We start from the raw sequence: 221,453 nt of genomic DNA on the forward strand, positions 1-221,453 counted from the left end.
CACCGCCCGTGCGCGCTGTTCCGACAGGGTCTGGTTGCTGGCCGCGTCCCCCGTGGCGCTGGCCAGGCCGATGACCTCGACGCCGTCGATGCGGCAGCCCTGCAACCGCTCGCCGGTCAGGGCGATCAGCTGCTGCGCCGGTTCGGCGATGCGCGCCTGGCCCTCGTTGAAATAGATGTCCAGCCGCTGCTCGGTGCAGCCCGCCGGGTCCGCGATCAGCGCTGACCCCTCCCCGAACAGCCCGCCGTGCCCGCAGGCCGAAACCGCCATGGCCGCCAGCGCGGCCGTCGCAACCTTGAAACGCATATCTGTCCCCTCCCAATCCTGCGGCCGGCCATCCGGCGCGCGAAAAAGGGCGGCCCGCGTCGGGACCGCCCTTCATCCGTCTCACCCGAAGGGTTGAAACGCCTACCAGCGGACGCGCGTGCCATCTTCCCAATAGCACTCGGTCTGACGATTGTCGTAGCAGTAGTAGTACTGGCCGTTGGCGGCGCGATAGCGCTGCTGGTTGGTGCGATCCTGGGACGAGCCCCGGATGGCGCCCACGGCGCCGCCGATGGCCGCACCGGCCACGGTGGCCTCGGTGTTGCCGCCGAGAATCTGCCCTGCAGCAGCCCCGATGGCCGCGCCGATGGCGCCTTGGCGAACGGTCTGGTTGGTATTGCCGTACGGGTCGCTGGCGCAGGCGCTGGCCAGCAGGCCGGCCCCGGCGATCGCGATCATGATCTTTTTCATTGGATGTCCCTTCGGTCGGAGTAAGTCGCCCCCGAGGCGAGAACGCTGGATAACGGCTCCGGTTCCCCGACTATGATTGTGGTTAAGGTTGCGTTAAACATTTCGCTGGGCGCCGTGAGCGGTCAGGCGTGTTGAATAGGGGGCTTTTCATGCGTTTTTCAGAACCTGTCCGTATGGCCGATGACGATGGAGGGCCCGTATGGTCCCGCAGCAAGCGCCAGCGGGGCGGCCCGCCGGTTGTGGGGTTCATCATCACGCTTCTGGCGCTGTTCGGTGCTCTGACGGCGGTGTTGGGCATCAAGGAGCGATCGGTGGCGGAAGGCGGCGCGACGATTGACGGCTGGATCACCGCTGGCTGGGAAAAGGCCAAGGAGATTACGGGCCAGGCGGATGAGGTGACGGACGAGGCCCTGTCCGAAACGGCCGACGCCGCAGGCCGTGCCGGCGCCGCACTTGGCGAAGGCGCCGAAAATGCGGTTGGAGAAATCCAGGGCGAATAGGCCGCCACGGCCGCAGGACGGAACATCAGGCGTCAGCGCACGTTCGGCCCGCATGACTGATCTCGCCGGGCCTGTGGCCGACAATTCCGAACTCCGGACTGACGTCTCCGAACGGCGGGCGGTGACTTCTCACGCTCCGGTTGGAAAGGTGGTGGTGCTGGTTAATCCCATGTCGGGCGGCGTGGGCGCCAATGCAGCGGCCGAGGCGACCGAACTGCTGGCGGGTTTCGCCTGCGTATCCGAGGTGCTCCTGCTGGATGGCGAGAGTATGGACCGCACGATCGAAGAGGCCCTTGAGGGGCGCCCCGATCTGCTGGTTGTACTGGCAGGGGACGGAACGGCGCGGGCCGTGGCGTCGCGGGCGGGGCCGGACGGTCCTCTGGTGGCTCCTCTGCCCGGCGGCACAATGAACATGCTACCCAAGGCGCTCTACGGCACCACGGACTGGAAGGCGGCGTTGACCGCCATCCTCAGCGACGGCGAGCCCCGATACGTGTCGGGCGGAGAGGTAGAGGGGCATGCCTTCTACTGTGCCGCCATCCTCGGCGCACCCGCCCTGTGGGCGCCGGCCCGGGAGGCGCTGCGCGGCGGCAAGCTGAAATTGGCCCTGACCCATGCTCGTCGGGCCTGGCGTCGGGCCTTCTCGGGGCGCATCCGCTTTGATCTGGACGGGGGGCCGCGCCAGAGGGCGGAAGCCCTGGTGCTTATCAGCCCCATGATTTCCCGCGCTCTGGACGAACCCATAGGGCTGGAGGCCGCAATCATGAATCCGCACGCCGCTTCGGACGCCTTCAGACTGGCAGCCCATGCCCTTTTCGACGACTGGCGACTGGATCCGTCGGTCAAGACTCAGGCGGCTCGCCGAATTCGGATCGCGGCGCGCTCGCGGGTGCCGGCGGTGCTGGACGGGGAACCCCTGATGCTCCAGCACGACACTGTCATAACATTCCGGCCCAAGGCATTCCGGGCCCTGGCGCCCCGCCCGCCCGCTACCGAGGTCGCGATTTAATGGCGCGTCGTGCGAAGACCAGCGCCTGATGGGCAGGGTTCTCCAGTTTTCCGATGTCCACTTCGGCCGTGAGCACGCGAACGCCGCCGCCGCCGCCGTGGATTACGCTCACGCCACCCCCAACGACCTGGTCCTGATTACCGGCGACATCACCCAGAACGGCTATACAGCCGAATTCGAGGAGGCCGCGCGCTGGATCAGGGCCATGCCGGGTCCGGCTTTCGTCACGGTCGGCAATCACGATGTGCCGTACTGGAATGTGTTGGACCGGTTGTTCTGGCCCTGGCGCCGTTTCGAGCGCGCGACCGGGCATCCTGCGCACGATCACGAGTTTCGGGCGGAAGGACTGATGGTCCGCGGCGTCACCACCGCGCGGGGATGGCAGGCGAGGCTGAACTGGTCCAAGGGCGTCATCGACCTGGATCAGACCCGGCGTGCGGCCCAGGCCCTGCGTGACGCGCCCGACGGCGCCCTGCGCATTCTGGCCTGTCACCATCCCCTGGTGGAGATGATCGGCACCCCCATGACCGGCGACGTCATTCGCGGTGAGGCGGCGGCGCACATCTTCGCGAAAGCGGGCGTGGATATCATCACCACGGGCCACACCCACCAACCCTTCGCCCTGCCGCTGCAGGCAGGGGATGAGTTCTCCTACGCCGTGGGCTGCGGAACTCTTTCGCACCGAGAGCGCGGCGCGCCGCCGAGCTTTAATCGCATCGACTGGGACGCGGAGGCCGTCACGGTCACCGTCGTGGCCTGGGAGAACGGCGGCTTTGTCGACAGCCGCGCCTGGACCCTCCCCCGTCGTCGCAGGGCAAATTAAAAAGGCCGCGGGAACAGTCCCGCGGCCTTTCTTTGACGACTGGAGGTCGTCTAGACTCTTGGCCCTCGGCCTCGAAGCCCGCCCGCAACCAGGGCGATGACGAAGAGGATGATGGCGATGACGGCGATAAACTTGGCGATCTCGAACGAGAAGTTCGCGATGCCGCCGAAACCCAGTACAGCGGCGATCAGGGCGATCACCAGAAAAATTATGGCCCAACGAATCATGGTGTGGCGCCTCCGAAGCGTTTCAAACAAAAGGCCACGACCTTGCGCCGGACCTGCCACATCAACGCTCCGCGAGCGTCACTGTTCCATCAGCGACGTCCGCGACTGCTCTCGGTGAAAGCCGCCGCGACCATAGACGCCAGCGCCGGGTTTCTCAGGAATATCCATCCGCCGGCCAGCGCCGCCACGGTGGCGAGCACAGGGCGATTGCGGAAGAGGACAAACGCCCGCTCCCCCAACCCCGCCGGTTCTTCGTCGTCTCCCTCGTCGCCATTTGCCTTGTTCAGGAACGTCATGGCGATGATCAGCGCGGCGAGGGCGGCCACGCCCGCCGTGATCGCTGCGGCCGCTGCGGCGGGAACCACCATCAGCAACACGTAGAAGAGCGTCGCGCCCAAGGCCACGATGGCCACGAAGGCGCAGGCGGCGGCAATTGCCGCCGCCACCACTTTATCGACCAGCCCTTTGCCCGGCATCAGCGGCGCCGGCCGGCCAGAAGCAGACCAAGCACCACGCCAACGCCGAGAGCGATGGCCGTGGACTGAACCGGGCGCTCCTGAACCCGCTCAACGAGGGCGCGCTGCGCCTCGTCCAGCCGCTCGGCCGCGTCGTCGTAATACTCCCGGCCGCGAACGCGGGCCTGATCGTAGTAGTCGCGGGCGCGCTCGCGCACCTCGTCGGACTTGGCCCGCACGCGGGCTTCGGTTTCGGCGGCGATTTCACGCAGGCGGGCGCTTTCTTCGCGCGCGCCGACCTTCAGGTCCTCCTTGAGGGTCTTCAGGTCGTTCTTGATGTCTTCCCGGGCCTTGGTGGTGGCCATGATGCGCTCTCCGGCTAGCTTGGCGGTAAAATGAGAATAGGTACCCCGTCATCGCAACGCCAGAGGGGATGAGGGGTTCCGTGACCGGGCCCGGCGACGTAAGCACGTCTTCATGACATGGCTGTTTGACCCACCCGCCCCCGTCGCCCTGCCCATTCTCGGTCAGGACGTACGGTTTCCCGTCCGCCGCATCCTGTGCGTGGGGCAGAATTACGCCGCCCACGCCCGCGAGATGGGCGCCGACCCTTCGCGCGAGGCGCCCTTTTTCTTCTCCAAACCCCGCGACGCCCTGATCACGAATGCGGACGTGCCGTTCCCCTCCGCGACGGACAATCTGCATCACGAAGTGGAACTGGTTTGCGCCATCGGCGGCGAGGGCGCGGATCTGGCGCCTGGCGCGGCGGCGGAACTGATCATCGGCTGGGCTACGGGCGTCGACCTGACCCGCCGGGACATTCAGGCTGAGGCCAAGTCGCGGGGGCGGCCCTGGGATGCATCCAAGGGCTTCGACCATTCAGCTCCCTGCGGCCCACTGACCGTCGGCGCATTGCCGACCCCCGCCGGCGCCATCGCCCTGACCGTGAACGGCCAGATGCGTCAGTCCTCCCGGCTGGACCAGATGATCTGGAGCCCCGCCGAGGTGGTGGCCGAGGCGTCGCGCCTGTGGCGGCTGATGCCGGGCGACCTGATCTTCACCGGCACCCCGGAGGGCGTCGGGCCCGTCGTGCGCGGCGACCGCATTGAAGCGACGATCGAGGGTCTGACCCCGCTGGCCTTCACCCTGACCTGATCGGAGATCGCCATGATCCTGCACGGCTACTGGCGCTCGGGCACCTCCTACCGCACCCGCATCGCCCTGAACCTGAAGGGCCTGACCTACGATCAGGTCGGAGTCGATCTGCGCAAAGGCGCCCAGAAGAGCGAGGCGTTCCTGCCTATCAACCCCCAAGGCCTAGTTCCGGCGCTGGAGGTGGACGGCGCTGTCCTGACCCAGAGCCCGGCGATCCTTGAGTGGCTGGAGGAAGCCCATCCTGAACCGCCGCTGCTGCCGGGAGACGCGATCGCCCGCGCTCACGTGCGGGCCATGGCCGCCATGATCGCGTGCGACATCCACCCCCTGAACAATCTTCGCGTGCTCAAGGCGTTGCGCGAGACCTTCAGCGCCGATCAGGCGGCGACGGACGCCTGGGCCGCGCGCTGGATCACCGCAGGCTTCGAGGCGCTGGAAGCCCTGATCGCCCGCCACGGCGACGGCTGGTGCTACGGCGCCGAGCCGACCCTGGCCGACTGCTGCCTGGTTCCGCAGATCTACTCCGCCCGCCGGTTCAACACGCCGCTGGACGCCTTTCCCCACATCCTGGCCATCGAGCAAAAGGCGGCGGATCATCCCGCTTTCATGGCCGCCCATCCGGACCGGCAGCCGGACGCAAACCTCTCGTAAACCCTGTCGGGTAAGGCTTCGTAAAACTTCCGATCAGCGCTCCTTAAGCTTTGTGGGCGCATGGTCCGTCCCGTGACGTTTCAGGCCCAAACACGGACCGGCGCCGGACCGGCGTCCAGGCTCGCCCTTAATGTGCTGGGGGCGCCCGCCCGTGGGGCGGGAGCCGTCCTGCGCGAGGATTCCGTCCGGGCCTTGCTGCGCACCGCCGCCGATGGCGGCGTGGGCCTCGTGTCCGCCCGACCGATCAGCGACATCGAACGCCTGCTGGGCCAGTGCTGGCCCTTCCCCAGTCCTTTTCGCGTTACGGTCCGCACGGTGTCGGCGTCCGAGGGCGTTGACCGGGTCGAGGCCCGCGCCCGCCGCTCTCTGGAGCGCATGGGCCTGCCGCGCGGCGATGCGGTCATGGTCGCCTCGGCGGGCGATCTGGCCGGGGCCGACGGCCGCGCTTTGTGGGACAGGCTGGAGCGTCTGAAAGACATGGGCCTGTTCCGCCGCATCGGCGTCTGCGCCCGGGTCGAAGACGGCCCCGAACTGCTGGCGCGCCGCTTCCGGCCCGACGTCGTCGAGCTGCCCTGCAACCTTCTGGATCAGCGCGCCGCAACCTCGGGCCTGATCGCCGGTCTGGCCGATCACGGCTCTGCAGTCCACGTGCGCTCTGTATTCGCTGGCGGCGTCCTGTTCGCCGCGCGCGAGGATCTGCCCGCGCATCTGGTCCAGTCCGGCTCGGGCGTGTCGCGCGCCCGGCGCAGCCTGGCCGAGAACCGGGCCGATCCCATGCAGGCGGCGCTGGCCTACGCCCTTAACCTGCCCGGCGTCGAATCCGTGGTGGCCGGGGTGGCTTCGGCGGCCGAGTTGCGCGCCGTTCTGGCCGCGGCCCATGCTCCGGCGCCGGCGCTCGACTGGTCCGCCCTTGCGCTGGACGACCCGGCGACGCTCAGCGCCGCCGGGCCTTCCGCGGTCAGTAGCGCAGCCTGATCCCCACATAGCCGCTGCGTCCCGGCTCACCGTAGCCACGCACCTGCTGGTAGTGCGTGTCGGCGAGGTTCTCGATCCGCGCCGTCAGGCTGATGCGGTTGCTCAGCGCGAAGGCGCCGTTCAGGTTCGCCGTGACGAAGCTCTCGCGAAGCCCGCCGGAATCCTCCTGATCGCCTTCACCCCGCACGATCAGCGCGCCCGACAGGCGCTCCCCCGTCCAGCCCAGGGTCACGGAGCCTGCGTGTTCCGGCACGCGCAGCAGCCGGGAACCGTCCGTCACGTCGATGGCGTCGGTCCACGCGTAGGCCACGCCCAGATCGAACCCGGCCGGCAGGGCCACGCGCCCTTCCAGCTCCACGCCGTCCGTGCGGGTCTCGTCCACATTGGCGTAGAAGCTGTTCCCGCCCGGCGCATTGAACCAGACGATCTGGTCCTCGACCTCCAGCCGATAGACGGTCACGCGGCCCTCGATCCGCCGGTCCGCCGACCGCCAGCCCAGGGCCGCTTCATACCCGTCAGCGTGCTCCGGGCGCAGCTCCGGATAGGGGATGGAAGACCAGCAGAAATCGCACACCGCCTGGCTGACGGTCGGGGCCTTGAAGCCCGTGCCCCAGGCGCCGGACAGGATGAACCCGCCGCCCGGCTCGTAGGCCGCCGACAGACGCCCGGTGGTCGCATCGCCGAAGTCATCGGTGTCGTCATGGCGCAGGCCGCCGGTCACGCTGAACCGCTCCGACAGATTGATGCGCGCCGTTGCGAACAGGGAGTTGCTGGACAGGGTTTCGGTCGCGCCGCTGGAAAGGGCGCCTTCGGCGTTCTCGTGCTCGGCGCCGAAGGCGTAGGTGACCCGTCCTTCAGCGGAATCGCCGGACGCCTGCCAGCGATAGACCTGACGGTCCGCCTCGAACGTCGACGGAAAAGCGCTGAAGGATTCCCGCGTCAGATCCGAAGCCGAGACGCTGACCTGATGCTCCAGCCCCAGGGCCTGAACCGTCAGGCGTGCAAAGCCGGACAGTTGCTCGCGCGCGATGCTGTCATCGGTATCGCCCAGGGCGTAGGTCGGGGCCGGGAAGCCGTCGATGTCAGCGTCGGTCTCGTTGTAGCGGATGCGCCCCTCCAGGGTCACGGCCGGACCGAAGCTGTACCGGCCGTTGACGCCGATGGTGGTGATGGTCGCCCCGTCCGCCTCGGTGTTTCCGTCCGCCTCATCGGCTGCGGAAATGCCACTGGTGTCGAAGTGCGAGACGAAGGCCCCCACGGCGTAGCGCTCATTGGCGACGCCGCCCGCCAGACGGCCCCGGATGGTGTCGAACGAGCCCGCCTCCGCCTCGGCGCGGACGCCGTCCAGTTCGCGGGTGGTGAACGAGATCACCCCGCCGATGGCCGACGAGCCCCACAACGAGGACTGGGGCCCCGACAAGACTTCGATACGCTCCACATCGCCCAGGTCGAAGCCGGTGAAGTCAAAGGCGCCGTCGATGTCGGCCACGTCATTGACCACGGCGCCGTCCACCAGGACCAGGGTCTTGCCGGGATGCGCGCCCCGGATGCGCACATTGGCCGGGCCGCTGAAGGCGCCCGAACGGGTCACGCTCAGCCCCGGCACGTCGGCGAGGATGTCGGCGGCGAACACCGCGCCGCGCCGGGCGATCGTGTCCGCATCGATGACGCGGGCCCCGGGGGTCTCGGCGACGATGGCCGGGATGCGGGTGGCCGTGATGATGACCTCCTCCACGTCGGTGGCGTCGTCGGCGAAAGCGGGCAGGGCGAAGAGGGCCGCGGAGGCGGCCGAGCACAGGATAAGGGAACGCCTCATGGGGCGATGCTCCGTCATAAGCCCCCGCGCGGCGCGCGCGGCGGCGTTCAAAAGCGACCAATCCGCCTGTCGCGAGACAGGACGGCGCCGGATCGGGTCGCTTCGACGGACTCAGTCCCCGCGCCTCTGTCTGGTCCCGGACAGCGGACGAGCGACGTCGGCGGCCAGGTCTCCTGGCTTGCGGATCACAGGCCAAACGCGGTTTCGGTCGAAGACCGGAACTCAGCGCCTTTGGCCGACTCAAAAAGTCGACCCGCCGTCCTCGCCTTCCCGGATCGCTCCAGTGGCGGCCTGCCCGAAGACAGGGAGCGGACGACGGCCTAACCGCCTACAGTTGCGGGCACAGCCGCGGTGTTTGACCGCGTTCCCTTAACCGCCTGGCGCGCTTGTGGCAGGCGCTCCAGTCTTGCGCAAGAACCGTCAGCGGCTAGGGTTCGGCCCATGTCCTCCCCAGTACCCGACCGCCGTACGCCCGAGTTCCGGAACGTCACCGCCGAGACCTTTCGAACCGAAATCCTTCCCACCGCGAAGCCCGCGATCCTGCGCGGCTTCACGGCTCACTGGCCTGCGGTTGAGGCGGGGCGGCGATCGCCTGAGGCCCTGGCCGCCCACATCCGCAGCTTCGACAGCGGCGCGCCGGTGCGGTTCGCCGAGGCGCACCCGGCGGTAAAGGGACGCTTCTTCTACAATGATGACCTGACAGGCGTGAACTTCACCCAGCACGACGCCACGGTGGGGGCGGTGCTGGACCGGCTGCTGGCGCTCATGGACGAGGACGCACCGCCCGCCGTAGCCGTGCAGTCGGTGCCCGAGCCCCAGGCGCTGCCCGGTTTCGCCCGCGCCAATCCCTCGCCCCTGCTGGGCGAGGACGTCTATCCGCGCCTGTGGATCGGCAATGCGGCCACGGTGCACACCCACCACGACATGAACGACAATATCGCCTGCGCCGTGGCGGGCCGTCGGCGCTTCATCCTGTTTCCGCCCGACCAGACCCGCAATCTCTACATCGGCCCGTTCGAGCGAACCCCTGCTGGCCCGCCGATCAGCATGGTCTCGGTGGTCGAGCCGGATCTGGAGCGCCACCCCCGGTTCACCGAGGCCTGGGCCGTCGCCGAGGTGGCCGATCTGGAGCCCGGCGACGCCCTGTTCATCCCCTACATGTGGTGGCACCACGTCCAGTCCCTGGACCGCTTCAGCGTGCTGGTGAACTACTGGTGGAATGACGCAAGGCTTCAGGCCGGGCCGCTGGAGGCCATGATCCACGCCATGCTGGGCATCCGCGATCTACCGCCCTCCCAGCGCGAGACCTGGCGGGCCATGTTCGACGCCTTCGTGTTCGAGGCTGACGATCCCCCGGGCGCCCACCTGCCCGAGGACAAGCGGGGCGTTCAGGGCCGCCTGTCGCCGGCGGCCGCTGCCCAGATGCGCCAGATCCTGGCCCGGACTCTGGCGAACTGACCCCGTCCCGGCATTCGTCCACGATCCTGTAGCGGCCCGGGCGTCGTGAGCCTTGAGCGCGCCCCCCCGATCCTTCACCCTGCACGCTTCATGAACGCCCCCGTCAAGCAGCCGACCGACGCCCGCCCCCTCACGCCCGACCCGGGCGTGACCCCGGTCATGGCCCAGTTCCTGGACGCCAAGGCCCGGCATCCGGACTCCCTGCTGTTCTTCCGCATGGGCGACTTCTACGAGCTGTTCTTCGAGGACGCGCAGAAGGCGGCGGCGGCGCTGGGCATCACCCTGACCAAGCGGGGCCTGCACAAGGGCGAGGACATCCCCATGGCGGGGGTGCCGTTCCACGCCGCCGAGGGCTACATCGCCCGCCTGATCCGTCAGGGCTTCAAGGTCGCCGTCTGCGAACAGCTTGAGGATCCGGCCGAGGCCCGCAAGCGCGGCTCCAAGGCCGTGGTGCGCCGCGACGTGGTGCGGGTGATCACGCCCGGCACCCTGACCGAGGACTCCCTGCTGGACGCCAGGGGCTCGAACCGGCTGGCGGCGGTGTCGGTCCGGCGCGGCCGGGCGGCCGTGGCGGTGGTGGAACTGTCCACCGGCCAGGTGGAGACCATCGTCAGCGAACCCGGCGATCTGGCCGCCAATCTGGCCGCCTTTCGCCCGTCCGAGGTGCTGGTGCCCGACCGGCTGTTCTCCGACGACGACATCCGCGCCGCGCTGGACGGCTCCGGCGGGGTGGTGCAGGCGCTGGCGCAGGGGCTGGCCGAACCGGCCGCCGCCCGCGACCGGGTCCAGCGCCTTTACGGCGTCGCCACCCTCGACGGCTTCGGCGCCTTCGAAGAGGCGGAGGTGTCCGCCCTGGGCCTCGCCGCCGCCTATCTGGAGACCACCCAGGCGGGCCGCCTGCCGGTTCTGAAAGCCCCCCGCCGCGCCGCCCAGGCCGGCTGGCTGGCCATCGATCCGGCCACCCGCACCAGCCTCGAGATCGACCGCACCCAGTCCGGCGCCCGCGAGGGCAGCCTGCTGGCCTGCGTGGACCGCACCATCACCTCGGCGGGCGGCCGGGCCCTGGCCGAGCGCATCACCCGGCCCCTGCGCGATCCCGCCGCCATCAATCATCGACTGGACGCCGTGCAATGGTTGCTGGAGCGCCGCGACCTGCGCCGTGATCTGCGCGAGGTGCTGTCCGGTTCGGCCGACGTGGCCCGGGCCGTGACCCGGCTGGCGCTGGGGCGGGGCGGACCCCGCGATCTGGCGGCCGTCCGCTCGGGCCTGAAGACTGCCGAGGCGGTCTCCGCCCTGTTCGCCCGATCCCCCGACCCCCTGACCGGCCCGCCCGCCGAGATCGAGGAGCGGCTGTCGGACCTGTCGCCCACGGCGGACACCGGCGGCCTGCTGATCGATCTGCAGGAGGGGCTGGTGGACGAACCACCCCATCTGGCCCGCGACGGCGGTCTGGTCCGCCCCGGCTGGCGGCCCGAGCTTGAGGCCGTGCGCACCCTGCGCGACGACAGCCGCAAGGTGATCGTGGATCTGGAGCAGCGGGCCCAGGCCGAGTCTGGCGTGGCCTTCAAGGTCAAGCACAACGCCGTGCTGGGCTATTTCCTGGAAACCAGCGCGAAGAACGCCGAACCCCTGCTGCGCCCGCAGGCTGACAGCCCCTTCATCCACCGCCAGACCCTGGCCAATCAGGTCCGCTTCACCACCGTGGAGCTGTCTGAGCTGGACGCCAAGATCAGCCAGGCCGGCGCCCGCGCCCTGGCCATGGAGGGCGAGATATTCGAGGGCTGGCGCCGCGCCGTCGCCGATCTGGCGACCCCGCTTCAGGCCGTGGCCGACGCCCTCGCCGAACTGGACGCCGCCGCCGCCCTCGCCGAATGGGCGGCCGAGACCAACGCCGTGCGCCCCGACGTGGACGGCTCGCTGATCTTTCAGGTCGCGGGCGGCCGCCACCCGGTGGTCGAGGCGGCCGTGACCCGCGCCGGCGATCCCTATACGCCCAACAACTGCGCGCTGGACGGCTCGGGCTCCGACTGCGCGCGCCTGTCCATCGTCACGGGCCCCAACATGGCGGGCAAGTCCACCTTCCTGCGCCAGAACGCCCTTTTGGTGGTGCTGGCCCAGGCCGGGGCCTTCGTGCCCGCGAAGTCCATGCGGCTGGGCGTGGTGGACCGGCTGTTCAGCCGCGTCGGCGCCGGCGACGATCTGGCCCGGGGCCGCTCCACCTTCATGATGGAGATGGTCGAGACCGCCGCCATCCTGACCCAGGCCACTGACCGCAGCTTCGTGGTGCTGGACGAGATCGGCCGGGGCACCGCCACCTATGACGGCCTGGCCATCGCCTGGGCCGTGGCCGAGGCCCTGCATGAGACGAACCGCACCCGCACTCTGTTCGCCACCCACTATCACGAGCTGGCGCGGCTGGAGGAGCGGCTGGACCACGTCTGCAACCTGTCCATGAAGGCCCGCGAGTGGAACGGCGAGCTGGTCTTCCTGCACGAGGCGGCGCCCGGCGCGGCGGACCGTTCCTATGGCGTGCAGGTGGCGAAACTGGCCGGGGTGCCCCCGTCGGTGGTGGGCCGCGCCCGCGAGGTGCTGGACCGGCTCGAGGCGGACAAGGCCTCCAGCGTCCGGCTGGACGACCTTCCCCTGTTCGCGGTGCACGAGCCCGCGCCGGTCTCTGGCCCGTCCCCTGCGGACGAGGCCCTGGCGACCATCAACCCCGACGAGCTCAGCCCGCGCGAGGCGCTGGAGGCGCTGTATCGTCTGAAGGGTCTGGCCCGCCCGTGACCCAGCCCGCCGCCCTTCACGACCGTCTCGCCGCCCTGAAGGACGCGTCGGACGTCCGCGCCGAGGTGGCCGCCGCCCTGTCCGAGCACTGGAGCGCCGGCCGCGAGAAGGCGGCCTCGAAACTGGCCTCGGGGCTGGGTGGGGTTGAGGTGGCGCGCCTGTTCTCCGGGGCCGCCGACGAGATGCTGCAGGCCCTGTGGCGCTTCACCACCCAGGTCCTGCACCCGTCCGACAGCGTCGACGAGGACGGCAAGCTGGCCCTGCTGGCCACCGGCGGCTACGGGCGCGGCGTGCTGGCGCCATACTCGGATCTGGACCTGCTGTTCCTGCGCCCGGCCCGGGCCGGCGAGCGCATCGAGCGCGTCACCGGCTTCATGCTCTATGTGCTGTGGGATCTGGGGGCCAAGGTGGGCGTCGCCTCGCGCACCATGAACGAGGCCCTGACCCTGGCCCGTGACGACATGACCATCCAGACCTCCCTGCTGGAGGCCCGCTATCTGGCCGGCGACGAGGTCATGGCCGACGCCTTCCTCAAGGTGTTCCGCCGCGAGATGACGAAGACCGACCCCCGCGCCTTCATTGCCGCCAAGCTGAAGGAGCGGGACCAGCGCCACTCCCGCGCCGGCGCCGTGCGTTACCGGGTCGAGCCCAATATCAAGGACGGCAAGGGGGGGCTGCGCGACCTCAACGCCCTGTTCTGGATCGCCCGGCGCCTGACCCCCGACAGCCTGCTGGGCGCCGAGGCGCTGGAGGGTCTTCTGACCGGCCGCGAGCGCCGCACCTTCGAGGAGGCCTTCGACTTCCTGTGGCGGGTGCGCCATCATCTGCACCGCACCGCCGGGCGGGCCGAGGAGAAGCTGACCTTCGACCTCCAGCCCGAGGTGGCCCGGCGCATGGGCTGGCAGGGGCGGGGCGACGAGCCGGCGGTGGAGCGCTTCATGCGCCGCTATTTCCTCGTGGCCCGCGACGTGGGCGGCCTGACCCGCGCCATCTCCGCCAAGCTGGAGGAGCGGGGCCAGAAGCGGGCCCTCAGCCTCACCCGCCTGATCCCCCGACGCCGCCGCCAGCTGGGCGAGCCCGGCTTCGTGGAGGATCACGGCCGCCTGTCGATCACCGGCCCGGACGTGTTCGAGGCCGAGCCCCTGCGGCTGCTGACCCTGTTCCAGCTGGCGGACCGGCACGATCTGGACCTGCACCCCGACGCCTTCTCCGCCGTCACCCGGTCGCTCAATCTGGTGACGCCGAAGCTGCGCCGCGCTCCGGCGGCCTCGGCGGCGTTTCTGGATATTCTGGCGGACGGGGACCGCCCGTACCGGGTGCTGACCCTGATGAACGAGACGGGGCTTCTGGGCCGCTTCCTGCCGGAATGGGGCCGCATCGTCGGCCAGACCCAGTTCAACATGTACCACGCCTATACGGTGGATGAGCACACCCTGCAGGCCATCGGCGTCATCAACGACATCGCCCGGGGCAAGCTGAAGGACGATCATCCCATGTCGTCCAACATCATCGGCCTGATCCGCGACCCGCAGGTCCTGATGCTGGCCATGCTGCTGCACGACGTGGGCAAGGGCGGCGACCGGGGCCAGCTGGAGGACGGCGCCATCGCCGCGCGGCGGGCCTGCGAGCGGCTGGGTCTGGACCCGCGCCGGGCCGAGCTGGTGGCCTGGCTGGTGCGCCAGCACCTGACCCTGTCCGACTACGCCCAGAAGCGCGATGTGTCCGACCCCGCCACCGTGCGCGCCTTCGCCGAAATCGTGGGCGATCTGGAACGCCTGCGCATGCTGCTGGTGCTGACCGTGGCCGACATCCGCGCCGTCGGCCCCGGCGTCTGGAACGGCTGGAAGGGCCAGCTGATGCGCGACCTGTATCGCCACACCGAGCGGCAGTTCCGGGGCGACGCGGCCGAGATGGACGATCCGCTCAGCCGCCCCATGGCCGCCTATGACGCCCTGGTCGAGCGGGCCCGCCGCGACGGCGCCGCCGCCATGGCCGGACCGTCCGACAATCAGGCCGCCGAGGTGGCCATCGCCGCCACCGACCGCCCCGGCCTGTTCGCCCTGATCGCCGGGGTCATGGCCGATCTGGGGGCCGACATCGTCGGGGCCCGGGTCACCACCGCCGCCGACGGCATGGCCCTGGACATCTTCCAGCTGCAGGACGGGGCGGGCGAGCCCTACGGTCTGGCCGAGCCGCGCCGCCTGCGCCGTCTGCTGGCGGCGCTGGAGCGGGTCGGGCGCGGCGGCGCCGTCACCCCCGCCGACCCGGCAGCCCCCGCCAGCCCGCGCCGCGCCGCCTTCGACGTGCGCCCCGTGGTGATGATCGACAATGCCGCGTCCGAGACCGCCACGGTGATCGAGGTGTCCGGCGCCAACCGTCCGCGCCTGCTGGCCCAGCTGTCCCGCGCCCTGGCTGATCTGGGCCTGTCGATCCGTTCCGCCCACGTCGTCACCTTCGGCGAGCGGGCGGCGGATTCCTTCTATGTCACCACCGACAAGGGCCAGAAGATCACCGGCGACAAGCGGCTGGCCGCCATCCGTTCGGCGCTGGAGGCGGTGATGGATCAGGCCCCGCCGCCCAGCCCGCGCGGCCGTCCCCTGATCCGCGCCCGGGCCAGCGCCCGCGACGTCTCTGAACTGGGCCGCAAGGCCGCCGTTCCCCGCCGCGCCGAAGCGCGCTAAGGGCCATCTACGCGCCATCCCGGATGTTTCGCTGAATGACCATCGATCCCGAAATCCGGGCCTCGGCCTCGACCAATCCGCTTGCGCCGGAGCCCCCCAAGTCCGGCGGCGTGATGCGCTCCTCGGCCATCTTCAGCGGTCTGACCCTGATCAGTCGCTTCGTCGGCTTCGCCCGTGACATCGCCATCAATGCGGTGCTGGGCGCCTCGGTGGGCCCGGCGGCGGACGCCTACAACACGGCCCTGAGCTTTCCGAACCTGTTTCGCCGCATCTTCGCCGAGGGCGCCTTCGCCGCCGCCTTCGTCCCGGCCTACGCCCGCAAGCTGCGCCTGGACGGCGAGGCGGCGGCCGACAAGGTCGCCACCGACGCCATCGCGGTGATCGCCGTTTCCACACTGGTCCTGACGCTGGCGGCCCAGCTGGCCATGCCGTGGCTGATGGCGGGCATCAACATCGGCTTTCTGGATGACCCGGTCCGCTACAATCTGGCGGTGATCCTGACCCAGATCACCATGCCCTACCTACCCTGCATGGCCATCGCGGCCCTGTTGTCCGGGGTGCTGAACGCCCGGGGCCGGTTCATCGTCTCGGGCGCCTATCCGATCCTGATGAACGTCATCATGCTGACCGCCGTGCTGACGTCGCGCGGCGGGCCGGAAGCGGCGGCCTATGCGGTGTCGTGGGGGGTGCTGATCTCGGGCGTGGCCCAGGCGGGGCTGTGCTTCTGGGCGGTCCGCAAGGTCGGAGCCAACATCCGCTTCCGCATGCCGCGCCTGTCTCCGGAGGTGAAGGCCATCATCATCACCGCCGTGCCGGCCGTGATCGGCAACTCCGCCACCCAGATCAACGTCTTCCTGTCGGGCAATCTGGCCTCCTTTGTGGAGGGCGGGCGCAGCTGGCTGGCCACGGCGGATCGGCTGTACCAGCTGCCCCTCGGCCTCGTCGGCGTGGCCATCGGCATCGCCCTTCTGCCCAAGCTGTCTTCGGCCATCGCCGCCGAGGACCGGGCCCAGCAGCAGGCGTCCATGGACGAGGCGCTGGTGCTGGCCATGGCCCTGACCCTGCCGGCCGCCACCGCCATCCTGGCCATGCCCTATTTCCTCATCGACGGCCTGTTCACCCGCGGGGCGTTCCTTGAGGTGGACGCGATCAACACGGCGCAGATCCTGTTCCACTTCGGCTGGGGCGTGCCCGCCTTCATCCTGATCCGCATCCTGGCCCCGGCCTTCTTCGCCCGTCAGGATACGAAGAGCCCCATGAAGTACGCCCTGGTGGCTGTGGCGGTGAACGCTGTGCTGGCCGTGTCCCTGTTCCTGCTGGGCGCCGGCGTGCAGGGGATCGCGGCTGCCACCAGCGCGGCGGCCTGGGTCAATGCCGGGCTGCTGGCCCTGACCCTGTGGCGCCGGGATCATTACCGGCCCGCCGCCACCGCCATCCGGCGCATGGCCCGCATTCTGATCGCCAGCCTGGTCATGGGGGCCCTGCTGGTGGCGGCTGTGTCGGTTCGCGATATGATCCAGACGCCCATCGACGACCTGCTGGGCCGGGGCGGCAAGGAGATCGCCCTGATCGGCGTCACCGGCCTCGGCGGTCTGGTCTATCTGATCCTGCTGTTCGTCACCCGGGCGGTGACCATCGGCGAGGTGAAGGGCCTGATCCGGCGCGAACGCAAGGCCTGATCCCGGCTTGCCCTGCGGGCGCCGCTGAGGCATTGCCACGCCATGTCCGACGCTGAACCCATCGCCTATTCCGGCCCGCGCCGCATCCTGTCCGGCATCCAGGCCTCCGGGGCCCTGCACCTGGGCAACTATCTGGGGGCCCTGAAACGCTTCACCGCGCTTCAGGATTCCGGCGCGCCCTGCTTCCTGTTCGTGGCCGACATGCACGCCATCACGGTGTGGCAGGACCCCGAGAAGCTGGCCGCCCAGACCCGCGAGATCGCCGCCGCCTATATCGCCTCGGGCCTCGACCCGGCGAAGTCGGTGATCTTCCCCCAGTCGGCCGTGCGCGCCCACGCGGATCTGGCCTGGGTCTTCAACTGCGTCGCCCGCCTCGGCTGGCTGGACCGCATGACCCAGTTCAAGGAGAAGTCCGGCAAGCACAAGGAGCGCGCCTCCGTGGGCCTGTACACCTATCCGGTGCTCCAGGCCGCCGACATCCTGCTCTACAAGGCCACCGAAGTGCCCGTGGGCGAGGACCAGAAGCAGCATCTGGAGCTGACCCGCGACATCGCCGCCAAGTTCAACAACGACTTCGGCGTCCCCGGCTTCTTCCCCCTGCCCGATCCGCTGATTCAGGGTCCGGCCACCCGGGTCATGTCCCTGCGCGACGGCCAGGCCAAGATGTCCAAGTCCGATCCCTCGGACCAGAGCCGCATCAACCTGACCGACGACGCCGACGCCATCGCCGGCAAGATCAGGAAGTCCAAGACCGACATGGGCGTCATGCCTGAGCCGGGCGAGGCGCTGGACGACCGGCCCGAGGTGAAGAACCTCATCGCTATCTACGCCGCATTGTCGGACCAGACCCGCGAACAGGTCACCGCCGAGTTCGCCGGTCAGGGCTTCGGCGTCTTCAAGCCGAAACTGGCCGAGCTGGCGGTGTCGTCACTGGCCCCCGTCACCGCCGAAATGCGCCGCCTGATGGACGACCCGGCCGAGATCGACCGCGTCCTCCAGTCCGGCGCCGAGCGCGCCGCCGAAATCGCCGATCCGGTGGTGGACGAGGTCAAGAAGATCGTCGGCTTCTGGCGCGCCTGATTTTTTTAATCCCGCCTCTTTCCCACGGCCTTATAATGCCGGCTCGCGGGACAGGACGGGGAGGGGCGATTTCGGACAATTCGGACAATTCGGACACTGTTTTTTTGGCGCAGGGGTCCGAACCAACGGTCGCCTAGCTGGTCCAGCGCAGGGTCGCGGCCTTGACGGGATTGGCGAAGGCCCGGTCTTCGGCGCGGCTCTTCAGCCATTCCCGCTTCAGCTGCTGATACCACTTGGCCTGCCTGTCTGCGTCGTCGACCCAGATCAGGGCCGGGTCATAGCGCAGGCCTTCGTTCTGCAGGTTCACCATGTCGCCGTCCTGCTTCAGGAAAGCGCGGGCGCCCAGCTTCAGGAACGGGCGGACCAGGTCGAACACCCAGTGGTCAGACCAGAAGATCTGGGTGATGCGGGTGGTGGTTTCCGTCAGGGGCGTCAGGCACGTCAGGGCCAGCACCTGCCTTTCGCCTACCTGGATATGCTCCCAGCGATAACCGGGCAGGCGGAAGGTGATCTCGGTGGCCGGCGCCCCGCCCAGAATGCGGTAGGCGTAGGAGTTGGACGACGGGGCATGTCGAACCATGGCGAAGCCGTGCTCGCGCGGCTCGAACGCCTTGGACTTCTCATGCTGGCTGTGCGCGCTGCGCCACCACCATTGCTGATGCACATAGGGGCCGTGAGCCGGGTCCATCAGACCCACCACGGCGTGGTCCACATGGCTGTCGAAATCCATGCGCTCGACCAGCTTGGCCTCGCCGCCCACCACGCCGGGGAACACCGGAGGCTCGTGGTCCGGCTCGGCAGGATTGCGAGGATCGGCGGCCATCCATACGAACACCAGCCCCTGGCTCTCCACCACGGGATAGGACCGCACCCGGATCCGCTCCGCCTCGAAGGGTTGGTCCCGGACCAGCGAGGGGATCGCTGTGCACACGCCGTCGGGCCGGAAGCGCCAGCCGTGATAGGGGCACTCAACCGTCTCTCCCTCGCCGTCATGGTCCACCAGCTTTCCGGCGGACAGGGGCGCGGCCCGGTGGGGGCAGATGTCGCGCAGGGCGTAGACCTGACCCGCCCGGGTGCGGCCGATCAACACCGGCTCGCCCAGCAGCTCGTAGCGCTTGAGGCCCGCGACCTTCACATCCCGCGACAGGGCCGCGAAATACCAGGCGTCAGTGATGAAGCCCTTGCCGAACGCGGCGGTCGGGGGGCGGGCTTCGGGTGCGGCTGTCTTGCCGGGAGCACTGTCTGTGAGCATGAAACGCCTATATCACTGGTCAAATCGCGGCGAAGAGGGGAATTTGGATATGGATCGCAGAATGGTTCTGATGGGCGGCGGGGCCCTCGCGCTTTCCGCATGCGCGCCGGCGTTGATGAACGCCCCGGCGGAGGAAGCGCCCTTCGACGACGCGCGCATCATGGTCTGGACCTCGGGCCAGGGCCGCGACCTGCTGCTGATCCCCGGCCTAAGCTCGCATCCGGCGATCTGGGATGATCTGGTGACGCGCCTGGGCGCCGGATACCGGGTACATCGGGTCCATGTGCGCGGCTTCGCCGGACTGGACGCGGGCGACAACGCCTCCGGCCTCGTCGCCGCCCCCGTGGCGGAAGCGATCGCCGACTATCTCACCCTGAGCGGAGTTCCGTCCGCCGCCGTCATCGGCCACTCCATGGGCGGCACCATCGGGCTGATGCTGGCGGCGCGCCATCCGGCGCTGGTCGAGCGGCTGATGGTGGTGGATCAGGTGCCCTTCATGGGCGTTTTCTACGGACCCGCCGGGACGACGGCCGAAAGCGTGCGCCCCATCGCCGACATGACCCGCGACCGCATGGCGTCGGCCACCGACGCGGCCTGGGCCACCGGAGCGCAGGCCGCCATCGCCGGCATGGTGCTGACCGAATCCGGACGCGCCGTTCCGGTCCGCCATGCGGTCGAGACCGACCGCCGCATCGCCGCAAATGCCATGCACGAACTGATCACCACCGATCTGACCGGCGAACTGGGCCGCATCACCGCCCCCGCGACCGTGCTCTACGTCAACGGGCCCAACATTCCCCTGAGCGACGCCCAGGTGGATGCGGTGTTCCAGGCCGCCTACGCTCCGCTTTCCGGCGCGACGCTGAAGCGCATCCCCGACAGCGGGCATTTTATCATGATCGACCAGCCGGACGTGTTCGTGGCCGAGGTGCAGGCTTTCCTCGACTGACGCAAAAAGTCGTAAGTTGACGTTGACGTAAACGTAGCATTTCGTCGGCAAACGCGCTAAGGAAGCGTCCTCAAAGGAGACGCACCCATGGCCGACGCCTACATCTTCGACGCCGTGCGCACCCCGCGCGGCAAGGGCAAGAAGGACGGATCTCTGCACGAGATCACCGCTCTGTCCCTGGCATCCCAGGTTCTTGAGGCGTTGCGCGACCGCAACGATCTGGACACCTCGCAGGTGGATGACGTGATCCTGGGCTGTGTGGCCCCGGTGGGCGAGCAGGGGGCCGACATCGCCCGCACCGCCGTTCTGACCGCCGGCTGGTCGCAGCTGACCGCCGGCGTCCAGATCAACCGCTTCTGCGCCTCGGGTCTGGAAGCCGTGAACATGGCCGCCGCCAAGGTGGCCTCCGGCGAGGCCCGCATGGCCGTCGGCGGCGGCGTCGAGGCCATGAGCCGGGTGCCCATGGGCTCCGACGGCGGGGCCTGGCCCATCGACCCGTCCAGCGCCATCGCCACCTATTTCGTGCCCCAGGGCGTGTCGGCCGACATGATCGCGTCCAAGTACGGCTTCAGCCGCGACGACGTGGACGCATACTCGGTGGAAAGCCACAAGCGCGCCGCCGCCAGCTGGGCCGACGGCCGCTTCAAGAAGTCCGTCGTGCCGGTGAAGGACCAGCTGGGCCTGACCATTCTGGATCACGACGAGACCGTGCGTCCCAAGACCGACATGCAGATTCTTGGCGGCCTGAACCCCTCGTTCCAGATGATGGGCGAGATGGCCTTCGACGCCGTGATCAACCAGCGCTACCCCGAGGTCGAGCGGGTCAATCACGTCCACACCCCGGGCAACTCCTCGGGCATCGTCGACGGTTCGGCCGGGGTGCTGATCGGCACCCTTGAGGCCGGCAAGGCCCTGGGCCTGAAGCCCCGCGCCAGGATCCGCGGCGCCGCCTCCATCGGCTCGGAGCCCTCCATCATGCTGACGGGTCCCGAGCCCGTGACCCGCAAGCTGCTGGGCCGTCTGGGCATGGAGGCCGGCGACATCGACCTCTACGAACTGAACGAGGCCTTTGCCGCCGTGGTCCTGCGCTACATGCAGGCCCTGAACATCCCCCATGACAAGATCAACGTGAACGGCGGCGCCATCGCCATGGGCCACCCCCTGGGCGCCACCGGCGCCATGATCCTGGGCACCGCGCTGGACGAGCTGGAGCGCTCGGACAAGACCACCGCCCTGGCCACCCTGTGCATCGGCGGCGGCATGGGCACCGCCACCGTCATCGAACGCGTCTGATCCGAAGGAGAAGCACCCATGGAAAACTTCAAGATCGAGATCGACGGCGACGGCATTGCGCTGATCACCTTCGACGTGCCCGGCCGCTCCATGAACACCCTGACCTCGGGCGTCATGAAGGAGATCCCCGAGTGGGTCGAACAGGTGAAGGGCGATGCCGCCGTCAAGGGCGTGGTCCTGACCTCCGGTAAGCCGTCGGGCTTCTGCGCCGGGGCAGATCTGGGCGACATGGCCGGCGGCATGCTGGGCGGTTCGGACCTGCAGGCGGCCTATGACGCCGGCTGGCGTCTGAACGGCGCCCTGCGTGCGCTTGAAACCTGCGGCAAGCCGGTTGCCGCGGCCATCAACGGCCTGGCGCTCGGCGGCGGGCTCGAGCTCACCCTCGCCTGCCACTACCGCGTGGTCGGCGACAATTCGAAGATTCAGCTCGGCCTGCCCGAGATCAAGGTGGGCCTGTTCCCCGGCGGCGGCGGCACCCAGCGCCTGCCGCGTCTGATCGGCGTGCAGGCCGCCCTGATGCAGATCTCCGAGGGCAAGAGCTGGCGTCCCAAGGACGCCCTGTCCGCCGGCGTGGTCCACGAGGTGGTCGAGTCCGGCAAGGAAGTCGAGGCGGCCAAGGCCTGGATCAAGGGCGGCGGCAAGGCCGTCCAGCCGTGGGACGACAAGAGTTTCAAACTGCCCGGCGGAGGTCCCTATCACCCCGCAGGTTCGCAGGTCTTCATCATGGGCAACGCCATGCTGAGGAAGCAGTCCTACGGCAACTATCCGGCCGTCACCAACATGATGAAGGCGGTCTATGAGGGCGTTCAGCTGCCCATGGACGCGGCCCTGCGGGTCGAGACCCGCTACTTCATCAAGACCCTGATGACGCCGCAGGCCCAGGGCATGATCCGCTCGCTGTTCCTGTCGAAGCAGGAGCTGGACAAGGGCGCCCTGCGTCCGGCCGACGTGCCCAAGTCCGATCCGAAGAAGGTGGCCGTTCTGGGCGCCGGCATGATGGGGGCGGGCATCGCCTATGTGCAGGCCATGGCCGGCATCGAGACCATCCTGATCGACGTCAGCCAGGAAGGCGCCGACAAGGGCAAGTCCTACGCCGAGGACATCCTCAAGAAGCGCGTCTCGCGCGGTCAGATGACCCAGGGCAAGGCCGACGCCGTCCTGGCCCTGATCACCCCGACCACCGACTATGCGCTCATCAAGGGCTCGGATCTGGTGGTCGAGGCCGTGTTCGAAAGCCGAGATCTTAAGGCCGAGGTGACGAAGAAGGCCGAGGCCCAGCTGGAGCCCGGCGCCGTGTTCGGCTCCAACACCTCGACCCTGCCCATCACGGGGCTGGCCGAGGCCAGCGTCCGGCCCGAGGACTTCATCGGCATCCACTTCTTCTCGCCGGTCGACAAGATGATGCTGGTGGAGATCATCCTGGGCGAGAAGACGGGCAAGGCGGCCATCGCCAAAGCCCTCGACTACGTCATGAAGATCAAGAAGACCCCGATCGTCGTCAACGACGGGCGCGGCTTCTACACTTCGCGCTGCTTCGGCACCTATGTGGCCGAAGGTCTGGCCATGCTCGAGGAAGGCTACGCTCCGGCCATGATCGACAACATCGGTCGTGCCACCGGCATGCCGCGCGGCCCGCTGGAGATGCACGACGACGTGGCGCTCGACCTGTCGGTCAAGATCACCAAACAGACCAGGGCCGATCTGGGCGACAAGTTCACGCCGCAGCCGGGCATGGAGATCGTCGAGAAAATGGTCGAGGAGCTGGGACGCTACGGCCGCAAGAACGGCAAGGGCTTCTATGACTACGAAAGCAAGCCCAAGACGCTGTGGAAGGGCCTGTCGGAGCTGGCGCCGGTGACGATCGCCGAATCCACGCCCGAGCTGGTCGAGGACCAGAAGCGCCGTCTGCTCTACCGTCAGGCGGTGGAGGTGGCTCGCTGCTGGGAAGAGGGCGTTATCGACGACCCGCGCGAAGCCGACGTGGGCGCCATCCTGGCCTGGGGCTTCGCGCCCTGGACCGGCGGGCCGATCACCATGATCGACCAGATCGGCCTGAAGGCCTTCGTGGAACAGGCGGACACCTACGCGGCGAAATACGGCGAGCGCTTCACCCCGCCGCAACTGCTGCGCGACATGGCGGCCAAGGGCGAGACCTTCTACGGCAAGTTCGCGGGCAAGAAGGCCGCCTGACGGCCCTCTGACCGCTGAATCGGCTGCACGGGCGCGTCGGGAGAACCCCGGCGCGCCCGATGCGTTAGGGGGCCATGGGGAAACAGCCACGCTCTCGCGCGACAACCGCCACCACAGCCGCCACGGCTGAACAGCGGGCCGATGACGGTCGTCTGCTGCGGCAGACCCTGCTGATCGCCGCCGTCATCGTGGCGGCCCTGCTGATCTGGCAGCTCAGCCACATCCTGCTGCTGGTGTTCGGAGCCATTCTGGTGGCGATCGTGCTGCGGACCGTGGCCGAGCCGTTCGAGCGGTTCGCCCGCCTGCCGCCCCGGCTGGCCGTGCTGGCGGCCCTGGTTTCCCTGTTGATTCTGATGGCGCTGGGCGGCTGGGCGTTCGGGCGCGAAATCTCCAGCCAGACGTCGGATTTCACCGACCGCCTGCCCGAGGCGTGGCAGGCGGCGCGGGGCCAGCTGGCGTCGCTGCCGTTCGGGACCGAGGTGGTCGAGCGGATCGACAGCCTGATCGATCGGGTCGGCCAGGACGACGAAGCCACAGCGGGTCAGCCCGTCGAGGACGGGGAGGGCTCGCCCGGGGTGGCGCCGGCGCCGCCCGCCGCCGAGGGCGGGCTTCTTTCCGGCGGGGTGTTCGCCAATGTGGGAGCCTTCGCCGGGCTGGTGGCCAGCGTCGTGGCCGAGTTGATGCTGGTGATCTTCGCCGGTCTGTTCCTCGCCCTGAACCCCCAGAGCTACAAGGCCGGCTTCGTCCGGCTGTTCCGAAAACGCAGCGCCAGCACCGCCGACACGGTGGGCAAGGCGTTCGACGTGTCGGGCACGGGGCTGCGCCGCTGGCTGCTGGGGCAGCTGGCGGCCATGGTCGCGGTGGGCGTGGTCACGGGCCTGGGCGCGTGGGCCATCGGCCTGCCCTCACCCCTGGCCCTGGGGATGATCGCCGGAGTGATGGAGTTCGTCCCCATCGTGGGGCCGATCGTGGCCACCATTCCCGCCCTGCTGCTGGCGGCCACCATGGGGCCGGAGATGATCCTGTGGACCCTGTTGCTGTATCTGGTGATTCAGCAGATCGAGGGGAATCTGATCATGCCGCTGGTGCAGAAGCGCATGGTGTCCCTGCCCCCGGTGATCGCCCTTTTCTCCATCCTCATCTTCGCCGCCCTGTTCGGACCGCTCGGGGTGCTTCTGGCCACGCCGCTGGCGGTGGTGGTTTTCGTGCTGATCAAGGGCGTCTATCTGGACGAACCGATCAGCGACAAGGATGCTGCGTCCTCGAAATGACGAGGAGCGCCCCATGGATCGCCGACTGATCGCCACCGACGGCCTTAGCCAGTCTGTGCTGGAGGCGGGCGAGGGGCCGATGGTGCTGCTGGTCCACGGGTTTCCCGAGCTGGCCGTCAGCTGGCGGGCCCAGATCGAAGCCTTGTCCGGGGCCGGCTATCGCGTCGTCGCGCCGGACATGCGGGGCTACGGCGCCACCGAGCGGCCCGAGAAGACTGAAGACCACACCATCCTGCATCTGGTGGGCGACATGGTCGATCTGGTGCGGGCGCTGGGCGCGCGGTCATGTGTGGTGATGGGCCATGACTGGGGGGCGTCCGTGGCCTGGCACTGCGCTTTGATGCGGCCCGACCTGTTCAGCGCCGTGGCGGGTCTGTCGGTGCCTTTCCAGCCGCGCCGGCCAAAGGGGCCGCCCATCGCCGCCATGCGCGCCATCGCCGCGCGGTCCGGGACCGACGACCTCTACATCACCCGGTTTCAGGACGCGGACGCCCACGCGCCCTTCGATGCAGACCCCGAAACGGCGCTGAGGAAGATGTTCTGGGCCTATGACGGCGCCACCCCGGCCGCGCAGCGCCACACCGGCTTTCTGAAGCCGGGCCAGTCCATGGTCGACGGGGTCAGCGACGCGGCGACCCGGCCGCCGTGGATGAGCGCCGACCACTTCGCCGAGTATGTGGCCGCCTTCCGCGCGGGCGGGTTCAGGGGCCCGCTGGACTGGTACCGCTGCATGGACCTGAACTGGTCCCTGACCGGCTGGCTGCAGGACCGGACCATCGACGTCCCGTCGCTGTTCATGATCGGCGAGAACGACCCTGTGCGCCATTACGCCGGCCGGCACGAGAAGGCGCAATCCGACTGGCTGACCGACCTGCGCGGCATGATCGAGATCCCCGGCGCCGGCCACTGGCTGCAACAGGAGCGGCCCGAGGCCGTCAACGCCGCCCTGCTGGATTTTCTGGCCGCCGCCCGGAGTTGAACGCCGCGCAGGCTGAAGCGCCCGTCGTTGCGGGTTAGCGGGAAGGGAGCGGGGTGCCGGGCCATCGCCCGGTGTAAGGATAGACAAATACCGTTTCGACGAAGGCTGACGCCCCGCGTAATCGTTGTTCCAGAGCCCCCGGTGGGCACGCGTCTTAGGCGCTAGCCGGTGTTTAGGCCCCGGACGGGCAGGTGCGGACAGCGCTCCGCATCCTGGACCCGGCGAGTAATCCGCCCCGCCGCTCAGTCCCGCTCGATCACAGCCCGTCGCCGCAAGGTCGCCGGCCGAGCGCCCTTCCCGTGCGACGGGATGGGAGAAGCATACGGGCGCCGCGAACGCGGTCGGAAAAATGGGCGAAGATTTTTCGCGAAGCCTTATGGGGCAATGCATTGGCCCGGAAAAATGCGGGGATAGGGGCAGAGTTCATCCCGCATTTCCCTTCTCCCCTTGAGGGAGAAGGTGGCCCGCGAAGCGGGTCGGATGAGGGGTGAACGCCGATCTTGCCGACTGGCGCCTCTCGAAGCTCTTCAGGTGTCAGCCGCAGCGCGAAGCCGTCCGACACCGGGATTCACCCCTCATCCGTCATGCTCCGCATGACACCTTCTCCCTCAAGGGGAGAAGGAAGGTACTAGTTGCTTTCTTGCGGATCTCCGGCCGGGCGCGTAATCCGCCCCTCTTCAGCGGAGCCGCATCCATGTCTCATAATCAGGCCCACGATCCGCTGGGCGTTCAGGGCGCTGGACGGATTCACCAGCTGGCATGGATCATCGGCGGGGTTGTGGCGCTGGCCGTGTCGTCGCGGATCGCCATCCCCATGGTTCCTGTGCCCATCACCCTCCAGACCCTGGCGGTGACCCTGATCGGGGCGCTGTATGGCTGGCGGCTGGGCGGGCTGACCGTGGGGGTCTGGCTGATCGCGGCGGCGCTGGGCCTGCCGCTGCTGTCGGACGGGGCGGGCGGGCCCGCGCCGTTCACAGGGGCCACTGCGGGCTATCTGTTCGCGTTTCCGCTGGCCGCGATGCTTGTGGGCGTGCTGACGGCGCGGGGCTGGAACGGCGCGCGACCCGGGCTCGCCATGGTCGCCATGCTGCTGGGCAACGGTCTTTGCCTGACGCTGGGCGCTGCGTGGCTGGCGGCCCGGATAGGCGCGGCGCCGGCGCTTGAAGCGGGGGTGATCCCGTTCCTGCCGGGCGCCGTGATCAAGTCCGCTATGGCCGCAGGCGTTCTCGTCTTCCTGCACAGGATGGCGACGCGCAGGGCCTGACCGTCGACTACTCCTCGGTTTCCGCCCCGGCCTCGGCCACGCGGATGGTGTCTTCCGGTTCAGGCAGGGTGACCACCACCGTCTCGGGGGCCGCAGCCAGACGGGTCAGGTCGCCGCCTGCGCGCAGCACGTCCAGGGCCCGCTGCAGTTGGTAGTCCTCGTCCTCGGGGTGATCCTCGCCGGGCGCCTCGCGCGGGATGTGGGCCCCACGGCGCTCGGCGCCGATGGAGGAGTCCAGGGCGTTGGAATAGGCCGCCTCGCTGTAGATGAAGGACGAGCGGGACACGATGCGCCCCTCGGCTTCGGACCGCGCCACCTCCAGATCCGGCTCGATGCCGATCTTCTGGATCGACTGTCCGGATGGCGTGTAGTAGCGCGCCGTGGTGATGGACAGGGCCCCGTCGCGACCTTCTCGCAGCGGCAGGACCGTCTGCACCGACCCCTTGCCGAAGCTGGTCAGGCCCACGAGCGTGGCCCGCTCATGGTCCTGCAGGGCGCCGGCGACAATCTCGGAGGCCGAGGCGGAGCCGTAGTTGATCAGCACCGCGATGGGCAAACCATCGGCCAGATCGCCCGGGCGGGCGGCGTAGCGCTCGATCTGATCGGGCGTGCGGCCGCGCTGGCTGACGATCTCGCCCCGCTCGAGGAAAGCATCCGCCACCGCGATAGCGGCGGTCAGCAGGCCGCCGCCATTGTTGCGCAGGTCCAGCACATAGCCACGGATGTTCGGATTGTCGGCCTTCAGTTCGGCCATGACCGTGTTCAGTTCGCGGCCCGTGTTCTCGTTGAAGGTGGCCACGCGGATATAGGCGAACTCGCCTTCCATGCGCCCGGTGACCGAATCCACGCGGATCACCTCACGGGTCAGCACCACCTCGCGCGGCTCCTCGCCATCGCGCAGGAAGGTGACGGTGACGTCGGTGCCCGCTGCACCGCGCAGGCGCTCGGAGACCTGGCTGACGGTCAGGCCTGCCGCGCTCTGGCCCTCGATGGCCGAGATGACATCGCCGGGATTGACGCCGGCGCGGGCGGCGGGGCCGCCGTCCATGGGAGAGATGACCTTGACCATGCCGTTCTCTGACGTGATCTCGAGCCCCACGCCCGAATAGGAGCCCTCGGTGCGCTCGCGAAGATTATCGAAATCCTCCGGCGCCATGTAGCTGGAATGCGGGTCCAGCGCCGTCATCATGCCGCGAAGGGCCGCCTCGATCAGCTCGGTATTGTCCACCTCGACCACATAGGCCCGCTCCACGATGGCCAGCACGTCGCCGAACAGCTCCAGCATGCGGAAGGTCTCGCCGCGGGGCGTCTGGCTGGCAACGGCCATGGCGCTGCCGCCCAGAGCAAGGGCGGCGGCGCCGATCAGGAGCATTTTGCGCATTCGGTCTCTCGGTATCGGGAAGGATAGCAGGGTCATATCAGTCACCCCCACAGCGACGAAATCATGGCGCGGCGCCGTTCGTCCATCAAATCAGGCGCGAAGGCCGGCGTCGAGCACGGATCACTCGAGCCAGGCGGACGGGTCGACAGGGCGATTGTCCCGGCGGACCTCGAAATAGAGCTCGGCTTCCAGACCTTCGGGCAGGCGCCCGATCACCTCGCCGTCGGCCACCCGGTCTCCCGTGCCGACCTGCAACGGCCCCAGCCCCGCCAGGATGGCACGCCAGCCGGGCGACAGATCCAGAATCACCACTTCGCCCCAGCCGTCCAGCGGCCCGGCATGGACCACCACGGCGTTCATGGGGGCGCGCACGTCGCCGCCGCCGTCCGCGCGCCAGGTCCAGCCCCGCGAGCCGCGGCTGTAGCGCGAGGCGGGAGTCCCCTCGACCGGCGCGGTCAATCGGGCGCGCCCGCCCGGAGACGCAGCCGTCGAGGTGCGGGCCGGGCCGGGCTGCAGCGGCGCCACGGTTCCGCCGAGCTGTTCGATGCGGGTCTGCAGCGTCCGGGCCGCCCGTTCCGCCCGTTCGGCGTCGGCGCGCAGGATGACGCCCAGCTCCTGTCGGCGCCGGCGCATGGACTCCATCTCGGCGCGACGGTCCATCTGTTCGCTTTCAACCGTGAACAGGGCTTCGCTGGACAGGGCTGCGCGACGGCGTACGGCGGCGACCTCCGCCTGTCGCTCGACGAGGGTCTCGGCGCGCGCCTGCAGCTCAGGCGACATGGCTTGCATCAGGATCGCCGCGCGCACCGTGTCCACGGCCTGGTCGGCGGGAATCAGGAGGGGCGGGGGCGGTTTTCGGCTCATCATCTGCAAGGCGGACAGCAGGCGGCCCTGTCGCGCGCGCTCGCCCGCCAGGGCGCTGACCAGAACGCCTTCCCGCTCGCCCAGCTCGGTCAGACGCGCGCGCTGGGCGTTGATGGCGACGGTGTCGCCCGCATCCTGACGTTCCAGTCGCCGCAGGTCCTGATCCAGGCGGGCGATTTCATCGGCCGTCTCCTCGGCGTCGGCGCGGAGACGGCGGGCGCGCAGCTCTTCCTCACGATGTTCGCTCCTCAGCCGCGCCAGCTCCTCGGCGGGGGCGTCGGCGCGCTGGCCGACAGCGGGCGGGGCGGCCGTCAGCACGGCCAGACTCAGGAGCAGGGGGCGGAGCGACGACATCAGTCGCGATGATAGGGTGATCCGGCCATGATGGTCACGGCCCGGTACACCTGTTCCGCCAGCATCGCCCGCGCCAGGGCGTGGGGCCAGGTCTGGGGCCCGAACGCGAGGGTGGAGCGCGCTGCGTCCAGCACGGACCGGTCCAGCCCGTCCGCGCCGCCGATGGCGAACACCAGCCGGCGTTCGCCCTGATCCCTCAGGGCCGCGATGTGGTCGGCGAAGGCGCGGGAGCTGAAGGTGCGGCCCCGCTCGTCGCAGGCGATCAGATGGGCGCCCTCGGCGGCGGCCAGGATCAGTTCGGCCTCCGGCGCCTTGCCGGGCTTTCGGGGATCAAGATCGATCAGCTCGACAGGGCCCAGGCCCAGGGCACGACCGGCCGCGCTGGCGCGACGCACATAGTCGTCGGCCAGCTGGGCCTCCGGGCCGCGACCCGCTTTTCCGATGGCGATGACGCCGATGCGCACCGGGTGCGGCGCGTCAGGCCGACTGGGTGCGGTGGGCCGAGTCCACCGACCAGATCTTCTCGATGTTGTAGAAGGTGCGCACTTCGGGGCGGAACAGGTGGACGATCACGTCGCCCGCATCGATCAGGACCCAGTCGCAGTGCGGCAGGCCCTCGACCTTCGCCTTGCCCAGGCCGTGCTCCTTGAGCAGGCGCAGCAGGTGGTCGGCCAGGGCGCCCACGTGGCGCTGGGACCGGCCGGAGGCCACGATCATGCTGTCGGCCATGGGGCTCTTGCCCTTCAGGTCGATGAGGACGATTTCCTGGGCCTTGTCGTCGTCCAGGCGCGCGAGAATGGCCGCTTCCAGGGTTGCGGCGTCGATCTCGGGCATCTGGGGGTCTTCGGCGCGGGCGGGCGCGATCGGGTCCATTTCACGCGCGGTATCTGAAACGGCCGGGGCTTGCGTCTCTGACGCGGGCGAGGGGGACAGCGAAGTGCTCCACATTGACTGACTTGAACCGCACCCTAGCACGGATGCGGACAATGGTCACCCGGCCGCCCGTATCTCCGTGGAGGAGGCCCGGTTCAGGGGCGCGGTCAGGTAGGTCCAGGCCGGGGCGGGCGCATCCGGCAACAGGCGGGCCTGTTCCTGGGGCACCCGGGCGGCGGCGTAGCGGCGGGCGGCCGGGGCGGTGCGGCTTTGCAGCTGCGAGCCCGGTCGGGCGATGACGGCTATGGGCATAGCGGCGGCGATATCGGTCCAGCCGCGCCAGCGGTGGAAGGTGGCCAGATTGTCAGAGCCCATCAGCCAGACGAACTTCACGCCGGGATGCCGCGCGGTGAGGGCGCGCAGGGTGTCCACAGTCCAGCGGCAGCCCACCCGGCTCTCGAAGTCGGACACCACCATGGCCGGACCGCGCGCGAATTCCCGCGCCGAGGCCATGCGCTCGGCCAGCGGGGCGGTTTCGCTGTGGTCCTTCAGGGGGTTCTGGGGCGAGACCAGCCAGACGACGCGATCAAGCCCCAGGCGCTGCATGGCGGTCTCGGCCACATGGGCGTGCCCCTCGTGGGCCGGATTGAACGAGCCGCCCAGCAGCCCGACCTTCAGGCCCGGCTCCAGCCGCAGGCCGTCTCGCAGCAGCCCCGGTCTGGGACCGGCGGAGCGGGGCGCGGGGCCGGCATGGAAAAAGGCCAAGGGCGGGGGCTCGGAGAGGCGAGGAGCGACTTATGCTCACCTGCGCCCTAACACGGCTGTCCGGTATTGTCGCGCGGATTACGGACGAATCTGGCCCTTGCCGCGCACCACATATTTGAAGCTGGTGAGCTGTTCGGCGCCGACGGGGCCGCGCGCGTGCAGGCGGTCGGTGGAGATGCCGATCTCGCCGCCGAAGCCGAACTCGCCGCCGTCGGCGAACTGGGTCGAGGCGTTGGCCAGCACGATGCCGGCATCCACCTGGGCCAGGAAGCGTTCGATGGCCGCGTCGTCCGAGGCGACGATGCATTCGGTGTGGCCGGAACCGTAGCCGTCGATGTGCGCGATGGCCTCGTCCATGCCGTCCACCACCTTCACGGCGATGATGGCCTTGAGGTATTCGGTCGCCCAGTCCTCGTCGGTGGCCGCCGTGGCGGCGGGGATCAGCGCCTGGGCGTCGTCGTCGCCGCGCAGTTCACAGCCTTTTTCCGCCAGGTCGGCAGCGATCTTCGGTAGAAGATCAGCGGCCACGCTGCTGTCGATGATCAGGGTCTCGGCGGCGCCGCAGACCGAGACGCGGCGCATCTTGGCGTTCACCGTCACGGCGCGGGCCGTGTCAGGATCGGCGCTTTCGTGGACATAGACGTGATTGACGCCTTCCAGATGGCCCAGCACGGCCACGCGGGCGTCGGCCTTGACCCGCTCGACCAGCGACCGGCCGCCGCGCGGGATCAGCAGATCAATGGCGCCGTCCAGCCCACTCAGGATGTGGCCCACCGCCGCGCGGTCGCGGGTGGTGACCATCTGCACCGCGTCCGCCGGCAGGCCGGCGGCGGTCAGGCCCTCGATCAGGGCGCCGTGAATGGCCAGATTGGAGCGCAGGCACTCGGAGCCGCCGCGCAGGATCACCGCATTGCCCGCGCGCACAGCCAGGGCGGCGGCGTCGGCGGTCACATTGGGGCGGCTTTCATAGATGATGGCCAGCACGCCGATGGGGGTGCGGACCCGGGCGATGTCCAGGCCGTTCTCCGGCGTCCAGCGGGCGGTCTCGGCGCCGACGGGATCGGGGATGGCGGCGATGGAGTCCAGCGCCTTCGCCACGCCCTCAAGCCGGGCGGCGTCCAGACCCAGGCGATCCAGCATGGCGGACTCCATGCCCTTTTCATGGGCGGCGTCCTGATCGGCGGCGTTGGCCTTGAGAACATCCCCGGCGCGGGCGCGCAGGGCCTTGGCCATGCCGCTGATGGCCTTTGTTCGGGCCTCTGGCGAGGCGAGGGCCAGCTGGCGGGCGGCGGCGCGGGCGCGCCGGCCCATGATAAGCATCTCCTGCTCGAGGTCAGCGGCGTCGGCGGGCGGCGGGGCGGTACTCGTCATGACAGTCATGCCCCCCAACATCGCCTCAAACCCTGAAAATTCAAGGTGCGGTCAGCGTTTCGGCCGTTTCGGCCGGACATTGTGCGGCCCGCGCGTCTCCACCACCGTGTCCCTCAGCGCCAGGTCGTCGGCGTGGATCACCACCGGTCCGCCCGCATAGCCGAGGGCCTCCTTGAGAGCGCCGGACCGCATGCCCTTGATCGTCTCGACGTCCCTCGCGTCATAGCGCACCAGCCCGCTGGCCAGGTCGGCGCCGGTCTCGTCAAGAATGACCACGGTGTCGCCCTTGCCGAAGGCGCCCCTGACCTCCTTGACGCCCACCGCCAGCAGCGACTTGCCCGAGATCAGGGCGCCCCGGCAGCCGGCGTCCACCACCAGTTCGCCGCGCGTGGCCAGAGAGCCGCCGATCCACTGCTTGTAGGCGTCCTTCACCGTCGTGGATGCGGCGATGACCGTGCAGCGGCGACCCTGCTCCAGATGCTGGGAGCCGCGTGTCTTGGCCCGCCCTGCCGCGATCAGGGTGATGCAGCCGGCCTCCGAAGCGATGCGGGCGGCCATGACCTTGGTGGCCATGCCGCCGGTGCCCACACCCGCTTCCGCATTGGCCCCGGTGGCCATGGCCTCGATCTCGGGGGTCAGGGTCTCGATATAGGGGATGTGCTTCGCCTCGGGATCGACGCGGGGGTCGGCGGTGTAGATGCCGTCCACGTCCGACAGCAGGATCAGCAGGTCGGCGCTGATCATCTGGGCCACGCGGGCGGCCAGACGGTCGTTGTCGCCATAGCGGATCTGCTCGGTGACGATGGTGTCGTTCTCGTTGATGATCGGCACCGCGCCCATGCCCAGAAGGGCGGTGACGGTGGCCCGGGCGTTGAGCCAGCGCCGCCGGGTCTCGGTGTCGTCGCGGGTCAGCAGGATCTGGGCGGTGATGACGCCGTGGGGGTCGAAGGCCCGCTCCCAGCCGGCCATCAGCAGCGACTGGCCGGCGGCGGCCGAGGCCTGTTTCTTCTCCAGACCGGGACCGCGCGCCTGCGGACCCAGCCGTCGGCGGCCAAGGGCCACGGCGCCGGAGGATACGATCAGCACTTCCTTGCCCTGCGCCTTCCAGCCCGAAATGTCGGCGGCCAGTCCCTTCAGCCGGACGTGGTCCACCTGGTTGGTCTTGCGGTCCACCAGCAGCGACGAACCGATCTTGACCACGATACGCCTTGATTCCGAGATCACCCGCGCGGCGCGGGTCATGCGCCGGGGCTTGTCGGCGTGATCGTCCGTGGCGGCTTCGGTCCGCGTGGCGGTCTGGGCGTCGTCAGTCATGAATTGAAGGGGCGGCCCCTCAGGGGTTCCAGCCGCCCTGCGTCTCCTCGGTTGCTTCTTCCTCGGTGGGGATCTCGCCCCGGTTCTTTCGCACCTCGGCCCAGGCGGCGCGCAGCAGTTCGGGCACGCCCTCGCCGGACACGCCGGACACCAGCATGGGGCGTCGGCCCGCCACGGCTTCCAGCTCGGCCGCCTTCTCCTCGCGGAGTTCCGGGCTCAGGGCGTCAATCTTGTTCAGGGCCAGGATTTCGGCCTTTTCGCCCAGGCCCTCGCCATAGGCTTCCAGCTCGGTGCGGATGGTGCGCCAGGCTGCGGCCACATCATCCTGCGTGCCGTCGACCAGATGGATCAGGCTGGCGGTGCGCTCCACATGGCCCAGGAAGCGCGTGCCCAGCCCCGCACCCTCGCTGGCGCCCTCGATCAGGCCCGGGATGTCGGCGATGACGAAGCGCTCGGTGGAGCTCAGGTCCACCACGCCCAGATTGGGCGTCAGGGTGGTGAAGGGATAGTCGGCGATCTTGGGCCGGGCCGCGCTGGCCGCCGCCAGGAAGGTGGACTTGCCCGCATTGGGCAGGCCCGCCAGACCCACATCGGCGATCAGCTTCAGCCGCAGCCATATCCACTTTTCCTGCCCTTCCTGACCCGGATTGGCGTGGCGCGGGGCCTGATTGACCGGGCCCTTGAAGTGCACATTGCCCCAGCCGCCGTTGCCGCCGCTGAGCAGCTTCACCAGCTTGCCCGGCTCGTCCATGTCCAGCAGGACCGTTTCCTTGTCCTCGTCCAGCACCTGGGTGCCCACAGGCACCTTCAGCACCACGTCCTCGCCCTTGGCGCCGTGCATCTGGCGGCCCTGGCCGTGGTGGCCGGTCTGGGCCTTGAAGTGCTGCTGGTAGCGATAGTCGATCAGGGTGTTGAGCCCGTCGACCGCCTCGATCCAGACGTGGCCGCCGCGGCCGCCGTCGCCGCCGTCCGGGCCCCCGTTGGGAATGAATTTCTCGCGCCGGAACGAGACGGAGCCCGCCCCGCCGTTACCGGAGCGGATATAGATCTTGGCCTGGTCGAGAAACTTCATGACGGGGCTTATGCCGCAATGCGGCGCCGAACGGTAGGGCGCCCTTGCGCCGTGATCAGACCAGAAGGGCCCGCAGCACGCCGTCCAGCACCTGACGCCCTCGCGCCGTGGCGGCGATCCGGCCGCCGCGCGTCGCCAGCAGGCCCTGATCCGACAGGTCGTCGACCCGGCTCGTCAGCCCCATGGCGGCGACCAGTCCGGCGTCCACGCCCTCGATGGTGCGCAGGCCCAGCAGCAGGCGTTCCTCGTCGGCCTCGGGCGGCGACAGGCGCTGGTCCTCGCTCCATGGCTGACCGGCGCTGACGCCCGCCAGATAGTCCGCGATGCCGCGACGGGCCACGGTGGCGGTGCGCACGCCGTCCAGCGTCAGCCGTCCATGGGCGCCGGGGCCGACGCCCACATAGTCCCCGCCGCGCCAGACATGGAGATTGTGAACCGAGCGCGCCGCCTCGCCCCGGGCGTGGTTGGAGACCTCGTAGGCGTCGAACCCGCGCGCCTCCAGCACCGTCTGGGTGGCTTCATAAAGATCGGCGGCCAGATCCTCGTCCGCCGGGACCAGCGCGCCGCGGGCGAAGGCGCGGCCGAAGGCGGTCGTGGCTTCAATGGTCAGTTGATAGGGTGAGACGTGCTCGAACCCCAGGTCCACGGCCCGGTTCAGTTCGTCGGTCCAGTGGGCGACCGTCTGGCCGGGGCGAGCGTAGATCAGGTCGATGGACAGGCGCGCGAAGGCCGCCCGCGCCAGCTCCAGCGCTCTCATCGCCTCCGCCGCCGAGTGATTGCGCCCCAGAAACCGCAGGGCGTCGTCGTCCAGTGACTGGACCCCCAGCGAGAGGCGGTTGACGCCGGCCGCCGCGAGGGCGGTGAAGCGGACGGCCTCGGCGTCGGTGGGATTGGCTTCCAGGGTGATTTCGATGGCGCCGGCGCCCGGGAACAGGGCGCGGGCCCGCTGGATGACGCGGGCGACCTGCTCGGGCGGCATCAGCGACGGCGTCCCGCCGCCGAAGAAGATGGAGGCCAGCCGACGCGCGCCGAGCAAGGCGGCCTGGGCCTCCATGTCGGCGACGATGGCGTCGGCCAGCGCGGCCTGTTCCTCCGTTCGGCCCCGGTCGCGCACCACGTTGAAATCGCAATAGGGGCAGATGCGCGCGCAGTACGGCCAGTGGACGTAGAGGGCGACGGTGTCCGGCTCAGTCAAACAGGGCGGCCTTCAGCTTCTCGAAAGCGCGGGCCCGGTGGCTGATGGCGTCCTTTGCCGCCGGCTCCATCTCGCCGAAGGTCAGATCGTCGCCCTCGGGCAGGAAGATGGGATCGTAGCCGAAACCTCTGTCGCCCCGGGGCGGGAACGTCAGGCGGCCGTCCACCCGCCCCTCGACCACCAGGCACGGCCCGTGCGGCCAGGCTACGGCCAGGGCCGAGGTGAACCATGCACTGCGGTCGTCCGAGCCGATTTCCTCCAGCCGTTCCTCCACCTTCTTCATGGCGTGGGCGAAGTCCTTGTCCGGGCCAGCCCATCGGGCGGAGAAAATGCCCGGTGCGCCCTCAAGAGCCGTGACCGAAAGGCCGGAGTCATCGGCGATAGCGACGAGGCCCGAGGCGTCAGCGGCGGCCCGCGCCTTGAGCACCGCATTGCCCACGAAGGTGGATTCCGTCTCGTCAGGCTCCGGCAAATTCAGTGACTTCGCCGTAATGATCGCGAATCGACCCTCCAGAAGGGCGGCGATCTCCACCGCCTTGCCCGGGTTGTGGGTCGCCGCGACGATCCTCTGTCCCTTGTCCAGCTTGACTTTCATGTTTGACCTTACCTGCTTTTAATGCATTGCAAAAGTTTAATATCGAAAAACGATAAATCCACTTGCCCGTTTATCGGCTAATCCGTATTGATAATCACCAAGAACGGGCCGCAACGTTCTTGCAGATGCGAAAGATTAAGCCCCTGTAATGATGCGGCGCAACATAGCCGAGCCTCACTCAGAACGAGGACGGCGCCTCAGGAAAAACGGAGATAGACGATGCATACGATGAACGTTTCGATGTGGATGGAAAAGGTCGGCGTGACCCTGGTCAGCGGCCTGATGATGGCGGGCCTGCCTCTGGCCGTGGTGGCCATCATCGTCCAGTCCCTGTGATCGTGGTCACGCCGAAAGAGCTTTGACGACGACCATGAAGGACGCGAAAAGCAAGACCGCGTGCGGGCTCGCCGGGCCCCGCGCGGCGCCTTCGCCCCTTCGCCCGGCCTGACAGGGAAAACCCGTCATGCCGATCCAGATTCCCCGCCCCACACTAAGGGCTCCCGGGTTCAAGGCCCTGGGCCCGGGCTCCGTGTCCAGCCTGCTGAAGACTGCGCTGGACGTGGCCTACATTCTTCTGTGGCTGGTCACCGGCGTGCTGCTGCTGGTGCTGATCGCCTCGCTGTTCATTCCTCTCGACAATCTGACCGTCACCCTGGGCGACCAACGCCAGCTGCCGCTGACCCGGCCGCTGCTGCTCTTCGGCGTGGGGGCGTGGGTCGCCTATTTCGGCGGCTTCGTCCTGATCCTGCGCAATCTGCGGATGATCTTCCGCACCCTGACCGTGGGCGATCCCTTCCATCCCGAGAACGTGCGCCGGCTGCGCCATGTGGGTGTGATTCTTGCGGTGGTCACCGGCGGGGTCTTCACGGCCCAGATGGCCATGGCGCGCGTCGCGCCCGGCGTCCTGTCGCAGCAGGGGTTGAGCGACCTGCTCACGCCCGTGTTTTCCGTGCTAGTCGTGTTCGTGCTGGCCGAGGTGTTCCGCGAGGGCGCCCGTCTGCGCCGCGAATCCGAATTGACCATCTGATTTCCGCCGAAAGCGTACCGTTTCATGGCTATTCGCGTCCAGCTTGACCGCATCCTGCTCGACCGGCGCATGTCGCTGACGGAGCTGGCTGATCGCGTGGGCGTCACCCTGGCCAATTTGTCGATCCTGAAGACCGGCAAGGCGCGGGCCATCCGCTTCTCGACGCTGGACGCCCTGTGCCGCGAACTGGACTGCCAGCCGGGCGACCTGCTGGCGTGGGAGCCGGGACCCGCCGACATCCCCGACGAGGCCGACACCGACGACGGCGCCTGAGCGCCATGGCCCGCAAGCTTACGCCCGAGGATCGCGACATCTGGCACAAGGTGGCGCGCACGGTGTCGCCCGCCAGCCCGCGCAAGGCCGAGCGCATCGCCGTCACCGGCGCCTCGGTCCAGTCGGCGCTGAAGGCTCCACCGAAATTCGTCAAGCCGCCGCCCGCGATCCCTGCGGCGCCGACACCCTCGCGCCAGGGGCCCGGTCGCACCGCCCAGGTTGCGCCGGATGCGCTGGAGCCGCGCCGCCATCGCCGTATCGCCCGCGAGCGCGACCCCATCGAGGCGACGCTGGATCTGCACGGCTTCGGCCGGTTCGAGGCCCAGGACCAGGTCACCGCCTTTCTGACCTCATGCCAGTCGCGCGGCCTGCGCGCCGTGCTGCTCATCACCGGTCAGGGTCGGCGCGGCGGCGGGGTCATCCGCGCCTCGATCCACGAGTGGTTGCAAGGCCCCGGCCTGCGCGGGGTGGTGGCCGGTTTCGCCGCCGCCCATCGGCGGCACGGCGGCGACGGCGCGATCTATGTGACCCTCAAGCGGCGGGGCTGAGCCTCAGTCGGCGGCGGTCGGGGCCGGCGCAACGGGCGTGCCGCCGTCGGGCAGGCCGATATGCACCAGAACCCAGCGATAGGCGCCGGTGCGCTCGAAGGTGAAGATGGTCTCCGATCCGGCCTCGTCCGCCACCGCCATGCGCGCCCGGTTGACGCCCCAGTAGCGGGGGCGGGGCCAGGGCGCCTCGGCCTGTTCAGGCGGCGGGACGGCGCCGGTGCGCGACCGTTCGGACGCATGGCGCCCTTCGCCCCCGGTCAGGGCCGCCAGGGCTGCTGGGGTCAGATAAGCGTCCGCGTCCGGCGCGGGGCGCGACGCATCCTCGAACTGGCGGCGTACCGCGCCGATCGGATCTTCCAGAAACGCGGGGGCGGGAACCTGCGCCCCGGGGCGCTCGTCCAGCTGCGGGCGGAGCGATCGCCGTACGGCGTCGAAGTCCACCAGGGTCTGCAGCCCGTGCACATCGCCGGACTGGGCGGCCGAGCGCAGGGCGAAGAAGGCCACGCCGGGTGCGGCGAAGAAGCCGAGCACCGCGACGATGATCGCCGCCACGAACAGGTTGAGCAGGATCCGTCTCATGCGCGCACCATGCCCCAGACTTGCAGCCCGGAAAAGAAAAGGCCCGCCGGACGGGAATCCGGCGGGCCCCTGTCTGATCTGGCGATGCGGTTACGCCATCGCCGCGCTGAGGTTCTCGGCCACCTTGTCGAGGAAGCCCTCGGTGGTCAGCCAGCTCTGGTGGTCGCCGACCAGCAGGGCCAGGTCCTTGGTCATGTGGCCGCTCTCGACGGTGTCCACGACCACCTTCTCGAGGGTCTCGGCGAAGTCGATCAGGGCCTGGTTGCCGTCCAGCTTGCCGCGGTGCTTGAAGCCGCGGGTCCAGGCGAAGATCGAGGCGATGGAGTTGGTGGAGGTGGCCTCGCCCTTCTGGTGCTGGCGATAGTGGCGGGTGACGGTGCCGTGGGCGGCCTCGGCCTCCAGGGTCTTGCCGTCCGGGGTCATCAGCACCGAGGTCATCAGACCCAGCGAGCCGAAGCCCTGCGCCACCACGTCGGACTGCACGTCGCCGTCGTAGTTCTTGCAGGCCCAGACGAAGCCGCCGGACCACTTGATGGCCGCGGCCACCATGTCGTCGATCAGGCGGTGCTCGTAGGTCAGGCCGCGCGCGTCGAACTCGGCCTTGAACTCCTCATCGAAGACCTTCTGGAAGATGTCCTTGAAGCGGCCGTCATAGGCCTTGAGGATGGTGTTCTTGGTGGACAGATAGACCGGGTAGTTGCGCGCCAGACCATAGGCCAGGCTGGCCCGGGCGAACTCGGTGATGGAGTCGTCCAGGTTGTACATGCCCATGGCCACGCCGGCCGAGGGGGCCTTGAACACCTCGTGCTCGATCACGGCGCCGTCGTCGCCGACGAACTTGATGGACAGGGTGCCCTTGCCGGGGAAAAGGAAGTCGGTGGCCTTGTACTGGTCGCCGAAGGCGTGACGGCCGACGATGATCGGCTGGGTCCAGCCGGGCACCAGACGGGGCACGTTGGAGCAGATGATCGGCTCGCGGAAGACCACGCCGCCCAGGATGTTGCGGATGGTGCCGTTGGGCGAGCGCCACATCTTCTTGAGGCCGAACTCCTCGACCCGCGCCTCGTCCGGGGTGATGGTGGCGCACTTGACGCCCACGCCGTGCTTCTTGATGGCCTCGGCCGCGTCGATGGTCACCTGGTCGTCGGTGGCATCCCGGTGCTCCATGCCCAGGTCGTAGTAGTCCAGCTCAAGGTCCAGATGCGGAAAGACCAGCTTGTCCTTGATCATCTGCCAGATGATCCGGGTCATCTCGTCGCCGTCGATGTCCACGATGGGGTTGTCGACCTTGATCTTGGCCATGCTTCGTTGCCTTCCAGTTCGGGGAGAAAAGTGTCGGCGCGGGTATAGCGAGCGCGGCCGCCGGTGCAAAGCCCGCGCCGCGCCGGGCCATTCGCCCGTTGCGCGAAACCGGGGGCGCTGATAGCGCTTGTGGTCTTCGTTCGGAGCAACCGGCCATGCCGCGCCGTCCCCTTTCGCCCGCCCGGGCGCCTATCGTTCGCCCTTCGCTGGACGCCTTTCGCAGGGCTTCGCCGGGCGAGGTTCTTACAGACCTGCTGACCTTCGACCGGCTGCTGACCGGGCCGGTGATCCATCTGATCTACTGGGCCGGGCTGGCGCTGATCGTGCTGGGCGGGTTCGTGGTGGTGGGCGGGGCGGTGGGTTTGGCCCTGAACGAGCCGGGCTGGCTGGCCTGGGTGGTGGCGATCCCCACGGTGGTGGTCGGCCTGCTGGTGCTGTTCATCGTCGCCATGCTGTGGCGCTCGTTCTGCGAGCTGTATGTGGCGCTGTTCCAGATCGCGGCGGACCTGAAGATCATGCGCGCCTATGTGGAGCAGGACCACGCCCCGGTGCGCAGCCGCAATGACGACGACGGAGACCTTGCCTCCCGCATCTGAGGGTGCGGGGTGCTGTCCGGCCTTCTTCCCAAGGTGATCCATGCCCCATCGCCCCGCCCTCGTGCTCGCCGTGACCGCCTTGCTCGCCGCCTGTGGTCAGGCAGGCGCGTCTGATGACGGGAACGCGCCCTCCCAGGCACGGGCGGCGGCGGGCGCTGCGTCGGCCGCCTTCACGCCCGAGGCGCGCGCGTTCCGCGACTGGCGCGCGGTTTGCGACAACCTGGGCCGGTGCTCGGCTTACAGCGCGGAGGGGATGAACGGCGGCTGGGTGATCGTCATGCGAGACGCCGGAGCCGACGCCGATGTGGAGGTCCGGGCAGGCTTCCCGGTCTGGGAGGAGGAGGAGGCCGCAGCGCCGCAAATCGCGCTGGACGGCCGATCCGTGGACCTGGGCGTGGAGGACGGCCTGGCGCTGGCCCGCGCCCTGTCGCAGGGCCAGGCGCTGACCCTGAGCGAACAGGACCGGACGGCGGCCCTGTCCCTGTCGGGCGCGGCGGCGGCGCTGTTGTGGATCGACGACAAGCAGGGGCGGATCGGCACGCCGACGGCCTTCATGCGTCCGGGGGACCGGGATGCGGGGACGATTCCCGGCCCGGCGACGGCCCCACGCGTCACCCGGGCGGCGGCGGCCAGTCAGGCGGGCCTGCCGGACGGGGACGTGAGCCTGCCCGCCACGCTGGAGCGCCTGCCTGAGGTGCAGGCCTGCGCGGCCGAACGGATACCGGACATGACGCCGCTGCACTCGGTCGCGCGGCTGGGCGAGGGGACCTATCTGTGGGGCGTGGAGTGCTTCCGGGGCGCCTACAATCTGGGTCAGCGGTTCTGGATCACGGGCGAGAGCGGCGCGAACCCGCGCCCGGTGGACTTCCCCTCGGCCACCGGCGAGCCCGTCCGCGAGCTGGTCAACGCCGCCTTCGATCCGGCAAGCGTCACCCTGGACGCCTTCTCCCGGGGCCGGGGGCTGAGCGATTGCGGCACCATCCAGAACTGGGTCTGGACCGGCGAGCGGTTCGTTCTGACTCTCGAGATGTCCATGGACGAATGCGCGGGCATGACGCCGGATCTGTGGCCCGCCCTCTATCGGTCGGAGGACCAGTGAAGACCTCAATCGACGTCCTGATCATCGGCGCGGGCCCCGCCGGCCTGACGGCGGCCACCTATCTGGCGCGGTACCGGCGCTCGGTGCTGGTGGCCGACGGCGGCGAGCCGCGCGCGGCCTGGATCCCGCTCAGCCACAACATGCCGGGTTTTCCAGAAGGCATCGGCGGCGACGCCATCCTGTCGCGCATGCGCCTTCAAGCCGAGGAGTATGGCGCGGAGATCCGGCCCGTCTTCGTGGAGGCGCTGGAGCGCGACGGCGACGGCTTTACCGCGCGGCTGGGCGAGGACCGGATCACGGCCCGCGCCGTGCTGCTGACGACCGGCGTGGTGGATCATCATCCCAACCTGCCCGGTGTGGAGGACGCCATCGCCCGCAGCCTGGTGCGCATCTGCCCCATCTGCGACGGCTTCGAGGCCATCGGCAAATCCATCGCTGTGATCGGCGACAGCGATCTGGGGGCCCGGGAGGCGGCTTTCGTGCGCACCTATTCCGACCGGGTCTGCCTGATCCATGTGGGGCCGCCGGAGGCCCTGACCCGACGGGACGATCTGGAGCGTCTGGGCGTGCCGGTCATGGAGACGACCATTGAGCAGGTTCACATCGAGGATGACCGCCTGACGGCCCTGTCCTGGGGTGGCGAACGCACAAGCTTCGATGTGGTCTATTCGGCGCTGGGCACCACCCCCAACGGCGATCTGGCCGCGGACATCAGCGCCGAGCTGGGCGAGGACGGGCGGCTGGTGGTCGACGATCACCAGGAAACCAGCGTGCCGGGCTTCTACGCGGCGGGCGATGTGGTGCGCGGACTCAATCAGCTGGCGGTGGCCTCGGCCGAGGCGGCGGTGGCCGCCACCGCCATCCACAACCGCTTCAGACGGGCGGAGGGGATGACGGCGGACTGAGCGCCATTTGAGAGCCTGACTCACGCCATCGGTGGAATCGCCAGGCGATTCCACCTCAACCGATCAGGCTCGTTGTCAGGCGGTCTGCTGCGCGGCGGTCCAGTCGCGCACGACCCGCTCCAGAACCGTCAGCGGCACGCCGCCGGTGGCCAGCGCCGTGTCGTGGAAGCCCCTGATGTCGAACCGGTCGCCCAGGGCGGTCATGGATTCGGTGCGGATGCGGTCCCAGACGGTCTGGCCCACCTTGTAGCTGGCGGCCTGGCCCGGCCAGACGCAGTAGCGCTCGACCTCGGTGGTGAGTGTGGTCTCGGCGTCGCCCAGGGTCTCGACCATGTAGCGGATGGCCTGTTCGCGGCTCCAGCGCTCGGAGTGCAGGCCGGAGTCCACGACGAGGCGCACGGCCCGGAACATGAAGGACTGCAGATAGCCGATCTGGCCGAAGGGATCGTTCTCGTAGACGCCCATCTCGTCGGCCAGTTGCTCGGCGTAGAGGCCCCAGCCTTCGGAATAGGCCGAGAAGCCGAGGATCTTCATCAGCATGGGAGCGTCGTCATTCTCCTGCTGCAGCGCGATCTGGTGGTGATGGCCCGGCGACGCCTCGTGATAGGTCAGGGTCGGCAGGGTGAATTTCGGCCACTCCGCCGTGTCGCGCAGATTGATGTAGTAGGCGCCGGGGCGCGAGCCATCCAGCGCGGGCGACTGATAATAGCCGCCCGGCGCGCCGGCTTCGGTGGCCGGGGGCACGCGTCGCACCTCCACCGGGCTGGTGGGGATGCGGCCGAAATAAGCGGGCAGACGGGCCTGCATGTCAGCCATCTGGGCGTTCAGGGAGGCCAGCAGCTCCTCACGACCCGCATCGGTGTTGGGATACAGCTGGGCCGGATCGCGGGCCAGGGCGCCGATGCGCGCGCCGACCGAGCCCTGGGTCATGCCCTGGGCGCGCAGCAGGACATCGGCGCGGGCCGACAGCTCGGCCACCTGCTCCAGGCCCATCTGGTGGATCTCGGCGCCGGTCATGGTGGTGGTGGTGAAGGTGCGGATGCCGAAATCGTAGAAGGCCTCGCCGTCGGGCAGACGCCACACGCCCGCGTCATGCACCGCGTTGGGGCGCTGGGCCCGCAGGGCGTCGGCCTGACGTTGCAGGGCCGGGTAGATGGCGTCGGCCACGATCCGCTCGGCCCGCGCGCTCCAGTCGCCGGCGATGCCCTTTTCAGCTGTGCGTCGAGCGACGGAGGCGGCGAGGGTGCTTTGCGACGGTGGCGTATCGTAGACGTTGGCCATGAGCTCCAGCGTCTTGTCGATGATGAAGTCGGGCGGGACTGCGCCGGCGGCGAAGTCTTGCTGCATGCGCTCGGTTTCCTGATCGAGCGCGGTGGTGAAGGCCTCCAGCCGCGAGATGTAGGCCTCGGCGTCCTCGGCGGTGTCGATGCTGTGCTGGCTGTCCAGGAAGTCGGGGATGCCGTTGTAGGCGCCGCTCATCTGATGGACGGTGTAGGGAGACGGGAAGAAGCCGCCGCCGTAGTCGAACTGGTAGCCGCTGATGGCCGTGTCGCCGAAATACTTCACGGCGTCGTAGTGGACCTGGCTGCGCGGCTGCAGGCCTGCGCGGTCCATGGCGTTCAGCTCAGTCATGAAGGCGAGGAACTGGGCCTTGTCCGCCTCGACCTTCTGGATCGACCGGTCGTCCAGGCGCGCCTTCATCCCCGCCATGGGACCCTTGTCCATGCCCAGGCTGGTGAGGGTCTCGGGCGAGGTCATCAGCATTTCGTTGAAGACCCGCTGCATCCAGTCGGCCAGCTGGGCCTCGGCGCCCGAGGCGGCGGTGTCCTGGGCTGCGAAGGCCAGAACCTGGCCGGAAGCGGCCAGACCGGCCCCTGCGGCGGCGGTGAAGAGAAGGCGGCGGCGGTCGATCATGGCGTAGCTCCCCGTTTTCAGACTGAAAGGGGTATCACCCCTTCACGGGAGAGCAAGTCCGCGCCGCCTTACAACTCTTTCATGTTGGCCTGGCGGTCAGGGCCGCATGACGTCTTCCAGCACCGCCAGCGGCATGGAGCCGTTCTCCAGCACCCGGTCGTGGAAGGCGCGCAGGTCGAATCCGGGCCGAGCTTCGGCGTCGGCGCGTAGGCGCGCGATCACCGTGTGGCCCACCTTGTAGGCGCAGGCCTGACCCGGCATCACGCAGTAGCGGTCGATCTCGCTCTGGGCGGCGTTGGGCGGCTTCACGCCCTGGGCGACCATGTAGTCGATGGCCTGCTGGCGGCTCCAGCGCTTGTCGTGCAGCCCCGTGTCCACCACCAGCCGGGTGGCGCGGAAGAGGTACGACAGGAGGTAGCCGATGCGCCCGACAGGGTCGTCCGCATAGACGTCCAGGTCGTCGCCGGCGACGCTTTCCGCATACAGCGCCCAGCCCTCGTTGTAGGCCGAGAAGCCGCCCGCGCGGCGCCAGTCGGGCAGGTGTCCGGACTCGCGCTGCAGCGCCACCTGAAGGTGATGGCCCGGCGAGGCTTCGTGATAGGTCAGGGTGGGCAGGGCGAATTTGGGCCAGTTCGCCGTGTCGCGCAGGTTGATGTAGTAGGCGCCCGGCCGCGATCCATCCAGCGGCGGGCCCTGATAATAGCCGCCCGGCGCCCCGGTCTGGATTTCGACGGGCACCCTGCGGATTTCCACCGAGGATCGGGGCAGACGGCCGAACAGGCGGGGCAGGAGCGGGTCCAGCGCCTCGACCTGGGCGTTGAGCGCCGCGAGGAGCTCCGCCCGGCCTTCGTCCGTGTTCGGATAAAGGTACTGGGGGTCGTTGTTCAGGGCCGTGACGCGCTCGCCCACGGTCCCCTCGGTCATGCCCATCGGCCGCATGATCGCGTCGATCTCGGCGGCGATGTCCGCCACCTGTTCCAGACCCATGGCATGGATTTCAGCGGCGCTGAGCGTCGTGGTGGTGTTGGAGCGCAGGCCCTGCGCATAGAACGCCTCGCCGTCGGGCAGGCGCCAGACCCCCACGTCGTCGCCGGCTGTCCCGCGCTGGCCCTCCAGCACCTGGACCTGACGATCCAGGGCAGGTTTGATCCGCTCGTCCACAAGGGCGGCGGCCCGATCGCCATAGCCGTACAGGCCAAGCTCGGCGGTCTTTCGGACCAGGGCGGCGACCAGGGTGGTCTGGTCGGTCGGCGTATCGCGAAGGCCGCTGACCTGGGTGATCGTCTTGTCCAGAATCACGCGGGTGAGGGCCACGCCCTGGGCGGCGTCCGTCTGGATGCGCGCGGTTTCATGTTCCAGGGTTTCGGAGAAGGCCTCGAGTCGCGCCAGGTAAGCTTCCGCGCCTGCCGCATCCTCGATGCGGTGCTGGTTGGCCAGGAAGTCGGGCGTGTTGAAATAGGAGCCCGCCAGCTGGCTGATCACATAGGGGCCCGGCCGCCCGATGCCGGAGCCGTAGGTGAAGCGGGCGCCCCGGGCCGCGGTCTCGGCGCTGAAGGCGGCCACGGCGTGGTTGATGCGCCCGGCCGCGCTGAGGCCGGCCGTGTCGAAGGCCTGGAGCTCTTCCCATTCGCGCACCACACGGGCGCGGCTGGCCTCGACGGCTTCGGGGCTGGCGTCGGTGAGGCGTGACGCCAGATGGGCCTTGTCGCCCCGGTCCAGGCCCAGGCTGGTGGCCCGCTCCGGCGAGCGTTCCAGGCTTTCCTCGAAGCGCTGCGCCATCAGGCCGTCGAGCCGGGCGTCGGCGTCCTGCGACACCCGCGCCAGGGCCGGCGCGGCGCACAGGGCTCCGCCGGCGGCGGCGGTCAGCAGAAGGCGGCGGCGATCGATCATGGCAATGCTCCTTTGGGGCTGATCCCAAGGCGTAAACAGTCCGGCAGCCAGAGGCAAACCGGGCGCGCGGGCCCGTCTCTAGCGGCGGGCCTTCCACGTCGCGCGATCCTGACCCCAGATGTCGACGGGGTGGTTCTCGAAAGGCGCGGGCATGCGGCCCGGGCCGCGATTGGTCGAGCCCAGCCGTTCCGCCAGCTTCTGCGACGGGCGGTTGTCCGGATCGATGCAGTGGATAACGTCATCCCAACCCAGCACGTCGAAAGCGTAGTCCATGGCCGCCGCCGCGCCTTCCACCGCATAGCCCTTGCCCCAGGCGTCCCGGTGCAGGCCCCAGCCCACCTCCGTGCCCGGCCAGTCCAGCGGCGTCCACGGACCGAGACGCCCGACCCACAGGCCGCTGGACTTCTCGATCACCGAGAACATGGATACGCCGGTCAGATGCCAGGCGCCGGCCATGCTCATGAAGCCGCGCCAGGCGGCTGAGGGTTTCTGGGGGCCGCCCAGGAACCGCGCGCTTTCCTCGTCGGCCATGAATTCGGCCCAGCGGGGGAAATCCGCCATCTTGATGGGCCGCAGCACCAGCCGTTCGGTCTCGATCGTCACGTCGGTCAAAGGAGATACTCCCGCTCCAATGTGTAATGGGATCCCGCGCCGCCCAGGACGCTGGCGTAAAGCCCGAACCGGTCTACCCGGAACGGCGGCGACTGCAGTCTGTTGTGGCCAGTCATCCAGGCGCCGACGCGGTCGTCCTCGGCGGCCCTCAGATAAGCCAGGGTGACGTGCGGTCGATAGTCACGGGATTCCATGATCACACCCGCCCGCTGCCCCGCTGCGCGGCACCGGCCCGCAAGGATGTTCAAGGGCCCGGACGCCGCCACTCCGGCCCAGACCGCGCGGTTCCGGTGGCCGTCGCCAAAGGCCCCGACGCCCTCGAGGGTCAGCTCGAACGGATCGACGCGGGCCCTTGTCAGCTCGGCGGCCAGATCGTCGGCGCGCGTTTCGACCACCTCGCCGTAGAACGCCAGGGTGATGTGCAGGGCGTCTATCGGCCGCCAGCGCGCGCCGGGCAGGCCCCGCTGGCGCCTCTGCAGCGCCTCGGCGATGTCGAACGGGATCGGAACGGCGGCGAACAGTCGGACCATGCCCCCTCACTAACGCGCCACCTCGAACCGCGACAGACCGGTTTTACTTGCAAGAACGGACGTGGATTCCGATATTCAGGGAGAGGTCCGGGTCCTGACCCGGCCATTTGGAGATAGAGAGACGCGATGAACGACTTCAACCGAGGCTATCCGGCCCAGGCTCCGGCCCGCGCGGACATGGCGGTGGACGCCGGCCTGCGCGCCTTCATGCTGGGCGTCTACAACAAGCTGGCCCTGGGCCTGGTTGTTGCCGGCGTCCTGGCCTACGTCACCGGCAATGTCCCGGCGGTGGGCCAGTATCTGTTCGCTGAAACCGCCCAGGGCGGCGTCGGCTACACTCCGCTGGGCATGATCGTGGCCTTCGCGCCGCTGGCCATGCTGTTCGGCTCCATGTTTTTCATGAAGAACCCGACGGCGGGCGCGGTTAACCTGCTGTACTGGGCTGTGGTCGCCACCATCGGCGCGGGCCTGGGCGTCGTGTTCCTGGTCTATACGGGCGCGTCGATCGCCTCGACCTTCTTCGTGACAGCGGCCGCCTTCGGTGCGCTCAGCCTGTGGGGCTACACCACCAAGAAGGACATGTCCGGCTGGGGCACCTTCCTGATCATGGGCGTGATCGGTCTGGTCATCGCCATGGTGGTCAACATGTTCCTGCAGAACTCGATGATGTACTTCGTCATCAATGCCCTGGGCGTGCTGATCTTCTCGGGCCTGATCGCCTTTGATACCCAGCGCCTGAAGATGACCTACTACGCCCTGGGCGGCGACAAGGCCGCCATGGGGGTGGCCACCGGCTTCGGCGCCCTGGCCCTGTTCATCAATTTCGTGAACCTGTTCCAGTTCCTGCTGGCCTTCATGGGCGGCCGGGAATAGCGACACTTCTCGCCCGGCGTCCTTCGGGGGCGCCGGGCGGGCCTGTCAGCCTTCTGCACTCTTCAGTCAGCGCCGGCGTATGCCCCCCAGGACGCCGCGCATGAGTTCGCGGGCCAGGGTCGTGCCCGCCGTGCGCAGCATGGATTTGGTCAGGGCCTCCATATGGGTCTGACGGTTGGACGCACGGGGTCGCGGCGCCGCTCTGGGCTTTGTTCCGGCGCCTGTGTTTGCCGGAGGCGGGGGCGTTTCCTTCGCGGTCTGGGCGGTCTGGGCCTCTGCGCGTTCGGTGAGAATTTCTTGGGCGGATTGCCGATCCACGGCCTGATCGTAAACGCCACGCACCGGGCTTTGCGCCATGACCTGGGCGCGTTCGGCCTCGGTGGCGGGGCCCAGTCGGCTGGCGGGCGGACGGATCAGGGTGCGGGCCACCACCGTCGGCGCGCCCTTCTCATCCAGCACAGACACCAGAGCCTCGCCCACCCCAAGCGCCTGGATGGCTTCGGCTGTGTCGAAGGCGGGATTGGCCCGGAATGAGCCGGACGCAGCCTTCAGGCCCTTCTGTTCGGCCGGGGTGTAGGCCCGCAAGGCGTGCTGGATGCGATTGCCCAGCTGGCTGAGCACGCTGTCGGGGATGTCGGCCGGGTTCTGGGTGACGAAATAGATACCGACGCCCTTGGAGCGGATCAGCCGAACCACCTGCTCGACCTTCTCCACCAGGGCGCGCGGGGTGTCGTCGAACAGCAGGTGGGCCTCGTCGAAGAAGAACACCAGGCGCGGCTTTTCAGGATCCCCAACCTCCGGCAGTTGCTCGAACAGTTCGGACAGCAACCAGAGCAGGAAGGCGGCGTACAGACGCGGGCTGGACATCAGCCGGTCAGCCGCCAGCACATTGACCTGGCCGCGCCCGTCCAGACCTGTGCGGATCATATCCTCGAGCCGCAGCGCGGGCTCGCCGAAGAAGGCGCCGGCCCCTTGACGCTCCAGCGCCAGCAGCGACCTCTGGATGGCGGCTATGGAGGCCGGGGCCACATGGCCGTAGGCCTTGCCGATTTCGGACGCATTCCCGGCGACATGAGTCAGGAGCGCGCGCAGATCGGCCAGGTCGAGAAGCAGCAGGCCTTCCTTGTCGGCCACATGGAAGACCACCGAGAGCACGTCGGTCTGCACCTCGGAAAGCTCCAGCATGCGCGCCAGCAGCAGGGGGCCCACCTCGCTGATTGTTGCCCGGACCGGGTGGCCCTTCTCACCGAACAGGTCCCAGAAGACGGTGGGCGCAGCGGCGGGTCGGAGGTCGAGCCCGATGTCGGCGGCGCGAGCCAGAAGCTTGTCATTGGGCGCGCCCGCGATGCAGATCCCGGACAGGTCGCCCTTCACGTCGGCGCAGAAGACCGGGACGCCGGCGTCGGAGAAGCCCTGGGCCATGATCTGGAGGGTGACGGTCTTGCCCGTGCCGGTGGCGCCGGCGACGACCCCGTGACGGTTGGCCCGGTCGAGCCTGAGGAACTGCGCGTCCTCCGCCTTGCCCAGGAACAGATCGGTGTCGGCCATGGCGCGGTCTCCTGATAGTCGGAGGCCCGATTGTTAGCGAAGTCGGGAAGCGGCGCCACCGGTGATTGACGCGCCTCCCGGCGGCGCGGACAAGGGAGGCATGAAATCGCCCATCACCCTGCCCAGCTCGGCCGTGTCCCGGAACGCCCTGGTCATTCTGGCTGTGGTGGCGGGCGGGGCTGCCATCTACTGGCTCAGGGACATTCTGACGCCATTGGCCATGGCGATCTTCCTGCTGATCATGATCGACGGGGTGCGCCGGGTCATCGAGCAACGCACGGGCCTGGCCAACGGGCTTTCCATGACGGCTGCGGTGACTCTCGTGCTGCTGGGGTTCATCGCCTCGATCTGGATCATTGTGGACGGGGCGGCGGGCTTCATCGCCCAGGCTACGACGGTTGTGGAGCGGCTGGACGCCATCATTGCCGACATCGCCGGGCTGATCGGCATCGAGGTGGCGCCGACCGCGCGGGAACTCATCGGGGAGGTCAACCTGCGCGGCCTGCTGGCCGAGGTGGCCATGGATGTCCAGAACATCGCTACCGGCGCCTTCTTTGTGCTGATCTATCTGGGCTTTCTGCTCGCCTCACAGGTCGGCTTCAGGAAGAAAATCGTGAATATGTTCCCCCGCCGCCATGACCGGCAGGAGGCCATGGCGGTGTTCGAGCGGGTGCGCGGCGGGGTCGAAGGCTATCTGTGGGTCCAGACGGTGACCGGCGCCATGATCTGCGCGGTGGCCTATGTGCTGATGCGCGCGGTGGGGCTGGAGAACGCGGGCTTCTGGACCTTCGTCATTTTTGTGGTGGGCTACATCCCGATCCTGGGCGGCGCCATCGCGGGACTGGCGCCGCCGCTGTTCGCCCTGGTGCAATTCGAGACCTACTGGCAGGCGGTGGTGCTGCTGGCGGGCCTGCAGGCCCTGCTGTTCATCATGGGCAATGTCATCCAGCCGCGCATGCAGGGCGACAATCAGAACATCGACCCGGTGGTGGTTCTGCTGTCGCTGGCCTTCTGGGGCCAGGTCTGGGGCGTGGTGGGCATGTTCCTGTCCACGCCGCTGGCTGTGGCGGCGATGGCCGTGCTGGCGGAGTTCAAGGGTTCGCGCTGGATCGCGATCCTGTTGTCCGGCGATGGCGAACCCTATGCAGAAGACCACCGCGAGCCCGACGAGAAGGCGCCCAGGCGGTCGCTTCTGAACAGACTGCGGCGGAAAGACGCGGGCGGCGACGCGGCCACTTGATCGCCGCTTTCGTCCCCCTATTTGATCCTCAGCAGCCCGGCCTTCCCCTCCCCCTCCCGATGGCCGGGCCAGCGGTCGATCCTCTCCCCCCTCCCGGATCGGCCAGAAGCCGCCGGACGCCTCGCGTCCGGCGGTTCTCAATTGGGCCATCATTGAAATAACTGAACTTTTTCTGCATCCCGTCTTCTGCGGGGTGCGTTGTTGCGGTCTGGGAGGGGCGCCCAACGGCATCGGTTGTCGCCTCAAGCGAGGGCCGATCCGCAACGAAGGATCAGTCTCACTCATGAAGACCCTGACGATGATCGGCGCGTCCGCCGCAGCCCTTACCCTGTCCGCCGGGCTTGCCCAGGCCCAGGACGTTTCCCGCGACTGGAGCGGCGCCTATGTGGGCGGGTCGTTCGACTATTCCGCCAACGACCACGACCAGAACGAAACCCTCACGTTCGACACGAATCTGGACGGGCAGTATGGCGACCGCGTCCCCACCGCCACCGGCGGAAACGCCTTCGCGCCCGGCTACTGTGTCAATGCGGGCAACGGGCCGACGCCGGCCGATGGCTGCAGCAAGGACCATGACGGCGCCGGGTTTGGCGTGCGTGGCGGTTATGACTGGCAGTTCGGCAACTGGGTCGTGGGCGTGGTCGGCGAGGCCAGCCGAGTCGATGTGGAGGACAGCGTCACGGGCTTCAGCACCACCCCGACGCTGTACACCCTGACCCGCACGCTCGACTGGACCGCCGCAGCGCGCCTGCGCGCCGGCTATGCCTTGGGCGACACCCTGCCCTATGTGACTGGCGGCGCGGCCTATGGCCGGATCACGAACAGCTTCTTCACCGGCAACGGCGCCAACAGCTTCACGGTGCAGGAAGACGATGAGGACGCCGCAGGCTGGCAACTCGGCGGCGGGGTGGAGCACCGCGTGACGGACAATCTCAGCCTCGGCGCCGAGTATCTCTACACGTCGCTGGACGCAGGGGATCACGTGATTCGCGCCGGCGGGCCCGCTCCGGTGGGCAACCCGTTCCTGATCACCAACGCGGGCGGGACGGACATGACCCGCACCAGTGACGAGTTCAACACCCACACCTTCCGCCTAACGGCCGCCTACCGCTTCTAGGCCCAAGGCGCCTCAATGGGGGCCGGACGTCGTGCGGCGTCCGGCCCTTCTCTTTGGCCCTTTCGCCGCAAGCGTGGCTGGACTAGCAAGCGCGAAGCGGTTGATCCGGCGCACAACCCGGCTAGGGTCAGCCTCCAGATCAGAAAAAAGCGACCCTGGGTCGCGGCTCGGACGGAAACATCATGCGCGGCGAAAACCGGACCCCGACGAAGGATTCCAGCGTGGGGGCGGGCGAACCGATCACCCTTGAAGTCTTGAGCCGTCGGTTCATCAAGGCCCTGGGCGCCAAGGGCGCGCCCGACGCCCTGCAGACGGCGTTCCTGCGGCAGGCGCTCGAGGACTACGAGGCGGACGAAACCCCTGAAGTCAGCCCCGATGATCTGGCGTGCGTGCTGGCGGCCTTCTGGCTGCTGGGTGAGACGCGCCAGACCGGCGACGCTCCGCTGATCGACATCGCGCCCATGTTCGACCGCAAGGGCGAAGCCCTGGGCTATGACGCCATCCAGGTGATCCAGGACGATGCGCCCTTCCTGGTGGACAGCGTCATGGGCGACCTGGCCGCTGCCGGCGTCTCCGTCCGCGCCATGTTCCATCCGCTGATTGAAACCGGCCGTGACGAGGCCGGTGCGCGCGTGGAGGCGCAGACGCGCGAATCCATGATCCTGGTCATGGTCGACACCCTCCCGCCCGAGCGTCGCACGGGCGTGACCGCCAGCCTGTCGGAAACCTTGGCCGACGTCCGTGCAGCCGTGATCGACCACGGTCGCATGGCGGCGCTTATGCAGCGCTGTCAGGATGACCTGAACATCCATGCGCCGGAGATGGACTCCGAAGCGCTGGACGAAAACCTCGCCTTCCTGAAGTGGTTGAACGACGACCATTTCGTTTTTCTGGGCGCCCGCGAGTACGAATTCCCGCGCACGAAGGACGGATCCTATGAGGCCGAGGCGCCCCTGTCCCAGTCGGGGGAGGGCCTGGGCGTGCTGCGCGACCCGGAGCGCCGGGTGCTGCGCCGGGCCAGCGAGCCGGCGGTGCTGACGAAACAGATGAAGCGGCAGCTGAACCTCGGGGAGCCTGTCAGCGTGGCCAAGGCCAACCTGCGCAGCCGAGTCCATCGGCGGGCCTACATGGATTACGTCGGGGTCAAACGGTACGGTTCCGACGGCAAGGCGGCGGGCGAGACCCGCTTCGTGGGTCTGTTCACCGCCGAGGCCTACGACAAGGCCGCGTCCGAGGTCCCGCTGATCCGTCGCAAGGTCAAGAAGGCCCTGGAACGGGCCGGCAAGGCCCCCGGCAGCCATAACCACAAGCGCCTCAAGAACGTGCTGGAGAACTATCCGCGGGACGAGCTCTTCCAGATGAGCGAGGACGAGCTGCTGGAGATCTCGCTGGGCGTTCTGCACCTGATGGACCGGCCCCGGGTCAAGATCTTTGCCCGCATGGACCCTTTCGACCGGTTTGTGTCGGTGCTGACCTATGTGCCGCGTGAGCGCTATGACGCCAGCGTGCGCGAGCGCATCGGCCGGATCCTGGCGGCGGCCTGGGGCGGGCGGCTGTCGGCCTGGTACCCGCAGCTGAGCGACGCCCCTCTGGTGCGCATCCACTACATCATCGGCGTGGAGCCAGGGGATCACCTGGATCCCGACCTGGTCGATGTGGAGTCCATGGTGGTGGACACCAGCCGCAGCTGGGCCGACCGGTTCGAGAGCGCAGCCCGTCGCGCAGGCGTGGCCGAGGCCCAGATCGGCATTCTGACCTCCAAGTGGTCGGAGGCCTTCAGCCCGGGTTATCGCGACCGCTATGACGCCATCGAGGCGGTGACGGACCTGTTCGAGTTCGATGTGCTGGGTGCGGACGGCCAGGGCGCCCCCGTAGCTGTTCGGGCCTTCCGCCTGCCCGAGGACACCCCGCTGCAGTTCCGGTTCAAGCTGTACCGGCGCGGGGACCCTGCGCCCCTGTCCGATGTGCTGCCGATCCTGGCGGACATGGGGCTCAAGACGATCGAGGAATACGGCCACTCGCTGAAGCCCGTCGGCGACACCCCGGTGCATGTGCACGAGTTCCTGCTGGAGGATCCGCGCGGCCAGGATCTCAACTTCAGCGATGTGAAGGCGCCGTTCGAGGCCGCCTTCGCGGCGGTCTGGACCGGACGCACCGAAAGCGACGGCTTCAACCGGCTGGTGATCGAGCTGGGCGTCGACTGGCGCCAGGCGGCCCTGATCCGCACCCTGGCGCGCTATCGCCAGCAGACCGGTCTGGACCCCAGCCAGGCGGTTCAGGAAGAGGCGTTGCGCGAGCATTCCGTAGTGGCGCGGGCCTTATTGTCCCTGTTCGACGCCAAGTTCGATCCCGCAGATGCAGGAACGCCTGAGACGCGCGAGGCCGCGGTCGGCGAGCTGGTGGACAAGATCGACCGGGCGCTGCAGGACGTGGCCAGCCTGGATCACGACCGGGCCCTGCGCCGGCTGTCGCTGCTGATCCAGGCGATCAAGCGCACCAACTATTACCAGACCGCCGAGAACGGGGAACCCAAGCCCTACATCTCCATCAAGATCGCGTCGCGCGAGCTGGCGGACGTGCCGGCGCCCAAGCCGTATCGCGAGATCTTCGTCTGGGCGCCGCACGTGGAAGGGGCGCACCTGCGCTTCGGCCCTGTGGCGCGGGGCGGACTGCGCTGGTCGGATCGGCGCGACGATTTCCGCACCGAGGTGCTGGGTCTGGTCAAGGCGCAGCAGGTCAAGAACGCTGTGATCGTGCCCGTGGGTTCGAAGGGCGGCTTCTATCCCAAGGCCCTGCCGCGGGGCGGCGACCGGGACGCGGTTCAGACTGAGGCGATCCGGGCCTACAAGACCTTTCTGTCGGGGCTGCTGGACCTGACCGACAACATCGTGGCTTCCGGCAAGGTGGTGCGCCCACCCGCCGTGGTCGCCTGGGAAGGGGACGACCCCTATCTGGTGGTGGCCGCCGACAAGGGCACGGCGACGTTCTCCGACATCGCCAACGGCATTTCGGCGGACTACGGCTTCTGGCTGGGCGACGCCTTCGCCTCGGGCGGATCGGCGGGCTATGACCACAAGGAAATGGGCATCACCGCGCGCGGGGCCTGGGAGGCGGTCAAGCGCCACTTCCGCGAGATGGGCAAGGACATCCAGTCCGAGCCTTTCACCGTTGTCGGCGTGGGCGACATGTCCGGCGATGTGTTCGGCAACGGCATGCTGTTATCGAAGCATATCCGGCTCGTGGCCGCCTTCGATCACCGGGACATCTTCATCGATCCTGAACCCGACCCGGCCTCCTCGTTCAAGGAGCGCCAGCGCCTGTTCGCGCTGCCGCGCTCGTCCTGGCAGGATTACGACAGGGCGAAGATCTCGAAGGGGGGCGGGGTGTTCTCGCGCTCCGCCAAGTCCATCAAGCTGACGCCGGAGATCAAGGCGGCGCTCGAGATCACCGCGGACGAGGTGGATCCCTTCACCCTGATGAAGGCCATCATCACCGCGCCGGCCGAACTGCTCTACTTCGGCGGCATCGGCACCTATGTGAAGGCGGGCAACGAAACCGACCTCCAGGTGGGCGACAAGGCCAATGACGCCATCCGCGTCAACGGCGCCGACCTGCGGGCCAGGGTGGTGGGCGAGGGCGCCAATCTGGGCATGACCCAGGCGGGACGAGTCGGCTTCGCGCGCAACGGCGGCCGTATCAACACCGACGCCATCGACAACTCCGCGGGCGTGGATTCGTCTGACCACGAGGTCAACATCAAGATCCTGACCGGCTCGGCCATCGTGGCTGGCAAGCTGAAGGACAAGGACCGCAACGCCCTGCTCGCATCCATGACCGAGGACGTGGCCCGCAAGGTGCTGGTGCACAACTACGACCAGACCCTGGCCATCAGCCTGCAGGAACGCAACGCCGCCGCCGAGCTGGAGGCCCAGGTCCGGTTCATGACCCGGCTGGAATCCGAAGGGAAGCTGGATCGGACGGTCGAAGGCTTGCCGGGCGACTCACGCCTGGCCGAAATGCAGGGGTCCGGGCTGGGTCTGACCCGTCCCGAACTGGCGGTGGTCACGGCCTATTCCAAGCTGGAGCTGGCGGAGGACATCGTGGCCTCGAAGGCGCCGGAGGATCCGTTCTTCGAGGGGGTGCTGGAAGGCTACTTCCCCGAGGCGCTGGGCACGTTCGACAAGGCCATGAACAGCCACCGCCTGCGGCGCGAGATCGTGGCCACGGTGCTGTGCAACGACATCGTCAACATGTGCGGCCCCACCTTCCCCGAGCGCCTGCGGGTCAGCGCCCAGTGCGACACCACCGCCCTGGTGATCGGATTCGAGGCGGCGCGGCGCGTGTTCCGTCTGGATGAGGCCTGGGATGCGGTGTCGGCCCTCGACGGCAAGATCGACGCCGAGGCCCAGATGCGGCTTTACGAGGAGATCGCGGTCGTGCTGCGCCGCCAGACCTTCTGGCTGGCGCGGCGGGTGGCCCGTCAGGACATGGGCGGGGTCGGCGGCCTGATAAAAGCCTATCGTGAGACGTCGGACGATCTGCGCGACGCCGGCGGGTCGGTGCTGTCGCGGTTCGAGCAGGCGCGCCTGAAGGCGCGCAAGGAGGGCTTCAGCGAGGCCGGGGCGCCGCGCGAACTGGCAAAGACCATCGCCCTGCTGCGGCCCATGGTGGCGGCCAGCGACATCGCCGATCTGGCGCGGGAAGCGAAATGGTCCGCCCCGGCCATGGCGCGGCTCTATCACCAGGTGGGCGCCGCCTTTGATCTGGACCGGCTGCGGGCCGCCGCAGGGTCGCTGTCATCGGCCGATCACTATGAGCGGCTGGCCGTGCGGCGGATGGTCGAGGACTTCATGGCCGAGCAGGTGGTCATCACCCGCGCCGTGGCCAAGGGCTCCAGGACCGCCGTCGGCGACAGCGAAAAGTCTGCAGAAGCGGCGGTGGACGCTTGGGTCGGGGATCGCCTGGGCATCGCCGAGGGGGTGCGTCGCACCGTGGACGAGATCGAGCAGTCGGCCCACGGCTGGAGCTTCGCCAAGCTGACCATCGCCAATGTGGCGGTGCGTGATTTCGCCGCCGCCGCCGCCCAGTCCATGGCGTCGCGCCGCTCGACCTGACGGAAAGGAAAAGCCCATGGCCCGCAAGTTCCTGGTGGTGGCGGACGATACCCCGGAGTTCGACTCGGCCCTGCGGTTCGCGGCGCGCCGGGCCCTGTCCACGGGCGGGCGGGTGGTCCTGCTGCGCGCCATTCCGCCTTCGGCCTTCGAACACTGGACGGGGGTGCGCGAGGAGATTGAACGCCAGCAACGGCAGGAGGCCGAGGCCTTGCTGCATCGTCTGGGCGAAAAGGCGGCGGCGCTGTCGGGCGCGGCGCCGGTGTTTCTGGTGGAGGAGGCCGAGACCCGCGACGCCATCCGCAAGGCGGTGGAGGAGGACGACGAGATCAAGATCCTCGTGCTCGCCGCCGCGACCGGCGGGCGGGGGCCAGGGCCGCTGGTCACCGCCATCGCCAAGGAGGGCGCGGGCATCGGCGGCCGGCGCCTGCCTGTCACCGTGGTGCCGGGCGACCTGACCGACGAGGAGGTCGAGGACCTGGCCTAAGGCCGGGACGACCTTGCGAAACCGGGCCCGGGCGCGCATCTGAAGGGCATGTTCATCCAGACCGAAGCCACGCCCAATCCTAACGTCGTCAAATTCCTGCCTGGCCGCGACGTCTCGCCGGACCGGGCGCTGGAATTTCGCACCATCGACGAGGCTGAGGCGTCGCCTCTGGCCGAATCGCTGTTCCAGCTCGAGGGTGTGGACGGGGTCTTCTTCGGGCCGGACTATGTGGCCGTAACGCGCATGAGCCAGGGCCCGGACTGGAGCGCCATGAAGGCGCCAGTGCTGACCGCCCTGATGGACCATTTCACCTCCGGCGCGCCCCTCACGCGGGGTGATCTCGTGAGCGCTGACAGCCACGCGGGCGGGGAAGGCGACAGCGAGGTGGTCAAGGAGATCAAGGCCCTGCTGGACACCCGCATCCGCCCGGCGGTGGCCCAGGACGGCGGCGACATCCTGTTTGACCGGTTCGACGAGGCTGACGGGGTGCTGTGGCTGCGCATGCGCGGCGCCTGCGCCGGTTGCCCGTCGTCATCCGCCACTCTGAAGGCGGGGGTGGAGAACATGATGCGCCACTATGTGCCCGAAGTGGCGCGGGTCGAACAAACCCTGTGAAACCAAACGGTCGCTCGTTTCCAGGGCTGGACTGGTTCATTCTGTTTCCATGACGCGATTCCGCGACGTTCCCGAGGCCGATGCGCTGGGCCAGGCTTTGGCCGTGCTGCGCAAGGCGCGCGGCCTGAGCCAGGCCGAGGCCGGCGCGCGCATGGGTGTGACCAGTCAGGCCTGGGGTCTTTACGAGGCTGGACGCCGACCCGGCATGTTCCGGCCGGATGTGCAGCGCCGCCTGACCGCGGCGCTTGACCTGACGCCGGAGGATCTGGCGCTGGAAATGGCGCGTCGGCCCGTTTTCGCTGCACCGGCCCCCGAGCGGCTGGAAGAGAGAGGGCGGACCTTTTCCGCCGCCAATTCACCGGCGCCCCTCAGGCGGACGCTGCAGCTTCGGGATGATGATCTGGCGCCCTGGGCGGGGTCGGGGGTGGTGCTGATCTATGACCTGTCCGTCTGGCCCCGGCGGGATCAGGGGTGCGTGGTCGAAACGGACGACGGGCCGGTGATCGGGCTCTATCACCGGGGCGATCGTGACACGGTGGTGCTGCGCGGTCCGGATGGCGACAAGCGCGTGCTGGAGCGCAGGCGGATCGGCGCCGTGGGGGCGGTCGTGGCCCGTCTCGAAGGCGTGGAATGGCCAGAATGAAACAATATGGTTGTATTTCGGGCGGGATAATGAAACCTTGGGGCGTCGCCGCCGTCGGAGGTTCCATTGCCGCGCCGCTCTCCCAATCCTTCACCCGAAGCGGAAATTCTGGATCGCCAGCTCGGCGACGCCATTCGCCGGTTCCGCACCGACCTTGGTTTGTCACAGCAGGCTTTGGGGACGCGGTTGTCGCTCAGCGGGCAGCAGGTTCAGAAATACGAAAGCGGGGCAAACCGCGTTTCGGCCTCAGCCCTTTACAGGATCGCCCGCGAACTGGACCAACCGGTCACCGCCTTCTTTCCATCGCCGTCCGGGCAGGACGACCTGGACGATCTTTTGCGAACGCCCGAAGGCCGCGCGCTTTCACGGGGCTTCTCGGGCATCCACGATATGGAGCAGCGGCGCGCGCTGGGCGTGATCGCCGGCGGACTGGCGCGACGACCGTCATGATCCGCGGAGCGCACGGCTCGTGAAGACCCTCATCATCGACACGGCTTTGGGCGCCTGCACCGCCGTCGCGGCCGAGGGTGTGCGTGTGGTCGCCGCCGAAACCGAGATCATGGCGCGCGGCCATCAGGAGCGGCTGGGCGGCATGGTCCGCACAGCCATGGCGTCGGCAGGCTGGTCCTTCGACCAGCTGGACCGCATTGCGGTCACCACGGGCCCCGGGTCCTTCACCGGCCTGCGTGTGGGACTCGCCTTCGCCCAGGGCCTCGGGCTGGCGCTGGATCGGCCGGTAAACGGCCTGTCGACCCTGGCCGCTCTCGCCCATGACGCGGAGGCGGCGCCGGGCGCGGCGGTCTGGGCCCTGATCGATGCACGGCGGGGTCAGGTCTATGGCCAGCGCTTTGTGGATCGCGCGGCGACGGAAGGCCCCGCCGCCCTGGCGATCGAGAAGGCGACGGCGCGCGTCGCGGGCGAGGACGGCGGCGTGACCCTTGTGGGAACAGGCGCAAACCTGATCGCCCTGATGGCGGGGCGCGTGATCGACCGGATCGCGCCGTCGCCCGAGGCCCTCGCGCGACTGGCTGCGGATCATCCCGGGGGCGAGGCTCGGCCGCTGTACCTGCGGGCGCCGGACGCCAAACTTCCGGGCGGGCGCGATCCGGAATGAATGATCCGGCGCATCTGGCGGCCATCCATGCCTCGGCTTTCGACACGCCCTGGGACGCCGCGGCGATCCGGGCGCTTCTGGACATGCCCGGGGCCGAGCTGGAGCATGAGGCGGAGGGCTTCCTGCTGTGGCGCCGCGCGGCGGACGAGGCGGAAATCGTCACCCTGGCCGTGAGCCCGGAGGCGCGGCGACAGGGGCTGGGCGGAAGGCTGCTGGACCGGACCCTGGGCCGTGCGCGGGATCAGGGCGTGGCGCGGGTGTTTCTCGAGGTGGCGCACGACAACGATTCAGCCCTTGCCCTGTATGCTTCCCGGGGGTTTGAAAAGGCGGGACGACGGCCCGCCTATTACGCCCGCGCGGACGGGGCGAGGGCGGACGCACTGATACTGGCTCTCAACTTGTGCTGAGCGCTTTCCACGCGAGCGAGGGGTGACTATCTTGGCGACTATGGACCGGATCGAGAAACTCTGCGCCGAGCGCGGCATGCGCATGACCGAGCAGCGACGCGTGATCGCGCGGGTGCTGTCCGAAGCCGACGACCACCCCGATGTGGAGGAACTGTACCGTCGGGCCTCGGCCATCGATCCTCATATCTCCATTGCCACCGTCTATCGCACCGTGCGCCTGTTCGAGGAGGCCGGCGTGGTGGAGAAGCACGACTTCGGCGACGGGCGCAGCCGCTATGAAGAGGCGGGCGACGATCACCACGATCACCTGATCGACACCAAGTCCGGCGAGGTCATCGAATTTTATGACGCCGAGATCGAACGCCTGAAGACCGAGATCGCCGAACGGCTGGGCTTCAAGCTGATCGGGCACAAGCTGGAACTGTACGGCACGGCCATCGAAGGCGCCTCGCCTACCAGCCGTGAAGGTCTGATCTTCACCCGTCACGGGCGCCGCACCGAGAACGTCTGATTTTTCGCTGACGCTTGTGGGGGGCGGGTGAAATCCCCATAACCGCGCGATGATCGACGCCGAAGACAAGCCCACGGCTGGGCAGGCGGAAAAGCGCCTGTTCATCAAGACCTACGGCTGCCAGATGAACGTCTATGACTCCGAGCGCATGGCCGATGTGCTGCGCCCGCTGGGCTATGCGCCGACGGACACGCCCGAGGACGCCGACTTCGTCATCCTGAACACCTGCCACATCCGCGAAAAGGCGGCGGAGAAGGTCTATTCCGAACTGGGCAAGCTGCGGGTGCTGAAGGAGGAGAAGGCGCTGGATGGCCGGGGCGCCATGACCATCGCCGTGGCCGGCTGCGTGGCCCAGGCCGAGGGCGAGGAGATCATGCGCCGACAGCCGGCGGTGGATCTGGTGGTCGGCCCGCAGGCCTATCACCAGTTGCCTGAGCTTTTGACCCGCACGGCCCGGGCCCGGGGCGAGCGCATCGGGGCGGACTTCGCCCCCAACGCCAAGTTCGACGCCCTCACCAACGACAAGATCGGCGCGCGGGGCGTCAAGGGTCCGACAGCCTTCCTGACGGTGCAGGAAGGCTGCGACAAGTTCTGCACCTTCTGCGTGGTGCCCTATACGCGCGGGGCCGAGTGGTCGCGTCCGGCCGCCGACATCCTGACCGAGGCGCGCGAACTGGCGGCGCGCGGTGTGCGCGAGGTCACCCTGCTGGGCCAGAACGTCAACGCCTATGACGGCGCAGGTCCGGACGGCGCGGTCTGGACGCTGGCACGGCTGGCGTACGGACTGGCGGAGATCGAGGGGCTGGACCGCATCCGTTATACCACCAGCCATCCCAACGACATGGGCGACGACCTGATCGCGGCGCACGCCGAACTGGACGCCATGATGCCCTATCTGCACCTGCCGGTTCAGTCGGGTTCCGACCGTCTGCTGCGACTGATGAACCGCAAGCACGGGCGCCAGAAATATTTCGACCTGATCGACCGCATCCGCGCGGCCCGGCCGGACATGGCTCTGTCGGGGGACTTCATCGTCGGTTTTCCCGGCGAGACCGACCGGGACTTCGAGGACACCCTGGATCTGGTGCGACGGGTGAATTACGCCTCGGCCTTCTCGTTCATCTATTCGCCGCGCCCCGGCACCCCCGCGGCGACCATGGCCGCACAGGTGGAGCCCCATGTGGCCTCGGCGCGGCTGCAGGCGCTGCAGGCCCTGCTGTTCGAACAGCAGGTCGCCTTTAACCAGTCCCAGGCGGGCAAGGTCCTACCGGTGCTGTTCGAGCGCAAGGGCCGCCATGGGCGCCAGGCCATCGGCCGCTCGCCCTATCTGCAGTCGGTCTATGTGGAGGATGCCGACCACCTGATGGGCCGGATCGTCCCGGTCCGCGTCGAGCGCGGCCAGCAGAACAGCCTGACCGGCGCGCTGGTCGATGAGTCCCTCGACGCCCTCAAGCAGCGAGCGCCCGCGGCGCAAGCGTTAGGCCTCCAAGCATAATGCCCAGAGAATCGGAATTCCTCGCCCTGTCCGACGTCGCGCTGCGCTCCGTGATCGGGCCGGGCAGCCGTCACGTCGCCCTCATCGAGGACGCCTTCAAGGTGCTGGTGGAATCGCCCGGCGGCGGCGTCGCCATCAACGGATCGACCAAGGACCGGGCGGCGGCCAAGCGCGTGGTCGAGGTGCTGGCCAAGCGCGCTGATCTGGGGGCCGAGATCACCGAGGCGGACGTGCGCACGGCGCTGGGCGCCCAGCGCTCCGGCGGCAAGACCCCCGAGGGCGTGGCCCTGCCGGTGGGCCGGCGTGGCGCCATCGCCCCCAAGACTCCCGCCCAGGCTCGCTATCTCGAAGCCCTGGCCCGGTGCGAGCTGACCTTCGGGGTGGGCCCGGCGGGTACGGGCAAGACCTTTCTGGCGGCCGCCTATGGCGCGTCACTGCTGCGGCGCGGACAGGTGGACCGCCTGGTCATCACCCGCCCGGCGGTTGAGGCGGGCGAGAAGCTGGGCTTTCTCCCCGGCGACCTGAACGAGAAGGTCGATCCCTATCTGGCGCCCATCTGGGAGGCGCTGAACGAGATCCTCGGCGCCGATGACGTGCGCCGCCGACGGGACAAGGGCGAGATCGAGGCGGCGCCCATCGCCTTCATGCGGGGACGGACCCTGTCCCACGCCTTCATCATCGCCGACGAGGCCCAGAACCTGACCCGGCTGCAGATGAAGATGGTGCTGACCCGGCTGGGCGAAGGCGCGCGCATGGTGGTGACCGGCGATCCCAGCCAGGTGGATCTGGTCAATACGCGGGACTCCGGTCTGCCCCACGCCCTGCGCATCCTCGAGAATGTGAAGGGCGTCGGCGTGCTGCGCTTCGAGGCCGCCGACGTGGTGCGCCACGCCATGGTGGAGCGTATCGTGCGCGCCTATGACGCCGACGCGGCGGCCGCGCGTGGGGCCGAGACGACCGCGCCATGATCGACATCGAGGTCGAGGACGACGCCTGGGCCGGGAGTGTGCCGGATGTGCAGGCTCTCGTGTCCCGGGCGGCTGAACAGGCCGCGCCGCCGGGCGATGTGGTGATCCTGCTGACCGACGACGAAACGGTGCGCGACCTGAACGCACGGTTCCGCGGCAAGGACCGCCCGACCAATGTGCTGTCGTTTCCTGCGCCTGAGAACGCCCGGCCTCACCTGGGCGACATCGTCCTGGCCTACGGGACTTGCGCGGCCGAGGCCCGGGATCAGGGCAAGCCCTTCGCCGACCATCTGAGCCATCTGGTGATCCACGGGATCCTGCACCTCACGGGCCATGATCATGAAGCCGATGACGAGGCCGAGGCGATGGAGGCGCAGGAGCGCACGCTTCTTGCGGCGCTGGGGATTCCGGATCCGTATCTGTCTCGAAATGACCCCTGAAACCGACACCGCCGCCACAGAGTATGCCGAGCCGGAAACGGTTGACGCGACCCCGCGTCGACGGGGGCGCGGCGTCTGGCTTCGTGTGGGCGCGGGCCTGACGGCGCTGATCCTCGGGGCGGCGGCGGGGGCGGCCCATCCGCCGTTCGGCTTCCTGGTCGGGATCCTTGCCTATCCGGCCCTGATGCTGCTGGCCGAGCGGACGCGCACGACGCGTGGCGCCTTCGGCCTGGGCTGGCTGGCGGGCTTCGCCTATTTCTTCATCAGCTGCTGGTGGGTGGCCGAGGCGTTTCTGGTCAACGCCGAGGCGCACGCCTGGATGGCGCCCTTCGCCGCCTCGCTGCTGCCTGCGGGGCTGGCCCTGTTCTGGGGCGCGGCCGTGGCGATCTATCGGCGGTTCCATGTGACCGGCCATCCGCTCAGGCCGCTGCTGTTCGCCTTTGTCTTCTGCGCTTTCGAATGGCTGCGCGGCACGGTGCTGACCGGATTTCCGTGGAACCCGGCGGGCGCCGCCTGGGGCGCAGGATCGGCGGCTTCCCAGTTCGCTGCGGTGGCGGGAATCTATGGGCTCAGCCTCGTCACCGTGGCGGGGGCGTCCCTGATCGGGCCCCTGTTCGGCCCCGGACGCCTGAAAACACGGATCGGCGCCGCGGTGCTTGGCGCGCTCCTGATCGGGGGCCTGATCATCAGCGGGGCTTACCGGCTCGACATGGCGCAGCCCGAAGCGTCCGACACGACCGTACGCATCGTCCAGGCCGACGTGGAGCAGCAGGCCAAATGGGACGCGGCCAATTTCGAAGCCATCGTCCAGCGCTACGTCAATCTGACGGCCCGGCCCGGGGCGCAGATCCCGGACGTGATCGTCTGGCCAGAGGGCGCCCTGCCCATAACCGCGAACGAAGCCTTCGCGACGGGGTCCCCGGTAGGCGCCGCCATGGCCCGTGCGGTGCAGCCGGGTCAGACGCTTCTGGCGGGGCTCAGCCGCGCGGAGCCGACGCCCGACGGGGAATGGCGCTACTTCAACAGCCTGTTCGCCCTTTCCGACCTGGGTGACGCGGGCCTGAGGATCGAGGCGATCTACGACAAGCACCGGCTGGTGCCGTTCGGCGAGTATCTGCCGCTGGGCGACCTGATGAGCTGGACCGGTCTGCGCAGCCTCGTGCATGTGCCGGCCGACTTCAGCGCCGGATCCAGACCCGCGCCGCTGAGCCTGCCCGGCCTGCCGGATGTGCAGCCGCTGATCTGCTATGAGAGCCTCTATCCCGGCTTCACCCCGGGCGGCGCGACGCGCCCGGCGTGGATCGCCAATGTGTCCAACGACGCATGGTTCGGGCGCACCTCCGGGCCCGTCCAGCATCTGAACCTGGCCAGCTTCCGGGCCATCGAGACCGGCCTGCCCATGGTGCGCGCGACGCCCACCGGAATTTCGGCCCTGATCGACCCCTGGGGCCGCGTCGTGGCGGGCAAGCGGCTGGAGCCGGGCGAGAGCGGCGTCATCGATGCGCGCCTGCCCCGGCCGCTGGACCGAACCCTCTATGCCATGGGCGGCGACCTGATCTTCCTGGCGATGATGCTGGCGGCGCTGGCGGGCGGGCTATGGCCTTTGCGGTCCCGGATTTCGCGCACCAGGAGTCTCTCCGGGAATTAAGGTGACTTCCGGGATTTTGAGGCTCATTCAGGCTAAATCCTGCTCAGAGTGCACGGAAGGCGCGTGACATGGCGCGAGGCAAAGGCGACGACGGGCCCCATCTGGTGGATCGCCACGTGGGGCGGCGGGTTGAGGCGCGGCGCAAGTCGCTGGGGTACAGCCAGAGCCAGCTGGGCGCGGCCCTCGGCCTGACGTTCCAGCAGATCCAGAAATATGAAAAGGGCGCCAACCGCATCTCGGCGTCCAAGCTCTGGGAGATCGCCCAGTTCTTCAAGGTGGAGATCGGCTACTTCTTCGACGGCCTGACCGCCGGTGAGACGGGTGTGGCCGAGAGCGACACGGTGTCGTTCGATCACGATTATCCCGTGACCCGCCAGAGCCAGGAGATTGCCCGGCTGGCGCCCCGGCTGAGCCTCAGCCAGCAGAAGGTCGCCCTCGCCCTGGTTCGCGAGCTCGCGGGCGAGCGCAAGGACGAGGACTGACCGGGTATCAGCCCGAGCTTGCCGCGCGCACCTTCTGCTGGTCCCAGTAGGCTGGGCCGTCGTCGGGCTTGAACATGGTGCGCGGCGTGCCGTCCGAGGTGGCCACCAGGAAGGTGTTGCTCGCCGCATGATAGTACAGGGTGTCGCCATTGCCGCGGCGCACGGTCTCGGTCCCGGCGGGCGGGGCGGTGATGAAGGCGTGGGCCTTGTTCACATAGTCCTCTGGCGATGCAGCGCTGAAGGCGGCGCCGTTACGCTCGAACAGCCGCTGGATGTTCTGGTCGGCGGTGTTGCGGCTGTTGGACGTCCAACGCGCGGGCCCTCTTGAACGGGCAGTCGCCCTCTCGGCGTCCACCGAGGCGGTGACGGGCTGCACCGCCGCCTCGGTCGACGCCTGATCCGACCGATCCCGCGTCTCGACCGCGCTGGGCCCGTTGTCGCACGCCGTCAGGGCCGTCACCGCAAGGGCGAGGCCGCCCGCCATCCACAGATTGCGCAAGGTCATGAAACCCTCCCTCAGAAAACCCGCAGAACAAGGTTAGCCATAAAGTTAATGTTCATGCAATGTTCTTTTAGGGCTCTGCAGGGGCCTCGACGCCGGGGACGGCGGCCGGTAAGGCGGAGGCATGATCCAGACAGCCCCGAAAATCCTGCTGATCGTCGGCGGCGGCATCGCCGCCTACAAGGCGCTGGAGCTGGTGCGCCTGATGAAGAAGGCGGGCATGGTCGTGCGCGCCGTGCTGACCGGGGCGGGCGCCGAGTTCGTCACGCCCCTGTCGCTGGCGTCCCTGACCGGTCACCCGGTGCATCAGGCCCTGTTCTCGCCCGAGGACGAGACGGCCATGGGCCATATCGAGCTGTCGCGCTGGGCGGACCTGATCGTGGTCGCGCCCGCCACCGCCGGGCTGATGGCCAAGGCGGCGAACGGGCTGGCCGATGATCTGGCCTCCACCACCCTGCTGGCCACCGACAAGCGGGTGCTGCTGGCCCCGGCCATGAATGTGCGCATGTGGGAGCATCCGGCGGTGAAGGCCAATCTGGCGCGCCTGACCGGCTTCGACGGCCTGCACGGCATGGCGGTTGTGGGCCCCGACGAGGGCGAGATGGCCTGCGGCGAGTACGGGCCGGGCCGCATGGCTGAGCCCGCCGCGATCCTCGAGGCGGTGCAGGGGCTGCTGGCGGGGGCCGCCGGACGCCCCCTGAAGGGCAAGCGGGCGCTGGTGACGGCGGGCCCGACCTTCGAGCCCATAGACCCGGTGCGCGGCCTGACCAATCGCTCGAGCGGCAAGCAGGGTTACGCCATCGCCGCGGCCCTGGCCGATCTGGGGGCCGAGGTGACGCTGGTGTCGGGCCCCACGGCCTTGAGCGCGCCGCCGGGGGTGACGCGGGTGGATGTGGAGACGGCGGCCGAGATGCACGCGGCCTCCATGGCGACCCTGCCCGTGGACGTGGCGGTCATGACCGCAGCGGTGGCCGACTGGCGCGTGGACGATGTGGCCACCGGCAAGATCAAGAAGGCCCCGGGCGGGCCGCCCATGCTGAGCCTGATCGAGAACCCCGACATTCTGGCGGCGGTCTCCAGCGCCAAGAGCAAGCGCCCCCGGCTGGTGGTCGGCTTCGCCGCCGAGACCAGCGATCTTGAGGCCCAGGCGAGGGCCAAGCTGTCGAAGAAGGGCTGCGACTGGATCGTGGGCAATGACGTGTCCGACGAGGTGTTCGGCTCGGACGGCAACGCCGTCACCCTGATCACCCGGGATGGCGCCGAAGCCTGGCCGCGCCAGTCCAAGGCCGCCGTGGCCCGCGCCCTGGCGGCCCGCATCGCCGAAACCCTGACAGACTGACGGACCCAGAATGACCGAGACCGTGACAGCCCGTATCCTGCGACTGCCCCACGCCGAGGATCTGCTTCTGCCCGCCTATGAGACCGACGGCTCGGCGGGCATGGACCTGCGGGCGGCGGTGCCCGAGGACCAGCCCATGACCTTGGCGCCAGGCGGGCGGGCGCTGGTCCCCACAGGGCTGAAGATCGCGCTGGAGCCGGGCTTCGAGGCCCAGGTGCGGCCCCGCTCGGGTCTGGCGCTGAAGCACGGCATCACCTGCCTGAACAGCCCCGGCACCATCGACAGCGACTATCGCGGCGAGGTGGGGGTGATCCTGGCCAATCTGGGATCCGAGCCGTTCGTGATCCGGCGCGGCGAGCGCATCGCCCAGATGGTCATCGCCCGTCACGAGCGGGTTCAGTGGTCTGAAGTGAAGAGCCTCGACGAGACCGCGCGCGGCGAGGGCGGCTTCGGCTCCACGGGGCAGTAAGCTCAGGGCTCAGCGCCCCGCCGCGTGCAGGGCCGGGCCGTGATCGCGCAGCCATTTGCGGAACGGGCGGTGATCGCCCACCAGGCCGTGGACTACGGACCAGTAGGCCGGGCTGTGGTCGGCGTGGACCAGATGGGCGACCTCGTGGGCGGCCAGATAGTCCAGCACGGCCGGCGGGGCCATGACCACGCGCCATGAGTAGCGGATCGAGCGGTTGTGCGGGCTGCAGGAGCCCCAGCGCGAGGCCGGGTCGCCGATGCTGACGCGTACGGGCTTGAGGCCCAGACGCTCCAGATGGACCTGGGTGCGGGCGGTCAGAGCCGCCTTGGCTTCGGCGCGCAGCAGGCGCTCGATGCGGCGGTGGAAGGCGTCGTCCTCGCCGCCGGAAATGATGGCCGGGCCGCCGGGATGGTCAGGGACCAGCCGTGCGGCGGCGGCGTTGCCCGACGCGATCAGACGGACCGGGCGGCCGCCGAACAGGATCTCGGCGCCGGGGGCGAAGGGGGCGCTGTCCGGGCGTTTCGCGAGGTGTTCGGCGATCCAGTCGCGGCGGCTGAGGGCGAAATCGATGGCCTGGGGCATAGCCCGCTCGCTGGGGGCGGTGACCACCGCCTCGCCGGCGCGAGCGTCGATGCGGACGCTGACCCGCCGCGCCCGCCGGTTGACCGACAGGCGCAGCGGCAGGCCGTCAATCTCCAGCTTTTCGCCGTGCCGTGGGCGCGGTTTTGCGAACAACGCGGTCCTCATTGGCGGCGATGAAGTCGCGGGCGCGGGTGTAGATCTCGTCCCGGAACCGGCGGCCGTTGAAGACCCCGTAGTGCCCCACCTGCGGCTGGACGTAAAGCAGGCGCTGGTCGTCGGGGATGTTGGGGCACAGGCCGTGGGCGGCCTGGGTCTGGCCGACCCCCGAGATGTCGTCGTTCTCGCCCTCCACCGTCATCAGGCCGATGTCGGTGATGGCCTCGGGCCGCACCAGCCGGTCGCCGTGCTTGAGCAGGCCGCGCGGCAGCAGGTGGCTCTGGAACACGATGTCGATGGTCTGGAGGTAGAACTCCTCGCTCAGGTCCAGCACCGACAGGTACTCGTCGTAGAACTCCTGGTGCTTCTGGATGCTGTCGCCGTCGCCGTCGACCAGATGCTCGAAATAGCGGCGATGGGCGTCCATGTGCCGTTCCTCGTTCATGGACATGAAGGAGTAGAGCTGCACGAAGCCCGGATAGACCCGCCGCCCGACGCCCGGATAGGGCAGGGGCGTGGTGTGGATCATGTTGGAGCGGAACCAGGCGAAGGGCTTTTCCTCGGCCAGCTGGTTGGTGACCGTGGGCGACAGGCGCGCATCGATGGGCGAACCCATGTGGATCATGGAAGCCGGGCGGGCCGGATCCTCGTCCTCGGCCATCAGGGCGGCGGCGGCCAGAACCGGCGGGCCGGGCTGGCACACGGCCACCACGTGGGCGCGCGGGCCGATCTGGCCCAGCATGGCGCGCACGTGATCCATGTAGTCGAAGAAGTCGAAGCGACCCTCCAGCATCGGCACCTGACGGGCGTTGGTCCAGTCGGTGACGTGGACGTCGAAATCCTGCAGGAAGGTCTCCACCGTGCCGCGCAGCAGGGTGGCGTAGTGGCCCGACAGGGGCGCCACGATCATAACGGCCGGCGCCTTGATGGCCTTGCCGGCGCGCTTGAGGTCGCTCTCGTTGCGGGTGAAGCGGATCAGCCGGCACCAGGGCGAGGACCAGACCACCTCCTGCACCGTGCGGACGGGGTGGCCGTCCACATTGACCACGTCCAGGTTCCAGTCCGGCTTGCCGTAGCGCCGCGTCACGCTCTCGAACAGCTCGGCCGAGGCGTAGGCGGTGCGGCCCATGGCCGTCTGGGCGGCCGGATTGAAGGGCGAGGACCAGAACTCCCGCATCATCTGGGCCCCGAGACGCATGGGGGCGGCGGACTGATAGGCGAGTTCGTGAAGCGTATAGAGCATGGACTCGAACAGTTGGCGGCCGGTACGGGCCAGACGGGGCAGCGGAGCATTAAACGCGCTGCACTGCAAAAAGATTATCAGCGATCAGGAATCGTGGCGCGCCCGACTGGCCGGCTCGACAAGTCGGATCCCGATTTCAGACCCTGGATCGAAAAAACACTGTCCGAATTGTCCGAATTGTCGAAATCGGGCCCCGTTGGGGGGCGAGGTCCATCATAGATTCCCGGGAAGACGGGGGGTGGAAAAAGGGGTGTAGCGCGACATTTCCATTGTGAAAACAAGGGAGCGGCGTCAGCAATTGGGAGGTGTAAAGGCTCTAGGCCTGCCGGAATCCCAGCACGTCCTGCATGTCATAGAGGCCGGGGGCGCGGGCCTGGACCCAGACGGCGGCGGCCACGGCCCCTTTGGCGAACAGGGACCGGTCGATGGCCGAGTGGCTCAGGGTCAGGATCTCGTCGTCCGAGGCGAACAGCACGGTGTGGTCGCCCACGATGCCGCCGGCGCGCAGGGCCGCGAAACCGATGGCGCCGGGCGGGCGCTCGCCGGTGATGCCTTCGCGAGCCGGTATGCGCAGGTCGGCCAGATCGGCGTGGCGGCCCTGGGCGGCGGCCTCGCCCAACATCAGGGCGGTGCCCGAGGGGGCGTCCACCTTCTTGCGGTGGTGACTTTCCAACACCTCGATGTCCCAGTCGGCGGCGTCCAGTCGGGCGGCGGCGCGCTCCACCAGCCCCACCAGAATGTTGACCCCCAGCGAGAAATTGCCGCTGCGCACGATGGCGACCGTTTCGGCGGCCTTTGTGATCTCGGCTTCCTGGTCGTCGGTCAGCCCCGTGGAGCCGATCACCAGCGCCGGGCCGCCGCGTTCGGCCACATGGCGGGCCAGCTCGACAGAGGCTTCAGGGGTTGAGAAGTCGATGACCACGTCGCACAGGGCCAGGTCCGGGGTCTCGCCCCGGTCGAAGCGGGCGGCCACCACCAGATCCTCGCGCGCGTCCAGCACCTGGCCCACGGCGCGGCCCATGCGGCCCCGGGCGCCCGAGACGCCCACGTGGATCACGCCGCTCAAGCCGCGCTTTCCTTCCTGGGCGCGTCATCGCTGCCGGTGATCTCGCTCCAGAAGCGCTTGGCCTTGGAGGCGAAGCCGGAGTTGCGGGGGTTCTGGGCCTCGCCGCAGCACTCGGCCAGCTCCCTGAGCAGGTCCTTCTGGCGGGCGTTGAGGTTCTGGGGCGTCTCCACGAACAGCTCCACCACCAGGTCGCCGCGGCCGCGGCCGTCCAGCCGGGGCATGCCCTTGCCCTTGATGCGCACGGTCTTGCCGGTCTCGGCGCCCTCGGGGACCTTGACGGAGGCCCGGCACTGGCCGTCGCAGGCCTCCGACACCAGACAGGGCGCCTCGATCTCGCCGCCCAGGGCCGCCACGGTCATGGGCACGGGCACGGTGACCAGCAGGTCCAGATTGTCCCGCTCGAACAGTTCGTGGGGCTTAACCGACAGGAACACATAGAGATCGCCGCGCGGGCCGCCGCCCATGCCCACGTCGCCCTCGCCGGCCAGACGGATGCGCGAGCCGTCGTCCACGCCCGCCGGGATCTTCAGCGACAGGGTGCGGTTCTTGCGCACCTGGCCGTGGCCGTGACAGGAGCCGCAGCGGTCCTTGATGACCTTGCCCTGGCCGCCGCAGTGCGGGCAGGTGCGCTCCACCGCGAAGAAGCCGTTGGCCTGACGCACCCGGCCCTGTCCGGCGCAGGTGGCGCAGGTGGTGGGCGACGAGCCGGCCTTGGCGCCCGAGCCGTTGCAGGTCTCGCAGGTCGCCGTGGTGGGGACGGTGATTTCCGACTCCACGCCCCGGTAGGCCTGCTCGAGGGTGATCTCCAGATCGTGGCGCAGGTCCGAGCCCCGGCGCGGTCCGCCGCGCTGGGAGCGGGCCCCGCCGAACACGTCGCCGAACGCCTCGCCAAACACTTCGGAGAAAATGTCGTTGATGTCGTGGAAGCCCTGGCCACCGCCGCGTCCGAAGCCGCCCGCGCCGCCGTTGACCCCGGCATGGCCGAAGCGGTCATAGGCCGCGCGCTTCTGGTCGTCCGACAGGACCCCGTAGGCCTCGCTGATTTCCTTGAATTTGGTCGAGGAGTCCTCGCACCCGCCGTTGCGGTCCGGGTGATGCTCCATGGCCAGCTTGCGATAGGCAGCCTTGAGGCCGGCCGCGTCGATGGTGCGTTCGACGCCCAGGATTTCGTAGTAGTCACGCGCCATAAGGCGTACCCGATTCCTTGTTTCGCCCCGTCGCGCCGAAGGACTTCGGCGCCGTCGTCATGCCTCAGATGGTGTCCGCCCCGACGGATGCAATGTCCGCATGAGGGTGAGGGGTATAGCCATCCGCGATCAGAAAAAAGCCCCGCTCGCCTCTGTGGGGAGACAAGCGGGGCCGTGGTCGGTCAGACCGCCGCTCAGGCGCTCTTCTTGTCGTCGGAGTCCGAGACTTCCTCGAACTCGGCGTCCACCACGCCGTCGTCGGCGGGTTGCTCGGCCTGGGCGCCGTCAGCGCCGTCGCCGGAGCCCTGCTGGGCGGCGTACATGGCCTCGCCCAGCTTCATGGACGCCTGAACCAGGGTCTGGGTTTTCGTCTTGATGTCTTCGGCGTTGTCGCCCTCGCGGGCGGCCTTGAGGTCGGCCAGCGCCGTCTCGATGGCGGTCTTGTCGTCGCCGGAGACCTTGTCGCCGTGTTCGGACATAGCCTTCTCGGTCGAGTGGATCAGGCTGTCGGCGCCGTTCTGGGCCTCGACCAGCTCCTTGCGGGTCTTGTCGGCAGCGGCGTTGGCTTCCGCTTCCTTGACCATCTTCTCGATGTCGTCGTCCGACAGGCCGCCGTTGGCCTGGATGCGGATCGACTGTTCCTTGTTGGTGGCCTTGTCCTTGGCCCCGACGTTGACGATGCCGTTGGCGTCGATGTCGAAGGTCACCTCGATCTGGGGCATGCCGCGCGGTGCGGGGGGAATGCCCATCAGGTCGAACTGGCCCAGCATCTTGTTGTCCGCCGCCATGGGGCGCTCGCCCTGGAACACGCGGATGGTCACGGCCGACTGGTTGTCGTCGGCGGTGGAGAACACCTGGCTCTTCTTGGTGGGGATCGTCGTGTTGCGTTCGATCAGGGGGGTGAACACGCCGCCCAGGGTCTCGATGCCCAGCGTCAGGGGGGTCACGTCCAGCAGCAGCACGTCCTTGACGTCGCCTTGCAGCACGCCGGCCTGAACGGCGGCGCCGAGGGCCACCACTTCATCCGGGTTGACGCCCTTGTGCGGCTCCCTGCCGAAGAAGGCCTTCACGGCCTCCTGCACCTTGGGCATGCGGGTCATGCCGCCGACCAGGATCACCTCGTCGATGTCCGAGGCCTTGAGGCCCGCGTCCTTGAGGGCCTTCTGGCACGGCTCGATGCTGCGCTGGATCAGGTCGTCCACCAGAGCTTCGAGCTTGGCGCGCGACAGCTTGATGTTCAGGTGCAGCGGGCCCGAGGCGTTCATGGTGATGAAGGGCAGGTTGACCTCGTACTGGGTGACCGAGGACAGCTCCTTCTTGGCCTTCTCGGCCTCTTCCTTGAGGCGTTGCAGGGCCAGCTTGTCGGAGCGCAGGTCGACGCCCTGCTCCTTCTTGAACTCGTCGGCCAGGTAATCGACCAGACGCAGGTCGAAGTCCTCGCCGCCGAGGAAGGTGTCGCCGTTGGTGGCCTTCACCTCGAACACGCCGTCGCCGATCTCGAGGATCGAGACGTCGAAGGTGCCGCCGCCCAGGTCATAGACGGCGATCTTCTGGCCGTCGTTCTTGTCCAGGCCATAGGCCAGGGCGGCCGCGGTGGGCTCGTTGATGATGCGCAGGACCTCGAGGCCGGCGATCTTGCCGGCGTCCTTGGTGGCCTGACGCTGGGCGTCATTGAAATAGGCCGGGACGGTGATGACCGCCTTCTCGACCTTCTCGCCCAGATAGGCCTCGGCGGCCTCCTTCATCTTCTGAAGGGTGAAGGCGGAGACCTGCTGGGGGGAATAGTCCTTGCCGTGGGCGCGCACCCAGGCATCGCCGTTCGGTCCCTTGACGATCTCGTAGGGGACCATCTTCTTGTCCTTCGCCACGACGGGGTCGTCATAGCCGCGGCCGATCAGGCGCTTGATGGCGAAGAAGGTATTCTCGGGGTTGGTGACCGCCTGGCGCTTGGCCGGCTGGCCGACCAGGGACTGGCCGTCATCCTGGATCGCCACCACCGACGGGGTGGTGCGGTTGCCCTCGGCGTTCTCGATGACCTTGGGGTTCTTGCCGTCCATGACCGCGACACACGAGTTGGTGGTGCCGAGGTCGATGCCGATGATCTTGCTCATGGGCGTTGTATTTCACTCCGTATCGGCGGGCGATGCGGCGGCCTTCGGATCAAGCGCCGCGCGTGACCGCCCCCTGTGGGTTGGTAGGCTTGCCGGGCGAACCGGCGGTGGGGCTCCTTAAGCGAACAATTCCCTCAAAGGAATAGGGTCTTGTCCACGTTCCGGTCGGATATGGGAAAGCCGGCAAGGGGTGCAAGGGCTTGGCGCGAGATCAGGCGCGTCCGATATGGGGTGGATGACCTCGCCCGCCGACATGATGCTGGATGACTCGCTGGACGGTTTTCGCCTCTGGCCCGGGCGACTGGACCCGACCGGGCAGGCGCAGCTGCGGGATCAGGTGCTGACCGCGCTGGAGGCCGCGCCGCTGTATCGGCCAGTGACGCCGGGCGGGCGGCCGTTTTCGGTGCGGATGAGCAACCTGGGGCCGCTGGGGTGGGTGTCTGACCGGGCGGGCTATCGCTATCAGGCGGTTCATCCAGAGACGGGCCAGCCCTGGCCGCCCATGCCGGAATCCCTGCTGACACTGTGGGACGACCTGACGGGGTGGCCGGAGCCGCCGGACGCCTGTCTGGTCAATCTTTATGACGCCGACGCCCGCATGGGGCTGCATCAGGACAAGGATGAGAAGGACCTGAACGCGCCGGTGTTGTCGATCTCGCTGGGCGATACGGCGCTGTTCCGGGTCGGCGGGGCGGGGGGCGGACGGACGCGCTCGGTGCGGCTGGCCTCGGGCGACGTGTGCATGCTGTCGGGACAGGCGAGGCTGGCGCGGCACGGGATCGACCGGATTCTGGGCGGATCGTCCAGTCTCCTGCCGGGGGGCGGGCGGATGAACCTGACCCTGCGACGGGCCGCCTGACCGGCCGCCATTGACCGGGTCGTGACTGGACCGCGTTGCCGGGGCGGCGCACAGTCGCGCTTTCCCGAGCTGGCCCTGCGGAGACCCGTCATGAGCGTGAACCTGATCCGCCCCGAAGGCCCCCGCCCGGACGACTTCAAGCTCAGCCGGCGCCTGCTGGGCGGGCTGCTGTTCGCCGGTTATGCCACGGCCGCCGTGTCGCAATCGGCCGAGCCGGTGGTGACGGATGAGGTGGGGCTGGTGACCGAGACCGTGAGCCTGCCCGCGCCGGACGGGTTCGACCTGCCCGCCTATGTGGCCCGGCCCGGTGGAGAGGGGCCGTTTCCCGTCGTGGTGGTGGCCTCGGAGATCTTCGGGGTCCACGCCTACATTCAGGATGTGTGCCGTCGGCTGGCAAAGGAAGGCTATGCGGCCATCGCCCCGGCCTTTTTCGTGCGGGTCGAGGACCCGGCGCCCCTGTCGGACATGACGCGGATTCAGGAAATTGTCGGCGCCGCCGGCTACGACCAGGTCATGGGCGACGTCTCGGCCACGCTGGAGTGGCTGGACGGCCAGATCTGGGCCGACAGCGAGCGGGCCGGGATCACCGGCTTCTGCTGGGGCGGCAAGGTGGTCTGGCAGGCCGTGGCCCGCTTCGCCGCGTTCAAGGCGGGCGTGGCCTGGTACGGGCGGCTGGCTCCGGCCGAGGGCGCCACCCAGGGCGCGCCCTGGCCCGTGGACCTTGCGGCCGACCTCAAGGCGCCGGTGCTGGGTCTGTACGGCGAGGACGACCGGGGCATTCCCCTGTCGTCGGTTCAGGCCATGCGCGACGCCCTCGTCAGCGCGGGGCAGGCCCGCAGCGAGATCGTGGTCTATCCGGGCGCCGGACACGCCTTCCACGCCGACTACCGCCCCAGCTATCAGGCCGCAGCGGCGACGGACGGCTGGTCACGCCTGCTGGCGCACTTCCAGACCCACCTCTAGAAGTCAGACCTTCGCATCAACGCGGGCGCCCGGTTCCTGCGAGCCGCCGCCCGATCCGCGCGCGGCCACCACCACCATGGCGGGGCGCACGACCCGGCCGAACAGGGCGTAACCCGCCTGCATGGTCTGGATCACCTGGCCGGCGGCCACGGTGTCGGAGGGCTGCTCCATCATGGCCTGGTGCAGGTTGGGGTCGAACGCCTCGCCGGCCTCGGGGGCCACGCGGGTCAGGCCGTTGCCCTCGAAGGCGGACAGCAGCGACTTCTCGGTCATCTCCAGCCCGGTGACGAGGCCGCCCACCGCCGCGTCGGCGTTCTCCCTGGGCGCCGCCTGCAGGGCCCGGGACAGATTGTCGGCCACGCCCAGCAAATCGCGGGCGAAGCGGGTGATGGCGTAGGCGCGCGCATCATTCATCTCGCGCTCGGCGCGACGCTTGACGTTGTCGGCCTCGGCCACGGCGCGCAGGGCGCGATCCTTCCACTCGTCGCGCTCGGCGATGAGGGCGTCGATGGGCCCCAGATCGTCTTCCTGTTCAAACGCGTGGGTGGGATCGGCGTCCAGCCCCGCCTCGGCGTTGAGGTCGGCGTCGTCGCGCGCTTCGGCGTCGTTTCGGTCGTTATAGGTGTCGCTCACGTTTCCTGTCCGTCCAGCATGCGGCCCAGCACCCGGGCGGTATAGTCCACCAACGGAATGACACGGGCGTAGTTCAGTCTTGCGGGTCCGATCACGCCGATGGCGCCCAGAACCCGCTGTCGGCCCGACATATAGGGCGCCGCGATCACGGCGGAACCCGAAAGTGAAAACAGTCGGGTTTCGGCGCCGATGAAGATGCGCACCCCCTGGGCGTTCGTGACCCCGTCCAGCAGGCCGATCAGTTGCTCCTTCTGCTCCAGATCGTCGAACAGGACGCGCACCCGCTCCAGATCCTCCAAGGCCTCCCGGTCCTGCAACAGGTTGGCGCGGCCGCGTACGATCAGGGCGCGCTCCCGGTCCGGTCCGCCGGACCAGGCGGCCATGCCGTCCTCCACCAGCCGGGCGGCGGCGTCGTTGAGATCGCGGCGCGCGGCCTGAAGCTCGGCGCTCATTTCGCTGCGCGCCTCCTGCAAGGGCCGTCCCTTGAGCCGGGCGTTGAGGAAGTTGGAGGCCTCCTGAAGGGTCGAGGCGGTGACCCCGGCGGCCAGCGGCATCAGGCGGTTCTCCACCGTGCCGTCCTCGGCCACCAGAACCGCCAGGGCCTGATCGTCGCCCAGGGCCACGAACTCCACGTGCCGCACGCCGGTCTCGCGCACGGGGCTGGCCACCACGCCGGCGCCGCCCGCCAGACCCGACAGCAGGGACGAGGCCGCGTCCAGCGCCTCCTCGAAGCCGCCGCGGCCCGCCGCGCCCTTGTGGACGGCCAGACGGGCGTCGATCTCGCGCCGCTCGTCCTGGCTGACGTCGCCGATCTCCAGCAGGCCGTCCACGAACAGGCGCAGGCCCGCATGGGTGGGGGCCCGCCCCGCCGAGGTGTGGGGCGCGTGCAGCAGGCCGGCCAGGGTCAGGTCCTGCATGGTGTTGCGGATGGAGGCCGGCGACAGGGACACGCCGCTCAGGGACAGGGTGCGCGAACCCACCGGCTCGCCCGTCTCCAGGTAGCTCTCGACGATGCGGCGGAAGATGTCGCGCGCCCGGTCGTCCAGCATGGTCAGGGGCGCGGAGGGGGCGAACAGGCTCATGACCGGGCCTCCCAGTGCGCCCGCTCGAGGCGGTGAACCAGACAGTCGTCGGGGCCGAACAGGCGTCGCTCGACCGGGCGGAAGCCGAGCCGCTGATAGAACCGGTGGGCATCGGGGTTGGAGGAGAGGGGATCGATGACGATGGCCGTGACCTCAGGCGCCGCGAAACAGGCGTCAATGGCCTGGGTCATCATGGCCGTGCCGATGCCCCGGCCCAGGGCGTCGGCGGGGCCAAGCCAGATGTCCAGCGCCCGCAGGTTCGGCTCGATCTCGCCCCAGTAGTGCGTCGGCTCCAGATGCGGGTCGATCACCTGCATGGAGCCCACCGGGCGGCCGTTCTCCTCGCCGATCAGGAAGAAGCTGACCGGCGACTGGTCGCTGATCTCCTGTTCCCAGTCCGCGTCGATGAAGGCTTCCTCGGCGGTCGGGTCGTCGGTGACCGCCTTGATCACGTGCGGCTCCGCGTCCCAGGCGTGCAGAAGCGCCGCGTCGGCGGGTACGGCCCGGCGCAGGCGGACGGATTTCATGGCTTCCGGGCGGGACAGGCTCACCCTTTCAGGATAAGCGTCCGGGCGACCACTTCCAATACGATAAGCGAGACCCATGCGCCCGTCTGACCGCACGCCCGAACAACTCCGCCCCGTCACTCTCGAGATCGGGGTCAATCGCTACGCCGAGGGCTCGTGCCTGGTCAGCTTCGGCCATACGAAGGTTCTGGTGACCGCGTCGGTGGAGGAAAGCCTGCCGCCGTGGCTGCGGGGCAAGGGCCAGGGCTGGGTCACGGCGGAATACGGCATGCTGCCCCGCGCCACCCACACCCGGGGCCGGCGCGAGGCGGCGGCGGGCAAGCAGTCGGGCCGGACGCAGGAGATCCAGCGCCTGATCGGCCGCTCCCTGCGCGCGGTGGTGGACATGAAGGCGCTGGGCGAGCGGCAGGTGCTGATCGACTGCGACGTGATCCAGGCCGACGGCGGCACCCGCACCGCGGCCATCACCGGCGCCTGGGTCGCCATGGCTTCGGCCCTCAACTATCTGAAGGATGAGGGCGTGCTGAAGGCCGACCCCATTCTGGATCAGGTGGCGGCGGTGTCCTGCGGCGTGTTCAAGGATACGCCGGTGCTGGACCTTGATTACGAAGAGGATTCCAACGCCGAGGCGGATTCCAACTTCGTCCTGACCGGATCGGGCGACATCGTCGAGATTCAGGCCACCGGCGAAAAGCGCGGCTTCAGCCGGGCCGAGTTCGACCGCCTGTTCGCGCTGGCCGAAAGCGGCTGCGCCGAGCTGTTCGCCCTGCAGAGGGCCGCGCTGGGCAGGTAGAGCCTGATCGGTGGAGGAGGCGTCGCGTCGCGATTCCTCCACCGTGAATCTGGCTCTGGGATCAGGCTCAGGCGGCGAAGCGGGCGAAGGCGGCGACCACCTGTTCATAGGCCGGGCGCTTGAACGGCACGATCAGGCCGCAGACCTCGTCCAGCCGGCCCCAGCGCCAGGTCTCGAACTCGACGGGCGGATGGGCCTCGAGGTCGATTTCGGCCTCGTCGCCGGTGAAGCGCAGGGCGAACCACTTCTGCTTCTGGCCTTTCCAGCCGCGCGTGATTTTCGCGCCGGAGGCCTCGGGCGGGAAGTCGTAGGTGATCCAGCCCTCGGTGGCGGCCAGAAGGTCGGCGGAACGGACCCCGGTCTCCTCCAGCAGTTCGCGGCGGGCGGCGGCTTCCCAGTCGCCCCGCTCGACCTCGTCGGCGTCGACGCCGCCCTGCGGGAACTGCCAGCAGTACGGCTCGGGCGTCTTTGCGCGGCGGCCCAGCCAGACGCGGCCGTCCGGATGAAACAGCACCACCCCGACATTGGGCCGGTAGAGCGACAGGTCGGCCACTAGCGGCCGGGCCGCCGGGTCATGGCCGAGGCGGGGGCCAGTTGCAGCCCGCGATCCGACAGGCCGTCGGCCCAGCGGGCGGCCGCCTCCACCGTCACCGGATAGGAGAAGCCGGCCCCCAGGGCGTCGCCGTTTTCGCGGGCAGCCGCCTCCAGCGCGTTGAGCTGAGCCACGATGGCGGCGGGGCTCTGCACCTCGTCGATGATGCGGTCGGCGCTGGCGCGGGCGTAGGCGCCGGGGCGACGACGGGCCGAGCCATCGTCCACGAAGGCCAGACCGCGGCTGCGCATCACCCCCAGGAAGGCGGTCATGGCGCCGTCCGAGGCGACGAAGCGCTCGCCCAGATAGTTGGTGACCCCGAAGTAACCGCTGGCGCGGCCCAGCAACCAGTCCAGCCTTTGCCGGATGTCGTCGGGCCCGGCGTTGGACAGCAGGGTGTAGGGGCCGGGATCGTTGTCGGGATAGCCCTGGGGCTCCATGGGGATCTCGATCAGCACCTCGTGGCCATGGGCGCGGGCCAGGTCGATCCAGCCCTGAAGGCCCTCGGCGTAGGGCACGAAGGACAGGGTCACCTCGGCAGGCAGGCGCTCGATGGCGGCGCGGGTGGTGACGGCGTTCAGGCCCAGACCGCCCACGATCAGGGCCACGCGGGGGCGGCCGTTGGGGCGGAACGGACGGGCGTAGGCCTGGGCCGGGGTGCGACCGTCGGCGTTGATCATCGGCAGGGCGCCGTTCGGTCCCGGCTGGGACAGTCCGGCGATCGGCGCGGCGGGCAGGGGGTCGGCGGGCGGGCGGCGCGGCGCGGTGATGGCGGCGCCCCCGGCGGCGGTCGCCCCGTCCGGCAGGGTGATGAGCGCCTCGCCGGTGATCGGCCCGCCCTGGTCATCCAGCTCGAAACCGGGCGCGGTCAGATCCTGGTACAGGCCGAGAGTATCGAGGGTGAAAGCCTCCATACCCGTGGGCGGCGCGGCGGCGACGGTTTCCGGACGGTCGAGGGATGCCCGCGCCGAGGGCGTGCCTGCGGTCGGATCGCCCAGAACGGCAATGAACAGGGCGCCGGCGCCCACCATCAGGATCAGTGCTGCGACCACGGCCACGACAGGGCGGCGCAGAAAAGTCAGCACAGCGGACCGGCTCAGGGCCGGGCGGCGGCGCGGGGCCGTGCCGGCTGTGGCGGCCAGGGCGGACTGACGTTTGGCGAACATGCGCGGGCCTGCGGACTCGGCTGGGCGAACTCTGGAGCCCCATGGTCGCAGAACCCCGGTTAAGAAAGCCTAACGGACCGTTCACCATGACGCGCGGTCGGGCTCACTCCAGGGTCAGGGCCTCGGCCAGCAGGCGGGCCTCGGCCGCACGGCTGGAGCCGGAGCGCCACGCCACCACGATCTCGCGGCGGGGCGCGGGTCCGTCGCCGGGGCCCGACATGGGTCGGGTGACCACGCCCGACCCCTCGGTCAGGCCCGCGCGCACCGCCATGCCGGGCAGGAAGCTGACGCCCAGACCGGCGTCGATCATCTGCACCAGGGTGTGCAGCGAACTGGCGGCGAAGACGTCGGCGCCGCGGGGGGCGTCGATGTCGAAGGCGGCCAGGGCCTGATCCCGCAGGCAGTGGCCGTCTTCCAGCAGGATCAGGTCGGACTGTCTGAGGTCGCTGGCCTGAAGGGTCTCGGCGCTGGCGACCGGGTGGCCGGCGGGCGCGGCGGCTAGAATCTCGTCAAAGCCGATGCGTGCATGGTCGATGCCCCCCGCCTCATAGGGCAGGGCGATCACGGCGGCGTCCAGCTGGCCGGCCTTCAGCTGGGCCACCAGGCGCGGGGTCAGGTCCTCGCGCAGGAACAGGCGCAGGGCCGGGTGTCTGGCCTTGAGCCGGGGAAGGGTGGCGGGCAGCAGGAACGGGGCGATGGTGGGTATGACGCCAAGGCGGAAGCGGCCGGACAGGGGCTTGCCGGCGTTGCGGGCGGCCTCCACCAGATCCTCCGTGCGGGCCAGCACATCCTCGGCTCGCTTGACCGCTTCAGCCCCAACGGCGGTCAGCTGGACCGCGCCGCGCGTGCGCTCCACGACGGGGGAGCCCAGCACCTTCTCCAGTTCCTGCACCCCGGCGGACAGGGCGGGCTGGCTGACATGCGCCGCCTCGGCCGCGCGGCTGAACGAGCCGTGCTCGGCGAGCAGTTTCAGATACTGGAGCTGGCGCAGGGTGGGGAGCATGATGGCGGCATAGGCTCTTTCTATGCAAAGATCAAAACCCATCGTGCTGATTTATGGGAGGGCGAGATTCGCCCTATTCTGTACATAAGCAAAACCTATGGTCATGCGGCGTCGTGACAGTTTGACTTTGTGCGCCGCAAGGTCCATTTCGCAGTTGCGGTCGTCACCTCCCCCCGACGATCAATCGAAACAAAAGCAACGGAGAAACCTGATGCTCGGCGTCGGTGCAAAACTGCCTGAATTCAAGCTTGTCGGCGTAAAGCCCGGCTTCAACAACCACGAAGAAAACGGCGTCTCGGCCTTCGAGCCGATCAACCAGGACAGCTTCGAGGGCAAGTGGAAGGTGATCTTCTTCTATCCCAAGGACTTCACCTTCGTGTGCCCGACCGAGATCGCGGAATTCGCCAGGCTGGCCCGCGACTTCGAAGACCGTGACACGGTGGTCCTGGGCGGCTCGACCGACAACGAGTTCGTCAAGCTGGCCTGGCGTCGCGACCACGCCGACCTGGACAAGCTGCCGATCTGGTCGTTCGCGGACAACGGCGGCAAGTTCGCCCGCGACCTGGGCGTGCTGAACGAAGAAGAAGGCGTCGCCCTGCGCGCCACCTTCGTGGTGGACCCGCACAACGTGGTCCAGCACGTCTATGTCACCAACCTGAACGTGGGCCGTGCCCCGGCCGACACCCTGCGCGTGGTGGACGCCCTGCAGACCGACGAGCTGTGCGCCTGCAACCGCCCGGTGGGCGGCGAAACCCTCGCCGCGTAGAAGACGGCGAACCGAGCTGAGGAAGGCGGCGGCGTGTGTGTCGCCGCCTTTTTCGCGGCTTTTTGTTCTAGGGCGCTATCGCTCGACGCGCGGCATCTCGCTGCTTGAGCGCATTCGCGTCTCGCGGCTCAAGTAGCGAGGGACCGCGTCCCGAGCGTTAGCCGCACAAACAATGGGGCTCAAGCAGCGAGCGGCCGCGCCGCGAGCGTTAGCCCCCAACGGAGAATTTCATGTCCATCGACGCCCTGCGCGACCTAATGCCGTCCTACGCCAAGGACATCTCGCTGAACCTCAGCTCCCTGGCCAACGAGACCCTGCTGAACGACCAGCAGAAGTGGGGCACGTTCCTGGCCTGCGCCCATGCCGTGGGTTCGGCGCCGGTGATCCGGGCGACCGAGGCGCTGGTCGCCGACAAGCTGAGCCCCGAGGCCGCCGACGCGGCCCGCGCCGCCGCCGCCATCATGGGCATGAACAACATCTATTACCGCGCGCTGCATCTGATGAAGAACAGCGAGTACCAGACCCTGCCGGCGCGCCTGCGCATGAACATCATCGCCAATCCGGGCGTGGAGAAGCTGGACTTCGAGCTGTGGTCGGCGGCGGTGTCGGCCATCAACGGCTGCGGCGCCTGTCTGGACGCCCACGAGGGCGAGCTGAAGAAGCACGGCGTGGCCAACACCCAGGTCCAGGCCGCCCTGCGCATCGCCTCGGTGATCAACGCAGCGTCGCGGGTCGCGTCCGCCGAAGCCGCGCGCGCCTGATCTGGTCCCCGGCCGGGGCGGGTCGCCCGTTTCCGCCGCTGGCCGTCAAGCCGCGTCGAAGGTCAGGGGCGCGCCCCAGAACTGGCTGACGAGGGCGGACTGGGGACCGGGCGTGCCGGTGGTCAGGAAGGTGCGGCGGCCCGACACGCCGATGTCATAGTCGGGGTGGCGGGCGAAATAGCGCTCCAGCGAGTCGGCTACGGCGGTGGGCTGGTGGATCAGTTCCACCCCCTCGGGCAGGGCGGCCTTGAAGACCTCCGCCACAATCTCATAGTGGGTGCAGCCGAGCACCGCCTTGTCGGGATGGCGGCCAACGCGGCGGCGCAGGGCGTCCACGTGGTCGCGAACGACCACCTCCAGCTCCTCGGCCGGGGCGCCCAGTTCGATCAGGCCGGCCAGCCCGGGGCACGGCTCCGTGAAGACCGCGATGTCCTCGCGGCGCTTGTCGATCTCGATCTCGTAGACCCGGCTCATGGCTGTGGCGGCGGTGCAGAACACCCCGGTGACGGCGATGGCCTCGATTTTCTCCTCGCGAGGCTCGGCCTCGAAGCTCCAGGGCAGGCCGGTGGCCGCCTCGATGGTGGGAACGATGATCCCCAGCACATTGACCGGGCGGCCCAGCCGCTCCCGCTCCTGCGGGATCCAGGTCTGCTGAAGGCGGCGCAGGGCGATGGCCGAGGCGGTGTTGCAGGCCAGGATGACCACGGAGGCTCCCGCATCGAACAGGCGACGGCACCCCTCGCGGGTCAGGTCGACGATCTCCTCGCCACCGCGTCCGCCGTACGGGGCGTGGGCCTGATCGGCCAGATAGATGAAGTCGGCGCTCGCGAAGCGGTTCACCAGTTCGCGGTGAACGGTCAGCCCGCCCACGCCGGAATCGAAAACACCAATGGCCATGGCGGGGCTTTAGCCGGATTTCCCCAAACCGAACAGGCTTGCGGCAGGGACGGGCGCGCTTCATTACATGGCGTTCAGGTGACGGTCAGGCGCAGGGTGATACTGTGCCGGTCACGGAAGGCTGCGGAAGGCGCACATTTCTGCGCTGACGGCCGGAAATAACGGGAGTTCTCATGAACAGACGGCAGATGATCCTCACCAGCGCGGGCGTGCTCGCGGTCACGGCTTGCGCCACCGCGCCCGCCGCCTATGGGCCGACCGAGACGGTGATGACGGGCAATCCGCTGGCTGACCCGTGGGCCGGGCCGTACCAGGGCGTGCCGCCGTGGGATCAGGTCACGCCGGATCTGCTGCGCGACGCCCTGAACAAGGGTATCGAGCAGATGCGCGCCGACGTGGCTGCGGTGGTGAACAACCCCGAGCCCGCCACCTTCGAGAACACCATCCTGCCCATGGAGCGCGGCGGCCAGCACATCCAGCGCGCCGGTTCGATCTTCGGCGTGATGATCGGCAACATCGGCTCGGCCGACTATCAGGCCCTGAACCGCGAGATGTCGCCGGTCCTGTCTGCGGCCAGCGACGAGATCACCTTCAACGAGGTGCTGTTCCAGCGCATCCGCACCGTGCATGAGAACGCCGAAGCCGCTGGTCTGACGGCCGAGCAACGCCGTCTGGTCGAGCGGGAGTACGAGGGTCTTGTGCGCAACGGGGCCGCCCTGGACGCCGCGGGCAAGGCCGAGCTGGGCCGCATCAACCAGGCCCTGTCCACCGCCTTCACCGACTTCCAGCAGAAGGTGGTGGCCGACGAGCAGCTGTTCACCCACATCGCCGCCGAAGCCGGCGTGGCGGGGCTGCCGGACTCCAACAAGTCGGCCGCAGCCGATGCGGCGAGCAGCCGCGACCTGTCCGGCTATGTGATCGTCAACACCCGCTCGGCCGTCGATCCGTTCCTGACCTTCGCCGACGACCGCGGCCTGCGCGAGCAGATCTGGCGCAAGTTCGTGGACCGGGGCGACAACGGCGACGCCAACGACACCAATGCGACCATCGCCCAGATCCTGGGCCTGCGCGCCGAGCGCGCCCGCCTGCTGGGCTTCGAGACCCACGCCCACTGGCGCATGCAGGACACCATGGCCCGGACGCCCGAGGCGGCCATGGAGCTGATGATGCGGGTCTGGCCGCCCGCCGTCGCCCGCGTCAGCGAGGAAGTGGCCGAGATGACCCGCATGGCGGGTCACGAGATCGAGCCCTGGGACTACCTCTATTACCTCGAGAAGGTCCGCAAGGAACGCTACGACCTGGATCAGAACGACCTGAAGCCGTACTTCGAACTGAACGCCATGAAGCGCGGCATGTTCTACATGGCCGAGCGCCTGTACGGCATGGTCTTCACCGCCCTGCCCGCCGGGACGGTGCCGGTGTTCCATCCCGACGTGGAAGTGTTCGAGGTCACCGACAAGGACACGGGTCGCCACATCGGCCTGTTCTATTCGGACGACTTCGCCCGGTCGGGCAAGCGTTCCGGCGCCTGGATGACCACCTATCGCAGCCACTCGACCATCGACGGCGAGCGCAATGTGCTGGCGTCCAACAACAACAACTTCATCAAGGCGCCGGCGGGCGAGCCGCTGCTGATCTCGCTGGACGACACCGAGACGCTGTTCCACGAGTTCGGCCACGGCATCCACTATCTGCTGTCCACGGTGAACTATCCCAGCCTGGGCGGCACGCCGCGCGACTTCGTGGAGTATCCGTCGCAGGTGCACGAGAAGTGGGTGCTGACGCGCCCGATCCTGGACCAGTTCGCCCGCCATTATGAAACCGGCCAGGCCATGCCGCAGGACCTGCTGGACAAGATCGAGGAGTCCTCGACCTTCGCCCAGGGCTATCACACGGTCAGCTATCTCTCGTCGGCGCTTGTGGATATGGACCTGCACAACCGGTCCACGGCGGTCACCGACCCGGACGCCTTCGAGCGCGAGGCGCTGGCCCGCATCGGCATGCCGCGCCAGATCGTGATGCGGCACCGCCTGCCCCAGTTCAATCACCTGTTCACGTCCGACGCCTATTCGGCCGGGTACTACTCGTACCTGTGGTCCGAGGTGATGGACGCCGACACCTGGGCGGCGTTCGAGGAGACGGGCGACCCGTTCGACCCGGAAACCGCGCGGCGTTTCAAGGAAATCATCCTGGCGCCGGGCAACACCACGGACCGGGGCGAGGCCTATCGCCAGTTCCGCGGCCGCGATCCGGACGTGACGGCGCTGCTGCGTACGCGGGGCTTCCCCACGAACTAGGCGGCCCGCAGTCGCGAAGAACAGGCCCGTCGGAGCGATCCGGCGGGCCTTTTTTCTTCGTGTACGCCCTTCTGTCGGGCGCCAGACAGACAGCTTGGCAGGAACCACCTATGGGTGAGTCTCAATGCGCAGGGGGCTGTGCAAGGGGCGTCAGTGAGTATCTACACATTCATGTTTATGGACGCGGCCGGCGTTTCCGCCATGCTGGAGTTCGATGACTGCGCCGATGAGCAGTCCGCGCGCCGTCACGCTCTCGACCTGCTGGCCTCGGCGCCGCATCGCGGGGGCGTCGAATTCTGGGCCGAAGGGGGACAGCCCATGCAGGTGACCGCCGCTGACCTCGCAGTTTCGGGCTAGGCAGTCCGGATGCTGATGAATCAGAAACTGACGGCCAACCGCCTGCTGGGCGCTTTGGGCGAGGCCGATCGAATGGCCCTGTCGCCCTATCTGACCCGCGAGGCCATGGTCAGCGGGCACCTGTTCTACGATCCCGGCGACACCATCCAGCACCTGTATTTCGTCGAGAGCGGCGTGATCTCGCTCATGACCCTGCTGCGCGAAGGCGATGCGGTGGAATGCGGCATGGTGGGTCGCGAGGGGGTTCTCGGCGCCGGGCCGGCGCTGGCCGGGCTGCCGATCTACACCCGCGCCATCTGCCAGGTGTCCGGATCGACCCTGAAGATCGCGGTCGAGGACTTCCTCGGCCTTGTGGACGCTCGTCCCGCGTTCCGGCGCGCCCTGATCCAGTATCTGGAAGGTCTGGCCAATCAGGCCCAGCAGTCGGTGGCCTGCCGCGCCTGGCATCGGGCCGAGGCGCGGTTCTGCCGCTGGCTGCTGGCGGCTTGCGATCAGGCCGGGCGCGACGAGATCGACCTGACCCAGGAGTTCCTGGCCCAGATGCTCGCGGTCCAGCGCACCACCGTCAGCCAGATCGCCGGCGAGATGCAGGCCCTGGGTCTGATCCAGCAGAAGCGCGGCCGCATCGCCATTATCGACCGGCCCGGCACAGAGGCGCGGGCCTGCGAATGCCTGGACGCCAGCCGCGCCCGCTGGAACGACGTCTGGCCGCTCCCGCGAAGCTAAGGCTCAGCCGCTGTTCCGCAGCCCGGCGGCTACCCCGTTGATGGTCAGCAGGATGCCCTCGCGCACGCGGGGATCGTCGTCGCCGGCGCGGCGGCGGCGGATCAACTCGATCTGCACGTGGTTCAGCGGCTCCACGTAGGGCATGCGCAGGCTGATGAGGCGGTCCAGCTCGGGCTGGCCGCCCAGCAGGTCGTCATGGCCGGTGATGGCCAGGACCGCGTCGCGGGTGCGGTCGTGCTCGGACTGGATGGCGCCGAACACCCGCATGGCCAGCGCCTTGTCGGGCACCAGAGAGGCGTAGCGGCGGGCGATGGACATGTCGGCCTTGGCCAGCACCATCTCCAGGTTCTGGACCAGCGTCTTGAAGAACGGCCAGTCCGCCGCCATGGCGCGCAGCTCCTCCTTGTCCGCCGCCTTGACCGCCGAGCCGAAGCCGAACCAGCCGGGCAGCATGACCCGCGACTGGGCCCAGCTGAACACCCAGGGAATGGCGCGCAGGTCCTCGATGGCGGTGGAGGTGGAGCGGGAGGCCGGGCGCGAACCGATCTTGAGGTCGGCGATCTCGGCGATGGGGGTGGCGGCGCGGAAATAGTCCACGAAACCGGGCGTGTCGTAGACCACGGCCCGGTAGGCGGCCATGGAGGCGCGCGAAAGGGTCTGCATGGTTTCCCCGTGGCGCCCCGTCAGGCTGTCGTCGGCGGGCGGGCGCAGGGAGTTCAGCAGCACGCCGCAGGTCAGGGCGTCCAGATTGCGGGCCGCCACTTCAGGCTCGCCGTACTTGTTGGCGATGACCTCGCCCTGTTCGGTGATGCGGATGCGTCCGGCCACGGTCCCCTGCGGCTGGGCCACCACGCCCGCGAAGGACGAGCCGCCGCCCCGGCCGACGGTGCCGCCCCGGCCGTGGAACAGCTGCAGCTTCAGGCCCGCCGCCTGGGTCACGTCCAGCAGTGCGCGCGAGGCCTCATGCAACTCCCAGGTCGAGGTCAGGTAGGAGCCGTCCTTGTTGGAATCCGAATAGCCGATCATCACTTCCTGAACGCCGCGCGCCCGGGCCACCGCGAGGGCGGACGGCTCGGCCATGAGGCGCTCCAGCGTGGGCCGGGAAGCGCGCAGATCCTCGATGGTCTCGAACAGGGGCGCGGCCTGGATGGGGCATTCCTCCGGCGCCTCGGGCCGGTACAGCCCCACTTCCTTGAGCAGCAGGTAGACCTCCAGCATGTCCGAGGCCGAGGTGGTCTTGGACACGATGTGGGTGCGCACGGCGTCGGGACCGTAGAGCCGCAGGGCCTCGCCGGCCGCAGCCAGGATGGCGCGCTCTTTCAGCGTTTCCTCGCCATAGTCTGCATACGGAGAGAATAGCGGACGAGAGGATTCCAGCTCAGCGGCCAGCAGGGACAGCCGGCCCTCCTCGTCGAGGGCCAGATAGTCGTCGCACACCCCGGCCACCTTGAGCAGATCGGCCACCACGCGCTCGTGCACGTCGGAGTTCTGGCGCAGGTCTACCGTGGCCATGTGGAAGCCGAACACGTCCACGGCGGTGATCAGGCGGTTGAGGGAGTCGTCGGCGAACACCGCGCCGTGGTTCTCAGTCAGGGAGGCGTGCAACACCTGAAGATCAGCGCGGAAGCCGGCGGGACCTTCATACGGCGGCGCCTCGAACCGGGCGGGGCGGGGGGCCTGAACGCGGGTCAGCAGCGGGAAGGTGGCCGAAAGCCTGGCGTAGATGTGGCTGAGCGCCTTGCGATAGGGCTCGTCGGCGCGGTGATCGGAGGTGTCGCCGGACCCCTCGGCCAGGGCCTTCATCCCGGGGCTGATGCGGGCCAGGGCTCCGGACAGGCTGAGCTCGGCGCCGAGCGCATGCACCTGATCCATGTAGTGGGCCAGCACGGCGCGGGACTGGGTGCGGAAGGCGGCGCTGAGCACCTCGGCGTTGACGTTGGGATTGCCGTCCCGGTCGCCGCCGACCCAGCTGCCGATCTTCAGGAAGGGCTTGAGGTCCGGGGCCTCCAGCAGGTCGCGCCAGGCGTGCAGCCGCTCGGGCGCCACGTTCAGGAACACGCGCTCGAGGAAGGATACCACGGTATTGATCTCGTCCTGCACCACCAGACGGCTCTGGCGCACCAGACGGGTGGCCCACAGGATGACGATCTGACGGCGCAGGCCCGCGTTGCGCCGCTCGATGTCGCAGGTGGCGCCGCCTTTGTCGCAGGCGTCCAGCAGGTCGCTGACCCCGGCGATGCGATCGATGACGCTCTTGCGGCGCACCTCCGACGGGTGGGCGGTCAGGACCGGCGAGATCAGGGACTGGGACAGCAGGTCGCGGATCTCGCCCACGCCCACGCCCTGATCGGCCAGGCGCTTGAGGGCCCCGGCGGGGGTGTCAGGCCGGGCCGCGGCCTCCGCCTGATCGAGGGCGCGGCGCTTGCCGGCCCGGTCCTCGGCGATGTTGGCCAGCAGCGAGAAGGCCGCGAAGCCGTGGGCCAGCCCCACCGCCTGATCCAGATCGATGTCCTTGAGCAGGGCCTCCAGAGCCTCGGCGTCGCCGTCGTCGTCGCGGTGATAGGACACAGAGGCCTGACGCACCGCCTCGATGCGGTCGAACAGCGGCTGGCCGCCCTCGTCGCGGATGACCTCGCCGAGCATCGCGCCCAGCAGGCGGATTTCGTCACGCAAGGTCTCGTCGGCGGCGTTGGGCGTCATGGTGTGTCCTGAAAGCTCGGGGAGGCGCACAGTCTGACCCCAAAAGGGGGGCGGTGGCGATAGAACCAGGCTGTTTTTTGCTCCCCTGAAACGGTTTGTGCGCGGGATTGATCCGGATTCGACAAACGTCCGGAATTCGCGCATAAGCCGCCGCTTCCGGCGCAAGTGAACCTTCGCGTCTCCACCATCACGACCCCCGCCCGGCGCGATAGCGCCAGGGATGCGGACGAGGATGGCGAGAACCCTCTGCCGACGTGATCGTCGCCAGAGGCCATTTCTCTATGGGGACAGGTTCATCGCCAAACGAGGTTTGTGAATGTTCGAGGCTCTGAACGAGCGACTGACAGGCGTCTTCGACCGGATCACCGGTCGCGGCGCCCTGTCCGAAAAGGACATCGCCGAGGCCATGCGCGAGGTGCGCGTGGCCCTGCTCGAGGCCGACGTGGCCCTGCCCGTGGTCAAGGACTTCATCGCCTTCGCGTCCGAGCGCGCCCAGGGCGAGGACGTGATCCGCTCGGTCAAGCCGGCCGATCAGGTCGTCAAGATCGTCCACGACGGCCTGATCGAGATGCTGGGCGGCGAAGAGCCGGTTCCGCTGAACCTGAACGCCACGCCGCCGGCCGTCATCCTGATGAGCGGCCTGCAAGGCTCGGGCAAGACCACCACCTCGGCCAAGCTGGCGCTGAAGCTGACCAGGACCGAGCGCAAGAAGGTCATGATGGCCTCGCTGGACACCCGGCGTCCGGCGGCCATGGAGCAGCTGGAGACCCTCGGCAAGCAGATCGAGGTCGCCACCCTGCCCATCGTCAAGGGCGAGAGCGCGGTCCAGATCACCCGGCGGGCCCTTCAGGCGGCCAAGCTGCAGGGCTTCGACGTCCTGATCCTGGATACGGCCGGCCGAACCACCCTGGATGAGGCCATGATGGCCGAGGCGGCCGAGGTCGCGGCGATCTCCAAGCCCGTCGAGACCATTCTGGTGGCCGACAGCCTGACCGGTCAGGACGCGGTGCGCACCGCCCGGGCCTTCCACGAGCGCCTGCCCCTGACCGGCCTGATCCTGACCCGCGCGGACGGCGACGGCCGCGGCGGCGCCATGCTGTCCATGCGCGCGGTCACCGGCCTGCCGATCAAGTATCTGGGCGCCGGCGAGAAGGTCGATGCGCTGGAGGTGTTCGACGCCCGCCGCGTGGCCGGACGCATCCTGGGCCAGGGCGACATCGTGGCCCTGGTGGAGAAGGCCTCCGAGGAGCTGGACCAGGTCAAGGCCGAGAAGATGGCCAGGAAGCTGGCCAAGGGTCAGTTCGATCTGGACGATCTGGCGGGCCAGCTGGCGCAGATGAAGCGCATGGGCGGGCTGCAGGGCATCATGGGCATGCTGCCCGGGGCTGCCAAGATGAAGGCCCAGATGGCCAATGCGAACATCGACGACAAGGTGATCTCGCGTCAGGAAGCCATCATCAGCTCCATGACCAGGGCCGAGCGCAAGAAGCCGGACGTGCTGAACGCCAGCCGCAAGCGCCGCATCGCCGCGGGCGCCGGGGTCGAGGTGCAGGAGATCAACCGCCTGCTGAAACAGCACCGCCAGATGGCCGACGCGGTCAAGGCGCTGTCCAAGGGCGGCGGCAAGAACCTGCAGAAGATGGCCGCCATGATGGGCATGGGCGGCGGCCAGGACATGGCGCGGCTGCAGGCCATGGGCGGCGGCAAGCTGCCGCCTCCCGACCCCGAGAAACTGAAATCGATGCTGCCGGGCCTGGGTGCGCCCGGCGGCCCCGACCTTCCCCCCGGCGGGCTTCCCGGCCTTCCCGGGTTCCCTCCGAAGAAATAACGACTTCTAACGAAAGAGACTGAAAATGCTGAAGATTCGTCTGAGCCGCGGTGGCGCCAAGAAGCGTCCCTACTACCACATCGTGGTGGCTGACTCTCACTCGCCGCGCGACGGCAAGTTCATCGAGCGCGTGGGCAGCTATAACCCCATGCTGCCCAAGGACCACGCCGAGCCCCGCGTGAAGCTGAAGACCGACCGCATCTCGGAATGGCTCAAGAAGGGCGCCCAGCCCACCGACCGCGTGGCCCGCTTCCTGAGCCAGGACGAGGCCCTCGCCGGTCAGGTCACCTGGACCCAGGGTAACAACCCGAACCGCGCCCAGCCGGGCAAGAAGGCCCAGGAGCGCGCCGCCGAGCGCGCCCAGCGCGAAACCGACCGCGCCGAGGCCGAAGCCGCCGCCAAGGAAGAGGCCAAGGCCGCTGCTGAAGCCGCCGCCGCCGCGCCCAAGGAAGAAGAAGCCCCGGCCGTTGAAGAGCCCGCCGCCGAGGCCCCCGCTGCTGAAGAGGCCGCGCCGGCTGAAGAGGCTGCGCCTGCTGAAGCCGCCGCTGAAGAGGCCCCGGCCGCCGAGGAAGCCCCCGCTGCCGAACAGGCGACCGAGGAAAAGACCGAGGCTTAATCCTCCTCTTCCTTCTCCCCTTGAGGGAGAAGGTGGGCGCCGTCAGGCGCCCGGATGAGGGGTATGGCGAACGCGGAGTGAGATAGATGATACTGAGCGGCTTCAACCAGCCCCCTCATCCGTCTCGCTCCGCGAGCCACCTTCTCCCCCGAGGGGAGAAGGGAGAATGACGCCTCGCCTCATCCTCGTGGGCCAGGTGGCCGGGGGCTTCGGGGTGCGGGGCGAGGTGCGGGTGACCGCCTTCACCGCCGATCCCCTGGCGCTGAAGGCCTACGGCCCGTTGCTGCGCGCCGACGGCTCGGTCGGCCTGACCCTGACCACGGCCCGCGCCGCCAAGGGCGCGGTGATCGGCCGGGCGAAGGAAATCGAGACCAAGGAACAGGCCGACGCCCTGCGCGGCCTGAAGCTGTTCGTCCCGCGCGAGCGCTTCCCCGCGCCGGACGAGGACGAGGTCTATGTCACCGACCTGATCGGGCTGGAGGCGCGGGACCCGGAGGGGCGCGTGCTGGGACGCGTCAAGGCGGTGCAGAATTTCGGCGCCTCGGACATGCTGGAGATCACGCCCGCCGAGGGCGGCCAGACCTGGTACCTGCCCTTCACCCTTGAGGCGACGCCCGAGCTGCACATCGCCGATGGCTGGATTCTGGCTGTGCGCCCGACCGAGGTGGGCGAGCGCGAGCCGGACTGATCAGCCCACGTCCCTGAGGAAGGCCAGGATCGCATCGCGTGCCGCCGGTTCGTCCAGCATGGGGGCGTGGCCGACGCCGGGGACCTCCACGAAATCCATGTGCGGGGCTGCCTCGCGCATGCGGCCGGCGATGTCCGGGCTGAGCAGATCTGAGGTCGCGCCGCGCACCAGCATGAGTCTGCGGCCCTGCGCGAGATTGCGGAAGGCGGGCCACAGGTCGGGGACCAGGGCGTCCTTGCCCGCTGCGCGCATGGGCGCGGTGATGTCGGGGGCGTAGTCCAGCACCGGAACCCTGTCCGGCCCCTCGCGGAACACGCGCCGCGCAAAGGTCATCCAGTCGTCCGGGCCATAGTGGGGCAGGGCCGCGCCGTTGGTGCGCCGGGCGTAGTCGGCGGCGTCTTCCCAGCTGCGGATCTCCACCGTCTGGCCGGTGTAGGACGCGATGCGGGCCAGGCCCTCTGGGGCCACCTCCGGCCCGATGTCGTTGAGGATGGCGGCGGCGACCCGCTCCGGCGCCATGGCGGTCAGGACCATGGTGATCAGCCCCCCCATGGAGGTGCCCAGAAACACCGCCCGTCCGACGCCGGCCTGATCCATCAGGGCCAGCACGTCTTTCGCATAGATCGGCGGCTGATAGGTCATGGGATCGGCCGCGCGGTCCGACCGGCCCCGCCCGCGGACGTCCAGCGCCAGCACCCGCCGGCCCGTGGCGGCGATCAGGGGGGCGATGGTTCCGAAATCGGCGCTGTTGCGGGTCAGGCCGTGGATGGCGATCACCGGCAGACGCGCGGGGCCCTCTGCGCCCGGATAGTCGCGGGCGTAGAGGCTCAGCTCATCGGAGGTCCAGCGGCGGTCGGTGAAGATCATTGGGTGCTCCCTGTTGGGGCGCCGACCCTAATTCATCGACAGCGGAATTAAAGACCCGAACCGCAAGGGCTGTGGACATGGCCCCCACCTCCTGGGCGCGGGACCGGGGCATGACCAGCACCCCGCCGGGGGTGGAGACCACCACCACATCGGTCATGCCGAGGACCGCCACCGGGGGGCCGCCGCCGTTCCAGACCAGACAGCCGGAGGACTCCACCACCGTGGCGGACCCCTGCAGATGGTTGTCGGCCGGGTCGCGGCCCGAGGCGGACCACAGGGCGTTCCAGCAGCCCACGTCACGCCATCCCACGTCGCAGGTTCTCATGGCCAGCCGGTCGCTGTGCTCGATCACGGCTCGATCCAGCGAGAGGGACGGTCCGGGCGCGGCGGCCAGGGCGACGCGCGAACCCCGTCTTTCGGCGCCGGTCCAGGCGGCCTCGGCGCGGGCTGCGACGGTCGGCGCGTGGCGAACGATCTGCCCCTGAAAAGCACTCGCCCGGCCCAGGAACAGACCCATGTTCCAGCCCCATTCGCCCTCGGCGATCATGGCCGTCGCTGTTTCCCGCGCGGGTTTCTCGATGAACCGCTCGATGTGGTGCAGGCCGCCGGACAAGCTCCGGCCTTGCCGCATGTAGCCGTAGCCGGTCTCGGGCGACTCCGGCCGGGCCGAGAACAGGACGAGATCGTCGCCCGCGCCCCCGGCGGCGGCCATGACAGCGGTGCGAAAACCCTGCGAGTCCCTGATGTGATGGTCGGCGGGCGCAATCAGAACCATGGCGTCCGGCGCGATGTCCGTGGCCGCCTGGATCGCACAGGCGGTGGCCATGGCCGTGCCGCCGGGCTCGGCCTCCACCACTATCATGGCGGGACGCACGCCGATGGCGCGCAACTGGGCCCGCACCAGATCCTCGTGGGCGGCGGCGCAGACAATAATCGGGGCCAGGAACGGGGCGGCGGGCGAGGGGGCCAATCGGCGCACCGTGGCCTGAAGAAGGGTTTCGTCGCCCGCGAGGGGATGAAACGGCTTGGGCCGCTCGGCGGTGGACAGGGGCCACAGGCGCGAGCCGGACCCGCCGCACAGGATCACCGGCAGGACGCTGTGGTCCATCCTTCAGCCCTCCCAGACCGCCCGGAGGCACCCTAGAGAAAAAGGTTAACGCGTAGCAAGCGGCAACCGGAGTTGAGCGCTCGGGCGTGGCGCGCGAGGCCGTCGCTTGTTAGGAGGCGCCCAGACGTTTCATCGCGAAGGCCAGACCATGCTCCAGTCCGCCCCCGACATCCTCAAGGCTGGCGTCGCCGGCGCCGGCGTCATGGGCCGCAACCACGCCCGCGTCCTGGCCGAGGTCCAGGGCGTGGACCTGACCACCATCTTCGATCCCGACGCCGTGACGGGCCAGGGCGTGGCGGACCTGTACGGCGCCGCCGCCGTCACCACCGCCGAGGCCTTCGTTGACGCCGGGCTGGACTGCGCCGTGGTGGCGACGCCGAACCGATTTCACGCCGATCTGGGCGTGGCCCTGCTGGAAAAGGGCGTCCATGTGCTGGTGGAAAAGCCCATCGCGCCCACGGTCAAGGACGCCCAGCGCATGATCGACGCAGCCAAGGCGAACGGCCGCGTGCTGATGGTGGGCCACGTAGAGCGCTTCAATCCGGCGGTAGAGACCGTGCGCCGGGCCATCGCCGACGAGGACGTCATCTCCATCCAGGTGACGCGGGTGGGGCCCTTCCCGCCGCGCATGGGCGAGGTGGGCGTGGTCATCGATCTGGCGGTGCACGACATCGACATCATTCGCCACCTGACCGGCTCGGAGATCACCGAGGTCCAGCCCCAGCTGGCCCGCACCCGCGCCGAGCGCGAGGACACCGCCCTGCTTCAGTTCAGGCTGGAGAACGGGGTCATCGCCCACATCACCACCAACTGGCTGACCCCCTACAAGACCCGCACCCTGCAGGTGGCCACCCGCGGCAAGTTCGTGGTGGCGGACCTGATCACCCGCCAGGTGACCGAATATTTCGGCCAGCAGGCTGACGGCTCCTACTCCACCCGCATGCTGAACAGCTGGCCCGCCGAGCCGCTCAAGCTGGAGCTCGAAGCCTTCGTGCACGCCATCCGCACCGGCGAGGCGCCCGCCGTCACCGGTCAGGACGGGCTGAAGAATCTGGAAGTGGCGCTGCGGTGTCTGGGCGAGGGGTGAGCCTCACTCCACCATCTGCATGCCCAGCCATTCGGCGATGAGCGCGGGCTTGTCGCCGCCTTCGATCTCGACGGTGACCTCGTGTTTCAGCAGCCAGCGGCCGCCGCCCTTGTCGTCGGCGGCGAGCAGCTTGAACCGCGCGCGGACCCGCGACCCGGACGGCACGGGGGCGAGGAAGCGGACCTTGTCGAATCCATAGTTGACGCCCATCACCACGCCCTCCAGCGGGGCGACCCCGTCGAAGGACATGCGCGACAGCAGCGACAGGGTGAGAAAGCCGTGGGCGATGGTCCCGCCGAAGGGCGTGGCCTTGGCCGCCTCAGGGTCCACATGGATGAACTGGCGGTCCTCGGTGATGTCGGCAAAGGCGTCGATGCGGGCCTGATCGACCGTGATCCAGTCCGAGACGCCGACCTCGGTTCCGATCAGGCCGGACAGGGCGGACGGGGCAATGGGGGTCATGGGCGGGCTCCTTTGAAACGGCCTTCGATGATCTGGGCGAACAGCGCCGGGTCGATATTGCCGCCGGATAGGACGATGGCCGTGGTCAGCCCCCGGGCCTCCACCTTGCCGGCCAGCAGGGCGGCCAGCGACACCGCGCCGCCGGGCTCCACCACCAGCTTCAGCGTCCGGAAGGCGTAGGCGACGGCGTCGGCGACCTCGTCGTCCGACACCGTGACGACCCGCTCCAGTCGGCGGTTGATGGGAAAGGTCAGTTCGCCCGGCCGATCGGTCATCAGGGCGTCGCAGATGGACGGCGCGGCGACCGGCGGATATGTGACACGCTCGCCGGCGGCCAGCGACAGCTGGGTGTCGTTGTAGGCCTCGGGCTCGACGCCGATCACCCGCGTGTCGGGCCAGCGCGCCGCCATGGCCAGGTTGATTCCCGCGATCAACCCTCCGCCCGAGGCGCCGCACAACAGTTGATCGGCCGGTTCCGCCCCGAGGTCAGCGGCCTGGTCGACGATCTCCAGCCCGGTCGTTCCCTGCCCCTCGATGATGAAGGGGTCGTCGAAGGGCCGCACCAGCACCGACCCGCGCTCGCGGGCGACCGCCTCGCCGATGGCCTCGCGGCTTTCGGTGTAGCGGTCATAGAAGCGGACCTCGCCGCCGAAGGCGTGGACCCCCTCGACCTTCACCTTCGGACTGTCGGCGGGCATGACGATCAGGGCGCGGGTCCCCATCATGCGGGCGGCGGCGGCCACCGCCTGGGCGTGGTTGCCCGAGGAATAGGCCACCACTCCGCGCGCCTTCTCGTCTTCCGTCAGGCGGCTGATGCGGTTGTAGGCGCCGCGGAACTTGAAGGCGCCCGCCACCTGCAGGGTTTCGGCCTTCAGCAGCACCCGTCCGCCGGCCCGCTCGTTCAGGGCGGGATGCTCGATCAGCGGCGTGCGCACAGCGGCGGGAGCGATCTGTCGGGCGGCGTCCAGAACGCCTTCGAAGGAGGGAGCGGAATCGGTCATGAACCTCACTTAGCGTAACGCGCGGATCATCGCTAAGGTGGTTCGCATGAGCGGATTGATCCTCGCCATCGACCAGGGCACCACCTCCACCCGCGCCATCGCCTTCGAGGGGGCGGTGGAGGACGCGGTGCGGCCCGTGGCCGTAAGCCAGATCGAGCTGGCCCAGCATTTCCCGCAGTCCGGCTGGGTCGAACACGACGCCGCCGAAATCTGGCGCGCCACCCTGCAGACCTGTCGCGAGGTGATCCGCAAGGCGGGCGGCGCGGCGCGGTTTTCGGCCATCGGCATCACCAACCAGCGCGAGACCGCCGTGCTGTGGGACCGCAAGACCGGCGAGCCGCTGCACCGGGCCGTGGTCTGGCAGGACCGCCGCACCGCGGACGTGGCCGCGGGCCTGCGCGAGGCCGGCCATGAGGCCATGGTCCAGGCGGCCACGGGGCTGGTGCTGGACCCCTATTTCTCGGCCACCAAATTCGCCTGGCTGCTGGATGCGGTTCCCGGCGCCCGCGACCGGGCCGAGGCGGGCGAGCTGTGTCTGGGCACCATCGACGCCTGGCTGATCTGGAACCTGACCGGCGGGCGCAGCTTCGTCACCGACGCCTCCAACGCCTCGCGGACCCTGCTGATGGACCTGAAGACCGTGCAGTGGCGGGGCGATCTGTGCGACCTGTTCCGGGTCCCGGCCGCCGCCCTGCCGGAAATTCGGGGCTGCGCCGAGGTGCTGGGCGAAAGCGAGCCCAGCCTGTTCGGCCACGCCCTGCCCATCGCCGGATGCGCGGGGGACCAGCAGGCGGCGCTGGTGGGTCACGGGGCGCTGGAAGCGGGCGAGGCCAAGATCACCTACGGCACCGGGGCCTTTCTGGTGGTCAACACGGGCGACACGCCGGTGGCCTCCACCAATCGACTGTTGACGACGCTTGGTTACCGGGTCGGCGATCGCACCGCCTATGCGCTGGAGGGCGCCATTTTCTCCGCCGGGTCGACGATCCAGTGGTTGCGGGATCAGATGGGGCTGATCGGCGCCTCGCGGGACTCCGAAGGCGTGGCGCAGTCCCTGAGCGACAACGGCGGGGTCTATCTGGTGCCCGGTTTCACCGGCCTGGGCGCGCCGTGGTGGGAGGCGGAGGCGCGAGGCGCCATCACCGGCCTGTCGCGCGGGACCGGCCCGGCCCATGTGGTGCGGGCGGGGCTGGAGTCCCTCGCCTATCAGACCCGCGATCTGCTGGACGCCCTGGCCGCCGACGGCTCGCCGCGGCCGGCGGTGCTGAAGGTGGATGGCGGGGTCACCGCCAACGCCTTCGCCATGCAGTTCATCGCCGACATCTGCGAGGTGACGGTGGAGCGTCCCGCTTTTCAGGAGATGACCGCCCTGGGCGCCGCGCGGCTGGCGGCGCTGGGCTGCGGCCTGACCGCCGACCTGCCCCGCGCCTCGGGCGAGGCCCCCGCCCGCTGGACGCCCCGCATGAAGCCGGAAGACCGCGACCGCCTGCTGACCGGATGGAACAAGGCGGTCCGGGCCGCCATCGCCGCCGCCTGATCCAAAAAGAAGAAGACGCCATGGAAACGCCTGACCCCCAGACCGCCTTCGCCGGCACCCGCCCCGTCGATCCCCGCCACGCCTTTGACGTGGCCGCGCTGGAGCGCTGGATGGCGGATCATGTGGCGGACTACGCCGGGCCGCTCAGCGTCAACCAGTTCAAGGGCGGGCAGTCGAACCCCACCTATGAGCTGGTCACGCCCGGCCGCACCTATGTGCTGCGCCGCAAGCCGCCGGGTAACTTGCTGCCCTCGGCCCATGCGGTGGACCGGGAGTTCCGCGTCATCTCGGCCCTGGCAAAGCAGGGCTTTCCCGTCGCCCGGGCTTACGCCCTGTGCGAGGACGCGGATGTGATCGGCTCCATGTTCTATGTGATGGACAAGGTGGAGGGCCGCATCCTGTGGGACCTGAAGCTGCCGGGGATGGAGCCCGATCAGCGCCGGGCCATCTATGACGCCCAGACGGATACGCTGGCCCGGCTGCACGCCATCGATCCGGAGGCGGCGGGTCTGGTCGACTACGGTCGGCCCGGCAACTATTTCGCCCGGCAGGTGGGGCGGTGGTCCAAACAGTATGCGGCGTCGGAGACCGGGACCATTGCCGCCATGGACCGGCTGATGGCCTTCCTGCCCGACAGCCTGCCGCCGGAAGGCCCGGCGCGGATCGTCCACGGCGACTGGCGGCTGGACAACATGATCCTGGCGCCGGACCGGGCCGAGGTTCTGGCGGTGCTGGACTGGGAGCTGTCGACCCTGGGCGACCCCATGGCGGACCTGTCCTACTATCTGATCGGCTGGGTCATTCCGGCCAGCCAGCGCAACGGCGTGGGCGGGGCGGACCTGAAGGCGCTGGGCATTCCGACGGTGGAGGAGACGGTGGACCGCTACGCCGCCACGACCGGCATGCGCCCCGCCAATCTGGACTGGCTGATGGCCTACAACCTGTTCCGGCTGGCGGCGATCTGTCAGGGCATCGCCGGGCGGGTGCGCGACGGGACCGCCTCCAGCCCCCAGGCGGTGGCCACCGCCGCGCAGGTTCACCCCCTGTCAGAAGCCGCCTGGAGCTTTGCGCAGAAGGCCGGAGCCTGAGTCTTTCTCGCGCGTTGTCTTGATTATCGCCCCAATTCCGCGTTAGCCCGCTCCTCCTTGAGCGCCGCCCCGGCTGCGCCGCACGCAGCACTGGAAATTCTCGCTCCGCATGAGAGATCTGAAACAAACCGGCTTCACCGACCGCATCGCGGCCCAGCAGGCCCGCAAGAAGGCGCTTCTTGAAGGCTTCAAGCCCAAGGCCGCCCAGCCGGACCCCGAGTTCGACAAGCTGGCCGAGAAGCGCGCCGCCGAGAAGGACGCCATCCGCGCCCAGCACGACGCGGAAAAGGCCGAGAAGAAGCGCCTGGCCGCCGAGAGCACCGCCGCCCGCGAGGCCGAGGCGCAGGAAGCCCAGGAGGCTGTCGACGCCGAACGTCGGGGCGCCCGCAAGGAACGCAAGGCCCTGACCAAGGCCGAACAAAAGGCGGCCCGCGACGCCCGCTACGCCCGCCGCAAGGCCGGCCGCTAACCACATCGATCTGGTCAGGCCGCATCCGCCACATTATCTGTGGCGGATGACCGCGCTCACATCCCGCACCGTCGCCCGCCTGCATCCCGCCCAGCGGGACGACATCGGCGACCTGATCACCCGTCGCCCCCTGCCGGGACCGGACCTTCCGCAGGTGGATCCGTTCCTGTTCCTGAACCATCACGGGCCGCAGACCTATGCCCCGAACAACCGGGGCCTGCCGTTCGGGCCGCACCCGCACCGGGGCTTCGAGACCGTCACCTTCATTCTGGACGGCGAGCTGTCGCACGCGGATTCCGGCGGCGGTGAAAGCATCATCGGGCCGGGCGGGGTGCAGTGGATGACGGCCGGCTCCGGCCTGATCCACGCTGAACTTTCTCCCGCCAGCTTCAAGCGCGACGGCGGGCCGATGGAAATCCTGCAACTGTGGGTGAACCTGCCGTCACGGCTGAAGATGACGGCGCCCAACTATGTTGGGCTGCAGGCCCCTGACATTCCCAAGGTCGCGCTGGATGGCGGCCGGGTCACCGTCGAGGCGGTGTCTGGCCGCTGGGCCGGGACCGAGGCGCCGATCCAGTCCCTGATCGACATCCAGATGGCGGTGGTTCGCCTCAAGGCGGGCGGGACGTTTGAGTCACCCGTCGCGCCGGGGCGCAACGTCTTTCTCTATGTGGTCCGCGGTGAAGTGACTGTAGGGGGCTCCCCGGTCGCCGCATGGAACCTCGCCAAGTTGAACGATGACGGCGACGCGGTGGTCCTTGAGGCCTCAGGCGAGGCGGTGGTTCTGCTGGGTCATGCCGCGCCGATCGGCGAGCCGGTCTTCGCCCACGGACCGTTCGTGATGAACACCCGCGAAGAGATCATCCAGGCGGTGCAGGACTATCAGGCCGGCAAGTTCGGGCCGCCGCCGCCGGTCTGACCCGTCAGTCGGGCGCCCGCTCCAGCCAGTCGTCGATCTGGGTCATCGCCTCGCGGGTGCGGCGATGGCGGGCGCTGCTTTCCTCCGGGTCGACCGGCGGCGGCGCATAATCAATATAGGGCGCGGGCGGCTGGCGGGCCGCCTCCAGCTCGCGCAGGGTCAGCCGCGTCTCCGCATCCAGACGGCGGGCCGTGTCGGTGCGGGCGTCGGCCTGAAGGCGCAGGCTCTCCATCCGGGCCTGATGGCGCTCGACCTGATAACGGTGGGGATCGGCCTCGTAGGGCGCGATCTGGGCGTGAGCCGCACCGGAAGCGGTCAGCAGGCCGATCAGGATCAGTCCGGTCAGGGTGCGCATGCCTGCAAGATGCGGCGTATCCGCCCGTTCTCCAAGCGTGGCCGCAACTCCCGGCCGCCTCCCGGGTTGGTCAGGCTCATGCGAGCAACCACAGGAGGACCGCATCATGGCCCAGACACTGAACGGCAAGACCATCGCCATCCTGGCCACCGACGGCTTTGAACAGGTCGAACTGACCGAACCCATGAAGGCGCTCAAGGACGCGGGCGCGACCGTGGAGATCGTCTCGCCGAAACAGGGCGAAATCCAGGGCTTCAACCATTTTGACAAGGGCGACACCACCAAGGTGGATCGCGCCGTCAGCGTTGCGGACGCCTCGGCCTACGCCGGCCTGTTGCTGCCGGGCGGGGCCCATAACCCCGACACCCTGCGCGTCGATGAGGACGCATTGAAATTCGTCCGCGCCTTCTTCGACGCCGGAAAGCCGGTGGCCGCCATCTGCCACGCGCCGTGGATCCTGATCGACGCGGGCGTGGTCGAGGGTCGCAAGCTGACCAGCTACAAGACCATCCGAACGGACCTGCGCAACGCCGGCGCCGAGGTGGTGGACGAAGAGGTTGTCGTGGACAAGGGCCTGGTCACCAGCCGCGATCCCGACGACCTGCCCGCCTTCTGCGCAAAGATGATCGAGGAATTCGCCGAGGGCCGACACGAGGGCCAGGCCGAGGCGGCGCAGGACGCAGGCCGCCCCGTCGCCCACTGACGGACCTGCGGCTCATGGTCGAGAACACTTGAAGATATAAGGATATCTTTATATGGCTGGCGCTTCCTCGAACACCGGAGCCTCGCCCGTGAGCCGCACCTCCTTCGTCTTCACCTCGGAAAGCGTGTCCGAAGGCCACCCCGACAAGGTGTCCGACCGCATCTCCGACACCATCGTCGATCTGTTCATGGCCAAGGATCCCGAAGCGCGGGTGGCGTGCGAGACCCTGACCACCACCAACCGCGTGGTGCTGGCGGGGGAAATCCGGGGCAAGGGCATCTGGGAGAACGGAGCCTGGGCTCCGGGCGTCGAGGCCGAGATCGAGGACGCCGTGCGCGCGGCGGTGAAGGACATCGGCTATGAGCAGGACGGCTTCCACTGGAAGCACCTGACCTTCGAGAACCATCTGCACGGCCAGTCCGCCGACATCGCCGTTGGCGTCGACGCCGCCGAGGGCAAGGACGAGGGCGCGGGCGACCAGGGCATCATGTTCGGCTATGCGTCGAACGAGACGTCCGAGCTGATGCCGGCCACCCTGGCCTATAGCCACCGCATCCTGAAGCGACTGGCAGAGCTGCGTCATGGCGGCGAAAAGCGGCTTGAGCCCGACGCCAAGAGCCAGGTCAGCCTGTTCTACGAGAACGGCGTCCCGGTGCGCGCCACCGCCATCGTCGTCTCGACCCAGCACGCCAAAGGCATGACCCAGGCTGACGTGGCCGCTCTGGTCAAGCCGGTGGTGACCGAGGTGCTGCCCGAGGGCTTCATCACCGACGCGACCGTCTGGCACATCAATCCCACGGGCGTGTTCGAGATCGGCGGCCCGGACGGCGACGCCGGCCTGACCGGCCGCAAGATCATCGTCGACACCTACGGCGGCGCGGCCCCCCACGGCGGTGGCGCGTTCAGCGGCAAGGACTGCACCAAGGTGGACCGCTCGGCCGCCTATGCGGCCCGCTATCTGGCCAAGAACGTGGTGGCGGCCGGCCTGGCCGATCGCTGCACCATCCAGCTCAGCTACGCCATCGGCGTGGCCAAGCCCCAGTCGGTCCACGTGGACCTGCACGGCACCGGCAAGATTTCAGAGGACGTGCTGGAGCGCGAACTGCCCGCCATGATCGGCGGCGCCACGCCGCGCGCCATCCGCGAGCATCTGGGCCTGAACAAGCCCATCTACGCCCGCACCGCCGCCTATGGGCATTTCGGCCGCGAGCCGGAGGCCGACGGCGGCTTCAGCTGGGAACGCACCGACCTGACCGACAAGCTGAAGGCCCTGGTCTGATAGACGCGCCCCTCTCCCGATGGGAGAGGGCTGCGCGCACGGATGCGTCAGCATCCGTCCTTCGCGCGCAGGGTGAGGGTTCGGTGGTCGCCTTCTGGTCCAACCGGCCCTCATCCCCCGCGCCAGAACCTCCGCTGGCGCTCCGGTGCGCGGGCTCCCCCTTCTCCCATCGGGAGAAGGCCGGTCACAGCACCGACAGCGTATCGCAGGCGGCGGGGTCGCCGGAGTCATAGCCCCGCCGCAGCCATTCCATGCGCTGGGCCGAGGTGCCGTGGGTGAAGGTCTCCGGCGACCGCTGTCCGCCGCCCAGGCGGTCATCGCCGATGGCCGAGGCGGCGTTCATGCCCTCTTCCAGACTGCCCGCCGTCAAGGCCACCTCGCCGCCAGAGACGGCGGCGGCGTTGGCGGCCCAGACACCGGCATAGCAGTCGGCCTGAAGCTCCAGCGCCACGGAATAGCGATTGCCCTCGCCCTGGCTGCGGGCGTTGGCCTGCGCCTCCCGCGCCCGCTGCGAGGCGCCGGTCAGGGTCTGGACGTGGTGGCCGATCTCGTGGGCGATGACATAGGCCTTGGCGAAGTCCCCGCCGGCCCCCAGTTGCTCGCTCATCACCTGCCAGAAGCCAAGGTCCAGATAGACCGTCCGGTCCGCCGGGCAGTAGAACGGCCCCATGGCCGCCTGGCCATAGCCGCACCCGTCGGTTGACGTGCCCTGTTCGTACAGGACGAACCCCGGCGCCTGATAGCCCTGCATCTGCGTGGCCCAGACATCGTTGACGTTGGTGCCGATGACGTCGACGAACAGGCCGGCCTCGTCCTCGGGGGTTCCGACCTCGCCGCGTTCGGCCTGGCCCATGCCGCCCAGCTGGCCGGCCACCTGGGTCGTGACCTGGGGATCGATGCCGAACACCAGATAGCCGATGATCCCCAGCACGGCCACGCCGATGCCGCCGCCGGCGACCCCTGCGCCCATGCCGCGTCGGTCCTCGATGCCGCCGCCCCGCCGTCCGCCTCTCCAGCGCATGTACGCCTCCAGCCCTGTTTCTGTCGTTCAAGCTACGCCGGAACGCGGGACGAGGGGAAGGGATGCGTCATCCCTCCTCGTCGGCCTCGAAGGGAAAGCGCCGGGGCCAGAAGTCGGCCAGTTCCGGGAGGGCGTCCACGCGCCGGACCACCGGCGCCAGGTTGGGCGCCTCGACGTAGAAGCGCCGCCGCCGGGGCGTCCAGCGGCTGGCCACCGCGACATAGAGGTCCAGCACCGTCAGCTGGTCGCCCAGGATGAAGTCGCCGGGGTTCACCTGCGCGTCCATCACGGCCCAGCAGGCGGCGATCCGCCCGGCGGTACGATCCAGCACGGCCGCCTGGGCCGCGTCGTCGTCGCCCACCAGGCGCGAAGGCTCGTCGCGCACCCAGTACATGGAATAGATCGAGGCGGGGATGAAGCTCATCCAGCGCAGGAACTGGCCCCGGCGCGGATCGTCGACCGCCGGGGCCAGCCGCGCCCCGGGATGATTGTCGGCCAGCCAGATCAGGATGGCGGCGCTTTCGGTGATGGTCTCGCCGCCCGGCGTGACCAGGGCCGGGATCTGGCGCATGGGATTGACGGGCGCGACCCGATCCCGCTGCGCCTCGCCCTCCCAGGTGGGCGCCTCAATCACCTCATGATCGAGTCCCAGCAGCGTCAGGGCCGCCTCCACCGGGACCGAACCGGAGCCGGCGGCGCCGTAGATCGTGAAACTCATCCCCAGGTTCCTCCCCATAAAATCCGCCCCGACACACCAGATGTAGGGGCTGCAGAAAAAGTGATCGCAATATAGCCCTGTTTCAGCTTGGCGCCGGGCGGCCGGACCATCATGGTGAAGGCCGCTCCGTCGCCCGAGTCGCATTCGAGAATACCATGAACGCCATCACCCCGATCCGTTCCGACCTGCCCGGTCTGCTGACCGCCTCGGCCGCCTACAAGCCGTTCCGCTATCCGTGGGCGTTCGACATGTGGAAGAAGCAGCAACAGGTCCACTGGATGCCTGAAGAGGTGCCGCTGGGCGAGGACTGCAAGGACTGGGCGACCAAGCTGGACGACGGCGAGCGCAACCTGCTGACCCAGATCTTCCGCTTCTTCACCCAGGCCGACATCGAGGTGCAGGACAACTACATGGAGCGCTACGGCCGGGTCTTCAAACCGACCGAAGTGAAGATGATGCTGGCCTCCTTCGCCAATATGGAGACCATCCACATCGCGGCCTACGCCCTGTTGCTTGAGACCATCGGCATGCCCGAGAGCGAGTTCGGCGCCTTCATGGAATACGAGGCCATGAAGGACAAGCACGACTACATGGGCCAGTTCGGGGTCGATACCGATGCCGACGTAGCGCGCACTCTGGCCATGTTCGGGGGCTTCTCCGAAGGGCTTCAGCTGTTCGCCAGCTTCGCCATGCTGATGAATTTCCCGCGCTTCAACAAGATGAAGGGCATGGGCCAGATCGTCAGCTGGTCGGTGCGCGACGAGAGCCTGCACTGCGAGGGCATCATCAAGCTGTACCACGCCTTCAACCACGAGACCGGCGCGGTGACCAAGGCCGTGGCCGACGACATCGTCGACTGCTGCAAGACCGTGGTGGACATGGAGGACAAGTTCATCGACCTGGCCTTCGAGACCGGGCCGGTGCAGGGCATGACCCCGGACGACATCAAGAAATACATCCGCTTCATCGCCGACTGGCGCCTGCGCCAGCTCAAGCTGCCCGAGGTCTACGGCGCGACCGAGAACCCGCTGCCGTGGCTGCAGTCCATGCTGTCGGGGGTCGAGCACGCCAATTTCTTCGAGGCCCGCGCCACCGAATACTCCAAGGCCGCCACCAAGGGCGCCTGGCACGGCGCCGAGGGCGTCTGGGACTCCTTCGACGCCCTGATGAAGAAGCGCACCGAAGGCGCGGAAGTCTGACCTTCTCCCATTGAGTGGGAACCCGCGCACGAAGTCGCGAAGCGGCTTCGTTCTGGCGCGGGGGATGAGGGTCGGCTCGCCACAGGTAACCGCTGAACCCTCACCCTGCGCGCGAAGAAGCGAGTTGCTTCGCACCTCGCTGCGCGCAACCCTCTCCCATCGGGAGAGGGAGAATTATTTCCGCTCCAGCCGGGCGGCGAAGAAGCCGTCCAGGCCGCCGTGTTCGTTCCACATGGACGGCAGGATGCGCAGCCAGCCCTCTTTCGCCAGAGCCTCGACCGGCGCGCCCACGGCCGCCGGGTCGGCGGCAGCCACGCGGAAATCGGCGTGGCGGCGCAGGAAGGCGATGATCTGGCTCTCGCCCTCCTCACGCTCCAGCGAACAGACGCAATAGACCAGCCGTCCGCCGGGCTTCACCCGCGCGGCGGCGGCGTCCAGCAAGCGGTGCTGAACATCCGCCAGATCGGCCACGTCGGCGGGCCGGGTGCGGCGCAGAGCCTCGGGATTGCGCCTATAGGTGCCGGTGGCGGTGCAGGGGGTGTCCAGCAGCACGGCGTCGAAGGTCCGCGCGTCCTCCCACTCCTCGGCCGGGATCGCGATCGCCTCGGCGGTCAGGCCGGTGCGCTCCAGGTTCTGGCTCAGACGACGCAGACGGGACTCCGACCGGTCCAGCGCCGTGACCCCGGCGCCCGCCGCGGCCAGTTGCAGGGTCTTGCCCCCCGGCGCCGCACACATGTCCAGCGCGCTCTCGCCCGGCTTCACGTCCAGCAGGCGGGCCGGCACGGCGGCGGCGGCGTCCTGGATCCACCAGCTTCCGTCGGCGAAGCCCGGCCATTCGGCGATGTCGCCGCGCCGGGTGGTGCGCACCGAACCTCCGGGCAGCACCACGCCCTCCAGCGCCCCGGCCAGGGCCGCAGCGTCCGCGCCGGGCTTCAGGCTCAGGTCCGTGGCCGGCTCGACCCGTCCCGCTTCGGCCAACGCGATCAGGGCGTCGACGCCATAGGCGGCCCGCCAGCGCGCGGCGATCCAGTCGGGCAGATTGGCTTCGGCGGCGGTCTTGTCCGGCCCGTCCCGGCCGATGCCGCGCAGCACCGCATTGACCAGACCCTTGTAGGGCCGGGTCTTGACGTCCCGCTCCGCCAGTTTCACGGCCGAGGACACGGCGGCGAAATCCGGCGTATTCAGCACCAGGGTCTGGGCCAGGGCCACGCGCAGGATGGTGCGCACCGCCAGCGGCGGGCCCTTTTTCAGACGGCGGTCCAGGATGGCGTCGATCTCGCCGAGGCGGCGCAGGGCCGCCATGGCCACGGCGCGGGCGAAGGCGCGATCCTGGGGTGACAGGCCCTTCAGCTCGCGGAAATTCAGCGCCTCGTCCATGCCGCCGCGCCGCTCCAGCGCCGCGTTCAGCAGCACGCCGGCGGCGATGCGGGCCTCGATCCCGGCCTCGTTCGTGTCGTTCAAACCGTCACCTGCGTGCCCATCTCGACCACGCGGCCGGCGGGAATATGGAAGAAGTCCGTGGGATTGGCGGCGTTACGCATCAGGAACACGTACAGCTTGTCCTGCCAGTGCGGCATGTTCTTGCCCGGCGCCGGGGCCACGGAGCGCCGGCCGAGGAAGAAGCTGGTCGACATGATGTCGAACTTCAGCCCCTGCTTGCGGCACAGTCCCAGCGCCTTGGGCACATTGGGGCTTTCCATGAAGCCGTAATGGATCGTCAGGCGCTTGAAGTCGTCGTTGATCAGCTCGATCTCGATCCGCTTGTCCTTGGACACGCGCGGCCGATCCTGGGTGCGCACGGTCAGGATGATGTTCTTCTCGTGCAGCACCTTGTTATGCTTGAGGTTGTGCATCAGGGCCACCGGGGCCACGTCCGGGTCCGAGGTCAGGAAGATGGCCGTGCCGGGCGTCCGGTGCGGCGGACGAGCGCCCAGCATCTCGATCAGATCCGCCATGGGCAGGCTGTCCTTGCGCGCCTTGTCCGTCAGCAGGCGGGTGCCGCGCGTCCACGTCCACATGACCACGACGATGGCGCCGCCGATGGCCAGGGGCGCCCAGGCGCCGTCGGGGATCTTCAGAAGGTTCGAGCCGAAGAAGGCGATGTCGATGATCAGGAACGGCGTCAGGGCCAGGATGCTGACCAGCAGGCTGCGTTTCCACATGTAGCGCACGATGAAGAAGGCCAGCAGGCTGTCCACGAACATGGCCCCGGTGACCGCCACCCCGTAGGCGCCCGCCAGCTGGGACGAGGTGGGGAACATGGCCAGCAGCAGCAGCACGCCCGCCAGCATCATCATGTTCACCGAGGGCACGAAGATCTGCCCGGCCTGGGTCTCGGAGGTGCGGCGGATGTTCATGCGCGGCAGCAGGCCCAGCTGGACCGCCTGCTGGGTGATGGAGAAGGCGCCGGTGATCACCGCCTGGCTGGCGATGATGGTGGCCAGGGTCGCCATGATCAGGATCGGCCAGTAGGCCGCCTGGGGCACCATCATCCAGAACAGGTTCTCCACCGCAGCGGGCTGTGACAGGGCCAGGGCTCCCTGGCCCAGATAGTTCAGCATCAGGCAGGGCAGGACGAACACCAGCCAGCCGGCGCGGATGGGCGCCTTTCCGAAGTGGCCCATGTCCGTATAGAGCGCCTCGGCGCCGGTCACCGCCAGGAACACGCTCCCCAGGATAATGAATCCCAGGAAGCCGTTGTCGATCAGGAACAGAATTCCGTAGTGGGGCGAAATCCCCCGGAGGATAGAGACGTCGTCGAAGATGTGCATGATCCCCAGACCTGCCAGGATCAGGAACCAGACGGCGGTGATGGGCCCGAAGGCCTTGGCCAGCCCGGCCGTGCCGCGCGACTGGACCATGAACAGGGCGATCAGGATACCCGCCGTGATGGGCAGGACGAAGGGCGTCAGCAGGCGGCCCACGCCGGGCGCCTCGCGCAGGCCTTCAACCGCCGACAGCACCGACACCGCCGGGGTCAGGACCCCGTCGGCGTAGAACAGGGCCGCGCCGCACAGACCGAGAAAGAAGATCAGGGTCGAACGCCGACCCAGCGCCCGCTGGGCCAGCGACATCAGCGACAGGGTGCCACCCTCGCCCTTGTTGTCGGCCCGCATCAGAAAGATGACGTATTTGACCGTCACCACCAGGATCAGGGCCCAGAAAATCAGGGAGAGCACACCCAGCACCGCCATCTCGGGCGCGCCCGATGTGCGGGCCAGGGATTCCCGCATGGCGTAGAGCGGGCTGGTGCCGATATCGCCGAACACCACGCCGATGGCGCCCACGGTGAGGGCGAGCATCGGACCCCGGCCATGGCCAGACCCGTGAGTCGAATGTTCGGAAGCGCCGTCTGGCGTGGGCGAGGCGGCGGGGGAGGCGCCAGCGTCGCCGGGAACAGTCCCAGCCATTCAATGATCCTCCGGCGTCGCGGCGGCGACAGCCATCAAAGCGGCGGGGCTTTACGCCCTTTCCATGAGGGGTTCAATCGCGCGCGCCCATTATTTGTTGCGTTGCACAACCCCTCGGGTTTGTGAAACCCGGCTTTGCGCCCTATCTCTCAAGGCTGGAGCCGGATCATGTCAGACAGCCAGAGATTTCCCGTCGCCGCCCACACCCTGGCCTATCTGGCTCACAAGGGGGCGTTCGACGCGACCGCCGCAGCGCCCTCGTCGGTGCTGGCCGCCTCGATTCCAACCAACCCTGTGGTCATCCGGCGGGTCACGGCCATGCTCTCGCGGGCCGGGCTGATCGCTACGCGTCCGGGCGCCCATGGCGGGGCCTGGCTGACCCGACCGGCCGAAACCATTACCCTGGACGAGGTGCTGAAGGCCGTGAACGGCTGCGCCCACCTGGGATCGCCGCCGGCCGGCGCCAAGGGCTGCCCGGTGGGCCAGCATATCCCCCGACAGGTGGCCAAGGCCCTGACGGCGGCCGAGGACGCTGCGGCCCACGCCCTGTCGCGCATCACCATCGCCGACCTGCTCGCCGACAATCCCGCTTCGCTGTCGGCGATCCGGCTGCCCGCCGCGTGACGGCGCCCACGCCGCGCCCCCTTATGCTGATAACCGGGGCGTCAGCAGGCCTCGGGGAGGGGTTCGCGCGCCTTTACGCGGCTCATGGGTGGGATCTGGCCCTGACCGCACGACGTGCCGACCGGCTGGAAGCCATCGCCGCGGAGCTGCGCGCCCGCCACGGCGCCCATGTCCTGACCATCCCGCTGGATCTGGCGGAGCCCGGCGCCGCCGACCGTCTGGTCGATGCCGTCGAGGCTGAAGGCCGCCACGTGGACGGCCTGATCAACAATGCGGGCTACAGCCTCACCGGCGGTTTCCTCACCCTGTCGCCCGGTCAGCACGCGGGGATGCTGGCGGTGATGGCTACGGTCCCCGTCGCCCTGTCGCGCCGCGTTGCGCCGGTCATGGCGCAGCGGGGCTTCGGCCGCATCCTGAACGTTGCGTCCCTGGCCGGATTCCTGCCCGCCACCGGCGGCGACACCCTGTACGGCCCGCTCAAGAGCTTCCTGATCAAGGCCTCCCAGGGCCTGCATCTGGAACTGAAGGGGACCGGCGTGCACGTCACCGTCCTGTGCCCCGGCTACACCCTGACCGAGTTCCACGACGCCAACGGCTCGCGCGAAGAGGTCAGCACGGCCTATCCCCGCTGGATGTGGATGGACGCCGAGCCCGTCATTCGCGCCGGTTACGAGGCCTGCGAGGCCAATCGCCCCGTGTCGATCCCCGGCGCCTTCAACCGCTTCATGTCCGTCGCGGCGCGGGTGACCCCCACCGGCTGGGCCCTGAAGATGGCTGGCCGGCACGCGCATCGACTGGGGCGCATGGGGTCAGACACGCCCGCCTGACCGGTCAGGCCCGACCACCCTGGGCCGACAGCATGGCGGCATCGACCCCGATGCCCGCCAGCGCGCGGCTCCACTTCGTCGCATGATCGGCGTCGAACAGCAGGTCTTCGCTGGGTTCGGCCGTCAGCCAGACATTTTCGGCCAGTTCGTCCTCCAGCTGGCCCTCGCCCCACCCGGCGTAGCCCAGAACCAGCACGGATCGGGCGGGCCGCCCCTCGGGGTCGGTCATGGCCACCAGGGCCTCGCGGGTGGCGGTGATGGCCAGGCCCTCGCCCGCAGACAGGGAGGCGTCCGGCGCGGTCCAGTCACTGGTGTGCAGCACAAAGCCCCGCTCGCGATCCACCGGCCCGCCCATAAGGACGGCCTGGTCGGGCGCCCGGTCCACCCCCTCCATCTCCAGCTTCTCCAGGATGGTCCTGAGCCTGACCCCGGGCGCCGGCCGATCCAGCCGCAGGCCCATGGCGTGGTCCGCCTGATGCGCGCAGATGAGGATCACGGCGTGCTCGAAGCGCGGATCGCCGATGCCCGGCATGGCCACCAGAAGCTTGCCCGCGAGGGACTGGAATTCCGACATGTCGTCATCATCGGGGCCGGGCCCGCGCGATGCAAGAGAGGTCACGGCTCCAGCTCGATGTCCCAGTAGAGGTAGTCCAGCCAGCTCTGATGCAGATAGTTGGGCGGAAAACGCCGACCCAGATCCTGCAGCTGCCAGCTATTGGGCCTGAAGGGATTGCGCCGGATCGGCATGTCCGCCTGACGCGGCGTGCGGCCGCCCTTTCTGAGATTGCAGGGGGCGCAGGCAGCCACGATGTTCTCCCAGCTGGTGGTTCCGCCCTGCGAGCGCGGCAGCACATGATCGAAGGTCAGATCCGAGCCCGATCCGCAGTACTGGCAGGCGAAGCCGTCCCGCAGGAAGACGTTGAAGCGGGTGAAGGCGGGCTGGCGGTCCTGGTCGATATAGCTCTTCAGCGAGACCACGCTCGGCAATTGGAACTCCAGCGAGGGGCTGCGGACCACCTTGTCGTAGGTGGAAACCACGTCCACCCGCTCCTGGAACACCGCCTTGACCACCTCCTGCCACGGCCAGACGGACAGGGGGTAGTAGGACAAAGGCCGAAAGTCGGCGTTCAGCACCAGGGCCGGAAAGCCCGACGGCGGACGGGACAGGACCTGCATCAGGCCCCTCCCGCGCGAATCACGGAGAGGTTCGAGGCGACGGGACTGAAGACACGCCCTCCTTCACGCTCGGAACGGTCCGACTCTAGACCTGATTCGATGACGCGGCCATGACCTGAAGATCACGGTTCGGGGATGGGCCCCTGTCAGAGGGCTTCGACCTCCGCCTCGGTCAGCGCCCGCGCGACGCGGACACGGCACCGATCAGGCCGCCCGCCCGCCGACCTCACGATCAAATCCGCCTGATCGCCCACGCACAGGCTCGAGCCGCCGAGGGTATCGATGCCCACCTGATGGGCCCAGTCGATGTCGGAACAGAAGCCCACCGCCGTCAGCTCATAAGCGGCGCGGCCGGAATGGACGATGATCGACTCCCGATCCTGCCCGCTGAACGAGTGAACCTGGCTGGAGAAAAAGCACTGCCGTGTCTGGCCCTCGGCCCCTTCCAGGCCCGGCGTCGGCGCGCAGGCTGAGGCGGCCAGTGTCAGAAAGCTGGCGGTGATGATCGCGACACGCATGATGGTCTCCATTGATCCCGACACCCCCCCGGTGAGCTCGACCAACATAAATCCTGCGCCGCCACGCGGTGCTCACGAACCCGTGAGGGCGGTGCGAATTCCGGCGATCTTGGCCTCGGTTTCGGCCAGCTCCGCAGCGGGTTCGCTGTCGGCCACGATGCCCGCTCCGGCCAGGGTGCGAAACCGCCAACGACCGCTGGCGCGATGCAGCGCCACTGTGCGGATCAGGACGGAAGCCTCCAGCGATCCGTCGAAGCCCGCCAGGAACAGGCTCCCGCACCACGGCCCGCGCGCAGCCTCGTGTCCGGCGATGACCCGCATGGCCTGATGCTTGGGCGCGCCGGTGATGGAGCCGGGGGGGAAGGTCGCGGCCATCACGCGGGCAGGGCCGATGTCCGGGGCCAGCCGACCCTGAACCGTAGACACCAGATGGTGGACATTGGCGAAGGTCTCGAGGCGGAACAGCTCCGGCGCCGTGACGCTGCCGGGTGCGCAGACCCGTGAAAGGTCGTTGCGCATCAGGTCCACGATCATCAGGTTCTCGGCCCGGTCCTTGGCGCTGGCCAGCAGTTCGGCCTTCAGGGCCGCATCCTCTTGCGGGGTCGAGCCGCGCGGCCGGGTGCCCTTGATGGGCCGGGCGGTGATCCGGCCGTCTCGCACGCTGACAAAAGACTCCGGCGAGTTGGACACGAGCACACGGTCGCCCAGTTCCCAGAAGGCCGCGTAGGGTGCGGGGCTGACGGCGGCCAGCCGGACAAACAGATCGAACGGCCCCGCGCCGTCGGCGAGCATCCCCGCCCAGGCGCGGGCGATGTTGGCCTGAAAAATCTCGCCCGCCGCGATGCGCCGGACCACATCGGCCACGGCGTCGCGGTATGCCTCGGGCGGCCGTTCGGGGGTGAAGGCGTCGGTCAGGGGCGCGCGCGACGGGCGTGGCGCACGCGCCGCCGCCAGCCATACCGCCGCCCGCTCCGCCGCCACCCGCGCCGCGCCGTCGTCCGATCCCCGTCCGATCACGAGCACCCGTCGCCGGTGATGATCGAACGCCACCAGCGCCTCATGACGCGCCAAGGTCAGGGCGGGCCAGTCCTGCCCCTCGCCGCCCAGCGCGGCGGGGGGCGCCGTCAGGTCATAGGTCGCCAGCCCGACGACGCCGCCAGCGAAGGGCGGCAGGTCGGCGGTCGCCGCCGCCCGTTCTCCCAGCATTGTGTCCAGATGTGCGAAGGGGTCCGGATCGCCTTGAAGCCAATGCTCCACCTGCGCCGGTTCGGCGGACACATAGGACCAGCGCGCGTCGGGCCCGCCATCGGACAGCAGGACCAGACGGCCGTCCACGGTGTCGAGACCCGCCGCCACATGCAGCGGATCAACCCAGTCCCGCTCGATCAGGGCCAGCGACAGACCCGCCATGACTCAGGCCGACAGCCGCTCGCCGATGCGGTCGCGCAAGGCTGCGTCCACGCCCAGCGCCTGGTCCAGATAGGCGTCGATGGAACCGTGGGCCTCGACCATGGCCTTGATGGCCGCGTCCAGATAGCCGGGCTCGACCCCCAGGAAAGCGACCACCGCCGCGTGGGAAGCGGGGCGTCCGGTCCAGGTCTCCAGCTGTTTCGCCACCGCCGGGGCGCGGCCGTCCAGGTCAACCGCGTGGTTGGTCAGCAGATAGTCCTCCATCATCTCCTCGTGACCGACGCCGAGCAAATGATGAGTCAGTGCGGCCAGCAGGCCGGTGCGGTCCTTGCCCGCCGCGCAATGGATCAGCACCGGGCCGTCGCCGTCGCCCAGGGCGCGGAAATAGCGGCTGAACAGATCCAGGTGGGCGGCCTCGAATGGCAGGCGCCGATAGGTCTGCGTCATGAAAGCCCGGCCGCCTTCCTCGGTCAGGGGCGAGGTCTTCAGGAAGGTGATGTGCGGGGCCTCGCCGTCGTCGACCTGCTCCCATTCGATCACCTGACCCGAGAATCCGGCAGGCCGTTTCGACGGCTGGGCGCGGCGTTCCGACACCCGTCGAAGATCCACCACCGTGGCGACGCCGAGGGCCTCCAGCCGCGCGATGTCGGCTTCCGAGGCCCGGGCGTGGTGGCCGGACCGGAACAGGGCCCCGCCGCGCAGGCGCCGCCCTGCGGCCGTGGCGTAGTCGCCGTAGTCCCGGAAGTTCTCGACGGCGTCGAAGCGATGAAGGCGTGAGGAGGTCATGCTCTGTCTATAGGCGCCCTAACGCTGCTCCACCAGACGGGCCATGGCGTCCAGATACTCCACGAAGGCCTTGCGCCCGGGATCGGTCAGGCGGGCGCGGGTCAGGGGGCGGCGGCCCTGAAAGCTCTTGATCACCTCCACGAAGCCGGCGTCCTCGAGCTTTCTCAGATGCACCGACAGATTGCCGTCGGTGACCTGCAGCCGCGTCTTGAGCTCGTTGAAGTCGGCCATGTCCGCGCCGGATAGATAGGCCATGATCCCCAGGCGCACCCGCCCGTGAATGACCTCGTCGATGTCGGCGATCTGGAAGTCGTCGGCCATGGCTCAGACCACGTCCGAGGGTTCCTGGCGCATCAGGGCCAGGCCGGGGATCAGGGCGACGACGACCATCAGTGCTGCGAACACCAGATACCCCCACGTGCTGTCGGCGAATACGCCCAGCAGCACCGAGCCGCTGTAAGCGAGCAGGGCCACGCTCTTCATCCAGCCGGCCCCCGACATGGCGCCGGCCACCATCCAGGCCGAGCCGTAGGCGGCGAACACCACGATCGGCATGGCGCGCATGAGCGTCCAGTCGCCGGAGCTGAATCCGACGGCCATGAAGGCCACCCACATGGCGAAGATGCCGAAGCCAACCGCCGTCCAGGCGGCCCCCACCGCCTTGTTGCCGGGAGAGTAGAAGCCCGGCTTTGTCTGCTGGCGCCGGATCAGAAGGGTCAGGGCCAGGGCGAAGGCGGCGCCGGCGGCGAGCCACAGCCAGAGCTGGGCCATGGGATCGACCGCCAGCACCTCGGTCACGATGGCCCACTGACCCAGGCTGGCCAGGCCGAAGATCACGCCCGCCGCCACCATCACGGGCCCGCTCAGCAGGGGCGCATGACGCCCTTCATCGGCCAGGCCGCGCATGTAGGCGATGTCGTCGTGGATGGATTTGCTCTGGTCGTCGGTCATGAGGCTCTCCCTTGGTTGGCCAAATCCTATCATCTCACTTTAATATGTAAAGTGCTTTCTCATGGCCTTGCCCCGGGCTTCCGTGCAAGCCCGCCTCATGGCTCTGAGCTTCAATCACATCGCCTATGAGGCGCTGGACGTCTGCAACGCCGTGTCGTGGGATGCGGTGCGCGACGCGGTCGCGGCGGCGGAGCTGGCGCCTGGGGCCCTGGCGCTTGATCTGGGCGCCGGCAACGCCACCGTCGCCATTGGCCTGGCGTGCGATTTCGGTCTCAGGGTGCGGGCGGTGGAGCGCGATCCCGTCATGGCCGGTCTCGCCGCCCGGCGTATCGCCGCCGCCGGGCAGGGGGCGCGGGTCGATCTGTTGGTTCAGGACTCCAGCGAGGTGTTGGACCATCCGCCGCTGCCGGACCTGATCACGGTGCTGGGCGCCACCGACGCCGCGGCGCCGGGCCTGCGTGACCCCGTGGCGGTGTTCGCGCGGCTGAAAGACGCCGTGGCGCCCGGCGGACACCTGCTCTGGGGCGAGCCGTTCTGGAAGGCCGAGCCCAGCGCGCGCCTGCGCCAGATCATCGAACTCACCAACAGCTACCAGACCGACGCGGGCTGGCGCACGGCCGCCGAACAGGCCGGGTGGCGCGTCGTCCATGTCCGGCACAGCACCGATGAGGAATGGCGCACGTACATCGACACCATGGACGCCTCGGTCCGCGCCTGGGCCGTCGCCAACCCGGAAGCGCCGGAGGCCCCGCGTCTGATCGCCCGCGCCGACATGCAGAAGGCGCTGTTCGAAAGCGAAGGCTTCCGGGTCTTCGGCTTCGGGCTTTATCTCTTAAGTGCGCTACCGCTCGCGACGCGGTCGCTCGCTACTTGAGCGCATATTTGTGCGCTATCGCTCGCTACTTGAGCGCGGGGGCGAGCGCGCGTCGAACCAGATATAGATCAGCCAGCGCCCTCAAGCCGCGAGCGACCGCGTCGCGAGCATAGGGCCAGCATAATGGCGAGCCGCCGCGCGGCGAGCGATAGGGCGCTTACCTGAACGGCGGCTCGTCGAAGGCGCGCAGCTTGCGCGAGTGCAGGCTGACGCCTTCCTGGCGCAGCAGGGCCACCGCCTCGATGCCGATCTGCAGATGCTCGGAGATGGAGCCCTCATAGAAGCGGTTGGCCTGGCCCGGCAGCTTGATCTCACCGTGGAGGGGCTTGTCGGACACGCACAGCAGGGTGCCGTAGGGCACCCGGAAGCGATAGCCCTGTGCGGCGATGGTGGCGCTCTCCATGTCGATGGCCACGGCGCGGCTCTGGTTGAAGCGCAGGGCGGAGCGCGAATAGCGCAGCTCCCAGTTGCGGTCGTCGGTGGTGACCACCGTGCCGGTGCGCAGCCGCCGCTTCACCTGCTCGCCCGGCATGCCCGAGACCGACTTGGTGGCGTCGTACAGGGCGCGCTGGACCTCGGCGATGGAGGGGATGGGGATGTCCGGCGGCAGCACCGCGTCGAGCACGTGGTCGTCGCGCAGATAGGCGTGGGCCAGCACATAGTCGCCGATCGCCTGGCTGGCGCGCAGCCCGCCGCAGTGGCCGATCATCAGCCAGGCGTGGGGCCGGGTCACGGCCAGGTGGTCGGTGATGGTCTTGGCGTTGGATGGCCCCACCCCGATGTTGACCAGGGTCACCCCGCGCCAGCCGGGCGCGGTCAGGTGCCAGGCCGGCATCTGGTGACGACGCCAGGCGCCGTCCGACAGGGCCGCGTCGGCATCCGGGTTGTCGCGGGTCACCACCACGCCGCCGGCGCAGGACAGGGCGTCGTAGGGGCTGTCCGGGTCGGCCAGCTGGGCGCAGGCCCAGCGCACAAACTCGTCCACGTAGCGGTGATAGTTGGTGAACAGGATGAAGGACTGCACATCGTCCACCGGCGTCCCGGTGTAGTGCCTCAGCCGGGCCAGGGAGAAGTCGGTCCTCAGCCCGTCGAAGTGGGACAGCGGAAAGGCGCCCGAGGCCGGGTCGAACAGACCGTCGGCGATCTCGTCGCCGATGTGGGCCAGCTCGGTGGTGGGGAAGTACCGCGCGATGGCTGAGGTCATGCTGCGGTCGAGTGTTACGCCCGAGCCGTCCATCACATAGGGGAACGGGATCTCCTGACGGGACGGCGTCACCTCGAAGGTGGCGCCGTAGTCCGCCTCAAGCAGCTCAAGCTGCTCGCGGATGTAGGAGCGAAACAGGTCCGGCCGGGTGATGGTCGCGGCGTAATCGCCGGATCGCGACAGGCGGGCGAAGGCCCGGGGCTCCAGATCGCCGGGGCGCTCGCCGCGCCAGCTTACCTTCAGCTCTGGATAGGCGAACAAACCCTCCGCGCGGGCGTCGGGATCAGGTAGGGCGCCGGTGTCGAGGAAATGTTTGACGGCCTCGCGCAGATTGCCGACGGAGCTGGAGTAGAGGTCTTGCAGGCGGTCCAGCGCCGCCTCGATGGTCATGGTCTCGGTCATGACGCAGTCTAGCGGGCAAGCGTGACGATGGCGAGACTCAGCGTGTGCCGGCGGCTCGACGAGGCTTGGGGCGCCGCGCCTGTCGATCAGGTCAGAGCCCCGTTGAGGAACGCGGCCATGTCATCCAGCACCGAAGCCTTGCGTCGGAACAGGGGCGAGAAGGTCGCGATCAGGTCGGCGTGGTTCAGCCCCTCATAGAGGCGCAGGGTGGACGGCGCTCCCAGTTCAGAAAGACGCGCGTGCAGAATCTCGGAGTCCTCGGCGTGCACCGTCGTGTCCTCGACTCCGTGCCCCAGCCAGACGGGCGGGGCGTCGGCCCGGGCGAAGGTGACCGGCTGGGTCAGCGTCGGGTCCGGTGCGCGTCCGAAGGCGTTGCGGCTGGACGCCACGTCGAAGGGCAGGAAGTCGTAGGGTCCCGCCAGACCCGCCGCCGCCCGGATCAGGTCCGGTCGCTCAACCGCAGCCATGTAGCGGCGATCCAGGGTGATCATCATGGCCAGGTGTGCGCCCGCCGAGTGCCCGCTGACGGCCAGCCGCGCCGGGTCGCCGCCGTGCCGGGCGGCCATATCCGCCACAGCCGCGGTTGCGAGGGCCGCGTCCTCGATGAAGGCCGGGAAGTGCACGTCCGGCGACAGGCGGTAATCGGGCAGGGCCACCAGAAAGCCCCGCGCGGCCAGCGCCTGCGCCGCCCAGCCGTAGACGTCTCTCGATCCGGAATCCCAGCCGCCGCCGTAGAAGAACACCACCACCGGCAGGTCCGTCCTGTCGGCGGGGGCGAACAGGTCGAAGCGCTGGCGGTCTTCGGACCCGTAGGCCAGGCCCCTGGCCACCCGGCCCGCGCCGCTGTCCCGGGGGCCCAGGGCGTTGAGGGCGCCCAGCGGCGAGCATCCGGCCATGAGGCCGGCCAGGGCTGGCATAAGTAGTCCGCGTCGGGTCATGGGCGTCCGTGTCAACACTTCAGGTCAGGTACGCACGTCATCCCCAGCGGGTTGCGACAGGTCGCGTCAGGTCCCGGAACAACGGAAGCGCCGACTTACCGAGCCTGACTGATCAGGGCGCCGCAGTTGGCGTCCTCGGCCAACCCCGGCTCGATCAGGCCCAGCACGCCGGCGACCGGGGCCACAAGCGCCCCGATGGCGGCGATCAAGCCCACCTGACCTGCGATGGCGGCCTCGTCCACGCCCACCGTCGGGGAGCGGATCGGACCCGAGACCGTAATGGGCGACCAGACCCGCAGCAGGCGCGGTCGCTTGCTCTCTCCGTCGATGCGGATGTCCAGCCGTTCATTCCTCAGGTTCAAGGTTCCCTGCCCCTGGGCCAGCACCACATCGGTGTCGATGATGAAGGTGGTCGCCGTGCCGATGCCGTCGCGGACATCGAAACTGGCCACCGCGCAGCGGATCGGCGTGGTACGCTGATCGTCGGACAACAGGAGGCGCAGGCCCCGGCCCACATTGATTCCCATCAACTCGGCGAAGGCCTCGCGCATCTGACCCTGCGGCACGACCACCGTGATGGTCCCTCGCGACCGGGCGGCGAAGTCCGCGATGGAGGCGCCCGGCCCCTGCAACCGGACCCGGCCCAGAGCGCGGCCGGTCACCGTCGGCTGGCCGTCGCGGGCGGGAATGACGGCCTCCAGCGGATAACCCGACAGGCGGAAGTCGACGGTGGACTGGGGAACCTCACCCGTGGCGTCGATGCGCGCCGTGCCGTTCAGCTCGCCCTGCGCAAAGGCGAAGGCCACGGGGTCGAGGCTCAGAATTCCGTCTTCCAGCACGGCGCCCAGGCTGACGGCGGTGACGGCCAGTTCGTTACGCTTCACCTCGTCGGCGCGGAAATCCAGCCGTCCGTCCATGGTGCGCAGTCGTTCCGTGCGCAGCGGAGCATCGGGCAGCAGCCGGGCCTGGGCGCGCATGGCCCCGGCCCGCGCCCGCTGCTCGGGCGACGCGGTTTCGGTCGGGTCAGGCGGCGCGCCCAGCACGGCGAACAGGTCGTCCAGATCCAGCGACCGGCTGCGCAGGTCCGCCTCCACCCGCAGACGGTCGTCGACCCGGTCCACGCTGACGTCGCCGGACAGGTCGCTGTCGCCGACCTGTCCGGTCACATTGTTGAAGGTCCACAGACTGTCGTCGCGGGCCAGGTCGCCCTCGAGGCTGTAGGGCGGCGTATTGGGCGTCACCACGCCGGTGATCAGATACAGGTTGGCCAGATCGGGGCCGGACAGGCTGAGGTCGGCGGTGAAATGGCTGAGATCGAAGGGGCGGGTGATCTGGCCGTTGGCGCTCAGTTCGCTGCCCGCGCCGGTCAGCTCTGCCCTGAAGCGCCAGGGCCGGTCACGGCGCAGCTGAACGAACGGCTCGCCCAGCACGCGCAGGGTCAGGGGCTGTCCGTTGAGGGAGCCTTCCCCCTCGAGCCGGAAGCCGGATCGCTCATCCTCGTCGCCGACCCCTTCGGCCAGTTCGCGGGCGTCGATGGCCGCATCCAGCGTCAGGCCGCGGCCCTGCTCGTCGACCCGGACCCGCCCGTCGCGGATCAGCAGTCGTTCGATGAGGGGCAGGCGGGTCGGCTCATCGGGGCCGGTGTCGTCCATGACCCAGCTCCGGCGCCCGTCCTCATCCACGATGAGGACGATTTCCGGCTCGATCACCACCGCCCGTGTCAGCTCGAGCTGTCCGGCCAGAAGCCGGGTCAGACGCGCCGAGCCCTCGAAACGGGCCACCCGCAGGGTGTCATCCTCGTCGGCCCACGCGGGGCCGCCGATGCGCAGGCCATCGACCGCCACAGACGGAGTCCAGCTGAACAGGGTCACGTCCAGATCGCCGTCGATGCTGATGTCACGGTCGTATTGCGCCGAGGCCCAGCGGCCGATCGGCCCGCGGAGATAATTCCAGTCGAACAGGGCCAGAACCAGCATCACAGACAGGACGATAAGCCCGGCCACCGCGGCGGAGATGATCTCCGTCCTGCCCGGCCGACGCCACGCCCGCCAGACAGGGTCATGGGCGCCGACCCAGGCGCGGCTCGTGTGGATACGCGAACGTCCGTCCGCCCAGAGCCGTCCGCCACGCGCGGCGGCATCTGTCTTCAGGCGGTTCCAGTCAGGACGTTTCACGGCGTTTTCCCCGGCATGACCAAAGGGAACGCCTCACTGTTGATTTGGTGTCGGTTAAAGCGTTCAGGCGGCCAGTTCGGCCTGGTCCTCGCGCAGCATCTCGGCGACCCGCAGCAGGAAATCGCGGCGGCGCTCGAGCGCCTCGACGTCGTCCGGGCCGATGCGGCCGTGACGGACGTGGGTGCGTTCGGATTCCGAGACCAGCCGCTCGGCGACGGCGGCCTGGTGGCCCGGGGTCTTGCGACGGTCCATCAGTTCGGCGTGAGACTTCAGTTCGCGGACACGGCGCGTCAGCGCCTCCTCCACGTCCTGGCCGCCGTCGGCGCGGGCGGCCATGGCGGCGAAATCGCGAACGTAGAGTTGAACGAAGCCTTCTTCGACCATCGTTTGTCCTTTCGAGTCTGACGCCGGTCCGTGGGAAGAAACACCGTCGCGCGGCCGCCCTCTTCAGGGTTCAGGCGCGCAGGCGGCGAAAAGGGCCGGGGATGCTGGCGGCCGATGCGGACCGCGTGGGGTGTCACCCTCTTAGCACACCCTTGTGGAAAAAGCCATTTTGTTGATCGAAGCGTGAATTCGCGGTTACGGCGCATCCGGCGCGACGACCAGAGGCCTCTTGAGGGCATGAAAGCGCTCGCCGCCCTGATTATGTTGATCGTCGCCAGTTGCGGGGGAGCGGTTCCGGTCATTGCCGCCGTCGACGTCTCATGGGTTCCGGCGTCTTCCGGCGAGCCGCCGCCCGTCTTATAGGACCGGCCTCTAGCAGGAGGGCTTTCCATTGCGCCATCATCTCACGCTTGGCCTCGCAGCGGCCCTGATTCTGTCGGCCTGCGCGGCTGAAACGGGCCTTGCCGCAAACGGCCTGCCCCGGCTGGAACGCTCGTCCGAGGTGCTGTTCTGGAGCCAGACGGAGCGGGAGGCGGGCTTTCGGGCCATGGACCGGATCACACCGCACCGCACGGTGGCGGCGGGCGGGGACGTCCGCGCCCTGCCGCCGGGCGCGCCGCTGGACCTCGATGTGGACGCCTTCATGGATGCCGAGAACGTCGCAGGCCTGCTGGTGCTTCAGGACGGGCGGGTGCGGCTTGAGCGGTATGGGCTGGATTTCGGGCCGCAAGAGCGCTGGACCTCGTTCTCGGTGGCCAAGTCCCTGACCTCGACCCTGGTGGGCGCGGCCATTGTCGACGGCCATATCGAGAGCCTTGAGACGCCCATCACCCGCTACCTGCCGGAACTGGCGGGCGGCGCCTATGCCGGGGTCACGGTGCGCCAGCTTCTGACCATGACCTCTGGGGCCGACTGGAACGAGGATTACACCGACGCGAATTCGGATGTGGCGCGCTTCTTCGAGCCGCGCGAAACCGGAGCCATGGACCCGACCCTGCACTACATGCGGGGGCTGGCGCGGGCCGCCGAGCCGGGGACACGCTGGCATTACAGCACCGGCGAAACCAATCTGGTCGGCCTGCTGATCAGCCGGGCCACGGGGCGGACCCTGGCGGACTACCTGTCAGAAACCATCTGGCGGCCCTACGGCATGGAGCGGGACGCGGCCTGGATGGTGGACGAGGCGGGCCAGGAGCCGGGCGGCTGCTGTCTGGTGGCGTCCCTGCGTGACTGGGGCCGCGTGGGGCAGCTGGTGCTCGAGGACGGGGTCGTGAACGGCCGCGCCATCACGCCGCCCGGCTGGTTCCATGAAGCGACCGCAAAACAGGCCGACATCGGTGATCCGGGAAGGGGCTACGGCTTCCAGTGGTGGACACGGGACGACGGCCGGTTCGAGGCGTATGGCATTTTCGGCCAGACCATCCACATCGATCCGGAGCGACGGATGGTGGTGGTGATCCTGTCCGCCTGGCCCACCGCCACAGGGCGCGACCGATCCCAGGCGCGTGAGGCGATCCTGGCCCGCATCGCGTCGGCGGCGGATCAGTGACGGACTTGCGGACACGCGCCATCGGGGCTAGCGGCGGAGCATGAACCCGCTGATCCTGATCCCCGCCCGCCTGGCGGCCGCGCGCCTGCCCAACAAGCCGCTCGCCGACATCGGCGGCAAGCCCATGATCGTGCGGGCGTGGGAAGCGGCGGTCGGGTCGGGCCTGCCCACGGCGGTGGCTGCGGGCGACGCAGAGATCGTCGAGGCGGTCGAGGCCGCCGGCGGCCGCGCCGTGCTGACCGATCCGGCCCTGCCCTCGGGCACGGACCGCATCCGCGCGGCGCTGAATGTTATCGACCCGGACGGAGCTCACGACGTGGTCATCAACCTGCAGGGCGACATGCCCTTCGCCGACCCGGCCCTCAGCCGCCTGTGCGCCGACCTGATGGCGCGCAAGCCGGCGTGCGACATGGCCACCCTGGTGGCGCCCGAGGCGGGGCCCGAGGATCGCAGCAATCCGGACGTGGTCAAGGCGGTGCTGGCGCTGGAGGACGACGGGCGCAGCGGTCGGGCGCTCTATTTCACCCGCTCGACCCTGTACGGCGACGGACCGGTCTGGCGTCACATCGGGATTTATGGATATCGACGCGCCGCGCTGGACGCGTTCTGCGCCGCATCGCCCTCGCCGCTGGAGCGCCGGGAAAAGCTGGAGCAGCTCCGGGCGCTGGAAATGGGTTTAGAGATCTGGGCCGCCGTGATCGATGAAGCCCCCCTGTCTGTGGACAGTGTGTCGGATCTGGAGGCGGCGCGAAAGCTGGCCTGAACCCGCCCCGATGGGCTATGGCCCGTTCATGAACACGAGCACTCAGGACGGCGGCCTCGACGACGACAAGGCCATGCTTGCCCGCGCCCGCGAGGTGATGGCGCTGAACATCGAGGCGCTTTCCGCCCTGAACGACAGCCTCGGCGCGCCGCTGGTGGAGGCGTGCCGCGTGGTCCTCGGTCGGCCCGGCTATCTGGTGGTCACGGGCATGGGCAAGTCGGGCCACATCGGCGGCAAGATCGCCGCCACCCTGGCCTCCACCGGGACCAACGCCTTCTTCGTCCACCCGGCCGAGATGAGCCACGGCGACCTGGGCATGCTGCGCGATGACTGCACCCTGCTGGCCATCTCCTCATCCGGGGAGAGCCGCGAACTGCGCGATCCGCTGCTGTTCTGCCAGCGCCATGGCATCCCGGTGATCGGCGTGACCCAGCGCGAGGGCAGCTTCCTGCATCGCATGTCCACCGTGCCGCTGGTGATGCCCAGGGTGGCCGAGGCGTGCCCGAACAATCTGGCGCCCACCACCTCGACCCTGATGACCCTGGCGCTGGGCGACGCCCTGGCCATGGTGTTGATGGACCAGCGCGGCTTCACCGCCGAGGATTTCGGGCAGAGGCACCCCGGCGGGTCGCTGGGCATGCGGCTGCAGCGGGTCAGCGAGTGGATGGGCGACAAGCGCGAGCCGCCCGTGACCCTGCCCGAGGGCGCGGCCTTCGCCGAGGTGGTCTCGGCCATCACAAAGGGGCGTCAGGGCTGCGTGGCCATCACGGCGCCCGACGGCCGCCTGATCGGCATGATCACCGACGGCGACGTGCGTCGGGCCTTCCTGCGCGACATCGCCGGGCTGAAGGCCGCCGACATCATGAGCCGGGACCCCATCACCGTGACGCCCGACGCGCGCATGAGCGAGATCATCGACCTGCTGGCCGCCAACAGGATTTCCAACATGTTCGTGGTGATGGACGGCCGCCCGGCGGCCGTGGCCCATATTGCCGAGCTGATCCAGGCGGGGTACGTCAGCTGAGCCGGGCGTTCGACTTCGATGCGGTGGTGGTGGGCGCCGGCGCCGTGGGCCTTGCCTGCGGGCGGGCGCTGGCGAAGCGGGGCCTGACGGTGCTGGTGCTGGAGCGCGAGGCCGACATCGGTCAGGGAATCTCGTCGCGCAATTCCGAGGTGGTCCACGGCGGGCTCTACTATCCCACGGGGTCGCTGAAGGCGCGGTTCTGCGTCCAGGGCCGCCGGGCCCTGTGGCCCTATCTCGAAAGCCGCAAGATCGACCACCGCAAGTGCGGCAAGCTAGTGGTGGCCACGACGGCCGATGAGGTCGCGCGGCTGGGCGCCATTCTGGAGCAGGCCCGCGCCAACGAGGTGGAGGGCATGCAGAGCCTGAGCGCCGGACAGGTCCGTGCGCTGGAACCGGAGTTGGCCTGCCACGGCGCCCTGCTGTCGCCCGAGAGCGGAGTGTTTGATAGCCACGGCTACATGCTGGCCCTGAAGGGCGAGATCGAGGACGCGGGCGGATCGGTGGTGGCCGCGACGCCGTTCGAGGCCGCCGAACCGCTGCCGGACGGCGGCTTCCGGGTGCGCGCGGGCGGAGAGGCCGGGGCCGAACTGACCACCCGGCTGCTGGTGCTGTCGGCGGGCCTGGGCGCCCAGGCCGCGGCGGCGCGGGTGGCGGGCTATCCCGCCGAGGCGATCCCGGCTCGCCATCTGGGCAAGGGGGTCTACTTTCGTCTCACTGGCAAGGCGCCGTTCGACCGGCTGATCTACCCGCCGCCCATCCCCGGCGCCCTGGGCACCCACTACCGCAAGGACCTGGGCGGCCAGGCGGTGTTCGGCCCCGATCTCGCCTTCGTCGAGACCGAGGACTACGCCGTCGATCCGGCCCGCGCCGAAGCGTTCGAGGCCACCATCCGACGTTTCTGGCCGGGATTGCCCGACGACGCCCTGTCCCCCGACTACGCCGGCATCCGGCCCAAGCTGCACGGCCCGGGCCAGCCGCAGGGCGACTTCCGGCTGGACGGTGCAGAGGTCCACGGCCTGAACGGCCTCATGGCCCTGTTCGGCATCGAGAGCCCCGGCCTGACAAGCTCCCTGGCCATCGGCGAGGCCGTGGCGGACGTCCTTGCAGCGGACATCAGGGCCTGACCCCGGACGGCCTGTGGAAGGTCACCTCGTTGCTCCCGAGGTCGAGAATGATCCGGCTGAACAGCCTCATGATGTCCGCGCCCATCAGCAGCGTCGGCGTCTCCTCGGCTTGCCACAGGTCGAAGACATGCAGGGCCGCGAACAGGATCGGCAGGCCGGTGATCCGCACGCCGCCCAGCCGCAGTTCGCTCAGTATGGCCAGGTCGCCCGGCACGGGCTGCCCCGCCACGCCGTGGAGGATCACCGGCCTGGCGCGATGTATGGTGGACGGGCGTCGCACCGCGATCGCGTTATAAAGGGACCGGTTGCCGATGGAGTACTGCGCCCCGGTGTCCAGAACGGCGGAGAGGGGCGCCCGGTCAGCCCGTCCCTCGATCACGGTCATGCCTCCCGCCCATCTGTGTCCGCGCAGAAGCTCTGCCGCGTCCCTCACGCCGAGGCGCCGCTGCGGCGTCTGGAGGTGACGCGAGCCGGTGGGCGTGATGTGCAACATCTCCCCGCGGATGTCGAAGACAAGGCGCCTGCCGCCCAGAACATCCAGTCCCAGCAAGCCGTCCACGCCCAGACGGGCGCGGCTGAAGACAGGCATGACGAGATCGCGCACACGGATGTCCGCCAGCGACAGGCTGGCGGCCAGCGCCGTCTGCGTTATCTCCGACTCCAGTATGCTGTGCACGAGCACGGGCGGTCCCGGCGCCAGCCGCAGCGCCGCAGCCAGCTCCCGGGAAATGGAGGTTCGGCCGGCCCCGGTGTCCACCACGAACCGATAGGGGCCGGCCTCGCCGATCATCACCTGAACAGCCATGCGGGTGACCAGATTGGACAGGGTCTGGAGCGCTGTCGGATCAATGGGCGGCGGTGCCGGCGGAGCGGTGCTTTCAAGCGCCGGAGCTTGCGCGAAAACGGGCGCGGGCGTCAGGGAAGTCCCCGCCAGACCCGTCAGCGCGGCTCGTCTTGTCAGGCGCATGCGCCCCTCCCGCCCCTAGCGGAAGAACGACGTTAGGCCCGGGGGTGGGCCTGTGCATAGGCTCTTAAAAGGTGATCAGCGTTCACCGCTGCATATTTCTGCGTGGTCGAGAGGGACGCGTGGCCGAGCAGTTCCTGGATCGAGCGAAGATCGGCTCCCGCGCCCAGCAGGTGCGTGGCGAAGCTGTGGCGCAGGGCGTGGGGCGTGGCCGAGGCGGGCAGGCCCAGCCGGCTGCGCAGGCGCTGAACCGTGGCCTGCACGTGGCGAGGGCTCAGGGGGCCGCCGCGCCGGGCGCGGAACAGCGGCCCGGCAGGCGACAGGGGAAAGGGCGCGGCGGCGACATAGGCGTCCACCGCCTCGCGCACGGCGGGCAGGACTGGCACCAGCCGGGTCTTGCCGCCCTTGCCGGTGATGCGCAGGGTCTCGGCCAGGGGCGCGTCGGCGCGGGTCAGGCTCAGTCCTTCGGAAATGCGCAGGCCGCAACCGTACAGCAGGGTCAGCACCGCCCGGTCCCGCGCCGCTTCCCACGGTTGCAGATCAGTGTCGGTTTCCGGCTCGGCCATCAGCCCCCGCGCCTGATCCTCGCTGACCGGGCGGGGCAGGGACGGTCTGGCCCGCGGCCCCTTCACCAGGGCGATCTGGGGGGCGGGGACGCCGCAGCGCCGGTCGAGGAAATCATGCAGGCTGCGGATGCCCGCCAGGGTCTGGTTCAGGGACCGGGCGCCGAGCGGCCTGTCGCCCGAGCGCCGCTCGGCCAGATGGGCGCGCACCTCCGCCGCCGTGACCGCGCCCAGATCGGCGATGCCCAGCGTCTCGCCCCGGTGCCGGCCCAGAAAACCGAGGTAGTGGCGGCCGATATGGCCATAGGCCTCCAGCGTGCGGGGCGACAGCCGCCGTTCGTGGGCCAGATGCTCCAGCCACGCGGTCAGGGCCTGATCGGCGGTCAGCTGAGAATGGGCCATCGCTCGGCCATGCGCTCCACCACCCGGGTCAGGAACGACACCAGTTCACAGCCCATGGCGGGGGTGAATCCCTCGGGCTCCGGCGAGCCGAAAGCGCACAGCGCCGGCCGGGACGGCGACCAGGGCGCCATGCGGATCAAGGCGACGCTGCGCACCTCGTCCTCGGTCCCGCCGAACAGGTCGAGCCCGTCGAAATTGGGCCCCAGCCAGGCCAGGCCGTCGGCGCCCACCAGACCATCCACGGCGCCCGCTTCCAGCGCCCGCCAGCCGAACGGCACGCCGCCGGGCTTCTGCAGAGCGATGGCCGCGCCCGCCAGGCCGAAGCGGGCTTGGGCCGCTGCGTCCAGCCGCCGGGCCAGGTCCGAATGGTTGCGGGATTCCATCAGGTCCAGCACCGCCACATGGGTCTGGGTCTGGGCGGCGAAATTGGCGCGCGCCACCGCCTCGATCTGACGCCGGGCGCCCGACTCCCGCTCGATCAGGGTTTCGAGGCGCGTCAGGGCGGCGCGGCCGAACTCCACCACGTTCGGACCCGTGCTCTTCAGGCCCAGCTCTTCCAGCAGGGCCCGGTCATGGGTCAGAAGATCGGTGTTGGCCTGAAGCCATGCGCGCACCTCGGGCCAGTGCAGGCCCGATGCGGCGTCGGTCTCGATGGATTCCTGTGCGCCGCTCACGACGATCTCCGGCTCGAATGAAGCCGGAGCCGGGATTACAGGATGGATTGTCCCGTCTTGCCCCAGTCGGCCAGGAATTGATCAAGCCCCTTGTCGGTTAAGGGATGCTTGACCAAGGCCTTCAAAACGTCCGGCGGCAGGGTCGCGGCGTCGGCGCCGGCCACGGCCGCGGCCGAGACATGGGCCGGATTGCGCAGGGACGCGGCCAGGATTTCGGTCTCGAAGCCGTGCACGTCGTAGAGGACGCGGATTTCCTCCAGCAGGCCGATGCCGTCCGCGCCGTGATCCTCCAGCCGTCCCACGAAGGGCGAGATGAAGGTGGCGCCGGCCTTGGCCGCCAGCATGGCCTGGGCCGCCGAGAAGCACAGGGTGACGTTGGTCTTGACGCCCTTGTCGGTGAAGGCGCGGCAGGCGCGCAGCCCGTCCCAGGTCAGGGGCAGCTTGACCACCACATTGTCAGCGATGGCGGCCAGCTTGTCGCCTTCCTTGACCATGGTCTCGAAGTCCACGGCCACGGCCTCGGCGGAAATGGGCCCCTCGACGAGGGCGCAAATCTCGGCGATGACCTCGGCGATGTTGCGACCGGATTTGGCGATCAGGGATGGATTGGTGGTGACGCCGTCCACCATGCCGGTGGGGACCATGTCCTTGATGACGGCGACGTCGGCTGTGTCGAGAAAGAGTTTCATGGCTCGCCCTTTAGCGGATCATCGCGGCTTGTGCGAGCGTGAGGCATGATCCTCGCCGCCGTCCTGATTCCCCTGCCGGTGCCCGAAGCCTTCGATTACGAGGTTCCGAAGGAGCTGACGCTCGCGCCCGGCGACCATGTGGCGGTGCCGCTGGGCCCCCGGCTGGTGCGGGGCATCGTGTCGGAGGTGCGCGAGACGACCGGCTCCAACCGGCGTCTGAAGGCGGTGGATCACCGGCTGGACGATCCGCCCCTGCCGCCCCGAACCCTCGCCTTCGTGGAATGGGCCGCGCGCTGGACCCTCAGCCCGCCGGGTGAAATGGCGGCTATGGCCATCAAGGGCCTGCGCAGCCCGCCGCCCCGGCCCGAGCGCCGGGTGCGCCGGGTCGGCGACCGCGTCCCCGCCCGCGCCACCCCCGCCCGCGACGCCGTGCTTGAGGCGCTGGGCGACAAGGCCATGACCGCCGCTGATCTGGCCCGGGCGGCGGGGGTGTCGTCGGGCGTGGTCAAGGGCCTGACCGACGAGGGCGTGCTGGAGATCATCGAGATCGCGGCGGACGCCGGGTTCGACGCCCCCGACCCGGACCACGCGCCCGCGACCCTGAACGCGGATCAGGCGGCGGCGGCCGATGTGCTGTCCGAGGCGGTGGCCACCCGCGCCTTCGCGCCGTTCCTGCTGGACGGTGTCACGGGCTCGGGCAAGACCGAGGCCTATCTGGAGGCCATGGCCCGGCTGCTGAAGGTCGAGCCCGACGCGCAGATCCTGATCCTGCTGCCCGAAATCGCCCTGACCCAGGCGGTGATCGCGCGCATCGCCGACCGTTTCGGCGCCCTGCCGGCCGAATGGCATTCCGGCGTGCCCGGCCCGCGCCGTCGTCAGGTGTGGGAGGCGGTGGCCGCCGGGCGCTGCAACATCGTGGTCGGCGCCCGCTCGGCCCTGTTCCTGCCCTTCGTCAATCTGCGCCTGATCGTGGTGGACGAGGAGCACGACGGCTCGTTCAAGCAGGAGGAGGGCCTGATCTATCACGCCCGCGATCTGGCGGTGGCGCGGGCACGGATCGAGCGCGCAGCGGTGGTGCTGGCCTCGGCCACCCCGTCGCTGGAGACCCTGACCAATGCGCGGCAGGGCCGCTACGGCTGGCTCAGGCTGTCGGCGCGGCACGGGGCGGCGGTGATGCCGTCCATCGCCCTGATCGATCTGCGGCAGGCTCCGCCCGATCCCCAGACCTGGCTGTCCCAGCCCCTGCGCGAGGCCATGATCGAGACCCTGGGCCGGGGCGAGCAGGTGCTGCTGTTCCTGAACCGGCGCGGCTATGCGCCGGTGGTGCTGTGCCGGGCCTGCGGACACCGGCTGACCGCGCCGGACACGGATTCCTGGCTGGTGGAACATCGCTACACTGGACGGCTGGTGTGTCACCTGACCGGCTTTTCAATGGCCAAACCCAAGACCTGCCCCGCCTGCGGGGCGGTGGACACCCTCGTGCCGGTCGGGCCCGGAGTGGAGCGGGTGGAGGAGGAGGTGCGCGGCCTGTTCCCCGATGCGCGTACGGCGGTGTTCAGCTCCGACACCGTGCCCGACGGCAAGAGCGCGCGGGCCCTGATCGAAACCATGGCCGAGGGCGGTATCGACATTCTGGTCGCCACCCAGGCGGCGGCGAAAGGGCACAACTTCCCGCGCCTGACGCTGGTGGGGGTGGTGGACGCCGATCTGGGCCTGCGGGGCGGCGACCTTCGTGCGGCCGAGCGCACCTTCCAGCTCCTGACCCAGGCCACGGGCCGCGCGGGCCGGGCCGACCGGCCGGGCCGGGCCCTGCTGCAGACCTGGACCCCGGAGCATCCGGTGCTTCAGGCCCTGGCGGCGGGGGACCGGGAGGCGTTCATGCAGACCGAGATCGCCGAGCGCGAGGCCGCGTCCCTGCCGCCCCACGGCCGTCTGGCGGCGCTGATCCTCTCAGGTGAAAAGGCAGAGGCGGTGGAGAAGGCCGCCGCCGATCTGGCCGCGGCCATTCCCAATGCCGAGCGGCTGGAGGTCTACGGTCCCGCCGATGCGCCGCTGGCGCTGGTGCGCGGGCGGCGCAGGAAACGGCTGCTGGTCCGGGCCGACCGGGACGTGGACCTTCAGGCCTTCCTGCGCGCCTGGCTGGCCCGGGTGAAAATCCCGTCCTCGGTACGCCTGTCGGTGGACGTGGACCCCTACAGCTTCCTCTAGCGCACGCCCGGGGCGCTAGGGGGCTCCACCTCGATGTGGAACAGGGTCGGCCAGTATTTGCCGGTGACGAACAGGCGCCCGTTCTGCGCGTCCCAAGCGATGCCGTTCAGCACGTCGACGCCGAGCCGGTCCCCGGCGGGAAGCAGTCCGGTCAGGTCCACCCACGCGGTCACCCGGCCGGTCTCCGGGTCGATGCGGGCGATGCGGTCGCTGCCCCAGATGTTGGCCCAGACCTCGCCCTCGATCCACTCCAGCTCGTTCAGGTTCGCCACGGGCTCGCCGTCGTCGGTCACCCGCACCCGTCCCGTTTCGCCGAAGGTTTCAGGATCCAGAAAGCGCAGCTCCGCCGTGCCGTCGCTCATGATCAGGCGGCGATCGTCGCGGGTCAGGCCCCAGCCCTCGCCCGGATAGGTGAAGGCGGTCACCAGGGTGAAGCTGTCCACGTCCCAGACGAAGCCGATCCCGTGCCGCCAGGTCAGGCCGATCAGGCGATCACCCCAGTCCACGATGCCTTCGCCGAAATACTGGTGCGGGATGGCCTGGCGCTGCAGCACGTCCCCGTCTTCCAGGCGGACCCGGCGCACGCCGGAGGCGCCGTGCTGGCCGGTGCTCTCGTATAGATAGCCGTCACGCCACAGCAGGCCCTGGGTGAAGGCCGTCCGGTCGTGGGGATAGCTCTGGATCACCCTGTAGCCGAGCACCGGCGCGGCCTGGGTCCAGGCCGGCCCGGCGACACCGACAAGACACAGCAGGAACAGCGAAGACAGGATCCGGGTCATACGCCGCTCCCTGCCGTCAGATGCCCGGATCGCCGCCGTGGGACGCCGCCGCCGCTGCGGCCTTTCGCTGCTGCGATTTCCGTTGCCACATGTTCAGGGCCTCGACCCCGGCGGAGAAGGCCATGGCCGCATAGATGTAGCCCTTGGGCACATGGGCGCCGAAGCCTTCGGCGATCAGCACCATGCCGATCATCAGCAGGAAACCCAGGGCCAGCATGACCACGGTGGGGTTCTTGTGGATGAATTCGCCCAGCGGATCGGCCGCCAGCAACATCACGGCGATGGCCACCAGCACGGCGATGACCATGATCGGCAGGTGCTCGGTCATGCCCACCGCGGTCAGGATGGAGTCGATGGAGAACACCAGATCCAGCAGGATGATCTGGAAAATCGCTCCGCCGATGTTGCTGATGACCACGTCGGCCTTGTCCTTGTCCAGCAGATGGTCGGCGGACTCCGGGTCCACCGAGTGGTGGATCTCCTTGGTGGCCTTCCAGACCAGAAACAGGCCGCCCGCGATCAGGATGATGTCCTTCCACGAGAATTCGTTGCCGAACACGCTGAACAGCGGCGCAGTCAGGGTCACGATCCAGGCGATGGTGGACAGCAGCACCAGGCGCATGACCAGGGCCAGCGAGATGCCGATGCGCCGCACCCGCGAGCGGTGCTCGGCGGGCAGCTTGTTGGACAGGATCGAGATGAAGATCAGATTGTCGATCCCCAGCACCACTTCCATGACGATCAGGGTGATGAGCGCGGCCCAGGCGGCCGGATCGGCCATCAGGGAGAGAAGGTAGGCGGGGAGGGTTTCCATGGGGGAGTCCGGTCAGGCGCGGGGCGCGCCTCGTCAGCGCGAAATAGCAAGTCGCGCCAAACCCGGCTAGAGGTGCAAGTGAAGGAGCGATGCGTGATGCGGCGCCCCGCCTCGGTTGCGGGGCGCACCGGCCCATGCTAACAGGCGCCCGGCTTGCGCAAGGCCGGTTCGGTAGAGCTTCACCCTCGCGTGCTTTCACCAAGCAAATCAAGCCTTTGGTCGGGACGTTCCTGCGTTCCGGCGACGACCCAACGCTTTTATCCGGCGGACCATACAAGTGGCTGAAGATTTCAGATCGACGGAAGTCGGCGAACGCTACGCTCAGGCGTTGTTCGATCTCGCCAATGAAAACAAGCGGCTGGACGCCGTGCGCGCGGATCTGCGCAGCCTCCGGGCTGCCTGGATCGACAGCGCGGACCTGCGCCGTCTGGCCACCTCGCCGGTGATTCCGGTCGAGGACAAGCAGAAGGGTCTGGAGGCCATCGCCGACAAGGCGAAGTTCGATCCGACCACGACGAAATTCCTCGGCCTGATGGCCGCCAATGGCCGCGCCGCCGATCTGACCGGCGCCATCGCCGCGTTCGAGGCGCTGTACGCCCGGCACGCCGGCATCGTCGCGGCCGAGGTGATCTCGGCCAAGGCGCTGGACGCCAGACAGGTTTCCGCGATCCAGGCGGCGCTGAAGGGCGCTCTGGGCCGCGACCCCGAAATGACCGCCCGGGTCGATCCGTCGATCCTGGGCGGGATCAAGGTCAAGGTGGGCTCGAAACTGTTCGACGCCTCGCTGAAGACCCAGCTCGACCAGATGAAGTTCGCCCTCCGCCGGGCCTGACCCTTACCGATCAACAAGACAACGGGCGGAAACGCCCGCCCAGGACGAAAACCGAAAGAGCCAGTCATGGACATCCGCGCCGCCGAAATCTCGGCCATCCTCAAGTCGCAGATCGCTAATTTCGGCGTCGAGGCCGATGTCTCCGACGTCGGCAGCGTGCTGTCGGTCGGCGACGGCATCGCCCGCATCCACGGCCTGGACAATGTCCAGGCCGGTGAAATGGTCCAGTTCACCAAGGCCGGGGTCAAGGGCATGGCCCTGAACCTGGAGCGCGACAACGTGGGCGCCGTGATCTTCGGCGCCGACGCCGAGATCGCCGAGGGCGACGAGGTCCGCCGCCTGGGCGAAATCGTGGACGTGCCGGTGGGCAAGGCCCTGCTGGGCCGTGTCGTCAATCCGCTGGGCGAACCCATCGACGGCAAGGGCCCCATCAAGGGCGCCGCCGAGCGCCGCCGCGTGGACGTCAAGGCGCCGGGCATCATCCCCCGCAAGTCGGTGCATGAGCCCATGCAGACCGGCCTGAAGGCCATCGACACCCTGATCCCCGTCGGCCGTGGCCAGCGCGAGCTGATCATCGGCGATCGTCAGGTGGGCAAGACCGCCGTGGCCGTCGACACCATCCTGAACCAGAAGAACGTCAACAAGACCGACGACGAGAGCGCCAAGCTCTACTGCATCTACGTCGCCATCGGCCAGAAGCGCTCCACGGTCGCCCAGATCGTCAAGACCCTCGAAGAGGCCGGGGCGATGGAATACACCATCGTCGTGGCCGCCACGGCGTCCGAGCCCGCCCCGCTGCAGTTCCTGGCCCCGTTCGCCGGCACCGCCATGGGCGAGTTCTTCCGCGACAACGGCATGCACGCCCTGATCGTCTATGACGATCTGTCCAAGCAGGCCGTGGCCTACCGCCAGATGTCCCTGCTGCTGCGACGCCCGCCCGGCCGCGAAGCCTATCCGGGCGACGTCTTCTATCTGCACAGCCGCCTGCTGGAGCGTTCGGCCAAGCTGAACGGCGATTACGGCTCGGGCTCGCTGACCGCCCTGCCGATCATCGAAACCCAGGCCAATGACGTGTCGGCCTATATCCCGACCAACGTGATCTCGATCACCGACGGCCAGATCTTCCTGGAATCAGACCTGTTCTACCAAGGCATCCGCCCGGCCGTGAACGTGGGCATCTCGGTGTCGCGGGTGGGCTCCTCGGCCCAGACCAAGGCCATGAAGAAGGTCGCCGGCACCATCAAGGGCGAGCTGGCCCAGTACCGGGAAATGGCCGCCTTCGCCAAGTTCGGTTCGGACCTGGACGCCTCGACCCAGAAGCTGCTGGCCCGCGGCGCCCGCCTGACCGAGCTGCTGAAGCAGCCCCAGTACTCGCCGCTGGCGATGGAGGAGCAGGTGGTCTCGGTCTACGCCGGCACGCGCGGCTACATCGACGGCATCGCCGTGGCCGACGTGGGCCGCTTCGAGCGCGAGCTGCTGGCGCGCGTCCATGCCAACCACGCCTCGCTGCTGGAGGGCATCCGCACCAAGAAGGATCTGACGTCCGATCTGGAAACCGAACTGAAGAGCGTCCTCGACGCCTTCGTGAAGACCTTCGCCTGACCGGCCGAACCTTTTAGGAGCTAGAGGAACGCCGCATGGCCAGCCTCAAGGAAATGCGCAATCGGATCGGAAGCGTGAAAGCCACGCAGAAGATCACGAAAGCCATGCAGATGGTCGCCGCGGCCAAGCTGAAGCGCGCCCAGGATCAGGCCGAGAGCGCCCGTCCCTATGCGCGCAAGATGGCCTCGGTCATCGCCAATCTGGCCGCCGGGGTGTCGGGCGACGACGCCCCGCGTCTGCTGGCCGGCGCCGGCGCCGACCAGCGCCACCTGATCGTGGTGGCCACGGCGGACAAGGGTCTGGCCGGCGGCTTCTCCACCAATGTGGTCCGCGCCGCGCGCGAGCGCATCCGGGCCCTGATCGCCCAGGGCAAGGACGTGCAGATCATCGCCGTGGGCCGCAAGTCCCGCGATCAGCTGTCGCGCGTGTTCTCCGACCGCATGAAGCACACCTTCGAGCTGAGCGATCACAAGACCATCGGCCTGGCCTCGGCCCAGCCGATCGCCGAGATGATCGCCCAGGCGTTCGAGAACGGGGAGGCCGACGTGGTCACCCTGTTCTACAGCCGCTTCCAGTCCGTGATCGCCCAGGTGCCGACCGGCAAGCAGCTGATCCCGGCTGTGGTTGAGGGCGACGCCGCCCCCATCGACCTGAACGGCGCGGTCTATGAATACGAGCCCTCGGAAGAGGAAATCCTCGAGACCCTGCTGCCGCGCAACCTGACCACCCAGATCCTGGCCGCCCTGTACGAAAACCAGGCGGGCTTCTTCGGCTCGCAGATGGCGGCGATGGACAACGCCACACGCAACGCCGGCGACCTCATCAACGCCCTGACCCTGCAGTACAACCGCAAACGCCAGGCCCAGATCACCACCGAACTGATCGAGATCATCGCCGGCGCCGAAGCCCTCTGATCCCGACCGCACAGACAATCCGATACGGACCCCAGCCATGACCGACACCGTCGCCACCAAGAAGCCCGCCGCCAAGAAGGCTCCCGCAGCTCGCAAGCCCGCCGCCGCCAAGGCGTCGGCTGCGCCCCGGGCCGCCGTCTCCAGCGCCACCGGCCGCATCGCCCAGGTGATCGGCGCGGTCGTGGACGTGGAGTTCACCGGCCCCCTGCCGGCGATCCTCAACGCCCTGGAAACCCAGAACGTCGACCAGAAGACGGGCGAGCCCTTCACCCTGGTTCTGGAAGTCGCCCAGCACCTGGGTGAGAACATGGTCCGCACCATCTCCATGGACACCACCGAGGGTCTGACCCGCGGCCAGCCCGTGACCGACACCGGCTCGTCCATCCAGGCCCCGGTCGGACCCGGCACCCTGGGCCGCATCATGAACGTGGTCGGCGCGCCCATCGACGAGCAGGGCCCGATCAAGACGGACATGTTCCGCCCGATCCACAAGGAAGCGCCCAGCTTCGAGGAACAGTCCACCTCGTCGGAAATCCTGGTCACGGGCATCAAGGTCATCGACCTGATGTGCCCCTACACCAAGGGCGGCAAGATCGGCCTGTTCGGCGGCGCCGGCGTGGGCAAGACCGTGACCATGCAGGAGCTGATCAACAACATCGCCAAGGCCTACGGCGGTTACTCCGTGCTGGCCGGCGTGGGCGAGCGCACCCGCGAGGGCAACGACCTGTATCACGAGATGATCGAGTCCAACGTCAACGTGGACCCGGCCAAGAACGGCGGCTCCACCGAGGGCTCCAAGTGCGCCCTGGTGTACGGCCAGATGAACGAGCCTCCTGGCGCCCGCGCCCGCGTCGCCCTGACCGGCCTGTCCATCGCCGAGTACTTCCGCGACGAGGAAGGCAAGGACGTGCTGCTGTTCGTGGACAACATCTTCCGCTTCACCCAGGCCGGTTCCGAAGTGTCCGCCCTGCTGGGCCGCATCCCCTCGGCCGTGGGCTATCAGCCCACCCTGGCCACCGAGATGGGCAATCTGCAGGAGCGCATCACCTCCACCCGCAAGGGCTCGATCACCTCGGTCCAGGCCATCTATGTGCCCGCCGACGACCTGACCGACCCGGCCCCCGCCGCCTCCTTCGCCCACCTGGACGCCACCACGGTTCTGAACCGCGACATCGCCGCCCAGGCCATCTTCCCGGCCGTGGACCCGCTGGACTCCACCTCGCGGATCATGGACCCGCTGGTGATCGGCGAGGAGCACTACAACGTCGCCCGTTCGGTCCAGGAAGTGCTGCAGCAATACAAAGGCCTGAAGGACATCATCGCCATCCTGGGCATGGATGAGCTGTCGGAAGAGGACAAGCTGATCGTCTCGCGCGCCCGCAAGATCCAGCGCTTCCTGTCGCAGCCCTTCTTCGTGGCCGAGCAGTTCACCAACTCGCCCGGCAAGTTCGTCGAGCTGGCCGACACCATCCGCAGCTTCAAGGGCATCGTCGCCGGCGAATACGACCACCTTCCGGAAGCCGCCTTCTACATGGTCGGCGCCATCGAGGAAGCCGTCGAAAAGGCCAACAAGCTGGCCGCGGACGCAGCGTAGTCATGGCTGGCAAACTGAACTTCTCCCTCGTCTCGCCGGAACGCGAGGTCTTTTCGGGCCTGGTGGATCAGGTGGACGCGCCGGGCGTGGAGGGCGACTTCGGCGTCCTGCCCGACCACGCGCCCTTCATGACCGCCCTGCGCGAGGGGGCCGTGACCATCCGTGACGGCGCCTCGGTGCGCCGCTTCGAGGTCAAGGGCGGTTTCGCCGATGTCAACGCCGGCGGCCTGACCATCCTGGCCGAGGAAGCCGCCGAGATCGCCGCAGGCTGATTTCGGTCGGATGACGATTTGAGGCTCCGCGTCCCGGCGACGCGGAGCCTTTTTCGTGCGCGCCGCCCACAGGTCGCGCATTTGTCCGATAAATCGAAAAATATCCGCGCTTCGCCACCATGCGGTCATGACCCGTAAGGAAACAGCGGCTATATGAACGGCGACGCCCCTCCCCACGCGCAGACGTGCGCCCGGGTTTTTGATGGGATGCGTCCGAAGGGACGAGAAGCGATACGATGGCGGACGATGCGGGTCGGCTGAACCAGGTCTTTGCCGAGACCTCCTTCCTTTACGGCGCCAACGCCGGGTTCATTGAAGAACTTCACGCGAAGTGGGCCGACAATCCCGCTTCGGTTTCGGGCGAATGGCGCGCCTTCTTCGATCAGCTGCGCGATCGCGCCGATCTGGTGAAGGAAGCCGCCGGGGCCGGCTCGTGGGGCCGCAAGCCTGTCACCGAGCCCACCGACGAGCTGGGCGCCATGGACGGCCGCTGGCCGGCGCCCAAGGCCGATCCCAAGAAGCCCGCCGCCCCTGTTGCCTCGGCCCCCGCCGCTGCGCCGTCGGTCACCGGCGACGAGATCCGCGCCGCAGCCCACGACTCCATCCGCGCCCTGATGCTGATCCGGGCCTACCGCATTCGCGGCCACCTTCAGGCCAATCTGGACCCGCTGGGCATCGAGCCGCCGATCCAGAACCCCGAGCTGACGCCCGAGTTCTGGGGCTTCACCGAGGCCGACATGGACCGGCCGATCTTCATCGCCAATGTGCTGGGGATGGAAAGCGCCAATCTGCGCGAGATCATCGCCATCCTGCGCCGGACCTACTGCGGCAATCTCGGCGTGCAGTACATGCACATCGCCGAGCCCGAGGAGAAGGCCTGGCTGCAGGAGCGCATCGAGGGCCGCGACAAGGAAGGCAATGATCGCGAGATCACCTTCACCGCCAACGGCAAGCGCGCAATCCTGTCCAAGCTGATCGAGGCCGAGACCTTCGAGCGCTTCCTGCACAAGCGCTTCCCCGGCACCAAGCGCTTCGGCCTGGACGGCGGCGAGGCCATGGTCCCGGCGCTGGAGCAGGTGATCAAGCGCGGCGGCGCCATGGGCGTCGATGAAATCGTGCTGGGCATGGCCCACCGGGGCCGCCTGAACGTGCTCGCCGCCGTCATGGGCAAGCCCTACGAGGTCATCTTCCACGAGTTCCAGGGCGGTTCGACCCTGCCGTCCGACATCGAGGGCTCGGGCGACGTCAAATACCACATGGGCGCCTCGTCGGACCGCGAGTTCGACGGCAACAAGGTGCACCTGTCGCTGACCGCCAACCCGTCGCACCTTGAGATCGTCAATCCGGTGGTGCTGGGCAAGGCGCGCGCCAAGCAGTCGTTCGACATCCGCGAGGCCAACAAGGACCGCACCGTGGCGGCGGCGATCCTGGACCGCACCAAGGTGATGCCGCTGCTGATCCACGGCGACGCGGCCTTCGCCGGCCAGGGCGTGGTGGCCGAATGCTTCGCCCTGATGGGGCTGAAGGGCTACCGCACCGGCGGCACCATCCACTTCATCATCAACAACCAGATCGGCTTCACCACCAGCCCGCGGAACAGCCGATCCAGCCCCTATCCCTCGGACGTGGCCCTGATGGTCCAGGCGCCGATCTTCCACGTCAACGGGGATGACCCCGAGGCCGTGGTCTTCGCCGCGAAGATCGCCACCGAGTTCCGCCAGACGTTCAACAAGGACGTGGTGGTGGACATGTTCTGCTATCGCCGCTTCGGCCACAACGAGGGTGACGACCCCACCTTCACCCAGCCGCTGATGTACTCGAAGATCAGGGCCCAGCCGTCCACGCGCGAGATCTACAGCCAGCGCCTGATCGACGAGGGGGTGCTGACCCAGGCCGATGTGGACGCCGAGATCGAGGCCTTCGAGCAGTTCCTCGACAAGCAGTTCGAGGCCGGCAAGACCTACAAGGCCTCCAAGGCCGACTGGCTGGACGGCCAGTGGAAGGGGCTGGGCCTGCCCGAGGGCGACGAGCGGCGCGGCGAGACGGGCGTCCCGGCGGAAAAGCTGCGCGAGTACGGCCACAGCCTGACCACCGTCCCCAACGATGTGGACATCCACAAGACGCTGAAGCGCGTCATGGACGGCCGCCGCCAGATGATCGAGTCGGGCGAAAACATCGACTGGGCCACGGCCGAGAGCCTGGCCTTCGCCGGTCTGCTGGACGAGGGCTTCCCGGTGCGCCTGTCCGGCCAGGACTCCATGCGCGGCACCTTCAGCCAGCGCCACTCGGGCGTCATCGACCAGACCACCGAGGACCGCTACGTCCCCTTGAACAACCTGCGCGATGGCCAGGCCCAGTTCGAGGTCATCGACTCGGCCCTGTCCGAGGAAGCGGTGCTGGGCTTCGAATACGGCTACGCGCTGTCGGACCCCAACACGCTTGTTCTGTGGGAGGCCCAGTTCGGCGACTTCGTGAACGGCGCCCAGGTGGTGATCGACCAGTTCATTACCTCCGGCGAGCGCAAATGGCTGCGCATGTGCGGCCTGACCATGCTGCTGCCCCACGGCTACGAAGGCCAGGGACCCGAGCACTCCTCGGCCCGTCTGGAGCGGTTCCTGCAGGCCTGCGCCGAGGACAACATCCAGGTGGCCAACTGCACCACCCCGGCCAACTATTTCCACATCCTGCGTCGCCAGATGCACCGGCCGTTCCGCAAGCCGCTGATCATCATGACGCCCAAGTCGCTGCTGCGTCACAAGAAGGCGGTGTCGTCCCTGCACGAACTGGCCGAGGGCTCCACCTTCCACCGGGTGCTGCACGACGACGCCCAGACCCGACCAGAGATGGCGGGCGTCAAGATCAAGGCCGACAAGGACATCCGCCGCGTCGTGCTGTGCTCGGGCAAGGTCTACTATGACCTGCTGGAGGCCCGTGAGAAGGCGGGTGTCAACGACATCTATCTGATGCGTCTGGAGCAGTTCTATCCCTGGCCCATGAAGTCGCTGATGACCGAGCTGGCCCGCTTCCCCAACGCTGATCTCGTCTGGTGTCAGGAAGAACCCAAGAACATGGGCGGCTGGACCTTCGTCGACCCCTGGCTGGAGCTGACCCTGGACAAGCTGGACATCAAGGCCAAGCGCGCCCGATATGTGGGTCGCCCCGCCTCGGCCTCCACCGCCGCCGGCCTGATGAGCCGACACCTCAAGGAACTGGAGACCTTCCTCTCCGAAGCCCTCGCCTGAACCGCCTGTCCCATTTCGCCCGCCTGACCTCGCCCGACTGATCACGAAAGATACTGGACCTTCCCATGGCCGACATCCTCACCCCCACCCTCGGCGAATCCGTTTCCGAGGCGACCGTCGCCAAGTGGACAAAGAAGGCCGGCGACGCGGTGAAGAAGGACGAACTGCTGGTGGAGCTGGAGACCGACAAGGTCTCGCTGGAGGTCGTGGCCCCCGCCGACGGCGTGCTGGCCGAGATCACCGCCGGTGAAGGCGACACGGTCACCGCCGGCGCCGTGCTGGGCAAGGTCACCGAGGGCGGCGCGGCCGCGCCCGCCAAGGACGCGCCCAAGGCGGAGAAGGCTGAAGCCAGGCCCGCCAAGGCCGCCGCCAAGACCGAAACCATCGACCTGACCACCCCGACCATGGGCGAGAGCGTGGCCGAGGGCACCATGGGCGCCTGGCTCAAGAAGGCAGGCGACGCGGTCAGGAAGGACGAGGTCCTGGTCGAGATCGAGACCGACAAGGTGGCCGTCGAGGTCTCCTCGCCCGCCGACGGCGTGCTGGCCGAGATCACCGCCGAACAGGGCGCCACCGTCACCCCCGGTCAGGTGATCGGCAAGGTGGCCGCCGGCCAGGGCGCCGCCGCTTCCGCGCCCTCGGCGCCCGCCGCCAACGCCGGCAGCGCCCAGGTCACCGACAAGGGCGGGGACGCGCCCCACCTGTCGCCCTCGGTGCAGCGCATCGTCACCGAGAAGAATCTGGACCCGAAGGCCATCGACGGCTCGGGCAAGGATGGCCGCATCCTCAAGGGTGACGCCCTGGCCGCCGCTGACGCGCCGAAAGCCGCGCCCGCTGCGGCTCCGGCCCCGGCCGCGCCCCGCGCCACGGGCCCGCGCGAGGAGCGGGTCAAGATGACCCGCCTGCGCCAGACCATCGCCCGGCGCCTGAAGGAATCCCAGAACACCGCCGCCCAGCTGACCACCTTCAACGAGGTGGACATGAGCGCGGTCATGGCCCTGCGCACCGCCTACAAGGACAGCTTCGAGAAGCGTCACGGCGTCAAGCTGGGCTTCATGAGCCTGTTCGTGAAGGCGGTCGTCGCCTCGCTGAAGGAGATTCCGGCGGTCAACGCCGAGATCGACGGCACGGACATCATCTACAAGAACCACTATGACATCGGCGTGGCCGTGGGCACCGAGAAGGGTCTGGTGGTGCCGGTGCTGCGCGATGCCGACCAGCTGTCCCTGGCCGGGATCGAGAAGGGCATTGCCGCCCTGGGCAAGGCCGCCCGCGACGGCGACCTGACCCTGGACCAGTTGCAGGGCGGCACCTTCACCATCACCAACGGCGGCATCTACGGCTCGCTGATGTCGACGCCGATCCTGAACATGCCCCAGTCCGGCATCCTGGGCATGCACAACATCGTCCAGCGCCCGGTGGCGGTGAACGGCGAGGTGAAGATCCGCCCGATGATGTACCTGGCGCTCAGCTACGATCACCGCATCGTGGACGGCAAGGAGGCCGTGACCTTCCTGGTGCGCATCAAGGAAAACCTCGAGGATCCCCAGCGCTTCCTGCTGGACCTCTGATCCCCCTCGCACGGCCCGTCGTTACGGTGACGGGGCCGGGCATGCTATCCTGAAGCCATGTCCATCGAGGTCGGCCGCTTTCATGATCTGCATGAGGCCGAACTGGCCGCTGCCCTGCTGCGCTCGGCCGGCATCCGGGCCGAGGTGGCGGATCATCACCTGATCGGCATGGACCCGCTGATGCAGCGCGCCGTCGGCGGCCTGCGGGTCATGGCGCCCGACGACGAGGCCGCCGACGCCCGCGCCATCCTGGCCCGCGTGCAGGCCGGAGAGTTCGTGTCTGACGCGCCCGACGACCTCCCATCCGCCGCCGGCGCCCCGGGCCGGGACGCGGGTCTGGCGCTTGGCGTGCTGGCCGCGCCCTGGGCTGTGGCGGGCATGTTGGGCGCCCGGCGCAGCGTGTCGGCGCGACGCCGCTTCGCGCCTCTGGCCATCATCCTGCTGGTCGCCCTTCTCGTGGGTCTGCCGCTGGTGCTGCGAATCATGGCCTGACGCGGCTTGGTCAACCGTTCGCCGTGATCGGGGGTTAGGGACGGTCATGGCCCGTCTCATCCTGACTCTTCTCATCCTGGTTTTCGCCACCCCGGCGACCGCCCAGGCGTTCCAGTCCGACCGCATCACCGTAATGGCGAGAGGCGCGGGACCGGACGTGATCCTGATCCCCGGCCTGGCCTCCACTCCCGCCGTCTGGGACGAGACCGTCCGTGCGCTGGAAGCAAGCCATCGGGTGCATGTGGTGGGTGTGAACGGCTTCGGCGACGCGCCTCCCGGCGCCAATGCCCGCGGCCCCCTGACCGCCGCCATCGCCAATGAGGTTCGTCGCTACATGAGCGAACAGGGGGTTGAGCGCCCAGCGGTCATCGGCCACTCCATGGGCGGACAGATCGCCCTGAAGATGGCCGCCGACGCGCCCGGCCGCATCGGGCGGGTCATGGTGGTGGATTCCTCGCCCTTCTTTCCGTCCCTGATCAACAGCCGCGCCACCACCGCCGACGTGGCCCCCATCGCCGAGGTGGCGCGCACCGCCGTGCTGTTCCTGGGTGATCAGGTGCTGCGTCAGCAGGCGGGCGCGGTGGGCGCCCGGTTCGGCGGCGCGGCTGATGCCGTGGTGGGCGCCATGGGCTGGCAGGGCGGCGACCGGCATGTGCTGGCCCAGGGCATCTACGAGGTCATGACCACTGACCTGCGCGCCGATCTGGCCCGCGTCACGGCCCCGGTCACAGTGGTCTACGGCTGGAGCGAGTCCGCTGACAGCCCCCGCCATCAGGTGGACCAGGGCTTCCGCCAGGGCTTCCTCAGGCTGCGCAACGCCGCCCGCTTCGAGCGCATCGAGGGGGCCGAGCACATGGTCATGATCGACCGCCCCCGCGAGTTCCTGGCCTCGGTGAACCGGTTCCTGGCCCCCTAGAACAGGTCGCCCTGCTTCGTCGGCGGCGAGGGAATCTTCGACGGGGCCGTCCTGCGCACCGGCGCCGATCCGCCATCCACCACGGCGTCGCGGTCGCCGTCCGCGAACACCAGGCGGACCGGCTGGCCGGACTGCAGCGCGGCCGCCGACCGGACCAGCGCCCCGTCCTCGGCGTGCACCCGCGCGAAGCCCCGCTTCAGCGGCCCGTCCGGGTTCAGGCTCTCGTACAGGCGGCCGATGCGGCCCAGCCGGTCAGCCTCGCGCGGGACGACGCGCCCCAGCGCCCCGGCCATGCGGGCGTCGAGACTGCTCAACCGTTCGCCCTGATGCCGGATCGGCCGCATCAGCAGGCCCGGCGTCAGCCGCGAGGCGGCGCGGACCAGCTCCCGTTCGTGGATCGCCGCATTGCGGGTCAGGCCCGAGGCCAGACGGCTTGACGCATGGTCCAGCCGCTGCTGGGCCAGGGCGATCAAATCCTCAGGCCTGGCGGGCAGGCCCCGCGCCGCCGCCCTCAGCCGCGTGCGCCGGTCCTCCAGCACCCGCGATCCGCAGCGGAACAGCCGCCGCTCCATGTCCGCCACCGCCGCCTTCAGGTCCGCCAGCACCGGCGTGGCCATTTCGGCCGCCCCGGTCGGCGTCGGGGCACGGCGGTCCGACACGAAATCGATCAGCGTGGTGTCGGTCTCGTGGCCCACCGCCGAGATGATCGGCAGGTTCGCCTCGGCCACCGCCCGGGCCAGGGCCTCGTCGTTGAAAGCCCACAGGTCCTCGACCGAGCCGCCGCCGCGCGCCACGATCACCACGTCCGGGCGGGGAATCGGCCCGTCGGGCGTCATGGCGTCGAAGCCCCGCACAGCCGCCGCCACCTGGGCCGCCGCCGCATCGCCCTGCACCACGCAGGGCCAGACGATGACCCGGCACGGCCAGCGTTCCGCGATCCTGTGCAGGATGTCGCGGATCACCGCGCCGGTGGGGCTGGTGATGACTCCCACCACTGCGGGAAAGGCCGGGATCGGCCGCTTGTGGGCCGGATCGAACAGGCCCTCGCCGTGCAGCTTCGCCTTGAGCCGCTCCAGTTGCGCCAGCAGGGCCCCGGCGCCCGCCGGCTCCATGCTGTCGATGACGATCTGATAGGACGACCGCGCCGGATAGCTGGTGATCTTGCCGGTGACGATGACCTCCAGCCCCGTCTCCGGCTGGGCCTGAAGCCCACGCACCACGCCCTTCCACACCACCCCGTCGATGGAGGACCGGTCGTCCTTCAGGGTCAGATAGACGTGGCCGGACGCATGCCGGTTCACCTTGGAGATTTCGCCGCGCAGCCGCACATGGCCGAACCGCTCCTCGAGCGTCCGCTTCAGCGCGAAGCTGAGCTCGGAGATCGACAGCGGCGGATTGTTGTCGCGGGGATCGGGGGCTGAATCGGCGTCCATGCCCCCTTGTATCGGCCAGAACCGGGGAACGTCGATGGCCCCCGCGTGTTGGGTTGGTCGAACCCGAAATGCTGGAGACAAGCCAATGACCATCCGACTGACCCTTTCCGCCGTCGCCGCCGTGAGCCTGCTGGGCGTCGCCGCCTGTGGCGACAACCAGGGCGATGTGGTGCGCGCACCCGACGTGGACGCCGCCGCCGCCGGCCAGGCCCAACCCGTGACCGAGGGCGTGGCCCGTCACGTCACCGCCCTCGGCCTGGACCGCGATCAACTGGAAGACGCCGACCTGCTGTCGGCCGAGCGCACCAAGCTGGGCGAGGTGGAGGCCATCATCATCGACGCCGACAATAACGTCACCGGCTTCGCCATCGACGTGGAAGGCCCCGAGGACCGCTATGTGGTCATTCCGATCGATCAGGTGACCTCCATCGACATCGAGGGCGACCGTGACCTGCAGACGGCCCTGACGGCGCAACAGCTGAACGCCCTGCCCCGCTGGGACCGCGACACCATGCGCAGCCCCGAGGCCCGCACGGCGCCCGACGGCGCGTCGCCGACCGCCACCCAGGGCATGTAAGCCCGAAGTCGCGTAAACCCTGTCCGCGCTTGACCGGCCGCCCATGGCCGGTCATGTCGCGGGCATGAAGGTACTTCTCGTCGGATCGGGCGGTCGCGAACACGCCCTGGCCTGGAAAATCCGCCAGTCGCCGCTGGTGACGTCGCTGGTCATCGCGCCGGGCAATCCGGGCATGGAACGGCTGGGCGAGCTCGTCCCGGTCAAGGCCGACGACGCCGAGGGTCTGGCCATCCTGGCCCGCGAGATTCGCGCCGATCTGGTGGTGGTAGGGCCCGAGATGGCGCTGGCCGCCGGACTGGCCGACCGACTTGCGGCGGCGGGCATCCCCTGTTTCGGACCCACCGCGAAAGCGGCGCAGCTCGAGACCTCCAAAGCGTTCGCCAAGGACTTCCTTGAACGCCACGACATCCCCACGGCGGGCTACGGCGTCTACGAGACCCTGGCCGAGGCCAAACAGGCGCTCGACGTCTTCAAGCCCCCCTATGTGATCAAGGCCGACGGCCTGGCCGCGGGCAAGGGCGTGGCCATCAGCCCTGATCGCCGCGACGCCGAGGCCGAGATCGGGCGCATGCTGGGCGGCCGCTTCGGCGCCGCCGGGGCGCGGGTGGTGATCGAGGAGTTCATGGACGGGGAGGAGGGCTCCCTGTTCGCCCTGTGCGACGGAACCCGCGCCGTACTGCTGGGCGGCGCCCAGGACCACAAGCGCGCCTTCGACGGCGACATGGGCCCCAACACCGGCGGCATGGGCGCCTATTCCCCCGCGCCCGTCTTCACCCCTGATTTCGTCCAGCTGGCCAATGATCGCGTGGTCCAGCCCACCATGGCGGGCATGGCGGCGGAGGGCGCGCCCTATCGCGGCGTGCTCTACGCCGGGCTGATGGCCACGGCCGATGGTCCGAAGGTGGTGGAGTTCAACGCCCGCTTCGGCGACCCGGAATGCCAGGTGCTGATGATGCGTCTGGCGGGGGACATCGTGCCCCACCTCTTGGCCTGCGCCCGGGGCGACGTGTCGAAACTGCCGCCGCTGGAATTCCGCCCCGAGACCGTGATCTGCGTGGTCATGGCCGCCAAGGGCTATCCCGACAGCCCCCTGACCGGCTCGGTCATCCGCGGCTCGGAGCAGGACTTCGGCCCGGATGTGCAGGTCTTCCACGCCGGCACAGCCCGCAACAAGGACGGCGCGCTGGTCGCCTCGGGCGGCCGGGTGCTGAACGTCTGCGCCCGCGGGGCCGATATCGGAGAGGCCCGAGAGCGCGCCTACGCCGCCATCAGCAGGATCGACTGGCCCGGCGGCTTTCACCGTTCCGACATCGGCTGGCGGGCGCTGGACCGGGAATAGGCCGTATTTTCCTCTAGGCGAGCGCGAACAGCAGCCGGCCCTCGCCCATGCGGTCGCGCACGGCCTGCAGGTCGGCGTGGGACAGCGAGAAACAGCCGTAGGACCGGCCCAGCTTGCCTTCGCGCTCCAGGAACGACGGCTCGGCGTAGTCGGCGCCGTGGACGATGATGGCCCGCTCGCGCGCGGCGGAGTTGGAGTACTCCAACCCGTCCAGCAGCACGTTGGGGCCCTGCTGCGGCCCCCAGTTCGGGCCCGCCGTCACGAACGACCCCACCGACGACATGTGGGAGTCCCGCACATTGGAGAAGCGCTGGGCGAAGCCGGAGTGGGCCGGGTCCGAGCCGCGCCCGTGGCTGGTGCGGAACGCCTGCACCCCGCCGGACTCCAGATTGACCTCGTAAAGCCGCGTCTCGCCCGAGAAGCGCGTGAAATCCACCAGATACATGCGGTCCCGCGAGGGGATGCGGCCGTGATGGACATCCAGGGCCGCCATGGCCCGGCTCATCAGCTCGGGCCGCACCTGACCGGTGGGGTCCAGCGGCGGCCGCACCTGCACGGTCTGGATGGGCCGCGGCGCCAGATCCAGCGACGGCGGCAGCATCACCTGCTGCACAGGCGCGGCGCCGGTCGAGGCGCAGCCCGACAGCGCCATGGCCCCGCCGACGGCCAGGCCGCCCGTGATCAGTCCACGTCTTGATAGCCGCATGTGACGCCCTCGATGCGGTTTCAGCCCCTTGTTTCCATGTGTTTCACAACCCCGCGCCCCGGCGCAAGCGCGGCCTTGGCTTAAAGGCCGGCCCGCCTATGATGCCGAACCGTCGGGTGATCCTGCCCGGCTCGGGCGAGGGCATGTCGATGAAGCGGTTCTGGATGGCGATGACGGCGGCGGCGATGGCGGCGTTTCCTGCCCTGGCGCAAGCCCCGCAAGGGGCAGCGGACACGCCCTCAAGCCTGACATACGTCCACGCCGGACGCCTTCTGGCCGACCCCTCCACCGGCCGGATCAGCCAGAATCAAACCGTCGTGATCGAGAACGGCCGGGTCCGCGAAATCCGCGACGGCTTCGTCGGCGAAGGCAATGTGGTCGATCTGTCCGATCGCTTCGTCCTGCCCGGCCTGATCGACAGCCATGTGCACATCACCAACCAGCAGGGTCCCAACAGCCGCATCGAGCGCTTCACCCGCAGCGCGGCGGATTCGGCCATGCAGGGCGCCGCCTACGCCCGCGTGACGCTGGAGGCCGGCTTCACCACCGTGGCGGATCTGGGCGGCATGAGCGAGGCGGTGGTGGCGCTGCGCAACGGCATCGCTGCCGGGCACATCCCGGGCCCGCGTCTGCTGGTCTCGGCCGGCGGCGTCACCCCCCACGGCGGCCATGGCGACGTCAACGGCGTGCGCGAGGATCTGGTGCCGCACCTGCGCTCGGGCGGGGTCTGCTCCGGCGCCGACGACTGCCGCCGGGCCGTGCGCGAGCGGGTTCTGGCCGGCGCCGACATCATCAAGATCACCGCCACCGGCGGCGTGCTGTCCGACACCGCCGCGGGTCTGGGCCAGCAGTTCTCCAACGCCGAGCTGGAGGCCATCGTCGAGACCGCCCACTTCATGGGCCGCACCGTCACCGCCCACGCCCACGGGACCGACGGCATCAACAGCTTCCTGGCCGCGGGCGGCGACTCCATCGAGCACGGCACCTATCTGGACGCCGACTCCATCCGCATGATGCGCGCCAGCGGCGCCTGGCTGGTGCCCACCCTGCTGGCCGGCGACTTCGTGGCCCGGGTCGCCTCGGGTCCGGACAATTTCCTCACCCCCAACCAGACCGCCAAGGCGCTGGAGGCCGGGCCCCTGATGCTGGACATGGCCCGCCGCGCCCACGACGGCGGGGTGCGCATCGCCTTCGGCACCGATTCCGGCGTCTCGGCCCACGGCGACAACGCCCGGGAGTTCGCGCTGCTGGTGCAGGCCGGCCTGACGCCGCTTGAGGCCATCCAGGCCGCCACGGTCAACGCCGCCGAACACTTCCGCCTGCAGGACCAGATCGGCCGCCTCGCCCCCGGCATGGCGGCGGACCTGATCGCCGTCGCGGGCGACCCGCTGACCGACGTCACCGAGCTGGAGCGGGTGGCCTTCGTCATGAAGGGCGGCGTGACCTATCTGGACTGATCAGAGCCCGAACATCCACCAGATGGCGGCGCAGGTGGCGGCGCCGACGATGATCATCATGGGCACCCCGATCTTCAGGAAGTCGGTGAAGCGGTAGTCCCCCGCCGCATAAACCAGGGTGTTGGTCTGATAGCCGATGGGCGTCGCGAAGCTGGCCGAGGCCGCGAACATCACCGCCACCAGCAGCGGCCGGGCGTCGATGCCCATCTGCTGGGCCAGGCCGATGGCGATCGGGGTCATGATCACGGCCACGGCGTTATTGGTCACCATCTCGGTCAGGATGGTGGTCAGGAAATACAGGCAGATCAGCACCACCAGCGGCGAGGCGTCGATCAGAAGCGGCGTGGCCCAGCCCACGATCAGGCCCACACTGCCCGCGTTCTGCAGGCCGATGCCGATGGCCAGCATGGCGAAGATCAGCACCAGCACGTCCCCGTCGATGGCGCCCCAGGCGTCCTCGGGGTCGATGCAGCGGGTCACCAGGATCACCGCCACGGCGATGATGGCGGCCCCGGCGATCGGGATGATGCCGAAGGCGGCAGCCAGCACTGTGCCCGCCAGCGCCGCGATGGCGATGGGCGCCTTGCTGCGGCGGAACGGCTGGCTCTGCGTCGCCCCCACGCCGATCAGCGTGCGGTTCTCGCGCAGGTCCGGCATGGTCTCCGGCGGCGCGGCGATCAGCAGGGTGTCCGCCGCCCGCACGCGCGCCCCGCCCAGGTCAGGCCCGGGCAGGTGGTGGGACCGGGACACGCCCAGGATTCGCAGCTTCAGCCGCGACAGCATGGGGATTTCCGACAGCCGCCGGCCGATGCCCGGGTGGGTGGGGGCGATGGTGGCCTCGAGGAAGGTGATCTCTGCACCTTCGCTGTCGGGGTCCTCCTCGCCTTCCTTGCGCGTCAGCACGATGCCGCCGGTGCGGCCGTTCATGCCGACGGTGAAGCCGGGCGCCCTCGCCAGGGCCTGGATTTCATGGGCCGGTGCCGACAGCAGGATGCGGTCGCCCTGCAGCAGCGCCTGGTTGTCCAGATCCTTGCGCAGGATGCGGCCGTCGCGCTTGAGACCCACCACCTTGGTCTCGGACCGTTTCAGCAGGTTGATCTCGCCCAGCTTGCGGCCGATGCGGTCGCTGCCGTCGCGCACCAGAAGTTCGGTCAGGAAGATGTGCGCGTCCGCCTCGCCGTCGTCCGTGTCATCCCGCCTGGGCAGCAGGAACGGCCCCAGCACCGCCAGGGTCAGCACGCCGCTCAGCACCGTAACCAGACCCACGCCGGTGATCTCGAAGATGCCGAAGGGCTCCATGCCCATGTCCCGGGCCACGCCGTCCACCAGCAGATTGGTGGAGGTGCCTATCAGGGTCAGGGTCCCCGACATGATGGTCAGATAGGAAAGCGGGATCAGCAGCCGGGTCGAGGCCATGGACAGGGCCTTGGCCAGCTTCTTGATCACGGGGATCAGGATGATCACCACCGGGGTGTTGTTCATGAAGGCGGGCGCGGCGAGGGCCCCGCCGAACACGCCCGCCGCCGTCAGCCGCGGCCGCTCCTGCGCGCCCCGCGTCACCAGCCCCAGCACAGCCTCGATGGCCCCGGTCCGCACCAGCGCCCCGGACAGGATGAACATGGCGGCGATGGTCACCGGGGCCGGATTGCCCAGCACCGACAGGGCGGAGGTCAAGGGGAGGAACCCCACGATCATCATGATCGCGACCCCGCCCACGGCGATCACCGTCGGCGGCAGGCGCTCGCTGATGAAGGCCGCGAACAGGCCGACCAGGAACGCCAGGCCGATCCAGGCGCTATACGAATCGATGAAGGTGGTGATGACGTCCAAGACAGCCCCGCTCGCCGGAAGGCTCCGGCTTCGCACGAAAGGCGCGGGCGCGCATCCGGTTCCGCGTTGACGCAACCCCCGTGGGCGCCTACCCCCGAGACATGAACATCCAGATCCTGCCCCATCCCATCGACGGCCTGCGCGCCGTGGCCGCCGACTACGACGTCCTGCTGTGCGACGTCTGGGGCGTGATCCATAACGGCCGCGAGCATTTCGCCCCGGCGCTGGACGCCCTGATCCGCTTTCGTGAGGGCGGCGGCAAGGTGGTGCTGGTCTCCAACGCCCCGCGCCCGTCACTGGCCGTCCTGCCGCAACTGGACGGCCTGGGCGTGCCCCGCACGGCCTGGGACGCCTTCGTCACCTCCGGCGACGCCACCCGCGCCGAACTCAGCCGCCGCGCCCCCGGTCCCGTCTGGGCTCTGGGCCCGGACCGGGACATGGCGCTTTATGAGGGAACCGGCGTGGCCGTGGCCGAGGGGCCCGACGACGCCCGCTTCATCTGCTGCACCGGCCTGTTCGACGACACCACCGAACAGCCACAGGACTATCGCGAGGCGCTGTCGAAGGCCGCCGCGCGCGATCTGGAGATGGTCTGCGCCAACCCCGACCGGGTGGTGCAACGCGGCGACCAGTTGATCTACTGCGCCGGTTCGCTGGCCGATCTCTACGAAACCCTCGGCGGGCGCGTAACCATGGCCGGCAAGCCGTTCGGACCGATCTACGACCTTGCCATGAAGGAGGCCGAGACCCTGCTGGGCGCCAACGCCGACCGGTCCCGCGTCCTGTGCGTGGGCGACGGGGTGGTCACCGACGTCATGGGCGCCAACGGCCAGGGGCTGGACTGTCTGTTCGTGGCCGCGGGCATCCACGGGGCCACGGCGCAGGGGCCCGACGGCCGGGTCGATGCGGCCAAGGCGGGCGCGCTTCTGAGGGCCGAGACCACCTACGCCCGCTACACGATGCTCGACCTGGCCTGGTGAGGCTCGCCAAGCGGCGCGTCCGGCGCTAGATCACCCCCATGACTGAGACAAAACTTGTGGGGGCGCACCCCTCTGGCGGCTACATCCTCGACGAACTGCACGTCGGCATGACCGCTGAAAAAACCGTCGAGATGACCGAGCAGCGCATCCAGCAGTTCGCCGACGCCTCGGATGACTTCAACCCCGTGCACATGGACGAGGCGTTCGCGTCGAAGACCGCCTATCGCGGCCGCATCGCCCACGGCCTGCTGTCGGCCTCGTTCGGCTCGGCGGTGGTGGGCACCATCCTGCCCGGCGCCGGGGCCATTTACCTGCATCAGAGCCTGGCCTTCGAAAAGCCGGTGCGCATCGGCGACAAGGTCACCGCGCGCGTCACCGTGGCCGCCGTCGATCTGGAATCGGCGCGGGTGACGCTGAAGACCGAGGGCTATATCGGCGACGACTTCATCATGGGCGGCGAGGCGATCGTCCGCGTCCCCCGCCGTCGTCGTCCGGCGAAGGACTGACTTGCCCGTCCGCCTGATCACCGACTGGCGCGCCCTGCCTGCCGATGATCGGGGCGCGGCGGTGGCGGTCGGCGCCTTCGACGGGGTCCACCGGGGCCATCAGGCGGTGATCGCCGAGGCGAAGACGGCGGCCGACCGGCTGAACGCCTCGCTGGCCGTGGTCAGCTTCGATCCCCACCCGCGTCGCTTCTTCCAGCCCGAGGCCGCGCCCTTTCGCCTGATGACGCCGGACCAGATGGCCCGAGCCCTGGCGCCGCTGGGCGTGGACCGGCTCTATCTGCTGGCCTTCGACGCCGAGATGGCGGGGATGAGCGACCGCGACTTCGCGGATCAGGTGCTGCATCAGGGTCTGGGCATCGTCCACGCGGCGGTGGGTTTCGACTTCACCTTCGGCAAGGGCCGTTCCGGCTCGCCCCAGGCCCTGGCCGACTATGGTCGCGAGATGGGCTTCACCGTCTCGGCCGCCCAGCGGGTGGACGACGCCGACGGGCTCAAGCTGTCGTCCAGCGCAGTGCGCGAGGCGCTCAAGGCCGGCGACATGGACCGCGCCGCCGCCATCCTGGGCCGTCCCTTCGCCATCCAGGCCGAGGTGATCCACGGCGACAAGCGCGGCCGCGAGATCGGCGTGCCCACCGCCAACATGGCCTTGGGCGACTACATGCGCCCGGCCTACGGGGTCTACGCCACCCGCACCTGCCTGCCTGACGGCCGGGTGGTCGACGGCGTCTCCAGCCTGGGCGTGCGGCCCATGTTCCGCACCGAGGAACCGATGCTGGAGGCCTGGCTGTTCGATTTCTCAGGCGACCTCTACGGCCAGACGCTGGAGACCGACCTGATCGCCTTCCTGCGCCCCGAGGCGACCTTCGACGGCCTCGACGCCCTCAAGGCCCAGATCGACGCGGACGCCAGGGCCGCGCGGGCGGTTCTGGGGGCCTGAACAGGGGCCGAACTATTTTTCATCCCCCACCCTCCGGGGCGCCTTATAATAGCGCCGGAAGGGCGCGCGCCGGGCGGGACCCGGTGCGGGGGATTTCAGACAATTCGGACAATTCGGACACTGTTTTTTCGGGTCCCGAATCTGAAGTCGGGGGTCCGATTTCGGACAATTCGGACAATTCAGACGGTGTTTTTTCCATCCGGAATCTGAATTCCGGAACCGCCAAGCACGGTGAGAAAGCCCGCCTCATCCTCGAATCGCGCCCGCACCGGCCACGGCGTGACCCGGCCCCGCCACGCCGGCGGCAAGCGGACCCAGTCCTTCTCGGTGGTGACCAGCCCCGCGCCCTGGTCCGCCGCCCGGGCCGCCAGCGCCTTGAGGTCGCCCTCGGCGAAGGCCGCATGGTCGGGGAAGGCGGCGAAGTCGATCAGCTCGCAGCCGGCCGCCTTCAGGGCCCGCTCCACCTTCCACGGCTTGGCGATGCCCGCAAAGCCCAGCTGAGGCCCCGGGGGCGGCGACGCGGCCGCCTCCAGCCGAGCGATGAACACCGGCTTGTCTTTGAACAGGTTCAACAATTCTTGATCCGCGCTCGGCAGGTCGGCGGGCAAAAGCACCACCACCGCATCGGCCCGCGCCAGCCCGGCCCGCAGGGGCTCGCGCATGGGTCCGGCCGGGAACACCGCCCCGTCCCCGAACGGCCACTCGCCGCCGCGCGTCTCCCCGTCCACCACGATCAGGGAGAAGGCCTTCTGCAGGGTCGGGTTCTGATGGCCGTCGTCCATGACCACGACCGCAGCGCCGGCCTCCGCCGCCGCCCGCGCGCCTGCGGGGCGGTCCTTGGCCACCCACACCGGGGCCACGCTGGACAGGAGCAGGGGCTCGTCGCCCACATCCCCGGCGGCGTGCTGGGCGGGATCCACCCGCACCGGGCCCGCCAGCCGCCCGCCATAGCCCCGCGTCAGGCCGTGAGCCTCCAGGCCCTTGTCCCGCAACAGACGCAGCACCTCGCGCGCCACCGGGGTCTTGCCCGAGCCGCCCACGGTCAGGTTGCCCACCGAGATCACCGCCACGCCCGGATCTACCGGGACGGTCCCTGCGATGCGCCGCGCCGTCGCCCCGGCCCACAGCCAGGACAGGGGCTTCAACAGCGTGCGAATGACCGGCGACGGCGCGCCATCGCGCACGTACCACCAGCGCGGCGTGTTCAGCTTCATGGCGCTCTCCCGGGGGGCAGCAGGGGCGCCAGATGGCTCCACAGCCGGTCCAGTCCCGCATCCGCCGCCTGGGCCGCGCGGCGGGCCCGCTCGCCCGCAGCCCGCGCCTTCACCGGATCATCCAGCAAGGGCGAGATCACAGGCGCCAGCTGCTCGACCCGCTCCACCCGGATCAGGCCGCCGGCCCGCTCCAGATCGGCCGCCACGTCGGGCCAGTTGGCCATGTCCGGGCCGCAGACCGTGGGCTTGCCCAGCCGCGCGGGCTCCAGCGGATTGTGCCCCCCCGCGCCCGCATGGCCGATCACCGGCCCGAACGAGCCGCCCATGATCACCACGTCGGCCAGGGCCAGGAACAGCCCCATCTCCCCCAGGGTGTCGGCCAGATACACGGTGGTGTCCGCCGCAATGGCCTCACCCGACGAGCGCATGGCCACGGCGCGCCCCTCGGCCCGCAGGGTCTGGATCAGCCCACCGCCCCGCTCCGGATGGCGCGGCATGAGGATCACGAACGGCGGCTCCTCCAGGGCATCCAGCGCCCTGGCGATGGCCCGCTCCTCGCCCGGATGGGTGCTGGCCGCCAGCACCACCGATCGATCCCCGATGGCGGCGCTCAGCTGGTCGAAGGCGCCCTTGGCGTGGGTCAGGGGCCCGCCCGCCAGCTTCAGATTGGCCCGCCCCTGCACCCGCCCGCCCAGCGCCTCGACCCGCGCGGCCGAGGCGTCGTCCTGGGGCAGGATCAGGTCGAACGCCGCCAGCAGGTCCCGCGCCGCCCCGGGCAGGCGGCCCCACCCCTGCGCCGTCCTGTCCGTGATGCGTGCGCTGATCAGGGCCAGCTTCACACCCCGCGCCTGCGCCGCCCCGATCAGATTGGGCCACAGCTCGCTCTCCACCAGCACCCCCAGCGACGGCCGCCAGTGGTTCAGGAACCGTGCGGTGGCCAACGGTCCGTCCACCGGCGCGTACTGATGGATGACGTCCGGCGGCAGGCGCTCGGCCAGGATGCGCGCGGAGGTCACGGTGCCCGAGGTGACCAGAATCGCTACGTCCGACCGCTCGGCTCGCAGCCGCCCGATCACCGGCAACAGGGACAGACTCTCACCCACGCTGACCCCGTGCAGCCACACCAGCGGACCGGACGGGCGCGGGATCGACGGCCGCCCCAGCCGCTCATTGAGCCGCCCCGCATCCTCCTTGCCCCGCCGGGCGCGGGCCGCCAGCAGGCGCGGCGCCAGCGGCTCCACCCAGCCCGTCACCACGCCATAGGCTTTCAGGGCCAGGGCCATCAGCCGCGCGCCAGGGCGTCGGCGCGCGCCTCGACCGCCGTCAGCCGCGCCGTCCAGTCCGCCACCACGTCGGCCGGGTCCGTGTCGCGCCCGATCTCGACCCGGTCCCACACCACCGCCCCGCGCCCGAAGGGCAGGGGCAGCATCGCCCGGTCCCAGCTGTTCAGGCGCACGGCGGGCCGGCAGGCCAGCCCCAGCAACAGGACCGGCGCCCCCGACATGCGCGCCATGACCGGCAAGCCTTCACCCATCTGGCGAACCGGCCCCCGGGGCCCATCGGGCGTCAGGGCCACCGCGCCGCCGGACTTCAACCATTTCAGCGCATCGCGCAGGGCCTGCGAGCCGCCCTTGGCCTTCGCCGGGTCCTCCCGCTTCTGGGACGAGCCGCGAATGGCGGGGAAGCCCAGCCGCGCCACGGCGTCGGCGATGAACTGGCCGTCCGGCGACAGGGAGATCATCACCCTGAGCGGCTGGCCGCGCCCGTGGTCCCAGCCCGCCGGCGCCAGCGCCAGTCGCGAATGCCAGAAGGCGACGATGACCGGGCCGCCCTCGGCCCAGATGTCTTCCACCAGCTCGCGATTCTCGTGCCGCCAGCGGATGGTGCCGAGACACAGCCGCATCCAGCCGGCCATGAGCCGGCTGAGAACCGCCTGGACCCCCGGATGGCGGATTGGCCTCACGACCTCGCCTCGTCCGGCGCGGCGTCGAGGGACTGCTGGCGCGCCAGGCGCGCGTAGAGACCGCCGCGCCCCACCAGCTCTGCGTGCGCGCCTTCCTCCACCACGCGTCCCGCATCGATCACATAGATGCGGTCCGCGTTCTGAACCGTGGACAGGCGGTGGGCGATCATCAGGGTGGCGCGGCCCTGCATCAGCCGCTCCAGCGCCACCTGCACCAGCGCTTCGCTCTCGGTGTCCAGGGCGCTGGTGGCCTCGTCCAGCAACAGGATCGGCGCATCCTTAAGGAAGGCCCGGGCGATGGCGATGCGCTGGCGCTGGCCGCCGGACAGGCGCAGCCCCGCCTCGCCGGCGCGGGTGTCGTATCCCTCGGGCAGGGCCGTGATGAACTCATGGGCCGCCGCCGCCCGCGCCGCCGCCTCAATCTCGTCCCGGGTGGCGTCCGGGCGGCTGTAGGCGATGTTGAAGGCGATGGTCTCGTCGAACAGGAACGGCTCCTGGGTCACCAGGGCGATGCGGTCGCGCAGGCCTTTCAACGCCATATCCCGCACATCGATTCCATTGACCCGCACCGCGCCGCCGGTGACGTCATAGAACCGGGGCAGCAGGCTCAGGATGGTGCTCTTGCCCCCGCCGGACGGGCCGACCAGGGCCACGGTCTCGCCGGGGCTGACCCGGATGTCCACGCTGCTGAGGGTGGGGGCGGCCTGGGAATAGGCGAAGCTGACCCCCTCGAACCGGACCTCGCAGGGTCCCGCCGGCAGATCGACCGGCTCGGCCGCCTCTCGGATTTCGGGCTGGATGTCGAGGGCCTCGAACAGACGCCGGGCCGCCGTGAGCCCTTCGGCCAGCACGGTCTGTAGATTGCTCAGATTGCGCAGCGACTGGGCTGCGGCCAGCAGGATGCCGATGAAGGCGGTGAACTCGCCCACGTTCATCTCGCCCTGCTGCGAGCGCCAGCCGGCATAGGACAGCACCGCGGCGACCACGAACATGGCCACCATCTCGCTGGTGGGGCCCGAGAAGGCCTTGGCGTTGGCGCCCTTGATGACGAAGCGCTGGCGCCGGGCGATGACCTCGCCCACCCGGGCGTCCTCGGCGTCCTCGCGGTTCTCGATCTTGACCAGCCGGACCCCGTCCAGGTTCTCCATCAGGGCGGTGGACAGCACCGTGGTCTCGGCCATGGCCCCCACGGCCGCCTTGCGCGCTTTTTTCGAGAAGCGCCGCAGCACCAGGTTCACCGCCGGCATGCCGCACAGCACCACCAGCGCCAGCATGGGGTCGATCCAGATCATGGAGGCGATCAGGGCGATCAGGGTCAGGCCGTGCTGGGTGTAGCTCACCGTGCCGGTGGTGAAGGCCTCGCGCACCAGATTGGCGTCGAACAGCACCGACGAGACGAACCCGCCGGAATGCTGGGCCCGCAGGCGGGCCAGGTCGGCGCGGATCATGCGGGCGAACAGCTGGCTCTGGATCTCGCCGACCACCCCGTGGCCGAGGCGGTTGACCAGATTGGCCTGGCCGATGGCGGCGGCGCCCCGGATCACGCCCACCCCGGCGATGGCGGCGGGGATCATCCACAAAGCGTTGGGGTCCTGATCCACGAACAGCCCGTTCACCGCCGGTTCCAGCAGCCGCAGGATCAGGGCGGTGGTCCCGGCCGTTACGGCCGCGCACAGCATGGCCAGGGCCAGCCGGCCCTTTCGCTCCGACAGGTAGTCGCGCCAGATGCGCGCCAGCAGGGGGCGCAGCGGCTGTCGCGCCTCGGGCGGGGTCACGGTCATGGCTTCCGGTCCGACGTCAGGGCGGCGAAGTCAAGGCGTGGGCGGTCAGCCCCACGGCCCGCCGTGGGATCCGGAGTCCCGGCCCGAACCGCCCTCGCGGGCCTGACGTTCGGCCTGCCGCCGCGTCGCCCACGCGCGGAACCAGCGCATGGACTGGCGTTCCCGCCGCCAGACCAGAACCCAGAAGGCGAGCAGGGTCAGAAGCGAGATGAGGCCGAACAGCTGCTGGCCGTCCAGGGTTGTTCCAAACATTGTCATGGCGTGATCCTACGCCTTTGACGCGGCCTCGTCGCCCCGTTGATCGTTTCGAGGATCGATCATGCGGTGGGCGTGCAGGATGAAGTAGCGCATATGGGCGTTGTCCACGGTCTGCTGCGCCTTGGCCTTCCACGCCTTGCGGGCTTCCTCGTAGTTCGGGAAGGCGCCGACGAAGTCGACCTGGGACAGGTCGCGGAACGCGGTCCCGTTCAGATCGCGCAGCTCGCCGCCGAACACGATGTGCAGCAGCTGGGTGTTCTCGATTTCCTGAGGCATTGTTTGCCCGTCCTTTGAATGGCGGTTCAGTTGGCCAGCGGAATAGGCTGACAGCGCCGGATTATCAACGGATGCAGGGCCGGGGCGGCGCAGATCAGGCTGGCCTGCCGCGGATCGGGCCGGTTGAACCGCCATGGCCGGCCGTGATGGTCGCTGACCGTCGCGCCCGCCTCCGCCGCGATCAGGGCTCCGGCCGCCACGTCCCAGTCCCACTTGGGCGTCAGGGCCATGGCGGCGTCAAAGGCGCCGGACGCCACCAGCGCCATGCGATAGGCCAGAGAGTTGCGGTTCTCCACCCGCATGGGCGGCCACGGCTCGGGCCATTTCGGGCTCTCCAGCAGCCCCGCGCCGGTCAGCACCGAGGCGTTCTCCAGCACGGAGGTCTCGGACGCCGCGATCAGCTGCCCATTCAGACGGGCGCCGCCGCCCTCCACCGCCGCGAAGGTCTCGTTCAGGTCCGGGGCGTGGATCACCGCCGCCACGGGACGGCCGTCCTCGACCATGGCCAGGGCCACGCTCCACCAGGGCTTGTTCTTCATGAAGGCCACGGTGCCGTCGATGGGATCGGCCACAAGGATGCGCCGCCGCGACAGCCGGTCGGCGTTGTCCGCCGTCTCCTCGGACAGCCAGCCATGGTCGGGTCGGGCCGCCGTCAGGTGCTCGCGCAGCCAGCCGTCCACGGCCATATCCGCATCGGTCACCGGCGAGCCGCCGGGCTTGGACTGGATCGTCAGGCCCTGCGCCCGGTGGCGCACGGCCAGGGCGCCGGCCTCGATCGCCGCGGCCGTCAGCAGGTCCAGATCGGCGGCGAGCGTCATTTCCCCGCGATGGCCACCGCGTCGATCAGCAGGGATGGGCTGTTGAACGACCCACGGAACTCCAGGTCCGATCCCACCACCAGCCGTCCGGCCAGGGCCAGGAGGTTGCCGGCCACGGTGATCTCGCTGACCGGATAAGCCATCTCGCCATCCTCGAACCAGAATCCCGACACCCCGGCCGACCAGTCGCCGGTATTGGGGTTCAGCGAGGGTCCGAACATGGACGTAACCAGAAGTCCGGTCTTCGCGTCGGCCATAAGCCCCTTCAGATCACGCGCGCCCGGCGCGAGATGGAGGTTGTGGCCCGAGACGCCGGACGGCCCAGCCAGACCGCGCGAGGCGTGGCCGGTGGTCTGCAGACCGAGCTGGGCCGCCGAGGCCGTGTTCAGCATCCAGCCGTTGATCACCCCCGCCGAGATCAGTTCGCGCCGCTCCACCACCACGCCCTCGTCATCGAAGGGGGTGGAGCCCAGCCCGCGCGGCCGGAACGGGTCGTCGATCAGGGTCACGGCGTCAGACAGCACCTGCTGGCCCAGTCGATCCTTCAGGAAGGACACGCCGCGGGTCACCGCGGTCCCGGCCATGGCCTGGACGAAGGGCGAGATCACCTGCGCCGCCAGACGGTTCTCGAAGATCACCGGGGCGGTGGTGGAGGCGATCTTGCGCGCGCCCAGCCGCGCCACGGCCCGCTGCCCGGCCAGGGCGCCGATGGCCCCGGCGCCCGGCAAGTCCGACAGGTGACGAACGGACCGGTGTTCGCTGCCCCGCTCCTTGGCGCCGTCCCGGGCGGCGATGACGCCGACGCCGAGCGAGAAGCTGCTGCCCCGGTGCGCCCCGTCGAAACCGTGCGAGGTGACCAGCCGCCAGTCGCCGGCGGACCATGTGGCGCTGCCGCCTTCGGAGATGGACACCCCCGGCGTGGCCCGGGCAGCGTCCTCGGCCTCGCGCGCAGCGGCTTCCAGCGCCTCGGCCGTGCATTCTGTGGGGTCGAACAGGTCCAGGTCGCGGTGGGGTCCCTGGGCCAGCCGATCCCGGGGCGCCAGATCCGCATAGGGATCCTCGGGCGCCAGCCGCGCCATGGCCACGGCCCGCTCCACGAGCCGGTCGCGGGTCGCGGGTGACAGGTCCGAGGCCGAGACCGTCGCCTGACGACGGCCTACGAACACCCTCAGGCCCAGATCGCGGGATTCCTCGCGCTCCACCTCCTCCAGCGCGCCTTTGCGCACGCCCAGCGACAGGGTGCGCCGGTCCGCGTGCACCGCCTCGGCGGCGTCGGCCCCGGCCTTCAGCGCGGCGGAGAGAATGTCGTTCAGGATGTCGGCGGTGGGGAGGGAAGCATCAGCCATGCCCCGATATGGCCGGTCGCCCGCCCGCCCGCAACCGGCGTCAGGGCACGGCGTAGGCGATCAGCACCACGGCCAGCACCAGCAGGGGGACATAGGTCAGCATCATGCCGACGACCCGCGCCCGGGTGGCCCCCACCGACCGGGACAGGCCGAACGCGTGGATCAGTCGGCCCAGCAGGAACACTGCGCCCACCACATGGACCAGCCAGGGCGTGACCCCCACCAGCGCCATGAGCGCCAGCCCGCCCATGGCCGCCGGCGCATATTCGGCGGCATTGCCGAAAGCCCGCGAGGCGCCCATCAGCTCCGGCGACTCGCCGTCGCCATAGCCGATCCGCAGCCTTTGGCGCTGGCGCACCACCAGACCCGACAGGGTGATCAAAAGCAGGATCAGCAGGCCGCCCCACAGGGCGGCGGCGCGGGCGGACTCCTGAACGGCGGTGGTGAACAGGTCCATCAGCGGACCTCCCTTCCAATGGGATAAAGGCGATAGCGGTCGTCGTAGAAGGGCGTCCGCTCATAGAACCAGGCCAGCCGCGCGTCGCCGTCGGCGGCGAACGCCGCGTCCTCGGCCACCCGCGCCTCGAAGGCGGCGCGAAGCTCCGGATCGGCCTCCAGCATGCGCTCGGCCAGCGGCGCGATGGCGTAGGCCTCCATGTACTCCACCCGGTTCAGGATTTCCGGGAACATGCCCCAGGCGAAGAAGCTCTCGGATGATTGCGGCTCCAGCGCCAGCACCACCAGATCGCCCAGGGGCTGGTCGGTCGGCACGCGCACCGATCCGGCGGGGAAGGTCCAGTCCCGGTCCTCTGTGGTCACCGTCTCGACGGTGATCGGCACATGGCCCTCGCTGGTGCGCCCGGAGACCCGCGGGTCCCCGAGGCGCAGCATCTGCACCGGGACCGTGCGCGGGGCGTCCAGCACCTCCATCCGCACCCCGTGCAGGCGCAGGCGCTCGATGATGTCGGCGCGCCACGACGGCACCCAGTAGGCCTCGGGGCGCGCCAGGGTCAGGGTGGGGCGCGAGCCGTAGAACGGCATCATCCAGGGCTCGGGGTCCGGCTGGCCCAGCCAGCGGATCTCCGACCGCCCCGACGCAGCGCTTTCCCAGGTTTCATAGCGGATGCCCAGGAACTCCCGGGTCGCCACCGGCTCCTCGGTCGGCACGAAATTGGCCAGGATCTCCGACGGGCGCAGGGCGCGGTCCTGCGTCACCGCCACCCGCAGGTCGTCGCCATGGTCGGCCAGCAGGCGCATGGCCGTCTCGATGAACACATAGGTCCCCAGCACCCGCTGGTCGAAGGGCTTCAGGCTGTGGTTCTCGATCAGGATGGTGGGCACATGGGCCGCCGAGCCCCAGCCGTTGGAGAAGCGCTCGCCCAGCCCGCCGTCCGACAGGCCGGCGCGCGGATTGCGGTCGTCCACCGCGAAGACCAGTTCGCCGGGGATGTGGCCCTGGGCTTGCAGCGCGGCGTTCATGGCCGGTTTGAAGGCGTCGTCCAGCCATTGGGCGGTGGCCGGCGAGCGCGACCAGACGCCGTTCTCGCCGTTGTAGCAGTAGGTGACGTCGTACTGATAATCGATGCCGTCGGTGACGTGGATGTCCAGATACAGGTCCGGCTGATAGCGCTGGATCAGGCCCATGACCGCGCGCATCTCGGCCTGGTCCAGCTTGACGAAATCGCGGTTCAGGTTCTGGTTGGAGGCCGTATGGCGCCAGCCCTGCAGGCGCGGTCCGCGCTGGTTGGGCCGGGAATGGGCGCTGGTCCGCTCGTGGCCGTCCACGCTCAGGATCGGGATCAGGATCAGATTGACCCGGTCCAGCAGGTCGTCGCGGCCGTAGAAGGCGATGTCGCGCAGCAGCATCATGCCCGCGTCCTTGCCGTCGATCTCGCCCGGATGGATGCCGGCCTGGGCCAGCAGAACCGGCTTCGACGGATCAAACGCGGCGCCGTCCTTCGATGCGATCACCGCATAGATGGGCCGTCCCTCCGGCGAGGTTCCGAACTGCTCGATGCGGATCAGGTCCGAGGCCGCGTCCAGCCGGTCGAACCAGGCCCGGGTGTCGGCGTAGGTGGGGCTGAAATCATGCTCCGGGTCCGCCTCGAACGCCGTCACCCAGGGGTCGGACGCCTCGCGCATCAATGACCGGCTGGCGCCGTTCCATTCGGGTGCGGGCGGCAGGAACTGCTGATCCCACGGCGCGGCGTTGGGAACGGACGGCGACTGGGACATGACGGGACTCGCAAACAGAAGGGACGCGGCGCAGAGCCAGGCAGTTGGACGCATGGGGCGCTCTCGAAGCTCCGGCCGGGCCGGACGATAGAGCCTTCTAGCCCTTCAGGCCCGGATTGTCAGACCGCGTCGACGTCCTTCTCGGCCGGCATGTCCGCCCGCGCCTTGTCACACAGCTTCTTCAGGGCGGAGGTGATCGACGAGCCGTACAACTGCCCCTGGACGTCGGAAAAGCCTTCAGAGCTCAGCCGCCGCTTGATCTCCCCGACATTGGCGAATTCGCCGCTTTCGGCGAGTTGATAGGCGCGTTCGACGGTGGTGAGACGATGGTTCATCACCTTGATATAGTAACGCTTTGCGGAATTGCGAGGGGCAGGCGCCTTACTTCCAGATCGGCGCGCCGTCGCCTGGCAGTCCCAGCCGATCCCACATCGCGTTCACCCGCTCCACAACCTCGGTCTCCATGCGGATTTCCTCGCCCCACTCGCGCCTTGTCTCGGGCGGCAGCTTGTCGGTGGCGTCGAGACCGATCTTGGAGCCCAGCCCGCTCTCGGGCGAGGCGAAGTCCAGATAGTCGATGGGGGTGTTCTCGATCACGGTGATGTCGCGCGCCGGGTCCATCTTGGTGGACACCGCCCACATGACGTCCTTCCAGTCCCGCGCGTCGATGTCGTCATCCACCACGATGATCCATTTGGTGTACATGAACTGGCGCAGATAGCTCCACACGCCCAGCATCACCCGCTTGGCGTGGCCCGGGTAGGCCTTCTTCATGGAGACCACGGCGATGCGGTAGCTGCAGCCCTCCGGCGGCAGCCAGAAGTCGGTGATCTCGGGGAACTGGGCCTGCAGCAGGGGGATAAACACCTCGTTCAGCGCCTCGCCCAGCACCGAAGGCTCGTCCGGCGGCCGGCCGGTGAAGGTGGTCAGATAGATGGGGTCGCGGCGCATGGTGATGGCGCTGACCTGGAAGACGGGGAAGGTCTCGACCGAGTTGTAGTAGCCGGTGTGGTCGCCGTAGGGGCCTTCCTCGGCGTGCTCGTCCAGCAGCACATGACCCTCCAGCACGATCTCGGCCTGGGCCGGGACCATCAGGGGCACGGTCTTGCAGGGGACCAGCTCGGCCTTGGCGCCGCGCATCAGCCCGGCGAACTGATATTCGCTCAGGGTGTCCGGCACCGGCGTCACCGCCGCCAGAATGGTCCCGGGATCGGCGCCCAGCACCACGGCGGCGGGCAGGGGCTCGCGCTTTCCGGCCTTGCGGTGCCGGGCGTAATGCTGCGCCCCGCCCCGGTGCGCCAGCCAGCGCATGATGGCCTTGTCCTTGCCCAGCACCTGCATGCGGTAGATGCCCAGGTTGAAGTCGTCCTCGGCCGCATCCGACGGTCCCTTGGTGACCACCAGCCCCCAGGTGATCAGGGGCGCGGGCTCGCCGGGCCAGCAGGTCTGGATGGGCAGGCTGGTCAGGTCGATGTCGTCGCCCGTCAGCACCACCTCGTGCACCGGAGCCTTCTTCACCGTCTTCGGGCGCATGCCCATGACGGTGCGGGCCAGCGGCAGCATCTCCATGGCGTCGGACAGTCCGCGCGGCGGGGTGGGGTTCTTCAGGAAGGCCAGCAGCTCGCCCACTTCGCGCAGTTCGGCGGCGGTGGTGCGCTGCTTGTTCTCGAGGGTGACGCCCATGGCCACCCGCTTCACCGTGCCGAACAGATTGACCAGGCAGGGGATGGGGCTGACCGAGCCGTCGGGCATGACGGGCTTTTCGAAGATCACCGCCGGGCCGCCGTTTCGCAGCAGCCGGGTCTGGATCTCGGTCATCTCCAGGACGGTGGACACGGGTTCGGACACCCGCACCAGCTCGCCCCGGGCTTCCAGCATGTCGATGAAATCGCGCAGGGACTTGTAGGCCATGTCCACCGATTAGGCGGACAGGCGCGGCCTGTCACCCGCTATCAATAAGCCCGCGTGTCGGACACCAGGGCCCAGACCGGCAGGTGCAGGTGCCGCGTGGCCACGCCCAGTTGCACCGAATCCAGATGCGCCCGGCCCGCCTCGACCCGTCGCATCTCCTCGGGCGCGATCTGCAGGGCCTGCGCCATCGCCTCCAGATCCACGCCGCGCTGGTCCCGCCAGCGTCTCAGCCGGGCGCCGATGGCCGCGTCGGCCGGATCGGCCCCGGGAAATCCCAGGACGGAGCCCATGGTCGAACCCTCCCTAAGGGTCTGTCTTATTGTTGGGAGGTATCCTGATCCCATTCAAAGGCGGGATCAATCCAGTCGCCGATGCGCCCGCCCGGATGGGCCAGGCCGTGGATGCGGGCCATCTGGTCGGCGGTCAGCTCGAAATCGAAGATGTCCAGGTTCTCGGCCGCGCGCTTTTCGCTGGCAGTCTTGGGAATGGCGATGACGCCCTGCTGCACGACCCAGCGCAGGGTCACCTGTCCCGGCGTCTTGCCATGGGCCTTGCCGATTTCGGCGATGACCGCATCGTCGGCGATCTTGCCCTGGGCCAGCGGCGACCAGGCGGTGATGGACGATCCCAGAGCGCGCGCGGTCTCGATCAGGGTCTTCTGGGACAGATAGGGATGGTACTCGACCTGATTGGTCACCAGCGGCGCCTCGGACAGGGCGGCGGCCTCGCGGAACAGGGCCGAGGGGAAGTTGGACAGGCCGATGTTCTTCGCAAAGCCACGGGCGCGGGCGTCATTCAGCGCCTTGATGGTCTCTTCCAGCGCCGGTTCCGGCTTGGGCCAGTGCAGCAGCAGCAGGTCCGGGACCTGCCCCAGACGCTGCGCGCTCTCCCCGGCCTGACGCTGCAGATCGCCATCGCGGAAATTGGTCACCCAGATTTTCGTGGTCAGAAAGACGTCGTCGCGCGCCACGCCCGAATCTGCGATGCCCTGGCCGACGCCCTCCTCGTTCTTGTAGATGAAGGCCGTGTCCACGTGGCGGTAGCCGATGCGCAGGGCCTCGGCCACCATGCGCCGGGCGTCCGCCGGCTCCAGCTGGTAGGTGCCGAAGCCCAGGGCGGGAATCTCGATGTCGGGGGTCCTGATGGTCTGCATGGCGGCGCTCCGGCGGTGGGGGACCTTCCAGTTAGGCGCCGCATGGCGCCGGCGAAAGGCGCGCCCCGGGTGGATTCATTCCCTCGCGACGAGGAATTTCGCTTTCGGGAACATTCTTCACCCCCTGACCGCTTTACAAGCGCGGCGGCGGACGCCAAGACACTGTCCGAAACGCATTCAAGTTCGCCCGCACTCCTCTTTCACCGCGGGCCCGACCGGAGATATCTGCGTATGGCGGCCAAACTCAAACAACAAGGCGGCAAGGTTGAAGAGCTGAACTCGGACATGAACGTGACGCCGTTCGTGGACGTCATGCTCGTCCTGCTGATCATCTTCATGGTGGCCGCGCCTCTGGCGACCGTGTCCATCCGCCTGGACCTGCCGCCGGCCTCGCCGCCGGCTCCGGGTGAAGAGCTCAAGGAGCCGGTGTTCATCTCGATTCAGGACGAAACCTCTCTTTACGTGGTGGACGAGCAAACCACCCTGGAGAACCTGATCCCGGCGCTGAACGCCGCGCTGAACGTGCCGAACCCCCGTGAAGAGCGCGTGTTTGTCCGCGCCAACCCGGAAGTGACGTACGAGCGCTTCATGGAAGTCATGAACACCCTGCAAGCCAACGCCTTCTACAAGGTCGGCCTGCTGAACGAAGACATCGAATAGGCTTCGAACTTCGGATCGATACGACAAGGGCCGCGTCGTGAGACGCGGCCCTTTTCATTTGGTGATCCGCTTTTTCAGTTCTTGAGCGCGGTCTGGCCACGAAGGCGCTCCAGGCGCGCGTGCTGGGCTTCGGTCATGCATCGTGGCGTCGTCCAGCGTTCGCCGGATGCTGCGGCCGCCAGGGCTTCCTCGGCCGTCACGAAGACCGGCGCGGCGCCATACTCCCGCTCGAACGAGCGACGGGTCGCTTCATCCGTCGCGCAGACATAGGCCGCGCGCTCGAACCGCGCCTCCGAGCCGTTTGCAGGCGCGGTCTGATGTTCCTGTGCGAGGACCGCGAAGGGGGCGGAAAGGGCGACGGCCATAGCCGCCGCAAAAGGCATGAATGTACGCATGGGCATCTCCTCCAATCCCGAGATAACTCCGGGTTCGGAGCAGACTGCGCCAATTCATGCCGCTGTAAAGAGATTGCGACATGAATGTTTTATGACAGACTGTAATATTCTTTGTGAATTATGTCGGCCTTGGTTAGTCCGTCTAGCTAACTCCGACCGCCGGACCGAAGGCCAGCACTGTGGCCACGGCGCCCAGTCCCACGGCCACAGCCGCGCCGGCCAGGAAGGCAAGGGCGGTCCGGGCGCGGCGTCGTCTCAGGCCGCCGGGTCTGACCTTGCGGACATAGACAAACGGCGCCTTTTCGAAAGCTTCGGACCCGACGATGTTGTGCTGGGACATGAACGCGCTCCCCTTGAGTACAGGCCCCATGTGGGGACCCGGGCACTCAAGACGGGCGGATACGTCCATTTGATGGCGAACGGCGCTCGCCAAACCCTTACGCCATCAAGGGTTTGTGTTCGTCAGCCGCAATAGACCAGCCGTCCGCTGTAGGCGCGATAATAGCCGCTGCCCGGATCATAGGAGCGATAGGTCGCGCGGCACCAGTCCACACGACGGGCGTCGCGCCCGCCGGCCTGACCGTATCCCGCACCGGGATAAACCAGGTCCGGCCGACCGTAGGCGCCCGGCCACACATTGGGGCCGCGCACAGTCGAGGCGTAGAGCTGATAATCATGGCGCTGTGCGTAACCCGGGTGTCCGTAGCCGTAATGCCCCTGATCCCGGTAGCCTCGGTTGTCGACGTGGCGCGGCCGTTGATCGCGCCAGCGTTCATGACAGTCAGTGCGGTTGGCGTCCCAGTAGGCGTCGCAACGATAGTCCCCCGGACGGTCCCGTTGATCCCACCATGTCGGCGCGCGCCGTTCGTGACCGTGGCCGCGGTTGTCGTAGCCGTAATGGCCGGACTGCGCCTGTGCAGACTGGGCGGAAACGAGCGCCACGCTCGCAACGGATGCGGCGCAGATCGTGGTTAACGGCGAAAGACGCGACATTGGGAAGTCTCCTTTCGCCGCCATCGCGGCGCTTGTGCCTATTCCAGAGTGACGTTGACGGCCCCGCGCGGGCCGGTCTGGACCCGCCGCATCAGAACGACGGTCTCACCAGACCCCTGGCGCACCGGAGCGATGATGAACCAGCCCCCCTGCGGCAGGTCATCGAACCTGAACCGACCCTGGGCGTCGCACGTGGTGTCGCGCACATAGCCGCGATAGTCGGCGCTGGCTTCCCCGACGCTGCGGGCGCGGACTTCCGAGGCGGGCAGCGCGGCCCGGTCCAGCGATCCATAGAGGTTCAGGAAGCGATGGCGGGTGTAGGGCGTTTCGGGCGTAAGGCCGACCGAGCCGGCGCAAGCCGAACCCGCCACGCGGCCTTCGATGGCCGAGACGCCGGACTGGGCCGACCAGGCGAAGTCCGCCGCGCTGAAGCTGGCCGACAGGCCGCCGCCTCCGGGGATCGGGCCGGGCCCGGGTGTCGGCGCACAGGCGGCCAGGGTGGCGGCGCCCAGGGCCGAAACGGCGGCGATCCTGACGAAACTGGCGGCTTGCATGGCGAAATCCTCTCGTGACGCGCGAACAGCACACCCCTTAACACATTCACCACGGTCAAGGTTGCGAAGGCTTGGTGAAGAGCCCGCGAGAGTGCTTTCCGCCGCCTCCCGAAACCGATAAGCGTCGCCCCGCGGCAGGCGCCGCCAGCGAAAAAGGCTCAGCAAGACCAATGGCCGTCACCGTCGAGGATATCCGGGCCGCGCAGCAGCGCATCGCCGGCCAGGTGGACCGGACCCCTGTCCGCCATTCCCGCCGCCTGTCCCAGTTGACCGGCGCAGAGGTCTGGGTGAAGTACGACAATCTGCACTTCACCGGCTCGTTCAAGGAGCGGGGCGCCCTGAACCGGCTGCTGCAGTTGACCTCGGATGAGCGCCGGCGCGGCGTCGTGGCCGCCTCGGCGGGCAATCACGCCCAGGCCCTGGCTTATCATGGCGGTCGCCTGGGCGTGCCCGTCACCATCGTCATGCCCCACGGCACGCCCTTCGTGAAAGCCGACGGCACGCGCGCCCATGGGGCCACCGTGGTCATCGAGGGCGATGACTTTTCCGGCTCCAGCGCCCACGCGAGACAACTGGTGGAGGACGAGGGCTACATCTTCATCTCGGCCTTCGACGACGAGGGCGTGGTGGCGGGGCAGGGGGTCTGCGCGCTGGAGTTTCTTGAGGACGCGCCGGATCTGGATTGCCTCGTCATCCCCATCGGGGGGGGCGGTCTGATCGCCGGCTGCGCCATCGCGGCGAAAGCCATCAGGCCGGACATCGAGATCATCGGGGTGGAGGCGGCGATGTACCCTTCCTTCTCCGCGCGCCGTAAGGGCGAGACCGCCAGATGTGGCGGCCAGACCATCGCCGAGGGCATCGCCATCAAGGCGGTGGGCGACATCACGTTCGCCCTCGCCGCCCCGCTGGTGGACGACGTGCTGGTGGTGGACGAAGAGGATTTCGAGAAGGCCGTGGCCTTCTACGTCACCCTTGAGAAGACCGTGGCCGAGGGCGCGGGGGCCGGCGGTCTGGCGGCCCTGCTGCGCTTCCCGGAGCGGTTCAAGGGCAGGAAGGTCGGCCTGGTCCTGTGCGGCGGCAACATCGACGCCCGCATGCTGGCGGTGGTGCTGAACCGCGAGATGGTGCGCGAAAAGCGGCTGGTGGTGTACCGCATCCTCGGCGACGACCGCCCCGGCATGCTGTCCAAGATGAGCGCCGTGATCGGCGGCGCCGGCGGCAACATCATCGACGTGGTGCACAACCGTCTGGCGCTGGACGTGCCGGCCAAGGGCGCGGAATTCGACATCATGGTGGAGACGCGCGATGCCCACCATGCGGATGTAATCAGAAGGGGACTTGAGGATGCCGGCTATGCGCTTCGGATGGGTTAGCGGGGTCGCCGCCGCCGTGATGCTGGCGGCGTGCGGCGGCAGTGACAGCGCCTCGGGCGACGACGACGCCCGCGTGGCCGGGGCCGCCGCCTTCATGGCCCGGAACGCCGACGCCGACGGCGTGGTGACGCTGGACTCGGGGCTTCAGTACAAGGTGCTGACCGCCGCCCCGGACAGTGCGCCCAGCCCGGACGGCAACGATCTGGTTCGGGTCCACTACGAGGGGTCGCTGACCGACGGCACCGTTTTCGACAGCTCGTTCGAGCGCGGCGCCCCCTATGTCACCACGCCCGAACAGGTGGTGCCCGGCTGGACCGAGGCGCTGCAACGCATGAAGGTCGGCGACGAATGGCTGCTCTATGTGCCGCCCGAGCTGGGCTACGGCGCACGCCGGGCCGGCGAGATCCCGCCCCACTCTGTGCTGGTGTTCCGCCTCCAGCTGCTGGACATGGCCGCCGCGCCCGGCGGCGGCGGTTCCGGGCGGGGCTGACCGGCAAAGCCTGAGAGCCTGATTCACGGCATCGGTGGAATCGCGAGGCGATCCCACCTCAACCGATCAGGCTCTAAAGGATAAACCGGCTCAGGTCGGCGTTCTTCGCCAGATCGCCGACCTTGTCGCGCACCATGTCGCCGTCGAAGGTCAGGGTCTGACCCGACAGGTCCGACGCCCTGAAGCTGGTCTCCTCCAGCACCCGTTCGATAACCGTGACCAGACGCCGCGCGCCGATGTTCTCCACCGCGCCGTTGGCCGCCACCGCCGCGTCGGCCATGGCCTCGACGGCGTCCTCGGTGAACACCAGGGTCACGTCCTCGGCCGCCAGCAGGGCCTGGTTCTGACGGATCAGATTGGCCTCCGGCTCGGTCAGGATGCGCTTGAAGTCGTCGCGGGTCAGGGCCTTCAGCTCGACCCGGATCGGCAGGCGCCCCTGCAGCTCGGGCAGAAGGTCGCTGGGCTTGGCCACGTGGAACGCCCCCGAGGCGATGAACAGCACATGGTCGGACTTCACCGGCCCGTACTTGGTCGACACGGTGGTGCCCTCGATCAGGGGCAGCAGATCGCGCTGGACCCCCTCGCGGCTGACGTCGGCGCCGGAGCGGTCGGATTTTGCGGCCACCTTGTCGATCTCGTCCAGAAAGACGATGCCCTCGTTCTCGGCCAGCATCACCGCCTCGCGGGTCAGGCTGTCCTGATCCAGCAGCTTGTCGCTTTCCTCGGTGGTCAGGGGCGCCCAGGCGTCGCGGACCTTCAGCTTGACGGGCCTGGTCTTGGCGCCGCCCATCTTGCCCAGCATCTCCGACAGGTTCAGCACGCCCATGCCGGCCCCGCCGGGCAGGTCGATGTTCTGGAACGGCGAGGTGGTGTCGGCCAGCGCCAGCTCGATCTCCTTGTCGTCCATCTCGCCAGCGCGCAGCTTCTTCTTGAAGGCGTCGCGGGTGGCCGGCTGGGAGCCCGGGCCCACCAGGGCGTCGAGGATACGCTCCTCGGCGGCCGCCTCGGCCTTGGCCTTGACCCCGGCCCGGCGGTCGTCGCGCACCATCACCAGCGCGGCCTCCACCAGATCGCGCATGATCTGGTCCACGTCGCGGCCCACATAGCCCACCTCGGTGAATTTGGTGGCCTCCACCTTCAGGAAGGGCGAGCCGGCCAGCCGGGCTAGACGCCGGGCGATCTCGGTCTTGCCGACGCCCGTGGGCCCGATCATCAGGATGTTCTTGGGGGTGATCTCGTCGCGGATGTCCTCGGGCGCGCGCTTGCGACGCCAGCGGTTGCGCAGGGCCACGGCCACGGCGCGCTTGGCGTCGTGCTGGCCCACGATGAAGCGGTCGAGTTCGGAGACGATTTCGCGGGGAGAAAGATCAGTCATGGCCTTCACATAGGCGCTGGGGACGGGCAACGGGAGGGGGCATGCATCCAACCCGCTGCTTAACGGTTAAGCTGGCCGATGCCCAACGTCGCCCATCTGGAGTCCCATGACCAAAACCGCTCGCACCGCCCTCATCGAAATCCGCAATCCCACGCTGAAGGATGTGCCGCGCATCTATGATCTGGTCCAGCGCGTCTACGGCAACAGCGGCTACACCCGCGGCATGCTGCAGGGCCAGGTGGCCGCGTTCCGCGAGGGACAGTTCATCGTCGAGTACGAGGGCGATCTGGTGGGCTACGCCGCCGGCTTCCGGATCGACGAGAAGACCGCCATGGGGGCCCACACCTGGGATGAGATCACCGGCGGCGGCTACGCCTCGCGCCATGATCCCAATGGCGAGTGGTTCTACGGCATGGAGGTCTGCGTCGACCCGGACGCGCGGCGCCTGCGCATCGGCCAGCGCCTGTACGACGCCCGCCGCGAGCTGTGCGAGCATCTGGAGCTGAAGGGCATCGTGTTCGGCGGGCGCATGCCGGGGCTGGACCGCAAGAAGAAGACCTATCCCGAGCCCGAGGAGTATCTGGACGCGGTCACGGCGCGAAAGGCCAAGGACCCCGTGGTCGCCTTCCACCTGCGGGCCGGGTTCGAGCCCATCGGGGTGCTGAAGGACTATCTGCCCGCCGACCGCCAGTCCATGGGCCACGCCACCCACATGATCTGGCGCAATCCCTATTACCCCGAAGAGCGCGGCACCAAGGGGGCGGTGTTCGCCTCCAAGGAAAACGTGCGCGTGGCCACGGTGCAGTTCCAGGCCCGGCGCGTGACCTCGTTCGAGGAGTTCATGCACAACGTCGAATATTTCGTCGACGTGACGGCGGACTACCGCTCCGACTTCGTGGTGTTCCCCGAGCTGTTCACCCTGCAGCTGCTGGCGCTTGAGGAGAAGAAGCTGAACCCGGCCGAATCCATCGAGGCCCTGACCCGCTACACGCCGCGGTTCGTGGAGGAGATGTCCAAGCTGGCCATCAGCTACAACATCAACATCATCGGCGGCTCGCACCCCACCCGCACCGAGGACGGCGAGATCCAGAACGTTGCGTACGTGTTCCTGCGCGACGGCTCGGTCCACGCCCAGGAGAAGATCCACCCGACCCCCAACGAGCGGCACTGGTGGAACATCAAGGGCGGCGACATGGTCCACGCCATCCCCACCGATTGCGGGCCGATAGGGGTGCTGATCTGCTACGACTCCGAGTTCCCCGAACTGGCGCGGCGGCTGGTGGACGAGGGCGCGCGCCTGCTGTTCGTGCCCTTCTGCACCGACAACCGTCAGGGCTATCTGCGGGTGCGCTACTGCTCGCAGGCGCGGGCCATCGAGAACCAGTGCTACGTCATCCTGTCCGGCAATGTGGGCAATCTGCCCAACGTCGAGAACATGGACATCCAGTACGCCCAGTCCTGCATCCTGACGCCGTGCGACTTCCCCTTCGCCCGCGACGGCATCGCCGCCGAGGCGACCGAGAACGTGGAGACGGTGACCGTGGCCGATCTGGACCTGTCCGACCTGGCCTGGGCCAAGGCCCAGGGCACGGTGCGCAATCTGAGGGACCGCCGCTTCGACCTCTACAAGACCGTGTGGAGCGACAAGGGGTGACGTTTCAGAGCTGACATGTCAGGGCTGGGCGATGTCCTGGTGGGGGCGCAGGCCGCCGTCCAGCAGGGCCGCCCAGACCCCTTCGGCGTCGTCGGCGTACTGGAACAGCGCCAGATCCTTCGGCGAGATGACGCCGTGCTCGATCAGGGTGTCGAAGCCGATCACCGCGCGCCAGTAGGCCTCGTCGAACAGCACGATGGGGATAGGCGGCGCCTTGCCGGTCTGGCGCAGGGTCAACAGCTCGAACAGCTCATCCAGCGTGCCGAACCCGCCGGGGAACACCACCAGGGCATTGGCCCGCATGGCCAGGTGCATCTTGCGCATGGCGAAATAGTGGAACCGGAACGTCAGGTCCGGCGTGGTCCAGCGGTTGGGCTCCTGCTCGTGGGGCAGGGTGATGTTGAAGCCGATGGAGGGGGCGCCGGCCTCGATGGCCCCGCGGTTGGCCGCCTCCATGATCCCCGGCCCGCCGCCGGTGGCGATGACGTTGTCGCGAACGCCGCCCTCGTCGCACAGGGCGCCGCCGCGCTCCGAGGCGATGCGGCCGAACAGGCGCGCCTGCTCGTACCAGTGGCCATGGCGCCCGCCGCCGTTCTCGCCGAACCGGGCGCTGCCGAACACCACGATGGTGGAGCGCACACCCCAGGCGCGCAGATGCTCCTCGGCCTTGGCGTACTCCAGCTGGAAGCGGACCCCGCGCATGGAGTCCCCCAGCATGAAGTCCTGGTCCAAAGCGGCCAGCCGGTAGGCGGCGGCATCCATCTGTTCGGTGTTGGGGTGGTCGGGGGAAACGGGGGCGTCATGATCAGTCATGCCGCGACCCTAGCAGGCGCTCATGGCGACGCCAGCGGTCGTTCGGCCTGGCGTCGGGGGGCGTCCCGTCGAGCGGTTCAGTCTACGGGTCGGGACGGTCCGCCGCCGCCAGAATGCGCCCGTCGTCCAGAGCCTGCACCAGAACCGCCGCGCCCAGATGGGCCTCGGAGGGCTCGGGCAGATCCAGCAGGATCGGGCGGCCGCGCCATTCCCCGAGGCGCGTCACCTCGCGCACCACATTGGCGTGGCGCACTTCCAGCCCCCGGTTCTCGCCCTGGGCCACCTGCACCACCTGGGGGGTTGAGCGATAGCGGATCAGCCAGACCTCGGCGCCGCCCTCGGGCGCGCGGCCGGACCCCACGCCGACCCGGTCCCCCGCCTCGCGGAACTCCACTTCAGGCATGAAGATCCGGCGCGCGGCTTCTTCCTCGACAGCGGTCTCGATATCGGCGGTGCGGGCGCCGGGCAGGTGGCGGGCGCCGTCGATGATAACCTGGGGCGTGTAGACGTCGCGCAGCCGCAGCCGCGTCTGATAGGCCCGCTGGCGCTCAGCGAAGGCCGGCTGGGCGAAGGTGTCGGGCCAGCCCAGATAGTCCCAGTAATCCACCGCATAGGTCAGGGCGATGACCCCCGGCCGCCTGGCCAGGGTTTCCACCAGGGCGTTGGCTTCGGGACAGCCGGCGCAGCCCTGGGCGGTGAACAGCTCCACCACCACGGGCTCGGCGGGCATGGCGGCGCGCGAACCCGACGCTGCGGAGGCCGGCTGCGCACTGGACGACGCCGCGCCGCTCATGACGACCGCGGCCGCCCCGGCCATAACCAAACTCGAGATGCCCTTCATGCCGGGCACCCTAGTCCAGGCGTTCGAAAACGGGACTCAACTTGGCGTGAACCGGGCGCCGGGCGCGTGATCACTCGTCCATCAGCTGCTGGGCGAAATAGACATAGTGCCGGGCCCAGCGCCGCGCATTGGCGGCCGGATCGGCGTCGTAGCTGTGCCCGCCCGAGGTGTCCTCGAAATACAGATGATCGTGGCCCTGGGCCTCCAGCCGCGCCGCGAATTTGCGCGCGTGGCCGGGGTGGACCCGGTCGTCGAGGGTGTTGGTGGTGATGTAGACCACCGGATAATCCACCTCGGGGCGCAGCTGCTGATAGGCGGAGTATTCCGCGATCCAGGCGGCCTCCTCGGGGATGCGCGGGTCGCCGTACTCGCCGATCCACGAGGCCCCGGCGGGCATCTCGTGATAGCGCAGCATGTCGATCAGGGGGCTTTCGATCACCGCCGCATTGAACAGGTCCGGGTTCTGGGTCACGGCCACCGAGGTCAGCACCCCGCCGTTGGAGCGGCCGTAAATGCCCAGATGGTCGGGCGAGGTGACGCCCCGGTCGATCAGGTCCCGGCCCACAGCCGCAAAGTCATCGAAGGACCGCTGGCGGTTCTCGTTCAGGGCCGCCTGATGCCAGCCGGGGCCGAACTCGCCGCCGCCGCGGATGTTGGCCACCACATAGCTGCCGCCCTGTTCCAGCCACAGCTTGCCCAGCTGTCCTGCATAGCCGGGCAGCATCGGGATATTGAACCCGCCGTAGCCGAACAGGATGGTGGGCGCCGAGCCGTCGGCGGCCTGATCGCGCGGGCGCACCAGGAAGTACGGAATCTCGGTTCCGTCGTTGGAGGCGACCGAGTGCTGCTCCACCACATGGGTCGAGGCGTCGAAGCGCGCCGGGCTTTCGCGCAGGACCTCGGACCGCGCGCTCGCCACATCCGCCTGGGACAGGGTCGAGGGGGTCAGGAAGCCCTGGACGTAATAGAACATGTCCTCGTGGGCCCGGCTGGAGTCCACCAGGCTCACGGCCGCATTGTCGGGCGTGGGCAGGGCGGCTTGCGTCCACCCGCCGTCACGGGGCGCGAAGCGGATCAGCCCGCCGGACACATTGTCCAGTACGCTGGCCACCACATGGCCGTTGGTGATGGCCACGCCGTTGACCGACTGACGATCGGTCGGGGCGAAGATCACCGGGGAGGCCGCCAGGGCCGGGGCCGCATCGGCGCGCAGCGCCGCCAGCGGGATCGCCGCCAGATCGCCGGTTCCGATGGCGTGCCCGCCGAAGGTCCAGTTTTCCTCGACGGTCAGGATCAGCCGGTCGCCCATGGTCCCATGCACGTCCACCTTGGGGGGCAGGCCCAGGCGCACGGCCTCGCCATCCACCAGTTGCCAACGCTCGGCGTTGAAGGTGTCCAGCGGGCGGGTGATGATCACCGCCTCCACTTGGCCGTCCGGGCCGCGATAGACCGAGGGGCTGACGCCATAGCCGCCGTCCCCCTGTTCGCCGCGATAGACCTCCGTCGCCTGGGCCAGCGACTGGCCGCGCGACAGGGCGCGCACGATGTAGGGATAGCCGCTCTCGGTCAGGGTCCCGGACCCGAAATCGGTGGCCACCAGCAGGGTGTCGGCGTCAAGCCAGGTGACCCGGTGCTTGCCCTCGGCCAGGCGGAAGCCGCCCTCCACGAACCGGCCGGTCTGCGTATCGAACTCGCGAACCTCGACGGCGTCCTGGCCGCCGTTGGACAGGTTGATCAGGCAATAGCGCTCGTCGGGCGCCAGGCACTGGGCGCCTTTCCAGACCCAGTCACGCCCCTCGGCGCGGGCTAGGGCGTCGATGTCCAGAATGGTCTCCCACCGGGTGTTTGCGGAGGCGTAGGACTCGCGCGTCGTGCGCCGCCAGATGCCCTTGGGGTGCTGGTCGTCCTGCCAGAAATTGACGAGGCCGCCGCCCTGGAACCGGGGCGTTGGAATGCGGTCCCGGGCCGACAGGATGGCGTAGGCCTCGCGGCGGAAGGTTTCGTAGCGGGGGTCGCCTTCCAGCCGCGACAGGGCGCGGGTGTTGGATTGCTCGACGAACGCGAGAGCGCGCTCGCCCTGAACGTCTTCCAGCCAGATGAACTCGTCCGCGGCGGCGACCGATGCGGGGGACAGGTCCAGCGGGAGGTGGGGCGGGCGCTCCTGTGTGCCGGTGGTGGCGCACGCGCCCAGCACGAGGGCCGAGGCGGCCGCAGACAGGATCAGTCGGTTCATGGACGTTACGCTCCGTTTTTCTGTTTTTGCCGAACGGTCGGGTCAGTCCATCAGCCGTCGGGTCAGATAGGTGTATTCCAGCGCCAGCCGGCGGGCCGTCTCGCGCAGATTGGCGCCGGCCGCATGGCCGCCGTCCGTGTTTTCGTAGAACAGCACCTCATGGCCCAGCGCTTCAAGCTGCGCCGCGGCCTTCCGGGCGTGGCCGGGGTGCACACGGTCATCCTTGGTGGAGGTGTGGATGAACACTTCCGGATAGTCCGCCTCGGCCGACAGGGCCTGATAGGGCGAATAGGCGGCGATCCATTCGCGCTGCCCGGCGATGTCCGGATTGCCGTACTCGCCCATCCACGAGGCGCCCGCCAGCAGGGTGTGGAAGCGCAGCATGTCGAACAGGGGCACCTGGATCACCGCTGCATTGATCAGGTCCGGGCGCTGGGTCAGGATCGCGCCCATGAACAGCCCGCCCTGCGAGCCGCCCATGACGCCGAGGCGGCGCGGGCTGGTGACCCCGCGCGCGATCAGGTCCTCGGCCACGGCCTGGAAGTCCTCGTGCGCACGCTGGCGGTTCACGCCCTGCGCGGCCTGGTGCCAGCCGGGGCCGAACTCGCCGCCGCCCCGGGTGTTGGCCACCACATAGACGCCGCCGCGCTCCAGCCACAGCTTGCCCACGGTGGGCGAATAGCCGGGCAGCAGCGACACCTGGAAGCCGCCGTAGCCGTACAGCAAGGTCGGGTTGGAACCGTCTGTGGCGACGCCGTCGCGGCTGACCACGAAATAGGGGATCAGGGTTCCGTCGGCGGAGCGGGCCTGATGCTGCTCCACGTGCATGCCCTCGGCGTCGAACTTGGCCGGCAGGCTCTTGACCGTCTCCAGCGCGCCCGAGGCGGCGTCGGCCAGCCACAGGGTATCGGGGGTCAGATAGCCCCTGACGCTGACGAACAACTGGTCGTCCTCGCTGCTGGCCGAGTTCAGGCTCACCGAGGCGTTTTCGGGCAGGTTCAGCCGCTCGCGCACCCAGCCGCTTTCGGCCCGGTGATAGACGTAGGCCGCGCCGCGCACGTTTTCGAACAGGGCGAGCACCAGCCGGTTGCGGGTCAGGGTCACGTCCTCGACGGATTCACGCGCGCCGGGCCGCAGGATCAGTTCGCCGGTCGACCCTTGCGGATCGGCCTTCAGCGCCGCCAGGTCGAAGGCCATAAGGTCGCCGGCCTCGAAGGCGGTTCCCGACCCGTCGGTCCAGTCCTGATCGGTGGTGACGATCAGCCGGCCGTCCAGCAGGCCCTGCACCGAGCGGCGCGCGGGCAGGTTGATGCGCACTGCCCCGGCGTCGGTCAGGAAATAGCTCTCGGTCTCGAAGAAGGTGACCGCCCGGTCCACCATCTCGGCCTGCACCACGCCGTCGGCGTCGCGCAGGGTGTACCCGGCCACCAGCACGTCCTCGGGCTGCCCCCGGAACACCTCCGTCGCCTGGTCCATGGACTGGCCGCGGCTCAGGCGGCGCACGGTCATGGCGTAGCCGGAATCGGTCAGGGTGCCATCGCCGAAATCGCGATAGATCAGCAGGGTGTTCTCATCGACCCAGTCGGCCCCGCCCTTGGATTCGGGCAGGTCGAAGCCGTTTTCGATGAACTGGCCGGTCTCGCGGTCGAACTCGCGCATGACCACCGCGTCCTTGCCGCCGTCCGACAGATTGATCAGGCACAGGCGGTCGTCGGGCGACAGGCACTGGGCGCCCTTCCAGACCCAGTTGGCGTCCTCGGCGGCGGCCAGGGCGTCCACGTCCAGAATGGTCCGCCACTGCGGCGTGTCGGTGCGGTAGCTGTCCAGCGTCGCGCGGCGCCAGACGCCCCGCACATGGGTCGCGTCCTGCCAGAAATTGTCCACGGTGCGCGCGCCGCCCGCCGAATGGCGGAACGCCGGGAAGGGAATGCGGTCCTGCGCCTCCACCAGCGCCAGCGCGGTGGAATAGAGTTCGTCATAGCGCGGGTCGCCGGTCAGCACGCCCAGCGAATGGGTGTTGCGGGCCTCGACCCAGTCCATCACCCGCTCGCCCTCGATGTCCTCCAGCCAGATCCACGGATCGGACGCGGCGGCCTGTTCGGTCAGGGTCGGTTCGGGAGTCTGGGCCATGGGTTGGGTCGCTGAAAGGCTGAGAACGAGCGCGGCGAGGGCGGGGCCCCCATAGGCCAGACGATGGAACATGCGGCGTTTTTCCTCGGATGGTCGGTTTGGCGGCGCGACCCTATGGGCAGGCCGACCCATTGGAAAGCGGGGGGCCTGAAATATCAGCGCCCTTCGTCGGGGATGCAGATCGTATTGCCGCAGGCCTTGCAATGCACCGCGTCCGGATCATGCCGCTGCAGACCGCAGGTGGGGCAGGGGTGAAGCACCTTGCGCGGCACGTTCAGGGACTGGATCAGGCGGAAGAACAGGCCCACGCCGCCCAGCATCACCGCAATGGACAGCAGCCGTCCCCACATGCCCGGCAGGATGATGTCGCCATAGCCGGTGGTGGTCAGGCTGGTGACGGTGAAATACAGCGCGTCCACATAGCCCGAGATGCCGTCATAGCGGCCCATGAAGCTGGTGTAGACGAAGCCGGTCACCACGAAGACGAAGGTTACCAGCGCCGCCGCCGCCTTGACGATGTCCTCCACCCGCGTGTCGTTGTAGCCGCGGCCCAGGGTCTTCCAGAAGAAGTCGCTGTTGAGCAGGGTCCACAGCCGCAGCACCCGCAGGAAACCCAGGTTGTAGAGCCAGGCCGGAAAGAGCAGGGTCGCCAGCACGAACAGGTCGACCCACACGATGGGCCGCTTCAGCCAGTCCCTCCAGTCCGTATAGGCCATGGCCCGCGCGATCAGGTCGAAGGCCAGGATCGCCGCGATCACATAATCGATCAGATAGAAGATCAGGCCGCTCTGGTTCTTCAGCAGCGGCGCGGCGATGAAAAAGGCGATGATGGCGAAATCCACCACGATCACCCCCAGCCGGAACCGCACCGCCGCCTGTGACGAGCCGTGGTACAGCGCCCGCAGACGCGCCCTCAGCCGCCAACCCGTGTGGGTGTGCTCACGACCCTGCGATCTCATGGAAAAGCTGTCCTTCGTCGCGCGCTCTGACGCCGGGCCGGAATTACCCTATATGCGGACCCCATGACGCACCCCTTCGTCAAGATGAACGGCGCCGGAAACGACTTCATCGTGATCAACGCGATGGAGCGGCCCTTCGCGCCGAGCGCTGATCAGGCCCGCGCCCTGGCCGATCGCGAAACCGGCCCGGCAGGCGGCTGCGACCAATTGATCGTGATCGAGCCTTCGAAGACCGGCGACGCCTTCATGCGGGTGTGGAACGCCGACGGCGGGGTGGTGGAGACCTGCGGCAACGCCCTGCGCTGCGTCGGCTGGCTGCTGACCCTGGCGGGCGGGCGCGACCGGGTCGTCATCGACACGCTCGGCGGCCCGACCTCTGCCATGCGCGCGGGAGAGCTGCGCGTCACCGTGGACATGGGCCCGCCGCGCCTGGCCTGGGACCAGATCCCGCTGGCCGAGGAGATGGACACCCGCGGCATCGAGCTGCAGGTGGGGCCGGTGGACGCCCCCGCGCTGCACACGCCGGGCGCCGTCAGCATGGGCAATCCCCATGTGGTGTTCTTCATCGACCACGTGCCTGACGACGCCTTCACCCGGGCCACCGGGTCGCTGATCGAGCATCATCCGCTGTTTCCCGAGGGCGTGAACGTGGGCTTCGCCCATGTGGAGGCGAGGGACCGCATCGGCCTGAGGGTGTGGGAGCGGGGCGCGGGCCTGACTCTCGCTTGCGGCACCGGCGCCTGCGCCGCCCTGGTGGCCTGCGCCCGCCGCGGCCTGACCGACCGGGCGGCCACGGTGGTGGTCGACGGCGGCGAACTGTTTATCGACTGGCGCGAGAGCGACGATCACGTGCTGATGACCGGCCCGGTCGAGGTGGAGACCACCGGGACCCTGCCCTGAAATCCTGACGACGCGGCCCGGCAGGCAGAAACTCCAGCCTGTTGCGGTTGTGGGAAGGGCGACCGGGTTACGGAGCCTGATCGGTTGAGGTGGAATCGCCTCGCGATTCCGCCGATGCCGTGAATCAGGCTCCTGACATCAAGCGAGAGCATGATTCACGCTTCAGCCGGAACCGCTACGCGGTTCCGTCCGAAACGATCATGCTCTAGGGTCGCCCCTTCCTTCGCCGCTTCCGCGTGCCTTGTAGCGACCCCATGCCCGAAAACACCGAAAAGCAGACCTTCACCGACCAGGAAGCCCTGGATTTCCACAGCGCACCGACGCCGGGCAAGATCTCCATGGCGCCGACCAAGCCCATGGCGACCCAGCGCGACCTGTCGCTGGCCTATTCGCCGGGCGTCGCCGTGCCGGTGCGCGCCATCGCCGAGGATCCCGACAAGGCCTACGACTACACGTCCAAGGGCAATCTGGTGGCGGTCATCTCCAACGGCACGGCCATCCTCGGCCTGGGCGATCTGGGCGCCATGGCCTCCAAGCCGGTGATGGAAGGCAAGGCGGTGCTGTTCAAGCGCTTCGCCGACGTGGACTCCTTCGACGTGGAGGTGAAGACCACCGACCCCGACGAGTTCATCACCGTGGTCAAGAACATCGGCGACACATGGGGCGGCATCAATCTGGAGGACATCAAGTCCCCGGAATGCTTCGAGATCGAGACCCAGCTTCAGGACCTGCTGGACATCCCCGTCTTCCACGACGACCAGCACGGCACCGCCATCATCTCCACCGCCGGCCTGATCAACGCCTGCCACGTGGCCGGCAAGAGGCTTGAGGACATCAAGGTGGTGCTCGCGGGCGCCGGCGCCGCGGGCCTGTCGTCCATCGCCCTGATGAAGGCGGCGGGCGTCAAGCACGAGAACACCGTCATCGTCGACCGCGACGGCGTGGTCTATCGCGGCCGTGACAACGTGGACCAGTGGAAGGCCGCCCACGCCACCGACACCCCGCACCGCACCCTGGCGGAGGCCATGGTCGGCGCCGACGTGGTCATCGGTCTGGCCGCCAAGGGGGCCATCACCAGGGAGATGGTCGCCTCCATGGCGCCGCGCCCCATCATCTTCGCCATGGCCAATCCGGACCCCGAGATCACCCCCGAGGACGTGCGCAGCGTCCGCGACGACGCCATCATCGCCACCGGCCGGTCGGACTATCCCAACCAGGTCAACAATGTGCTGGGCTTCCCCTATATCTTCCGCGGCGCCCTGGACGTGCGCGCCCGGCAGGTGAACCACGAGATGAAGGTGGCCTGCGCCCAGGCCCTCGCCGCCCTGGCGCGCGAGGACGTGCCGGACGAGGTGGCGGTGGCCTATCGCGGCCGCAAGCTGAAGTTCGGCCCCGACTACATCATCCCCACGCCCTTCGATCCGCGCCTGATCTGGTACATCCCCCCGTTCGTGGCCCAGGCGGCCATGGACACGGGCGTGGCCCGTCGGCCCATCGAGGACATGGACGCCTATCGCGCCACCCTGCGCCAGCGCCTCGATCCGTCCGCCGCCCTGATGCAGAAGATTTCCTCGGCCGTGCGCGGCGCCCCCAACAAGCGGGTGGTGTTCGCCGAAGGCGAGGAGACCTCGGTCATCCGCGCCGCCTGGGCCTTCAAGCAGCAGGAGCTGGGCACCCCCATCCTGGTGGGCCGCGAGGAGCTGGTGCGCCAGAACGCCACCGAGGCCGGCCTGGTGTTCGAGGATCTGGGCATCGAGATCATCAACGCCCGCGTCTCGCCCAACAATGTGGCCTACACCGAGGCCCTGTATCAGCGCCTGTGGCGGCGCGGCTATCTGCGCCGCGACGTGCAGCGCATGATCAATCAGGACCGCAACTATTTCGGCGCCGCCATGCTGGCCCACGGCGACGCTGACGCCATGGTCACGGGCGTGACCCGCAATTTCAACATGGCGCTGAAGGAAGTCAGCCGGGTTCTGGACGTCAAGAGCACCCTGATCGGCCTGTCGGTGGTCATGGCGCGCGGCCGCACCCTGTTCGTGGCCGACACCTCGATCCACGAGTTGCCCGACGCCCAGGAACTGGCCGACATCGCCATCCAGGCCGCAGCCTCGGTCCGCAAGCTGGGCCGCACCCCCAGGGTGGCGTTCCTGTCCTACTCCAGCTTCGGCAACCCCCCGGGCGACCGCGGCGAGAAGGTGCGCGAGGCCATCCGCATCCTGGACCAGCGCGGCGTGGACTTCGAATACGAGGGCGAGATGCCGCCCGAACTGGCCCTGACTCCCGACGCGCGCACCTCGCACCCCTTCATGCGCCTGTCGCGCGAGGCCAATGTGCTGGTCATGCCGGCGATCCATTCGGCCGTCATCTCGACCCAGATGATCCAGGCCCTGGGCGGCGCCACCCTGGTCGGGCCGCTGCTGATCGGGCTGGAGAAGTCGGTCCAGATCGTGCCGCTGGGCTCGTCCGTCAGCCAGATCCTCAACGCCGCCACCTTCGCCGCCTACGAGGAAGGCATCGCCGAAGAGGGGTGAGGCTTAGCCTCACCCTCGGCTCATCCCGGCCTGGGTCGGGGTGAACGGCGGCGCTAGGCCTCACCCTTGCCCCGCGCCTCGATCTCGGGCTGCCGTCTGGCCACGTAGAAGGCCAGGAAAATGGCGAACACGCCCAGCAGCACCGAATACAGGAAGAACGTCACATAGCCCGCCCCCAGTGACGGGGCGGACACGCCCGCTGTGGCGGCGCCTTCCGCCAGCGAGCCCTCGGGCAGGCGTCCGAACCATCCGCGCATGCCGCTGTTGAAGCCCCCGGCCTCGGCCGCGCGCGCTGTCTCCTCGACGATGCGCCCGGACTGCGAGGCGGTGATCTTGCCGAAAATGGCGTAGAGCGAGCTGAACAGGGCGTACTGCGTCGCCGTGAAACCCGCGCTGGTCAGGCTGGACATGTAGACGATCAAGGCCGTGCCCGCGACGCCGGTGGCGAAATTGTCGATGGTGATGGCGCCGTAAAGCACCGCCATGTCCGGGCCCGACACCGCCAGCCAGACGAACACGAGGTTCGACAGCGGGCTGGCGAAAACGCCGATGACCATGCTCTTGATGATGCCGAACCGCGACACCATCCAGGCGCCGAAGGTGATCCCCGCCAGGGACGCCACCACGCCGTAGACCTTTCGCACCTCGGCGATCTGGGTGAGGCTGAAACCCAGGTCGATGTAGAACGGGTTCATCAGGTTCAGGACGAAGTCCGACAGGCGGTAGAGACAGATCAGCGCCATGATCAGCACGCCGAACTTGACCCCGAACCTCTGGAAGAAGTCGCCCAGCGGCTGGCCGTACGATCGCCGGAGATAGGCGCCCGGCCGCGTCACCACCCCGGGAATCGGCACACAGGCCAGGGCGATCAGGGCCAGGCCCGCGAGCAGCCCGCTGAACTGCAGGAAGATGCCGTTGGGTCTCGCTTCCCACGCTGTCTTGAACGCCTCGGCCCCCGCATCAGTGGCGCCCAGAAGATTGATCAGCCCGGCCAGCAGCGTGCCGTTGGCCGCCAGTCCCGATCCCGCGAACAACGCGCCCAGCAGGATCAGCGTCAGGCGAGCCGCCCATTCCACGACCTCCGGCGCCGGACGCCGGGGCAATCCGTGATCCACCAGCGCCACCCGCACCTCGCCGCCACGCGGCGCCAGCAGCACCGCCCCGATGGCCACGAACATGATGCCCGCCATGACCGCATAGCTGAGATTCCAGCTGAAGGCCTCGGCCAGAAACAGCGGCAGGGCCCCCGCCGTGATCATCGCGCCGCGATAGCCCCACTGATAGGCGGCGGCCATGACCCCGAAGCGGGCCTTGTCCACCACCTCGATGCGCCAGGCGTCGATGGCGATGTCCTGGGTGGCCCCGGCGAAGCCGACCAGAACCGCCAGCAGCGCCACCCGCGTCAGGTTCATGGACGGGTCCGAACCGGCGATCAGCCACAGGCCGACGATGATGATGATCTGCATCAGCACCATCCACGACCGTCGCTGGCCCAGCAGGGGTTCAAGGACCGGAATCTTCACCCGGTCCACAACCGGGGCCCACACGAATTTCAGCGAATAGGACAGGGTCGCCAGCGAGAAGGCCGTGATGGTCTGGAGCGTCAGGCCTTCCTGTCGCAGCCACGCCGACAGGGTGTCGAAGATCAGGAAGAACGGCAGGCCCGCCGCCATGCCCAGCAGCAGCATGACGAAGACGCGCCGCTCCTTGAGGGTCTTGACGAACTCCCAGGTTGTCAGGCGGCGTTCGGCGGCGTCTTCGGCCATGTCGGCGTCCCTTTGCAGGGACGCCCCCACGCGTCCCGATTCAGCAGGCGACCTTGGCGCGGACTTCGCCGCTCGTCCAGCGGGCAAGCGCGGCGCGCAGGGCCTCGGTGTCGATGGGCTTGGTCAGGTGGTCGTCCATGCCGGCCTCCAGACAGGCCTTGCGGTCCTCGACAAAGGCGTTGGCGGTCAGGGCCACGATGGGGGTGCGGTCGCCCTTGGCGCGGATGGCGCGGGCGGCGGCCAGACCGTCCATGCCGGGCATGCGCATGTCCATCAGCACCAGATCATAGCGGGCGCGGGTCAGGGCCTGGACCGCCTCATCGCCCGAGCCGGCCGTCTCCACCACGCAGCCTTCGCGGCGCAGCAGGGTCTTGGCCAGCAGCGCATTGACCGGATTGTCCTCGGCCAGCAGCACGCGCAATCCGGCGAAGCGGACGGGGGTGACCCGGTCGTCGTCGCGCTGGGGCGGAGGGGGGCCGCCGATGGGGGCGTCCGCCTTGCCCACCGCCGCCAGCACGCGTTCGGCCAGAGACGCGCGGCGCAGGGGCTTGATCAGATAGCCATGGAAGCCCTGGGATCGGTAGCGCGCGATCAGCTCCCGCTCCTCGGCCTTGAGCAGGACGATGCAGCGGCCGCCGACGGGGCAGGCGGCCATGGCGCCGGCGCTGGCTGCCGCGTGGTCCACCAGGGTGACCGCAGCGCCGGCCTTCACCATTCCGCCGCAGGCCTCGACCTGCTGGCGCGCGGCCTCTGCCACCAGGGGATCCGGCGAGTTCACCGCCACGGCGACACCCTTCAGGGGGGTGGCGCGCCCGTTCGCGGCGCCGGGGGCGGCGGGGAAGGCGGCCTCGAAGCGGAAGCGCGCGCCGCCGCCGGGCCGGTCGCTGACGCAGACCTTGCCGTCCATGGCCTCGGCCAGCTTTTTGACCACCGCCAGACCCAGACCGGCGCCGTCGAAGCGTGCGGCGTCGGAGGCGTCCACATGGCCGAATTCCTCGAAGATGCGCTCGCGCGCCTCGGGCGGCACGCCGGGGCCGGTGTCGTCGATGATGAAGGCCAGTTTGGGCCGGCCGTCGCGCCCGCCCGCCCGCTCGATGGCGATGCGGACGCCGCCGGTCTCCGTGAACTTCACCGCATTGCCGGCCAGATTGAACAGGATCTGGCGCAGGCGGCCCTCGTCGGCCAGCACGTCGGGCGCGTCGGGGGCCACGGTCCAGACCACCGACAGGCCCTTGTCGTGGGCGCGCGGGCTGAGCAACTCGGCCACGCCCTGGACCAGCGCCTCCAGATTTACGGGCTCGGAGTCCAGCTCCAGATGGCCCGCATCGACGCGGGCGTAATCCAGCAGGTCGTTGACCAGCCCCAGCAGGTGCTCGGCGGAATCCCGCGCCGCGCTCACATAGGCGCGCTGGGCGCCGTCCATGCGGGTGCGGGCCAGCAGGCCCAGCATGCCGATGACGCCGTTCAGGGGCGTGCGCATCTCGTGGCTCATCAGCCGCAGGAACCGCTCCGCCGCCTGGGCGTCGGGGATGTCAGCCGCGGCCGGACGGGTCATGGGCGCGTTGTGCGCCGCCCCGGTCTTCACGGTCTTTCGCCGCACACTCATCACGCACCCTCCACCGAAGGGCGCAGCCTGCACGAAAACGGTTAAGGGCCGCCGAATCACGGGGGGCGTCGGGGGCGGCGTCAGGCGGGGCTCACCAGGCGGGCGTCGTCTCCGCCGCAACGTGCCCCGCGCCGACCTCCTGCGGGCCCACGGTGGTGCGGCGATAGACCAGGGCCTCGGCGATGTGGCGGCGCAGGACCGGGGTGGAGCCCTCCAGATCGGCGATGGTGCGCGCCAGCCTCAGGGTGCGGGTCCAGCCCCGCGCGGTCAGGCCCCCCGCCTCCGCCGCCCGCATCAGCAAGGCCCGGCCAGAGGCGTCGGGCGACCCGATCCGGTCCAGGGTCTCGCCGGACGCCCGGGCGTTGATCCCCTGATCCGGGTCCAGGCCATGCTCGCGGACGCGATCGGCCTGGGCCTCGCGGGCTGTGGCCACCCGGGCGGCGGCCTCGGCCGTGCCTTCGGCGGGCGGGGGCAGGGCCATGTCGGCGGCGGTCACGGGCGGGGTCTCCACCGTCAGGTCGATGCGGTCGAACAGCGGCCCTGAGATGCGGTTCTGATAGTCCCGCTGACAGCGCGGGGCCTTGCCGCAGGCGCCCTTGCCCGGCCCGCCCACGCCGCAGCGGCACGGGTTCATGGCCGCGATCAGCTGGAACCGCGCCGGATAGCGCACATGGGCGTTGGCCCGCGCCACCACGATCTCGCCGGTCTCCAGCGGCTGACGCAGGGAATCCAGCGCCTGGGGCGAATACTCGGGCAGTTCATCCAGGAACAGCACCCCGTTGTGCGCCAGCGACGCCTCGCCCGGTTTGGCCCGGTGCCCGCCGCCGGTCAGGGCCGCCATGCTGGCCGAGTGGTGGGGCGACCGGAACGGCCGGTCCCGGGTCAGGCCGCCGCGCTCGATCAGCCCGGCCACCGACCAGATCATGGAGGTCTCCAGCAGTTCCTGCGGCGTCAGGGGCGGCAGCAGGCCCGGCAGGCGCTGGGCCATCATGGACTTGCCCGATCCCGGCGGGCCCACGAACAGCAGGTTGTGGCCCCCGGCCGCGGCCACCTCCAGCGCCCGCTTGGCGCTTTCCTGACCCTTGACCTCGCGCAGGTCCGGCCCGCCCGTCGCCGCCTTGACCGGGCCCGGCTCGGGCGCGCGCAGCACCTGCACCCCCTTGAAGTGGTTGATGACCCCGATCAGCGACCGGGGCGCCAGCACCGACACCTCGCCCGCCCATGCGGCTTCCGGCCCGTTGGCCTCGGGGCAGATCAGCCCCAGCCCCATGGCGGCGGCGGCCACCGCGGCGGGCAGGGTCCCGCCCACCGGGGCGATGCGCCCGTCCAGCCCCAGCTCGCCCAGCGCCGCCCAGTCCGACAGGGCGTCCGGCGCGATCACCCCCATGGAGGCCAGCAGGGCCAGGGCGATGGGCAGGTCGAAATGGCTGCCTTCCTTGGGCAGGTCGGCGGGCGCCAGATTGGCGATGATGCGTCTGGACGGCATGGCCAGGCCGATGCCCGCAAAGGCCCCGCGCACCCGCTCCCGGCTCTCGGCCACCGCCTTGTCCGGCAGGCCGACGATGTTGAAGAATCCCTGATCCCCCGACAGCTGCTGGACCTGCACGTCCACCCGCCGGGCGTCCACCCCGTCGAACGCCACCGTCACCACGCTGGCCAGCATGCCCGTGCCCTCCGCTCCCGAACGAGAACGAAGCATGAACAGAAATGCATTGCAATAGCCGTCAAAGCCTAGCTATGACGCGAACAAATTCCGGCTACGGCCAATCCCTAACGCCCCTCTGACCACAACTCTGTCTCTTAAGAGTCGCTAAACGGGCAAGAGCCTCCCAAGACACCCGACATGATCAAGATATGGAAACCCAGCCGGGCCATCAAGCGCCGCTGTTGATTGCCTTGGCCACGCATTGGCCCGAGAAGGTGATTGCTCGGCGGGTAATTCTGCTCATGAACTCGACAAAATGCGTCCAATCTCCCGTTCGGCTGAGATACACCAAGTTGGCGATCATGACCTTGTGGTAGAGATAAATAATTGGTCCCAGCGGGATAACAGGCATGTGCAAACCGGATGTACGGGCAAGCGAGGCCTGAAACATCATTCTTGCGAGTCGTCCATTTCCGTCCGTGAACGGATGGCTGAGCGCCGCTTCAGCGTAGCAGAAGCAGGCTTGGCCGAAGGCCTCGCCCCGGTTCGGCGGCAAGGCCCTGATCCGGGAAAGCCACTGCGCCGCGACGACGGGATCAGGATAAACAGACCTGACACCATCTGAGCTCGCTGCACTCATCACCGACATACAGCGCGCTTCCACACTTGTGGAGGTCATCTCGCGGACCATAGCCAGAGCGTCGCCCTCATCGAACTGTTCATTCAAAAACCTAGGCCAGTATCTGATAGCCACCGGTTCCGTCGCGGGCCTCTCAATGAAACGGTAAAGTGGTAAGGGCCTGGGGCCGGAGTGGCTTTTTGCGACCTCATCAGCCATCAAGAGCGCCAGCCTCAGTTCCAAGCCGACCACTATATCCCGCCCCGCGATCTCAGCTTTTCGGGACACGTCTACGGCGGAATCCACCAAGGCCTGATGATTCTGGCAGGCGGCAACATAGTCGGGGCAGCAAACAAAGATGCGTGAATTCATGCTCCGCCAGCGTCTATCTATTCAGCTGAGTGAGCGTGCCGTTTTCCATCCGAAAGTGAAGTGTTATGCGTCGTCCATTGGCGTCGTTGCCGGAAAGGGAGATGAGTTCTCGGTTGCCAGACTGGCAAAGAAGTTCGCTCGTCAGGAAGACCTTTATCGGCTCCATTTGCTGGTTCCACTGAGCCAGATCGTCCCGGTCGAGTGATAACTCTCCTGAATGGTATCTGGTGATCTGGACCGAGCCCGGACCTCCGGACGTCCAACTGGTGGCTAGTATGTCAAGTTCAACATGCCGGCCCTGACATTCAAAGATGTTTCGACTGGTCGTGACTGCGGGCGCGTCAAACGTCACTGGCGAAGCTGGCGGTACCTGAAGGAGACTTGCGAATATGAGCGAAGCAAACATTAGCACTCTCCGTTCGCATTGGTCGCCTGATTCTGGCGTGCTCCGGTCTGGTTATTGTAGAGATTAAACTCGGTCAGCCGCCCATCATGCAACAGATACTGTCGGAATTGGGCGGCGTCTGCACCCTGAGAAACCAGGAAATCGGGCCACTCCCAGTCACCAGCGTTAGGCAGATCGTGACCCGCGCTAGGGTCGACGGGCACCCAAGTCCCGTCTGAAAGTTGCCGTTCAGTGGGATGGCTGTGAATAATTCCCACAACTTGTGTCCAGCTAGAGAATCCAAAGTCCGAGGGAGCGGACGCCGGGTTCAGCCCAGTGAGCGAGTTGTTGTCCCCATCGATGCGGGAACTCAAGTGGAAATCGCCCGCGGCGTCTCGCCAGATCAGATACCCGAACTCCTGTCTGTCAGCAGTTGGCAGTTCATTGATTAGATTGGCCGCTGTCTCGGCCAAGTCGTCGATCGCTCGATCAGCACAATCAGACCATCCATCAGGACGGGGAGGCGCTTCCGGTGGGCCGGGAGACTGTTCGGAGTCATAACCATCCCAGTCGAACCAACTTGAGTCGTAATTCCCTCCAGTCCAACCGGGCGCAGAAGTTCTCTTTCCTACTACGGTGACACCCGCGACTTCATGAGGAGGGGTGCTGAACAATATGAGGTCATCATTTACCCTCTCCTGTTTACCAAAAAATGCTCCGAAGATTTCGTTTGAAATCTCCCGGGACGCTGGATCGTCAAAAATGCTGTCGAATGCCCTAAAACCTCTGTGCGCCTCATCCGCATAAAGCCAGACGTCTTCCATTTACGCTCTCCATGCGCGCTGAAGCAGAGAATTTGCCTAACAAAGCAGGATCGAACGGTTGATCATGCAAAGAGTGCGTGACCTCATTTAACCTGAGAGCGAAACTATCCTCATGGTGGAAACGAGCAAAAATTTTTGAATTTTTCGCGACGGTCGCTACGGCTTCGGGCGCACTACTGTAACGTAATTTCTCAACGTGTGAGCTATCGCTATAGCAATGAGATTTCAACAAGCGGCGTTCGGCGATCAGCCGACCTTCGCCTCCACCACATCCCACATCAGGGTCGCCGCATTGACGCCCGTGAACTGCTTCAACTGCACCGCACCGGTGGGCGAGGTGACGTTGATCTCGGTCAGATAGTCGCCGATCACGTCGATGCCCACGAAGATCAGGCCGCGGCGCTTCAGCTCGGGAGCCAGGGCGGCGCAGATCTCCCGGTCGCGGGCGGTCAGCTCCACCGCCTCGGCCCGGCCGCCCACCCGCAGGTTGGAACGCACATGGCCCTTCAGCGGCACCCGGTTGATGGCCCCCACCGGCTCGCCGTCGATCAGGATGATGCGCTTGTCCCCGGCCTCAACCGCCGGGATGAATTTCTGGATCACCAGCTGGTCGCGGCTGACCCCGGCGTGGATCTCCACCAGGGCGTCCAGATTGGGATCATCGGCCTTGAGCCGCACCACGCCCGAGCCCGCCGCCCCGTGCAGGGGCTTGAGCACCACGTCCCCGTGGCGCTGGTGGAAGTCGGCCAGGGCCACCGGGTCCGACGAGATCAGGGTCGGCGGCTGCACCCCCTTGAACCGCGTGGCGAACAGCTTCTCCGGGGCGTTGCGCACCTCGGTCGGGTCGTTGACCACCAGGGTCTGCGGATGGATCGTCTCCAGCAGATAGGTGGCGGTCACATAGGCCATGTCGAAGGGCGGGTCCTGACGCATCAGGATCACATCGATGTCCTCGGCCAGGTCCAGCTTCACCCACTCCCCGAAAGTCACATGGTCCCCGACCTTCTGGCGCAGGGCTGCCGGCCGCGCGCGGCAGAACAGCCGCCCGTCCTCCAGCGCCAGGGTGGCCACGTCATAGACCCACAGCCGGTGGCCGCGCTCCTGGGCGGTGATGGCCTGAAGGAAGGTGGTGTCCGCCTCGATATTGACCGCCTCGATGGGGTCCATCTGGATGGCGACCTTGAGCATGGCGTGTCCTTGAAGCGTGGCGTTGAGGGCTTGCAGATGGACGCCGCGCGCCCCGGACGCAAGCTGCGCGCGTCAGTTCAGGCGCAGGCGGATGCGGTCCTGGGCGCTGCGGGCGTGCACCTCGCCGTAGTCGTCCAGACCCCGCGCCCGGTCCAGCGCCGCCAGCGCCCCGGCCAGGGCGCCCTGTTTCTCCCGCGCCGCCGCCACGTCCAGCCACGGCCGGTGATCGTCCGGGTCCAGCAGCACGCGGCGCAGGGCCGAGCGTTCGGCGCCCTCGAAATCCTGACGCCTCAGGGCGCGCACATACAGCATGTTCTGCAGCCGGATCAGGGCCTGCCGGTCGCTCACCGGGGCCATCAGCAGGTCCAGCCGGTCCGCCACATGGGGCGTCAGCCCGGCCAGCAGCGCCCGCCGGGTCAGCTCCGACGGCATGACGATGCGGCCCTGGCTGAACGGGTCCAGCGCCACCGCCCCGTCCTCCGTCTCGACCCGCAACAGGAAGTGACCCGGGAAATCCACCCCCCGGCAGACCAGCCCGGCCTGGGCCGCCGCATGGATGTAGAACACCGCCAGAGCCGCCGACAGGCCGCGCCGCCGCTCGGCCACATCGATGATGTCGGTGTTGGCGGGATCGTCGTGGTGCAGCAGGTCGCCGTTCAGCCGCAGGTCCGAGGCCATGGTCTCCACCAGGGCGTCGTCGTGGGACTCGCGGGCCATGCGTTCGGCCAGCCGCGCGGCGGCGTTGGCGGCCAGGGTCCGCACCGGGGTGGTATCCCGGTGCGGATAGTCGTGGATGGCGCAGGCGATGGCCGCCTCCAGCAGCGGGAAGGCGTCGTCCCCGGCCGTCCCGGCCTCGGTCAGAACCTGTTCCGCCTCCTCGCGCGTCACCTCGACCTCACAATCGTCTCAGGCTTTCCTGCGACAGACCCCGAACATGACGGGGAAACCGGCCCGGGGCCAGCGCCACCATATCCAGCCGCAATGACAGGTTCTTGAGCGAGGGCCGGTTTCTCGCCACGGCCTTGCCCGCCGCCATCAGGCGCGCCTTCTGGGTTTCGCTCAGGGCGCCCAGGGCCTGATCCAGCGTGGCGCGGCGCTTCACCTCCACCACCGCCAGCACGCCGCCGCGCCGGGCCAGCAGATCGATCTCCCCCGCCCGGCTCTTCAGGCGAAAGCCCAGCACCTGATAGCCCTTGGCCATCAGCCACGCCGCCGCCAGCCATTCCGCCGCATGCCCCGCCTTGTGCGCCTTCGCGCCCAGCCCGATCCGCCACGGCGCCTTGGAACGCACCGGGGCGGGGGGCGGCCGCATCAGGCCGGGTCCTTGCCCTGCAGCGCCAGGGCGCGGCGGTAGAGGGTCTTGCGCGGCAGATCCAGCGCCTTGGACACTTCGGAGGCCGCATCGGCGGGACCGGCCCGTTTCAGGGCGTCCACCAGGGCGGCGTCGGCGTCGGCCTCGCTGGCCTGTTCGTCCTCGCCGGGGCCGATCACCACCACCAGTTCGCCGCGCGGGCCGTCCAGCTGCGGCTTGGCGGCCAGCTGGACCAGATCGCCGCGCACGCACTCCTCGTACAGCTTGGTCAGTTCGCGGGCCACGGCGGCGGGGCGGGGCCCCAGCACGGCGGCCATGTCGGCCAGACTGCCCGCCAGACGCGGGCCGCTTTCAAAGAACACCAGGGTGGCGCGGATGGGCTTGAGCACTTCCAGCGCCGTGCGCCGCTGTCCGCTCTTGGCGGGCAGGAAGCCCGCGAACAGCACCCGGTCGGCGGGCAGTCCCGCCACCGCCAGCGCCGCCAGCAGGCTGGAGGGGCCGGGCACCGGGTGCACCGGCAGGCCCGCCGCGATCATGGCCCGGGCCACCACAAAGCCGGGGTCCGAGACCATGGGCGTGCCGGCGTCCGACACCAGCGCCACCACCTGACCCTCGCGCACCCGCTCCACCGCACCCCCGGCGGCCCGTTCCGAGGCGTGGTCGTCGCAGCGCTCCAGCCGGGCCTTGAGGCCATAGGCCGACAGCAGCTTGCCCGTGACCCGGGTGTCCTCGGCCAGAATCAGGTCGGCGGCCTTCAGCACGTCCAGCGCCCGCAGGGTGATGTCGCGCAGGTTCCCGATGGGGGTCGAGACCAGATACAGGCCCGGCTGCACCGGCCGGGGCGGCGGCGCCATGGGCGGAAAGGGGGAGATCATCGATGGATCCGTCATCCCCCGACCGTGCCAGCGCCCGCGATCCGGCTCAAGCGAAACAGCGGTGACGCTTGAGCCTCAGTCCTTCAGCCGCCAGGTGGCGCCCGTGGGACCGTCCATGACCACCACCTTCAGTTCGGTCAGGCGGTCGCGGATGCGGTCCGCCTCGGCCCAGTTCTTCTCGGCGCGGGCCTGCAGCCGCTGCTCCAGCAGGGCCTCCACCTCCGCCTTCCGGGCGTCGTCGGCCCCGCCCTCGAACCAGGCGTCGGGATCGGCCTGCAGCACGCCCAGCAGGGCCCCGCCCGCCAGCAACCGGCCCTTGGCGGCGGCCACGGCGCCGTCATCGCCGGCGGTCATGGCCCGCTCGATCTCGCTGGACAGGGCGAACAGGGCGGCGGCGGCGCCGGGTGTGTTCAGGTCGTCCTCGATGGCGGTCAGGAAGTCCTCGGACGGCTCATCGTCCGCCGCCGGGATGGCCGAGGCGCGGCGCAGGGCCTGATACAACCGGTCCAGATTCTTGCGCGACTGGTCCAGCAGCGACTGGTTCCAGTCCAGCGGCTGGCGATAGTGGGCGCTCAGCAGGGCCCAGCGCACCACCTCGCCCGGCATGGACTGCACCAGATCGTGCAGCAGCAGCACATTGCCGATGGACTTGGACATCTTCTCCGCGTCCACGGTCAGAAAGCCGTTGTGCATCCAGTAGCGGGCGTATTCCTGATGGGCGTCCGGCCCGTGGGCGTGGCCGTGGGCGCAGACGCCCTGGGCGATCTCGTTCTCGTGGTGGGGGAACACCAGATCGATGCCCCCGCCATGGATGTCGATGGGCAAGCCCAGATTGGCCTCGATCATGGCCGAGCATTCGATGTGCCAGCCGGGGCGGCCCGCGCCCCAGGGCGACTCCCAGGACGGCTCCCCGTCCTTCGACGGCTTCCACAGTACGAAGTCGTGGGGATTGCGCTTGTAGGGGGCCACCTCGACCCGGGCCCCGGCCACCATCTCGTCCAGATCCCGGCCGGACAGGCGGCCATAGTTCTCATAGGCCGAGACGTCGAACAGCACATGGCCCTCGGCGGCGTAGGCGCAGCCCTCGGCCATGATGGCGCCGATCTGGGCGATGATGGCGTCCATGTGGGCCGTGACGTGGGGCGCCATCGTCGGCGCCAGCACGTTCAGCTTGTCCATGTCGTCCAGATAGGCGGCCTCGTAGCGGGCCGTGATCTCGCCGATGGGCACGCCTTCGCCGGTCGCCCGGGCGTTGATCTTGTCGTCCACGTCGGTGACGTTGCGCGCATAGATCACCGCCCCGTCGCCGTACTCGCGGCGCAGCAGGCGGAACAGCACGTCGAACACCACCGGCGGGCGCGCATTGCCGATATGGGCGAAGTCATAGACCGTCGGCCCGCACACATAGAGCGTCACCCGGTTCGGATCGCGGGGCTCGAAGGGCCGCTTCTTGCGGGCCAGGGTGTCGTGCAGGTGGAGCGTCATGGGGTCGCGTGCTATCCGTTTTCTTGCGGGACGCACCGGTCGTCCCATATAGGCGTGACGCGGTGCAATAGACCCGCAACGTCATGATTGGGAGCCTCTTCAGACTCCCCCCTGAAGAAAGAACAGCATGGACGCCTCAGCCAAGCCCGTCCTGGTCAGCAACGACGGCGCGATCAAGCGCCCCAGCCGTGAACAGGCCATGGAGGCCGTGCGCACCCTGATCGCCTGGGCCGGCGACAATCCCGCGCGCGAGGGCCTGGTCGACACGCCCCGCCGGGTGGTGGACGCCTATGGCGACTGGTTCCAGGGCTATGACGCCGATGCGGCGAAAGAGCTGAGCCGCACCTTCGAGGACGTGCAGGGCTATGACGACATGGTGCTGTTGCGCGACATCGAGGTGGAGAGCCACTGCGAGCACCACATGGCCCCGTTCCTGGGCAAGGCCTATGTGGCCTATGTCCCCACCGAGAAGGTGGTGGGCATCTCCAAGCTGGCGCGGGTGGTGGAGATCTTCTCCAAGCGCCTGCAGACCCAGGAGACCCTGACCCAGCTGATCGCCCAGGCCATCGAGGACAGCCTCCTGCCCGCCGGAACCGCCGTGCTGATCGACGCCGAGCACCAGTGCATGACCACCCGCGGCGTGCACCACCGCCACGTCTCCACCATCACCACCCGCTTCACCGGCGTGTTCAAGTCCGACCCCGCCCTGCAGGATCGCTTCCTGAAGCTGGCCCGCGGCTGATCTCCTGATCCTTCTCCCATTGGGAGAAGGGGGAGCCCGCGCACGAAGGCGCGACAGCGTCTTCGTTCTGGCGCGGGGGATGAGGGTCGGCCGGCCCGCCCCCGGCGCGGAACATTAAATTTGCCCCCACCCCTTCCGGCCGCCCGTATGACGGACCTCCATCACCAGACGGCGGAGGGGCGATTTCGGACAATTCGGACACGTTTTTTTTGGGCCAGAGCCCGAATTTCGGACAATTCGGACAATTCGGACTCTGTTTTTTCGCCGTCAGGGTCTGAAATCCGCCCTCAGTACCCCCCCGACCGGGCCACCCGGTCGGCGTGGAAGCCGTGGTCGCCCATGAGCTCGTTCAGGACGCGCACGCGCTTCATGTACAGGCCCACGTCGTACTCGTCGGTCATGCCGACGCCGCCGTGCATCTGCACCGCCTCCTGGACGCACAGCTCGGCCACCCGCCCGGCCTTGGCCTTGGCCACCGACACGGCGAAGGCGGCGTCCGCGTCGCCCGCGTCCAGCTTCTGCAGCGCGGACAGGGTGGCGGCGCGCACGATCTCCAGCTCGGTGAAGACGTGTGCGGCGCGGTGCTGGAGGGCCTGGAACTCGCCGATCAGCTTGCCGAACTGCTTCCTGGTCTTCAGGTACTCGGCGGTGAGGCGGAAGGCCTGATCCCCCGCTCCCAGCAGGGACGAGGCGGCGCAGGCCCGGCCCAGGTTGAGGACACGCTCAATGATCTCGCCGCCCCCGTCCACCGGCCCGAGCACGGCGTCAGCGGTGACCTCCACGTCGCTCAGGGTCACCCGGGCGGCGTTGTGGGCGTCCACCATGGCGGTGCGCTCGATCTCCAGTCCCGCGGCCTTCGGGTCGATCAGGAACAGGGTCAGGCCGTCCATGCCCTCTCCGCCCGCCTCTCCTGACGTGCGCGCCGCCACGATCAGGGCGTCGGCCACATGGCCGTCCAGCACGAAGCCCTTGTTCCCATTGAGTTTAAAGCCATTGCCGGAGCGCTCGGCGGTGGTCTTGATGCGGTGCGGGGCGTGCTTGCCCGCCTCGTCCACAGCCAGAGCCACGATGGCCTCGCCCGCCGCGATCCGGGGCAGCCAGGCCGCCTGCTGCTCGCCCGACCCGGCCTTCAGGGCCGTGGCTGACAGCACGCCCGACGACAGAAACGGTGACGGCGTCAGGGTCCGCCCCAGCGCTTCGGCCACCACCCCGGCCTCCACAGCGCCCAGACCGGACCCGCCCTGGTCCTCGGGGATCAGGACGCCGGAGAAGCCCATCTCCCCGAAGGCCCGCCACAGGTCGCGCGAGACCCCGTCGGCGTCATGGCTGTCGCGCAGCTTGCGCAGGTGGGCGATGGGCGCGTGCTCACCCAGGAAGCCGTCGGCGGCCTCGGCCAGCATCTGCTGCTCGTCGGAAAGGATCAAAGGCATGGGTCAGGCTCCCGGCAGTTGCAGCAGATGCTTGGAGATGATGTTGAGCTGAATCTCGGAGGTCCCGCCCTCGATGGAGTTGGCCTTGGTGCGGAGCCAGTCGCGGGCCGCGGCGCCGTCCCGGGACCGCTCGCCTTCCCACTCCAGCGCATCGGCCCCGCCTGCCGCCATCAGCAGCTCATGGCGGCGCTTGTTCAGCTCCGAGCCGTAATACTTCAGCACCGAGGACAGGGCCGGATGGGCCCGGCCCGCCTTGGCCAGATCGCCGGTCCGCTCCAGCGCCAGACGGAAGGCCGCGCCGTCCACGTCCAGCTCGGCGATGCGGGCGCGCAGCATGGGGTCGTCCAGCCGCCCGGCCTCGTCCAGTCCCACGGCCTTGGCCGCGGTCCGGCCCAGCGCGGCCCCGCCCATGACCTCGCCCATGGAGCCGATCATGGTCCGCTCGTGGGCCAGCAGATTCTTGGCCACGTCCCAGCCCCGGTTCAGCTCGCCCACCAGATTGGCCTTCTCCACCCGCACGTCGTCGAAGAAGGTCTCGCAGAAGGGCGACTTGCCGGAGATCAGGGTGATGGGCCGGGTCGACACGCCCGGCGTGGCCATGTCGAACAGCACGAAGGAGATGCCCTTGTGCTTGGGCGCCTCCGGGTCGGTGCGCACGAGGCAGAAGATCCAGTCCGCCTTGTCGGCGTAGGAGGTCCACACCTTCTGGCCGTTGACGATCCAGTGGTCGCCGCGATCTTCCGCACGGGTCTGGATGCCCGCCAGATCCGACCCGGCGCCCGGCTCGGAATAGCCCTGACACCAGCGGATCTCCCCGCGCACGATCTCGGGCAGGAAGCGCTTCTTCTGCTCCTCGGTGCCAAAGGCCAGCAGGGCCGGGCCCAGCATCCAGACGCCGAAGCTGTTCAGGGCCGGCTGGGCCTTGATGCGGCGCAGCTCCGAGGCCAGCACCTTGGCCTGTTCGCGGCTCAGCCCGCCGCCGCCGTATTCACGGGGCCATTCCGGCGCGGTCCAGCCGCGCTCGCCCATGGTGCGCATCCAGCGTTCGTGGGCCGGGGTGGCGAAGACGGCGTTGCGCCCGCCCCAGATCATGTCGGCCTCGGACGGCATGGGCGCGCGCACCTCGGCCGGGCAGTTCGCCTCCAGCCAGGCGCGGGTCTCGGCGCGGAATGTCTCCAGATCGGATGCGGGTTCGCTCATGGGGTCCTCCGTGACCGCACAGCCGGCGGCCTTCGTCCCGAAGCCTAGCCGGTCCGTGGTCAAAAGCTACCCTCTGCGGGGCGTCAATGTAACGCGGTGTGAGGCCGTTTCCCTTGACGGGGGTCGCCATTCCGGCGACGGAAACCCCCGCACAATCAAACAGAGGCACCGGTGTCATGCGTCACGATCGTCTGAGCGTCCTGCAACAGCTCGAGCGCCAGGGCGTGGTGCCGGTGTTCTATCACCCGGACGTGGAGACCTGCATCGCGGTCATCGACGCCTGCGCCAAGGGCGGCGCCCCCGCCGTGGAGTTCACCAACCGCGGCGACTTCGCGGCTCACGTGTTCCTCGAGGTCAGCCGCCATTTCGCCAGGGCCAACCCGGACGTGATCATGGGCGTGGGCTCCATCGTCGACGCCCCCACCGCCGGGCTCTACATCGCCGGCGGCGCGCGCTTCATCGTCGGCCCGATGCTGAACCCCGAGGTGGCGCGCCTGTGCAACCGCCGCATGATCGCCTATTCGCCCGGCTGCGGCTCGGCCACCGAGATCTCTGACGCCCAGGAGCTGGGCTGCGACATCGTCAAGGTGTTCCCCGGTTCGTCCGTGGGCGGCCCCGACTTCGTCAAGGCGGTGCGCGGCCCCATGCCCTGGACCAAGATCATGCCCACCGGCGGCGTCGACCCGGACCCGGCCTCCATCGAGAAGTGGTTCGGCGCGGGCATCGTGGCGGCGGGCATGGGCTCCAAGCTGATCACCGACGCCGCCGTGAAGTCCGGCGACTGGGCCGGCATCGAGGCCAGGGTCCGCGAGACTGTCACCGCCATCGCCGACTTCCGGGCCAAGAAGGGCTGACCTGAGGCCTCAGGCCTCCTCGGCCAGCAGGGCGTCGACGAGGGCGCGGGCCTCGGCGCTGTTCCAGTCGGCCTCGCCCGCCATCCAGGCGCGGACCCGGCCCTGACGGTCCAGCAGGATGGTCTGGGGCATCTTGCCGGCGCCCGGGAAGACGAAGGGCAGGCGGAAGCTGCGGTCCGAATAGAAGGGCAGGGGCTCGTGAACGTCGAGGAAGCTGATCGCGTCCGCCACCGCCTCGTCGCCGGTGTCCACATTGACCGGCAGGACCAGCATCTGGTCCTCGGGGTAGGCGCGCTGCAGCGCCGCCAGGGTCGGCATCTCGGTGCGGCACGGCGCGCACCACATAGCCCAGAGGTTCACCACCACCACCCGGCCCCGGAAGTCGGCGAAGGTGACCTCCTCGCCCTCGCCGTCGGTGAAGACCTGATCCGGGGCGACGGCCAGCTCGGCGGGGGTCTCCAGCGCGGTCAGGCCGCCGCGGGCATAACGGGCCAGATCGCTTTTCTCGGCGGAGGCGGCGTCATTCCCTTGGAAAGCGCCGCCGCGCATGGCGTATAGGGCCCCAGCGGCGCCGACGACGAGCACGGCCGCCGCGACCAGTCCGACGACCAGACGCTTCTTCCCCGAGTTCTCCGCCATGACCGACCGTCCCGAACCGACCCCCCAGGATGAGGCCAAGGGCCAAAGTCTATGGGGCGGACGCTTCTCCGCCAAGCCCGCCGAGATCATGCAGGCCATCAATGTCTCCATCGGCGTCGACCAGCGCCTGTGGCGCGAGGACCTGACCGGGTCGCGGGCGCATTGCCGCATGCTGGCGGACCGGGGCATCATCACAGGCCCCGACGCCGAGGCGATCCTGGGCGGACTGGACGCCATCCAGGACGAGATCGAGGCCGGGACCTTCCCGTTCCGCGACGCCTATGAAGACATCCACATGAATGTGGAGGCGCGCCTCAGTGAGCTGATCGGCGAGCCGTCCGGACGGCTGCACACCGCCCGGTCGCGCAACGACCAGGTGGCCACCGACTTCCGCCTGTGGACCCGCGCGGCCTGCGACCGGACCATCGAGCAACTGACCGGCCTGCAACGGGCCCTGCTGGCCCGGGCCGAGGCCCATGCGGGCGATCTGATGCCGGGCTTCACCCACCTGCAGCCGGCCCAGCCGGTGACCTTCGGCCACCATCTGATGGCCTATATGGAGATGATCGGCCGGGACGTGGGGCGGTTCACCGACGCCCGCGCCCGCCTGAACGAGAACCCGCTGGGCGCCGCGGCCCTGGCCGGATCGCCGTTCCCGATCGACCGCCATGTGACCGCGAAGGCGCTGGGCTTCGACGGCCCCATGCGCAACTCGCTGGACGCGGTGTCGGCGCGGGACTTTGCGCTTGAGGTGATCGCGGCGGCCAGCATCTGCGCGGGACATCTGTCGCGTCTGGCCGAGGAGATCGTGGTGTGGATGACGCCGCAGTTCGGCTTCGTCAGCCTGCCGGACGACCTGACCACCGGCTCGTCCATCATGCCGCAGAAGCGCAACCCCGACGCCGCCGAGCTGGTGCGGGCCAAGACCGGGCGGGTCATGGGCGCCTTCATCGCCCTGTCTACGGTTATGAAGGGCCTGCCGCTGGCCTATTCCAAGGACATGCAGGAGGACAAGCCGCCGGTGTTCGAGGCGTTCGACGCCCTGGATCTGGCGGTCGGCGCCATGACCGCCATGGTCGCGGCCTTGAAGCCGGACACCGCGCGCATGGCCGAGGCGGCGGGCTACGGCTTCTCCACCGCCACCGATCTGGCCGACTGGCTGGTGCGCGAGCTGAACCTGCCGTTCCGCAAGGCCCACCATGTGACGGGCGCGGCGGTGAAGCAGGCCGAGGCGCTGGGCGTCGATCTGGCGGGCCTCCCGCTGGAAGAGCTGCAAAAGCTGGAGGCGGGTATCACCGCCGATGTTTACAAGGTGCTGACGCCTGAGGCTTCATGCGCCAGTCGTCAAAGCTTCGGGGGGACGGCGCCGGAACAGGTCCGGGCGCGCATCGCCGAATGGAAGGAGCGCCTGTCATGAGAACCGTGCTGATCCTCGCCGCCACCGCGGTGGTCCTGTCGGGCTGCGGCCGCATGGGCGATCTGGAATCGCCGCACCGCGAGACCGAGCGGGCGCCACGATCGGCCAGCGCGCCGGGCCTGCCCGAGCCCGCCACCATCAACCGCCCGTCCAGCCAGCAGGCCATCGACGGCGGCCCCAGCAACCCCATCGGCGGCACGGCGGCCGGGCGCGAGCCCCAGTAAGCCGCGCTGACAAGCTGAAGCTTGAAGGTCCTCCCCGACCGTGAACCATTTCGAGATCAGGGACGGCGTGATGCACGCCGAGGACGTGTCGCTGGAGGCCCTCGCGGCCGAGGTCGGCACGCCCGCCTATGTCTATTCCGCCGCCACCCTGCGGCGGCACGCCCGGGTGCTGCGCGAGGCGCTGGACGGCCACGCCGAAACCACCGGCGCCCTGATCGCCTTCGCGGTGAAGGCCAACTCCAACCTGTCGGTGCTCAAGGTGCTGGCGGGCGAGGGGCTGGGCGCAGACACGGTGTCCGAAGGCGAGATCCGTCGGGCGCTGGCGGCCGGGATCGCACCGGAGAAGATCGTCTTCTCTGGCGTGGGCAAGACCGACGCGGAGCTGGCCTTCGCCATCCAGGCCGGGGTGCTGGAGATCAATGTGGAGTCCGCCGCCGAGCTGGACCGGCTGACCGCCGTGGCGGCCGGTCTGGGCGCGCGGCCGGACATCGTGTTCCGCGTCAATCCCCGGGTGGGATCGGGCGCCCACGCCAAGATCACCACCGGCGGCGCCCGCGACAAGTTCGGCGCGCCGGTTGAGGAGGTCATGGCCCTCTACGCCCGCGCCGCCGCCTCGGATCATGTGCGGCCCGTGGGTCTGGCCTGCCACATCGGCAGCCAGATCACCGAGCTGAGCCCCCTGAAGGCCGCCTTCGCCGTGCTGCGCCAGATGACCCTGGACCTGCGCGCGCAGGGGCTGGAGGTGCATCGGCTGGATTTCGGCGGCGGGCTGGGCGTGCCCTACTTTGACCGGCCCGGCGAGGCGGACCCCGTGGACTACGCCGCCGTGGCGGCCGAGGCGGTTCGGGGGCTGGATGTGCAGCTGGCGTTCGAGCCGGGGCGCATGATCGCGGCCAACGCCGGGGTCCTGCTGACCCGGGTCATCCATGTGAACGAGCGGCCGGACGGGATGCGGTTCCTGGTGCTGGACTCGGCCATGAACGACCTGATGCGCCCGGCCCTGTACGACGCCTTCCACGACCTCCGCACGGTGCGGCCGCGCGACGGCGCTGATGCGCCTTATGACGTGGTGGGGCCGGTGTGCGAGACGGGCGACACCTTCGCCCGGGACCGGATGCTGCCGCCGCTGCAGTCCGGCGACCTGGCCGCCTTCATGACCGCCGGGGCCTACGGCGCGACCATGGCCAATGAATACAACAGCCGCCCGCTGGTCCCCGAGGTTCTGGTGGACGGCGACCGCTGGGCCGTTGTGAGGCCCCGCCCGACCTATGACGAGATGCTGGCGCGGGAAGCGGTGGCGGGGTGGCTCATCCCCTGAGTCTCCTCCCCGCCATGCGGGGGAGGGGGACCGCCGCAGGCGGTGGAGGGGGCAAGTCCAAGGGGGTGAATGGGGTCGCCCCCTCCACCACTTCGTGGTCCCCCTCCCCCATGCGCTTCGCTTTGGGGGAGGATACGGCCTACAGCCCCGGATCGATCGCGCCCGCCTCGCGCATGCGCGTCTCGCGGGCCGTGCGGGCGCGGCCGTTCAGTTCGTCGGCCATGTCCTTGATGCGGTCCGAGGCGGCGGTTTTGGCGATGCCGGGGATCAGGGCGTGGAGGAAGGCGAATCCCGCCGCGCCCAGCAGACGGAAGCCGAAAGACGAGGCCGCGCCAAGGTGCTCCAGATAGGACTCCTCCACCTCGCGCGGGTGGTCCAGGAACAGTCGATGCAACGGTGTCGTCATGCGGCGGCGATCCTCACCCCTACCCGTGGAACCCGATCTATCCTAAAGCGGCGGCCACGATCAGGAAACAGGCCGAGCCGCTTCGTGCGGGAATCAGCCTCAGAAGAAAAGACCATACCCATGTCCGACGCCAAGACCTTTCGCTGGGATGACCCGCTGGATCTGGAAGGTCGCCTGACCGACGACGAGCGGATGATCCGCGACGCCGCGCGGTCCTATGCGCGCGACGCCCTGCTGCCCCGGGTGGTCGCGGCCTTCCGCGACGAGACCTTCGACCGGGCCATCATGACCGAGATGGGCGAGATGGGCTTCCTGGGCGCCATGCTGCCCGAACAGTACGGCGGCTCCGAAGCGTCCCATGTGGCCTATGGCCTGATCGCCCGCGAGATCGAGGCGGTGGATTCGGGCTACCGCAGCGCCATGAGCGTGCAGAGCTCGCTGGCCATGTATCCCATCTATGCGTTCGGCTCGGACGAGCAGAAGGCGAAGTTCCTGCCCAAGATGGCGGCGGGGGAGCTGATCGGCTGTTTCGGCCTGACCGAGGCGGACGGGGGGTCCGACCCGGCCTCCATGAAGACGAAGGCCGTGGCGGTGGACGGCGGCTATCGCCTGAACGGCGCCAAATACTGGATCACCAACAGCCCTATCAGCGATCTGGCGGTGGTCTGGGCCAAGCTGGATGACGTCATCCGGGGCTTCATCGTCGAGCGGGACTTCGACGGCTTCACCACCGACAAGATCGGCGACAAGCTGTCCCTGCGCGCCTCGGTCACCGGTGACATCGGCCTGAACGACGTGTTCGTGCCCGAGGCCAACATCCTGCCCGGCGTGAAGGGCCTGCGCGGGCCGTTCAGCTGCCTGAACAAGGCGCGTTACGGCATTGCCTGGGGCGCCATGGGGGCGGCGGAGTTCTGCTTCCACGCCAGCCGCGACTATGTGGGCGAGCGCATGCTGTTCGGCCGGCCGCTGTCGTCGCGCCAGCTGGTGCAGAAGAAGCTGGCCGACATGCAGACCGAGATCTTTTTGGGGCTGGAGGGCGCGCTGGCGCTGGGGCGGCTGCTGGACCAGGGGGCGTGGGTGCCCGAGGCCATCTCGATGATGAAGCGCAACAACTGCGGCAAGGCCCTGGCCGTCGCCCGCGAGGCCCGCGACATGCACGGCGGCGCCGGCATCACCGGCGAGATGCACGTGATGCGCCATGCCATGAACCTCGAGACCGTCAACACCTATGAAGGCGCTCACGACGTCCACGCCCTGATCCTGGGCCGGGCCATCACCGGGCAGGCGGCTTTCTAGGGCGCTAGCGCTCGGCCCGCGGGGCCTCGCTGCTTGAGCGCATCTTTAGGGCGCTAGCGCTCGGCCCGCGGGGCCTCGCTGCTTGAGCGCATCTTTAGGGCGCTAACGCTCGGCTCGCGGAGCCTCGCTGCTTGAGCGCGCGATGAGCTTACCGGTCGGGCTGGGCGGCCTGGGGGGGCGCTTCCGGCTCGTCTTCCTCGGCCTGGGCGCCGCTGAGTTCGGGGGAGTAGAGGCCGGTGATGAAGCCGGCGGCGAAACCGCCGGGGCGGAAGCGCGGGCCGAAGCGGGCGCAGGGGTCCGGGTCGGCGATGGCGCGGACCGCGCGATCCTCGGGGGCGAAGGCGTCGCCCACGGCGTCGCCGAACGGCTCGGCCAGTTGCACCGCGTCGCCCACCCGCGACAGGGACGGGCTGTCGGTGCCCACAGCCTTGGCGTCGCGGGACCACAGGATCGCCGCCGCCTGGCCCTGATCATTGGCCGCCAGCAGTTCGGCCTCCGCCGCCAGCCCGCCGAGGGTCCCGGGCACGCGCAGGCCGATGGGCCCGGGAATGAAGAATCCTGACGCCGCCGACGCGGCCGAGGCCGCGCGGCCGGTCGGTCCGATCCGCGACACCACCGCCCGCACCCGGCCCGCGTCCGGCGCGGGGTCGGCCAGCACGGTGAAGCGCTCGCTGACCTCGTAGCAGATCTGCCGGTCCACCTCGCGCAGCACCAGGGCCTGCTCGTAGTCGGTCAGGCCCTCGCCCACGCCGGGGGCGAGGACGGCCGGTTCGATGAACAGGCGGTCGATCCCGGAGGCGAGGGCCTCGTCGCGCCGCTCCTGGATGGAGGCCCAGACCGTGCCCTCGCGCACGGCGAGTCCGTCGTAGCCGCTGAGCAGGCCCGAGGGCTCAACCGCCGCCGTTCCGCAGGCCGCCAGACCCAGGGCCGCGCAGGCCGCCGCCGTCAGGGAGTGAAGTCGCATGGGGGGTCACCGGGTCAGAATGGAGGATCGCGGTAGCTACGGTTGAGGCGTCAGGTGGTTGCATGCGCCGCGCAAACAGGCGGGGCTGTCGCCGGGGCGGGTTTCCGGTCTAGTCTGCCGCCCAGAGACTCAACGGGGACCTTCGGAACGTGAACAGCACACACCTGCGTCGGACGGCGGCCGTGGCGGCCCTGACCCTCAGCCTGACGACGGCGGGCGCCGCCTGGGCCCAGATGTCTCCGCAAATGCCTTACGACGCCGAGCGGGGGGTGTTCACCTTCGCCGCCGGGATCGAGCCCAGCCTGCCCGCCGTGGTGGCCATCACCACCCTGGGCGCCGGGGGCGGACCGTCGCGCGGCGACGACGGGCCCAAGGAGATCTCGGGCGGATCGGGCGTCATCATCGACGCGGCCGGCGGGGTGATCATCACCAACCACCATGTGATCGAGAACGGCACGGCGTTCCGGGTCGACCTGCTGGACGGCCGGTCGTACCGGGCCGAGCTGCTGGGCGCGGACCGGGCCACCGACATCGCGGTGCTCCGGATCACCGCCCCCGACCTGACCCAGGTCAACATGGCCCCGGCCGGAACCCTGCGCAGCGGCGATCTGGCCTTTGCGGTGGGCTATCCGCTGGGCCTCGACCAGACCCTGACCATGGGCGTGATCTCCGGCCTGGGGCGCTCGGGGCTGGGGGATGCGGTGGAGGACTACATCCAGACCGACGCGGCGGTGAACGCGGGCAACTCGGGCGGACCGCTGCTGGACAGCCGGGGCCGGCTGATCGGCATCAACACCGCCATCCTGTCGGGCGGCTTCGGCGGCGGCAACGACGGCATCGCCTTCGCCGTGCCCATCAACATCATGCGCTTCGTCACGGACCAGATCCTGACCACCGGCGAGGTGGTGCGCGGCGAGACCGGAGCGACGGTGTCGTCCCTGACGCCCCGCCGGGCCGAGCAGATGGGGCTGGAGATCGGCCGGGGCGCGGTGGTCGAGGACGTGGTCCCCGGCTCGCCCGCCGACCGGGCCGGTCTGCGTCGCGGCGACGTCATCACGGCCCTGGATGACCGCATGGTCTCCAACGGCGGCACGGTCCAGGCCATGACCGGCATCGCCCGGCCGGGCACGACGCTGGAAGCGACCTATCTGCGCGACGGCCGATCGCTCGAGACCATCGTGACGGTGCAGCGGCCCGACGGCCCGGTCATCGCCCTGGGCGGCGCCGGCCTGTCGGCCCATGGCGCGCGCTTCGCCGACAGCGAGGGCGGGGTGCTGGTGCGTGCGGTGGAGGCCGGTTCGCCGGCGGCCCAGGCGGGTCTGGTGGCCGGCGACGTGGTCACTCGCGCCGGGAGCGCCACGGTGCGCAGCGCGGCCGATCTGGAGCGGGCCCTGTCGGGCGCGCGGCGCGAGATCGCGGTGACGGTGACGCGGGGCGGGGAGACGGCGACGGTCACCCTGCCGTCAGCTTAACGCCCTGATTCCAAACGCAAAACGCCCGCGCGACCGGGAGGGGGAGGTGTCGCACGGGCGTCTCGCTTGGAGGTTTGTCGACCCGTCGAGGCCCCATGAAATCCAGGGGGGCTGGGGGGGCTGTTCAGGATCCGGGATCTCCGGCGACCCCGACCGGCCGACACTGCCTATCTGGTGGTCCAAACGGGCGTTGGAAGGACCGAAAGGGGGCCTTTTCGTGTTCGCGTCATTTTTCTTCAGGGGCCGGTCAAATCCCCGTTCCCGGCGCTGGCGCACACGCCGGTTCGCGCTAGTCTGGGGGGGATGAGCCTCGACGCCTCCGACAGTCCCGCGAGCCACAGCCCGGCCGGCCCGGTGTTCTTCGATCGCCGCGAGCTGGACGCCATGCTCCGGGTCTACGGGCGCATGGTGGCGGCGGGCGAATGGCGCGACTACGCCATGGCGCCGGGCAAGGACGCTGCCGAGTTCGCCGTGTTCCGCCGCGCCGGCGACGCCCCGGCCTACCGCATCGAGAAGCGCCCGGCCCTGGCCCGCCGTCAGGGCGCCTGGGCGGTGATGAACCAGAGCGGCATGATCCTGAAGCGCGGCCGCGAGCTGGCCCAGGTGCTGCGCGTGTTCGACGCCCGCCGGTTTCAGGTGGTGGACTAGCTTCATAGGCGCTTCGCCACGACCACGGCCCGGTCCAGGGCCTGCAGGAAGGCGGAGCGGTCGCGGGGGCCGAAGGGCGGCGGGCCGGACGTGGCCACCCCCATGCCGCGCAGGTGCTCGCCCACCATGCGCCCGGCCAGGGCCGAGCCGATGGAGTCCGGGGTGAAGACCGAGCCGTTGGGCCGCAGGGCCTGGGCCCCGCCCTTCAGGCAGCGGTCGGCCAGCGGAATGTCGGAGGTCACCACGATGTCGCCCGGCCCCGCCCGCTCGGCGATCCAGTCATCGGCGATGTCCGGCCCCGCCTCCACCACCACCTGCTCGATGAAGGGCGCGCGCGGCAGGTTGATCCAGCCGTTGGACACTACCACCGCCCGGAACCCGACCCGCTCGGCCACGCGGAAGCACTCGTCCTTCACGGGGCAGGCGTCGGCGTCGATGTAGAGCACGTGCATGGGGTTTTCCGGATTTCGGACCCGAAAAAAACGTGTCCGAATTGTCTGAATTGTCTGAAACGGGGCGTCGAAAAAAGAGTGTCCGAATTGTCCGAATTGTCCGAAATCGCCCCCGCAGGCCGGGGGTCGAGGCGGGCATTATAAGGCGCCCGCAGGCAGTGGGATTAAAAAGTCCGGGGGCCCGCATAACCACCCGTCATTCCCCGCCTTGAGCGGGGAATCCAGACTCACTATCCCTCGGCGCTGACCCGGATCCTGCGGAGTCTCTGGATCCTCGGGTCAAGCCCGAGGATGACGGGATTGTGGGGTGGGCTTATCCTGTTCTCAGGGACAGGGAGAAACAACATGGCGGCGTGGCGCTATCTGGCGGTGTTCACCATGGACAAGACCGGCCCGAAGTGGGCGGCGTGGCATGCCATGACGAAGGACGAACAGGACGAGACGGCCCGCATCGGCGTGGCCGCCGTCGCCGCCTGGGAGGAGGCGCACCGGGACGTCATCCTCTATCAGGGCGGCCCGCTGGGGCCGACGAAGCGCATCGATGATCTGGGCGCGGTGACCGACGTGGTCAATCTTCTGACCGTCTTCATGGTGGTGCGCGCCGACAGCCACGAGGCCGCCGCCCGCCTGTTCGAGGGCCACCCCCACATGAGCCTCTTCCCCTGCGACGGGGTGGAGGTGATGCCGGTGCTGGGGGACTGACGCCCCTCTCCCGATGGGAGAGGGCTTGAGCGCACGGCGTCGCAGACGCCGTCCTTGCGCTCAAGGGTGAGGGTCGCGCCTTACCTGACCCACCCGACCCTCATCCGACCCGGCTCCGCCGGGCCACCTTCTCCCAACGGGAGAAGGACAGTATCGTCGCTTCATGACCGGCAGCCGGCTGACACCGCGGGCGCGTGCGTTGCGTCAGACCGGGGGGGCTGGCGGAGGAGCGGGTCTGGGCGCGGCTGCGGGGCGGGAAGGTCGGGTGGAAGGTTCGCCGCCAATACCCGGTCGGGCGCCATGTGGTCGACTTCGCCTGCATTCCGCTGCGGCTGGTGATCGAGATCGACGGCGGCATTCACGAACGCGAGGACGTGATGCTGGACGACCACCTGCGCCGGCAGGCCATCGAGGCCCTCGGCTGGACCGTGATCCGCTTCACCAATGAACAGGCCCTGTCCGAACCCTGGCGCATCGACGACGCCATCAGGGCCCACGCCAAGACCCTCGGCCTCTGACCCCTCTCCCATTGGGAGAGGGCTTGAGCGCACGGCGTCGCAGACGCCGTCCTTGCGCTCAAGGGTGAGGGTCGCGCCTGACCCGGACCCACCCGACCCTCATCCGACCCGGCTCCGCCGGGCCACCTTCTCCCACAGGGAGAAGGACAGCGTCAGCGACGCGGCGCGGTCGCGGTCCACACCAGCACGGCGGTGGACAGCAGGATGCCGCTGACCAGCCCGCCGATGGCCAGCACGCCCGCGGGCGTGACCCGCACCTCCATCTTCAGCGACACGGGCCCGGCCCGCAGATCGAGGCGGGCCTTCTGGGGTTTGGCGGGGGCGGGGGTTCTGTCGGTCATGCCCGCCCTAACGCCCGAAGCGGCGGATGGCTTCCGGGGCTCCCCTCTCCCGCTGGGAGAGGGCTTGAGCGCACGACGGCGTCGCCGTCGTCCTTGCGCGCAAGGGTGAGGGTCGGCTGTGGCCACCCCGGCGACGGCTTGCGCCGACGGACCCACCCGACCCTCATCCGACCGCTTCGCGGCTGCGTTCTCCCACAGGAAGAAGGACAGGGGCGGGCGCTAATAGACGACAACCCCATTCGACCATTTGCTCTTATCTATAGGCCGCACCGGCAGCCCTGATCGGGAGAACGCCGTACCCGTTGTTGCCAAGCAAAAATAGAACATTCCCGGGAGCGTTCTGGCACCTAGGGCCCATAACGATCTCGGCGACGGCACCTCGCGATTGGTCGAAAGGCAAATCAAGGAACGGGACGATGGATCCGTTTCGCACCTGAAACTGAACGGGGACACCGTCGACATCCTCACCTTCAGACACCCCGCCATCATCCGTCAGTGTAAATCCGTTCTCCCCCAAGCCGACCGTGACAGCATGCTGGCAACGAACTTCTTGCTCATCGCGCCAAGCGGGATTTTTGAACGCTGCGGAAGACATTGCGATGACTTGGCAACGCTCTCTGAACCAAGGGTCATCGTAGTCTTTGTTCTTGTCGATCCATTCTAGAAATGTCGCGCCTACAGCAACGGCCATTTCCTGAACCTGTTGTTCGTGGTCATAGCAAACATCCAGAAGTTGGATGGGAAGTCGTCGGAGGGCGGTTGAGCGGAACCCGATCGCATAGCCGCGGCCATCGTTCGCGTATGCCCTCCATTGGCTAAGGCTATCGCCATCCTTCGAAAACGAAGCAATGAAAGAGCTCAAACCGAGCCCCATTGAGCTCCAGATCTGATCGATGTGGTCGATAAAATCTTCTGTGATCGGCTCCGGAAGACCAGGAGGGGGGTTTTTGGGATCAAGAAGTTTGTTCGCAGCTTCAATCCATATTTTGTACCCCCAACGACCTTCCTCGGCATCGTTCATCATGTTCATGTCTGAAAATCGGATCGTGCGATTCTGAATGATGCTAACGAGCGTTTCGGGAGAGCAATAATGGTAAAGTAGCGTGTCATCCGACACCGAAAAATCCCGACCGAACAGCAATGCTTGGCTCCCGCACTTATTTCCAAGGGTACGCTACGCCCTCCGTCGGAGGAGGATAGGGCAGCGGCCCCCTCTCAGAGGAAAGGGGGCCGCTGCTGTTTAGATGCGAAGCGCGGCTTCGTTAAAGCGAGCCACCACCTCAGACAGATAGTTCCTCAGTTCGTTGTCATTTGCGGGCGGCACTTCGCTGAAAAGGCGGCCATGCATGACATCGTTTGCCCGGCCTCCGTTCACACCGACAAGCCAAGCGCTGACATCTTGAGGAGTTCCCCGCGCCATAAGGGCCTTGAGCATGCTCGCCCTCACGGCATCACAGCGACCAAGGCCGCTAGCTTTGCGTTTCGTCATATTACGTCCTGTAACAAGACGTGGCCTTGACGCGCTCGAGGCTGGTGCGCGATATGCGCCAGCGACCCAACAGTTGCACTCAGCGACGGCCACATGAGCCCGCTGATCCGGGCGCTGAGGAGCCTAACCCTCAGCGCCCGAAGCCCGAATCGGACTCATACACGATTCCCGCCCTTTGCAAGCCGGACGTTCCTGTAATGTTCGGGGATGGCTGCCCGCTGCCTGTGGACGCAACCTCTCGGCCGAGAGCACAGGGAGCGAGGCCCTAACCCACCGCCGCCTTCCCGTCCCGGCTCTCCGGTGCGCTTCGGCCGGGATGACAATTCGTGGGTGGCCCAGGTCCTAGTGGACCTGGGCTTTTCCTATGGTCAGCCCATCCGCCCCCGCTGACACCGCGATCACCCCGCCGTCCTCGATCTCGCCGGCGAGCAGTTTGCGGGCAATCGGGTCGACAAGGTCCTTCTGGATGACGCGCTTGAGGGGGCGGGCCCCATACGTCGGGTCGTAGCCGCGGTCGGCGAGCCAGGCTAGGGCGGCGTCGTCGATGGACAGGGTCAGGCGGCGGTCGGCCAGCAGTTTCTCGAACCGGCCCAGCTGGATGCGGACGATGCCGGCCATCTGGTCGCGGCCGAGGCGCTGGAACAGCACGATCTCGTCGATGCGGTTGAGGAACTCGGGCCGGAAATGGCCGCGCACGGCGTCCATGACCAGCGGGCGCACCGTGGCCACGTCGTCGCCCTCGCCCTGTTGCGACAGGTACTCGGACCCCAGGTTGGAGGTCATGATGATCAGGGTGTTGCGGAAGTCGATGGTGCGGCCCTGACCGTCGGTCAGGCGGCCGTCGTCCAGCACCTGCAGCAGGGTGTTGAACACGTCGGGGTGGGCTTTCTCCACCTCGTCGAACAGGACCACCTGATAGGGGCGCCGACGCACCGCCTCGGTCAGGGCGCCGCCCTCGTCATAGCCCACATAGCCCGGAGGGGCGCCGATCAGGCGGCTGACGCTGTGCTTCTCCATGTACTCGGACATGTCCAGCCGGGTGATGGCGGCGTCGTCGTCGAACAGGAACTCCGCGAGGGCTTTCGTCAGCTCGGTCTTGCCCACGCCCGTGGGGCCCAGGAACAGGAAGCTGCCCAGCGGGCGGCCCGGATCGTTGAGGCCGGCGCGGGCGCGGCGCACGGCGTCCGAGACGGCGGCCAGGGCCTCGTCCTGACCCACCACACGATGACGCAGCGCGTCCTCCATGGACAGCAGCTTCTCGCGCTCGCCCTCCAGCATCTTGTCCACCGGCACCCCGGTCCAGCGGGAGACCACGGCGGCGATCTGGGCGGCGTCGACGACTTCGGGGGTCAGGGGGCCCGACCCGTCGGCCTCATGCTTTTCCGCCTCGGCCAGTTGCTTCTCGATGCCGGGGATCTGGCCGTAGGCGATCTCTGAGGCGCGGGCCAGGTCGCCGGTGCGCTGGGCCAGGGCCAGTTCGTTGCGCAGGCGGTCGAGGGTCTCGCGCAGCTGGGCGGACTGGCCGACCTTGTCCTTCTCCGCCTTCCAGCGGGCGGTGAGGTCGTCGGACTCGGCCTGCAGGCCGTCGATCTCCTCGTCCAGCTTTTCCAGCCGGGTGCGGGAGGCCTGATCGGTCTCCTTCTTCAGCGCCTCGCGCTCGATCTTGAGCTGGACCAGACGGCGGTCGATCTCGTCCAGGGCCTCGGGCTTGGAGTCCACGGCCATGCGCACGCGCGACGCGGCTTCGTCGATCAGGTCGATGGCCTTGTCGGGCAGGAAGCGGTCGGTGATGTAGCGGTTGCTGAGGGTCGCGGCGGCCACGATGGCGCCGTCGGCGATGCGCACCCCGTGGTGGACCTCGTACTTCTCCTTGAGGCCGCGCAGGATCGAGACGGTGTCCTCCACCGAGGGCTCGTCCACGAACACCGGCTGGAAGCGGCGGGCCAGGGCGGCGTCCTTCTCCACGTGCTTGCGGTATTCATCCAGGGTCGTGGCGCCGACGCAGTGCAGCTCGCCGCGGGCGAGGGCGGGCTTGAGCAGGTTGGAGGCGTCCATGGCGCCGTCGGTCTTGCCCGCGCCCACCAGCGTATGCATCTCGTCGATGAACAGGACGATCTGGCCCTCGGCGGCGGTGACCTCGCCCAGCACGGCCTTGAGCCGCTCCTCGAACTCGCCCCGGTATTTCGCCCCGGCGATGAGGGCGCCCATGTCCAGGGCCAGCACCTTCTTGTCCTTGAGCGACTCCGGCACGTCGCCGTTGACGATGCGCAGGGCGAGGCCCTCGATGATGGCGGTCTTGCCGACGCCGGGCTCGCCGATCAGGACGGGGTTGTTCTTGGTGCGGCGGGCGAGGACCTGAATGGTGCGGCGGATCTCTTCATCCCGGCCGATGACCGGGTCCACCTTGCCGTCGCGGGCGGCCTGGGTCAGGTCGCGGGCGTAGCGTTTCAGGGCGTCATAGGCGTCCTCGGCGGCGGCGGAGTCGGCGGTCTTGCCCTTGCGCAGCTCGTTGATGGCGTCGTCCAGCGCCTCGGGCGTGGCGCCCACCGAGGCCAGCACGGTGGCGGCGACCCCGCCCTCCTTTGCAATCGCGTGCAGCATGCGCTCGGTGGTGACGAACTGGTCGCCGGCCTTTTTCGCGGCGTGCTCGGCGGCGGCGAAGACCCGGGCGGTGTCGCCGTCCAGATACAGCTGGGCCGACCCGCCGGAGACCTGGGCCCGCTTGCTGAGGGCGGTCTCGACGGCTTTTTCCGCCTTCGCCGCGTCGCCGTCGGCGGCGGTGATCAGATTGCGGGCGAGGCCGTCGCGCTCCTCCAGCAGCACCTTGAGCAGGTGTTCGGGGGCGAACTGCTGGTGCCGGCGGGCGAGGGCCAGCGACTGGGCGGACTGGACCGCCTGTTTGGCGCGGTCGGAGTAGAGGTCGAGGTTCATTAGCATCCCCTGTCAGGCGGATAGTGTAGCCCTTCGGCGCCCTTCGGGAAGCGACGCCATGAGCGGTCACGCTGGAAGTGGGTGTGGCGATTTCGCAACGCAAGGGTGCGGGGCGCGGGAACGATGCGCTTGCCGTCGGACCGCGCCATGACCACGGTGAAGCGGAGAAGGAGACCCCCTGATGGACTGGCCGCCGCTGGATCCCGCGATCATCGCGCCGTTCCTGATGGCCATGGTGCTGGTGGAGCTGACGCCGGGGCCGAACATGGGCTGGCTGGCGCTGGTCAGCCTGTCGCGCGGGCGCACGGCCGGGCTGGCGGCGGTGGCGGGGATCACCGTGGGGCTGGCGGCGTGGCTGGCGGCGGCGCTGCTGGGCCTGAGCACCTTCGTGCTGACCTATCCGGCGGTGCACGCGGTGATCCGCTGGGCGGGCGTGGCGTTCCTGCTGTGGCTGGCGTGGGAGGCGTGGCGCGGGGAAGGCCCGGCCGATCCGGCCGAGCCCGAGGCGACCCGCCGGGCGCTGTTCCTGCGCGGCATGGTGGGCAATCTGCTGAACCCCAAGGCGGCGGTGTTCTATGTGGCCCTGCTGCCCACCTTCATCCGGCCGGGCTACGCCACGCCCCTGAGCCAGGCCCTGATCCTGGGCGGGCTGCACCTGGCCATCGCGGTGGTGGTGCATTCGCTGGTGGTGTTCAGCGCGGCGGGCGCCGGGCGCGCCCTGACCGAGCGGATGCAGGGCCCCCGCGCGCGGGCGGCCATGGCGGCGGGGCTGGTGCTGATCGCCGCGTGGATGGCGTGGCAGACGCGAGGTTAGTCGGCGCCGAAGCAAGCGCGGTTTACACCGGACGGCTGGCGCAATTCAGATCATTCAGGAGTTTTTTCAGCTTTCTTCGGCGCACTCCAGTAAATATAAGAAGAAATTATAGCCATAATTCCAAAAAAGAGTCCCCATAACTTCAGAGAGACTATCGACGGCTCAAGCAATTCAAATAAAATTGGACGCGAGGTAAATATATTGCGCAATAAAACAGGTAAAATATTGATCGCCGAGAAAAATAGCAGCATTCCCAGTGAATAGAATGCCACCTTGGCCATCAATTTCACATAAAGAATGACGTCCTTCACAGGCAGTCCCCCCGTCCCCGCCGCGTGCGGCTCTCCCCATCTGGCCGTTCCAGAGCGGACCCGCGACATCTACGCTTTTATAAGCGCCCGCTAACCCCCGAAGCACCACGCCAGCACCGCCTTCTGGGCGTGGATGCGGTTCTCGGCCTCGTCCCAGACCACCGACTGCGGGCCGTCCAGAACGGCGTCGGAGACTTCCTCGCCACGGTGCGCGGGCAGGCAGTGCAGGAACACCGCGTCGGCCGCCGCCTGCTTCATCAGGGCCGCGTCGACGCCGTAGGCCTCGAAGGCGGCCAGCCGCTCCTCATAGTCCTGATCGCCCATGGAGACCCAGGTGTCGGTGACCACCACATCGGCGCCGGCCACGGCCTCCTCCGGGTCGGAGGTCAGGTGCACATGGTTGCCGCCGCGCTGCAGGTCGTGCAGGTCGGGGTGATAGTCGGACGGGCAGGCCACGTTCAGCTGGAAGCCGAATTTGGGCGCCGCATGGATGAAGCTGGCGCAGACATTGTTGCCGTCGCCCACCCAGGCGAGGGTCTTGCCCGCCACCGGCCCGCGATGCTCCTCGATGGTCATCAGGTCGGCCAGGATCTGGCACGGGTGCGAGCGGTCGGTCAGGGCGTTGACCACGGGGATGGTCGAGACCCGGGCGAAGCGCTCCACGTCCTCGTGGTCGTTGGCGCGGATCATCACCGCGTCCACCATGCGCGACAGCACCCGCGCGGTGTCCTCGACGGGCTCGCCGCGGCCCAGCTGCATGTCGGCCGCATTGGCGATGATGGCGTCGCCGCCCAGCTGGCGGATGGCGGCGTCGAAGCTGAACCGCGTGCGGGTGGAGTTCTTCTCGAAGATCATGGCCAGCACCCGGTCCTTCGCGGGCGCATCGGCGTCCACGCGCCCCTTCGGCCAGCCCTTGCGGGCCGCCTTGCGGGCGTGGGCGTCGTCCAGAATGGCGCGCAGGGTCTCTGCGTCCAGCCGGTGGATGTCGAGGAAGTGGCGGACCATGGCGGCTCCGATCAGGCCGCCAGCTTTTCGCGGGCGGCCTCGCAGGTCTTTTCGATCTTCTCGACGGCCTCGCGGGCCTCGTCGAGGGTGAGGGTCAGGGGCGGCAGCAGGCGCACGCAATTATCGCCGCCCCCGGCCACCAGCAGCTGCTGGCCGTCGCGGGCCCAGCCCATGAACTCGCGGTTGTTGGGAACCAGCTTGACGCCG

At 68.9% G+C, this 221,453-nt stretch carries 215 protein-coding genes and 1 riboswitch (1 of these 216 running past the window's edge); of the genes, 101 read left to right on the forward strand and 114 right to left on the reverse strand.

Translation table 11 applies throughout. From position 1 onward, the window contains the following. Both ACK4SE_RS04380 and ACK4SE_RS04385 read right to left on the reverse strand, forming a co-directional pair. Nucleotides 1-306 (reverse strand): OmpA family protein (locus tag ACK4SE_RS04380; protein ID WP_409689160.1); only part of this gene is annotated, 306 nt, incomplete at its 3' end. A gap of 102 nt (nt 307-408) precedes the next feature. Further along, entirely contained in the window at nt 409-723 is a 315-nt protein-coding gene (locus ACK4SE_RS04385) for a YMGG-like glycine zipper-containing protein (protein ID WP_409689161.1), read from the reverse strand. A 185-nt stretch (nt 724-908) separates the two neighbouring features. Here ACK4SE_RS04385 and ACK4SE_RS04390 point away from each other — a divergent pair, with 185 nt between their 5' ends. The 3 genes from ACK4SE_RS04390 to ACK4SE_RS04400 are packed head-to-tail and all read left to right on the forward strand — an operon-like array spanning nt 909 to nt 3,067. Next, complete coding sequence (locus tag ACK4SE_RS04390) at nt 909-1,235, forward strand: hypothetical protein (RefSeq protein ID WP_409689163.1); 327 nt, start codon at nt 909-911, stop codon at nt 1,233-1,235. Nucleotides 1,236-1,287: 52 nt separating this feature from the next. Next, nucleotides 1,288-2,244, forward strand: a complete 957-nt coding sequence (locus ACK4SE_RS04395; protein WP_409689165.1) for a diacylglycerol/lipid kinase family protein — start codon at nt 1,288-1,290, stop codon at nt 2,242-2,244. 28 nt (nt 2,245-2,272) lie between these two features. Beyond that, entirely contained in the window at nt 2,273-3,067 is a 795-nt protein-coding gene (locus ACK4SE_RS04400) for a metallophosphoesterase family protein (RefSeq protein WP_409689167.1), read from the forward strand. Nucleotides 3,068-3,117: 50 nt separating this feature from the next. On the opposite strand, the gene ACK4SE_RS04405 is transcribed toward ACK4SE_RS04400, so the two are convergent. From ACK4SE_RS04405 to ACK4SE_RS04415, 3 genes are all read right to left on the reverse strand, one after another. After that, nucleotides 3,118-3,294: a DUF1328 domain-containing protein gene (locus ACK4SE_RS04405; RefSeq protein WP_045318738.1), complete on the reverse strand. Its 177-nt coding sequence runs from the start codon at nt 3,292-3,294 to the stop codon at nt 3,118-3,120. Nucleotides 3,295-3,383: 89 nt separating this feature from the next. Then, nucleotides 3,384-3,770: a hypothetical protein gene (locus ACK4SE_RS04410; protein WP_409689169.1), complete on the reverse strand. Its 387-nt coding sequence runs from the start codon at nt 3,768-3,770 to the stop codon at nt 3,384-3,386. Continuing rightward, nucleotides 3,770-4,114, reverse strand: coding sequence for a glycine zipper domain-containing protein (locus ACK4SE_RS04415; RefSeq protein WP_409689172.1), 345 nt, complete (start codon nt 4,112-4,114; stop codon nt 3,770-3,772). The genes ACK4SE_RS04410 and ACK4SE_RS04415 overlap by 1 nt, the downstream gene beginning before the upstream one ends. A 112-nt stretch (nt 4,115-4,226) precedes the next feature. On the opposite strand from ACK4SE_RS04415, the gene ACK4SE_RS04420 reads away from it, so the two are divergent. The 3 genes from ACK4SE_RS04420 to ACK4SE_RS04430 are packed head-to-tail and all read left to right on the forward strand — an operon-like array spanning nt 4,227 to nt 6,530. Beyond that, nucleotides 4,227-4,904: a fumarylacetoacetate hydrolase family protein gene (locus ACK4SE_RS04420; RefSeq protein ID WP_409689174.1), complete on the forward strand. Its 678-nt coding sequence runs from the start codon at nt 4,227-4,229 to the stop codon at nt 4,902-4,904. Between the two features lie 12 nt (nt 4,905-4,916). Beyond that, on the forward strand, nt 4,917-5,555 hold the full coding sequence (gene maiA, locus ACK4SE_RS04425; RefSeq protein ID WP_409689176.1) for a maleylacetoacetate isomerase: 639 nt from the start codon (nt 4,917-4,919) through the stop codon (nt 5,553-5,555). A 60-nt stretch (nt 5,556-5,615) separates the two neighbouring features. After that, nucleotides 5,616-6,530, forward strand: a complete 915-nt coding sequence (locus ACK4SE_RS04430) for an aldo/keto reductase (protein ID WP_409689178.1) — start codon at nt 5,616-5,618, stop codon at nt 6,528-6,530. Here ACK4SE_RS04430 and ACK4SE_RS04435 read toward each other — a convergent pair. Beyond that, nucleotides 6,514-8,346, reverse strand: a complete 1,833-nt coding sequence (locus ACK4SE_RS04435) for a TonB-dependent receptor plug domain-containing protein (protein WP_409689180.1) — start codon at nt 8,344-8,346, stop codon at nt 6,514-6,516. The genes ACK4SE_RS04430 and ACK4SE_RS04435 overlap by 17 nt on opposite strands. Nucleotides 8,347-8,491: 145 nt before the next feature. Continuing rightward, nucleotides 8,492-8,760: riboswitch (cobalamin riboswitch) on the reverse strand. Nucleotides 8,761-8,787: 27 nt separating this feature from the next. Between ACK4SE_RS04435 and ACK4SE_RS04440 the strand changes: the two genes are divergently transcribed. The 5 genes from ACK4SE_RS04440 to trpS all read left to right on the forward strand — a co-directional run bounded on the left by ACK4SE_RS04440 (nt 8,788) and on the right by trpS (nt 18,028). Next, a complete protein-coding gene (locus tag ACK4SE_RS04440; protein ID WP_409689182.1) occupies nt 8,788-9,804 on the forward strand; it encodes a cupin-like domain-containing protein in 1,017 nt (338 codons plus the stop codon). Between the two features lie 90 nt (nt 9,805-9,894). Continuing rightward, a complete protein-coding gene (mutS, locus tag ACK4SE_RS04445; RefSeq protein WP_409689184.1) occupies nt 9,895-12,588 on the forward strand; it encodes a DNA mismatch repair protein MutS in 2,694 nt (897 codons plus the stop codon). Beyond that, nucleotides 12,585-15,269: a [protein-PII] uridylyltransferase gene (gene glnD, locus ACK4SE_RS04450; protein ID WP_409689186.1), complete on the forward strand. Its 2,685-nt coding sequence runs from the start codon at nt 12,585-12,587 to the stop codon at nt 15,267-15,269. The genes mutS and glnD overlap by 4 nt, the downstream gene beginning before the upstream one ends. A 35-nt stretch (nt 15,270-15,304) precedes the next feature. Beyond that, nucleotides 15,305-16,948 (forward strand): murein biosynthesis integral membrane protein MurJ, encoded by a 1,644-nt coding sequence (gene murJ, locus ACK4SE_RS04455; RefSeq protein WP_409689188.1) that lies wholly within the window; start codon nt 15,305-15,307, stop codon nt 16,946-16,948. A gap of 42 nt (nt 16,949-16,990) precedes the next feature. After that, nucleotides 16,991-18,028 carry a tryptophan--tRNA ligase gene (gene trpS / locus ACK4SE_RS04460; protein WP_409689190.1) on the forward strand — a complete coding sequence of 346 codons (1,038 nt, stop codon included), beginning with the start codon at nt 16,991-16,993 and terminating at the stop codon, nt 18,026-18,028. A 133-nt stretch (nt 18,029-18,161) separates the two neighbouring features. Here trpS and ACK4SE_RS04465 read toward each other — a convergent pair whose 3' ends face one another. Further along, on the reverse strand, nt 18,162-19,280 hold the full coding sequence (locus tag ACK4SE_RS04465; RefSeq protein WP_409689192.1) for a Rieske 2Fe-2S domain-containing protein: 1,119 nt from the start codon (nt 19,278-19,280) through the stop codon (nt 18,162-18,164). 49 nt (nt 19,281-19,329) lie between these two features. Between ACK4SE_RS04465 and ACK4SE_RS04470 the strand changes: the two genes are divergently transcribed. The 6 genes from ACK4SE_RS04470 (at nt 19,330) to ACK4SE_RS04495 (ending at nt 27,226) form a co-directional block, all read left to right on the forward strand. Next, a complete protein-coding gene (locus ACK4SE_RS04470; RefSeq protein ID WP_409689194.1) occupies nt 19,330-20,229 on the forward strand; it encodes an alpha/beta fold hydrolase in 900 nt (299 codons plus the stop codon). An 87-nt stretch (nt 20,230-20,316) separates the two neighbouring features. Then, nucleotides 20,317-21,522 (forward strand): acetyl-CoA C-acetyltransferase, encoded by a 1,206-nt coding sequence (locus ACK4SE_RS04475; RefSeq protein WP_409689196.1) that lies wholly within the window; start codon nt 20,317-20,319, stop codon nt 21,520-21,522. Between the two features lie 18 nt (nt 21,523-21,540). Then, nucleotides 21,541-23,712 carry a 3-hydroxyacyl-CoA dehydrogenase NAD-binding domain-containing protein gene (locus ACK4SE_RS04480; protein ID WP_409689198.1) on the forward strand — a complete coding sequence of 724 codons (2,172 nt, stop codon included), beginning with the start codon at nt 21,541-21,543 and terminating at the stop codon, nt 23,710-23,712. 74 nt (nt 23,713-23,786) lie between these two features. Next, complete coding sequence (locus ACK4SE_RS04485) at nt 23,787-24,983, forward strand: AI-2E family transporter (RefSeq protein WP_409689200.1); 1,197 nt, start codon at nt 23,787-23,789, stop codon at nt 24,981-24,983. 13 nt (nt 24,984-24,996) lie between these two features. Continuing rightward, the gene (locus ACK4SE_RS04490; RefSeq protein WP_409689202.1) at nt 24,997-25,962 is read left to right on the forward strand and encodes an alpha/beta fold hydrolase; all 966 of its coding nucleotides are present in this window, start codon (nt 24,997-24,999) and stop codon (nt 25,960-25,962) included. A gap of 694 nt (nt 25,963-26,656) precedes the next feature. After that, the gene (locus ACK4SE_RS04495) at nt 26,657-27,226 is read left to right on the forward strand and encodes a biotin transporter BioY (RefSeq protein ID WP_409689204.1); all 570 of its coding nucleotides are present in this window, start codon (nt 26,657-26,659) and stop codon (nt 27,224-27,226) included. Nucleotides 27,227-27,233: 7 nt separating this feature from the next. Here ACK4SE_RS04495 and ACK4SE_RS04500 read toward each other — a convergent pair whose 3' ends face one another. From ACK4SE_RS04500 to rdgB, 10 genes are all read right to left on the reverse strand, one after another. Beyond that, nucleotides 27,234-28,607, reverse strand: a complete 1,374-nt coding sequence (locus ACK4SE_RS04500; RefSeq protein WP_409689206.1) for a S41 family peptidase — start codon at nt 28,605-28,607, stop codon at nt 27,234-27,236. 120 nt (nt 28,608-28,727) lie between these two features. Next, entirely contained in the window at nt 28,728-29,789 is a 1,062-nt protein-coding gene (locus ACK4SE_RS04505; RefSeq protein WP_409689208.1) for a murein hydrolase activator EnvC family protein, read from the reverse strand. A gap of 35 nt (nt 29,790-29,824) precedes the next feature. Next, on the reverse strand, nt 29,825-30,289 hold the full coding sequence (gene rlmH / locus ACK4SE_RS04510) for a 23S rRNA (pseudouridine(1915)-N(3))-methyltransferase RlmH (protein ID WP_409689210.1): 465 nt from the start codon (nt 30,287-30,289) through the stop codon (nt 29,825-29,827). A gap of 13 nt (nt 30,290-30,302) precedes the next feature. After that, nucleotides 30,303-30,659 (reverse strand): ribosome silencing factor, encoded by a 357-nt coding sequence (rsfS, locus tag ACK4SE_RS04515; protein WP_409689664.1) that lies wholly within the window; start codon nt 30,657-30,659, stop codon nt 30,303-30,305. 156 nt (nt 30,660-30,815) lie between these two features. Next, nucleotides 30,816-31,463: a nicotinate-nucleotide adenylyltransferase gene (locus ACK4SE_RS04520; RefSeq protein ID WP_409689212.1), complete on the reverse strand. Its 648-nt coding sequence runs from the start codon at nt 31,461-31,463 to the stop codon at nt 30,816-30,818. A 78-nt stretch (nt 31,464-31,541) separates the two neighbouring features. Beyond that, complete coding sequence (locus ACK4SE_RS04525) at nt 31,542-32,834, reverse strand: glutamate-5-semialdehyde dehydrogenase (protein ID WP_409689214.1); 1,293 nt, start codon at nt 32,832-32,834, stop codon at nt 31,542-31,544. A 51-nt stretch (nt 32,835-32,885) separates the two neighbouring features. Then, nucleotides 32,886-34,076 carry a glutamate 5-kinase gene (gene proB / locus ACK4SE_RS04530; protein WP_409689667.1) on the reverse strand — a complete coding sequence of 397 codons (1,191 nt, stop codon included), beginning with the start codon at nt 34,074-34,076 and terminating at the stop codon, nt 32,886-32,888. A 91-nt stretch (nt 34,077-34,167) separates the two neighbouring features. Further along, the gene (gene obgE / locus ACK4SE_RS04535) at nt 34,168-35,220 is read right to left on the reverse strand and encodes a GTPase ObgE (protein ID WP_409689216.1); all 1,053 of its coding nucleotides are present in this window, start codon (nt 35,218-35,220) and stop codon (nt 34,168-34,170) included. Between the two features lie 55 nt (nt 35,221-35,275). Beyond that, nucleotides 35,276-36,415 (reverse strand): radical SAM family heme chaperone HemW, encoded by a 1,140-nt coding sequence (gene hemW / locus ACK4SE_RS04540; RefSeq protein WP_409689218.1) that lies wholly within the window; start codon nt 36,413-36,415, stop codon nt 35,276-35,278. Further along, nucleotides 36,408-37,010, reverse strand: a complete 603-nt coding sequence (rdgB, locus tag ACK4SE_RS04545; RefSeq protein ID WP_409689220.1) for an RdgB/HAM1 family non-canonical purine NTP pyrophosphatase — start codon at nt 37,008-37,010, stop codon at nt 36,408-36,410. Before rdgB ends, hemW begins: the two co-directional genes overlap by 8 nt. 463 nt (nt 37,011-37,473) lie before the next feature. Here rdgB and ACK4SE_RS04550 point away from each other — a divergent pair, with 463 nt between their 5' ends. The 3 genes from ACK4SE_RS04550 to ACK4SE_RS04560 are packed head-to-tail and all read left to right on the forward strand — an operon-like array spanning nt 37,474 to nt 38,858. After that, a complete protein-coding gene (locus tag ACK4SE_RS04550) occupies nt 37,474-38,037 on the forward strand; it encodes a DUF2975 domain-containing protein (protein ID WP_409689222.1) in 564 nt (187 codons plus the stop codon). Between the two features lie 24 nt (nt 38,038-38,061). Next, nucleotides 38,062-38,310: a helix-turn-helix domain-containing protein gene (locus ACK4SE_RS04555; protein ID WP_409689224.1), complete on the forward strand. Its 249-nt coding sequence runs from the start codon at nt 38,062-38,064 to the stop codon at nt 38,308-38,310. Nucleotides 38,311-38,315: 5 nt separating this feature from the next. Then, a complete protein-coding gene (locus ACK4SE_RS04560) occupies nt 38,316-38,858 on the forward strand; it encodes a Smr/MutS family protein (protein ID WP_409689225.1) in 543 nt (180 codons plus the stop codon). A 3-nt stretch (nt 38,859-38,861) separates the two neighbouring features. Here ACK4SE_RS04560 and ACK4SE_RS04565 read toward each other — a convergent pair whose 3' ends face one another. After that, nucleotides 38,862-39,437: a DUF2939 domain-containing protein gene (locus ACK4SE_RS04565; RefSeq protein WP_409689226.1), complete on the reverse strand. Its 576-nt coding sequence runs from the start codon at nt 39,435-39,437 to the stop codon at nt 38,862-38,864. 90 nt (nt 39,438-39,527) lie between these two features. Continuing rightward, complete coding sequence (locus ACK4SE_RS04570) at nt 39,528-40,739, reverse strand: NADP-dependent isocitrate dehydrogenase (protein ID WP_409689228.1); 1,212 nt, start codon at nt 40,737-40,739, stop codon at nt 39,528-39,530. Between the two features lie 155 nt (nt 40,740-40,894). Here ACK4SE_RS04570 and ACK4SE_RS04575 point away from each other — a divergent pair, with 155 nt between their 5' ends. From ACK4SE_RS04575 to ACK4SE_RS04585, 3 genes are read left to right on the forward strand one after another with little or no spacing between them, the layout of a single operon-like run. Further along, on the forward strand, nt 40,895-41,335 hold the full coding sequence (locus tag ACK4SE_RS04575; RefSeq protein WP_409689230.1) for a DUF4282 domain-containing protein: 441 nt from the start codon (nt 40,895-40,897) through the stop codon (nt 41,333-41,335). Nucleotides 41,336-41,375: 40 nt separating this feature from the next. Next, nucleotides 41,376-42,434, forward strand: a complete 1,059-nt coding sequence (locus ACK4SE_RS04580) for a DUF1176 domain-containing protein (protein ID WP_409689232.1) — start codon at nt 41,376-41,378, stop codon at nt 42,432-42,434. Then, nucleotides 42,431-43,339: an NAD(P)/FAD-dependent oxidoreductase gene (locus tag ACK4SE_RS04585; RefSeq protein ID WP_409689234.1), complete on the forward strand. Its 909-nt coding sequence runs from the start codon at nt 42,431-42,433 to the stop codon at nt 43,337-43,339. The genes ACK4SE_RS04580 and ACK4SE_RS04585 overlap by 4 nt, the downstream gene beginning before the upstream one ends. A gap of 75 nt (nt 43,340-43,414) precedes the next feature. On the opposite strand, the gene ACK4SE_RS04590 is transcribed toward ACK4SE_RS04585, so the two are convergent. The 4 genes from ACK4SE_RS04590 to thpR all read right to left on the reverse strand — a co-directional run bounded on the left by ACK4SE_RS04590 (nt 43,415) and on the right by thpR (nt 48,285). After that, nucleotides 43,415-45,253, reverse strand: coding sequence for a DUF885 domain-containing protein (locus ACK4SE_RS04590; protein ID WP_409689236.1), 1,839 nt, complete (start codon nt 45,251-45,253; stop codon nt 43,415-43,417). Between the two features lie 96 nt (nt 45,254-45,349). Continuing rightward, nucleotides 45,350-47,143, reverse strand: a complete 1,794-nt coding sequence (locus ACK4SE_RS04595) for a DUF885 domain-containing protein (RefSeq protein WP_409689238.1) — start codon at nt 47,141-47,143, stop codon at nt 45,350-45,352. A 78-nt stretch (nt 47,144-47,221) separates the two neighbouring features. Next, entirely contained in the window at nt 47,222-47,755 is a 534-nt protein-coding gene (locus ACK4SE_RS04600) for a GNAT family N-acetyltransferase (RefSeq protein ID WP_409689240.1), read from the reverse strand. Continuing rightward, nucleotides 47,752-48,285: an RNA 2',3'-cyclic phosphodiesterase gene (gene thpR, locus ACK4SE_RS04605; protein WP_409689242.1), complete on the reverse strand. Its 534-nt coding sequence runs from the start codon at nt 48,283-48,285 to the stop codon at nt 47,752-47,754. Before thpR ends, ACK4SE_RS04600 begins: the two co-directional genes overlap by 4 nt. A gap of 126 nt (nt 48,286-48,411) precedes the next feature. On the opposite strand from thpR, the gene ACK4SE_RS04610 reads away from it, so the two are divergent. Continuing rightward, nucleotides 48,412-49,158: a Bax inhibitor-1/YccA family protein gene (locus ACK4SE_RS04610; RefSeq protein ID WP_409689244.1), complete on the forward strand. Its 747-nt coding sequence runs from the start codon at nt 48,412-48,414 to the stop codon at nt 49,156-49,158. A gap of 66 nt (nt 49,159-49,224) precedes the next feature. Here the strand turns inward: ACK4SE_RS04610 and ACK4SE_RS04615 are convergent, their stop codons facing one another. After that, the gene (locus ACK4SE_RS04615) at nt 49,225-50,706 is read right to left on the reverse strand and encodes a helicase HerA-like domain-containing protein (protein WP_409689246.1); all 1,482 of its coding nucleotides are present in this window, start codon (nt 50,704-50,706) and stop codon (nt 49,225-49,227) included. Nucleotides 50,707-50,806: 100 nt separating this feature from the next. Here ACK4SE_RS04615 and ACK4SE_RS04620 point away from each other — a divergent pair, with 100 nt between their 5' ends. The 15 genes from ACK4SE_RS04620 to ACK4SE_RS04690 all read left to right on the forward strand — a co-directional run bounded on the left by ACK4SE_RS04620 (nt 50,807) and on the right by ACK4SE_RS04690 (nt 66,984). Beyond that, the gene (locus ACK4SE_RS04620) at nt 50,807-51,946 is read left to right on the forward strand and encodes an AI-2E family transporter (RefSeq protein WP_409689248.1); all 1,140 of its coding nucleotides are present in this window, start codon (nt 50,807-50,809) and stop codon (nt 51,944-51,946) included. Between the two features lie 283 nt (nt 51,947-52,229). Then, nucleotides 52,230-53,063, forward strand: coding sequence for an outer membrane protein (locus ACK4SE_RS04625; RefSeq protein WP_409689249.1), 834 nt, complete (start codon nt 52,230-52,232; stop codon nt 53,061-53,063). A 182-nt stretch (nt 53,064-53,245) separates the two neighbouring features. Continuing rightward, a complete protein-coding gene (locus ACK4SE_RS04630) occupies nt 53,246-58,177 on the forward strand; it encodes an NAD-glutamate dehydrogenase (protein WP_409689251.1) in 4,932 nt (1,643 codons plus the stop codon). Between the two features lie 16 nt (nt 58,178-58,193). Continuing rightward, the gene (locus ACK4SE_RS04635; RefSeq protein ID WP_409689253.1) at nt 58,194-58,661 is read left to right on the forward strand and encodes a universal stress protein; all 468 of its coding nucleotides are present in this window, start codon (nt 58,194-58,196) and stop codon (nt 58,659-58,661) included. A gap of 48 nt (nt 58,662-58,709) precedes the next feature. Then, complete coding sequence (locus tag ACK4SE_RS04640) at nt 58,710-59,276, forward strand: NifU family protein (RefSeq protein ID WP_409689255.1); 567 nt, start codon at nt 58,710-58,712, stop codon at nt 59,274-59,276. 49 nt (nt 59,277-59,325) lie between these two features. Beyond that, nucleotides 59,326-59,919 carry a helix-turn-helix transcriptional regulator gene (locus ACK4SE_RS04645; RefSeq protein WP_409689257.1) on the forward strand — a complete coding sequence of 198 codons (594 nt, stop codon included), beginning with the start codon at nt 59,326-59,328 and terminating at the stop codon, nt 59,917-59,919. A gap of 66 nt (nt 59,920-59,985) precedes the next feature. Continuing rightward, nucleotides 59,986-60,369, forward strand: a complete 384-nt coding sequence (locus ACK4SE_RS04650; protein WP_409689259.1) for a helix-turn-helix domain-containing protein — start codon at nt 59,986-59,988, stop codon at nt 60,367-60,369. A 19-nt stretch (nt 60,370-60,388) separates the two neighbouring features. Continuing rightward, the gene (tsaB, locus tag ACK4SE_RS04655; RefSeq protein ID WP_409689261.1) at nt 60,389-61,033 is read left to right on the forward strand and encodes a tRNA (adenosine(37)-N6)-threonylcarbamoyltransferase complex dimerization subunit type 1 TsaB; all 645 of its coding nucleotides are present in this window, start codon (nt 60,389-60,391) and stop codon (nt 61,031-61,033) included. Next, nucleotides 61,030-61,440, forward strand: a complete 411-nt coding sequence (locus ACK4SE_RS04660) for a GNAT family N-acetyltransferase (protein ID WP_409689263.1) — start codon at nt 61,030-61,032, stop codon at nt 61,438-61,440. Before tsaB ends, ACK4SE_RS04660 begins: the two co-directional genes overlap by 4 nt. A 40-nt stretch (nt 61,441-61,480) precedes the next feature. Then, nucleotides 61,481-61,951 (forward strand): Fur family transcriptional regulator, encoded by a 471-nt coding sequence (locus tag ACK4SE_RS04665; protein ID WP_409689670.1) that lies wholly within the window; start codon nt 61,481-61,483, stop codon nt 61,949-61,951. Nucleotides 61,952-62,000: 49 nt separating this feature from the next. Then, a complete protein-coding gene (miaB, locus tag ACK4SE_RS04670; protein WP_409689265.1) occupies nt 62,001-63,446 on the forward strand; it encodes a tRNA (N6-isopentenyl adenosine(37)-C2)-methylthiotransferase MiaB in 1,446 nt (481 codons plus the stop codon). After that, complete coding sequence (locus ACK4SE_RS04675; RefSeq protein ID WP_409689267.1) at nt 63,446-64,414, forward strand: PhoH family protein; 969 nt, start codon at nt 63,446-63,448, stop codon at nt 64,412-64,414. Before miaB ends, ACK4SE_RS04675 begins: the two co-directional genes overlap by 1 nt. Further along, the gene (ybeY, locus tag ACK4SE_RS04680; protein ID WP_409689269.1) at nt 64,411-64,854 is read left to right on the forward strand and encodes an rRNA maturation RNase YbeY; all 444 of its coding nucleotides are present in this window, start codon (nt 64,411-64,413) and stop codon (nt 64,852-64,854) included. Before ACK4SE_RS04675 ends, ybeY begins: the two co-directional genes overlap by 4 nt. Next, on the forward strand, nt 64,844-66,502 hold the full coding sequence (gene lnt, locus ACK4SE_RS04685; RefSeq protein ID WP_409689271.1) for an apolipoprotein N-acyltransferase: 1,659 nt from the start codon (nt 64,844-64,846) through the stop codon (nt 66,500-66,502). Before ybeY ends, lnt begins: the two co-directional genes overlap by 11 nt. Before the next feature lie 68 nt (nt 66,503-66,570). Beyond that, on the forward strand, nt 66,571-66,984 hold the full coding sequence (locus ACK4SE_RS04690) for a helix-turn-helix domain-containing protein (RefSeq protein ID WP_409689273.1): 414 nt from the start codon (nt 66,571-66,573) through the stop codon (nt 66,982-66,984). Between the two features lie 7 nt (nt 66,985-66,991). On the opposite strand, the gene ACK4SE_RS04695 is transcribed toward ACK4SE_RS04690, so the two are convergent. Then, nucleotides 66,992-67,489, reverse strand: coding sequence for an S-type pyocin family protein (locus ACK4SE_RS04695; protein WP_409689275.1), 498 nt, complete (start codon nt 67,487-67,489; stop codon nt 66,992-66,994). A 121-nt stretch (nt 67,490-67,610) separates the two neighbouring features. Here ACK4SE_RS04695 and coaBC point away from each other — a divergent pair, with 121 nt between their 5' ends. Together coaBC and dut are read left to right on the forward strand one after the other, a co-directional pair. Beyond that, nucleotides 67,611-68,825: a bifunctional phosphopantothenoylcysteine decarboxylase/phosphopantothenate--cysteine ligase CoaBC gene (gene coaBC, locus ACK4SE_RS04700; RefSeq protein ID WP_409689277.1), complete on the forward strand. Its 1,215-nt coding sequence runs from the start codon at nt 67,611-67,613 to the stop codon at nt 68,823-68,825. Nucleotides 68,826-68,835: 10 nt separating this feature from the next. Further along, nucleotides 68,836-69,294, forward strand: a complete 459-nt coding sequence (dut, locus tag ACK4SE_RS04705) for a dUTP diphosphatase (protein ID WP_409689279.1) — start codon at nt 68,836-68,838, stop codon at nt 69,292-69,294. 9 nt (nt 69,295-69,303) lie between these two features. On the opposite strand, the gene ACK4SE_RS04710 is transcribed toward dut, so the two are convergent. The 5 genes from ACK4SE_RS04710 to dnaK all read right to left on the reverse strand — a co-directional run bounded on the left by ACK4SE_RS04710 (nt 69,304) and on the right by dnaK (nt 75,639). Then, complete coding sequence (locus tag ACK4SE_RS04710) at nt 69,304-70,029, reverse strand: M48 family metallopeptidase (RefSeq protein WP_409689281.1); 726 nt, start codon at nt 70,027-70,029, stop codon at nt 69,304-69,306. Next, a complete protein-coding gene (locus tag ACK4SE_RS04715; protein ID WP_409689283.1) occupies nt 69,983-71,275 on the reverse strand; it encodes a polyhydroxyalkanoate depolymerase in 1,293 nt (430 codons plus the stop codon). The genes ACK4SE_RS04710 and ACK4SE_RS04715 overlap by 47 nt, the downstream gene beginning before the upstream one ends. Before the next feature lie 316 nt (nt 71,276-71,591). Beyond that, entirely contained in the window at nt 71,592-72,341 is a 750-nt protein-coding gene (gene dapB / locus ACK4SE_RS04720) for a 4-hydroxy-tetrahydrodipicolinate reductase (protein WP_409689285.1), read from the reverse strand. Then, nucleotides 72,338-73,528 (reverse strand): molecular chaperone DnaJ, encoded by a 1,191-nt coding sequence (gene dnaJ / locus ACK4SE_RS04725; RefSeq protein WP_409689287.1) that lies wholly within the window; start codon nt 73,526-73,528, stop codon nt 72,338-72,340. The genes dapB and dnaJ overlap by 4 nt, the downstream gene beginning before the upstream one ends. Nucleotides 73,529-73,722: 194 nt before the next feature. Continuing rightward, nucleotides 73,723-75,639 (reverse strand): molecular chaperone DnaK, encoded by a 1,917-nt coding sequence (gene dnaK, locus ACK4SE_RS04730; RefSeq protein WP_409689288.1) that lies wholly within the window; start codon nt 75,637-75,639, stop codon nt 73,723-73,725. Nucleotides 75,640-75,874: 235 nt separating this feature from the next. Here dnaK and ACK4SE_RS04735 point away from each other — a divergent pair, with 235 nt between their 5' ends. Then, nucleotides 75,875-76,498 carry an alpha-ketoglutarate-dependent dioxygenase AlkB gene (locus ACK4SE_RS04735; protein WP_409689672.1) on the forward strand — a complete coding sequence of 208 codons (624 nt, stop codon included), beginning with the start codon at nt 75,875-75,877 and terminating at the stop codon, nt 76,496-76,498. 90 nt (nt 76,499-76,588) lie between these two features. Beyond that, complete coding sequence (locus tag ACK4SE_RS04740; RefSeq protein WP_409689290.1) at nt 76,589-77,461, forward strand: dienelactone hydrolase family protein; 873 nt, start codon at nt 76,589-76,591, stop codon at nt 77,459-77,461. 3 nt (nt 77,462-77,464) lie between these two features. On the opposite strand, the gene grpE is transcribed toward ACK4SE_RS04740, so the two are convergent. The 3 genes from grpE to ACK4SE_RS04755 are packed head-to-tail and all read right to left on the reverse strand — an operon-like array spanning nt 77,465 to nt 79,703. Beyond that, the gene (grpE, locus tag ACK4SE_RS04745) at nt 77,465-78,094 is read right to left on the reverse strand and encodes a nucleotide exchange factor GrpE (protein WP_409689292.1); all 630 of its coding nucleotides are present in this window, start codon (nt 78,092-78,094) and stop codon (nt 77,465-77,467) included. Continuing rightward, entirely contained in the window at nt 78,091-79,176 is a 1,086-nt protein-coding gene (gene hrcA / locus ACK4SE_RS04750) for a heat-inducible transcriptional repressor HrcA (protein ID WP_409689294.1), read from the reverse strand. Before hrcA ends, grpE begins: the two co-directional genes overlap by 4 nt. Beyond that, nucleotides 79,173-79,703, reverse strand: a complete 531-nt coding sequence (locus tag ACK4SE_RS04755; RefSeq protein WP_409689296.1) for a GNAT family N-acetyltransferase — start codon at nt 79,701-79,703, stop codon at nt 79,173-79,175. The genes hrcA and ACK4SE_RS04755 overlap by 4 nt, the downstream gene beginning before the upstream one ends. Before the next feature lie 76 nt (nt 79,704-79,779). Here ACK4SE_RS04755 and rph point away from each other — a divergent pair, with 76 nt between their 5' ends. After that, on the forward strand, nt 79,780-80,496 hold the full coding sequence (gene rph, locus ACK4SE_RS04760; protein ID WP_409689298.1) for a ribonuclease PH: 717 nt from the start codon (nt 79,780-79,782) through the stop codon (nt 80,494-80,496). 67 nt (nt 80,497-80,563) lie between these two features. Here the strand turns inward: rph and ACK4SE_RS04765 are convergent, their stop codons facing one another. The 3 genes from ACK4SE_RS04765 to ACK4SE_RS04775 all read right to left on the reverse strand — a co-directional run bounded on the left by ACK4SE_RS04765 (nt 80,564) and on the right by ACK4SE_RS04775 (nt 83,257). Further along, nucleotides 80,564-81,049, reverse strand: a complete 486-nt coding sequence (locus tag ACK4SE_RS04765) for an RNA pyrophosphohydrolase (RefSeq protein WP_409689299.1) — start codon at nt 81,047-81,049, stop codon at nt 80,564-80,566. Next, entirely contained in the window at nt 81,049-82,254 is a 1,206-nt protein-coding gene (locus tag ACK4SE_RS04770) for a divergent polysaccharide deacetylase family protein (protein WP_409689300.1), read from the reverse strand. The genes ACK4SE_RS04765 and ACK4SE_RS04770 overlap by 1 nt, the downstream gene beginning before the upstream one ends. Nucleotides 82,255-82,357: 103 nt before the next feature. Then, complete coding sequence (locus ACK4SE_RS04775) at nt 82,358-83,257, reverse strand: hydrogen peroxide-inducible genes activator (RefSeq protein WP_409689302.1); 900 nt, start codon at nt 83,255-83,257, stop codon at nt 82,358-82,360. Nucleotides 83,258-83,468: 211 nt separating this feature from the next. On the opposite strand from ACK4SE_RS04775, the gene ACK4SE_RS04780 reads away from it, so the two are divergent. Both ACK4SE_RS04780 and ACK4SE_RS04785 read left to right on the forward strand, forming a co-directional pair. Next, nucleotides 83,469-84,023 (forward strand): peroxiredoxin, encoded by a 555-nt coding sequence (locus ACK4SE_RS04780; protein WP_409689304.1) that lies wholly within the window; start codon nt 83,469-83,471, stop codon nt 84,021-84,023. A gap of 230 nt (nt 84,024-84,253) precedes the next feature. Then, a complete protein-coding gene (locus ACK4SE_RS04785) occupies nt 84,254-84,784 on the forward strand; it encodes a carboxymuconolactone decarboxylase family protein (protein WP_409689306.1) in 531 nt (176 codons plus the stop codon). 45 nt (nt 84,785-84,829) lie between these two features. On the opposite strand, the gene ACK4SE_RS04790 is transcribed toward ACK4SE_RS04785, so the two are convergent. Continuing rightward, nucleotides 84,830-85,681, reverse strand: a complete 852-nt coding sequence (locus ACK4SE_RS04790; RefSeq protein WP_409689308.1) for a glutamate racemase — start codon at nt 85,679-85,681, stop codon at nt 84,830-84,832. 173 nt (nt 85,682-85,854) lie between these two features. On the opposite strand from ACK4SE_RS04790, the gene ACK4SE_RS04795 reads away from it, so the two are divergent. From ACK4SE_RS04795 to ACK4SE_RS04805, 3 genes are all read left to right on the forward strand, one after another. After that, a complete protein-coding gene (locus ACK4SE_RS04795; protein ID WP_409689310.1) occupies nt 85,855-87,978 on the forward strand; it encodes a M3 family metallopeptidase in 2,124 nt (707 codons plus the stop codon). Nucleotides 87,979-88,131: 153 nt separating this feature from the next. Further along, complete coding sequence (locus ACK4SE_RS04800) at nt 88,132-88,335, forward strand: hypothetical protein (protein WP_409689312.1); 204 nt, start codon at nt 88,132-88,134, stop codon at nt 88,333-88,335. 15 nt (nt 88,336-88,350) lie between these two features. Then, nucleotides 88,351-89,061: a Crp/Fnr family transcriptional regulator gene (locus ACK4SE_RS04805; protein ID WP_409689313.1), complete on the forward strand. Its 711-nt coding sequence runs from the start codon at nt 88,351-88,353 to the stop codon at nt 89,059-89,061. A gap of 3 nt (nt 89,062-89,064) precedes the next feature. On the opposite strand, the gene ppc is transcribed toward ACK4SE_RS04805, so the two are convergent. Continuing rightward, nucleotides 89,065-91,761: a phosphoenolpyruvate carboxylase gene (ppc, locus tag ACK4SE_RS04810; RefSeq protein WP_409689315.1), complete on the reverse strand. Its 2,697-nt coding sequence runs from the start codon at nt 91,759-91,761 to the stop codon at nt 89,065-89,067. A 316-nt stretch (nt 91,762-92,077) separates the two neighbouring features. On the opposite strand from ppc, the gene ffh reads away from it, so the two are divergent. The 3 genes from ffh (at nt 92,078) to rimM (ending at nt 94,893) form a co-directional block, all read left to right on the forward strand. Beyond that, nucleotides 92,078-93,589: a signal recognition particle protein gene (gene ffh / locus ACK4SE_RS04815; protein WP_409689317.1), complete on the forward strand. Its 1,512-nt coding sequence runs from the start codon at nt 92,078-92,080 to the stop codon at nt 93,587-93,589. Between the two features lie 25 nt (nt 93,590-93,614). After that, nucleotides 93,615-94,205 carry a 30S ribosomal protein S16 gene (rpsP, locus tag ACK4SE_RS04820; RefSeq protein WP_409689318.1) on the forward strand — a complete coding sequence of 197 codons (591 nt, stop codon included), beginning with the start codon at nt 93,615-93,617 and terminating at the stop codon, nt 94,203-94,205. Nucleotides 94,206-94,371: 166 nt separating this feature from the next. After that, a complete protein-coding gene (gene rimM, locus ACK4SE_RS04825; protein ID WP_409689319.1) occupies nt 94,372-94,893 on the forward strand; it encodes a ribosome maturation factor RimM in 522 nt (173 codons plus the stop codon). Here rimM and ACK4SE_RS04830 read toward each other — a convergent pair whose 3' ends face one another. Further along, complete coding sequence (locus ACK4SE_RS04830) at nt 94,894-95,760, reverse strand: alpha/beta fold hydrolase (protein ID WP_409689321.1); 867 nt, start codon at nt 95,758-95,760, stop codon at nt 94,894-94,896. Further along, nucleotides 95,726-96,868: a mannose-1-phosphate guanylyltransferase gene (locus tag ACK4SE_RS04835; RefSeq protein WP_409689323.1), complete on the reverse strand. Its 1,143-nt coding sequence runs from the start codon at nt 96,866-96,868 to the stop codon at nt 95,726-95,728. The genes ACK4SE_RS04830 and ACK4SE_RS04835 overlap by 35 nt, the downstream gene beginning before the upstream one ends. A 148-nt stretch (nt 96,869-97,016) precedes the next feature. On the opposite strand from ACK4SE_RS04835, the gene ACK4SE_RS04840 reads away from it, so the two are divergent. After that, nucleotides 97,017-97,955 (forward strand): Gfo/Idh/MocA family oxidoreductase, encoded by a 939-nt coding sequence (locus ACK4SE_RS04840; RefSeq protein ID WP_409689325.1) that lies wholly within the window; start codon nt 97,017-97,019, stop codon nt 97,953-97,955. A 3-nt stretch (nt 97,956-97,958) separates the two neighbouring features. Here the strand turns inward: ACK4SE_RS04840 and ACK4SE_RS04845 are convergent, their stop codons facing one another. Both ACK4SE_RS04845 and ACK4SE_RS04850 read right to left on the reverse strand, forming a co-directional pair. After that, complete coding sequence (locus ACK4SE_RS04845; protein WP_409689327.1) at nt 97,959-98,417, reverse strand: MaoC family dehydratase; 459 nt, start codon at nt 98,415-98,417, stop codon at nt 97,959-97,961. After that, on the reverse strand, nt 98,414-99,418 hold the full coding sequence (locus tag ACK4SE_RS04850) for a threonine/serine dehydratase (RefSeq protein WP_409689329.1): 1,005 nt from the start codon (nt 99,416-99,418) through the stop codon (nt 98,414-98,416). The genes ACK4SE_RS04845 and ACK4SE_RS04850 overlap by 4 nt, the downstream gene beginning before the upstream one ends. Nucleotides 99,419-99,464: 46 nt before the next feature. Between ACK4SE_RS04850 and glpK the strand changes: the two genes are divergently transcribed. From glpK to ACK4SE_RS04870, 4 genes are all read left to right on the forward strand, one after another. After that, entirely contained in the window at nt 99,465-100,955 is a 1,491-nt protein-coding gene (glpK, locus tag ACK4SE_RS04855; protein WP_409689331.1) for a glycerol kinase GlpK, read from the forward strand. Between the two features lie 20 nt (nt 100,956-100,975). Then, a complete protein-coding gene (locus ACK4SE_RS04860; protein ID WP_409689333.1) occupies nt 100,976-102,043 on the forward strand; it encodes a phosphotransferase family protein in 1,068 nt (355 codons plus the stop codon). 109 nt (nt 102,044-102,152) lie between these two features. Continuing rightward, nucleotides 102,153-102,512: a DUF6481 family protein gene (locus ACK4SE_RS04865; protein ID WP_409689334.1), complete on the forward strand. Its 360-nt coding sequence runs from the start codon at nt 102,153-102,155 to the stop codon at nt 102,510-102,512. Between the two features lie 46 nt (nt 102,513-102,558). Then, the gene (locus tag ACK4SE_RS04870; protein ID WP_409689336.1) at nt 102,559-103,431 is read left to right on the forward strand and encodes a pirin family protein; all 873 of its coding nucleotides are present in this window, start codon (nt 102,559-102,561) and stop codon (nt 103,429-103,431) included. Nucleotides 103,432-103,435: 4 nt separating this feature from the next. Here ACK4SE_RS04870 and ACK4SE_RS04875 read toward each other — a convergent pair whose 3' ends face one another. Beyond that, on the reverse strand, nt 103,436-103,786 hold the full coding sequence (locus ACK4SE_RS04875; RefSeq protein WP_409689338.1) for a hypothetical protein: 351 nt from the start codon (nt 103,784-103,786) through the stop codon (nt 103,436-103,438). 106 nt (nt 103,787-103,892) lie between these two features. Between ACK4SE_RS04875 and ACK4SE_RS04880 the strand changes: the two genes are divergently transcribed. Together ACK4SE_RS04880 and metK are read left to right on the forward strand one after the other, a co-directional pair. Then, the gene (locus ACK4SE_RS04880; protein WP_409689340.1) at nt 103,893-104,489 is read left to right on the forward strand and encodes a type 1 glutamine amidotransferase domain-containing protein; all 597 of its coding nucleotides are present in this window, start codon (nt 103,893-103,895) and stop codon (nt 104,487-104,489) included. A gap of 88 nt (nt 104,490-104,577) precedes the next feature. Then, complete coding sequence (gene metK, locus ACK4SE_RS04885) at nt 104,578-105,768, forward strand: methionine adenosyltransferase (protein ID WP_409689342.1); 1,191 nt, start codon at nt 104,578-104,580, stop codon at nt 105,766-105,768. Nucleotides 105,769-105,952: 184 nt separating this feature from the next. On the opposite strand, the gene ACK4SE_RS04890 is transcribed toward metK, so the two are convergent. Together ACK4SE_RS04890 and ACK4SE_RS04895 are read right to left on the reverse strand one after the other, a co-directional pair. Further along, complete coding sequence (locus tag ACK4SE_RS04890; RefSeq protein ID WP_409689344.1) at nt 105,953-106,789, reverse strand: neutral zinc metallopeptidase; 837 nt, start codon at nt 106,787-106,789, stop codon at nt 105,953-105,955. A gap of 67 nt (nt 106,790-106,856) precedes the next feature. Further along, nucleotides 106,857-107,507 (reverse strand): glutathione S-transferase family protein, encoded by a 651-nt coding sequence (locus tag ACK4SE_RS04895; RefSeq protein ID WP_409689346.1) that lies wholly within the window; start codon nt 107,505-107,507, stop codon nt 106,857-106,859. Between the two features lie 155 nt (nt 107,508-107,662). Between ACK4SE_RS04895 and ACK4SE_RS04900 the strand changes: the two genes are divergently transcribed. Beyond that, nucleotides 107,663-108,706 (forward strand): ribonucleotide-diphosphate reductase subunit beta, encoded by a 1,044-nt coding sequence (locus ACK4SE_RS04900; protein ID WP_409689348.1) that lies wholly within the window; start codon nt 107,663-107,665, stop codon nt 108,704-108,706. 174 nt (nt 108,707-108,880) lie between these two features. Here ACK4SE_RS04900 and ACK4SE_RS04905 read toward each other — a convergent pair whose 3' ends face one another. After that, on the reverse strand, nt 108,881-110,167 hold the full coding sequence (locus tag ACK4SE_RS04905; RefSeq protein ID WP_409689350.1) for an RsmB/NOP family class I SAM-dependent RNA methyltransferase: 1,287 nt from the start codon (nt 110,165-110,167) through the stop codon (nt 108,881-108,883). Then, entirely contained in the window at nt 110,164-112,116 is a 1,953-nt protein-coding gene (locus ACK4SE_RS04910; RefSeq protein WP_409689352.1) for a potassium transporter Kup, read from the reverse strand. Before ACK4SE_RS04910 ends, ACK4SE_RS04905 begins: the two co-directional genes overlap by 4 nt. Before the next feature lie 168 nt (nt 112,117-112,284). Between ACK4SE_RS04910 and ACK4SE_RS04915 the strand changes: the two genes are divergently transcribed. Together ACK4SE_RS04915 and ACK4SE_RS04920 are read left to right on the forward strand one after the other, a co-directional pair. Then, complete coding sequence (locus ACK4SE_RS04915) at nt 112,285-112,740, forward strand: Rrf2 family transcriptional regulator (RefSeq protein WP_409689354.1); 456 nt, start codon at nt 112,285-112,287, stop codon at nt 112,738-112,740. A gap of 23 nt (nt 112,741-112,763) precedes the next feature. Further along, nucleotides 112,764-113,567: an SDR family NAD(P)-dependent oxidoreductase gene (locus tag ACK4SE_RS04920; RefSeq protein WP_409689356.1), complete on the forward strand. Its 804-nt coding sequence runs from the start codon at nt 112,764-112,766 to the stop codon at nt 113,565-113,567. Nucleotides 113,568-113,571: 4 nt separating this feature from the next. On the opposite strand, the gene ACK4SE_RS04925 is transcribed toward ACK4SE_RS04920, so the two are convergent. From ACK4SE_RS04925 to ACK4SE_RS04955, 7 genes are all read right to left on the reverse strand, one after another. Then, nucleotides 113,572-114,141 carry a YqgE/AlgH family protein gene (locus tag ACK4SE_RS04925; protein ID WP_409689358.1) on the reverse strand — a complete coding sequence of 190 codons (570 nt, stop codon included), beginning with the start codon at nt 114,139-114,141 and terminating at the stop codon, nt 113,572-113,574. A 41-nt stretch (nt 114,142-114,182) separates the two neighbouring features. Continuing rightward, entirely contained in the window at nt 114,183-114,743 is a 561-nt protein-coding gene (locus tag ACK4SE_RS04930; protein WP_409689360.1) for an HNH endonuclease, read from the reverse strand. Between the two features lie 146 nt (nt 114,744-114,889). After that, nucleotides 114,890-115,261: a DUF6491 family protein gene (locus tag ACK4SE_RS04935; protein ID WP_409689362.1), complete on the reverse strand. Its 372-nt coding sequence runs from the start codon at nt 115,259-115,261 to the stop codon at nt 114,890-114,892. Nucleotides 115,262-115,333: 72 nt separating this feature from the next. Next, nucleotides 115,334-116,671 (reverse strand): anthranilate synthase component I family protein, encoded by a 1,338-nt coding sequence (locus tag ACK4SE_RS04940; RefSeq protein ID WP_409689364.1) that lies wholly within the window; start codon nt 116,669-116,671, stop codon nt 115,334-115,336. Between the two features lie 3 nt (nt 116,672-116,674). Continuing rightward, entirely contained in the window at nt 116,675-117,457 is a 783-nt protein-coding gene (locus tag ACK4SE_RS04945) for a tyrosine-protein phosphatase (RefSeq protein ID WP_409689366.1), read from the reverse strand. Between the two features lie 18 nt (nt 117,458-117,475). Then, nucleotides 117,476-117,778: a winged helix-turn-helix domain-containing protein gene (locus tag ACK4SE_RS04950; RefSeq protein WP_409689368.1), complete on the reverse strand. Its 303-nt coding sequence runs from the start codon at nt 117,776-117,778 to the stop codon at nt 117,476-117,478. Nucleotides 117,779-117,781: 3 nt separating this feature from the next. Then, on the reverse strand, nt 117,782-118,408 hold the full coding sequence (locus tag ACK4SE_RS04955) for a hypothetical protein (RefSeq protein ID WP_409689370.1): 627 nt from the start codon (nt 118,406-118,408) through the stop codon (nt 117,782-117,784). Between the two features lie 97 nt (nt 118,409-118,505). On the opposite strand from ACK4SE_RS04955, the gene ACK4SE_RS04960 reads away from it, so the two are divergent. Further along, on the forward strand, nt 118,506-119,282 hold the full coding sequence (locus ACK4SE_RS04960; protein ID WP_409689371.1) for an SAM-dependent methyltransferase: 777 nt from the start codon (nt 118,506-118,508) through the stop codon (nt 119,280-119,282). A gap of 157 nt (nt 119,283-119,439) precedes the next feature. On the opposite strand, the gene ACK4SE_RS04965 is transcribed toward ACK4SE_RS04960, so the two are convergent. From ACK4SE_RS04965 to ACK4SE_RS04980, 4 genes are all read right to left on the reverse strand, one after another. Next, a complete protein-coding gene (locus ACK4SE_RS04965; protein ID WP_409689373.1) occupies nt 119,440-120,888 on the reverse strand; it encodes an AMP nucleosidase in 1,449 nt (482 codons plus the stop codon). An 86-nt stretch (nt 120,889-120,974) separates the two neighbouring features. After that, nucleotides 120,975-121,805 carry an alpha/beta hydrolase gene (locus ACK4SE_RS04970; RefSeq protein WP_409689375.1) on the reverse strand — a complete coding sequence of 277 codons (831 nt, stop codon included), beginning with the start codon at nt 121,803-121,805 and terminating at the stop codon, nt 120,975-120,977. Between the two features lie 116 nt (nt 121,806-121,921). Next, nucleotides 121,922-124,000 (reverse strand): AsmA family protein, encoded by a 2,079-nt coding sequence (locus ACK4SE_RS04975; RefSeq protein ID WP_409689377.1) that lies wholly within the window; start codon nt 123,998-124,000, stop codon nt 121,922-121,924. Nucleotides 124,001-124,063: 63 nt separating this feature from the next. After that, entirely contained in the window at nt 124,064-124,384 is a 321-nt protein-coding gene (locus ACK4SE_RS04980) for a hypothetical protein (RefSeq protein WP_409689379.1), read from the reverse strand. Between the two features lie 391 nt (nt 124,385-124,775). Between ACK4SE_RS04980 and ACK4SE_RS04985 the strand changes: the two genes are divergently transcribed. Genes ACK4SE_RS04985 through ACK4SE_RS05000 form a run of 4 tightly spaced genes read left to right on the forward strand, consistent with a single transcriptional unit; the run spans nt 124,776 to nt 128,844 of the window. Further along, nucleotides 124,776-125,933, forward strand: coding sequence for a serine hydrolase domain-containing protein (locus ACK4SE_RS04985; RefSeq protein WP_409689381.1), 1,158 nt, complete (start codon nt 124,776-124,778; stop codon nt 125,931-125,933). A gap of 40 nt (nt 125,934-125,973) precedes the next feature. Further along, nucleotides 125,974-126,696 (forward strand): 3-deoxy-manno-octulosonate cytidylyltransferase, encoded by a 723-nt coding sequence (locus ACK4SE_RS04990; protein WP_409689383.1) that lies wholly within the window; start codon nt 125,974-125,976, stop codon nt 126,694-126,696. Nucleotides 126,697-126,724: 28 nt separating this feature from the next. Continuing rightward, entirely contained in the window at nt 126,725-127,720 is a 996-nt protein-coding gene (locus ACK4SE_RS04995) for an SIS domain-containing protein (RefSeq protein ID WP_409689385.1), read from the forward strand. Continuing rightward, nucleotides 127,717-128,844 (forward strand): NAD(P)/FAD-dependent oxidoreductase, encoded by a 1,128-nt coding sequence (locus ACK4SE_RS05000; RefSeq protein ID WP_409689675.1) that lies wholly within the window; start codon nt 127,717-127,719, stop codon nt 128,842-128,844. Before ACK4SE_RS04995 ends, ACK4SE_RS05000 begins: the two co-directional genes overlap by 4 nt. On the opposite strand, the gene ACK4SE_RS05005 is transcribed toward ACK4SE_RS05000, so the two are convergent. The 4 genes from ACK4SE_RS05005 to fsa are packed head-to-tail and all read right to left on the reverse strand — an operon-like array spanning nt 128,834 to nt 132,136. Then, nucleotides 128,834-129,811, reverse strand: coding sequence for a retroviral-like aspartic protease family protein (locus ACK4SE_RS05005; protein WP_409689387.1), 978 nt, complete (start codon nt 129,809-129,811; stop codon nt 128,834-128,836). The genes ACK4SE_RS05000 and ACK4SE_RS05005 overlap by 11 nt on opposite strands. Before the next feature lie 32 nt (nt 129,812-129,843). Next, nucleotides 129,844-130,773: a tyrosine recombinase XerC gene (locus tag ACK4SE_RS05010; protein WP_409689389.1), complete on the reverse strand. Its 930-nt coding sequence runs from the start codon at nt 130,771-130,773 to the stop codon at nt 129,844-129,846. Next, entirely contained in the window at nt 130,755-131,447 is a 693-nt protein-coding gene (locus tag ACK4SE_RS05015) for a DUF484 family protein (protein ID WP_409689391.1), read from the reverse strand. The genes ACK4SE_RS05010 and ACK4SE_RS05015 overlap by 19 nt, the downstream gene beginning before the upstream one ends. Before the next feature lie 35 nt (nt 131,448-131,482). After that, a complete protein-coding gene (gene fsa, locus ACK4SE_RS05020) occupies nt 131,483-132,136 on the reverse strand; it encodes a fructose-6-phosphate aldolase (RefSeq protein ID WP_409689392.1) in 654 nt (217 codons plus the stop codon). A gap of 45 nt (nt 132,137-132,181) precedes the next feature. Between fsa and ACK4SE_RS05025 the strand changes: the two genes are divergently transcribed. Continuing rightward, nucleotides 132,182-134,344 (forward strand): primosomal protein N', encoded by a 2,163-nt coding sequence (locus tag ACK4SE_RS05025; RefSeq protein WP_409689394.1) that lies wholly within the window; start codon nt 132,182-132,184, stop codon nt 134,342-134,344. On the opposite strand, the gene ACK4SE_RS05030 is transcribed toward ACK4SE_RS05025, so the two are convergent. Next, nucleotides 134,341-135,123: a glutaminyl-peptide cyclotransferase gene (locus tag ACK4SE_RS05030; protein WP_409689396.1), complete on the reverse strand. Its 783-nt coding sequence runs from the start codon at nt 135,121-135,123 to the stop codon at nt 134,341-134,343. The two genes, ACK4SE_RS05025 and ACK4SE_RS05030, sit on opposite strands and share 4 nt — an antisense overlap. Before the next feature lie 16 nt (nt 135,124-135,139). Continuing rightward, nucleotides 135,140-135,937 carry a TerC family protein gene (locus ACK4SE_RS05035; protein ID WP_409689398.1) on the reverse strand — a complete coding sequence of 266 codons (798 nt, stop codon included), beginning with the start codon at nt 135,935-135,937 and terminating at the stop codon, nt 135,140-135,142. Nucleotides 135,938-136,214: 277 nt separating this feature from the next. Between ACK4SE_RS05035 and ACK4SE_RS05040 the strand changes: the two genes are divergently transcribed. The 9 genes from ACK4SE_RS05040 (at nt 136,215) to ACK4SE_RS05080 (ending at nt 147,372) form a co-directional block, all read left to right on the forward strand. Then, complete coding sequence (locus ACK4SE_RS05040; protein ID WP_409689400.1) at nt 136,215-136,769, forward strand: F0F1 ATP synthase subunit delta; 555 nt, start codon at nt 136,215-136,217, stop codon at nt 136,767-136,769. Between the two features lie 66 nt (nt 136,770-136,835). Further along, nucleotides 136,836-138,371 (forward strand): F0F1 ATP synthase subunit alpha, encoded by a 1,536-nt coding sequence (gene atpA / locus ACK4SE_RS05045; RefSeq protein WP_409689401.1) that lies wholly within the window; start codon nt 136,836-136,838, stop codon nt 138,369-138,371. Nucleotides 138,372-138,406: 35 nt separating this feature from the next. Next, entirely contained in the window at nt 138,407-139,285 is an 879-nt protein-coding gene (locus ACK4SE_RS05050) for a F0F1 ATP synthase subunit gamma (RefSeq protein ID WP_409689403.1), read from the forward strand. A gap of 37 nt (nt 139,286-139,322) precedes the next feature. Continuing rightward, nucleotides 139,323-140,879 carry a F0F1 ATP synthase subunit beta gene (gene atpD / locus ACK4SE_RS05055; protein ID WP_409689405.1) on the forward strand — a complete coding sequence of 519 codons (1,557 nt, stop codon included), beginning with the start codon at nt 139,323-139,325 and terminating at the stop codon, nt 140,877-140,879. Between the two features lie 2 nt (nt 140,880-140,881). Then, nucleotides 140,882-141,151 (forward strand): ATP synthase F1 subunit epsilon, encoded by a 270-nt coding sequence (locus ACK4SE_RS05060; RefSeq protein WP_409689407.1) that lies wholly within the window; start codon nt 140,882-140,884, stop codon nt 141,149-141,151. A 236-nt stretch (nt 141,152-141,387) separates the two neighbouring features. Next, the gene (locus tag ACK4SE_RS05065) at nt 141,388-144,393 is read left to right on the forward strand and encodes a 2-oxoglutarate dehydrogenase E1 component (RefSeq protein WP_409689409.1); all 3,006 of its coding nucleotides are present in this window, start codon (nt 141,388-141,390) and stop codon (nt 144,391-144,393) included. A gap of 65 nt (nt 144,394-144,458) precedes the next feature. After that, the gene (odhB, locus tag ACK4SE_RS05070; RefSeq protein WP_409689411.1) at nt 144,459-145,964 is read left to right on the forward strand and encodes a 2-oxoglutarate dehydrogenase complex dihydrolipoyllysine-residue succinyltransferase; all 1,506 of its coding nucleotides are present in this window, start codon (nt 144,459-144,461) and stop codon (nt 145,962-145,964) included. Nucleotides 145,965-146,021: 57 nt separating this feature from the next. After that, nucleotides 146,022-146,456: a DUF2007 domain-containing protein gene (locus tag ACK4SE_RS05075; protein ID WP_409689413.1), complete on the forward strand. Its 435-nt coding sequence runs from the start codon at nt 146,022-146,024 to the stop codon at nt 146,454-146,456. Between the two features lie 46 nt (nt 146,457-146,502). After that, nucleotides 146,503-147,372, forward strand: a complete 870-nt coding sequence (locus ACK4SE_RS05080; protein ID WP_409689415.1) for an alpha/beta fold hydrolase — start codon at nt 146,503-146,505, stop codon at nt 147,370-147,372. Here the strand turns inward: ACK4SE_RS05080 and xseA are convergent. Continuing rightward, a complete protein-coding gene (xseA, locus tag ACK4SE_RS05085; RefSeq protein WP_409689416.1) occupies nt 147,369-148,805 on the reverse strand; it encodes an exodeoxyribonuclease VII large subunit in 1,437 nt (478 codons plus the stop codon). The two genes, ACK4SE_RS05080 and xseA, sit on opposite strands and share 4 nt — an antisense overlap. An 85-nt stretch (nt 148,806-148,890) precedes the next feature. On the opposite strand from xseA, the gene ACK4SE_RS05090 reads away from it, so the two are divergent. Together ACK4SE_RS05090 and purD are read left to right on the forward strand one after the other, a co-directional pair. Next, nucleotides 148,891-149,382 (forward strand): PRC-barrel domain-containing protein, encoded by a 492-nt coding sequence (locus ACK4SE_RS05090; protein WP_409689418.1) that lies wholly within the window; start codon nt 148,891-148,893, stop codon nt 149,380-149,382. Nucleotides 149,383-149,446: 64 nt separating this feature from the next. Further along, nucleotides 149,447-150,721 (forward strand): phosphoribosylamine--glycine ligase, encoded by a 1,275-nt coding sequence (gene purD, locus ACK4SE_RS05095; RefSeq protein WP_409689420.1) that lies wholly within the window; start codon nt 149,447-149,449, stop codon nt 150,719-150,721. A 13-nt stretch (nt 150,722-150,734) separates the two neighbouring features. Here the strand turns inward: purD and ACK4SE_RS05100 are convergent, their stop codons facing one another. After that, nucleotides 150,735-151,427 (reverse strand): murein L,D-transpeptidase catalytic domain-containing protein, encoded by a 693-nt coding sequence (locus ACK4SE_RS05100; RefSeq protein ID WP_409689422.1) that lies wholly within the window; start codon nt 151,425-151,427, stop codon nt 150,735-150,737. Between the two features lie 149 nt (nt 151,428-151,576). On the opposite strand from ACK4SE_RS05100, the gene ACK4SE_RS05105 reads away from it, so the two are divergent. Next, nucleotides 151,577-152,884 (forward strand): amidohydrolase family protein, encoded by a 1,308-nt coding sequence (locus tag ACK4SE_RS05105; RefSeq protein ID WP_409689678.1) that lies wholly within the window; start codon nt 151,577-151,579, stop codon nt 152,882-152,884. Here the strand turns inward: ACK4SE_RS05105 and ACK4SE_RS05110 are convergent, their stop codons facing one another. Beyond that, nucleotides 152,885-154,714, reverse strand: a complete 1,830-nt coding sequence (locus ACK4SE_RS05110) for an SLC13 family permease (protein ID WP_409689424.1) — start codon at nt 154,712-154,714, stop codon at nt 152,885-152,887. A 101-nt stretch (nt 154,715-154,815) separates the two neighbouring features. Between ACK4SE_RS05110 and ACK4SE_RS05115 the strand changes: the two genes are divergently transcribed. The 3 genes from ACK4SE_RS05115 to ACK4SE_RS05125 are packed head-to-tail and all read left to right on the forward strand — an operon-like array spanning nt 154,816 to nt 157,137. After that, a complete protein-coding gene (locus ACK4SE_RS05115; RefSeq protein WP_409689426.1) occupies nt 154,816-155,694 on the forward strand; it encodes a TIGR01459 family HAD-type hydrolase in 879 nt (292 codons plus the stop codon). A 38-nt stretch (nt 155,695-155,732) separates the two neighbouring features. Further along, nucleotides 155,733-156,200: a MaoC family dehydratase gene (locus tag ACK4SE_RS05120; RefSeq protein ID WP_409689428.1), complete on the forward strand. Its 468-nt coding sequence runs from the start codon at nt 155,733-155,735 to the stop codon at nt 156,198-156,200. Between the two features lies 1 nt (nt 156,201). Further along, nucleotides 156,202-157,137 (forward strand): bifunctional riboflavin kinase/FAD synthetase, encoded by a 936-nt coding sequence (locus ACK4SE_RS05125; protein ID WP_409689430.1) that lies wholly within the window; start codon nt 156,202-156,204, stop codon nt 157,135-157,137. Nucleotides 157,138-157,316: 179 nt separating this feature from the next. Here ACK4SE_RS05125 and lpxK read toward each other — a convergent pair whose 3' ends face one another. The 14 genes from lpxK to ACK4SE_RS05195 all read right to left on the reverse strand — a co-directional run bounded on the left by lpxK (nt 157,317) and on the right by ACK4SE_RS05195 (nt 170,092). Continuing rightward, complete coding sequence (lpxK, locus tag ACK4SE_RS05130; protein ID WP_409689432.1) at nt 157,317-158,351, reverse strand: tetraacyldisaccharide 4'-kinase; 1,035 nt, start codon at nt 158,349-158,351, stop codon at nt 157,317-157,319. Then, complete coding sequence (locus tag ACK4SE_RS05135) at nt 158,348-159,634, reverse strand: 3-deoxy-D-manno-octulosonic acid transferase (RefSeq protein WP_409689434.1); 1,287 nt, start codon at nt 159,632-159,634, stop codon at nt 158,348-158,350. Before ACK4SE_RS05135 ends, lpxK begins: the two co-directional genes overlap by 4 nt. Then, a complete protein-coding gene (locus ACK4SE_RS05140; RefSeq protein ID WP_409689436.1) occupies nt 159,634-160,314 on the reverse strand; it encodes a lysophospholipid acyltransferase family protein in 681 nt (226 codons plus the stop codon). The genes ACK4SE_RS05135 and ACK4SE_RS05140 overlap by 1 nt, the downstream gene beginning before the upstream one ends. Further along, entirely contained in the window at nt 160,311-162,095 is a 1,785-nt protein-coding gene (locus tag ACK4SE_RS05145) for an ABC transporter ATP-binding protein (protein ID WP_409689438.1), read from the reverse strand. The genes ACK4SE_RS05140 and ACK4SE_RS05145 overlap by 4 nt, the downstream gene beginning before the upstream one ends. A gap of 45 nt (nt 162,096-162,140) precedes the next feature. Beyond that, the gene (locus ACK4SE_RS05150; protein WP_409689440.1) at nt 162,141-162,347 is read right to left on the reverse strand and encodes a hypothetical protein; all 207 of its coding nucleotides are present in this window, start codon (nt 162,345-162,347) and stop codon (nt 162,141-162,143) included. Between the two features lie 15 nt (nt 162,348-162,362). Continuing rightward, complete coding sequence (locus tag ACK4SE_RS05155; RefSeq protein ID WP_409689442.1) at nt 162,363-162,629, reverse strand: DUF4170 domain-containing protein; 267 nt, start codon at nt 162,627-162,629, stop codon at nt 162,363-162,365. 26 nt (nt 162,630-162,655) lie between these two features. Next, nucleotides 162,656-163,447: a 3'(2'),5'-bisphosphate nucleotidase CysQ gene (locus ACK4SE_RS05160; protein ID WP_409689444.1), complete on the reverse strand. Its 792-nt coding sequence runs from the start codon at nt 163,445-163,447 to the stop codon at nt 162,656-162,658. Beyond that, nucleotides 163,444-164,793, reverse strand: a complete 1,350-nt coding sequence (locus ACK4SE_RS05165) for a TldD/PmbA family protein (protein WP_409689445.1) — start codon at nt 164,791-164,793, stop codon at nt 163,444-163,446. Before ACK4SE_RS05165 ends, ACK4SE_RS05160 begins: the two co-directional genes overlap by 4 nt. A 40-nt stretch (nt 164,794-164,833) precedes the next feature. After that, a complete protein-coding gene (locus ACK4SE_RS05170) occupies nt 164,834-165,250 on the reverse strand; it encodes an MAPEG family protein (protein WP_409689447.1) in 417 nt (138 codons plus the stop codon). Beyond that, nucleotides 165,250-167,028 carry a M14 family metallopeptidase gene (locus ACK4SE_RS05175; RefSeq protein ID WP_409689449.1) on the reverse strand — a complete coding sequence of 593 codons (1,779 nt, stop codon included), beginning with the start codon at nt 167,026-167,028 and terminating at the stop codon, nt 165,250-165,252. The genes ACK4SE_RS05170 and ACK4SE_RS05175 overlap by 1 nt, the downstream gene beginning before the upstream one ends. Nucleotides 167,029-167,147: 119 nt before the next feature. Next, a complete protein-coding gene (locus ACK4SE_RS05180; RefSeq protein WP_409689451.1) occupies nt 167,148-167,363 on the reverse strand; it encodes a hypothetical protein in 216 nt (71 codons plus the stop codon). A 46-nt stretch (nt 167,364-167,409) separates the two neighbouring features. Next, nucleotides 167,410-168,939, reverse strand: a complete 1,530-nt coding sequence (locus ACK4SE_RS05185; RefSeq protein WP_409689453.1) for a UbiD family decarboxylase — start codon at nt 168,937-168,939, stop codon at nt 167,410-167,412. 41 nt (nt 168,940-168,980) lie between these two features. Beyond that, entirely contained in the window at nt 168,981-169,229 is a 249-nt protein-coding gene (locus tag ACK4SE_RS05190; protein WP_409689456.1) for a helix-turn-helix domain-containing protein, read from the reverse strand. Nucleotides 169,230-169,255: 26 nt separating this feature from the next. Then, on the reverse strand, nt 169,256-170,092 hold the full coding sequence (locus ACK4SE_RS05195) for an aldo/keto reductase (RefSeq protein ID WP_409689459.1): 837 nt from the start codon (nt 170,090-170,092) through the stop codon (nt 169,256-169,258). 42 nt (nt 170,093-170,134) lie between these two features. Between ACK4SE_RS05195 and ACK4SE_RS05200 the strand changes: the two genes are divergently transcribed. Then, nucleotides 170,135-170,752 carry a biopolymer transporter ExbD gene (locus ACK4SE_RS05200; RefSeq protein ID WP_409689462.1) on the forward strand — a complete coding sequence of 206 codons (618 nt, stop codon included), beginning with the start codon at nt 170,135-170,137 and terminating at the stop codon, nt 170,750-170,752. Nucleotides 170,753-170,826: 74 nt separating this feature from the next. On the opposite strand, the gene ACK4SE_RS05205 is transcribed toward ACK4SE_RS05200, so the two are convergent. From ACK4SE_RS05205 to ACK4SE_RS05220, 4 genes are all read right to left on the reverse strand, one after another. Then, nucleotides 170,827-171,117 (reverse strand): hypothetical protein, encoded by a 291-nt coding sequence (locus tag ACK4SE_RS05205; protein ID WP_409689465.1) that lies wholly within the window; start codon nt 171,115-171,117, stop codon nt 170,827-170,829. A 172-nt stretch (nt 171,118-171,289) separates the two neighbouring features. After that, the gene (locus tag ACK4SE_RS05210; RefSeq protein WP_409689468.1) at nt 171,290-171,487 is read right to left on the reverse strand and encodes a hypothetical protein; all 198 of its coding nucleotides are present in this window, start codon (nt 171,485-171,487) and stop codon (nt 171,290-171,292) included. A gap of 122 nt (nt 171,488-171,609) precedes the next feature. Further along, complete coding sequence (locus ACK4SE_RS05215; protein WP_409689471.1) at nt 171,610-172,089, reverse strand: BA14K family protein; 480 nt, start codon at nt 172,087-172,089, stop codon at nt 171,610-171,612. 89 nt (nt 172,090-172,178) lie between these two features. Beyond that, nucleotides 172,179-172,694: a hypothetical protein gene (locus ACK4SE_RS05220; protein WP_409689474.1), complete on the reverse strand. Its 516-nt coding sequence runs from the start codon at nt 172,692-172,694 to the stop codon at nt 172,179-172,181. Nucleotides 172,695-172,864: 170 nt separating this feature from the next. Between ACK4SE_RS05220 and ACK4SE_RS05225 the strand changes: the two genes are divergently transcribed. Together ACK4SE_RS05225 and ACK4SE_RS05230 are read left to right on the forward strand one after the other, a co-directional pair. Continuing rightward, nucleotides 172,865-174,067, forward strand: coding sequence for a threonine ammonia-lyase (locus tag ACK4SE_RS05225; protein ID WP_409689476.1), 1,203 nt, complete (start codon nt 172,865-172,867; stop codon nt 174,065-174,067). Next, nucleotides 174,048-174,557: an FKBP-type peptidyl-prolyl cis-trans isomerase gene (locus ACK4SE_RS05230; RefSeq protein ID WP_409689478.1), complete on the forward strand. Its 510-nt coding sequence runs from the start codon at nt 174,048-174,050 to the stop codon at nt 174,555-174,557. The genes ACK4SE_RS05225 and ACK4SE_RS05230 overlap by 20 nt, the downstream gene beginning before the upstream one ends. 73 nt (nt 174,558-174,630) lie before the next feature. Here ACK4SE_RS05230 and hslU read toward each other — a convergent pair whose 3' ends face one another. Continuing rightward, entirely contained in the window at nt 174,631-175,932 is a 1,302-nt protein-coding gene (gene hslU, locus ACK4SE_RS05235) for an ATP-dependent protease ATPase subunit HslU (protein WP_409689481.1), read from the reverse strand. Between the two features lie 106 nt (nt 175,933-176,038). Between hslU and ACK4SE_RS05240 the strand changes: the two genes are divergently transcribed. Then, a complete protein-coding gene (locus tag ACK4SE_RS05240; protein ID WP_409689484.1) occupies nt 176,039-177,586 on the forward strand; it encodes a GNAT family N-acetyltransferase in 1,548 nt (515 codons plus the stop codon). Nucleotides 177,587-177,604: 18 nt separating this feature from the next. On the opposite strand, the gene ACK4SE_RS05245 is transcribed toward ACK4SE_RS05240, so the two are convergent. The 5 genes from ACK4SE_RS05245 to ACK4SE_RS05265 form a co-directional block, all read right to left on the reverse strand. Then, nucleotides 177,605-178,399, reverse strand: a complete 795-nt coding sequence (locus ACK4SE_RS05245) for a TIGR00730 family Rossman fold protein (protein ID WP_409689486.1) — start codon at nt 178,397-178,399, stop codon at nt 177,605-177,607. Nucleotides 178,400-178,481: 82 nt separating this feature from the next. Beyond that, nucleotides 178,482-179,240: a DUF1223 domain-containing protein gene (locus ACK4SE_RS05250; protein WP_409689489.1), complete on the reverse strand. Its 759-nt coding sequence runs from the start codon at nt 179,238-179,240 to the stop codon at nt 178,482-178,484. A 70-nt stretch (nt 179,241-179,310) separates the two neighbouring features. Then, nucleotides 179,311-181,473: a prolyl oligopeptidase family serine peptidase gene (locus tag ACK4SE_RS05255; protein WP_409689492.1), complete on the reverse strand. Its 2,163-nt coding sequence runs from the start codon at nt 181,471-181,473 to the stop codon at nt 179,311-179,313. Nucleotides 181,474-181,515: 42 nt separating this feature from the next. Then, nucleotides 181,516-183,675, reverse strand: coding sequence for a prolyl oligopeptidase family serine peptidase (locus tag ACK4SE_RS05260; RefSeq protein WP_409689495.1), 2,160 nt, complete (start codon nt 183,673-183,675; stop codon nt 181,516-181,518). 83 nt (nt 183,676-183,758) lie between these two features. Then, nucleotides 183,759-184,562 (reverse strand): potassium channel family protein, encoded by an 804-nt coding sequence (locus tag ACK4SE_RS05265; protein ID WP_409689498.1) that lies wholly within the window; start codon nt 184,560-184,562, stop codon nt 183,759-183,761. Between the two features lie 63 nt (nt 184,563-184,625). Between ACK4SE_RS05265 and dapF the strand changes: the two genes are divergently transcribed. Both dapF and ACK4SE_RS05275 read left to right on the forward strand, forming a co-directional pair. Next, the gene (dapF, locus tag ACK4SE_RS05270) at nt 184,626-185,462 is read left to right on the forward strand and encodes a diaminopimelate epimerase (RefSeq protein ID WP_409689501.1); all 837 of its coding nucleotides are present in this window, start codon (nt 184,626-184,628) and stop codon (nt 185,460-185,462) included. Between the two features lie 254 nt (nt 185,463-185,716). Further along, entirely contained in the window at nt 185,717-187,996 is a 2,280-nt protein-coding gene (locus tag ACK4SE_RS05275) for an NADP-dependent malic enzyme (RefSeq protein ID WP_409689503.1), read from the forward strand. Nucleotides 187,997-188,049: 53 nt separating this feature from the next. Here ACK4SE_RS05275 and ACK4SE_RS05280 read toward each other — a convergent pair whose 3' ends face one another. From ACK4SE_RS05280 to ACK4SE_RS05295, 4 genes are all read right to left on the reverse strand, one after another. Next, complete coding sequence (locus tag ACK4SE_RS05280; RefSeq protein ID WP_409689506.1) at nt 188,050-189,762, reverse strand: AmpG family muropeptide MFS transporter; 1,713 nt, start codon at nt 189,760-189,762, stop codon at nt 188,050-188,052. A gap of 40 nt (nt 189,763-189,802) precedes the next feature. Next, a complete protein-coding gene (locus ACK4SE_RS05285; protein ID WP_409689509.1) occupies nt 189,803-191,368 on the reverse strand; it encodes a response regulator in 1,566 nt (521 codons plus the stop codon). A gap of 91 nt (nt 191,369-191,459) precedes the next feature. Further along, complete coding sequence (locus tag ACK4SE_RS05290; RefSeq protein ID WP_409689681.1) at nt 191,460-193,031, reverse strand: YifB family Mg chelatase-like AAA ATPase; 1,572 nt, start codon at nt 193,029-193,031, stop codon at nt 191,460-191,462. Between the two features lie 211 nt (nt 193,032-193,242). Beyond that, nucleotides 193,243-194,004, reverse strand: a complete 762-nt coding sequence (locus ACK4SE_RS05295) for a Fic family protein (RefSeq protein WP_409689512.1) — start codon at nt 194,002-194,004, stop codon at nt 193,243-193,245. Between ACK4SE_RS05295 and ACK4SE_RS05300 the strand changes: the two genes are divergently transcribed. Further along, nucleotides 193,991-194,209 carry a hypothetical protein gene (locus tag ACK4SE_RS05300; RefSeq protein WP_409689515.1) on the forward strand — a complete coding sequence of 73 codons (219 nt, stop codon included), beginning with the start codon at nt 193,991-193,993 and terminating at the stop codon, nt 194,207-194,209. The two genes, ACK4SE_RS05295 and ACK4SE_RS05300, sit on opposite strands and share 14 nt — an antisense overlap. 200 nt (nt 194,210-194,409) lie before the next feature. Here ACK4SE_RS05300 and ACK4SE_RS05305 read toward each other — a convergent pair whose 3' ends face one another. From ACK4SE_RS05305 to cysS, 6 genes are all read right to left on the reverse strand, one after another. Further along, nucleotides 194,410-195,213 carry a hypothetical protein gene (locus ACK4SE_RS05305; RefSeq protein ID WP_409689518.1) on the reverse strand — a complete coding sequence of 268 codons (804 nt, stop codon included), beginning with the start codon at nt 195,211-195,213 and terminating at the stop codon, nt 194,410-194,412. Between the two features lie 246 nt (nt 195,214-195,459). Further along, a complete protein-coding gene (gene gshB, locus ACK4SE_RS05310; protein ID WP_409689521.1) occupies nt 195,460-196,401 on the reverse strand; it encodes a glutathione synthase in 942 nt (313 codons plus the stop codon). A gap of 72 nt (nt 196,402-196,473) precedes the next feature. After that, on the reverse strand, nt 196,474-197,289 hold the full coding sequence (locus ACK4SE_RS05315; RefSeq protein WP_409689523.1) for a transglutaminase family protein: 816 nt from the start codon (nt 197,287-197,289) through the stop codon (nt 196,474-196,476). Between the two features lie 7 nt (nt 197,290-197,296). Then, the gene (locus tag ACK4SE_RS05320) at nt 197,297-197,713 is read right to left on the reverse strand and encodes a YraN family protein (protein WP_409689526.1); all 417 of its coding nucleotides are present in this window, start codon (nt 197,711-197,713) and stop codon (nt 197,297-197,299) included. After that, nucleotides 197,713-198,588 (reverse strand): 16S rRNA (cytidine(1402)-2'-O)-methyltransferase, encoded by an 876-nt coding sequence (rsmI, locus tag ACK4SE_RS05325; RefSeq protein WP_409689528.1) that lies wholly within the window; start codon nt 198,586-198,588, stop codon nt 197,713-197,715. Before rsmI ends, ACK4SE_RS05320 begins: the two co-directional genes overlap by 1 nt. A gap of 75 nt (nt 198,589-198,663) precedes the next feature. Beyond that, a complete protein-coding gene (gene cysS / locus ACK4SE_RS05330) occupies nt 198,664-200,073 on the reverse strand; it encodes a cysteine--tRNA ligase (protein ID WP_409689531.1) in 1,410 nt (469 codons plus the stop codon). Nucleotides 200,074-200,200: 127 nt separating this feature from the next. On the opposite strand from cysS, the gene folE reads away from it, so the two are divergent. Beyond that, nucleotides 200,201-200,815 carry a GTP cyclohydrolase I FolE gene (folE, locus tag ACK4SE_RS05335; protein ID WP_409689534.1) on the forward strand — a complete coding sequence of 205 codons (615 nt, stop codon included), beginning with the start codon at nt 200,201-200,203 and terminating at the stop codon, nt 200,813-200,815. A 287-nt stretch (nt 200,816-201,102) separates the two neighbouring features. On the opposite strand, the gene ACK4SE_RS05340 is transcribed toward folE, so the two are convergent. Both ACK4SE_RS05340 and ACK4SE_RS05345 read right to left on the reverse strand, forming a co-directional pair. Beyond that, nucleotides 201,103-202,245 carry an acyl-CoA dehydrogenase family protein gene (locus ACK4SE_RS05340; protein WP_409689538.1) on the reverse strand — a complete coding sequence of 381 codons (1,143 nt, stop codon included), beginning with the start codon at nt 202,243-202,245 and terminating at the stop codon, nt 201,103-201,105. 3 nt (nt 202,246-202,248) lie between these two features. Continuing rightward, the gene (locus tag ACK4SE_RS05345) at nt 202,249-203,445 is read right to left on the reverse strand and encodes an acyl-CoA dehydrogenase family protein (RefSeq protein ID WP_409689541.1); all 1,197 of its coding nucleotides are present in this window, start codon (nt 203,443-203,445) and stop codon (nt 202,249-202,251) included. Nucleotides 203,446-203,621: 176 nt separating this feature from the next. On the opposite strand from ACK4SE_RS05345, the gene ACK4SE_RS05350 reads away from it, so the two are divergent. Beyond that, nucleotides 203,622-204,299: a bifunctional 4-hydroxy-2-oxoglutarate aldolase/2-dehydro-3-deoxy-phosphogluconate aldolase gene (locus ACK4SE_RS05350; protein WP_409689544.1), complete on the forward strand. Its 678-nt coding sequence runs from the start codon at nt 203,622-203,624 to the stop codon at nt 204,297-204,299. A gap of 9 nt (nt 204,300-204,308) precedes the next feature. On the opposite strand, the gene ACK4SE_RS05355 is transcribed toward ACK4SE_RS05350, so the two are convergent. Then, complete coding sequence (locus ACK4SE_RS05355) at nt 204,309-204,938, reverse strand: TlpA family protein disulfide reductase (protein ID WP_409689547.1); 630 nt, start codon at nt 204,936-204,938, stop codon at nt 204,309-204,311. On the opposite strand from ACK4SE_RS05355, the gene argH reads away from it, so the two are divergent. Genes argH through lysA form a run of 3 tightly spaced genes read left to right on the forward strand, consistent with a single transcriptional unit; the run spans nt 204,937 to nt 207,897 of the window. Next, on the forward strand, nt 204,937-206,355 hold the full coding sequence (argH, locus tag ACK4SE_RS05360) for an argininosuccinate lyase (protein WP_409689550.1): 1,419 nt from the start codon (nt 204,937-204,939) through the stop codon (nt 206,353-206,355). The two genes, ACK4SE_RS05355 and argH, sit on opposite strands and share 2 nt — an antisense overlap. After that, on the forward strand, nt 206,352-206,579 hold the full coding sequence (gene lptM, locus ACK4SE_RS05365; protein ID WP_409689553.1) for an LPS translocon maturation chaperone LptM: 228 nt from the start codon (nt 206,352-206,354) through the stop codon (nt 206,577-206,579). The genes argH and lptM overlap by 4 nt, the downstream gene beginning before the upstream one ends. A gap of 40 nt (nt 206,580-206,619) precedes the next feature. Then, a complete protein-coding gene (gene lysA, locus ACK4SE_RS05370) occupies nt 206,620-207,897 on the forward strand; it encodes a diaminopimelate decarboxylase (RefSeq protein ID WP_409689556.1) in 1,278 nt (425 codons plus the stop codon). A 139-nt stretch (nt 207,898-208,036) separates the two neighbouring features. On the opposite strand, the gene ACK4SE_RS05375 is transcribed toward lysA, so the two are convergent. Further along, a complete protein-coding gene (locus tag ACK4SE_RS05375) occupies nt 208,037-208,303 on the reverse strand; it encodes a DUF6356 family protein (protein WP_409689559.1) in 267 nt (88 codons plus the stop codon). Nucleotides 208,304-208,423: 120 nt separating this feature from the next. Between ACK4SE_RS05375 and ACK4SE_RS05380 the strand changes: the two genes are divergently transcribed. Then, nucleotides 208,424-209,599 (forward strand): acyl-CoA dehydrogenase, encoded by a 1,176-nt coding sequence (locus ACK4SE_RS05380; RefSeq protein WP_409689562.1) that lies wholly within the window; start codon nt 208,424-208,426, stop codon nt 209,597-209,599. A gap of 148 nt (nt 209,600-209,747) precedes the next feature. On the opposite strand, the gene ACK4SE_RS05385 is transcribed toward ACK4SE_RS05380, so the two are convergent. Further along, a complete protein-coding gene (locus ACK4SE_RS05385) occupies nt 209,748-210,563 on the reverse strand; it encodes a DUF3313 family protein (protein WP_409689565.1) in 816 nt (271 codons plus the stop codon). A 149-nt stretch (nt 210,564-210,712) separates the two neighbouring features. Here ACK4SE_RS05385 and ACK4SE_RS05390 point away from each other — a divergent pair, with 149 nt between their 5' ends. After that, nucleotides 210,713-212,035 carry a trypsin-like peptidase domain-containing protein gene (locus ACK4SE_RS05390; protein WP_409689568.1) on the forward strand — a complete coding sequence of 441 codons (1,323 nt, stop codon included), beginning with the start codon at nt 210,713-210,715 and terminating at the stop codon, nt 212,033-212,035. A 303-nt stretch (nt 212,036-212,338) separates the two neighbouring features. Further along, a complete protein-coding gene (locus ACK4SE_RS05395) occupies nt 212,339-212,683 on the forward strand; it encodes a DUF2794 domain-containing protein (RefSeq protein ID WP_409689571.1) in 345 nt (114 codons plus the stop codon). Nucleotides 212,684-212,685: 2 nt separating this feature from the next. On the opposite strand, the gene ACK4SE_RS05400 is transcribed toward ACK4SE_RS05395, so the two are convergent. Further along, complete coding sequence (locus tag ACK4SE_RS05400) at nt 212,686-213,135, reverse strand: YaiI/YqxD family protein (protein WP_409689574.1); 450 nt, start codon at nt 213,133-213,135, stop codon at nt 212,686-212,688. Nucleotides 213,136-213,480: 345 nt separating this feature from the next. Between ACK4SE_RS05400 and ACK4SE_RS05405 the strand changes: the two genes are divergently transcribed. Next, complete coding sequence (locus ACK4SE_RS05405; protein ID WP_409689577.1) at nt 213,481-213,837, forward strand: hypothetical protein; 357 nt, start codon at nt 213,481-213,483, stop codon at nt 213,835-213,837. 194 nt (nt 213,838-214,031) lie between these two features. Continuing rightward, the gene (locus tag ACK4SE_RS05410) at nt 214,032-214,355 is read left to right on the forward strand and encodes an endonuclease domain-containing protein (RefSeq protein ID WP_409689580.1); all 324 of its coding nucleotides are present in this window, start codon (nt 214,032-214,034) and stop codon (nt 214,353-214,355) included. A gap of 152 nt (nt 214,356-214,507) precedes the next feature. On the opposite strand, the gene ACK4SE_RS05415 is transcribed toward ACK4SE_RS05410, so the two are convergent. The 4 genes from ACK4SE_RS05415 to clpB form a co-directional block, all read right to left on the reverse strand. Further along, the gene (locus tag ACK4SE_RS05415; protein WP_409689583.1) at nt 214,508-214,696 is read right to left on the reverse strand and encodes a hypothetical protein; all 189 of its coding nucleotides are present in this window, start codon (nt 214,694-214,696) and stop codon (nt 214,508-214,510) included. A gap of 253 nt (nt 214,697-214,949) precedes the next feature. Beyond that, nucleotides 214,950-215,837: a DUF2971 domain-containing protein gene (locus ACK4SE_RS05420; RefSeq protein WP_409689585.1), complete on the reverse strand. Its 888-nt coding sequence runs from the start codon at nt 215,835-215,837 to the stop codon at nt 214,950-214,952. A 99-nt stretch (nt 215,838-215,936) separates the two neighbouring features. After that, nucleotides 215,937-216,131, reverse strand: coding sequence for a hypothetical protein (locus tag ACK4SE_RS05425; RefSeq protein WP_409689587.1), 195 nt, complete (start codon nt 216,129-216,131; stop codon nt 215,937-215,939). A gap of 396 nt (nt 216,132-216,527) precedes the next feature. Beyond that, nucleotides 216,528-219,116, reverse strand: a complete 2,589-nt coding sequence (gene clpB, locus ACK4SE_RS05430; RefSeq protein WP_409689590.1) for an ATP-dependent chaperone ClpB — start codon at nt 219,114-219,116, stop codon at nt 216,528-216,530. A gap of 181 nt (nt 219,117-219,297) precedes the next feature. On the opposite strand from clpB, the gene ACK4SE_RS05435 reads away from it, so the two are divergent. Beyond that, nucleotides 219,298-219,930: a LysE family translocator gene (locus tag ACK4SE_RS05435; RefSeq protein WP_409689593.1), complete on the forward strand. Its 633-nt coding sequence runs from the start codon at nt 219,298-219,300 to the stop codon at nt 219,928-219,930. A gap of 50 nt (nt 219,931-219,980) precedes the next feature. Here ACK4SE_RS05435 and ACK4SE_RS05440 read toward each other — a convergent pair whose 3' ends face one another. The 3 genes in view from ACK4SE_RS05440 to ACK4SE_RS05450 are tightly spaced (at most 21 nt apart) and all read right to left on the reverse strand, a layout consistent with a single transcriptional unit that may run on beyond the window. Next, nucleotides 219,981-220,310 (reverse strand): hypothetical protein, encoded by a 330-nt coding sequence (locus ACK4SE_RS05440; protein ID WP_409689596.1) that lies wholly within the window; start codon nt 220,308-220,310, stop codon nt 219,981-219,983. 21 nt (nt 220,311-220,331) lie between these two features. Further along, nucleotides 220,332-221,246 (reverse strand): ornithine carbamoyltransferase, encoded by a 915-nt coding sequence (gene argF, locus ACK4SE_RS05445; protein WP_409689599.1) that lies wholly within the window; start codon nt 221,244-221,246, stop codon nt 220,332-220,334. A gap of 11 nt (nt 221,247-221,257) precedes the next feature. Beyond that, nucleotides 221,258-221,453 carry the end of an aspartate aminotransferase family protein gene (locus ACK4SE_RS05450; RefSeq protein ID WP_409689684.1) on the reverse strand. The gene runs 980 nt beyond the window's last position, so the window shows 196 of its 1,176 coding nt (coding positions 981-1,176); the start codon falls outside the window, past its right edge — the gene reads right to left on this strand; the stop codon is at nt 221,258-221,260.

The organism is Brevundimonas sp., from assembly GCF_046293315.1.
GTDB lineage: Bacteria > Pseudomonadota > Alphaproteobacteria > Caulobacterales > Caulobacteraceae > Brevundimonas.

What these genes read in the sequence shown, in the direction of transcription:
- ACK4SE_RS04385 (WP_409689161.1), bottom strand. Translation starts at nt 723, where the DNA reads ATGATCGCGATCGCCGGGGCCGGCCTGCTGGCCAGCGCCTGCGCCAGC.
- ACK4SE_RS04390 (WP_409689163.1), top strand. Translation starts at nt 909, where the DNA reads ATGGCCGATGACGATGGAGGGCCCGTATGGTCCCGCAGCAAGCGCCAG.
- ACK4SE_RS04395 (WP_409689165.1), top strand. Translation starts at nt 1,288, where the DNA reads ATGACTGATCTCGCCGGGCCTGTGGCCGACAATTCCGAACTCCGGACT.
- ACK4SE_RS04400 (WP_409689167.1), top strand. Translation starts at nt 2,273, where the DNA reads ATGGGCAGGGTTCTCCAGTTTTCCGATGTCCACTTCGGCCGTGAGCAC.
- ACK4SE_RS04405 (WP_045318738.1), bottom strand. Translation starts at nt 3,294, where the DNA reads ATGATTCGTTGGGCCATAATTTTTCTGGTGATCGCCCTGATCGCCGCT.
- ACK4SE_RS04410 (WP_409689169.1), bottom strand. Translation starts at nt 3,770, where the DNA reads ATGCCGGGCAAAGGGCTGGTCGATAAAGTGGTGGCGGCGGCAATTGCC.
- ACK4SE_RS04415 (WP_409689172.1), bottom strand. Translation starts at nt 4,114, where the DNA reads ATGGCCACCACCAAGGCCCGGGAAGACATCAAGAACGACCTGAAGACC.
- ACK4SE_RS04420 (WP_409689174.1), top strand. Translation starts at nt 4,227, where the DNA reads ATGACATGGCTGTTTGACCCACCCGCCCCCGTCGCCCTGCCCATTCTC.
- maiA (WP_409689176.1), top strand. Translation starts at nt 4,917, where the DNA reads ATGATCCTGCACGGCTACTGGCGCTCGGGCACCTCCTACCGCACCCGC.
- ACK4SE_RS04430 (WP_409689178.1), top strand. Translation starts at nt 5,616, where the DNA reads ATGGTCCGTCCCGTGACGTTTCAGGCCCAAACACGGACCGGCGCCGGA.
- ACK4SE_RS04435 (WP_409689180.1), bottom strand. Translation starts at nt 8,346, where the DNA reads ATGAGGCGTTCCCTTATCCTGTGCTCGGCCGCCTCCGCGGCCCTCTTC.
- ACK4SE_RS04440 (WP_409689182.1), top strand. Translation starts at nt 8,788, where the DNA reads ATGTCCTCCCCAGTACCCGACCGCCGTACGCCCGAGTTCCGGAACGTC.
- mutS (WP_409689184.1), top strand. Translation starts at nt 9,895, where the DNA reads ATGAACGCCCCCGTCAAGCAGCCGACCGACGCCCGCCCCCTCACGCCC.
- murJ (WP_409689188.1), top strand. Translation starts at nt 15,305, where the DNA reads ATGACCATCGATCCCGAAATCCGGGCCTCGGCCTCGACCAATCCGCTT.
- trpS (WP_409689190.1), top strand. Translation starts at nt 16,991, where the DNA reads ATGTCCGACGCTGAACCCATCGCCTATTCCGGCCCGCGCCGCATCCTG.
- ACK4SE_RS04465 (WP_409689192.1), bottom strand. Translation starts at nt 19,280, where the DNA reads ATGCTCACAGACAGTGCTCCCGGCAAGACAGCCGCACCCGAAGCCCGC.
- ACK4SE_RS04470 (WP_409689194.1), top strand. Translation starts at nt 19,330, where the DNA reads ATGGATCGCAGAATGGTTCTGATGGGCGGCGGGGCCCTCGCGCTTTCC.
- ACK4SE_RS04475 (WP_409689196.1), top strand. Translation starts at nt 20,317, where the DNA reads ATGGCCGACGCCTACATCTTCGACGCCGTGCGCACCCCGCGCGGCAAG.
- ACK4SE_RS04480 (WP_409689198.1), top strand. Translation starts at nt 21,541, where the DNA reads ATGGAAAACTTCAAGATCGAGATCGACGGCGACGGCATTGCGCTGATC.
- ACK4SE_RS04485 (WP_409689200.1), top strand. Translation starts at nt 23,787, where the DNA reads ATGGGGAAACAGCCACGCTCTCGCGCGACAACCGCCACCACAGCCGCC.
- ACK4SE_RS04490 (WP_409689202.1), top strand. Translation starts at nt 24,997, where the DNA reads ATGGATCGCCGACTGATCGCCACCGACGGCCTTAGCCAGTCTGTGCTG.
- ACK4SE_RS04495 (WP_409689204.1), top strand. Translation starts at nt 26,657, where the DNA reads ATGTCTCATAATCAGGCCCACGATCCGCTGGGCGTTCAGGGCGCTGGA.
- ACK4SE_RS04500 (WP_409689206.1), bottom strand. Translation starts at nt 28,607, where the DNA reads ATGCGCAAAATGCTCCTGATCGGCGCCGCCGCCCTTGCTCTGGGCGGC.
- rsfS (WP_409689664.1), bottom strand. Translation starts at nt 30,659, where the DNA reads ATGCCCGAGATCGACGCCGCAACCCTGGAAGCGGCCATTCTCGCGCGC.
- ACK4SE_RS04525 (WP_409689214.1), bottom strand. Translation starts at nt 32,834, where the DNA reads ATGACGAGTACCGCCCCGCCGCCCGCCGACGCCGCTGACCTCGAGCAG.
- proB (WP_409689667.1), bottom strand. Translation starts at nt 34,076, where the DNA reads ATGACCCGCGCCGCGCGGGTGATCTCGGAATCAAGGCGTATCGTGGTC.
- obgE (WP_409689216.1), bottom strand. Translation starts at nt 35,220, where the DNA reads ATGAAGTTTCTCGACCAGGCCAAGATCTATATCCGCTCCGGTAACGGC.
- rdgB (WP_409689220.1), bottom strand. Translation starts at nt 37,010, where the DNA reads ATGAAAGTCAAGCTGGACAAGGGACAGAGGATCGTCGCGGCGACCCAC.
- ACK4SE_RS04550 (WP_409689222.1), top strand. Translation starts at nt 37,474, where the DNA reads ATGCCGATCCAGATTCCCCGCCCCACACTAAGGGCTCCCGGGTTCAAG.
- ACK4SE_RS04555 (WP_409689224.1), top strand. Translation starts at nt 38,062, where the DNA reads ATGGCTATTCGCGTCCAGCTTGACCGCATCCTGCTCGACCGGCGCATG.
- ACK4SE_RS04560 (WP_409689225.1), top strand. Translation starts at nt 38,316, where the DNA reads ATGGCCCGCAAGCTTACGCCCGAGGATCGCGACATCTGGCACAAGGTG.
- ACK4SE_RS04565 (WP_409689226.1), bottom strand. Translation starts at nt 39,437, where the DNA reads ATGAGACGGATCCTGCTCAACCTGTTCGTGGCGGCGATCATCGTCGCG.
- ACK4SE_RS04570 (WP_409689228.1), bottom strand. Translation starts at nt 40,739, where the DNA reads ATGGCCAAGATCAAGGTCGACAACCCCATCGTGGACATCGACGGCGAC.
- ACK4SE_RS04575 (WP_409689230.1), top strand. Translation starts at nt 40,895, where the DNA reads ATGCCGCGCCGTCCCCTTTCGCCCGCCCGGGCGCCTATCGTTCGCCCT.
- ACK4SE_RS04580 (WP_409689232.1), top strand. Translation starts at nt 41,376, where the DNA reads ATGCCCCATCGCCCCGCCCTCGTGCTCGCCGTGACCGCCTTGCTCGCC.
- ACK4SE_RS04590 (WP_409689236.1), bottom strand. Translation starts at nt 45,253, where the DNA reads ATGATCGACCGCCGCCGCCTTCTCTTCACCGCCGCCGCAGGGGCCGGT.
- ACK4SE_RS04595 (WP_409689238.1), bottom strand. Translation starts at nt 47,143, where the DNA reads ATGATCGATCGCCGCCGCCTTCTGCTGACCGCCGCCGCCGGCGGAGCC.
- thpR (WP_409689242.1), bottom strand. Translation starts at nt 48,285, where the DNA reads ATGGTCCGACTGTTCGCCGCCGTTCCGATCCCGTTCGACATCGCCGAG.
- ACK4SE_RS04610 (WP_409689244.1), top strand. Translation starts at nt 48,412, where the DNA reads ATGAACGACTTCAACCGAGGCTATCCGGCCCAGGCTCCGGCCCGCGCG.
- ACK4SE_RS04615 (WP_409689246.1), bottom strand. Translation starts at nt 50,706, where the DNA reads ATGGCCGACACCGATCTGTTCCTGGGCAAGGCGGAGGACGCGCAGTTC.
- ACK4SE_RS04620 (WP_409689248.1), top strand. Translation starts at nt 50,807, where the DNA reads ATGAAATCGCCCATCACCCTGCCCAGCTCGGCCGTGTCCCGGAACGCC.
- ACK4SE_RS04625 (WP_409689249.1), top strand. Translation starts at nt 52,230, where the DNA reads ATGAAGACCCTGACGATGATCGGCGCGTCCGCCGCAGCCCTTACCCTG.
- ACK4SE_RS04630 (WP_409689251.1), top strand. Translation starts at nt 53,246, where the DNA reads ATGCGCGGCGAAAACCGGACCCCGACGAAGGATTCCAGCGTGGGGGCG.
- ACK4SE_RS04635 (WP_409689253.1), top strand. Translation starts at nt 58,194, where the DNA reads ATGGCCCGCAAGTTCCTGGTGGTGGCGGACGATACCCCGGAGTTCGAC.
- ACK4SE_RS04640 (WP_409689255.1), top strand. Translation starts at nt 58,710, where the DNA reads ATGTTCATCCAGACCGAAGCCACGCCCAATCCTAACGTCGTCAAATTC.
- ACK4SE_RS04645 (WP_409689257.1), top strand. Translation starts at nt 59,326, where the DNA reads ATGACGCGATTCCGCGACGTTCCCGAGGCCGATGCGCTGGGCCAGGCT.
- ACK4SE_RS04660 (WP_409689263.1), top strand. Translation starts at nt 61,030, where the DNA reads ATGAATGATCCGGCGCATCTGGCGGCCATCCATGCCTCGGCTTTCGAC.
- ACK4SE_RS04665 (WP_409689670.1), top strand. Translation starts at nt 61,481, where the DNA reads ATGGACCGGATCGAGAAACTCTGCGCCGAGCGCGGCATGCGCATGACC.
- miaB (WP_409689265.1), top strand. Translation starts at nt 62,001, where the DNA reads ATGATCGACGCCGAAGACAAGCCCACGGCTGGGCAGGCGGAAAAGCGC.
- ACK4SE_RS04675 (WP_409689267.1), top strand. Translation starts at nt 63,446, where the DNA reads ATGCCCAGAGAATCGGAATTCCTCGCCCTGTCCGACGTCGCGCTGCGC.
- ybeY (WP_409689269.1), top strand. Translation starts at nt 64,411, where the DNA reads ATGATCGACATCGAGGTCGAGGACGACGCCTGGGCCGGGAGTGTGCCG.
- lnt (WP_409689271.1), top strand. Translation starts at nt 64,844, where the DNA reads ATGACCCCTGAAACCGACACCGCCGCCACAGAGTATGCCGAGCCGGAA.
- ACK4SE_RS04690 (WP_409689273.1), top strand. Translation starts at nt 66,571, where the DNA reads ATGGCGCGAGGCAAAGGCGACGACGGGCCCCATCTGGTGGATCGCCAC.
- ACK4SE_RS04695 (WP_409689275.1), bottom strand. Translation starts at nt 67,489, where the DNA reads ATGACCTTGCGCAATCTGTGGATGGCGGGCGGCCTCGCCCTTGCGGTG.
- coaBC (WP_409689277.1), top strand. Translation starts at nt 67,611, where the DNA reads ATGATCCAGACAGCCCCGAAAATCCTGCTGATCGTCGGCGGCGGCATC.
- dut (WP_409689279.1), top strand. Translation starts at nt 68,836, where the DNA reads ATGACCGAGACCGTGACAGCCCGTATCCTGCGACTGCCCCACGCCGAG.
- ACK4SE_RS04715 (WP_409689283.1), bottom strand. Translation starts at nt 71,275, where the DNA reads ATGCTCTATACGCTTCACGAACTCGCCTATCAGTCCGCCGCCCCCATG.
- dnaJ (WP_409689287.1), bottom strand. Translation starts at nt 73,528, where the DNA reads ATGGCGCGTGACTACTACGAAATCCTGGGCGTCGAACGCACCATCGAC.
- dnaK (WP_409689288.1), bottom strand. Translation starts at nt 75,639, where the DNA reads ATGAGCAAGATCATCGGCATCGACCTCGGCACCACCAACTCGTGTGTC.
- ACK4SE_RS04735 (WP_409689672.1), top strand. Translation starts at nt 75,875, where the DNA reads ATGACCTCGCCCGCCGACATGATGCTGGATGACTCGCTGGACGGTTTT.
- ACK4SE_RS04740 (WP_409689290.1), top strand. Translation starts at nt 76,589, where the DNA reads ATGAGCGTGAACCTGATCCGCCCCGAAGGCCCCCGCCCGGACGACTTC.
- hrcA (WP_409689294.1), bottom strand. Translation starts at nt 79,176, where the DNA reads ATGAGCCTGTTCGCCCCCTCCGCGCCCCTGACCATGCTGGACGACCGG.
- ACK4SE_RS04755 (WP_409689296.1), bottom strand. Translation starts at nt 79,703, where the DNA reads ATGAAATCCGTCCGCCTGCGCCGGGCCGTACCCGCCGACGCGGCGCTT.
- rph (WP_409689298.1), top strand. Translation starts at nt 79,780, where the DNA reads ATGCGCCCGTCTGACCGCACGCCCGAACAACTCCGCCCCGTCACTCTC.
- ACK4SE_RS04770 (WP_409689300.1), bottom strand. Translation starts at nt 82,254, where the DNA reads ATGTTCGCCAAACGTCAGTCCGCCCTGGCCGCCACAGCCGGCACGGCC.
- ACK4SE_RS04775 (WP_409689302.1), bottom strand. Translation starts at nt 83,257, where the DNA reads ATGCTCCCCACCCTGCGCCAGCTCCAGTATCTGAAACTGCTCGCCGAG.
- ACK4SE_RS04780 (WP_409689304.1), top strand. Translation starts at nt 83,469, where the DNA reads ATGCTCGGCGTCGGTGCAAAACTGCCTGAATTCAAGCTTGTCGGCGTA.
- ACK4SE_RS04785 (WP_409689306.1), top strand. Translation starts at nt 84,254, where the DNA reads ATGTCCATCGACGCCCTGCGCGACCTAATGCCGTCCTACGCCAAGGAC.
- ACK4SE_RS04790 (WP_409689308.1), bottom strand. Translation starts at nt 85,681, where the DNA reads ATGGCCATTGGTGTTTTCGATTCCGGCGTGGGCGGGCTGACCGTTCAC.
- ACK4SE_RS04795 (WP_409689310.1), top strand. Translation starts at nt 85,855, where the DNA reads ATGAACAGACGGCAGATGATCCTCACCAGCGCGGGCGTGCTCGCGGTC.
- ACK4SE_RS04805 (WP_409689313.1), top strand. Translation starts at nt 88,351, where the DNA reads ATGAATCAGAAACTGACGGCCAACCGCCTGCTGGGCGCTTTGGGCGAG.
- ppc (WP_409689315.1), bottom strand. Translation starts at nt 91,761, where the DNA reads ATGACGCCCAACGCCGCCGACGAGACCTTGCGTGACGAAATCCGCCTG.
- ffh (WP_409689317.1), top strand. Translation starts at nt 92,078, where the DNA reads ATGTTCGAGGCTCTGAACGAGCGACTGACAGGCGTCTTCGACCGGATC.
- rpsP (WP_409689318.1), top strand. Translation starts at nt 93,615, where the DNA reads ATGCTGAAGATTCGTCTGAGCCGCGGTGGCGCCAAGAAGCGTCCCTAC.
- rimM (WP_409689319.1), top strand. Translation starts at nt 94,372, where the DNA reads ATGACGCCTCGCCTCATCCTCGTGGGCCAGGTGGCCGGGGGCTTCGGG.
- ACK4SE_RS04830 (WP_409689321.1), bottom strand. Translation starts at nt 95,760, where the DNA reads ATGATCTTCACCGACCGCCGCTGGACCTCCGATGAGCTGAGCCTCTAC.
- ACK4SE_RS04835 (WP_409689323.1), bottom strand. Translation starts at nt 96,868, where the DNA reads ATGGACCACAGCGTCCTGCCGGTGATCCTGTGCGGCGGGTCCGGCTCG.
- ACK4SE_RS04840 (WP_409689325.1), top strand. Translation starts at nt 97,017, where the DNA reads ATGCTCCAGTCCGCCCCCGACATCCTCAAGGCTGGCGTCGCCGGCGCC.
- ACK4SE_RS04845 (WP_409689327.1), bottom strand. Translation starts at nt 98,417, where the DNA reads ATGACCCCCATTGCCCCGTCCGCCCTGTCCGGCCTGATCGGAACCGAG.
- ACK4SE_RS04850 (WP_409689329.1), bottom strand. Translation starts at nt 99,418, where the DNA reads ATGACCGATTCCGCTCCCTCCTTCGAAGGCGTTCTGGACGCCGCCCGA.
- glpK (WP_409689331.1), top strand. Translation starts at nt 99,465, where the DNA reads ATGAGCGGATTGATCCTCGCCATCGACCAGGGCACCACCTCCACCCGC.
- ACK4SE_RS04860 (WP_409689333.1), top strand. Translation starts at nt 100,976, where the DNA reads ATGGAAACGCCTGACCCCCAGACCGCCTTCGCCGGCACCCGCCCCGTC.
- ACK4SE_RS04865 (WP_409689334.1), top strand. Translation starts at nt 102,153, where the DNA reads ATGAGAGATCTGAAACAAACCGGCTTCACCGACCGCATCGCGGCCCAG.
- ACK4SE_RS04870 (WP_409689336.1), top strand. Translation starts at nt 102,559, where the DNA reads ATGACCGCGCTCACATCCCGCACCGTCGCCCGCCTGCATCCCGCCCAG.
- ACK4SE_RS04875 (WP_409689338.1), bottom strand. Translation starts at nt 103,786, where the DNA reads ATGCGCACCCTGACCGGACTGATCCTGATCGGCCTGCTGACCGCTTCC.
- ACK4SE_RS04880 (WP_409689340.1), top strand. Translation starts at nt 103,893, where the DNA reads ATGGCCCAGACACTGAACGGCAAGACCATCGCCATCCTGGCCACCGAC.
- ACK4SE_RS04890 (WP_409689344.1), bottom strand. Translation starts at nt 106,789, where the DNA reads ATGCGCTGGAGAGGCGGACGGCGGGGCGGCGGCATCGAGGACCGACGC.
- ACK4SE_RS04895 (WP_409689346.1), bottom strand. Translation starts at nt 107,507, where the DNA reads ATGAGTTTCACGATCTACGGCGCCGCCGGCTCCGGTTCGGTCCCGGTG.
- ACK4SE_RS04900 (WP_409689348.1), top strand. Translation starts at nt 107,663, where the DNA reads ATGAACGCCATCACCCCGATCCGTTCCGACCTGCCCGGTCTGCTGACC.
- ACK4SE_RS04910 (WP_409689352.1), bottom strand. Translation starts at nt 112,116, where the DNA reads ATGGCTGGGACTGTTCCCGGCGACGCTGGCGCCTCCCCCGCCGCCTCG.
- ACK4SE_RS04915 (WP_409689354.1), top strand. Translation starts at nt 112,285, where the DNA reads ATGTCAGACAGCCAGAGATTTCCCGTCGCCGCCCACACCCTGGCCTAT.
- ACK4SE_RS04920 (WP_409689356.1), top strand. Translation starts at nt 112,764, where the DNA reads ATGCTGATAACCGGGGCGTCAGCAGGCCTCGGGGAGGGGTTCGCGCGC.
- ACK4SE_RS04925 (WP_409689358.1), bottom strand. Translation starts at nt 114,141, where the DNA reads ATGTCGGAATTCCAGTCCCTCGCGGGCAAGCTTCTGGTGGCCATGCCG.
- ACK4SE_RS04930 (WP_409689360.1), bottom strand. Translation starts at nt 114,743, where the DNA reads ATGCAGGTCCTGTCCCGTCCGCCGTCGGGCTTTCCGGCCCTGGTGCTG.
- ACK4SE_RS04935 (WP_409689362.1), bottom strand. Translation starts at nt 115,261, where the DNA reads ATGCGTGTCGCGATCATCACCGCCAGCTTTCTGACACTGGCCGCCTCA.
- ACK4SE_RS04940 (WP_409689364.1), bottom strand. Translation starts at nt 116,671, where the DNA reads ATGGCGGGTCTGTCGCTGGCCCTGATCGAGCGGGACTGGGTTGATCCG.
- ACK4SE_RS04945 (WP_409689366.1), bottom strand. Translation starts at nt 117,457, where the DNA reads ATGACCTCCTCACGCCTTCATCGCTTCGACGCCGTCGAGAACTTCCGG.
- ACK4SE_RS04950 (WP_409689368.1), bottom strand. Translation starts at nt 117,778, where the DNA reads ATGGCCGACGACTTCCAGATCGCCGACATCGACGAGGTCATTCACGGG.
- ACK4SE_RS04955 (WP_409689370.1), bottom strand. Translation starts at nt 118,408, where the DNA reads ATGACCGACGACCAGAGCAAATCCATCCACGACGACATCGCCTACATG.
- ACK4SE_RS04960 (WP_409689371.1), top strand. Translation starts at nt 118,506, where the DNA reads ATGGCTCTGAGCTTCAATCACATCGCCTATGAGGCGCTGGACGTCTGC.
- ACK4SE_RS04965 (WP_409689373.1), bottom strand. Translation starts at nt 120,888, where the DNA reads ATGACCGAGACCATGACCATCGAGGCGGCGCTGGACCGCCTGCAAGAC.
- ACK4SE_RS04970 (WP_409689375.1), bottom strand. Translation starts at nt 121,805, where the DNA reads ATGCCAGCCCTGGCCGGCCTCATGGCCGGATGCTCGCCGCTGGGCGCC.
- ACK4SE_RS04980 (WP_409689379.1), bottom strand. Translation starts at nt 124,384, where the DNA reads ATGGTCGAAGAAGGCTTCGTTCAACTCTACGTTCGCGATTTCGCCGCC.
- ACK4SE_RS04990 (WP_409689383.1), top strand. Translation starts at nt 125,974, where the DNA reads ATGAACCCGCTGATCCTGATCCCCGCCCGCCTGGCGGCCGCGCGCCTG.
- ACK4SE_RS04995 (WP_409689385.1), top strand. Translation starts at nt 126,725, where the DNA reads ATGAACACGAGCACTCAGGACGGCGGCCTCGACGACGACAAGGCCATG.
- ACK4SE_RS05005 (WP_409689387.1), bottom strand. Translation starts at nt 129,811, where the DNA reads ATGCGCCTGACAAGACGAGCCGCGCTGACGGGTCTGGCGGGGACTTCC.
- ACK4SE_RS05010 (WP_409689389.1), bottom strand. Translation starts at nt 130,773, where the DNA reads ATGGCCCATTCTCAGCTGACCGCCGATCAGGCCCTGACCGCGTGGCTG.
- fsa (WP_409689392.1), bottom strand. Translation starts at nt 132,136, where the DNA reads ATGAAACTCTTTCTCGACACAGCCGACGTCGCCGTCATCAAGGACATG.
- ACK4SE_RS05025 (WP_409689394.1), top strand. Translation starts at nt 132,182, where the DNA reads ATGATCCTCGCCGCCGTCCTGATTCCCCTGCCGGTGCCCGAAGCCTTC.
- ACK4SE_RS05030 (WP_409689396.1), bottom strand. Translation starts at nt 135,123, where the DNA reads ATGACCCGGATCCTGTCTTCGCTGTTCCTGCTGTGTCTTGTCGGTGTC.
- ACK4SE_RS05035 (WP_409689398.1), bottom strand. Translation starts at nt 135,937, where the DNA reads ATGGAAACCCTCCCCGCCTACCTTCTCTCCCTGATGGCCGATCCGGCC.
- atpA (WP_409689401.1), top strand. Translation starts at nt 136,836, where the DNA reads ATGGACATCCGCGCCGCCGAAATCTCGGCCATCCTCAAGTCGCAGATC.
- ACK4SE_RS05050 (WP_409689403.1), top strand. Translation starts at nt 138,407, where the DNA reads ATGGCCAGCCTCAAGGAAATGCGCAATCGGATCGGAAGCGTGAAAGCC.
- atpD (WP_409689405.1), top strand. Translation starts at nt 139,323, where the DNA reads ATGACCGACACCGTCGCCACCAAGAAGCCCGCCGCCAAGAAGGCTCCC.
- ACK4SE_RS05060 (WP_409689407.1), top strand. Translation starts at nt 140,882, where the DNA reads ATGGCTGGCAAACTGAACTTCTCCCTCGTCTCGCCGGAACGCGAGGTC.
- ACK4SE_RS05065 (WP_409689409.1), top strand. Translation starts at nt 141,388, where the DNA reads ATGGCGGACGATGCGGGTCGGCTGAACCAGGTCTTTGCCGAGACCTCC.
- odhB (WP_409689411.1), top strand. Translation starts at nt 144,459, where the DNA reads ATGGCCGACATCCTCACCCCCACCCTCGGCGAATCCGTTTCCGAGGCG.
- ACK4SE_RS05075 (WP_409689413.1), top strand. Translation starts at nt 146,022, where the DNA reads ATGTCCATCGAGGTCGGCCGCTTTCATGATCTGCATGAGGCCGAACTG.
- ACK4SE_RS05080 (WP_409689415.1), top strand. Translation starts at nt 146,503, where the DNA reads ATGGCCCGTCTCATCCTGACTCTTCTCATCCTGGTTTTCGCCACCCCG.
- xseA (WP_409689416.1), bottom strand. Translation starts at nt 148,805, where the DNA reads ATGGACGCCGATTCAGCCCCCGATCCCCGCGACAACAATCCGCCGCTG.
- ACK4SE_RS05090 (WP_409689418.1), top strand. Translation starts at nt 148,891, where the DNA reads ATGACCATCCGACTGACCCTTTCCGCCGTCGCCGCCGTGAGCCTGCTG.
- purD (WP_409689420.1), top strand. Translation starts at nt 149,447, where the DNA reads ATGAAGGTACTTCTCGTCGGATCGGGCGGTCGCGAACACGCCCTGGCC.
- ACK4SE_RS05100 (WP_409689422.1), bottom strand. Translation starts at nt 151,427, where the DNA reads ATGCGGCTATCAAGACGTGGACTGATCACGGGCGGCCTGGCCGTCGGC.
- ACK4SE_RS05105 (WP_409689678.1), top strand. Translation starts at nt 151,577, where the DNA reads ATGAAGCGGTTCTGGATGGCGATGACGGCGGCGGCGATGGCGGCGTTT.
- ACK4SE_RS05115 (WP_409689426.1), top strand. Translation starts at nt 154,816, where the DNA reads ATGAACATCCAGATCCTGCCCCATCCCATCGACGGCCTGCGCGCCGTG.
- ACK4SE_RS05120 (WP_409689428.1), top strand. Translation starts at nt 155,733, where the DNA reads ATGACTGAGACAAAACTTGTGGGGGCGCACCCCTCTGGCGGCTACATC.
- lpxK (WP_409689432.1), bottom strand. Translation starts at nt 158,351, where the DNA reads ATGAAGCTGAACACGCCGCGCTGGTGGTACGTGCGCGATGGCGCGCCG.
- ACK4SE_RS05135 (WP_409689434.1), bottom strand. Translation starts at nt 159,634, where the DNA reads ATGGCCCTGGCCCTGAAAGCCTATGGCGTGGTGACGGGCTGGGTGGAG.
- ACK4SE_RS05145 (WP_409689438.1), bottom strand. Translation starts at nt 162,095, where the DNA reads ATGACCGTGACCCCGCCCGAGGCGCGACAGCCGCTGCGCCCCCTGCTG.
- ACK4SE_RS05150 (WP_409689440.1), bottom strand. Translation starts at nt 162,347, where the DNA reads ATGTTTGGAACAACCCTGGACGGCCAGCAGCTGTTCGGCCTCATCTCG.
- ACK4SE_RS05155 (WP_409689442.1), bottom strand. Translation starts at nt 162,629, where the DNA reads ATGCCTCAGGAAATCGAGAACACCCAGCTGCTGCACATCGTGTTCGGC.
- ACK4SE_RS05160 (WP_409689444.1), bottom strand. Translation starts at nt 163,447, where the DNA reads ATGACGCTCGCCGCCGATCTGGACCTGCTGACGGCCGCGGCGATCGAG.
- ACK4SE_RS05165 (WP_409689445.1), bottom strand. Translation starts at nt 164,793, where the DNA reads ATGGCTGATGCTTCCCTCCCCACCGCCGACATCCTGAACGACATTCTC.
- ACK4SE_RS05170 (WP_409689447.1), bottom strand. Translation starts at nt 165,250, where the DNA reads ATGGACCTGTTCACCACCGCCGTTCAGGAGTCCGCCCGCGCCGCCGCC.
- ACK4SE_RS05175 (WP_409689449.1), bottom strand. Translation starts at nt 167,028, where the DNA reads ATGTCCCAGTCGCCGTCCGTTCCCAACGCCGCGCCGTGGGATCAGCAG.
- ACK4SE_RS05180 (WP_409689451.1), bottom strand. Translation starts at nt 167,363, where the DNA reads ATGAACCATCGTCTCACCACCGTCGAACGCGCCTATCAACTCGCCGAA.
- ACK4SE_RS05185 (WP_409689453.1), bottom strand. Translation starts at nt 168,939, where the DNA reads ATGGCCTACAAGTCCCTGCGCGATTTCATCGACATGCTGGAAGCCCGG.
- ACK4SE_RS05190 (WP_409689456.1), bottom strand. Translation starts at nt 169,229, where the DNA reads ATGGGCTCCGTCCTGGGATTTCCCGGGGCCGATCCGGCCGACGCGGCC.
- ACK4SE_RS05195 (WP_409689459.1), bottom strand. Translation starts at nt 170,092, where the DNA reads ATGCAGACCATCAGGACCCCCGACATCGAGATTCCCGCCCTGGGCTTC.
- ACK4SE_RS05200 (WP_409689462.1), top strand. Translation starts at nt 170,135, where the DNA reads ATGGCGCCGGCGAAAGGCGCGCCCCGGGTGGATTCATTCCCTCGCGAC.
- ACK4SE_RS05205 (WP_409689465.1), bottom strand. Translation starts at nt 171,117, where the DNA reads ATGGCCGTCGCCCTTTCCGCCCCCTTCGCGGTCCTCGCACAGGAACAT.
- ACK4SE_RS05210 (WP_409689468.1), bottom strand. Translation starts at nt 171,487, where the DNA reads ATGTCCCAGCACAACATCGTCGGGTCCGAAGCTTTCGAAAAGGCGCCG.
- ACK4SE_RS05220 (WP_409689474.1), bottom strand. Translation starts at nt 172,694, where the DNA reads ATGCAAGCCGCCAGTTTCGTCAGGATCGCCGCCGTTTCGGCCCTGGGC.
- ACK4SE_RS05225 (WP_409689476.1), top strand. Translation starts at nt 172,865, where the DNA reads ATGGCCGTCACCGTCGAGGATATCCGGGCCGCGCAGCAGCGCATCGCC.
- ACK4SE_RS05230 (WP_409689478.1), top strand. Translation starts at nt 174,048, where the DNA reads ATGCGCTTCGGATGGGTTAGCGGGGTCGCCGCCGCCGTGATGCTGGCG.
- hslU (WP_409689481.1), bottom strand. Translation starts at nt 175,932, where the DNA reads ATGACTGATCTTTCTCCCCGCGAAATCGTCTCCGAACTCGACCGCTTC.
- ACK4SE_RS05240 (WP_409689484.1), top strand. Translation starts at nt 176,039, where the DNA reads ATGACCAAAACCGCTCGCACCGCCCTCATCGAAATCCGCAATCCCACG.
- ACK4SE_RS05245 (WP_409689486.1), bottom strand. Translation starts at nt 178,399, where the DNA reads ATGACTGATCATGACGCCCCCGTTTCCCCCGACCACCCCAACACCGAA.
- ACK4SE_RS05250 (WP_409689489.1), bottom strand. Translation starts at nt 179,240, where the DNA reads ATGAAGGGCATCTCGAGTTTGGTTATGGCCGGGGCGGCCGCGGTCGTC.
- ACK4SE_RS05255 (WP_409689492.1), bottom strand. Translation starts at nt 181,473, where the DNA reads ATGAACCGACTGATCCTGTCTGCGGCCGCCTCGGCCCTCGTGCTGGGC.
- ACK4SE_RS05260 (WP_409689495.1), bottom strand. Translation starts at nt 183,675, where the DNA reads ATGTTCCATCGTCTGGCCTATGGGGGCCCCGCCCTCGCCGCGCTCGTT.
- ACK4SE_RS05265 (WP_409689498.1), bottom strand. Translation starts at nt 184,562, where the DNA reads ATGAGATCGCAGGGTCGTGAGCACACCCACACGGGTTGGCGGCTGAGG.
- dapF (WP_409689501.1), top strand. Translation starts at nt 184,626, where the DNA reads ATGACGCACCCCTTCGTCAAGATGAACGGCGCCGGAAACGACTTCATC.
- ACK4SE_RS05275 (WP_409689503.1), top strand. Translation starts at nt 185,717, where the DNA reads ATGCCCGAAAACACCGAAAAGCAGACCTTCACCGACCAGGAAGCCCTG.
- ACK4SE_RS05280 (WP_409689506.1), bottom strand. Translation starts at nt 189,762, where the DNA reads ATGGCCGAAGACGCCGCCGAACGCCGCCTGACAACCTGGGAGTTCGTC.
- ACK4SE_RS05285 (WP_409689509.1), bottom strand. Translation starts at nt 191,368, where the DNA reads ATGAGTGTGCGGCGAAAGACCGTGAAGACCGGGGCGGCGCACAACGCG.
- ACK4SE_RS05290 (WP_409689681.1), bottom strand. Translation starts at nt 193,031, where the DNA reads ATGCTGGCCAGCGTGGTGACGGTGGCGTTCGACGGGGTGGACGCCCGG.
- ACK4SE_RS05300 (WP_409689515.1), top strand. Translation starts at nt 193,991, where the DNA reads ATGCGTGAATTCATGCTCCGCCAGCGTCTATCTATTCAGCTGAGTGAG.
- ACK4SE_RS05295 (WP_409689512.1), bottom strand. Translation starts at nt 194,004, where the DNA reads ATGAATTCACGCATCTTTGTTTGCTGCCCCGACTATGTTGCCGCCTGC.
- ACK4SE_RS05305 (WP_409689518.1), bottom strand. Translation starts at nt 195,213, where the DNA reads ATGGAAGACGTCTGGCTTTATGCGGATGAGGCGCACAGAGGTTTTAGG.
- gshB (WP_409689521.1), bottom strand. Translation starts at nt 196,401, where the DNA reads ATGCTCAAGGTCGCCATCCAGATGGACCCCATCGAGGCGGTCAATATC.
- ACK4SE_RS05320 (WP_409689526.1), bottom strand. Translation starts at nt 197,713, where the DNA reads ATGCGGCCGCCCCCCGCCCCGGTGCGTTCCAAGGCGCCGTGGCGGATC.
- rsmI (WP_409689528.1), bottom strand. Translation starts at nt 198,588, where the DNA reads ATGATCTCCCCCTTTCCGCCCATGGCGCCGCCGCCCCGGCCGGTGCAG.
- cysS (WP_409689531.1), bottom strand. Translation starts at nt 200,073, where the DNA reads ATGACGCTCCACCTGCACGACACCCTGGCCCGCAAGAAGCGGCCCTTC.
- folE (WP_409689534.1), top strand. Translation starts at nt 200,201, where the DNA reads ATGGACGCCTCAGCCAAGCCCGTCCTGGTCAGCAACGACGGCGCGATC.
- ACK4SE_RS05340 (WP_409689538.1), bottom strand. Translation starts at nt 202,245, where the DNA reads ATGCCTTTGATCCTTTCCGACGAGCAGCAGATGCTGGCCGAGGCCGCC.
- ACK4SE_RS05345 (WP_409689541.1), bottom strand. Translation starts at nt 203,445, where the DNA reads ATGAGCGAACCCGCATCCGATCTGGAGACATTCCGCGCCGAGACCCGC.
- ACK4SE_RS05350 (WP_409689544.1), top strand. Translation starts at nt 203,622, where the DNA reads ATGCGTCACGATCGTCTGAGCGTCCTGCAACAGCTCGAGCGCCAGGGC.
- argH (WP_409689550.1), top strand. Translation starts at nt 204,937, where the DNA reads ATGACCGACCGTCCCGAACCGACCCCCCAGGATGAGGCCAAGGGCCAA.
- ACK4SE_RS05355 (WP_409689547.1), bottom strand. Translation starts at nt 204,938, where the DNA reads ATGGCGGAGAACTCGGGGAAGAAGCGTCTGGTCGTCGGACTGGTCGCG.
- lptM (WP_409689553.1), top strand. Translation starts at nt 206,352, where the DNA reads ATGAGAACCGTGCTGATCCTCGCCGCCACCGCGGTGGTCCTGTCGGGC.
- ACK4SE_RS05375 (WP_409689559.1), bottom strand. Translation starts at nt 208,303, where the DNA reads ATGACGACACCGTTGCATCGACTGTTCCTGGACCACCCGCGCGAGGTG.
- ACK4SE_RS05380 (WP_409689562.1), top strand. Translation starts at nt 208,424, where the DNA reads ATGTCCGACGCCAAGACCTTTCGCTGGGATGACCCGCTGGATCTGGAA.
- ACK4SE_RS05385 (WP_409689565.1), bottom strand. Translation starts at nt 210,563, where the DNA reads ATGCGACTTCACTCCCTGACGGCGGCGGCCTGCGCGGCCCTGGGTCTG.
- ACK4SE_RS05395 (WP_409689571.1), top strand. Translation starts at nt 212,339, where the DNA reads ATGAGCCTCGACGCCTCCGACAGTCCCGCGAGCCACAGCCCGGCCGGC.
- ACK4SE_RS05400 (WP_409689574.1), bottom strand. Translation starts at nt 213,135, where the DNA reads ATGCACGTGCTCTACATCGACGCCGACGCCTGCCCCGTGAAGGACGAG.
- ACK4SE_RS05405 (WP_409689577.1), top strand. Translation starts at nt 213,481, where the DNA reads ATGGCGGCGTGGCGCTATCTGGCGGTGTTCACCATGGACAAGACCGGC.
- ACK4SE_RS05415 (WP_409689583.1), bottom strand. Translation starts at nt 214,696, where the DNA reads ATGACCGACAGAACCCCCGCCCCCGCCAAACCCCAGAAGGCCCGCCTC.
- ACK4SE_RS05425 (WP_409689587.1), bottom strand. Translation starts at nt 216,131, where the DNA reads ATGCTCAAGGCCCTTATGGCGCGGGGAACTCCTCAAGATGTCAGCGCT.
- clpB (WP_409689590.1), bottom strand. Translation starts at nt 219,116, where the DNA reads ATGAACCTCGACCTCTACTCCGACCGCGCCAAACAGGCGGTCCAGTCC.
- ACK4SE_RS05435 (WP_409689593.1), top strand. Translation starts at nt 219,298, where the DNA reads ATGGACTGGCCGCCGCTGGATCCCGCGATCATCGCGCCGTTCCTGATG.
- ACK4SE_RS05440 (WP_409689596.1), bottom strand. Translation starts at nt 220,310, where the DNA reads ATGTCGCGGGTCCGCTCTGGAACGGCCAGATGGGGAGAGCCGCACGCG.
- argF (WP_409689599.1), bottom strand. Translation starts at nt 221,246, where the DNA reads ATGGTCCGCCACTTCCTCGACATCCACCGGCTGGACGCAGAGACCCTG.